General features: G+C 50.3%; 205 protein-coding genes, 5 tRNA genes, 1 other RNA gene and 6 pseudogenes (2 of these 217 running past the window's edge). 83 read left to right on the forward strand and 134 right to left on the reverse strand.

The window, feature by feature from the left end:
• From FEM44_RS03885 to FEM44_RS03905, 5 genes are all read right to left on the reverse strand, one after another.
• A protein-coding gene (locus tag FEM44_RS03885; protein WP_135521216.1) for a LacI family DNA-binding transcriptional regulator crosses the window boundary here: on the reverse strand, positions 1-640 show its 5' portion. The gene continues 359 nt to the left of window position 1, outside the view; the window shows 640 of its 999 coding nt (coding positions 1-640); its start codon is at positions 638-640; its stop codon lies off the left edge, out of view.
• Between the two features lie 64 nt (positions 641-704).
• Complete coding sequence (locus tag FEM44_RS03890; RefSeq protein ID WP_135521214.1) at positions 705-2,285, reverse strand: FGGY-family carbohydrate kinase; 1,581 nt, start codon at positions 2,283-2,285, stop codon at positions 705-707.
• Positions 2,286-2,337: 52 nt separating this feature from the next.
• Entirely contained in the window at positions 2,338-3,288 is a 951-nt protein-coding gene (locus FEM44_RS03895; protein WP_135521212.1) for an ABC transporter substrate-binding protein, read from the reverse strand.
• Between the two features lie 73 nt (positions 3,289-3,361).
• Complete coding sequence (locus FEM44_RS03900) at positions 3,362-4,345, reverse strand: ABC transporter permease (RefSeq protein ID WP_135521210.1); 984 nt, start codon at positions 4,343-4,345, stop codon at positions 3,362-3,364.
• A gap of 3 nt (positions 4,346-4,348) precedes the next feature.
• Positions 4,349-5,848 (reverse strand): sugar ABC transporter ATP-binding protein, encoded by a 1,500-nt coding sequence (locus tag FEM44_RS03905; protein WP_135521208.1) that lies wholly within the window; start codon positions 5,846-5,848, stop codon positions 4,349-4,351.
• Between the two features lie 465 nt (positions 5,849-6,313).
• Between FEM44_RS03905 and fucI the strand changes: the two genes are divergently transcribed.
• The 3 genes from fucI to fucU all read left to right on the forward strand — a co-directional run bounded on the left by fucI (position 6,314) and on the right by fucU (position 10,040).
• On the forward strand, positions 6,314-8,089 hold the full coding sequence (gene fucI / locus FEM44_RS03910) for an L-fucose isomerase (RefSeq protein ID WP_135521206.1): 1,776 nt from the start codon (positions 6,314-6,316) through the stop codon (positions 8,087-8,089).
• A 108-nt stretch (positions 8,090-8,197) separates the two neighbouring features.
• Positions 8,198-9,616, forward strand: coding sequence for an L-fuculokinase (gene fucK, locus FEM44_RS03915; RefSeq protein ID WP_135521204.1), 1,419 nt, complete (start codon positions 8,198-8,200; stop codon positions 9,614-9,616).
• A 1-nt stretch (position 9,617) separates the two neighbouring features.
• Positions 9,618-10,040, forward strand: coding sequence for an L-fucose mutarotase (fucU, locus tag FEM44_RS03920; RefSeq protein ID WP_135521202.1), 423 nt, complete (start codon positions 9,618-9,620; stop codon positions 10,038-10,040).
• Between the two features lie 41 nt (positions 10,041-10,081).
• Here fucU and rlmM read toward each other — a convergent pair whose 3' ends face one another.
• The 4 genes from rlmM to FEM44_RS03940 all read right to left on the reverse strand — a co-directional run bounded on the left by rlmM (position 10,082) and on the right by FEM44_RS03940 (position 13,084).
• A complete protein-coding gene (gene rlmM / locus FEM44_RS03925) occupies positions 10,082-11,182 on the reverse strand; it encodes a 23S rRNA (cytidine(2498)-2'-O)-methyltransferase RlmM (RefSeq protein WP_130214557.1) in 1,101 nt (366 codons plus the stop codon).
• Complete coding sequence (locus tag FEM44_RS03930; RefSeq protein ID WP_000203905.1) at positions 11,175-11,570, reverse strand: DUF423 domain-containing protein; 396 nt, start codon at positions 11,568-11,570, stop codon at positions 11,175-11,177. Before FEM44_RS03930 ends, rlmM begins: the two co-directional genes overlap by 8 nt.
• Before the next feature lie 18 nt (positions 11,571-11,588).
• Positions 11,589-12,506 (reverse strand): glycine cleavage system transcriptional regulator GcvA, encoded by a 918-nt coding sequence (gcvA, locus tag FEM44_RS03935; protein WP_130207706.1) that lies wholly within the window; start codon positions 12,504-12,506, stop codon positions 11,589-11,591.
• A gap of 350 nt (positions 12,507-12,856) precedes the next feature.
• A complete protein-coding gene (locus FEM44_RS03940) occupies positions 12,857-13,084 on the reverse strand; it encodes a YgdI/YgdR family lipoprotein (protein WP_130207708.1) in 228 nt (75 codons plus the stop codon).
• A 191-nt stretch (positions 13,085-13,275) separates the two neighbouring features.
• Between FEM44_RS03940 and csdA the strand changes: the two genes are divergently transcribed.
• Positions 13,276-14,481 (forward strand): cysteine desulfurase CsdA, encoded by a 1,206-nt coding sequence (gene csdA, locus FEM44_RS03945; RefSeq protein WP_135521200.1) that lies wholly within the window; start codon positions 13,276-13,278, stop codon positions 14,479-14,481.
• Positions 14,481-14,924: a cysteine desulfurase sulfur acceptor subunit CsdE gene (gene csdE, locus FEM44_RS03950; RefSeq protein ID WP_130207712.1), complete on the forward strand. Its 444-nt coding sequence runs from the start codon at positions 14,481-14,483 to the stop codon at positions 14,922-14,924. Before csdA ends, csdE begins: the two co-directional genes overlap by 1 nt.
• 56 nt (positions 14,925-14,980) lie before the next feature.
• On the opposite strand, the gene tcdA is transcribed toward csdE, so the two are convergent.
• The gene (tcdA, locus tag FEM44_RS03955) at positions 14,981-15,787 is read right to left on the reverse strand and encodes a tRNA cyclic N6-threonylcarbamoyladenosine(37) synthase TcdA (RefSeq protein WP_000117724.1); all 807 of its coding nucleotides are present in this window, start codon (positions 15,785-15,787) and stop codon (positions 14,981-14,983) included.
• Positions 15,788-16,025: 238 nt separating this feature from the next.
• Positions 16,026-17,123, reverse strand: coding sequence for a murein transglycosylase A (mltA, locus tag FEM44_RS03960; RefSeq protein ID WP_130214565.1), 1,098 nt, complete (start codon positions 17,121-17,123; stop codon positions 16,026-16,028).
• Positions 17,124-17,330: 207 nt separating this feature from the next.
• Here mltA and FEM44_RS03965 point away from each other — a divergent pair.
• From FEM44_RS03965 to FEM44_RS03975, 3 genes are all read left to right on the forward strand, one after another.
• A tRNA-Met gene (locus FEM44_RS03965) sits at positions 17,331-17,407 on the forward strand.
• 33 nt (positions 17,408-17,440) lie between these two features.
• Positions 17,441-17,517: transfer RNA gene (locus FEM44_RS03970), tRNA-Met, on the forward strand.
• A gap of 34 nt (positions 17,518-17,551) precedes the next feature.
• Positions 17,552-17,628, forward strand: a tRNA-Met gene (locus FEM44_RS03975).
• A 78-nt stretch (positions 17,629-17,706) separates the two neighbouring features.
• Here FEM44_RS03975 and FEM44_RS03980 read toward each other — a convergent pair.
• The 6 genes from FEM44_RS03980 to amiC all read right to left on the reverse strand — a co-directional run bounded on the left by FEM44_RS03980 (position 17,707) and on the right by amiC (position 24,450).
• Entirely contained in the window at positions 17,707-18,654 is a 948-nt protein-coding gene (locus FEM44_RS03980) for a phosphoglycerate dehydrogenase (RefSeq protein WP_135521199.1), read from the reverse strand.
• Between the two features lie 71 nt (positions 18,655-18,725).
• Positions 18,726-19,322, reverse strand: a complete 597-nt coding sequence (locus FEM44_RS03985; protein WP_135521198.1) for a KpsF/GutQ family sugar-phosphate isomerase — start codon at positions 19,320-19,322, stop codon at positions 18,726-18,728.
• A 1-nt stretch (position 19,323) separates the two neighbouring features.
• On the reverse strand, positions 19,324-20,499 hold the full coding sequence (locus tag FEM44_RS03990) for a MalY/PatB family protein (RefSeq protein WP_138158864.1): 1,176 nt from the start codon (positions 20,497-20,499) through the stop codon (positions 19,324-19,326).
• Positions 20,499-22,079 carry a PTS transporter subunit EIIC gene (locus FEM44_RS03995; RefSeq protein WP_135521196.1) on the reverse strand — a complete coding sequence of 527 codons (1,581 nt, stop codon included), beginning with the start codon at positions 22,077-22,079 and terminating at the stop codon, positions 20,499-20,501. Before FEM44_RS03995 ends, FEM44_RS03990 begins: the two co-directional genes overlap by 1 nt.
• A 31-nt stretch (positions 22,080-22,110) precedes the next feature.
• Complete coding sequence (locus FEM44_RS04000) at positions 22,111-22,935, reverse strand: PRD domain-containing protein (RefSeq protein WP_135521244.1); 825 nt, start codon at positions 22,933-22,935, stop codon at positions 22,111-22,113.
• Positions 22,936-23,196: 261 nt separating this feature from the next.
• Positions 23,197-24,450 carry an N-acetylmuramoyl-L-alanine amidase AmiC gene (gene amiC, locus FEM44_RS04005; RefSeq protein ID WP_044189882.1) on the reverse strand — a complete coding sequence of 418 codons (1,254 nt, stop codon included), beginning with the start codon at positions 24,448-24,450 and terminating at the stop codon, positions 23,197-23,199.
• Positions 24,451-24,681: 231 nt separating this feature from the next.
• Here amiC and argA point away from each other — a divergent pair, with 231 nt between their 5' ends.
• On the forward strand, positions 24,682-26,013 hold the full coding sequence (argA, locus tag FEM44_RS04010) for an amino-acid N-acetyltransferase (RefSeq protein WP_135521195.1): 1,332 nt from the start codon (positions 24,682-24,684) through the stop codon (positions 26,011-26,013).
• Positions 26,014-26,094: 81 nt separating this feature from the next.
• Here argA and recD read toward each other — a convergent pair whose 3' ends face one another.
• The 13 genes from recD to FEM44_RS25720 form a co-directional block, all read right to left on the reverse strand.
• Complete coding sequence (recD, locus tag FEM44_RS04015; protein ID WP_135521193.1) at positions 26,095-27,921, reverse strand: exodeoxyribonuclease V subunit alpha; 1,827 nt, start codon at positions 27,919-27,921, stop codon at positions 26,095-26,097.
• Entirely contained in the window at positions 27,921-31,463 is a 3,543-nt protein-coding gene (recB, locus tag FEM44_RS04020; protein WP_135521191.1) for an exodeoxyribonuclease V subunit beta, read from the reverse strand. The genes recD and recB overlap by 1 nt, the downstream gene beginning before the upstream one ends.
• A complete protein-coding gene (ptrA, locus tag FEM44_RS04025; RefSeq protein ID WP_135521189.1) occupies positions 31,456-34,344 on the reverse strand; it encodes a pitrilysin in 2,889 nt (962 codons plus the stop codon). The genes recB and ptrA overlap by 8 nt, the downstream gene beginning before the upstream one ends.
• Positions 34,345-34,519: 175 nt before the next feature.
• Positions 34,520-37,888, reverse strand: coding sequence for an exodeoxyribonuclease V subunit gamma (recC, locus tag FEM44_RS04030; RefSeq protein ID WP_135521187.1), 3,369 nt, complete (start codon positions 37,886-37,888; stop codon positions 34,520-34,522).
• 12 nt (positions 37,889-37,900) lie between these two features.
• A complete protein-coding gene (locus FEM44_RS04035; RefSeq protein ID WP_135521185.1) occupies positions 37,901-38,224 on the reverse strand; it encodes a prepilin-type N-terminal cleavage/methylation domain-containing protein in 324 nt (107 codons plus the stop codon).
• Positions 38,209-38,616, reverse strand: coding sequence for a DUF2509 family protein (locus FEM44_RS04040; protein WP_135521183.1), 408 nt, complete (start codon positions 38,614-38,616; stop codon positions 38,209-38,211). Before FEM44_RS04040 ends, FEM44_RS04035 begins: the two co-directional genes overlap by 16 nt.
• Positions 38,613-39,176 carry a prepilin peptidase-dependent protein gene (locus FEM44_RS04045; protein ID WP_135519921.1) on the reverse strand — a complete coding sequence of 188 codons (564 nt, stop codon included), beginning with the start codon at positions 39,174-39,176 and terminating at the stop codon, positions 38,613-38,615. Before FEM44_RS04045 ends, FEM44_RS04040 begins: the two co-directional genes overlap by 4 nt.
• Positions 39,167-39,637, reverse strand: coding sequence for a prepilin peptidase-dependent protein (locus FEM44_RS04050; protein ID WP_135405603.1), 471 nt, complete (start codon positions 39,635-39,637; stop codon positions 39,167-39,169). Before FEM44_RS04050 ends, FEM44_RS04045 begins: the two co-directional genes overlap by 10 nt.
• Before the next feature lie 184 nt (positions 39,638-39,821).
• Positions 39,822-40,616, reverse strand: a complete 795-nt coding sequence (thyA, locus tag FEM44_RS04055) for a thymidylate synthase (RefSeq protein WP_000816232.1) — start codon at positions 40,614-40,616, stop codon at positions 39,822-39,824.
• A 6-nt stretch (positions 40,617-40,622) separates the two neighbouring features.
• A complete protein-coding gene (lgt, locus tag FEM44_RS04060) occupies positions 40,623-41,498 on the reverse strand; it encodes a prolipoprotein diacylglyceryl transferase (protein ID WP_135521179.1) in 876 nt (291 codons plus the stop codon).
• Between the two features lie 150 nt (positions 41,499-41,648).
• The gene (gene ptsP / locus FEM44_RS04065) at positions 41,649-43,895 is read right to left on the reverse strand and encodes a phosphoenolpyruvate--protein phosphotransferase (RefSeq protein ID WP_135521177.1); all 2,247 of its coding nucleotides are present in this window, start codon (positions 43,893-43,895) and stop codon (positions 41,649-41,651) included.
• Positions 43,896-43,907: 12 nt separating this feature from the next.
• Complete coding sequence (gene rppH, locus FEM44_RS04070) at positions 43,908-44,438, reverse strand: RNA pyrophosphohydrolase (protein ID WP_130207736.1); 531 nt, start codon at positions 44,436-44,438, stop codon at positions 43,908-43,910.
• Between the two features lie 352 nt (positions 44,439-44,790).
• Positions 44,791-44,937 (reverse strand): hypothetical protein, encoded by a 147-nt coding sequence (locus FEM44_RS25720; RefSeq protein ID WP_276319965.1) that lies wholly within the window; start codon positions 44,935-44,937, stop codon positions 44,791-44,793.
• A 185-nt stretch (positions 44,938-45,122) separates the two neighbouring features.
• On the opposite strand from FEM44_RS25720, the gene mutH reads away from it, so the two are divergent.
• The 5 genes from mutH to FEM44_RS04100 all read left to right on the forward strand — a co-directional run bounded on the left by mutH (position 45,123) and on the right by FEM44_RS04100 (position 49,931).
• The gene (mutH, locus tag FEM44_RS04080) at positions 45,123-45,824 is read left to right on the forward strand and encodes a DNA mismatch repair endonuclease MutH (RefSeq protein WP_130221488.1); all 702 of its coding nucleotides are present in this window, start codon (positions 45,123-45,125) and stop codon (positions 45,822-45,824) included.
• Positions 45,825-45,882: 58 nt separating this feature from the next.
• Positions 45,883-46,596, forward strand: coding sequence for a TerC family protein (locus FEM44_RS04085; protein ID WP_064529833.1), 714 nt, complete (start codon positions 45,883-45,885; stop codon positions 46,594-46,596).
• 141 nt (positions 46,597-46,737) lie between these two features.
• On the forward strand, positions 46,738-46,956 hold the full coding sequence (ygdR, locus tag FEM44_RS04090; RefSeq protein WP_000758660.1) for a lipoprotein YgdR: 219 nt from the start codon (positions 46,738-46,740) through the stop codon (positions 46,954-46,956).
• Between the two features lie 107 nt (positions 46,957-47,063).
• Positions 47,064-48,104: an NADP(H)-dependent aldo-keto reductase gene (locus FEM44_RS04095; RefSeq protein WP_135521175.1), complete on the forward strand. Its 1,041-nt coding sequence runs from the start codon at positions 47,064-47,066 to the stop codon at positions 48,102-48,104.
• Between the two features lie 156 nt (positions 48,105-48,260).
• Positions 48,261-49,931 carry a DUF4139 domain-containing protein gene (locus tag FEM44_RS04100; RefSeq protein WP_135521173.1) on the forward strand — a complete coding sequence of 557 codons (1,671 nt, stop codon included), beginning with the start codon at positions 48,261-48,263 and terminating at the stop codon, positions 49,929-49,931.
• A 38-nt stretch (positions 49,932-49,969) separates the two neighbouring features.
• On the opposite strand, the gene lplT is transcribed toward FEM44_RS04100, so the two are convergent.
• Together lplT and aas are read right to left on the reverse strand one after the other, a co-directional pair.
• Complete coding sequence (gene lplT, locus FEM44_RS04105; RefSeq protein WP_135521171.1) at positions 49,970-51,163, reverse strand: lysophospholipid transporter LplT; 1,194 nt, start codon at positions 51,161-51,163, stop codon at positions 49,970-49,972.
• On the reverse strand, positions 51,156-53,315 hold the full coding sequence (gene aas, locus FEM44_RS04110) for a bifunctional acyl-ACP--phospholipid O-acyltransferase/long-chain-fatty-acid--ACP ligase (RefSeq protein WP_135521169.1): 2,160 nt from the start codon (positions 53,313-53,315) through the stop codon (positions 51,156-51,158). Before aas ends, lplT begins: the two co-directional genes overlap by 8 nt.
• Positions 53,316-53,900: 585 nt before the next feature.
• Between aas and galR the strand changes: the two genes are divergently transcribed.
• Positions 53,901-54,932: an HTH-type transcriptional regulator GalR gene (gene galR / locus FEM44_RS04115; protein WP_130207752.1), complete on the forward strand. Its 1,032-nt coding sequence runs from the start codon at positions 53,901-53,903 to the stop codon at positions 54,930-54,932.
• A gap of 6 nt (positions 54,933-54,938) precedes the next feature.
• On the opposite strand, the gene lysA is transcribed toward galR, so the two are convergent.
• Positions 54,939-56,201 (reverse strand): diaminopimelate decarboxylase, encoded by a 1,263-nt coding sequence (gene lysA / locus FEM44_RS04120; protein WP_135521165.1) that lies wholly within the window; start codon positions 56,199-56,201, stop codon positions 54,939-54,941.
• 121 nt (positions 56,202-56,322) lie between these two features.
• Between lysA and lysR the strand changes: the two genes are divergently transcribed.
• Positions 56,323-57,240 (forward strand): DNA-binding transcriptional regulator LysR, encoded by a 918-nt coding sequence (gene lysR / locus FEM44_RS04125; RefSeq protein WP_135521164.1) that lies wholly within the window; start codon positions 56,323-56,325, stop codon positions 57,238-57,240.
• A gap of 4 nt (positions 57,241-57,244) precedes the next feature.
• On the opposite strand, the gene ygeA is transcribed toward lysR, so the two are convergent.
• The 5 genes from ygeA to FEM44_RS04155 form a co-directional block, all read right to left on the reverse strand.
• A complete protein-coding gene (gene ygeA, locus FEM44_RS04130) occupies positions 57,245-57,937 on the reverse strand; it encodes an amino acid racemase (RefSeq protein ID WP_135521162.1) in 693 nt (230 codons plus the stop codon).
• Between the two features lie 118 nt (positions 57,938-58,055).
• Positions 58,056-59,474, reverse strand: a complete 1,419-nt coding sequence (gene araE, locus FEM44_RS04135; protein ID WP_135521160.1) for an arabinose-proton symporter AraE — start codon at positions 59,472-59,474, stop codon at positions 58,056-58,058.
• A gap of 315 nt (positions 59,475-59,789) precedes the next feature.
• Entirely contained in the window at positions 59,790-60,551 is a 762-nt protein-coding gene (gene kduD / locus FEM44_RS04140) for a 2-dehydro-3-deoxy-D-gluconate 5-dehydrogenase KduD (RefSeq protein ID WP_064529824.1), read from the reverse strand.
• A gap of 28 nt (positions 60,552-60,579) precedes the next feature.
• A complete protein-coding gene (gene kduI / locus FEM44_RS04145) occupies positions 60,580-61,416 on the reverse strand; it encodes a 5-dehydro-4-deoxy-D-glucuronate isomerase (RefSeq protein WP_130207764.1) in 837 nt (278 codons plus the stop codon).
• 278 nt (positions 61,417-61,694) lie between these two features.
• Positions 61,695-62,882: an acetyl-CoA C-acetyltransferase gene (locus tag FEM44_RS04155; protein ID WP_135521159.1), complete on the reverse strand. Its 1,188-nt coding sequence runs from the start codon at positions 62,880-62,882 to the stop codon at positions 61,695-61,697.
• Between the two features lie 254 nt (positions 62,883-63,136).
• On the opposite strand from FEM44_RS04155, the gene FEM44_RS04160 reads away from it, so the two are divergent.
• The 5 genes and pseudogenes from FEM44_RS04160 to FEM44_RS04180 all read left to right on the forward strand — a co-directional run bounded on the left by FEM44_RS04160 (position 63,137) and on the right by FEM44_RS04180 (position 69,081).
• Positions 63,137-64,366: an amino acid permease gene (locus tag FEM44_RS04160; RefSeq protein WP_064529821.1), complete on the forward strand. Its 1,230-nt coding sequence runs from the start codon at positions 63,137-63,139 to the stop codon at positions 64,364-64,366.
• A 460-nt stretch (positions 64,367-64,826) separates the two neighbouring features.
• Positions 64,827-65,458: pseudogene (locus tag FEM44_RS04165) on the forward strand (helix-turn-helix transcriptional regulator).
• Positions 65,459-65,800: 342 nt separating this feature from the next.
• A complete protein-coding gene (locus FEM44_RS04170) occupies positions 65,801-66,616 on the forward strand; it encodes a winged helix-turn-helix domain-containing protein (protein WP_135521157.1) in 816 nt (271 codons plus the stop codon).
• Positions 66,603-67,085 carry a hypothetical protein gene (locus FEM44_RS04175; protein ID WP_138158866.1) on the forward strand — a complete coding sequence of 161 codons (483 nt, stop codon included), beginning with the start codon at positions 66,603-66,605 and terminating at the stop codon, positions 67,083-67,085. The genes FEM44_RS04170 and FEM44_RS04175 overlap by 14 nt, the downstream gene beginning before the upstream one ends.
• Before the next feature lie 589 nt (positions 67,086-67,674).
• A complete protein-coding gene (locus FEM44_RS04180) occupies positions 67,675-69,081 on the forward strand; it encodes a winged helix-turn-helix domain-containing protein (RefSeq protein WP_138158868.1) in 1,407 nt (468 codons plus the stop codon).
• Positions 69,082-69,245: 164 nt separating this feature from the next.
• Here the strand turns inward: FEM44_RS04180 and FEM44_RS04185 are convergent.
• Together FEM44_RS04185 and actS are read right to left on the reverse strand one after the other, a co-directional pair.
• Positions 69,246-69,319 (reverse strand) — tRNA-Gly (locus FEM44_RS04185).
• Positions 69,320-69,397: 78 nt separating this feature from the next.
• Positions 69,398-70,156 carry an amidase activator ActS gene (gene actS / locus FEM44_RS04190; RefSeq protein WP_130217906.1) on the reverse strand — a complete coding sequence of 253 codons (759 nt, stop codon included), beginning with the start codon at positions 70,154-70,156 and terminating at the stop codon, positions 69,398-69,400.
• 366 nt (positions 70,157-70,522) lie between these two features.
• On the opposite strand from actS, the gene xdhA reads away from it, so the two are divergent.
• From xdhA to xdhC, 3 genes are read left to right on the forward strand one after another with little or no spacing between them, the layout of a single operon-like run.
• A complete protein-coding gene (gene xdhA, locus FEM44_RS04195) occupies positions 70,523-72,820 on the forward strand; it encodes a xanthine dehydrogenase molybdenum-binding subunit XdhA (RefSeq protein ID WP_135521156.1) in 2,298 nt (765 codons plus the stop codon).
• A 10-nt stretch (positions 72,821-72,830) separates the two neighbouring features.
• On the forward strand, positions 72,831-73,709 hold the full coding sequence (xdhB, locus tag FEM44_RS04200; protein ID WP_135521154.1) for a xanthine dehydrogenase FAD-binding subunit XdhB: 879 nt from the start codon (positions 72,831-72,833) through the stop codon (positions 73,707-73,709).
• Positions 73,706-74,185, forward strand: a complete 480-nt coding sequence (gene xdhC / locus FEM44_RS04205; protein ID WP_135521153.1) for a xanthine dehydrogenase iron sulfur-binding subunit XdhC — start codon at positions 73,706-73,708, stop codon at positions 74,183-74,185. The genes xdhB and xdhC overlap by 4 nt, the downstream gene beginning before the upstream one ends.
• 40 nt (positions 74,186-74,225) lie before the next feature.
• On the opposite strand, the gene FEM44_RS04210 is transcribed toward xdhC, so the two are convergent.
• A complete protein-coding gene (locus FEM44_RS04210; RefSeq protein ID WP_135385564.1) occupies positions 74,226-76,004 on the reverse strand; it encodes a sigma-54 interaction domain-containing protein in 1,779 nt (592 codons plus the stop codon).
• Positions 76,005-76,482: 478 nt separating this feature from the next.
• Between FEM44_RS04210 and ygeW the strand changes: the two genes are divergently transcribed.
• Genes ygeW through arcC form a run of 5 tightly spaced genes read left to right on the forward strand, consistent with a single transcriptional unit; the run spans position 76,483 to position 82,613 of the window.
• A complete protein-coding gene (gene ygeW, locus FEM44_RS04215) occupies positions 76,483-77,670 on the forward strand; it encodes a knotted carbamoyltransferase YgeW (RefSeq protein WP_001360948.1) in 1,188 nt (395 codons plus the stop codon).
• Positions 77,671-77,728: 58 nt separating this feature from the next.
• Positions 77,729-78,925 carry a diaminopropionate ammonia-lyase gene (dpaL, locus tag FEM44_RS04220; protein WP_135521151.1) on the forward strand — a complete coding sequence of 399 codons (1,197 nt, stop codon included), beginning with the start codon at positions 77,729-77,731 and terminating at the stop codon, positions 78,923-78,925.
• Positions 78,926-78,982: 57 nt separating this feature from the next.
• Positions 78,983-80,194 (forward strand): YgeY family selenium metabolism-linked hydrolase, encoded by a 1,212-nt coding sequence (locus FEM44_RS04225; RefSeq protein ID WP_064529812.1) that lies wholly within the window; start codon positions 78,983-78,985, stop codon positions 80,192-80,194.
• Positions 80,195-80,247: 53 nt separating this feature from the next.
• Positions 80,248-81,633 (forward strand): D-phenylhydantoinase, encoded by a 1,386-nt coding sequence (gene hyuA, locus FEM44_RS04230; protein ID WP_135521149.1) that lies wholly within the window; start codon positions 80,248-80,250, stop codon positions 81,631-81,633.
• A gap of 47 nt (positions 81,634-81,680) precedes the next feature.
• Positions 81,681-82,613: a carbamate kinase gene (gene arcC, locus FEM44_RS04235; RefSeq protein WP_135521147.1), complete on the forward strand. Its 933-nt coding sequence runs from the start codon at positions 81,681-81,683 to the stop codon at positions 82,611-82,613.
• 219 nt (positions 82,614-82,832) lie between these two features.
• Here arcC and yqeB read toward each other — a convergent pair whose 3' ends face one another.
• Together yqeB and yqeC are read right to left on the reverse strand one after the other, a co-directional pair.
• Positions 82,833-84,458: a selenium-dependent molybdenum cofactor biosynthesis protein YqeB gene (yqeB, locus tag FEM44_RS04240; protein WP_135521145.1), complete on the reverse strand. Its 1,626-nt coding sequence runs from the start codon at positions 84,456-84,458 to the stop codon at positions 82,833-82,835.
• Positions 84,459-84,505: 47 nt separating this feature from the next.
• Positions 84,506-85,276, reverse strand: coding sequence for a selenium cofactor biosynthesis protein YqeC (gene yqeC, locus FEM44_RS04245; protein ID WP_135521143.1), 771 nt, complete (start codon positions 85,274-85,276; stop codon positions 84,506-84,508).
• A 92-nt stretch (positions 85,277-85,368) separates the two neighbouring features.
• Between yqeC and mocA the strand changes: the two genes are divergently transcribed.
• The 8 genes from mocA (at position 85,369) to ghxQ (ending at position 98,700) form a co-directional block, all read left to right on the forward strand.
• On the forward strand, positions 85,369-85,947 hold the full coding sequence (gene mocA, locus FEM44_RS04250; RefSeq protein ID WP_135521141.1) for a molybdenum cofactor cytidylyltransferase: 579 nt from the start codon (positions 85,369-85,371) through the stop codon (positions 85,945-85,947).
• 322 nt (positions 85,948-86,269) lie between these two features.
• Complete coding sequence (ygfK, locus tag FEM44_RS04255; protein WP_135521140.1) at positions 86,270-89,368, forward strand: putative selenate reductase subunit YgfK; 3,099 nt, start codon at positions 86,270-86,272, stop codon at positions 89,366-89,368.
• A 2-nt stretch (positions 89,369-89,370) separates the two neighbouring features.
• Positions 89,371-90,699 carry a putative aminohydrolase SsnA gene (gene ssnA, locus FEM44_RS04260; protein WP_135521138.1) on the forward strand — a complete coding sequence of 443 codons (1,329 nt, stop codon included), beginning with the start codon at positions 89,371-89,373 and terminating at the stop codon, positions 90,697-90,699.
• Positions 90,700-90,749: 50 nt separating this feature from the next.
• Positions 90,750-91,529, forward strand: coding sequence for a molybdopterin-dependent oxidoreductase FAD-binding subunit (gene ygfM, locus FEM44_RS04265; protein WP_130259390.1), 780 nt, complete (start codon positions 90,750-90,752; stop codon positions 91,527-91,529).
• Complete coding sequence (locus FEM44_RS04270) at positions 91,526-94,396, forward strand: molybdopterin-dependent oxidoreductase Mo/Fe-S-binding subunit (RefSeq protein WP_135521136.1); 2,871 nt, start codon at positions 91,526-91,528, stop codon at positions 94,394-94,396. The genes ygfM and FEM44_RS04270 overlap by 4 nt, the downstream gene beginning before the upstream one ends.
• A gap of 166 nt (positions 94,397-94,562) precedes the next feature.
• Entirely contained in the window at positions 94,563-95,963 is a 1,401-nt protein-coding gene (gene xanQ / locus FEM44_RS04275; protein ID WP_135521134.1) for a xanthine/proton symporter XanQ, read from the forward strand.
• Positions 95,964-95,980: 17 nt separating this feature from the next.
• The gene (guaD, locus tag FEM44_RS04280; protein ID WP_135521242.1) at positions 95,981-97,297 is read left to right on the forward strand and encodes a guanine deaminase; all 1,317 of its coding nucleotides are present in this window, start codon (positions 95,981-95,983) and stop codon (positions 97,295-97,297) included.
• A 35-nt stretch (positions 97,298-97,332) separates the two neighbouring features.
• The gene (gene ghxQ, locus FEM44_RS04285) at positions 97,333-98,700 is read left to right on the forward strand and encodes a guanine/hypoxanthine transporter GhxQ (protein WP_138158870.1); all 1,368 of its coding nucleotides are present in this window, start codon (positions 97,333-97,335) and stop codon (positions 98,698-98,700) included.
• 33 nt (positions 98,701-98,733) lie between these two features.
• On the opposite strand, the gene FEM44_RS04290 is transcribed toward ghxQ, so the two are convergent.
• Positions 98,734-99,222 carry a 4Fe-4S dicluster domain-containing protein gene (locus FEM44_RS04290; RefSeq protein WP_130259394.1) on the reverse strand — a complete coding sequence of 163 codons (489 nt, stop codon included), beginning with the start codon at positions 99,220-99,222 and terminating at the stop codon, positions 98,734-98,736.
• Entirely contained in the window at positions 99,222-101,141 is a 1,920-nt protein-coding gene (gene ygfT, locus FEM44_RS04295; RefSeq protein WP_135521132.1) for a formate-dependent uric acid utilization protein YgfT, read from the reverse strand. Before ygfT ends, FEM44_RS04290 begins: the two co-directional genes overlap by 1 nt.
• A gap of 436 nt (positions 101,142-101,577) precedes the next feature.
• Between ygfT and uacT the strand changes: the two genes are divergently transcribed.
• From uacT to idi, 3 genes are all read left to right on the forward strand, one after another.
• The gene (uacT, locus tag FEM44_RS04300) at positions 101,578-103,026 is read left to right on the forward strand and encodes a urate/proton symporter UacT (protein ID WP_135521130.1); all 1,449 of its coding nucleotides are present in this window, start codon (positions 101,578-101,580) and stop codon (positions 103,024-103,026) included.
• A 1-nt stretch (position 103,027) separates the two neighbouring features.
• Entirely contained in the window at positions 103,028-103,153 is a 126-nt protein-coding gene (locus FEM44_RS04305) for a hypothetical protein (protein ID WP_130217940.1), read from the forward strand.
• 122 nt (positions 103,154-103,275) lie between these two features.
• Positions 103,276-103,824, forward strand: a complete 549-nt coding sequence (gene idi / locus FEM44_RS04315; RefSeq protein ID WP_135521128.1) for an isopentenyl-diphosphate Delta-isomerase — start codon at positions 103,276-103,278, stop codon at positions 103,822-103,824.
• Positions 103,825-103,867: 43 nt separating this feature from the next.
• Here the strand turns inward: idi and lysS are convergent, their stop codons facing one another.
• From lysS to xerD, 5 genes are all read right to left on the reverse strand, one after another.
• Entirely contained in the window at positions 103,868-105,385 is a 1,518-nt protein-coding gene (lysS, locus tag FEM44_RS04320; RefSeq protein ID WP_135521126.1) for a lysine--tRNA ligase, read from the reverse strand.
• 9 nt (positions 105,386-105,394) lie between these two features.
• A protein-coding gene (gene prfB / locus FEM44_RS04325) for a peptide chain release factor 2 (RefSeq protein ID WP_135521124.1) occupies positions 105,395-106,493 on the reverse strand; the annotation gives its coding sequence in 2 pieces (ribosomal slippage) (positions 105,395-106,417 and positions 106,419-106,493; 1,098 coding nt in all).
• Positions 106,494-106,583: 90 nt separating this feature from the next.
• A complete protein-coding gene (gene recJ, locus FEM44_RS04330) occupies positions 106,584-108,317 on the reverse strand; it encodes a single-stranded-DNA-specific exonuclease RecJ (protein WP_135519883.1) in 1,734 nt (577 codons plus the stop codon).
• A 5-nt stretch (positions 108,318-108,322) separates the two neighbouring features.
• Entirely contained in the window at positions 108,323-109,033 is a 711-nt protein-coding gene (gene dsbC / locus FEM44_RS04335) for a bifunctional protein-disulfide isomerase/oxidoreductase DsbC (RefSeq protein WP_130207826.1), read from the reverse strand.
• Between the two features lie 24 nt (positions 109,034-109,057).
• The gene (xerD, locus tag FEM44_RS04340) at positions 109,058-109,954 is read right to left on the reverse strand and encodes a site-specific tyrosine recombinase XerD (RefSeq protein WP_064529792.1); all 897 of its coding nucleotides are present in this window, start codon (positions 109,952-109,954) and stop codon (positions 109,058-109,060) included.
• Positions 109,955-110,065: 111 nt separating this feature from the next.
• On the opposite strand from xerD, the gene fldB reads away from it, so the two are divergent.
• Positions 110,066-110,587 carry a flavodoxin FldB gene (gene fldB, locus FEM44_RS04345; RefSeq protein ID WP_130207828.1) on the forward strand — a complete coding sequence of 174 codons (522 nt, stop codon included), beginning with the start codon at positions 110,066-110,068 and terminating at the stop codon, positions 110,585-110,587.
• A 39-nt stretch (positions 110,588-110,626) separates the two neighbouring features.
• Here fldB and FEM44_RS04350 read toward each other — a convergent pair whose 3' ends face one another.
• Both FEM44_RS04350 and sdhE read right to left on the reverse strand, forming a co-directional pair.
• On the reverse strand, positions 110,627-111,034 hold the full coding sequence (locus FEM44_RS04350) for a protein YgfX (RefSeq protein WP_135487323.1): 408 nt from the start codon (positions 111,032-111,034) through the stop codon (positions 110,627-110,629).
• Positions 111,015-111,281: an FAD assembly factor SdhE gene (gene sdhE / locus FEM44_RS04355; protein WP_000354046.1), complete on the reverse strand. Its 267-nt coding sequence runs from the start codon at positions 111,279-111,281 to the stop codon at positions 111,015-111,017. Before sdhE ends, FEM44_RS04350 begins: the two co-directional genes overlap by 20 nt.
• A gap of 251 nt (positions 111,282-111,532) precedes the next feature.
• Here sdhE and ygfZ point away from each other — a divergent pair, with 251 nt between their 5' ends.
• Complete coding sequence (ygfZ, locus tag FEM44_RS04360; protein WP_135521122.1) at positions 111,533-112,513, forward strand: tRNA-modifying protein YgfZ; 981 nt, start codon at positions 111,533-111,535, stop codon at positions 112,511-112,513.
• 185 nt (positions 112,514-112,698) lie between these two features.
• Here ygfZ and trhA read toward each other — a convergent pair whose 3' ends face one another.
• Together trhA and yqfB are read right to left on the reverse strand one after the other, a co-directional pair.
• Positions 112,699-113,358, reverse strand: a complete 660-nt coding sequence (gene trhA / locus FEM44_RS04365; protein ID WP_135521120.1) for a PAQR family membrane homeostasis protein TrhA — start codon at positions 113,356-113,358, stop codon at positions 112,699-112,701.
• Between the two features lie 163 nt (positions 113,359-113,521).
• Entirely contained in the window at positions 113,522-113,833 is a 312-nt protein-coding gene (gene yqfB, locus FEM44_RS04370) for a N(4)-acetylcytidine aminohydrolase (RefSeq protein ID WP_135521118.1), read from the reverse strand.
• Between the two features lie 44 nt (positions 113,834-113,877).
• Between yqfB and bglA the strand changes: the two genes are divergently transcribed.
• Positions 113,878-115,311, forward strand: coding sequence for a 6-phospho-beta-glucosidase BglA (gene bglA / locus FEM44_RS04375; RefSeq protein WP_138158872.1), 1,434 nt, complete (start codon positions 113,878-113,880; stop codon positions 115,309-115,311).
• Between the two features lie 61 nt (positions 115,312-115,372).
• On the opposite strand, the gene FEM44_RS04380 is transcribed toward bglA, so the two are convergent.
• The 4 genes from FEM44_RS04380 to gcvT all read right to left on the reverse strand — a co-directional run bounded on the left by FEM44_RS04380 (position 115,373) and on the right by gcvT (position 120,673).
• Entirely contained in the window at positions 115,373-116,116 is a 744-nt protein-coding gene (locus tag FEM44_RS04380; RefSeq protein WP_135521114.1) for an SDR family oxidoreductase, read from the reverse strand.
• Between the two features lie 58 nt (positions 116,117-116,174).
• Positions 116,175-119,048: an aminomethyl-transferring glycine dehydrogenase gene (gcvP, locus tag FEM44_RS04385; protein WP_135521112.1), complete on the reverse strand. Its 2,874-nt coding sequence runs from the start codon at positions 119,046-119,048 to the stop codon at positions 116,175-116,177.
• A gap of 118 nt (positions 119,049-119,166) precedes the next feature.
• A complete protein-coding gene (gcvH, locus tag FEM44_RS04390) occupies positions 119,167-119,556 on the reverse strand; it encodes a glycine cleavage system protein GcvH (RefSeq protein WP_001295377.1) in 390 nt (129 codons plus the stop codon).
• A gap of 22 nt (positions 119,557-119,578) precedes the next feature.
• Positions 119,579-120,673 carry a glycine cleavage system aminomethyltransferase GcvT gene (gene gcvT / locus FEM44_RS04395; protein WP_000068706.1) on the reverse strand — a complete coding sequence of 365 codons (1,095 nt, stop codon included), beginning with the start codon at positions 120,671-120,673 and terminating at the stop codon, positions 119,579-119,581.
• A gap of 258 nt (positions 120,674-120,931) precedes the next feature.
• Between gcvT and FEM44_RS25945 the strand changes: the two genes are divergently transcribed.
• Complete coding sequence (locus tag FEM44_RS25945) at positions 120,932-121,045, forward strand: hypothetical protein (protein ID WP_441316609.1); 114 nt, start codon at positions 120,932-120,934, stop codon at positions 121,043-121,045.
• A 73-nt stretch (positions 121,046-121,118) separates the two neighbouring features.
• Here the strand turns inward: FEM44_RS25945 and ubiI are convergent, their stop codons facing one another.
• Genes ubiI through ygfB form a run of 4 tightly spaced genes read right to left on the reverse strand, consistent with a single transcriptional unit; the run spans position 121,119 to position 125,448 of the window.
• Positions 121,119-122,321: an FAD-dependent 2-octaprenylphenol hydroxylase gene (gene ubiI / locus FEM44_RS04400; RefSeq protein WP_135521110.1), complete on the reverse strand. Its 1,203-nt coding sequence runs from the start codon at positions 122,319-122,321 to the stop codon at positions 121,119-121,121.
• Positions 122,322-122,343: 22 nt separating this feature from the next.
• On the reverse strand, positions 122,344-123,522 hold the full coding sequence (ubiH, locus tag FEM44_RS04405; RefSeq protein ID WP_135521108.1) for a 2-octaprenyl-6-methoxyphenyl hydroxylase: 1,179 nt from the start codon (positions 123,520-123,522) through the stop codon (positions 122,344-122,346).
• On the reverse strand, positions 123,519-124,844 hold the full coding sequence (gene pepP / locus FEM44_RS04410; protein ID WP_135521107.1) for a Xaa-Pro aminopeptidase: 1,326 nt from the start codon (positions 124,842-124,844) through the stop codon (positions 123,519-123,521). The genes ubiH and pepP overlap by 4 nt, the downstream gene beginning before the upstream one ends.
• A gap of 25 nt (positions 124,845-124,869) precedes the next feature.
• A complete protein-coding gene (gene ygfB / locus FEM44_RS04415) occupies positions 124,870-125,448 on the reverse strand; it encodes a UPF0149 family protein YgfB (RefSeq protein WP_135383206.1) in 579 nt (192 codons plus the stop codon).
• Positions 125,449-125,615: 167 nt separating this feature from the next.
• Here ygfB and zapA point away from each other — a divergent pair, with 167 nt between their 5' ends.
• From zapA to FEM44_RS04430, 3 genes are all read left to right on the forward strand, one after another.
• Entirely contained in the window at positions 125,616-125,945 is a 330-nt protein-coding gene (gene zapA / locus FEM44_RS04420) for a cell division protein ZapA (RefSeq protein ID WP_001276008.1), read from the forward strand.
• Positions 125,946-125,986: 41 nt separating this feature from the next.
• Positions 125,987-126,170: non-coding RNA, 6S RNA (ssrS, locus tag FEM44_RS04425), on the forward strand.
• 20 nt (positions 126,171-126,190) lie between these two features.
• A complete protein-coding gene (locus tag FEM44_RS04430) occupies positions 126,191-126,793 on the forward strand; it encodes a 5-formyltetrahydrofolate cyclo-ligase (RefSeq protein WP_135521105.1) in 603 nt (200 codons plus the stop codon).
• A gap of 100 nt (positions 126,794-126,893) precedes the next feature.
• Here the strand turns inward: FEM44_RS04430 and FEM44_RS04435 are convergent, their stop codons facing one another.
• The 3 genes from FEM44_RS04435 to rpiA form a co-directional block, all read right to left on the reverse strand.
• Complete coding sequence (locus tag FEM44_RS04435) at positions 126,894-126,953, reverse strand: type I toxin-antitoxin system Ibs family toxin (protein ID WP_100635201.1); 60 nt, start codon at positions 126,951-126,953, stop codon at positions 126,894-126,896.
• 240 nt (positions 126,954-127,193) lie between these two features.
• Complete coding sequence (gene serA / locus FEM44_RS04440; protein ID WP_130217979.1) at positions 127,194-128,426, reverse strand: phosphoglycerate dehydrogenase; 1,233 nt, start codon at positions 128,424-128,426, stop codon at positions 127,194-127,196.
• A 254-nt stretch (positions 128,427-128,680) separates the two neighbouring features.
• Entirely contained in the window at positions 128,681-129,340 is a 660-nt protein-coding gene (gene rpiA / locus FEM44_RS04445; RefSeq protein WP_000189743.1) for a ribose-5-phosphate isomerase RpiA, read from the reverse strand.
• Positions 129,341-129,732: 392 nt separating this feature from the next.
• Between rpiA and argP the strand changes: the two genes are divergently transcribed.
• The 5 genes and pseudogenes from argP to FEM44_RS04475 form a co-directional block, all read left to right on the forward strand.
• Entirely contained in the window at positions 129,733-130,626 is an 894-nt protein-coding gene (gene argP / locus FEM44_RS04455) for a DNA-binding transcriptional regulator ArgP (RefSeq protein WP_000828349.1), read from the forward strand.
• Between the two features lie 203 nt (positions 130,627-130,829).
• Entirely contained in the window at positions 130,830-132,974 is a 2,145-nt protein-coding gene (gene scpA, locus FEM44_RS04460) for a methylmalonyl-CoA mutase (RefSeq protein WP_135521102.1), read from the forward strand.
• Complete coding sequence (gene meaB, locus FEM44_RS04465) at positions 132,967-133,962, forward strand: methylmalonyl Co-A mutase-associated GTPase MeaB (RefSeq protein ID WP_138158874.1); 996 nt, start codon at positions 132,967-132,969, stop codon at positions 133,960-133,962. Before scpA ends, meaB begins: the two co-directional genes overlap by 8 nt.
• Before the next feature lie 10 nt (positions 133,963-133,972).
• Entirely contained in the window at positions 133,973-134,758 is a 786-nt protein-coding gene (scpB, locus tag FEM44_RS04470) for a methylmalonyl-CoA decarboxylase (RefSeq protein WP_135521100.1), read from the forward strand.
• Positions 134,759-134,783: 25 nt separating this feature from the next.
• Positions 134,784-136,257 (forward strand): annotated as a pseudogene (locus FEM44_RS04475) (acetyl-CoA hydrolase/transferase family protein); the annotation flags it as partial.
• Between the two features lies 1 nt (position 136,258).
• Here FEM44_RS04475 and srsR read toward each other — a convergent pair.
• From srsR to epd, 7 genes are all read right to left on the reverse strand, one after another.
• The gene (srsR, locus tag FEM44_RS04480) at positions 136,259-137,155 is read right to left on the reverse strand and encodes a LysR family transcriptional regulator SrsR (protein ID WP_135521098.1); all 897 of its coding nucleotides are present in this window, start codon (positions 137,153-137,155) and stop codon (positions 136,259-136,261) included.
• Between the two features lie 170 nt (positions 137,156-137,325).
• Positions 137,326-138,066 carry an oxidative stress defense protein gene (locus FEM44_RS04485; RefSeq protein ID WP_064529765.1) on the reverse strand — a complete coding sequence of 247 codons (741 nt, stop codon included), beginning with the start codon at positions 138,064-138,066 and terminating at the stop codon, positions 137,326-137,328.
• Positions 138,067-138,158: 92 nt separating this feature from the next.
• On the reverse strand, positions 138,159-138,794 hold the full coding sequence (gene argO / locus FEM44_RS04490) for an arginine exporter ArgO (RefSeq protein ID WP_130217989.1): 636 nt from the start codon (positions 138,792-138,794) through the stop codon (positions 138,159-138,161).
• 314 nt (positions 138,795-139,108) lie between these two features.
• Positions 139,109-139,969: a small-conductance mechanosensitive channel MscS gene (gene mscS, locus FEM44_RS04495; protein WP_135521096.1), complete on the reverse strand. Its 861-nt coding sequence runs from the start codon at positions 139,967-139,969 to the stop codon at positions 139,109-139,111.
• A 190-nt stretch (positions 139,970-140,159) separates the two neighbouring features.
• Positions 140,160-141,239 (reverse strand): class II fructose-bisphosphate aldolase, encoded by a 1,080-nt coding sequence (fbaA, locus tag FEM44_RS04500; protein ID WP_000034372.1) that lies wholly within the window; start codon positions 141,237-141,239, stop codon positions 140,160-140,162.
• Positions 141,240-141,453: 214 nt separating this feature from the next.
• The gene (gene pgk / locus FEM44_RS04505; protein WP_000111269.1) at positions 141,454-142,617 is read right to left on the reverse strand and encodes a phosphoglycerate kinase; all 1,164 of its coding nucleotides are present in this window, start codon (positions 142,615-142,617) and stop codon (positions 141,454-141,456) included.
• A gap of 49 nt (positions 142,618-142,666) precedes the next feature.
• The gene (gene epd, locus FEM44_RS04510; RefSeq protein ID WP_096121752.1) at positions 142,667-143,686 is read right to left on the reverse strand and encodes an erythrose-4-phosphate dehydrogenase; all 1,020 of its coding nucleotides are present in this window, start codon (positions 143,684-143,686) and stop codon (positions 142,667-142,669) included.
• Positions 143,687-144,057: 371 nt separating this feature from the next.
• Between epd and FEM44_RS04515 the strand changes: the two genes are divergently transcribed.
• The 5 genes from FEM44_RS04515 to FEM44_RS04535 are packed head-to-tail and all read left to right on the forward strand — an operon-like array spanning position 144,058 to position 147,134.
• A complete protein-coding gene (locus FEM44_RS04515) occupies positions 144,058-144,489 on the forward strand; it encodes a PPC domain-containing DNA-binding protein (RefSeq protein ID WP_135521095.1) in 432 nt (143 codons plus the stop codon).
• A gap of 22 nt (positions 144,490-144,511) precedes the next feature.
• On the forward strand, positions 144,512-145,090 hold the full coding sequence (locus FEM44_RS04520; RefSeq protein WP_135521093.1) for an ECF transporter S component: 579 nt from the start codon (positions 144,512-144,514) through the stop codon (positions 145,088-145,090).
• Positions 145,091-145,798, forward strand: coding sequence for an energy-coupling factor transporter transmembrane component T (locus FEM44_RS04525; RefSeq protein ID WP_135521092.1), 708 nt, complete (start codon positions 145,091-145,093; stop codon positions 145,796-145,798). It begins immediately after the preceding gene.
• On the forward strand, positions 145,786-146,463 hold the full coding sequence (locus tag FEM44_RS04530) for an ABC transporter ATP-binding protein (protein ID WP_135521090.1): 678 nt from the start codon (positions 145,786-145,788) through the stop codon (positions 146,461-146,463). The genes FEM44_RS04525 and FEM44_RS04530 overlap by 13 nt, the downstream gene beginning before the upstream one ends.
• Complete coding sequence (locus FEM44_RS04535; protein WP_135521088.1) at positions 146,457-147,134, forward strand: ABC transporter ATP-binding protein; 678 nt, start codon at positions 146,457-146,459, stop codon at positions 147,132-147,134. Before FEM44_RS04530 ends, FEM44_RS04535 begins: the two co-directional genes overlap by 7 nt.
• Here FEM44_RS04535 and FEM44_RS04540 read toward each other — a convergent pair.
• From FEM44_RS04540 to cmtB, 6 genes are read right to left on the reverse strand one after another with little or no spacing between them, the layout of a single operon-like run.
• Positions 147,106-147,819 (reverse strand): nucleoside/nucleotide kinase family protein, encoded by a 714-nt coding sequence (locus tag FEM44_RS04540; protein ID WP_135521087.1) that lies wholly within the window; start codon positions 147,817-147,819, stop codon positions 147,106-147,108. The genes FEM44_RS04535 and FEM44_RS04540 overlap by 29 nt on opposite strands.
• Positions 147,816-148,325, reverse strand: coding sequence for a fumarase E (gene fumE / locus FEM44_RS04545; protein WP_135521085.1), 510 nt, complete (start codon positions 148,323-148,325; stop codon positions 147,816-147,818). The genes FEM44_RS04540 and fumE overlap by 4 nt, the downstream gene beginning before the upstream one ends.
• Before the next feature lie 21 nt (positions 148,326-148,346).
• Positions 148,347-149,312 carry a class II fructose-bisphosphatase gene (gene glpX, locus FEM44_RS04550; protein ID WP_135488799.1) on the reverse strand — a complete coding sequence of 322 codons (966 nt, stop codon included), beginning with the start codon at positions 149,310-149,312 and terminating at the stop codon, positions 148,347-148,349.
• Positions 149,309-150,586, reverse strand: a complete 1,278-nt coding sequence (locus FEM44_RS04555; protein WP_135521084.1) for a zinc-binding dehydrogenase — start codon at positions 150,584-150,586, stop codon at positions 149,309-149,311. Before FEM44_RS04555 ends, glpX begins: the two co-directional genes overlap by 4 nt.
• Positions 150,587-150,600: 14 nt before the next feature.
• The gene (gene cmtA, locus FEM44_RS04560; protein WP_130221438.1) at positions 150,601-151,989 is read right to left on the reverse strand and encodes a PTS mannitol transporter subunit IICB; all 1,389 of its coding nucleotides are present in this window, start codon (positions 151,987-151,989) and stop codon (positions 150,601-150,603) included.
• 27 nt (positions 151,990-152,016) lie between these two features.
• Positions 152,017-152,460 carry a PTS mannitol transporter subunit IIA gene (gene cmtB / locus FEM44_RS04565; RefSeq protein ID WP_135521082.1) on the reverse strand — a complete coding sequence of 148 codons (444 nt, stop codon included), beginning with the start codon at positions 152,458-152,460 and terminating at the stop codon, positions 152,017-152,019.
• A gap of 374 nt (positions 152,461-152,834) precedes the next feature.
• On the opposite strand from cmtB, the gene FEM44_RS04575 reads away from it, so the two are divergent.
• Complete coding sequence (locus FEM44_RS04575; RefSeq protein ID WP_135521081.1) at positions 152,835-153,743, forward strand: prohibitin family protein; 909 nt, start codon at positions 152,835-152,837, stop codon at positions 153,741-153,743.
• Between the two features lie 219 nt (positions 153,744-153,962).
• Here the strand turns inward: FEM44_RS04575 and tkt are convergent, their stop codons facing one another.
• Entirely contained in the window at positions 153,963-155,954 is a 1,992-nt protein-coding gene (tkt, locus tag FEM44_RS04580; RefSeq protein WP_000098613.1) for a transketolase, read from the reverse strand.
• A 277-nt stretch (positions 155,955-156,231) separates the two neighbouring features.
• Between tkt and loiP the strand changes: the two genes are divergently transcribed.
• Entirely contained in the window at positions 156,232-156,990 is a 759-nt protein-coding gene (gene loiP, locus FEM44_RS04585; protein WP_130218025.1) for a metalloprotease LoiP, read from the forward strand.
• 204 nt (positions 156,991-157,194) lie between these two features.
• Here loiP and speB read toward each other — a convergent pair whose 3' ends face one another.
• From speB to FEM44_RS25735, 6 genes are all read right to left on the reverse strand, one after another.
• Positions 157,195-158,115 (reverse strand): agmatinase, encoded by a 921-nt coding sequence (gene speB / locus FEM44_RS04590; protein ID WP_000105566.1) that lies wholly within the window; start codon positions 158,113-158,115, stop codon positions 157,195-157,197.
• A 135-nt stretch (positions 158,116-158,250) separates the two neighbouring features.
• Positions 158,251-158,982, reverse strand: a complete 732-nt coding sequence (locus tag FEM44_RS04595; RefSeq protein ID WP_135521079.1) for a hypothetical protein — start codon at positions 158,980-158,982, stop codon at positions 158,251-158,253.
• Between the two features lie 143 nt (positions 158,983-159,125).
• On the reverse strand, positions 159,126-161,102 hold the full coding sequence (gene speA / locus FEM44_RS04600) for a biosynthetic arginine decarboxylase (protein WP_010347927.1): 1,977 nt from the start codon (positions 161,100-161,102) through the stop codon (positions 159,126-159,128).
• A gap of 8 nt (positions 161,103-161,110) precedes the next feature.
• A complete protein-coding gene (gene yqgB / locus FEM44_RS04605; RefSeq protein WP_001338822.1) occupies positions 161,111-161,242 on the reverse strand; it encodes an acid stress response protein YqgB in 132 nt (43 codons plus the stop codon).
• Between the two features lie 93 nt (positions 161,243-161,335).
• Positions 161,336-161,479, reverse strand: coding sequence for a protein YqgG (gene yqgG / locus FEM44_RS25730; RefSeq protein ID WP_001297404.1), 144 nt, complete (start codon positions 161,477-161,479; stop codon positions 161,336-161,338).
• A gap of 110 nt (positions 161,480-161,589) precedes the next feature.
• Complete coding sequence (locus FEM44_RS25735) at positions 161,590-161,841, reverse strand: hypothetical protein (protein WP_276608958.1); 252 nt, start codon at positions 161,839-161,841, stop codon at positions 161,590-161,592.
• Between the two features lie 55 nt (positions 161,842-161,896).
• Between FEM44_RS25735 and metK the strand changes: the two genes are divergently transcribed.
• From metK to ruvX, 8 genes are all read left to right on the forward strand, one after another.
• Positions 161,897-163,051 (forward strand): methionine adenosyltransferase, encoded by a 1,155-nt coding sequence (gene metK / locus FEM44_RS04610; protein ID WP_130207895.1) that lies wholly within the window; start codon positions 161,897-161,899, stop codon positions 163,049-163,051.
• Between the two features lie 706 nt (positions 163,052-163,757).
• Entirely contained in the window at positions 163,758-165,152 is a 1,395-nt protein-coding gene (galP, locus tag FEM44_RS04615; RefSeq protein WP_130207899.1) for a galactose/proton symporter, read from the forward strand.
• A gap of 76 nt (positions 165,153-165,228) precedes the next feature.
• Positions 165,229-165,726, forward strand: a complete 498-nt coding sequence (locus tag FEM44_RS04620; protein WP_130258039.1) for a SprT family zinc-dependent metalloprotease — start codon at positions 165,229-165,231, stop codon at positions 165,724-165,726.
• Between the two features lie 95 nt (positions 165,727-165,821).
• Positions 165,822-166,529: a deoxyribonuclease I gene (gene endA, locus FEM44_RS04625; RefSeq protein WP_135521076.1), complete on the forward strand. Its 708-nt coding sequence runs from the start codon at positions 165,822-165,824 to the stop codon at positions 166,527-166,529.
• A 78-nt stretch (positions 166,530-166,607) separates the two neighbouring features.
• A complete protein-coding gene (gene rsmE / locus FEM44_RS04630) occupies positions 166,608-167,339 on the forward strand; it encodes a 16S rRNA (uracil(1498)-N(3))-methyltransferase (RefSeq protein ID WP_135521074.1) in 732 nt (243 codons plus the stop codon).
• A gap of 12 nt (positions 167,340-167,351) precedes the next feature.
• Entirely contained in the window at positions 167,352-168,302 is a 951-nt protein-coding gene (gene gshB, locus FEM44_RS04635; RefSeq protein ID WP_130207907.1) for a glutathione synthase, read from the forward strand.
• 108 nt (positions 168,303-168,410) lie between these two features.
• Entirely contained in the window at positions 168,411-168,974 is a 564-nt protein-coding gene (locus FEM44_RS04640) for a YqgE/AlgH family protein (protein WP_130207909.1), read from the forward strand.
• Positions 168,974-169,390: a Holliday junction resolvase RuvX gene (gene ruvX / locus FEM44_RS04645; protein WP_000017111.1), complete on the forward strand. Its 417-nt coding sequence runs from the start codon at positions 168,974-168,976 to the stop codon at positions 169,388-169,390. The genes FEM44_RS04640 and ruvX overlap by 1 nt, the downstream gene beginning before the upstream one ends.
• A 197-nt stretch (positions 169,391-169,587) precedes the next feature.
• Here the strand turns inward: ruvX and FEM44_RS04650 are convergent, their stop codons facing one another.
• Complete coding sequence (locus FEM44_RS04650) at positions 169,588-170,568, reverse strand: PilT/PilU family type 4a pilus ATPase (RefSeq protein WP_135521072.1); 981 nt, start codon at positions 170,566-170,568, stop codon at positions 169,588-169,590.
• 17 nt (positions 170,569-170,585) lie between these two features.
• On the opposite strand from FEM44_RS04650, the gene yggS reads away from it, so the two are divergent.
• Genes yggS through hemW form a run of 5 tightly spaced genes read left to right on the forward strand, consistent with a single transcriptional unit; the run spans position 170,586 to position 173,891 of the window.
• Positions 170,586-171,290: a pyridoxal phosphate homeostasis protein gene (gene yggS, locus FEM44_RS04655; protein ID WP_000997795.1), complete on the forward strand. Its 705-nt coding sequence runs from the start codon at positions 170,586-170,588 to the stop codon at positions 171,288-171,290.
• 17 nt (positions 171,291-171,307) lie between these two features.
• On the forward strand, positions 171,308-171,874 hold the full coding sequence (yggT, locus tag FEM44_RS04660) for an osmotic shock tolerance protein YggT (RefSeq protein WP_001094831.1): 567 nt from the start codon (positions 171,308-171,310) through the stop codon (positions 171,872-171,874).
• A complete protein-coding gene (gene yggU / locus FEM44_RS04665; protein WP_001277222.1) occupies positions 171,871-172,161 on the forward strand; it encodes a DUF167 family protein YggU in 291 nt (96 codons plus the stop codon). The genes yggT and yggU overlap by 4 nt, the downstream gene beginning before the upstream one ends.
• A 7-nt stretch (positions 172,162-172,168) precedes the next feature.
• A complete protein-coding gene (locus tag FEM44_RS04670) occupies positions 172,169-172,762 on the forward strand; it encodes an XTP/dITP diphosphatase (RefSeq protein ID WP_130207915.1) in 594 nt (197 codons plus the stop codon).
• Positions 172,755-173,891, forward strand: a complete 1,137-nt coding sequence (gene hemW, locus FEM44_RS04675) for a radical SAM family heme chaperone HemW (protein ID WP_135521070.1) — start codon at positions 172,755-172,757, stop codon at positions 173,889-173,891. Before FEM44_RS04670 ends, hemW begins: the two co-directional genes overlap by 8 nt.
• Positions 173,892-173,944: 53 nt before the next feature.
• Here hemW and FEM44_RS04680 read toward each other — a convergent pair whose 3' ends face one another.
• The 5 genes from FEM44_RS04680 to trmB all read right to left on the reverse strand — a co-directional run bounded on the left by FEM44_RS04680 (position 173,945) and on the right by trmB (position 178,239).
• Positions 173,945-174,952, reverse strand: coding sequence for a DUF1202 family protein (locus FEM44_RS04680; RefSeq protein WP_135521068.1), 1,008 nt, complete (start codon positions 174,950-174,952; stop codon positions 173,945-173,947).
• Positions 174,953-175,068: 116 nt separating this feature from the next.
• On the reverse strand, positions 175,069-176,115 hold the full coding sequence (gene ansB / locus FEM44_RS04685) for an L-asparaginase 2 (protein WP_135521066.1): 1,047 nt from the start codon (positions 176,113-176,115) through the stop codon (positions 175,069-175,071).
• A 175-nt stretch (positions 176,116-176,290) separates the two neighbouring features.
• Entirely contained in the window at positions 176,291-177,010 is a 720-nt protein-coding gene (locus FEM44_RS04690) for a DUF2884 domain-containing protein (RefSeq protein WP_135521065.1), read from the reverse strand.
• A gap of 183 nt (positions 177,011-177,193) precedes the next feature.
• The gene (locus FEM44_RS04695) at positions 177,194-177,520 is read right to left on the reverse strand and encodes a YggL family protein (RefSeq protein ID WP_001107564.1); all 327 of its coding nucleotides are present in this window, start codon (positions 177,518-177,520) and stop codon (positions 177,194-177,196) included.
• On the reverse strand, positions 177,520-178,239 hold the full coding sequence (trmB, locus tag FEM44_RS04700; RefSeq protein WP_000786911.1) for a tRNA (guanosine(46)-N7)-methyltransferase TrmB: 720 nt from the start codon (positions 178,237-178,239) through the stop codon (positions 177,520-177,522). The genes FEM44_RS04695 and trmB overlap by 1 nt, the downstream gene beginning before the upstream one ends.
• 160 nt (positions 178,240-178,399) lie before the next feature.
• Between trmB and mutY the strand changes: the two genes are divergently transcribed.
• From mutY to nupG, 4 genes are all read left to right on the forward strand, one after another.
• On the forward strand, positions 178,400-179,452 hold the full coding sequence (gene mutY / locus FEM44_RS04705; RefSeq protein ID WP_135521063.1) for an A/G-specific adenine glycosylase: 1,053 nt from the start codon (positions 178,400-178,402) through the stop codon (positions 179,450-179,452).
• 26 nt (positions 179,453-179,478) lie between these two features.
• Positions 179,479-179,754 carry an oxidative damage protection protein gene (locus tag FEM44_RS04710; protein WP_000091700.1) on the forward strand — a complete coding sequence of 92 codons (276 nt, stop codon included), beginning with the start codon at positions 179,479-179,481 and terminating at the stop codon, positions 179,752-179,754.
• A gap of 64 nt (positions 179,755-179,818) precedes the next feature.
• On the forward strand, positions 179,819-180,898 hold the full coding sequence (gene mltC, locus FEM44_RS04715) for a membrane-bound lytic murein transglycosylase MltC (RefSeq protein ID WP_135521077.1): 1,080 nt from the start codon (positions 179,819-179,821) through the stop codon (positions 180,896-180,898).
• Between the two features lie 202 nt (positions 180,899-181,100).
• Entirely contained in the window at positions 181,101-182,357 is a 1,257-nt protein-coding gene (nupG, locus tag FEM44_RS04720) for a nucleoside permease NupG (protein WP_064529710.1), read from the forward strand.
• A gap of 48 nt (positions 182,358-182,405) precedes the next feature.
• Here the strand turns inward: nupG and speC are convergent, their stop codons facing one another.
• Both speC and FEM44_RS25950 read right to left on the reverse strand, forming a co-directional pair.
• Positions 182,406-184,541, reverse strand: coding sequence for an ornithine decarboxylase (gene speC, locus FEM44_RS04725; protein WP_135521061.1), 2,136 nt, complete (start codon positions 184,539-184,541; stop codon positions 182,406-182,408).
• Between the two features lie 162 nt (positions 184,542-184,703).
• Entirely contained in the window at positions 184,704-184,790 is an 87-nt protein-coding gene (locus FEM44_RS25950) for a hypothetical protein (protein WP_420899808.1), read from the reverse strand.
• A 152-nt stretch (positions 184,791-184,942) separates the two neighbouring features.
• Here FEM44_RS25950 and FEM44_RS04730 point away from each other — a divergent pair, with 152 nt between their 5' ends.
• Both FEM44_RS04730 and FEM44_RS04735 read left to right on the forward strand, forming a co-directional pair.
• Positions 184,943-185,650 carry a DUF554 domain-containing protein gene (locus FEM44_RS04730; protein WP_135521059.1) on the forward strand — a complete coding sequence of 236 codons (708 nt, stop codon included), beginning with the start codon at positions 184,943-184,945 and terminating at the stop codon, positions 185,648-185,650.
• A gap of 105 nt (positions 185,651-185,755) precedes the next feature.
• Positions 185,756-185,831 (forward strand) — tRNA-Phe (locus FEM44_RS04735).
• A gap of 191 nt (positions 185,832-186,022) precedes the next feature.
• On the opposite strand, the gene FEM44_RS04740 is transcribed toward FEM44_RS04735, so the two are convergent.
• The 13 genes and pseudogenes from FEM44_RS04740 to FEM44_RS25405 form a co-directional block, all read right to left on the reverse strand.
• Positions 186,023-187,015, reverse strand: a complete 993-nt coding sequence (locus FEM44_RS04740) for a tyrosine-type recombinase/integrase (protein WP_135521057.1) — start codon at positions 187,013-187,015, stop codon at positions 186,023-186,025.
• A 57-nt stretch (positions 187,016-187,072) separates the two neighbouring features.
• Positions 187,073-188,638, reverse strand: a complete 1,566-nt coding sequence (locus FEM44_RS04745) for a TraI domain-containing protein (protein ID WP_138158876.1) — start codon at positions 188,636-188,638, stop codon at positions 187,073-187,075.
• Entirely contained in the window at positions 188,631-190,145 is a 1,515-nt protein-coding gene (locus FEM44_RS04750) for a UvrD-helicase domain-containing protein (RefSeq protein WP_135521055.1), read from the reverse strand. The genes FEM44_RS04745 and FEM44_RS04750 overlap by 8 nt, the downstream gene beginning before the upstream one ends.
• Positions 190,146-190,640: 495 nt before the next feature.
• Positions 190,641-191,057, reverse strand: a complete 417-nt coding sequence (locus FEM44_RS04760) for a hypothetical protein (RefSeq protein ID WP_240726775.1) — start codon at positions 191,055-191,057, stop codon at positions 190,641-190,643.
• A 21-nt stretch (positions 191,058-191,078) separates the two neighbouring features.
• Complete coding sequence (locus tag FEM44_RS04765; RefSeq protein WP_240726774.1) at positions 191,079-191,543, reverse strand: hypothetical protein; 465 nt, start codon at positions 191,541-191,543, stop codon at positions 191,079-191,081.
• 381 nt (positions 191,544-191,924) lie between these two features.
• Positions 191,925-192,185 (reverse strand): annotated as a pseudogene (locus FEM44_RS04770) (VENN motif pre-toxin domain-containing protein); the annotation flags it as partial.
• A 260-nt stretch (positions 192,186-192,445) separates the two neighbouring features.
• Positions 192,446-193,363 (reverse strand): VENN motif pre-toxin domain-containing protein, encoded by a 918-nt coding sequence (locus tag FEM44_RS25955; RefSeq protein ID WP_441316610.1) that lies wholly within the window; start codon positions 193,361-193,363, stop codon positions 192,446-192,448.
• Complete coding sequence (locus FEM44_RS04780) at positions 193,360-199,542, reverse strand: hemagglutinin repeat-containing protein (protein WP_441316612.1); 6,183 nt, start codon at positions 199,540-199,542, stop codon at positions 193,360-193,362. Before FEM44_RS04780 ends, FEM44_RS25955 begins: the two co-directional genes overlap by 4 nt.
• Positions 199,543-199,707: 165 nt before the next feature.
• A pseudogene (locus FEM44_RS25960) lies at positions 199,708-200,073 on the reverse strand (hypothetical protein); the annotation flags it as partial.
• 123 nt (positions 200,074-200,196) lie between these two features.
• Positions 200,197-201,381 (reverse strand): annotated as a pseudogene (locus tag FEM44_RS25965) (two-partner secretion domain-containing protein); the annotation flags it as partial.
• 15 nt (positions 201,382-201,396) lie between these two features.
• Entirely contained in the window at positions 201,397-201,924 is a 528-nt protein-coding gene (locus tag FEM44_RS04785) for a toxin-activating lysine-acyltransferase (RefSeq protein ID WP_135521035.1), read from the reverse strand.
• Between the two features lie 9 nt (positions 201,925-201,933).
• Positions 201,934-203,013, reverse strand: a complete 1,080-nt coding sequence (locus tag FEM44_RS04790; protein WP_240726772.1) for a ShlB/FhaC/HecB family hemolysin secretion/activation protein — start codon at positions 203,011-203,013, stop codon at positions 201,934-201,936.
• Positions 202,996-203,586, reverse strand: a pseudogene (locus tag FEM44_RS25405) (POTRA domain-containing protein); the annotation flags it as partial. The gene FEM44_RS04790 and the pseudogene FEM44_RS25405, both read right to left, overlap by 18 nt.
• Before the next feature lie 675 nt (positions 203,587-204,261).
• On the opposite strand from FEM44_RS25405, the gene FEM44_RS04795 reads away from it, so the two are divergent.
• Positions 204,262-204,489, forward strand: coding sequence for a DUF4222 domain-containing protein (locus FEM44_RS04795; RefSeq protein ID WP_135521033.1), 228 nt, complete (start codon positions 204,262-204,264; stop codon positions 204,487-204,489).
• Between the two features lie 16 nt (positions 204,490-204,505).
• Here the strand turns inward: FEM44_RS04795 and FEM44_RS04800 are convergent, their stop codons facing one another.
• Positions 204,506-204,739 (reverse strand): hypothetical protein, encoded by a 234-nt coding sequence (locus FEM44_RS04800; RefSeq protein WP_135521050.1) that lies wholly within the window; start codon positions 204,737-204,739, stop codon positions 204,506-204,508.
• Positions 204,740-204,828: 89 nt separating this feature from the next.
• Positions 204,829-205,452: a DNA-binding protein gene (locus FEM44_RS04805; protein WP_135524162.1), complete on the reverse strand. Its 624-nt coding sequence runs from the start codon at positions 205,450-205,452 to the stop codon at positions 204,829-204,831.
• 398 nt (positions 205,453-205,850) lie between these two features.
• Between FEM44_RS04805 and asrA the strand changes: the two genes are divergently transcribed.
• The 4 genes from asrA to FEM44_RS04830 all read left to right on the forward strand — a co-directional run bounded on the left by asrA (position 205,851) and on the right by FEM44_RS04830 (position 210,213).
• Entirely contained in the window at positions 205,851-206,894 is a 1,044-nt protein-coding gene (gene asrA / locus FEM44_RS04810; protein WP_135524161.1) for an anaerobic sulfite reductase subunit AsrA, read from the forward strand.
• Between the two features lie 3 nt (positions 206,895-206,897).
• Complete coding sequence (asrB, locus tag FEM44_RS04815; protein ID WP_135524160.1) at positions 206,898-207,716, forward strand: anaerobic sulfite reductase subunit AsrB; 819 nt, start codon at positions 206,898-206,900, stop codon at positions 207,714-207,716.
• A 10-nt stretch (positions 207,717-207,726) separates the two neighbouring features.
• Complete coding sequence (gene asrC, locus FEM44_RS04820) at positions 207,727-208,743, forward strand: sulfite reductase subunit C (RefSeq protein ID WP_138159241.1); 1,017 nt, start codon at positions 207,727-207,729, stop codon at positions 208,741-208,743.
• Positions 208,744-209,061: 318 nt separating this feature from the next.
• Positions 209,062-210,213 (forward strand): MASE4 domain-containing protein, encoded by a 1,152-nt coding sequence (locus FEM44_RS04830; protein ID WP_135524159.1) that lies wholly within the window; start codon positions 209,062-209,064, stop codon positions 210,211-210,213.
• A 248-nt stretch (positions 210,214-210,461) separates the two neighbouring features.
• On the opposite strand, the gene FEM44_RS04835 is transcribed toward FEM44_RS04830, so the two are convergent.
• From FEM44_RS04835 to FEM44_RS04960, 26 genes are all read right to left on the reverse strand, one after another.
• Positions 210,462-211,073, reverse strand: coding sequence for a uracil-DNA glycosylase (locus tag FEM44_RS04835; RefSeq protein WP_135524158.1), 612 nt, complete (start codon positions 211,071-211,073; stop codon positions 210,462-210,464).
• A gap of 157 nt (positions 211,074-211,230) precedes the next feature.
• A complete protein-coding gene (locus tag FEM44_RS04840) occupies positions 211,231-212,076 on the reverse strand; it encodes a helix-turn-helix transcriptional regulator (RefSeq protein ID WP_135524157.1) in 846 nt (281 codons plus the stop codon).
• A 114-nt stretch (positions 212,077-212,190) separates the two neighbouring features.
• Entirely contained in the window at positions 212,191-212,472 is a 282-nt protein-coding gene (locus FEM44_RS04845) for a FaeA/PapI family transcriptional regulator (RefSeq protein WP_135524156.1), read from the reverse strand.
• A 253-nt stretch (positions 212,473-212,725) separates the two neighbouring features.
• Positions 212,726-213,742, reverse strand: coding sequence for a PixG protein (locus FEM44_RS04850; RefSeq protein WP_138158878.1), 1,017 nt, complete (start codon positions 213,740-213,742; stop codon positions 212,726-212,728).
• A gap of 24 nt (positions 213,743-213,766) precedes the next feature.
• A complete protein-coding gene (locus tag FEM44_RS04855) occupies positions 213,767-214,147 on the reverse strand; it encodes a hypothetical protein (RefSeq protein WP_135524220.1) in 381 nt (126 codons plus the stop codon).
• Positions 214,131-214,454 (reverse strand): PapB/FocB family fimbrial expression transcriptional regulator, encoded by a 324-nt coding sequence (locus FEM44_RS04860; RefSeq protein ID WP_339379014.1) that lies wholly within the window; start codon positions 214,452-214,454, stop codon positions 214,131-214,133. The genes FEM44_RS04855 and FEM44_RS04860 overlap by 17 nt, the downstream gene beginning before the upstream one ends.
• Positions 214,455-214,484: 30 nt before the next feature.
• Positions 214,485-215,045 carry a fimbrial protein gene (locus FEM44_RS04865; protein WP_138158880.1) on the reverse strand — a complete coding sequence of 187 codons (561 nt, stop codon included), beginning with the start codon at positions 215,043-215,045 and terminating at the stop codon, positions 214,485-214,487.
• Complete coding sequence (locus FEM44_RS04870; RefSeq protein WP_135523621.1) at positions 215,042-216,382, reverse strand: FKBP-type peptidyl-prolyl cis-trans isomerase; 1,341 nt, start codon at positions 216,380-216,382, stop codon at positions 215,042-215,044. Before FEM44_RS04870 ends, FEM44_RS04865 begins: the two co-directional genes overlap by 4 nt.
• Positions 216,375-216,944, reverse strand: coding sequence for a fimbrial protein (locus FEM44_RS04875; RefSeq protein WP_135523620.1), 570 nt, complete (start codon positions 216,942-216,944; stop codon positions 216,375-216,377). Before FEM44_RS04875 ends, FEM44_RS04870 begins: the two co-directional genes overlap by 8 nt.
• 17 nt (positions 216,945-216,961) lie before the next feature.
• Positions 216,962-217,549: a pilus-assembly fibrillin subunit gene (locus FEM44_RS04880; RefSeq protein ID WP_135523619.1), complete on the reverse strand. Its 588-nt coding sequence runs from the start codon at positions 217,547-217,549 to the stop codon at positions 216,962-216,964.
• A gap of 23 nt (positions 217,550-217,572) precedes the next feature.
• Positions 217,573-218,304, reverse strand: a complete 732-nt coding sequence (locus tag FEM44_RS04885; RefSeq protein ID WP_033555943.1) for a fimbrial biogenesis chaperone — start codon at positions 218,302-218,304, stop codon at positions 217,573-217,575.
• 129 nt (positions 218,305-218,433) lie between these two features.
• Positions 218,434-220,941 (reverse strand): fimbria/pilus outer membrane usher protein, encoded by a 2,508-nt coding sequence (locus FEM44_RS04890; protein ID WP_138158882.1) that lies wholly within the window; start codon positions 220,939-220,941, stop codon positions 218,434-218,436.
• A gap of 160 nt (positions 220,942-221,101) precedes the next feature.
• The gene (locus FEM44_RS04895; RefSeq protein ID WP_135524104.1) at positions 221,102-221,689 is read right to left on the reverse strand and encodes a fimbrial protein; all 588 of its coding nucleotides are present in this window, start codon (positions 221,687-221,689) and stop codon (positions 221,102-221,104) included.
• A gap of 81 nt (positions 221,690-221,770) precedes the next feature.
• Positions 221,771-222,316 (reverse strand): fimbrial protein, encoded by a 546-nt coding sequence (locus FEM44_RS04900; protein WP_135524185.1) that lies wholly within the window; start codon positions 222,314-222,316, stop codon positions 221,771-221,773.
• A 114-nt stretch (positions 222,317-222,430) separates the two neighbouring features.
• Complete coding sequence (locus FEM44_RS04905; protein ID WP_339379013.1) at positions 222,431-222,718, reverse strand: adhesin biosynthesis transcription regulatory family protein; 288 nt, start codon at positions 222,716-222,718, stop codon at positions 222,431-222,433.
• Positions 222,719-223,246: 528 nt separating this feature from the next.
• On the reverse strand, positions 223,247-223,933 hold the full coding sequence (locus FEM44_RS04910; RefSeq protein WP_138158884.1) for an N-6 DNA methylase: 687 nt from the start codon (positions 223,931-223,933) through the stop codon (positions 223,247-223,249).
• A gap of 122 nt (positions 223,934-224,055) precedes the next feature.
• Complete coding sequence (locus FEM44_RS04915) at positions 224,056-225,003, reverse strand: DUF1281 domain-containing protein (protein WP_135524106.1); 948 nt, start codon at positions 225,001-225,003, stop codon at positions 224,056-224,058.
• A 114-nt stretch (positions 225,004-225,117) separates the two neighbouring features.
• Positions 225,118-226,095, reverse strand: a complete 978-nt coding sequence (locus FEM44_RS04920) for an ArdC family protein (RefSeq protein ID WP_135524107.1) — start codon at positions 226,093-226,095, stop codon at positions 225,118-225,120.
• A 92-nt stretch (positions 226,096-226,187) separates the two neighbouring features.
• On the reverse strand, positions 226,188-226,571 hold the full coding sequence (locus FEM44_RS04925) for a hypothetical protein (protein WP_135524108.1): 384 nt from the start codon (positions 226,569-226,571) through the stop codon (positions 226,188-226,190).
• A 122-nt stretch (positions 226,572-226,693) separates the two neighbouring features.
• Positions 226,694-227,323 carry a hypothetical protein gene (locus FEM44_RS04930; protein WP_135524109.1) on the reverse strand — a complete coding sequence of 210 codons (630 nt, stop codon included), beginning with the start codon at positions 227,321-227,323 and terminating at the stop codon, positions 226,694-226,696.
• A gap of 87 nt (positions 227,324-227,410) precedes the next feature.
• Positions 227,411-227,788 (reverse strand): hypothetical protein, encoded by a 378-nt coding sequence (locus FEM44_RS04935; RefSeq protein ID WP_135524110.1) that lies wholly within the window; start codon positions 227,786-227,788, stop codon positions 227,411-227,413.
• Positions 227,789-227,893: 105 nt separating this feature from the next.
• Positions 227,894-228,352: a hypothetical protein gene (locus tag FEM44_RS04940; RefSeq protein ID WP_135524111.1), complete on the reverse strand. Its 459-nt coding sequence runs from the start codon at positions 228,350-228,352 to the stop codon at positions 227,894-227,896.
• A gap of 104 nt (positions 228,353-228,456) precedes the next feature.
• Positions 228,457-228,831, reverse strand: coding sequence for a hypothetical protein (locus FEM44_RS04945; protein ID WP_135524112.1), 375 nt, complete (start codon positions 228,829-228,831; stop codon positions 228,457-228,459).
• Between the two features lie 109 nt (positions 228,832-228,940).
• Positions 228,941-229,291: a hypothetical protein gene (locus FEM44_RS25100; protein WP_128972544.1), complete on the reverse strand. Its 351-nt coding sequence runs from the start codon at positions 229,289-229,291 to the stop codon at positions 228,941-228,943.
• A gap of 379 nt (positions 229,292-229,670) precedes the next feature.
• The gene (locus FEM44_RS04955) at positions 229,671-229,994 is read right to left on the reverse strand and encodes a hypothetical protein (protein WP_240726918.1); all 324 of its coding nucleotides are present in this window, start codon (positions 229,992-229,994) and stop codon (positions 229,671-229,673) included.
• A 32-nt stretch (positions 229,995-230,026) separates the two neighbouring features.
• A protein-coding gene (locus FEM44_RS04960; RefSeq protein ID WP_135524114.1) for an integrase domain-containing protein crosses the window boundary here: on the reverse strand, positions 230,027-230,686 show its 3' portion. The gene runs 243 nt beyond the window's last position; only the last 660 of its 903 coding nucleotides appear in the window; its start codon lies beyond the right edge, outside the window; it ends in the stop codon at positions 230,027-230,029.

Raw genomic sequence — 230,686 nt, forward strand, 5'->3', positions numbered from 1 at the left:
CGCGATGGGTAATCCCTTTTTTTGCCAACGCATTCAAATAACCTGTCAGACGATCGCTAATACTCGGCAAACCGGCATCTCCCAGCAAAAACCATACTGGTGCCTGCCCGGCCTCAAGAATATTTTGTGTCAGTTTTTCACCGCCAGAAATATTATTACTCTCTACCAATGCGTTATCGGTATATTTAAAATCACGATCGAGTAAAACCATTGGCTTACGAATTTTGCGTAAATGATGCTGCTGATTTTCCAGCGTCGAAGGAACAATAAAAAGACCATCTACATTTCGTGCAATAAATGCTTTCGTCAATTTATTTTCATAGTCAACGTCATCATAAGTACAACTGATCGTAAGTTGATATCCGGAACGTCGACAGCGTTGTTCGAGTTTTTCAGCCAGCGTAGCAAAAAAGACGTTGGATATGTTGGGAACAATCAACCCTAATGTATCAGTTTTGTTAAGTTTAAGACTGCGAGCGGAATGATTAATGATATAACCATAGCGTTCAACATATTCATTGATACGCGTTTGAGTTTTGACGCTGATTCGATATTGTTCCGCTTTTCCATTTAGCACCAGTCGCACGGTCGTAACCGATAACTTCAGGTCGCTGGCTATCTGCTCTACTGTTTTAGCCATAGGTTTTTCCCAGTTAACATCCAGACGTCAAATCACAATCATAAAAGTATTTTCAACTTTTGTCTTATTGCATCAGTTGGTTAACCGCCTGTTGTTGCTCCCAAAGCGTCAGGTAAACCTGGTATTTACGCTCTAAAAATTCACGGCGTTGTGGGTTTGCCAGAATAACCTCTCCGGCTTCAACCATTGCTTTGCACGCAGATGAAAAATCCCCCCATGCTCCGCTGGCAACAGCACCGCTAATTGCTGCGCCCAACGTAACGGCATCTTCTTCTTGCATAAGGTGGATATCGCAGCCTGTCACGTCGGCATATTCGCGTAGCCACAAGGGGTTGTGCGTTGCACCACCACATAACGTTAATCGGGTAATGCTATGCCCATTTTCCCTCAGAGTTTCAATAATATGTCTGGTGCCAAAGGCTATTGCCTGTAAAGTCGCAAGATAAAGTCGCGCGATCTGATTTTCACCACGCTCCAGCGTTAAGCCATAAACACTGCCTCTGGCATCGGGCCGCGCTCGTGGCGAGCGGTTGCCGTGATGATCGGCAAGCACATGTAAATTTCGTGTGGGTTCTGACTCGTTATCTTCCAGGGCGGCTACCCATTCATTAATCAGTTGAATCGCATGGCACCCGCGTTGTTGCGCCTTGTTAAAGAGATTTGCGCTTGCCCCGGACTCCTGAAGCGTCCACTCCACCAGCGCCCCTGCGGCGCTTTGCCCGCCTTCGGTTAGCCAGTAATTTGGCAACATGGCCGACCAGTATGGTCCCCAGACGCCAGGTGTAAATATCTCTTTTTCACTGCACAGCATATGGCAATTCGACGTTCCGCTTATCAATGCCAGCGTTCCTGATGGCTGCGCGCCAGCCAGCGCCACGCCACCGGCATGGGCATCAATCAAGCCACTGGCCACGATAATATCTGTCGTTAATCCTAATTCTTCAGCAGCTGTGGCAGTTAACGTTCCCACGGCAGCACCAGGCGGAAGAATTTCGGTGGGAATTTTTTCGAGCATGTCGGTCAGGTCTATCGATCCCAGTAAGCTATGGCTAAAACGTTGCTCATGAGCCAGATAATTCCATTTACACGTTAGCGTGCATAATCCCGCGACGTCTCGCCCTGTTGCTTTCCAGACCAGAAAATCCGCCAGATCGAAAAAGCGATGAGCTGCCTGCCAGGTTTGCGGTAGATGCGTCTTCAACCAACGTAACTTTGGTAGCTCCATCTCGACGCTCACTTCGCCGCCAACGTAGCGTAATGCGGGATCGTTCGTCGCGTTAATCTGCGCCGTCTCGACGGTTGCACGATGATCCATCCACATAATGATGTCGTGATTTGCAGATCCACTGGGTGAAACCGCTAAACCCTGGCCTTGTTCATCAAGAACAACCAGCGAGCAGGTAGCGTCAAAACCCAGCGAGCGAATTGCGGAAATGGGGATGCCTGCCAGAGCTGTCGCCTCTTTCACCGCTTTACAGACCTGTTGCCAGATCTCAGCCGAAGACTGCTCGACACGCTCGCCGCCAGGGCGAAACTGGGAGACGGGGGCAGTAGCGAATGCCAGCCTGCGGCCGCTGGCACTGTAAACACCTGCCCTGACACTGGCCGATCCGACATCGACACCGAGAAAATAACCGTTATGCATAAAGCCTCCCTGACGCTGGAGATAACGGGGATGAAAATTCATCCCCAATTTTTTATTTCTTACCGAATGGGTGCAGGAGTTTGTCGATTTCTGGCGTGTTAATGTTCTCGGCATTAACAAATTTCACGGGAATATCGATCTCTTTTTCAACGGCTTGCCCCGAGAGAGCCGCGTTCAAGGTTTTGATCCCCTGATAGCCAATCTGGTATGCATCCTGAACAACAAAGCCCTGAATGACGCCGTTCTTCAGGAAGTTAATAATCGCTTCCGTACTATCAAAACCAATGACCTTCACTTTACCTTTCAGATTCTGGCTATCAATGGCATTCGCGACCCCGAGCGTTGAACCTTCATTGGTGCCATAGATCCCAGCAAGATCGGGGTTGGCCTGAATCATATCGATAGTTTTATCCATCGCTTTTTGTGGGTCACCGTCGCTGTATTGAACAGGTAATACTTTGATGTCAGGGTATTTTTCTTTCATACGTTCCATGAAGCCTTCCGAGCGTTCAATAGCGGAAGAAGTTCCTGCAACGTGCGCGATAATCCCAACTTTCCCTTTATTATTTACCTGCGCGGCTAACGCATCAGCTGCCTGAGCCCCTGCTTTACGGTTATTGGTTGCGACAAAACTCACCGGAATGTCTGAATTGATGCCTGAATCAAAGGTCACTACTTTAATACCGCGTGAGTTTGCCGTTTCTACCAGTGGGGCGAGCGCATTCGCGTCGAGGGCTGCCAGAAGCAAGCCATTCGGTTTCTGCGCCATCGCATTTTCGACTAACTGAATTTGCTCGGCTATTTGCGTTTCATCAGCCGGGCCAACATAGCTGGTTTTATCCCCCAACTCTTTAGCCGCAGCTTCAGTTCCCATTTTTACGGTTTGCCAGAATTCATGTTGGAAACCTTTACTAACAACCGGAAGATTTAAATCCTTAGCCAGTGCGCTGGAACTTACGCAAGCCAGCAGAGATAACGCATAGACAAAATTCCTGGTTTTCATTGTTGTACTCCGTTCTGAGTGAATCACCCTTAACGTCAGGGCAGTTGTTTCCCGATAAAACAGGGAGCCTAAGTCAACGAATCTTTTTGCGTAATGTATCGAGGTAAACGGCAGCGACCACAACTACGCCCATCGCGACCATTTGCCAGAACTGGGAGACGCCCATTAAATTGAGGCCATTTTTCAGTACACTCATAATGAAAGCGCCAATGATGGTGCCGCCAATAGTGCCTATTCCGCCCATCAGGCTGGTTCCGCCAATCACTACCGCCGCAATCGCTTCCAGCTCATAACCCACACCTACCGTTGGCTGCCCGGAATTCAGACGAGATGCGAGGATGACGCCAGCAATCCCCGTTAATAAGCCACAGAAGGCATAAACGAAAATTTTCACGCGCTGAACTTTAATACCGGAAAGATGGGCGGCAACTTCATTACTACCGACGGCATAGACGTAGCGACCGATAACGGTTTTCTTCAAAATGTACGCAGCAAAAAGCGCCACTATCACGAGGTAGAAGACGGGATAAGGAAGTACATCAAACAAGCGTCCCTGGGCGAGCATTTTGAACGTCGGGTAATCGGCAAAATAGATTGCGCGCCCGTCGGTCATCACCATATTGATCCCCCTGACGGACATCATCAGACCCAACGTGGCGATAAACGGTGGAATGGTCATTTTTGTGACCAACAATCCATTGATATACCCACACAATCCCCCGGCCAACACACCAGCAATAATACAAATGGGCAGGGGCAATCCTAACGTAGCGCAAATACCCACAGCGACACCAGAGAACGCCACCACCGACCCTAGTGAAAGGTCGATTCCGGCAGTAATAATGACGAAAGTTACGCCAATAGCCATGATGCCGATTACCGACGTTTGCAGAGCAATCGTCATGATATTTTCGGTATTAAAGAAAAATGGCGAGCTAAAGCTAAAAAACAGGACAAGAATAATCAAGCTGAAGAGTGGCGCCAGGCGCATCAAGAGTTCTTTATTAATTTTTATTTTCTTATTATTGCTGTCTGAAGAGGTTACAGAGATGGTCATATTTTAATCCTCTAACGTCGCGTATTGCATAATTTTTTCTTGCGTGGCTTCATTCGCGCTAAGTTCGCCAGTAATTCGACCACTGCGCATCACTAAAATACGGTCGCACATTCCTAACACCTCTGGCAATTCAGAAGAGATCATGATGATTGATTTCCCTTTTGCCACCAGGCGATTCATTAACTCATAGATTTCCAGTTTAGCGCCAACATCAATGCCGCGAGTGGGTTCATCGAAGATTAAAATATCAGTATCTTTACACACCCAACGTGCAATTATAATTTTTTGCTGGTTTCCTCCACTTAGATTTAATGCAGCCTGTTCAAGATTTGGCGTTTTAATCCTTAACGCTTTTACCTGTTCCTCACTGGTTTGTTGGCAACGACGCGAATCGACATTCCCAAAACGATCGGAATACTCCGGGTAATTTCCTAACATAATATTTCGTTCAACCGATAAATTCAGCGCCAGTCCTTCTTTTTTGCGGTCTTCCGTCAGGTAACTAATCCCCTGCTGAATGGCATCCGAAATATCTTTAATAACGGTTTTCTTACCATTTAATTTTAGCGTTCCGCTGTCAATGGAGTCCGCACCAAAAATCGCACGCGCAAGTTCAGTACGCCCCGCGCCCATCAGTCCGGCAAAGCCAAGAATCTCGCCACGATAAAGCGTGAAATTAATATCGTTCAGTACGCCTTTTCGTGTTAGCCCATTAACCTCCAGAACAGGAATCCGCTGCAGCAAGGCCTCGCGGCGAGGATAGATATTCCCTAAATCTCGACCAACCATCATGGCAATCAGATCGCTGATTTTTACGCATTCATAATCCACAGTGCTAATGTACTGACCATCGCGCATTACAGTCGCGCGGTCGGCAATTAGCGCCAGCTCTTCCAGACGGTGGGAGATATACACAATACCGGTCCCCTGCTCTTTCAATAACCGGGTAACGCGAAATAAGCTTTCAATTTCAGTTTCTGTTAACGCGGCAGTGGGTTCATCCATAATTAATATCTTCGCGTTAACAGAAATGGCTTTAGCTATTTCCACCATTTGCTGCTGTGCAACCGTAAGGTCGGCAACCAGAGTATCTGGTTTGATCGCCAAATTTAATTTTTGCAAAATTTCAATCGTCGCCTGGCGTTGCTGTTTTTCATCCAGACGCCAGCGATTTTTTTTACAAAACTCCCTGCCGATAAAAATATTTTCTTCTACTGTAAGCTCGGGGAATAAATTAAATTCCTGGTGAATAATAGTAATACCTACGTTTTGCGCACTTAACGGATCAGAAAATGAGACTGGTTTATCTTCAAAAATTATTTCACCTTCATCAGGTTGATAAACCCCCGACAAAATTTTCATTAAGGTGGATTTTCCTGCACCATTTTCACCTAATAATGCATGAACCTCGCCCCGGCGTAGGGTAAATTGCACATCATTAAGCGCCAACACTCCAGGAAAGCGTTTGGTGATATGCTTCATTTGCAAAAATGTTTCGGACATTGCAGCTTTCCTCAATAATCAGAAACTGAAAATGTGAAGTACGGCATAAACGTCGCTACTAAAGCCATCTCCACTGTGATACGAATAACGTTTGAATAGATATTCATCGCATCTTATTTTTCGCGTTTGCTAACTCGAGTTAGCGATCGCCTTTTAAAGCTATTTTAGGTATACAAATTAGCCAAATTATTTCAGTTAAAACTGTGATGCATAACCATTAAAATGTAATAACTACATGATTATTAAGATTATTATTTTTTATCCTGTTAAATAATAATTTGACAGAGATCGAATTTTAACCACTTCTCGTGACCCCCCTCACATTTCAACAACAAAAAAGTTGTGTACAAAAACCCCACACACCTAAGCTAACTCGAGTTAGCAATTAATGACCAATACTACTGCTTCGGTGGTTTCCTTTCTCCGCCTTAGCAGAGCGCCAATAAAGCGAGATGAGGAATCCTGATGAAAATTAATACGTTACCGAAAATTGGTATCCGTCCGGTTATTGATGGCCGTCGCATGGGCGTGCGTGAGTCGCTTGAAGAACAAACGATGAATATGGCAAAAGCGACCGCGGCGCTGCTGGCGGAGAAACTCCGCCATGCCTGTGGCACTCCCGTTGAATGCGTAATTTCTGATACCTGCATCGCCGGTATGGCCGAATCTGCTGCCTGCGAAGAAAAATTCAGCCGCCAGAATGTAGGCCTCACCATTACGGTAACGCCTTGCTGGTGCTATGGCAGTGAAACCATCGACATGGATCCAACCCGCCCGAAAGCCATTTGGGGCTTTAACGGCACTGAACGCCCCGGCGCTGTTTACCTGGCAGCGGCTCTGGCAGCTCACAGCCAGAAAGGCATCCCGGCATTCTCCATTTACGGTCATGACGTTCAGGATGCCGATGACACATCGATCCCTGCCGATGTTGAAGAAAAACTGCTGCGCTTTGCCCGCGCCGGTTTGGCAGTCGCCAGCATGAAAGGTAAAAGCTATCTGTCACTGGGCGGCGTTTCAATGGGCATCGCCGGTTCCATCGTTGACCACAACTTCTTTGAATCCTGGTTGGGGATGAAAGTCCAGGCGGTGGATATGACCGAACTGCGCCGCCGTATCGATCAGAAGATTTACGACGAAGCCGAACTGGAAATGGCGCTGGCCTGGGCTGATAAAAACTTCCGCTATGGCGAAGATGAAAATAACAAACAGTATCAACGCAATGCCGAGCAAAGCCGCGCTGTTCTGCGCGAAAGTTTACTGATGGCGATGTGTATCCGCGACATGATGCAAGGCAATAGCAAACTGGCCGATATCGGTCGCGTGGAAGAATCACTTGGCTACAACGCCATTGCTGCAGGCTTCCAGGGACAACGTCACTGGACCGATCAATATCCAAATGGCGACACCGCCGAAGCGCTCCTCAACAGCTCATTTGACTGGAATGGTGTGCGCGAACCGTTGGTCGTGGCGACGGAAAACGACAGTCTCAACGGCGTGGCAATGTTGATGGGTCACCAGCTCACCGGCACCGCTCAGGTGTTTGCCGATGTGCGTACCTACTGGTCACCAGAGGCGATCGAACGCGTAACGGGGCACAAACTGAGCGGGCAGGCAGAACACGGCATTATTCATTTGATCAACTCCGGTTCTGCTGCGCTGGACGGTTCCTGTAAACAGCGCGACAGCGAAGGTAAACCGACCATGAAGCCACACTGGGAAGTCTCTCAGCAAGAGGCTGATGCTTGCCTTGCCGCTACCGAATGGTGCCCGGCGATACACGAATATTTCCGTGGCGGCGGTTACTCTTCACGTTTCCTCACCGAAGGCGGCGTTCCGTTCACCATGACCCGTGTCAACATCATCAAAGGCCTGGGACCAGTACTGCAAATCTCGGAAGGCTGGAGCGTGGAGTTACCGGAGGATGTGCATGACATCCTCAACAAACGCACCAACTCTACCTGGCCAACCACCTGGTTTGCTCCGCGCCTCACTGGTAAAGGCCCCTTTACTGATGTGTACTCGGTAATGGCAAACTGGGGCGCAAACCACGGCGTTCTGACTATCGGTCACGTTGGCGCAGACTTTATCACTCTCGCCGCAATGCTGCGTATCCCGGTGTGTATGCACAACGTTGAAGAGAGCAAAGTGTATCGTCCTTCTGCCTGGGCCGCGCACGGTATGGATATTGAAGGCCAGGATTACCGTGCATGCCAGAACTACGGCCCGTTGTATAAGCGTTAATACATTACCCCCTGATGTTATGCCCGGTCACTCCGGCTACCGGGTCTGGACAAGCAAGAGTGGTTAGCCGGATATGCAATGTTATCCGGCTATATTGCAGGAGCGATTATGAAACAAGAAGTTATCCTGGTACTCGACTGTGGAGCGACCAATGTCAGGGCCATCGCGGTTAATCGGCAGGGAAAAATCGTTACCCGCGCCTCAACGCCTAATGCCAGCGATATCGCAATGGAAAATAGCACCTGGCACCAGTGGTCTTTAGACGCCATTTTGCAACGCTTTGCTGATTGCTGTCGGCAAATCAGTAGTGTGCTGGCTGGATGTCACATCCGTGGCATCGCCGTCACTACTTTTGGCGTAGATGGCGCGCTGGTTGATAAACAGGGCAATCTGCTCTATCCGGTCATTAGCTGGAAATGTCCGCGAACGGCGGCGGTAATGGACAATATTGAACGGTTGATCTCCGCACAACAGTTGCAGGCTATTTCTGGCGTAGGAGCTTTTAGTTTCAATACGTTATATAAATTGGTGTGGTTGAAAGAAAATCATCCACAACTGCTTGAACAAGCGCATGCCTGGCTATTTATTTCATCGCTGATTAACCACCGTTTAACCGGCGAATTGACGACTGATATCACCATGGCCGGAACCAGCCAGATGCTGGATATTCAGCAACGCGATTTCAGCCCGCAAATCTTGCAAGCTACCGGTATTCCACGTCGTCTCTTCCCTCGCCTGGTGGAAGCGGGTGAACAGATTGGCATGCTACAAAACAGAGCCGCAGAAATGCTCAGCTTACCCGTTGGCATACCGGTGATTTCCGCAGGTCACGATACCCAGTTCGCCCTTTTTGGCGCTGGTGCCGAACAAAATGAACCCGTGCTCTCTTCCGGTACATGGGAAATTTTAATGGTCCGCAGCGCCCAGGTTGATACTTCGCTGTTAAGTCAATACGCCGGTTCCACCTGTGAACTGGATAGCCAGGCGGGGTTGTATAACCCGGGTATGCAATGGCTGGCATCCGGTGTGCTGGAATGGGTGAGAAAACTGTTCTGGACTGCTGAAACTCCGTGGCAAATGTTGATTGAAGAGGCTCGTCTAATCGTGCCTGGCGCGGATGGCGTGAAAATGCAGTGTGATTTATTGTCGTGTCAGAACGCTGGCTGGCAAGGAGTGACGCTTAATACCACGCGGGGGCATTTCTATCGCGCGGCGCTGGAAGGGTTAACCGCGCAATTACAGCGCAATCTACAGATGCTGGAAAAAATCGGGCACTTTAAAGCCTCTGAATTATTGTTAGTCGGCGGAGGAAGTCGCAACACATTGTGGAATCAGATTAAAGCCAATATGCTTGATATTCCGGTAAAAGTTCTCGACGACGCCGAAACGACCGTCGCAGGAGCTGCGCTGTTCGGTTGGTATGGCATAGGGGAATTTAACAGCCCGGAAGAAGCCCGCGCGCAGATTCATTATCAGTACCGTTATTTCTACCCGCAAACTGAACCTGAATTTATAGAGGAAGTGTGAAATGCTGAAAACAATTTCGCCGTTAATTTCTCCCGAACTATTGAAAGTGCTGGCAGAGATGGGACATGGAGATGAAATTATTTTTTCCGATGCTCACTTTCCCGCCCATTCGATGGGACCGCGGGTGATCCGCGCTGATGGCCTGTTGGTGAGCGACTTGCTTCAGGCGATTATCCCGTTATTTGAACTGGACAGTTATGCACCGCCGCTGGTGATGATGGCGGCGGTAGAAGGTGACACTCTCGATCCTGAAGTAGAACGACGTTACCGTAATGCGCTTTCACTACAAGCCCCGTGTCCTGACATCATCCGCATCAATCGTTTTGCGTTTTATGAACGGGCGCAAAAAGCCTTTGCGATCGTTATCACAGGCGAACGAGCGAAGTACGGGAATATTTTGCTGAAAAAAGGGGTGACACCATAATTTTAAAATTACGACCGGAGTTAACACTCCGGCCTTGCTTGTTACCGTTCGTCGCGACGACCACCCACCGCAGCCCATATACGACGGACGTGCACCGTCACTTCTTCGCGATCGTGATACAACTGACGCGCCTGAATCTGAGCATTTATGCCATGTTCATCAAGCTGTGCCTGAATATACGCCAGATTGTGTGATACTTCTTCGTAGCGTTTTTTCATCGGCAATTTAAGGTTGAAGATAGTTTCACGACACCAGCCATTAACCAGCCACTGCGCCATCAAAGCCGCGACCTTCGCCGGTTTTTCCACCATGTCACACACCATCCACGAGATATTGCTACGTGTCGGGCGGAATTTAAAACCATCTTCCCGCAGCCACGTTACTTGTCCGGTATCCATCAGACTTTGCGCCATCGGGCCGTTATCAACGGAGTAAACCCACATGTTGCGCTTCACCAGTTGGTAGGTCCAGCCGCCCGGGCAAGCGCCCAAATCCACCGCCCACATCCCGTTCGCCAGGCGTTCATCCCATTCATCCGCAGGAATAAACACATGAAATGCCTCTTCCAGTTTGAGTGTGGAACGACTTGGTGCATCTGCCGGAAACTTCAGGCGCGGAATACCCATATAGAACGGCGAGTTATTATTGCTGTAGGAGTAGCCGGTATAACAGCAGCCTGGCGCGATAAAGAACACATGCACCACTGGACGCTTCGGCGTTTCATAGCTCGCCAGGACGCCCGCATCACGCAAGGCAGCCCGTAACGGTACAGTAAATTTGCGGCAGAATTTCAGTAACTCTTTACTTTCGTTGGTGTCCGCGACTTCAACACGCAGTTCGCCGCCCTTCTCTACCACACCCTGCAACATGCCAACTATTGGCGTAATGCGGTCTTCCTGCGGCAAATGCTGGAGCAGTTCTCCCACCACAAACCACTGGCGGGCAAAAATTAATGAACTAAATGGCAGTTCACGGATTAACTTATCGCCATCTTCCGCTTGATAACATTCATAAATCACATAACCCGCATTCTCTTTTACACGGGCAAAACCGAATATTTCCCGCTGCCCGGCTTTATCGGTAATTTCTGCGGCGCACTCTTTTTCAAAGCCCGGACGGCACAACAATACAACTTTATTCATGACTTACGCCCTTGCGCTTTAAACGGATAGCACCAACTAACATTAACGCCCAGCCAGCAAGGAAGCTTACGCCGCCAACCGGAGTGACAAACGCCCATAAACGCAGATGAGACAGCGCCAGGCAATAAAGGCTGCCGCTGAACAGCACCGTACCTAGCGCCAGAAAGACGCTACTCCAGTAAAACCAGATACTGATGCGACGTTGCATTGCCACCGCCAGACCTAAAATTGCCAGCGTATGAAATGCCTGGTATTCGAGGCCGGTCTGGATCCAGCCCATTTCAACGGCGCCCATGGTTTTACTTAAAACATGCGCACCAAAAGCACCCAGAGCGACAAAAATGAAGCCGCTAATGGCGGCGAAAATCAGCATAAAACGGCTGGTCATGGTCGTACCCTACATAAATTATTGTTCATAACGAAAGCGGAATTTTTCTTGTTCAGCAGCGGCTTTCGCCAGGATCCATTGGCGAAAGGCGGCTATTTTACCCAGTTCTGCCTGGCTGTCATGACATACCAGATAAAACGCATTTTTACTGACCAATACGTCATTAAACGGGCAAACAAGGCGTCCGGCCTCGATTTCAGATTGCGCCATCACGTTATTTGCCAGCGCAACCCCCTGCCCGTGAATGGCTGCTTGTAGCACCATGGCGCTATGGCTGAAGATTGGCCCTTGCTGAACATTAATATGAGTCAGCCCCAACTGGCGGGTATATGTCTGCCAGTCTCGCCGGGAGGCATCGTGTAATAACGTATGTTTAGCCAGATCTTCCGGCGTCTTCAAGGATTTCTCACCGGTTAATAGTAAAGGCGAACACACTGGCAACAGGTATTCGGCGTAAAGCTTTTCCACCCGTAGCCCCGGCCAGTTGCCTCGGCCATAAAATATCGCCACGTCGACATCATCCGCCAGTTTATCCTCCTGACGATCAACCGCCTGGATTCGAACGTCGATTCCCGGATAAGCTGAATTAAAGCTGGAAAGTCGCGGTACCAGCCAGTGGATGGCAAAACTGGGGAGTAAGCTGACCGTCAATGCCCCTTTGGCGCTACGGGCCTGGAGTTTACGCGTCGCTTCGGTTAATTGCGAAAATATCTCTTTGATATCGAGAAAATAGCTTTGCCCTTCCTCGGTCAATAGAAGTGAACGATTACGGCGGCGGAACAGTTTTAGCCCCAAAAAATCCTCAAGGGACTTGATTTGATGACTTACTGCGGCCTGGGTCACAAAAAGCTCTTCTGCTGCACGCGTGAAGCTTAAATGGCGGGCTGCGGCATCAAAAACTCGTAAGGCATTTAGCGGTGGTAATCGTTTAGACATGGCTTTTAAACTTTGATGTTAAATGAATTTAACAATTAGATCACACTGTGTAACCTATTAGTTTTTTTAATCTGAGCCATTATAAATTGTCCGTTGAGCTTCTACCAGCAAATACCTATAGTGGCGGCACTTCCTGAGCCGGAACGAAAAGTTTTATCGGAATGCGTGTTCTGGTGAACTTTTGGCTTACGGTTGTGATGTTGTGTTGTTGTGTTTGCAATTGGTCTGCGATTCAGACCATGGTAGCAAAGCTACCTTTTTTCACTTCCTGTACATTTACCCTGTCTGTCCATAGTGATTAATGTAGCACCGCCTAATTGCGGTGCTTTTTTTTACCTTGCGATCGCGAATTACTGATCCAGTTCGACCATCTCTTTCACGTCGGTACGGTTGATCTGCTGTTTGTTGCCATTAGCGTCTTTATAAGAAATCATACCGGTTTCATCATCCGTCATCGGCTTACCATCAGATACAATGGTACGTCCGTCGTTGGTGTGCATCACATAGTTCGAACCGGAGCAGGCGCTAAGGGCAAAAGTCAGCATACAGGCAGAGATAATGGCGGCAGTCTTTTTCATCTTCTTCTCCTTAAAGCGATTACTAAATCTTAATAATATTGATTAACAGGCTAAAATTAACGCCTAACACTATTCAGCATATGTTACTGACGCGGCTTCGACAGGATATCCAGACGATTCCGATGGTTAGCACTCACCTTGTTTCAAAGTGAATTTTGCGTCACGATCGGCGAATCAAGCCGAGGAGTCTCATGAACGTTTTTAATCCCGCGCAATTTCGCGCCCAGTTTCCCGCGCTACAGGATGCGGGCGTTTATCTCGATAGTGCAGCGACCGCACTCAAACCCGAAGCTGTGGTTGAAGCAACCCGGCAGTTCTATAGCCTGAGCGCCGGAAACGTCCATCGCAGCCAGTTTGCCGAAGCCCAACGCCTGACCGCACGTTATGAAGCTGCACGGGAAAAAGTAGCGCAATTGCTAAATGCACCGGATGATAAAACTATCGTCTGGACGCGCGGCACCACCGAATCCATCAACATGGTGGCACAATGCTATGCCCGTCCGCGTCTGCAACCGGGCGATGAGATTATTGTCAGCGTGGCAGAGCATCACGCTAACCTCGTTCCCTGGCTAATGGTTGCCCAACAAACCGGAGCCAAAGTGGTGAAACTGCCGCTTAATGCGCAACGGTTGCCGGATGTCGATTTATTGCCGGAGTTAATTACTCCCCGTAGTCGAATTCTGGCGTTGGGCCAGATGTCGAACGTCACTGGCGGTTGCCCGGATCTGGCGCGAGCGATTACCTTTGCTCATTCAGCCGGGATGGTGGTGATGGTTGATGGTGCTCAGGGCGCAGTGCATTTCCCTGCCGATGTTCAGCAGCTGGATATCGATTTCTATGCTTTCTCTGGTCACAAACTGTATGGCCCGACGGGTATCGGCGTGCTTTACGGCAAACCAGAACTGCTGGAAGCGATGTCGCCCTGGCTGGGTGGCGGCAAAATGATTCACGAAGTGAGTTTTGACGGCTTCACTACTCAATCCGCGCCGTGGAAACTGGAAGCCGGAACGCCAAATGTCGCTGGTGTCATAGGATTAAGCGCGGCGCTGGAATGGCTGGCCGATTACGATATCAACCAGGCAGAAAGCTGGAGCCGTAGCCTGGCGACGCTTGCAGAAGACGCTCTGGCTAAACGTCCAGGCTTTCGTTCATTCCGCTGTCAGGACTCCAGCCTGCTGGCCTTTGATTTCGAGGGTGTTCATCACAGCGATATGGTGACGCTACTGGCGGAATATGGTATTGCCCTGCGCGCCGGGCAGCACTGTGCTCAACCGCTGTTGGCAGAATTAGGCGTAACCGGCACTCTGCGCGCCTCTTTTGCGCCATATAATACAAAGAGTGATGTGGATGCGCTGGTGAATGCCGTTGACCACGCGCTGGAATTATTGGTGGATTAATGACGAACCCGCAATTCGCCGGACATCCGTTCGGCACAACCGTTACCGTAGAGACGTTACGCGATACTTTCGCGCCATTGACGCAATGGGAAGACAAATATCGCCAGCTGATTATGTTGGGGAAACAGCTTCCTGCGTTGCCAGACGAATTAAAAGCACAGGCCAAAGAAATTGCCGGATGTGAAAACCGCGTCTGGCTTGGATTTAACGTTGCAGAAAACGGCAGGATGCATTTCTTTGGTGATAGCGAAGGGCGCATTGTGCGCGGTCTGCTGGCCGTATTGCTGACTGCCGTTGAGGGCAAAACTGCCGCCGAGTTACAAGCACTGTCGCCGCTGGCATTGTTTGATGAGCTGGGGTTGCGTGCGCAACTTAGCGCCTCTCGCAGTCAGGGATTGAATGCGTTAAGCGAGGCAATTCTCGCCGCGGCGAAGCAAGCTTGATGTTACACAGTTCCAGGTCGGATAAGACACACCAGACGTCGCATCCGACCTAATGTTTACCCCTGACGTGCCGCTTTCGCCATCATCTTCTTCAGCGCATGAGAAACCGCAACAAACCCAAAGGTGGCGGTTACCATCGTCGCGGCGCCAAATCCAGATGCACAATCCATCCGCTTTGGCCCTTCCGCGGTGGCTTTCATTGCACAGACCGTACCGTCTGACTGCGGGTACACCAGTGCTTCGGTAGAGAACACGCAATCCACGCCGAGCTTACCTTTACTGTTTTTCACCACGCCGAAATCGCTTTTCAGGCGCTCGCGCAGCTTCGCCGCCAGCGGATCCTGAATCGTTTTCGCCAGATCGGTAACCTGAATCTGCGTCGGATCAATCTGCCCACCAGCGCCACCGGTCGTGACTAGCGGGATTTTATTGCGCCGACAATAAGCAATCAGCGCCGCTTTGGGTCGTACACTATCAATGGCATCAATTACATACGAATAACCTGCACTCATGTATTGCGCTACGTTATCCGGCGTCACGAAGTCATCTACTACTGTTACACGGCACTCAGGGTTAATCTGGCGAATGCGCTCCGCCATCACTTCCGCTTTTGCCAGCCCGACGTTATCTCGCAGCGCGTGAATTTGCCGATTGGTATTAGTGACACACACATCATCCATATCGATAAGCGTGATTGCGCCAATCCCCGTGCGCGCCAGCGCTTCCGCCGCCCAGGAACCGACACCACCGATACCAACCACACAAATATGCGCATCAGCGAACAATTGCAACGCTTTTTCACCATACAGACGCGCAGTGCCACCAAAACGCTGACGCCATGCATCACTAATTACAACAGACATAGCACCTCAGAATTAAAAAGGGCGAGGTTATCCCTCACCCTAAACGCATAAATGCCTGATGCGCTACGCTTATCAGGCCTACATTACTCCTGCAATATATTGAATTTGCATGATTTGTAGGCCGGATAAGGCGTTCACGCCGCATCCGGCATGAACAACGCGCACTTAGTCAACAATCAGGAGGTGAGATTATCCCTCACCCTGCCTTATCCCTAAAAACGGCATAAAGAATAACACATCAACCACTAAAGACGTTACCTGCGCCCGGGGCCGTTTTTAGCACCCAAACACGACCATAGTGATTATACCAACCTGCGCGGTGTCCGGCTTCCGGCCCGATTCCTTGATAGATATCGAAGTGTTGGCCTTTGATTGCACCACCGACATCTAACGCCACCATCAGACGCAGTTCGTACTGACCATTAAATTTGCCGTTATTATCCAGCAGCGGCACTTCTGCCAGCAAGGTTGTACCTGGCGGGATAATGGAACGATCGGAGGCCACCGAAGCGCGACCAACCAGCGGCACCGCACTTGCCCCTTTCACCGGTGCAAAAGACTGCGGTTTAAAGAAGACGAAAGACGGGTTCTGTTCCAGCAGCTCACGAACTTCGGCTTCACTGTGTGTTTCACCCCAGTGACGAATCGCCTGCATCGACATATCTTCTTTTTTCACTTCGCCACGATCGATCAACACCTTGCCAATACTGCGATAGGCATGACCATTCTTTCCGGCATAGCTGAAGAAGTTAAGCGGACTGCCATCACCAAAATCAATATACCCGCTACCCTGCACATCCATAATGAAGTTATCCATCAGAGAGTTGCTGTAAGCGAGGATATATTTATCACTCAATGCACCCGCGTAGATCTCCGCGCGAGACGGCAAACGCCCACGTTTTGGCGGCATTCGATAAATAGGATACTGGAACTCGCCCTGACGAGTATGGCGCGCCTGAATCACCGGCGTGTAATAGCCCGTAAATTGCACGTTACCGTAATTATCTGCACCTTCCATCTGCCAGGCATCAATGCCGAACTGGCGCATATTGCGGGTATCACCGCCTGCACGCAGCCACTCCTGCACGGCGTTATAAACGCTACTCTGGTTGCCATACAGACGCGGCGACGCGTTGCGGATATGGTTAATTTGTTCGGCGAAATCACCGGCGTTAATCGGCGCGCCAACAGCATCTGGTTGGTTCACCAGAGAGAAAGGCTGGGTAAATTTCCCGTCTTTATATTGCTGTCCGCGATCGGTTGGTTTGGAGGAGCAGGCGGCCAGTATCGTCACAACCGCGCCCATAAGAAGGTACTTTACCCAACGTCCTTTCATTGTTCTCTTCTTCAGGTTAAAAATAAGGCGTTAATGAAGATAACAAACCGTCGCCTTTAATGAAATCCGTAGTGTTCCCTGATGCAAATTTTGTACAAAAAACAGACTTCAATGCTTTGTTTTTGTTCAAAATCATGCCAAATCCGTGATCCGAGTAAAAAAAAGGTTGCATGAAAACGCGAGCGGAGTATAGTGCGCATCCACGGACGCGGGGTGGAGCAGCCTGGTAGCTCGTCGGGCTCATAACCCGAAGGTCGTCGGTTCAAATCCGGCCCCCGCAACCAATTAAAATTTGATGAAGTAAAGCAGTACGGTGACGCGGGGTGGAGCAGCCTGGTAGCTCGTCGGGCTCATAACCCGAAGGTCGTCGGTTCAAATCCGGCCCCCGCAACCAATCAAAATTTGATGAAGTAATAGCAGTACGGTGACGCGGGGTGGAGCAGCCTGGTAGCTCGTCGGGCTCATAACCCGAAGGTCGTCGGTTCAAATCCGGCCCCCGCAACCAATACTTAGAATACTGATAAACCGCAATGTGTTTCACAGATTGCGGTTTTTTTGTACCTGAAATCTTCCTTGTCTGAACTCACAGCACGTTTTTTATCTCCCTCCCCGCAAAGAAATCAATTATCGACCTGGCAACGTGTATCCCGGTTTGCTGGTATGACTCAACGGTGGCGGCTGCAATATGCGGCGTTGTAATGATATTTTTGGTATGCAGCAATGGGCTAAATTGCGCCAGCGGTTCAGAGCTAAATACATCCAGCGCCGCAAAAACATTCCGTTCTTCAATAATCTGAAGTAAAGCCTTCTCATCCAGCAGTTTTCCCCTGGCGGCATTGATGATCAACGAGCCGTTACGCATCATCGACAAATATTTGTGGCTAATGAAGTTCTCCAGATCAGGAGAAAACGGCAGAAGAACAATGATGACATGCGACTGCATAAAGATATCTTCAATTGATACGAACTGAACTCCAGCTTTGTCAGCAACCTGATAATCGGGTTGTTTGTCAAAAGCTAAAAGCTCAACATCAAAACCGGACAACCTTTTCGCCAGTGTTTTACCAATATTACCGTAGCCAACCAGGCCAATCCGTTTCCCTTGTAACTCGCAGCCATGCGACTCGCCCCAATAACCATTTTGCATCGCATGATAGCTGCCAGGGATATTTCTCATGCTCGCGAAGATAAGACCAATAATAAATTCCGCAACCGCATTTGAATTAATCCCAGCCGCATTATTAACTACAATATTGGATTGTTGTACCGCGCGAAGATCAATATTATCTATCCCCGTCCCGAATCTCGATATTATTCTCACACCAGGCAGTAGTGATAGCGTGTCCGCCTGATAGCAATCTTTTCCGGCAATGACTGCGCAAATAGATTCTCGTAATACTGTGGATTCTGATTTAACCAGATGCTCCACATTATTCTTAATAATAAGGTTAAAATGATTTTCTCTTAGCAGCTTGCTGGCAGAAACACAACGCGCTGAAAAGCTGGGAACGGTGACCAGAACGTTTTTCATAGCTGACACTCACTTCAATGAACGCCACCCCAAAAGATGGCGTGACCGGTTACTGTATTTATATTTTAAAATTATGAATTTGCTTTAATGCCGAGTGCACCTCCTGGATGATATAAGCCGAAATCAGCACGAGTAAATTTTTTCAATTCGGAGAGTGCAAGCGCCACCGCATCACCAACAACCAGAACGACTGTCGATGAGCATGACGGCGCTAAACCTAAATTATCAGCCTCACTTTTGACGGGAATTTCAACGGATAAATCACAACTTATCGCAAGCGATGAGCGATGACTGCGGGTAAAAGAGATCAAATAATTACCCATTTTTTTCAGACTAGGTAGTGTTGCCAGGATTTCTGTCGTCTCACCACTGTTTGAAATAAGAATAACAACATCATCTTTCGCCACCATCCCAAGATCGCCGTGTACCGCTTCCGTACCGTGAACAAAAAACGAAGGAGTTCCGGTGCTGGCAAAAGTTGCTGCGAGCTTTCTGGCAATAATACCGGACTTACCAACACCAATAAAAACAACTTTACCCTGACAAGATTGTAATATCTTAATTAAAGCAGCAACTTCCGAAAGGGGAGAATCAATAACCGCTTCAACAGCCTTATGTTCGTTACGCATAAAATGTTTAATAAGATGTACAAGTTCCGTGTTGTTCATTTTATTTTTCCTGATTAATATTTTTAATTACACTCGCAAGACGCGTAAGCCCCATATATAATTTTTCTCGACCGCAGGCCAGGTTCAGACGAAGGTAGCCCTCCCCCTCCGTTCCATAGACATGCCCCGCCATAATGCCCACTTTGCCTTCATTAATTAATCGACTGTAGAATTCATCAAAGGGATAGCCAATAGCAGAGCAATCTATCCACGAAAAATAGCAGCCATCAGCCGGCCTTACGATCAATTCTGGAGTATTTTCATTCAGATACTGCCGGGTGAATTGAATGTTAGAGACAATATGTGCCTTCAATAAATTTAACCATCCCTCACATTCATTATAGGCAACAATGGTTGCAATTATATTCAGTACTGATGGAGAGTTTACGAAATCGCGATACCTCGATATCGTTCTGAACTTATGATTAAAATTATCGTCAGTTGAAATCAGATACGATCCTGTTAGCGCAGGAACATTAAATGTTTTCGATATCGAATTAAACACCACTACTTTTTCTTTTTTTATTTTAAGCGCTGATGTGAAACTACGATTAAAAACAAAATCACTATGAATTTCATCTGCACATAACCAGACATTATGTCTTACACAGCTTGCAGCGATTTTATGCAGATCTTCTTCCGACCAGACGGTTCCTGTCGGGTTATGAGGATTACATAATAACACCATCTTCGCGCTTTTAATTTTAAGCTCAAAATCTTGCCAGTTGATAGCGTAGCCCTCCTCATTTTTTATAATCAAAGAGGTTGTCAAAATATTTCGCTCGCTATGTTTAATCACATCAAAAAATGCATTATAGACAGGTGTAAAAACGAGAATATTATCGCCATGCGATGTCAATAACTCTATTGCTTTAGCAATGGAGTACATCACACTGGGGCTATAGGTTATCCATTCAGGTTTAATGCCTGTTTGATATTGTTGATGATACCAGTTTACTATCGCATTCAGATATTCACCATGTTGCCAACGACTGTACCCTAAAACCGGGTGTTCCAGGCGTTTTTTTAATGCTCTGATGATAGCTTCCGGTATCGGAAGATCCATATCTGAAATAGAGAAGGGTAATACATCTTTTACACCAAATCTGTCTTCGCAAAAGTCCCATTGGGTGCAATACGTTCCTTTACGGGAAATAGGGGTATTAAAAATATCCATCAGCGCATCCCCATGTAGCTATCCATGTCCCTACGCAGGGCGATGACTTTAGTGCCGATAATGACTTGTAGGGTATTTTGATCAAGTTTAACAACCGCAATTCCGCCAGCTCTTTTTATTGCAACCTCGTCAATCAATCCCATATCTGCGATTGTTAAACGTAAACGAGTTACGCAATTATCCAGTGACTTAATATTCTCTTTACCACCAAGTGCCTTAACCATCTGCTCTGCTGCTTGCAACTCTGATTTATCAAGAGTTGGGGTATCCGCTATAGCCGTATCTTCGTGAGCGTTCAGCGTGACAGGACTGGACTCTTCACGTCCTACGGTCATCAGGTTAAATTTGAGAATGGTCCAACGGAACACAAAGTAATAAATGAAGAAATAGGCCACTTCGACACACACCGCGATCGGCCAACCTGTTCTTGTGCCACGCAATACGCCAAAGCTAATAAATTGAATCAGATCGCCAGTAAATCCCATCTTCACGCCCATATATGGCAAGACCATATTGGCGAATCCATTCATAAAGGCATGGAAGACAAACAGCAGCGGACTGACAAATAAGAACAGAAATTCAATCGGTTCGCTGACGCCACCAATAATAACCGTAAGCACACCGGAAATAAGCAATGCTTTGATAGCCTTTCTGTTTTGAGCATGAGCAGTGCGATACATCGCCAGTGCAGCACCAGCCAGACCATACTGAATCATCAGTTTGCCCTGCTCCATTTTCCCCGCCAAATCCAGCGGAATGACCGCATTCTCTTTGACGTACGCCATAAACATGTTCAGGGTGCCGTAATACTCTTCGCCGCCAATCACAGCCGAACCGCCGATTGGCGTAAAGCGGAAAACTGACGTCACCAGATGGTTTAAGCCAAAAGGAATCGTCACACGTTCGGCAACTGCATAGAAGAAATAACCAACAGGACCGGAAGTTGATATCCAGTGACCAATGAGCATGAAGAGATTGAAAAACGGCGGCCAGATAAAAGGAATGATCAGACCAAATCCACTCATCACAATCAGTGTAATGATAGGCACCAGACGTGGGCCGCTATAAAAACCTAATGATTCTGGAATGCGTAAATTAACGATCTTTTTATACATGCTGGCGACTAATAACCCAGCAACAATTCCCCCCAACACGCTGGTATTGTAGGACTGGATCCCCAGAATGATGGTTTGCCCATGTGTCGACATTTGGTCAGCAGCGACCAATAAGTCGTGCTGTTTAAGATAAAAGTTCGTTCCCAGATGCATCGCCATAAAACCAATTAAGCCAGAAAAAGCGCCATAGGCTTTATCCTCTTTCTCTTTTAATAATCCTAAGGGAATTGCTATCGCAAACAATACAGGTAAATTAACAAAGGCAAATAAACCAAGGCTAACAATGAAATCAAGTATGGTTTTAATTATTGGAATAGCCAGAAATGGAATTAACTTTGCCATATCATCACTGGCTAAACCACTTCCTAGCCCTAGCATCATGCCACATACACTTAGCAGAGCAATGGGATACATAAATGCCTTCCCCAGGCTCTGAAAAAAACTCCAGGCTTTCTTTTGTTTCATGTGGGTTATCTCATATAAATGTTATATATAATTAGTCCATTAATACTTTGGTGCGAATAGAGAGATATAGTTTTTCTTCCAAAATCAATTCATATTTAAAAGTGGCGTACAGATACCTTTCAATTTCATGAATAGCGTGTTGTAACTGAATATCTTTCTCAAGAAACTGCTCATAGATATCACCAATATCTTTCTGTTTTATTTTTTCATTGCATAATACTCGATTGGAAAAATACTTAAGGTGCATCATAAATCTTGAATAGTTAAATGAACTCCTATCCACCCTTCTGTTATAAACGCCCTCAATAATCTCCGTAATTTTTTGAGACAACTCAATAATTCGTACAGATTCATAATCATTTGAGTTTTCATAGTTATTTAAAATATGTAATGCAATAAAACCAATCTCGTCATCAGGAAGTTGAAAGCTAAATTGCTCATTGATGATGGTTAATGCATCCCGACTTATTGCATATTCTGCTTTATACAACGCTTTGATTTCCTCAAGGAAAACATTATTAATTTGTATTCCGGAGGCGACTCGGGATATTGCATTCGAAATGTGATCGGCAAGAATCAGTAGTAGCGATGGATTTAGCTTTTTTTCAAGATTGATCTCCGCATATTGCACTATCTTTTCAGCCACAAATACATACTCAATATCCACATGCTCAATCAGCTTGTAGAGTTTATTTTTTTGCTCATTCCTGACATAAAAAATTCGGTTAGCCGGATGCTCAGGTACAGGCATGCCATATTTTTTGTTGTAACCGACGCCAGGCCCAGAAATGATAACCTCCTGTCCATTCATCGATGCCTGCACACAATTATTGTTCATGACTTTTTCGATGATCATTTCATGGCTCCAAAAAAAAAGGCAAGGCACGTCAGAAGTAATGATTACTTCAAACATTGCCTTGCCTGATTTAACAGTTACAAGATGATTAACTAATGCGTATACCTTACACGGGATTGTGTTTAATAAAAGAGACGCCAGGCTTATTTTTCTGGCCAATTTTCAAATATTCGACAACAATCACAAAATCATTGTTTAATATTCATGTCAATAATATTTATTCAATGAAATATAAATACATTGAATAAATAAATTAAAACATCATCCTCTTCTCGCCAGCGTCGCCCCATCGGCAAAATACGCTTTAATTCCCGCAAGAATAGACTCCGCAACTTCCTGCTGGAAAGTCGCCGTTTTCAATTTGCGCTCTTCCTCAACGTTACTGATAAACGCCGTTTCGACCAGAATGGAGGGAATATCTGGCGCTTTCAGCACAGCAAACCCGGCCTGCTCAACCTGATTCTTATGCAGTTTGTTGATTTTCCCCAGCTTATTTAGCACGGCCTTACCAAACTTCAGGCTGTCGGCAATGGTCAACGACTGCACCATATCGAACATGGTGTGGTCGACATAGCGGTCGCCGCTTTTGCTCACGCCACCAATCAAGTCCGAGGCGTTCTGGGTTTGCGCCAGATATTTTGCCGCAGTACTGGTTGCGCCTTTGGTAGAGAGCGCAAACACCGAGGAACCGCTCGGCTGGCGACTGGTAAAGGCGTCGGCATGAATAGAGACAAACAAGTCAGCACGCTGTTTCTGTGCTTTTGCTACGCGCACTTGCAACGGAATGAAGATGTCTTCATTACGCGTCATGTAAACCTTCATATTGCCCTCTTTCTCGATCAGAGAGCGCAGACGGCGAGCTATTTGCAATACCACGTCTTTTTCGCGCGTTTTGTATTTCCCCACCGCGCCGGAGTCTTCGCCGCCGTGGCCAGGGTCGAGCATAATGACAATCGGACGATCGCGCCCGGCCTTGCCTGGCTGTGGGCCACTCTGCGCAGGCGGCACCTGCTTTTCGAGGTCGCCTTTGTTGTAATCCTCCAGCAGCGCCAGCAATGGGTCCTGCATGTCCTGAGCATTGGCCGGATAAAGGTCCATCACCAGACGTTCTTTAAACCCGGCGACCGGCGCGAGGGCAAACATCTGCGGTTTTACATTTTGCTTTAACTCAAAAACCATCCGCACGGTTTGCGGATCAAATTGGCCGACGCGTGCCGACTTGATGAACGGGTCGTCAGCGCGGATTTGCGCAGCCATCCCTTTGAGCACCGAGTTCAGGTTTACATCTTCGATATCCACCACCACGCGTTCTGGGTTACTCAACGCGAACTGCTTATATTTCAGCTGACGATTTGATTCTACCGTCACGCGGGTGTAGCTGGACGCAGGCCAGACGCGCACCGCCACGACCTGGCTGACCGCAGCCAGACTCACCTGGCTTACGCTCAATAGCCACATGGCGCCCGCGCCTTGCAGTAAACGACGACGGCTGATTGCAGTGTTGGATCCTGACATGCCTCTCCCGAGCAAAAGAAATCTAAGCTGTGTAACAAGTAAACGACCAATTTGACCGGAAACTTTAGCGAAAGACGCATAATCTGTCATCTATAAAACGGTAAACATTCTATTTATATTCACGGTATTACTGATAAAAAAGTCGCACTCGCATAAAATTTGCACTTGCACACGGCGAAAAAACAGAATAAAAATACACTAATTTCGAATAATCATGCAAAGAGGTGTGCCGTGGTAAAGGAACGTAAAACCGAGCTGGTCGAGGGATTCCGCCATTCGGTTCCCTATATCAATACCCACCGGGGAAAAACGTTTGTCATCATGCTCGGCGGAGAAGCCATTGAGCATGAAAATTTCTCCAGTATTGTCAATGATATTGGGTTGTTGCACAGCCTCGGCATCCGTCTGGTGGTGGTTTATGGCGCACGTCCGCAGATCGACGCAAATCTGGCAGCACATCACCACGAGCCGCTATATCACAAGAATACGCGCGTGACCGACGCCAAAACGCTGGAGCTGGTGAAGCAGGCTGCGGGTACGTTACAACTGGATATAACCGCTCGCTTGTCAATGAGCCTCAACAACACGCCATTGCAAGGCGCGCATATCAACGTCGTCAGCGGCAATTTTATTATTGCCCAGCCGCTTGGCGTGGATGATGGTGTGGATTACTGCCATAGCGGACGCATCCGGCGGATTGATGAAGAAGCGATTCATCGCCAACTGGACAGCGGTGCAATTGTGCTGATGGGGCCGGTGGCGGTTTCGGTCACAGGCGAGAGCTTTAACCTGACCTCGGAAGAGATTGCCACACAACTTGCCATCAAACTGAAAGCTGAGAAGATGATTGGTTTTTGCTCTTCACAGGGCGTCACCAATGACAATGGCGATATTGTCTCCGAACTTTTCCCTAACGAGGCGCAGGCACGGGTTGAAGCCCAGGAAGAGAAAGGCGATTACAACTCTGGTACGGTGCGCTTTTTGCGTGGCGCAGTGAAAGCCTGCCGCAGCGGCGTGCGTCGCTGTCATTTAATCAGTTATCAGGAAGATGGTGCGCTGTTGCAAGAGTTGTTCTCACGTGACGGTATCGGTACGCAGATTGTGATGGAAAGCGCCGAGCAGATTCGTCGCGCAACAATCAACGATATTGGCGGTATTCTGGAGTTGATTCGCCCACTGGAGCAGCAAGGTATTCTGGTGCGTCGTTCTCGCGAGCAACTGGAGATGGAAATCGACAAATTCACCATTATTCAGCGCGATAACACGACTATTGCCTGCGCCGCGCTCTATCCATTCCCGGAAGAGAAGATAGGTGAAATGGCATGCGTGGCTGTACATCCGGATTACCGCAGTTCATCAAGGGGCGAAGTTTTGCTGGAACGCATTGCAGCCCAGGCGAAGCAAAGCGGCTTAAGCAAATTGTTTGTACTGACTACGCGCAGTATTCACTGGTTCCAGGAACGCGGATTTACCCCAGTGGATATTGATTTGCTGCCGGAGAGCAAAAAGCAGTTGTACAATTACCAGCGTAAATCAAAGGTGTTGATGGCGGATTTAGGGTAAGCGATGAAAATTGCCGGATGCGATATGCGCAATGCCCCCAGGCATGATAAGACGCGCATGCGTCGCATCAGGCAATCACATTTATCCCCGCGAACTAAACAACGCTGCCAGCCCGCTACGCCGCTCGGTGCGCGTGGCGATTGCCGCACTTAAAATGCGTTCATCGGCATACAATGACAAACGCCGACGCGCGCGGGTCACCGCGGTGTAAACCAGCTCTCGTGTTACCACCGGCGTGCGTTGGCTCGGTAAAATCAACGCCGCATGGTCGAACTCCGATCCCTGTGATTTATGTACCGTCATTGCCCACGTAGTTTCGTGCTCCGGCAGGCGACTCGGTTGCACCGACTTGATATTGCCGTCCGGCATCGCAAACCAGACACGCGTCCCCTGCCCGCGATCCAGAGCGACACCGATATCACCATTAAACAACCCAAGCGCACTGTCATTACGGGCAATCATCACCGGCCGGCCTTCGTACCAGCGCGAGTGCGGATGACGATGAATTTTGCGCTTCTGTTGCATAAACTGCTCAATTCGCTCATTCAGTCCAGCCACGCCAAACGGCCCTTCCCGCAGGGCGCACAAAAGCTGATACTCATTGAACGCCTGAATGATTAAATCCGGCTCGGCACGTGCCTGAAGCAGATCCAGGTAGCGTCCGTAACCCGCAAGAGCTTCCTCAAGCATCGCAATATAATCATCGCCGCTCTGTAAAAGCCGTTTTTCGATATCAGTAAAATCCTGCTGAAAAACGGTTTTCACTGCCGTTTTATCGCCGCGATTAATAGCCGCCGCAAGCTGACCAATGCCAGAGTTGCTGCCGAAACGGTAACTCTTTTGCAGCAGGCAGAGACTATCGCGCAGTGATGCCGCTTCTGTGCCGCTTCCCGCCGGAACGTGGCTTCCCGTCAGGCGGCTTAACTGCCCGGCACGCTCTGCGGTAAAGCCCGCATTGGCATAAGCGCAGATATCGCCCAGCACAGCTCCAGCCTCAACGGAGGCCAGTTGATCGCGATCGCCGAGAAAGATCACTCGCGCATGATCGGGCAAGGCGTCGATCAGCCGAGACATCATCGGTAGATCGATCATTGACGCTTCATCCACCACCAGCACATCAAGATGCAGCGGGTTACCCGCATGATGGCGTAAGCGCTGGCTACCTGGCTGCGCGCCCAGGAGGCGGTGCAAGGTGCTGGCATCTTCCGGAATGCGTTTCTTTTGTTCATCGGTCAGCGGTAACTGTCGCAAAGCCTTGCCGAGAGATTCGGTTAAGCGCGCGGCAGCTTTACCCGTTGGTGCAGCCAGACGGATACGGCAGCGTTCACCGTCGGCCATCTGAATTAACGCTGCCAGCAACTTCGCTACGGTCGTCGTTTTACCGGTGCCAGGGCCGCCGGAAATCACCGAGATCCGCCGCGTCAGCGCCACTGCCGCCGCAACTTTTTGCCAGTTAATTTCATCGCTTACTGGAAAAAGTTTGTCCAGGGTTTGCGCCAGTAGAGCTTCATCAACCTCAATGGCATGATTCACTTCGTTGAAAAAGCGTGCCACCGTACGTTCGTTACACCACATGCGATTCAGATAAAGACGATCGCCACAGAGGATCATCGGCGTTGGTTCATCTCCCCGACTGACCGCTTGTGAAGCCAGCAAGCATTCTTCCCAATTTTGTAGCTCACCGATTTCACTGACACAGGTCGCCAACAGCGGATGCGACGCCTCGTTATTTTCCAGTCGTGAAAGCGGCAAACAGACGTGTCCCTCTCCGGCATCATGACTTAACAGTGCCGCCGCGAGGGTGACGGCAGGATGTTCATCTCCCGCCACGGTCAGGGCAAATTGCACATCCAGCGGGCGTAGCTGTTTGTGCTCCACAGCTTCCAGTAATTGCTTTTGCAATTTCATTACGCCTCCTCCAGGGCCATACCGGCAAACATCTCATCCATCAGGTCAATCAACTCGGCGTTGGGTCGGGTCGCGTAGATCCCTTGTTGCGGATGTTCTTTATCAACGCCACGCAGGAACAGATAGATAACGCCGCCAAAGTGACGATCATAGTCGTAATCAGCAATGCGATGGCGCAGATAACGATGCAGCGCCAGGGTATAAAGCTGATATTGCAGATCATAGCGGTGTGCCTGCATCGCCGCTGCCATAGCCTGTTGGGTGTAAGCCGAACTGTCTTCACCCAACCAGTTGGATTTATAGTCGAGCAAGTAATAACGCCCTTCGTGGCGGAACACCAGGTCAATAAAACCTTTTAACATGCCACGTACCTGCATGAACTCCAGCGGCGGGCAGACTGCGGATAGCGGGTCAAACTGGCGGATTAACGTATCAAGCTGACTGGCGATAAGCGGTTCACTAATCGGCAGATAAAACTCCATCTCCACCTGTTTATTGCGGGCGGAAAGTTGACTCAGGCTTACGCCGGTTTCATTGAGCGGCGCCTGAAGAATAGCGGTGATCCACTCAGTTAACACAGGTTCCCAGTGCGCTTCAAAACCGCCAAGCTCCAGTTTTTCCCGCACCCAGTTCGGGTCAACCGGCTGGGTAAAATCCAGGTCTTCAAACAAACTGTGCAAGAACGTCCCCGGTGACGCACCGCGCGGAAACTGATGTGGTGTTAACGTCGGTTCTTCAACGACGCTGGCAACGCCTGCAGCATCGACATCCAGCCGTGGCATCAGATCCTGAGCGATACCGTGACCACGCTGTTGCAAACCAGAGTAGCTGGTGACGCGCCAGTTATCGCCGGGCAATCGTTGTAACGTCTTCGCATTCAGCTCTGCTGTAGAAACATCATTAACCTGCCAGGGCTGGTTATCACCAGTTTGTGCCGTTTGCCAGGCTATATCATCATCGCACAACGCTTCAATACAGGCGCGAAGCCCCGCCGCATCTTGCGGTTCTCCTTTTTGCAGCAAGCGCCCGAGCGCACTTTGATGAACGTCGGTGTCACCTTTTTTATCGCCACGACGGCGCACCAGCGGCGCAACACCGAGACTGCAATGCCAGACCGAACGCGTCAGTGCCACGTAAAGCAAACGCAGATCTTCAGCCAGACGTTCGGCTTCAGCGAGATCTACGCTTTCTGGCGCAGCGTTAAGATCCAGAACTGCTTCAAACGAGCCTCGATCGTGATAGAACGCCTGATCCTGTACACGGAAATTGGTGATAAACGGCAGCCAGACCAGCGGATATTCCAGCCCTTTCGATTTGTGGATCGTGACAATCTGCACCAAATGTTTGTCGCTTTCGAGGCGCATTTGTTGGCTGGAGGCATTACTGTCTGGCTCAAGGATATGTTGCGATAACCAGCGTACCAGCGCATGTTCACTTTCCAGCTGCGTTCCGGCTTCTTGTAGCAGTTCGCTGATATGCAAGATGTCAGTAAGACGCCGCTCGCCACCTGCCGTTGCCAGCAGGTTTTCTGCAATGTTGCGCGCCGACATCAGCGCCCGCAGCATTGGCATGACGCCGCGTTTGCGCCAGATTTGCCGATAACCATCGAACTCTTCGACCACCGCGTCCCACGCATTTTCGTCATTGTTCAGCGTTTCGATATCCAGCGCGTTCAGCCCCATCATTGACGTTGCCAGCGCACTACGCAGGGTGTTCTCACGTTCGGGCGTCATCACCGCCTGCAACAACCAAAGCATTTCCTGAGCTTCCAGAGTTTCAAAAACACTGTCGCGGTTCGAAAGGTAAACGGAAGGGATTTCCAGCAACGTTAAGGCATCGCGCACCTGGGCGGCCTCCTGGCGGCTGCGCACCAGCACACTGATGTCCGAAGCACGCACCGGACGCGCGTCGTCGCCGTTCATCAGCAACGCTTCGCCCCGCTGTCCGGCTTGTAGCCAGTCGCGGATTTGCGCAGCACATACCTGCGCCATGGTACTTTGATAGTCGCCAACGCCGCAGCTTTCGCCTTCCATCAACCACATTTTCATCGCAGGCTGCGTTTCACCTTTAAATACAAAACGTAACGCCTGATTTTTCCCGGCTGATTTCACTGGAATAAACGGTATTTCGCGAAACATGAACGCGTCATCAGTCTGGCTGAAAAGCTTATTCACGCTGTTCACCATTCCTGGTGCGGAGCGCCAGTTGGTGTCTAAGGTGTAGTGGGCGTGAACTTCGCTACGCGCCTTCATATAAGTGAAGATATCCGCACCACGGAACGCATAAATGGCCTGTTTCGGATCACCAATCAGCAGCAATGCGGTTTCCGGCTGATGGTGCCAGATACGGCGAAAAATCCGGTACTGCTGCGGGTCCGTATCCTGAAATTCGTCGATCATTGCCACCGGGAATCGTGTACGGATCGCTGTCGCCAGAGCCTCACCGCTTTCGCTACGCAGCGCGGAATCGAGCCGACTTAGCATGTCGTCAAAGCCCAGTTCGCCACGGCGACGTTTTTCACGCGCTACCGTTTCGCGGATCTCAGCCAATGCGCGGGTGATCACCAGATCGCGGATTGATAATGGTTCTGCAAGCAGTTGATCGATCGCCTCAAACAGCGGATGTCGCGGGGTTTCCCCCCCGGCTTTCGTGCGATCTTCTAAGAAACGCTGAGAGAATTTTTCCAGCGACTCTGGCAACTGATAACTGTTTGTCTCTTCTTCTGCCCAGGCACTGATCTTGTCTATCCATTTAGCCTGATTGCTACGGTTAAACTTGCGTCGATCAATGCCAGAAGATTCGATCAGCGCATCCAGTTCACCCACTGCGTCGCGCCACTGCTGTTTTACCGTATCAATACGCGCCACAATTTGCGCGTGGCGGGAAGCCAGCGTTTCATCATCGGGCGGCGGAGCTTTGATAACCGGCGCTTCGCCTTGCAAATAACGATTAATATCGCGCAGTAACGCCTGCGGCCCTTTCCAGGTTTCAAAGACTACCTGAGCAATTTCACGCGGTAACGGGTAGCAATGGCGACGCCAGAAATCGGCGCAGGCCTGGTAGCGCAGTAGCGATTCATCTTCAATCAGTTGCTGCTCAAACAACATGCCGGATTCAAAGGCATTCAGGTTGAGCATACGCTGGCAAAAACCGTGAATGGTAAAGACTGCCGCTTCATCCATCTGCCGCTCGGCTAACAGCAACCACTGCGCGGCCTGTGCTTTATCGTCGATCTCTTCCAGAAGGCGTTTGTACAGCGGATTGTCGGTGGTTTCACGCAAACAAGCGATGCGCAGCTCGTGGATATTGCTACGGATACGACCGCGCAATTCTGCAGTGGCCGCCTCGGTAAAGGTCACCACCAGCAGTTCTTCAACGGTCAGCGGGCGGGGAAAGGCGGCAGAACCGCCTAGTCCAAGTAACAGGCGCAAATAGAGCGCCGCAATCGTAAAGGTTTTGCCTGTGCCGGCAGAGGCTTCAATCAGGCGCTCGCCCTGTAAGGGCAAGCGCAAAGGATCTAGAGTCTCGGCGACATCACTCATTCTTTTCACTCATCAGGGGCATTGTTTGCTGCAACGCGCTGACGTTCTCCCACACTTTCCAGCCTTCAGGGTGTACATATTCTGCTTTCCCATTCTGGCTGCCGGAAATCTGCGACAGGATAGCCATGCCTTGCGGCTCGACTACCGCCTGATGGAAGAAATCGGCCAGTTTTTGCGGCGTCAGCAGTTTAATCTGGGCCACGATTTTATCACGCGAATCGAAGCTCATATTGCCGCGATCGAAATCTTTACTTAACTTCGATGCTTCTTCGCCGAGCGTTTGAGGTGCCTGCAGCATCTGAGTAATTACCGCCTGCTGGATTTGCGCAAACTCTTCTGGCTTCATCGCCCGCAATTTTGCCTCTGCGGTTGGGAAAAACGCCTTGTAACGCTCCCACAAGAATGAAGGCTGTTTATCATTGCTCTGCAAAAGGAAGCCCATGCCCCACTGACGCCCCACGCTCATTGGGAATGCAAACACGGCATAGCCCAACTGTTCTTCGGTGCGCAACTGGTTGTAGAACCACGGCTGTACTATCTGCCCCAGCAGAGAACTATACGCTGAACTGGTGTATTCATCGTAGCCAGTCGGTACAAATACCGCTGCCAGCGCAGAGTCGGTGCTGTTACCGGCTTTTTCAAAGATGACGGATTGTTTTTTATCGACCAGTACATCTTTGTTACGACACCACTCTGAGCCATCAGCGCCCAACTGTTTTTGCACATTGCGCGCCAGCGTTGTTGCCTGGGCTTCGGTCATGTTGCCAATAACCATAAACTCTGGTCGGGCCCCTGATTTTAAGGCGTCGCGATAGGCCAGCACCTCTTTCAAAGTGATGGAAGGCAAAATTTTGCGCCGTTCATCTCGCGAGAAGTACGGCACTTGCGAGAGCATCTGCGCGGGCATAATCGCCTGCTCGAACGCTTTGCCCTTTTCTGCGGAATCCATCATCTGGTTATACCAGGATTTTGCCTGCTCAAGCTGATCTTCCGTGGCGGTATAGCTAAAGTACCCCTCGAGCAATGCCTGGAACAGCTGCGGCAGACGCTGGGTGTAACCATTAGCATTAACCATAAGGCCGTTGTTAGCATTGGTGGAAAAACTAATGCCGCCAACCGACGCCTGGTTGCTTAACTGATCAAGCGCCAGCCCTGCGAGATAATCATTGAGCGCAAACATCACCTGATTGCGGGCGCTGTCCATGGCTTTCGGATTACGCAAAATCAGGCTGACATCGGCTTTTGGCTCGCTGGCAAAATAACGGCTCGGCGCATATACCACACGCAGGTTCGATTCATCCACAATCAACTCTGGATGGTCATATGTCTTCTCTGACTTAATCAGCGAGAAATCGTCAGGAATATAGGGGTTAAGCTCCGGTAAGGAGAGCGCAATATTGGCGGCTTTTTGCTGCCAGTCAGCGAAAGTTTGTTCGCTGATTTTATCGACCTGATACGGCGCATCTACAAAATAAGCCGTTTTATTGTGCGGCTCTTTCGGGCTGATATACCAGATACGCGCGTTCTGCGGCGTCATCATCGCCAGACGTTCTTTTACTGCTTTTGCATCGTACCGATCGGCAATATTTACCGCATCCAGCGTATGCTCAACAGGAACGCGAATCATGGTATCCGCCAGCCATTCGACATAATCCATATCACGAGTGATCGACGGATAGCGGAAGTCGATATCCAGCACATTCGCCAGTTCATCGAAGTATTGTTTATCAATGCCTTTTTCACGTAACAGATTGAGATAGCTGAAAATTGCAGCCACAACCTGATCACGATTAGCCAGACCTTTATCGGTTAAAGACGCAGAGATCGCTAAAACGCCGCTGTTGCCGTTGACGATAGGATCGGAGTTGGCGCTAATGCCCTCAACTAATCCCTGTTTTTGCAGCCAGTCAGAAAGTGTACCGGGGCTGCGATTGCCAATCAGATAGGTAATCAATTCATCGGTTTTACTACGGAATTTCGCCGAGTTGTTATCAATACGAAACTCGACGCGCAGCACTTTACGCGGCAGCGCCGGAACATAATGAATGATAATGCCCTTTTGCGCGTCGGTGACTACCGGTACAGTGATTTCCGGTTTTTTGCTCTCTTTGTTCGGCACGCGACCGAAGGTGTCCGCCGCCATTTTTGCCAACTCCGGCAGCGGTTTATTGCTGTAAATAACCGCCTTCATCAGATTGGCGGAATAGTACTTCTCGTGGAAATCTTTCAGCGCCTGCTGCACCGGATTACCAGGTTTATCGCTTAAAGTTTCGAGGTTACCACCAGAAAACTTTGAACCGGGGTGTGCCGGGTTAATGGTTTCTGCGCTGACCTGTGCCATGCGCATCCCGTCACGCGTACGCGCCATGGTTAATTCAGCGTTCACCGCATTACGCTCACGTTCGGCATATTTCTTGTCGAGCAAGGGTTCAGCGATAGCATCGGCCAGGCGGTCTACCGCACCAGGCAAGGCGTCGTTCTCAACTTCCAGATAGAAAGCCGTACGATACGGCGCAGTGCTGGCATTGTGACTGCCGCCGTGCATTTTGAGATATTCGGCCAGGCTATCAGCTTGAGGGTATTTTTTCGACCCCATCAGACTCATGTGTTCAAGGTAATGCGCCAGCCCCTGATAAGCCTCGGGATCTTCCAGCGACCCAACGGGCACCACCAGCGCCGAAAGCGATTTAACCGCCTGTGGATCTGAAACCAGCAATACCACCATACCGTTATCCAGACGCACAGCCTGATACTGGCGGTTATCTTTATCACTTTTACGGATGGTTTCCTGAATCGGCTGCCATCCCGTTTCTGCCTGACTTAAGGGTGCCCAGAGGGCGACAAACAACAATAATGCTTTGAACCAGGTGCTGCGGGGCATTCACGGACCTCATTATCAACTTTATTTTCCAACCAGATTCAACACGTTAACGCAAATCATCTGCCAGAATTTAATCTTGTGCTGAACGAGTCAGCCTATGTCTATATATCCATCAGTCCGTGACTGGTGCGCATCATAAAGTAAGCGAATGAATTGCGCAATTTTTATACAGCACTCATGACTGATTAAAGCGAAACAGCGGTAACAGGAAACGTTGCGATTGTTTAACGATGGCTTCCATTGTCTCTGGCGTTAATTGCCGCCATAGCCGTTGATACCAGATATCATCACCTTCGCCACGCACCATCATGTTGCTTTCGTAAGCCTGAAGGAATTTCGAACGAGCTTTTTGCAACGTGGATTCGTCGTCCAGCATGGCATCGTTTTCTGCGTCATAACAGGTTTTTAACCACGCGCCGCCGCTTTCAGGTAACACCAGCAATGGCGCGGACATACCTTCACGATACCCTTCAATCAGCTGTGAGAGGTAATGTAAAGCCTGTTCGGCAGCAAGCGGCGGAAAACGCCACTCGCCGTCTTTGCGTAGAAAAAGGCGACTTTCACCATTACCACCGCTGGCACAGTAGACAAGGTGTTCCAGCCAAAGTTGCATTCCCTGCGCCACACTTAATAAAGATGGGCGCCAGCGCAACAGGCCATCCGACTGGACCTGCGGCAACCAGCCAGTTATCTGCACGCCGTTGCAGGCGAGATCGATTTCCATGCTCTGGCCCGGCTGACGACAGGCAATAACTCTGTCGGCAAGCTGCTGCATCTCCTGGCACTGCGTTTCCCAGAAAATTTCACCAAAGGCGCCATACGGCAAATCCCCTGCCGCCCGGAATCGGCGGAACAAGCGTTCGGCATCATCCTGCTCGACCAGTGCATTTAATAACTGCTGGTTGATTTGATAACGACTAAGCCCTTCAAGAATAAAAGGTTCGGTGTCGGGAATTTCGCTGTCTTCGGTACGGAAGTTCACTTGCAAACGCATCTGGAAAAACGCCCGCACCGGATGCGCCCAGAATCGTTGTAGCGTTTCCAACGGCACGGTTTCCGGCAAGGTAAACGGTAGCGGCTGAACAAATTCAGAATGTGCCTTACCTGCCTGGCTGGCCGCGGGTAGCCACTCGCGCGCATAGCTTTGTAAGTTACCGGGCTGGTAGTTTTGCGGGTCAAACGGCATCCGGGTATGGTGGCAAGTAAGATGCGCTTTTACCCTTGCCTCGCTTTCATCACAGTTAAGCGCTTCATCGCCCGGTAGATAATGGCTTTGCCCGATGTAGTCGATCAGTTCCTGCACCAGAACTGACGGGAATCGTTCGCTGTTATCCTGAATAGAGCGGCCGATATAGCTGATATAGAGTTTTTGTTGCGCGGAAATTAACGCTTCCAGGAACAGATAGCGGTCGTCATCGCGACGGCTACGGTCACCGCGCTTCGGTTTCTGGCTCATCAGGTCAAAGCCCAATGGCGCAAGCTGGCGCGGGTAAACACCATCGTTCATTCCCAGCAGGCAAACCACTTTGAATGGGATAGAACGCATCGGCATCAGAGTACAAATGTTAACTGGCCCCGCGAGAAAACGCTGGCTGATACGTTCTTGATCCAGGCGTTGTGCCAGTTCATCACGTAACAGCGATAGCGGCACCGCGTCGCCATACTGCGCACCTAAACCTTCAGCGATAATCGCCTGCCATTGTTGCTCAATAAGCGTCATTGCCGCTTCGGTTTCCGCATCCGGCAGGAAGAAGGCGTTGAGCATATCGCGGCAAACCGGCAGCCACTCCTCAAGCGGGCGCTCCTGCGCCAGCCCGCGACGCCAGATGTTTAGCTGCATTAGCAGTGACGCCAGGTGTCCTACCAGCTCTGCAATCAGGCCGCTCGATTCATCGTAAGGTAGAACCGATTGCCATTCCCCCTGAGCACTCTCCATCGCGTAGCCTAGTAACATACGCGTCAGGCCAAATCGCCAGGTGTGTTGTCCGGTAGCGGGGAGTTCCAGCTCACGAACGTTATCGTCATCTATGCCCCAACGAATGCCGGATTCGTTGACCCACTGGCGCAAGTAACGCAGCCCTTCTTCGGTAATGTCAAACCGCGCCGCCAGCACCGGCACATCCAGTAATGCCAGCACATCCTCCGATACAAAGCGGCTGTCCGGCAACGATAACAGGCTGATAAACGCTTCCAGTACAGGATGAGACTGCCGCGCCCGACGGTCAGAAATGGCATATGGCAGATACCGATCCGCTGGCGCACTGCCAAACACGGCCTGAATAAACGGACTGTAGCTGTCGATGTCGGCCACCATCACGATGATGTCGCGCGGAGTGAGTGTCGGATCTTCTTCCAGCATCGCCAGCAGGCGATCGTGCAAAACTTCAACTTCACGCTGCGGGCTGTGGCAAACATGGAATGTAATGCTGCCATCCTGCGGATCAAGCGGGCGTTTGTTATCACTACGGGAAAACTCTTCGAGGTTCACGCCCGCAACGGCGCGGTTTTCCAGTTCCAGAATGTCGGACTGTATGTTATGCAGCAGATTGTCTGGCGTGACATCGACAAAGGCGTCCAGCTCCTGACTGTTCTCCAGATCGGAAAGGAGATAGATATAGTCGCGCCCCAACTTGCCCCAGGAGGCCAGTAGCGGGTTGCCGACATCCTGTTCACCGTCGCTGTTAAAGAGCTGTCCCGCATTTTCGCTATCGCGAAATAGAGGCAATTCGCGATCTTCAAAACTGTGTCGACGCTGGCGGGTCAGCAGTTTCGCCAGATAAGCAGGATCTTTAATATCGCCCCAGTAATAACGGCAAGGGTTGGTAAACAGGAGATGGATTTCAATATGTTTACCCAGCGCCTGCAGCGCCTGTAAATAAACTGGCGGTAACGCGGAAATACCGCATATAAAGACGCGCGAAGGTAAGCCGGGTGGGCAGGTCGTCGCAGACTCCAGTGTTTCGATAAAGCGTTGATAGAGATTGGCACGGTGCCAGCGCGGTTGCCCGAGTTCATGGGTATATTCCACCAGCGCCTTCCACAACGGCGCTTGCCAGGCCTGCGCTTCTCCCAGCCCTTCAACCAGATGTCCCGCTTCCCACTGTGCCAGCCAGTCCGGGCGATAGACCAGATACTGATCAAACAGGTCCGCCGCTTTTGAGGAAAGCTGGAACAGTTTTCGCTTGTCGCTATCGTCAGTCAGGTAATGACGCAACAGGGTAAAATCTTCGCGATCCAGCAGTTGCGGCAGCAGAGTCATCAGTTTCCAGCTCATACTCCGCTTGTTAAAGGCGCTCTCTTTGGGGATCTCCGGCAATACGCGGACGAACATATCCCAGATAAAGCTCGCCGGCAGCGGAAAATCAATGTTTGCCGCAATGCCAAACTTCTGCGACAGCGTCATTTGCAGCCACTGTGCCATACCGGTACTTTGCACCAGAATCATTTCTGGTTCGAAAGGATCGTCCAGCCGTTCGCGTTCGACGATAAACTCCATCAACGCTTCCAGCACGTCCAGACGATTGGAATGGTAGACCCTTAGCATAGCGGCTCCTGACTACTGACGATTCGGGCAATGCAGGCGGGTCATCTCGCCTTCTCTGCCCCCGGGTGAAACTAACGTAACGCTGATGCTGACACATCCCGCCTGCGATGTCTGCATTCGGTTAACCTGCCAGTTGGCAGGTGGCGAAATCGCGCGCAGTTGCGTTTGCTGCCAGCCATGCCGCCAGAGTTGCAGATACTGGTTTCTGCTGGCAAAACTGTTCATTAATGTTCTCTGATACCCCGATAACGCAGTGACAATCATCACCATCAGCACCATCGCCAACATCACCTCCGGCAGGCTAAAACCTTGCTGATTCTTCAGGGAAGATGACATAACGCTTCCTCTTTCAGCGGACAAAAATCACTCCAGCCATGTGGCGAAAATACGATATTCCCATCGATGACTTCCCCCATTCGCCATAATGAAACGTCTTCATAACCGGCTATTAGCAAGGTTTTATTATCCGCAAGTATTCGCAGGCAAGCTCGAGCACCCGTTGCGGCATATTGCGAACACTGAACAGCTTGCTGTACCTGCCAGGTATGCATTTTCCCCCACTCAAGCGCCGACTGCACAATGGCCTGACGGCGTAATGACTGGCTTTCCATTGTCACCCGAGAGGCAAAACTGCGATCCTGCTGGCTCATTCCCTGTAGCAGCAAGCTACCCAAAACCAGCAGCATCAGAACCAGTGCCAGCGATGAAACACCCTTTTCGCGGTTCATAGGTTGAATCCTGTCACGCTATAGCTGGCATCCACCACGGTTTGTGGATCAGCCTTGCTGGCAGCGTGCATATTAACCGTCAACGTCGGCGAGAAACCGCTGACATCCTGACGCATGACCTGAAAAGTATCGATAATGATGGCATCCGGATTAGTGACTTTATCCCAGCCCTTACCTTCACAAGATGTCGCACCGCGTAGCGTTTCCAGCACATGTTCTTTCAGACGAAATCCAATCTGGTCGGATTCTTTTCCCGGCTCACGCTCCCAAATGCCGTTACTGTTCGCATCCCACTGCACAATGATGCAGTCACCCTGCCCAACAATTTTCAGACCTTCACCAGAGCAGGTTCCATGACAATAACCTGCTCTCTGGAGATGCTTCGCGACTGTAAATACCCGCAGCCAGATTTCATCTTCCAGCGCCAGCTTGCGAGTAGTAATCAAACTTTCACGCTGTAATGCGGGCAGAAATCGCGCAGCTCCCAGCAGCAGTACGCTACTGATTGCCATAGCAATCAGCACTTCCAGCAGAGAAAAACCTTGCTCTTTTACAGGCATCCTTCAGTTTCTCCTTGCTGACAAAGCCGGAGCCTTCCCCACGGCGAAACCACCAACCACCACTCGCCCGCTGAATTTTTGAAGCGAATATGTCCGGCCCATGCAGTATTGCGTAAGCCAAAGAAAGTGAGCGAAGGTGTCAGGTCGCTCATTTCGACTTCGGGCCAGCGAGGCACAAAGACCAGCGGTGAACTGCCATGACAGGTATTCGCCCCAGCGGCGGCACTCGCAAGACACCATGACGTTCCCTCCCTGATGACACCGATACTGTGGTCGCGGTTATGCCAGTTGGCATCCTCACGTAAATAGAGCAAATAGTCTCGCGCCTGGCTGGCGGTTTGCCATAACCGTTGCGACTGCTGCCAGTACTGCCAGCCATAGAGACCACTTGCACTTAGCATGACCAAAATCAGCATCGCGACCAGCGTTTCAATCAGCGTATAACCACGTTGTTTTTTCATGCCGGCAGTATGCGGCGCGGAGAAAAAAAGACGAGTGCCAGTTTCTATTTCTTCGGCACGTCTTCCGGACTATTTACCCTGTTGCAGGGCGTTGCAAAATTTCGGGAAGGCGTCTCGAAGAATTTAACAGAGGATAAAAAAAACCGACGCACACTGGCGTCGGCTCTGGCAGGATGTTTCGTAATTAGATAGCCACCGGTGCCTTAATGCCCGGATGCGGATCGTAGCCTTCAATCTCAAAGTCTTCGAAACGGTAGTCGAAGATGGATTCGGGTTTACGTTTAATAATCAGCTTCGGCAGCGGACGCGGTTCACGGCTTAATTGCAGATGGGTTTGATCCATATGGTTGCTGTACAGGTGCGTGTCGCCACCGGTCCAGACAAAATCACCCACTTCAAGATCGCACTGCTGCGCCATCATATGCACCAGTAACGCATAGCTGGCGATGTTAAACGGCAGCCCCAGGAAGACATCACAGGAGCGTTGATAAAGTTGGCAAGAGAGTTTGCCGTCTGCCACATAGAACTGGAAGAACGCATGGCATGGAGCCAGTGCCATTTTATCCAGTTCCCCCACATTCCACGCCGAAACAATAATACGGCGGGAATCCGGGTCGTTTTTCAACTGGTTCAGCACTGTGGTTATCTGGTCAATATGACGTCCATCTGGCGTTGGCCAGGCGCGCCACTGTTTGCCATATACCGGGCCGAGGTCACCGTTTTCATCAGCCCATTCGTCCCAGATGGTGACATTGTTTTCGTGCAGATAAGCAATGTTAGTGTCGCCCTGCAGGAACCACAGCAGTTCGTGGATGATGGAACGCAGGTGGCAACGTTTGGTTGTCACTAACGGGAATCCATCCTGCAGGTTAAAACGCATCTGATGACCAAAAATGGAAAGCGTTCCGGTTCCGGTACGGTCGTTTTTCTGTGTGCCTTCGTCGAGCACTTTTTGCATCAGTTCTAAATACTGTTTCATGGTTCCTCAGGAAACGTGTTGCTGTGGGCTGCGACGATATGCCCAGACCATCATGAAAACACCCGCGACGATCATCGGGATGGAAAGAATTTGCCCCATGCTGATGTACTGCACCCAGGCACCGGTAAACTGCGCGTCGGGCTGGCGGAAAAACTCAACAATGATGCGAAACGCGCCGTAGCCAATCAGGAACAAGCCAGACACGGCCCCCATCGGGCGCGGTTTACGAATATACAAGTTGAGGATAATAAACAGCACCACACCTTCCAGCAGCAGTTCGTATAACTGTGACGGGTGGCGAGGCAGCACGCCGTAAGTATCAAAAATGGATTGCCACTGCGGATTGTTTTGCAGCAACAGAATATCTTCGGTACGAGAACCCGGGAACAGCATGGCAAACGGGAAGTTCGGGTCAACGCGGCCCCACAATTCACCGTTAATAAAATTGCCCAGACGCCCGGCGCCAAGACCAAACGGAATAAGCGGTGCTATAAAATCAGAGACCTGGAAGAAGGAACGTTTGGTGCGGCGGGCGAAGATAATCATCACCACAATCACGCCAATCAGGCCGCCGTGGAAGGACATGCCGCCGTCCCAGACACGGAACAGATACAGCGGATCGCCCATAAACTGCGGGAAATTGTAGAACAGAACATACCCAATACGTCCGCCAAGGAAAACACCAAGGAAACCCGCATAGAGTAAGTTTTCAACTTCATTTTTGGTCCAGCCACTGCCTGGACGGCTAGCCCGACGCCCAGCCAGCCACATCGCAAAAATGAAACCCACCAGATACATCAGGCCGTACCAGTGAAGCGCCACGGGTCCTATTGAGAAAATGACCGGATCGAATTCCGGAAAATGCAGATAGCTACTGGTCATCTGTCACCACAAGTTCTTGTTATTTCGCTGAAAGAGAACAGCGATTGAAATGCGCGCCGCAGGTTCCAGGCGCTCCAAAGGTGCGAATAATAGCACAAGGGGACCAGGCTGGTTGCCGGATACCGTTAAAAGATATGTATACGATCCGCGCTATAGCCCCCCGCGAATCAGCCCCCCCATGCCGCGACGCTCCATAAATGCCGCAACCTGATGACGAACTTCAGTCGCCAGTTGTGCTTCCAGGCTGCGCTGCGCAAGGTTTTCCGCTTCGGCAAAATCAATGCGCCGCAGCAAATATTTTACGCGCGCGACAGAACGCCCGTTCATAGACAGATGGCGATACCCCAGCCCAATGAGGATTGCCACGCACATGGGATCGCCCGCCATTTCACCGCATAAACGCAGATCGATTCCCTGCGTTTCCGCTTCACGAGCGATCATTGCCAGCGCACGTAACATCGCAGGATGCAGGCTGTCATAAATGTTCGCAACTCGCGTGTTGTTACGATCAACAGCCAGGATGTATTGAGTCAGATCGTTGGTGCCAACAGAGATAAAATCGACCCGGTTTGCCAGATGCGGCAGCATAAACACCATCGATGGCACTTCCAGCATGATACCGATACGCGGTTTCGGGATCGCATAACCGATCATCTCCTCGACTTCACGTCCGGCTCGTTCAATCAGGCGGCGTGCTTCGTCAACTTCATCGAGGCTTGTGACCATCGGCAATAAGATGTTCAGGTTGCCCGTTGCTGCATTAGCACGCAGCATCGCCCGCACCTGGATCAAAAAGATCTCCGGCTGATCGAGCGTAATGCGGATCCCACGCCACCCCAGACATGGATTCTCTTCGCTGATAGGCATGTAAGGCAGTTGCTTATCAGCACCAACATCCAGCGTGCGCAGCGTGACAGGTTTATCATTGAACATTTGCAACATGCCCTGATATTGCGCCACCTGCTCTTCTTCCGACGGGAAACCGCTTTGCAACATGAAAGGAATTTCAGTGCGATAAAGGCCGATACCATCAATGCGGCTGCCCAGTTTTTCTTCATGTTCCGGGCTTAAACCCGCATTGAGCATGACTTTAATGCGCTCACCGCTTTTTAACTGTGCGGGTAAATTGACGTCATCTTCCGCCAGTCGGCTTAGCTCATTTTCTTCGCTAATTAGCCGTTGGTATTCTTGTAGCAGCACCGGTTCCGGGTCGACCAATAATTCCCCGCGATAACCATCAACAATCAGCGTCCGATGATGCAGCACTGAAGGTTGAATGTCCGCCCCCATCACGGTAGGAATACCCAGCGCGCGCACCATAATCGCCGCATGGGAGTTGGCCGCACCATCGCGTACGACGACGCCGACTAAGCGATCCTGGGGCAACTCCGCAAGGGTCGTCGCCGACAATTCATCTGCCACCAGGATGAAACGTTCCGGCCAGGCGTTCGGCCCCTGATTTGCATCATCAAGGTGAAACAGCAACCGCTGGCCCAGCGCGCGTAAATCGCCAGCGCGCTCTTTGAGATAGTTATCACTTAACGCGGCAAACTGTTCAGCAAATTTTTCAATGACCGTTTTCACAGCCCACTCAGCGACCGAGCCTTTATCCACCTCGGCAAACAGTTCGCGACGCAAACGGGTGTCGGAAAGCAGGTGCGAGTAAAGATCGAAAATGGCCGCAGTTTCTTTCTGCGCCCCGGCAGCAAAGCGTTTGCTGTAACGACGAAATTCGTTAGCTGCCTCTTCCAGCGCTCCGGTCAGGCGCTCACGTTCCAGCGCTGGATCCAGCGTTGATGCCTGATACACCTGTTCCATTAAGGGTAAAGTGGCATCCTGCCAACCTTCGGCAATAGCCACGCCGGGTGCAGCCGGTAATGCGCGGATTCGCGTCTGGCGATATTGTCCGAATAAGGCAGTCAACTGCGACTGGGAAAGAATGGCCGCCATCTGAGTGGCGAGCGTCACCAGAAAGGATTCTTCGCTTTCATCGTACTGGCGTAGCTCTCGTTGCTGCACCACCAGCACGCCAAGCAATTGGCGACGCTGAATAATCGGAACGCCTAAGAAAGCACGGAAACGCTCTTCTTTTACGGAGGGGACATATTTGAAGCTGGGGTGTTTTTGCGCATCCGCAAGGTTTATCGGTTCCGCCAGCCTGCCAACCAGGCCGACGATCCCTTCATCAAACGCGAGCGTTACGGTACGACCTCGCGGTTTTTTCAGCCCCCGAGTCGCCATCAGGTAGTAACAACGTCGGTCGTGATCGGCCAGGTAGACCGAACAGACTTCGGTATCCATCGCAAGACAGATGTCGGTAACCAGAATATTCAACGCCTCGTTAAGGCGGGGAGCACTGGCTACCTTTTCGACTATTTCGCGCAGGCGAGTGAGCATAATTGGCGTGACTTAACCTCTTTTACGTCGATAAGTAGATGCGTTTTGTGGTTTAGGCGTATTGTCCTGTAGCGCCATCACAACACTCGCAAACTCTTTCATTACCCTGCGGTAGACATCACGTTTAAATGACACCACCTGTCTGACCGGATACCAGTAACTTACCCAACGCCAGCCGTCAAACTCTGGAGTACTGCTGGTTTGCATATTGATTTCCGCATCGCCGCTCACCAGCTGCAAGAGAAACCATTTTTGTTTTTGGCCGATACACACCGGCTTCGTGTCCCAACGCACCAAACGTTTTGGTAATTTGTAGCGCAACCAGTTACGCGTTGAAGCAAGGATTCGAACGTCTTTGCGGCTTAATCCTACTTCTTCAAACAATTCACGGTACATCGCCTGTTCTGCGGATTCTCCGGGGTTAATTCCGCCTTGCGGAAATTGCCAGGAGTGCTGACCAAATCGACGGGCCCACATTACTTGCCCCTGACGATTACAAATCACGATACCTACGTTTGGGCGGTAGCCATCGTCATCAATCACCGGACTACCTCAAAATAAAACTTTATATGCGAATGATTGTTTCATACTCCTGGAAGGCGGTAAACCACTCTCTGCAAGGCATTACACACTAATAACAATTGAATAACTCACAGTTAAGTGCAGAGTTATAAACAGCAGAGGGGGAACATCACCGTTTTTATTCACCTTTTCTGTGGATAGAGTTGTGAAGAAGTACGGAATTACTGCGGGAAAACCCAGAGCATTCTGAACACCCCTGATTCAGGCATTACAAAATAATAATTACTAATCAATGAACTAGATGCTTAAATTGCTACCAAACAGGTAAAATCGTGACCTGTATCACACTCACTGTATACGAGGTGGTGAAAGATCAACCAATGTCGTATTTATCCACAGAATGTGCCAATAAGTTAAGCACCGCATCACTAAAAATTGGAGTTTCGTCGCACGTCAAGGCTGTAAATGGAAACAGTAGTGAGGGTTTTTCACAGTTATCCCAGCTTTCTGTGGATAACATGGTGTAAGATCCTGTTTATTTTCAGTGACCAGATTTGGAAAACCTCCTCATACGTTGCGCAACGTGGTTATCTGAAACCTAAAAAGCAATATAAATCATGCAATTGAATAACACGCGTGGAAAAAGTTACACTTGGCATATCCGGTATAAAATTGCTGCTCAATTTTTAATCAAGGTATAACAACATGCTCCAGCCTCGCCCATTGCTCTCTCCACCAGAAACTGAAGCGCAGTTATTTGCGCAAGCACAGCAACTTTCCGGTTACACATTGGGTGAGCTGGCGGCACTTGCCGGGCTGGTTGCACCGGAGAATTTAAAGCGCGATAAAGGCTGGATAGGCGTGTTGCTGGAAATTTGGCTTGGCGCCAGCGCGGGCAGTAAACCTGAACAAGATTTTGCGGCCCTGGGCGTAGAGCTAAAAACGATTCCTGTGGATAGCCTTGGCCGTCCTCTGGAAACCACTTTCGTTTGCGTGGCGCCTTTAACCGGCAATAGCGGCGTCACCTGGGAAACCAGCCATGTACGTCACAAGTTAAAACGCGTGCTGTGGATACCTGTAGAAGGCGAGCGCAGTATTCCTCTGGCGCAGCGGCGCGTAGGGTCGCCATTACTGTGGAGTCCAAATGACGAAGAAGAACGGCAGTTACGCGAAGACTGGGAAGAATTGATGGATATGATTGTTCTTGGTCAGGTTGAAAGAATTACCGCTCGTCACGGGGAATATTTACAGATAAGACCTAAAGCGGCGAATGCGAAAGCGCTCACCGAAGCCATTGGCTCCCAGGGTGAACCGATTCTGACACTGCCACGCGGCTTTTATTTAAAGAAGAATTTCACCAGTGCGCTATTGGCTCGTCATTTTTTGATCCAGCACCCATCGCTTTGACCTGCCGCATTCCGGGCATATAATTACCGCTTCATTTTTTTTGGCAGGGCTTTGTTTGATGTTATTTGCATGGGTAACCGATCCTAACGCCTGGCTTGCGCTCGGTACGCTGACGCTGCTGGAGATCGTTCTTGGGATCGATAATATTATTTTCCTCTCGCTGGTGGTGGCAAAACTACCTACAGCACAACGTGGCCACGCGCGGCGTCTGGGTTTGGCAGCGGCTATGGTCATGCGTCTGGCGCTGCTGGCGTCTATTGCCTGGGTCACGCGTCTGACGAATCCGCTTTTTACAATATTCAGTCAGGAAATTTCCGCTCGCGATTTAATTTTGTTACTCGGCGGTCTGTTCCTTATCTGGAAAGCCAGCAAGGAAATCCACGAATCCATTGAAGGCGAAGAAGAAGGGTTGAAAACTCGCGTTTCATCATTCCTCGGCGCTATCGTGCAGATTATGCTGCTGGATATTATTTTCAGCCTCGACTCGGTGATTACCGCAGTGGGCCTGTCAGATCACTTATTCATAATGATGGCAGCAGTGGTGATTGCCGTAGGCGTGATGATGTTCGCCGCGCGCTCGATTGGTGATTTTGTCGAACGACACCCTTCGGTAAAAATGCTGGCGCTCTCTTTCCTGATTCTGGTGGGCTTTACCCTGATTCTGGAAAGTTTCGATATCCACGTACCGAAAGGTTACATCTACTTCGCGATGTTCTTCTCTATTGCGGTTGAAAGCCTCAACCTGATTCGCAACAAAAAGAATCCGCTCTGATATTCCGTTCGCTCTCCTGCGGGAGAGCGTTCGGCCAGATCTCTTCCTCACAGTTTAAGATTTTCCTGCTTTCATGATGTATAACGTCAGATTATAAACAGTCTATTATCATTAATGGGCAAAATAGGTGAGGATGACCGGATGAAAAAATGGGCAGTATTAATTTCTGCAGTCGGACTGGCATTTGCCGTTTCCGGCTGTTCCAGTGATTACGTCATGGCGACCAAAGATGGCCGTATGATTTTGACAGATGGAAAACCGGAAATTGATGATGACACCGGGCTGGTGAGTTATCACGATCAGCAAGGTAACGCGATGCAAATAAACCGTGATGATGTTTCGCAAATTATTGAACGTTAAAAAATAAGGTCAGCATCCGGCTGGCCTTAAGATTTTTCTCTTTCCCTTTTCCCTTCCCTCTGCCATTTTTATATTCCTTATGTCGTGATTATAAAAAGGAAACGGCTATGCAATATCACCGTATACCCCACAGCTCGCTGGAAGTCAGCACGCTGGGGCTTGGCACGATGACGTTTGGTGAACAGAACAGCGAAGCCGACGCCCACGCACAACTCGACTTTGCCGTTGCTCAGGGCATCAACCTTATCGACGTTGCCGAGATGTACCCGGTACCGCCACGCCCCGAAACTCAGGGGTTAACCGAAACCTATGTCGGTAACTGGCTGGCAAAACATGGCAACCGCGAAAAATTAATTATCGCCTCCAAAGTGAGCGGACCGTCGCGTAATAATGACAAGGGGATCCGACCGGATCAGGCGCTGGACAGGAAGAATATTCGCGAAGCTCTGCATGACAGCCTCAAGCGTCTGCAGACTGATTATCTCGATCTCTATCAAGTGCATTGGCCACAGCGCCCCACCAACTGTTTCGGCAAGCTCGGTTATAGCTGGACAGATTCTGCCCCTGCGGTTTCGCTGCTGGATACGCTGGACGCACTGGCAGAGTACCAACGCGCGGGGAAAATTCGTTATATCGGCGTGTCGAATGAAACCGCATTTGGCGTAATGCGCTATTTACATCTCGCGGATAAACACGACCTGCCGCGTATCGTCACCATTCAAAACCCCTACAGCTTGTTAAATCGCAGCTTTGAAGTGGGCCTTGCTGAAGTCAGCCAGTATGAAGGCGTCGAGTTACTGGCTTATTCGTGTCTTGGTTTTGGCACGTTGAGCGGGAAATATCTCAACGGCGCAAAACCGGCTGGCGCGCGCAATACCCTCTTTAGCCGCTTCACTCGCTACAGCGGTGAGCAAACGCAAAAAGCCGTCGCGGCGTATGTTGATATAGCCAAACGTCATGGTCTGGATCCAGCTCAGATGGCTCTGGCCTTTGTGCGTCGTCAACCGTTTGTTGCCAGCACTCTGTTGGGCGCAACAACGATGGAACAGCTGAAAACTAACGTCGAAAGTTTGCATCTGGAGTTAAGCGAAGACGTGTTGGCAGAAATTGAAGCGGTGCATCAGGTTTATACTTATCCGGCACCGTGATCCTCTCGCCTGGCGTTTTGCGCCAGGCGTCTTTTTTCCCACTTTTCAGAATATATTCACTACTTTTCGCCACATCTTTCCTGACAAAGCGCAATAGACTCTTTCGGTCAACGCCAGCGCGCGTTTCAATGTCTGTGCCCATTGTTAAGGATAACCATGTTGATTTTCAAACCTCTTCCCCTCGCCATGTTGCTTACTGGGTGTATGTCCTCCGCCTGGGGGACGCAATTAACCCAACCGCTAACACTTAAAGACGTCACTGTTTATCTGCATGGCGCCAGCCTGCAAGGTGAAGAGACACTCAACTTACCGGCAGGTGAAAGCGAAATCATCTTCACCCATATTGCCAATTCAGTAACCGACGACAGCATCGCTATCTCTATCGATAACGGAGTGACGGTGCTTTCCTCACGTATCGCGCTAATGGAAACACAGCCGAATGCGTTGCCGTCAGAGATTCAGCAACAGTTAAAAGCAGCAAAGGTGGAACAGACAAAACTAACCGCCGAGAAAAACAATATTGCGGCTCAAATTAAGGTATTAGAGGCAAATAGCACATTAACCAATAAAAGTGCCGCCGAAGTTGGCAAGTATCTGCAAATGGTGAAAGAGAAAAATGGTGAGTTATTACGAGCCGACAATGAGTTGACGCAGAAACTTGCTGATAACCAGCTTGAAATTGAAAAGCTGGAGCAACGCGAGAGTATGCGTAACGGCGATTCAGAGGCTGCCAATGATCCGCAGGTTATTATCGCTAAGGTCTATGCCCCCCAAGCCGTTACGGCGAAGGCGGTGGTGCGCTATATGACGCCAAATGCCGCATGGACGCCGCTCTATGATATTCATGCCAGCGCCATTAACCAGCCGCTGCGTCTGGTTTATAAGGCTAATATTCGCCAGTACACCGGGCTTGCATGGAAGAACGTTAATCTCGTGCTCTCGACCAATGAACCTGATACCCATCTCACCTTGCCGCAACTGGAAACACAGTATGTGGATGTACCGGAGTATGGTGGTGTAAGCGGCTCGATTTCTGCTTCAGCTAAAAAGCGGAACCCCGTAATGGAACAGCATTCGCCAGAGTCCTCTGACCAGGATGCCTCAGAATTGCAGAAAGCCCTGGAGACAGAGATGCAAAAAACAAGGGAGCAACGAGCCGGGCGCATGTATGCGGCATCAGCAGCGCCCGTTTCACCGCGCCCTGAAAGTTTCACTGCGCAAAATGTTCGCTATGCGCTTTCTTTACCGTGGCAAATCGACAGCGACAATACCGCGCGCACCATGGTAATCAAAGAAGAGTCAGTCTCTGGCAAATATCGCTTTTTCGCCATTCCAAAACTAAGTAATGATGCTTATCTCCAGGTACAGATCAAAGACTGGGAACAGTTGAATTTGATCCCCGGCGAAAGTCAGATCTTCTTTGGCAACAACCGAACCGGCGTGGGTTATTTGCAGCCGCCGGAAGATGGTAAGTCGCTGGATATTCAGCTTAACCGCGATCCTAAGTTGATTATTCAGCGTAAAGCCGCACTCAAAAAAGAGAATGCGTTATCTATCTTTAACGACAGCGCAATACGTAACTTCAGTTACACCCTTAATGTGAAGAACAGCTACGGCGAAGCGGTGGATATCACTCTGCTCGACCAGATCCCAGTCAGTGCTAATAGTGATATTACGGTAGAAAAAATGCAGTACGGGCAGGCGCAGTTTGATGCGAAAACGGGTGAACTGACCTGGACGATGAAACTGTCAGGCAAAGATAACGTGAGTCTGCCATTCTCTTACAGCGTGAAGTATCCGAAAGGTATGCACCCTTCGGGAATGTGACCTTCACCAGATGGCTGAATGTGCCATCTGGCAAAAGATTAATGACGGCGTTGCCAAATCCACAGCGCCGTTATTGCCAGCGCAAACAGCGCACCAAAGCCAATGCCTATGGGCACGACTGGGATGCCTACCATTACTGCCAGAGAGTAAATTCCTAACATCAGCAGCATGGCGCTGTTTTCGCCGAGATTCTGTACTGCAATCGCATTCCCCGCCCCGACGCTTTTTTTGCCTCGCTCCTGAAGTAACGCATTCAGAGGAACGACAAAAAAGCCCCCCAGCACGCCAATCAACATCAGCAAGGCATAGGCTGGCAGCAGCTCGTGTTGCAGGGAGAAAATCAGCACCACCACGCCAATCAAAATGCCGGCTGGCATGCAGCGTGATACGGTTTCCAGGGTGACCAGTTTTGCTGCCGCCCCCGCACCAACCACGATACCAATCGCCACCATCGCGTTGAGGTAGGTCGGGGTCGCGTTATCGGTAATGCCCAGCGCCACCGGCACCCATAGCACCAACAGGAAACGCAACGTAACCCCCGCGCCCCAGAATAAACTGGTGCCTACCAGCGAAAAACGCGTTTCACCATTGCGCCATAGCGAGGTGCAGGCATTCAGGAAACTGCGGGTCATGTTGATAAGATTCCACGACTGCCCCGGACGCGCCGCCGCCAGTTTCGGAATGTAGAGATTTGCGGCTACCGCGCCAGCATAAGCCATCGCACAGGCCGCCAGCGCGGCAAGAACATGCCAGTCCGCCAGCACGCCACCGGCTACGGAGCCGAGCAAAATCGCCGCAATGGTGGAGGCTTCCATCAAGCCATTAGCCTTCACTAACTGATTACCGGTAGTTAACTCGCCAAGAATACCGTATTTCGCCGGAGAATAAGCCGCTGCACCGACGCCCACCAGCGTATAACCGAAAAACGGATTAATGCCAAAACAGATACTTGCAGCACCCAGCAACTTAAGGCCGTTGGCAAACATCATTACCCGGCCTTTCGCAAAGCTATCCGCCACCTGACCGACAAACGGCGCAAAAAGAATGTAAGCCCCCACAAACACCATTTGTAGGATTGGCTGACTCCAGTCTGGGTAGAACTGCGCTTTCAGTAGCGCCAGAGTGGCAAACAGCAGTGCATTATCGCCAAACGCAGAGAGAAACTGCGCGGCGATAACCGCTTTCATTCCCTTCGACCATAGCGAAGTGTTAGTGTGCACTGACTCACTCATCGTGTTTTTCCGCTTCGTCTACCCAACTTTTCAACGTGACAAAGTCAGGCTTGCCGCTGCCCAGTAATGGCATCTGTTTCAAATAGCGAATGTCACGCGGTACGGCAAGTTCCGGTACGCCGTGCTCGCGGGCGTATTGCTGTAGTTTATCGCGCGTCAGTTCGCTGTCTGTAGTGAACAATACCAGCGCCTCGCCTTTACTGGCGTCGCTCTTAATCGCGGTGGCATGGACTTTATCTGGAGAAACACCAAGTGCCAGTTGTTCCACCATTTCCAGTGAAACCATCTCTCCGGCAATTTTGGCGAAGCGTTTTGCCCGCCCCTGAATCTGCACAAATCCCTGTTCATCAAAACGCACGATATCGCCAGTGTCATACCAGCCGCGCTCCATCTCGCCGCGAACATTCTCGGCGGTGGGCACTTCCAGCACGCCCGGTTTCTCCACTCGCAGGTAGCCGTTCATTATGTTCGGCCCTTTTAGTTGCAGGCGACCACCTTCTTCAATACCCGGAACCGCCAGCAGACGTGCATCCATCCCCGGCAAAATGCGCCCGACGGTGCCGGGTTTCGCTGCCATCGGTACGTTGATGGACACGACTGGCGCGCATTCAGTCACGCCGTAGCCTTCAAGAATACGCAGACCAAATTTATCCTGCCAAAGTCGTTTGGTGCCTTCTTGTAGTTTCTCCGCGCCAGCCACCACATAGCGTAGACGATAGAAGTCATACGGGTTGGCGAAGCGCGCGTAATGACCAAGGAAGGTCGAAGTGCCGAAAAGCACCGTACAACTGCGGTCGTACACCAGTTCAGGCACAATGCGGTAATGCAATGGACTGGGGTAAAGGAAGACTTCTGCGCCCGTCAGCAGGGGCGTAAACAGGCCAACCGTTAGACCAAAAGAGTGAAATAGCGGTAACGCCGACATAAAGCGATCGTTGGTGGTGAAATCGGCAATCGTTTTAATCTGTTCGACGTTCGCCAGAATGCTTTTATGGCTATGGACGACGCCTTTCGGATGGCCTTCAGAACCGGAGGTAAAGAGGATCAGCGCCTCTTCTTCTGGCTGCTGTTTTACCTGTGCCAGACGCGGCATCAACAGATGGGCGAAGATCCACACTTTGTCGGCAGTGGTGACATCCGCTTTTAAATCTTCCAGATACACCCAGCGTACCTGAGTCAGCTGCTCCGGCAGATGCCAGAGTTTGCCTTTGTCGAGGAACTGGCGGGAAGTGAAGATAGTTTTGATTTCAGCCGCCGTAATGGCGCTGGTCAGCCCTTTTACCCCGGCGGTGTAGTTCATCATTGCCGGAATACGGCGACGGGCGATGGCCCCAAAAATCACTGCCGCACTAATGCCCGCATTGGGCAGCATTAAGCCGATTCTTTCCCCTTCAACGCTATATTTTTCGAGGATGCGACCAACAAACAGTGTTTTAGTGAGCAACTTGCGATAGGTATCCGGGGTAAAGTTGACGTCTTCGACACACTTTTTCCTGGCCCCAAAACGGTACATTGCGCTCAGTAGTGATTCGTACAGAGTTTCACGTGGGCGTACCGCCATACGCGCTTCCATCATAATTTGGTGCAGCATTTCCCCCGCGATTTTACGGCGGTCACGGGCGCGCGGCGCATCTGGCATCGGCACCTGCGTGGGAGGCAAAATATGCAGATGAATTTGCGGGAACAAGCGCCGTTTAACCAGACCTTTCAGGCGACTGAAGTGCGTAAGCTCCGCCCCTTCAATTCGCACTGGAATGACTGTCGCACCTGACTTCGCAGCGACAAAACCCGCGCCATCGTAGATTTTCATCAGCGAGCCGGTTGTCGTGATTCGTCCTTCAGGAAAAATCACCACCGGTCGCCCCTGTTCAACCAGACGTACCAGATGTTTAATTGCCATGGGTTGCGTCGGGTCAAGGGGAACGAAGTCGATCAATGATTTCAGCCAACGCATATACCACTGCTGGCTGATGGAGGTGTAAACGGCAAAAACAGGGCGAACAGGTAAAAACAGCGCCAGCAGAATGCCATCAATAAATGAGACGTGATTGGGCGTGATAAGAACGCGCTCGCCCTTCAGTGCCTGGGTGTCGCCTGTCACGCGAACACGGTACAGGACACGGCACAAATTACGAAAAAAGCTAAAAAGCATTCCAACTCCCTTTGCTCATTCTTTAATAAAAGCGAATGGTGCGAGATTACACCAGAAGGAGAACACGAGCGACAGTAAAATGGGTGCGAAAAAAAACCTGCGCATCCGCGCAGGTTGGTGCAAGAGACAGGGTACGAAGAGCGTACCGAATAATCTCACCAATCAATACCTCTGGGATCTTGATTGTGGTCCGCACGACGACGCTTCGCCAGCGAGAAAAAGCAAAGGAATGAAGGGAAATGCAACGAGGTGTGTAAATTGTCGGTTACTGTTACAGATTTGCGACAGGCAAAAAAAACCTGCGCATCTGCGCAGGCTGGTGTAATTCATGTGCTCAACCCGAAGTTGACTTCACCTATCAATACCTCTGGGATCACCACTTTATCAACCTGTAGACAAATGCCACCAGCAGTCAATCGCAACAGCGTTTCGCAAAGTGTAACCAAAGGTTTGCAATCTCTTTTTTTCCTTACGTATTCTCGTTTCGCGCACACTTCCCTCGCTGAAATCACAACGCCCCTTGAACCAACGGGCGTTTTCCGTAACACTGGCAGAATGTAAGCGTTTACCCACAAAGGTATTTTCATGGCGACCATTAAGGATGTAGCCCGACTGGCAGGCGTTTCAGTCGCCACCGTTTCCCGCGTCATTAATAACTCTCCAAAAGCCAGCGAAGCTTCTCGTCTGGCTGTGCATAGCGCAATGGAATCTCTGAGTTATCACCCGAACGCTAACGCCCGCGCGTTGGCTCAACAGACCACTGAAACGGTTGGACTGGTCGTTGGTGATGTTTCCGATCCGTTTTTCGGTGCAATGGTGAAAGCGGTCGAACAGGTGGCTTACCATACCGGTAATTTCTTATTAATTGGCAACGGTTACCACAACGAACAAAAAGAGCGCCAGGCCATTGAGCAGTTGATTCGCCATCGCTGCGCCGCGCTGGTCGTCCATGCCAAAATGATCCCGGATGCCGATTTGTCCTCATTGATGAAGCAAATACCCGGCATGGTGTTAATCAACCGGATCCTTCCGGGTTTTGAGAGTCGTTGTATCGCACTGGACGATCGCTACGGTGCCTGGCTGGCAACACGCCATTTAATTCAGCAGGGTCATACGCGCATTGGTTATCTCTGCTCTAACCACTCTATTTCTGATGCCGAAGATCGTCTGCGAGGGTATTACGATGCCCTTGCCGAAAGCGGTATTCCGGCTAATGATCGGCTGGTGACTTTCGGCGAACCGGACGAAAGCGGTGGCGAACAGGCGATGACTGAACTGTTGGGAAGAGGCAGAAATTTCACCGCCGTGGCTTGTTATAACGACTCGATGGCGGCAGGCGCGATGGGCGTGCTCAATGACAATGGGATTGATGTACCGGGTGAAATTTCACTGATTGGTTTTGATGATGTGCTGGTGTCACGCTATGTGCGCCCACGGCTGACCACGGTCCGTTACCCAATAGTGACAATGGCGACCCAGGCTGCAGAACTGGCATTGGCGCTGGCGGATAATCGCCCACTGCCAGAAATCACCAACGTCTTTAGTCCTACGCTGGTACGTCGCCATTCAGTTTCAACACCGTCGCTGGATGCAAGTCATAACGCAGCCAGCGACTAGCCGCGATTAAAGCAACTCGAGCGCCAGTAATTCCTCAATGGTCTGGCGGCGGCGAATCAACCGCGCCTGACCATTATCAAACAGAACTTCTGGCAACAGTGGGCGACTATTGTAGTTAGATGACATTGACGCACCATATGCGCCGGTATCATGCAGCACCAGATAATCGCCAGCCTTCACTTCCGGTAAGGCACGGGTTTCGACATTCCCCCCTTCCTGCTGGGTAAAGACATCGCCCGATTCACATAATGGTCCTGCGACAACGGTTTCCACCGTTGGCGCATGTTCAAGAGAGCGACCATCAGCCGCCAGCGCGCTAATATGGTGGTAACTGCCGTACATTGCCGGGCGCATCAGATCGTTAAATCCAGCGTCAACCAGCACAAAGTGGCGACTCCCCATTTGTTTGACGCTCCGCACCTGGGTAATTAACACACCAGACTGCGCTACCAGGAAGCGACCCGGTTCGATTTCCAGTTTCACAGGGTGACCGAGATGGCGGGCGATTTGCTCACGCGCGGCATTCCACAGACCATAATAATGTTCAGTATCAACCGCCTCTTCTCCCTGCTGATACGGAACAGAAAGCCCGCCCCCCGCAGAAATAGCCTGTAAATCCTGACCAAAATCGACAACCTGACGCACCATCGCACCACACACCTGTTCCAGATGCGCATAATCAACACCAGAACCGATATGCATGTGAATGCCAACCAATTGCATATGATGACGTTGTATCACGTCCAGTGCGGCTGGCAGATCGGTATACCAGATACCGTGCTTGCTGTTTTCGCCACCGGTATTGGTTTTTTGGCTATGTCCGTGACCAAACCCCGGATTAACGCGCAGCCATACCCTATGCCCTGGCGAAACCTGGCCCAGTTGGTCGAGCATATCAACAGAACCCGCATTCACCGGAATTTGCAATTCACTGACGCGTTCAAGCGTCATCTGATCGATAACATCTGCCGTAAAAACAATATCATCGGGGTGCGTTTGCGGATTGTAACCCGCCGCCAACGCACGCTCTATTTCGCCCAATGAGACGGAATCCACTTTCACGCCCTGTTCGCGCATTAAGCGCAAAATATGAATATTGGAACAGGCTTTCTGCGCGAAGCGCACCACATCAAACTGTTTCAGCGCTGCAATCTGCCGACGAATAATTTGCGCATCGTAGACCCACACCGGGCAGCCAAATTCTGAGGGCAAACGCAGTAGATTTTCGGCGGTGAGATCGGTATCGGTGCTGAACAGTGAATGTGGCATAACAAACTCCAGATAAGTGCTTTTTTATGATTACGCCACATCATAAAAAGAATAAAAAATATCGATTTATGTCGAGTCTATGCAAAAATGATATGGATTACCGGATTGCGAGAGAACGCCAATGGCCGCCGTTAACTTACGTCATATTGAAATTTTTCATGCGGTTATGACCGCCGGCAGCCTGACTGAGGCGGCACAACTGCTACATACTTCACAGCCAACTGTCAGCCGAGAACTGGCGCGCTTTGAAAAGGTGATCGGATTGAAACTGTTTGAACGCGTACGCGGTCGATTACACCCTACTGTTCAAGGGCTGCGTCTGTTTGAAGAAGTACAGCGCTCCTGGTACGGGCTGGATCGCATCGTCAGCGCCGCCGAAAGTCTGCGCGAGTTTCGCCAGGGAGAACTGTCTATTGCCTGCCTGCCGGTCTTTTCGCAGTCTTTTTTGCCGCCGCTGCTACAACCGTTTCTGGCCCGTTATCCTGAAGTCAGCTTAAACATTATCCCGCAGGAATCACCGCTACTTGAAGAGTGGCTTTCGGCACAGCGTCATGATCTCGGACTCACCGAAACGCTGCATACGCCTGCGGGTACGGAACGCACCGAATTACTGTCTTTAGACGAAGTGTGTGTTTTACCGCCGGGCCATCCGCTGGCGGTAAAAAAGGTATTAACACCGGAAGATTTTCACGGTGAGAACTACATCAGCCTTTCCCGTACTGACAGCTATCGCCAGCTGTTGGATCAGTTGTTTAGTGAGAATCAGGTTAAACGACGCATGATAGTAGAAACCCATAGCGCCGCGTCAGTTTGCGCGATGGTACGGGCGGGGGCGGGAGTTTCGGTAGTTAACCCGCTCACCGCTCTGGATTATGCGGCAAGCGGATTAGTGGTTCGGCGGTTCAGTATTGCGGTTCCCTTCACCGTCAGCCTGATTCGCCCTCTGCACCGCCCGTCATCAGCACTGGTGCAGGCATTCAGCAAGCATTTACAAACCGGTTTACCAAAACTGGTTGCCGCTCTTGAGGCTATTTTGTAGCGAATTACGACAGCATAAAGGCTACTGCATCCTCGGCATGAATAGCCGCAGTATCATACACAGGCAGAACACTGCGCTCTTCTGGCACCAGTAAACCAATTTCCGTACAGCCAAAAATGACGCCCTGCGCGCCCTGTTCTGCGAGGCGAGCAATCACTTGCGCATAATAAGTGCGAGATGTTTCGCTAAAATGCCCCAGACACAGTTCTTCAAAAATAATCTGATTAATTTTCGCCCTTTCATCCGCTTCAGGGATCAGACAGTCGATGGAAAATTGCTCCGCCAGTCGCCCACGATAAAAATCCTGTTCCATGGTGTAGCGTGTACCCAGCAGCGCCACGCGAGTCATTCCGGCACGGGTAATTGCACGTCCAGTGGCATCCGCAATATGTAAGAAAGGCAGTGAACAACGGGATTCGATAGCATCCGCTACTTTGTGCATCGTATTGGTACATAACACAATGCCTTCAGCCCCCGCCCGCTGTAAGCCAAGCGCCGCTTCAGCCAGAATTTCTCCTGCTTTGTCCCACTCCCCGCGACGTTGACACTCTTCTATTTCATGAAAATCAACGCTATGTAGCAGCACCTGCGCCGAGTGAAGCCCACCAAGTCGCTGTTTAATGCCTTCATTTATCAGACGATAGTAAGGAATAGTGGATTCCCAGCTCATACCCCCTAGCAGACCAATTGTTTTCATTCCTTTCTCCTGACTTGTGAGTTAATGCAGCAAGGCTGAATAAGGAACTCAACGGCCTGGCGCCTGATCTCTATTAGCGAAAAAAAGGCCGGATGTACAGCACATCCGGCCAGAGACATCAGATGCCGATATTTCTCAATTTCTCGCCTGCCATCAGTTTGCGTTCGATATGTTCCAGCGTGACATTTTTGGTTTCCGGAATGAGCCAGAAGGTAATGCCCACAAACGCAATGTTCAGCGCGGTGTAGAGCCAGAACGTACCGGCAGCACCAATGCTGTCGAGCAGCGTCAGGAAGGTCGCGCCGATAATCATGTTCGACACCCAGTTCGTGGTGGTCGAACAGGTAATACCAAAATCGCGGCATTTCAGCGGCTGAATTTCAGAGCACAGGATCCACACCACTGGCGCGGCGCTCATCGCATAACCGGCAATACACATCATCGTCATGCCAACAGAGAGCCAGGACAGGCCACTGGAAGCCGTACCGTTATCAAACTGCATCAGGCAATAGCCCAGCACCAGAGTGCCTAACGCCATCACGCTGAAGCCAATTTTCAGAGCCGGCTTACGCCCTGCTTTATCTACCGTAAACACCGCAATAAAAGTAGCAAACATAAAGGTTAGCCCCACGACCAGAGTCGCAATTATCTGCTGTTCGGTCGTCGTAAAGCCCGCCATTTTGAAGATGCGCGGCGCGTAGTACATGATGATGTTCATACCGGTAAATTGTTGCATCGCCTGCAACAACATACCGAGGAATACCGCACGACGTACGTTACGGTTGATTTTAAACAGCGCCCAACCGCCCTGTTTTAACTTCAGGCTTTCACGAATTTCGTTAAGTTCTTCTCGCGCTTTTTCTGATGTATCGCGCAGCATACGCAGCACTTCTTCCGCCTCGATATGACGCCCTTTCTCCGCCAGCCAGCGCGGGCTATTTGGCAGGAAAACAACCAGAATAATCAGCAGGACTGCCGGTAAGGCAAGAACACCTAACATTGCACGCCAGTTACCGCTATAGCTGAATGCCGTGTCGGATAAAAATGCCAGCACGATGCCCAGCGTTACCATCAATTGGTACATACTGATCATCTTGCCACGTACATTTTCACTCGCCATTTCAGAGAGGTACAGTGGAGCTGTATAAGAGGCAATCCCCACGGCAATACCAAGCACCACACGAGCGGCGATTAACATTTCTACGCTGGTCGCAAAAGCCGACCCTATCGAACCGAGCACAAACAGGATAGCCCCTGCCATCAAACTGTATTTACGTCCCAGGCGGAACGACAGCCAACCATTGAACAGCGCACCAATTGCCGCGCCGAGCATCATGCTACTGACCACCCATTCCTGCAATCGACTGGTTAGCACAAAGTGATCGGTAATGAACGGCAACGCTCCGGCGATGACCCCGATATCAAGACCGAATAACAATCCTGCGACCGCAGCAGCTACCGAAACAAACATATTCATACGACGCGTATCTCGCAGAGGACGCGGCGTTAAAGCAGATTCCGTATTGATAGTAACCATTTTTTTCCTGCCAGCAGAGAATAAGACATAGTGAAAAAATACGTGAACAACTCATTCTGGTGTCAGGTCGGAATTAGTATAAATATGGATTAAATTGCTACGACATACGGTTATGTGATGGACATTCCAATTTTCAAATTAAGTAAAATTATTAACATTATTATTAACTACCTAATTTTAAAGCAGATAAAACTCATAAAGTTTATTAATTGATAATTTATATGGATTATTTCATAACCGAGATATGGATTATGATGATCTGCAGGTATAAAAAACCCTGCCATATGGCAGGGTCATAAAAATGAATTGAATAACTTAACGCGCCAGCCAGCCGCCATCTACGGCGATGGTATAACCATTCACATAGTCTGAAGCACTGGAGGCAAGGAACACCACTGGCCCCATTAGATCGCTCGGCAATCCCCAACGCCCTGCCGGGATGCGGTCAAGAATTTCCGCACTACGCTTTTCATCAGCCCGCAGTTGTTGGGTATTGTTGGTCGCCATGTAGCCCGGAGCAATCGCATTAACGTTGATGTTATGTTTTGCCCATTCGTTCGCCATCAGGCGGGTCACGCCCATCACGCCGCTTTTTGATGCGGTATACGAAGGTACGCGGATCCCGCCCTGAAATGAGAGCATCGAAGCGATATTGATAATCTTGCCGCCGTTGCCCTGTGCAATGAAGTGTTTCGCCGCCGCCTGGGACATGAAAAATACACTTTTGATGTTCAGGTTCATCACATCGTCCCAGTCTTTTTCACTGAAATCGAGTGCATCTTCACGGCGAATCAATCCGGCGTTATTGACCAGGATATCAATATGGCCGAACTCTGCTACCGCACGATCCAGCAGTGCAGGAATGCCATCAATCTGACGTAGATCGGCGGTCAGGCTTAAAAAGCGACGCCCCAGCGCCGTGACCTGTTCAATGGTTTCGGTCGGTTCAACGATATTAATACCGACGATATCACAGCCCGCTTGCGCTAGTCCCAGCGCCATCCCCTGCCCCAGTCCAGTATCACAACCAGTGACTACCGCGACTTTACCATCAAGAGAAAATTCTTTTAAAATCATGACAATACCTTATTCATTTTGCCCGCAACTAGCGCAGGTCTTTAACGGCAACGTGGTCCATATCATCGAAGACCTGGTTTTCACCGACCATGCCCCAGATAAAGGTATAAGCTTTGGTCCCTACGCCGGAGTGGATAGACCAACTCGGGGAAATGACTGCCTGCTCGTTATGCATCACAATGTGACGCGTTTCTTGCGGTTGCCCCATCATGTGGAAAACGCAGGCGTCATCATCCATGTTGAAATAGAAGTAAACTTCCATCCGACGCTCGTGGGTGTGGCATGGCATGGTATTCCACAGGTTTCCCGGAGCCAGCTCCGTTAGCCCCATGCTCAACTGGCAGGTTTCCAGCACATCTGGCACAAAATATTTGTTAATTGTGCGACGATTACTGGTGATGTTATCGCCCAGCGTAACCGGAGCGACTTCAGCCGGGGTCACTTTTTTAGTGGGATACGTCGTATGAGCAGGTGCGCAGTTGTAATAAAACTTCGCCGGAGTGGCACTATCAATGCTGGCAAAGACCACTTCTTTTGCACCTTTACCAACATAGAGAGCGTCGCGGTGACCGATTTCGTAGCATTGACCATCGACGGTAATCGTACCAGCGCCGCCAATATTAATAACGCCCAGCTCGCGACGTTCCAGGAAGTAGCTCACGCCCAGTTGTTTTCCAACTTCCCCACCAACGGAAACCGTTTTTGCTACCGGCATAATGCCGCCAACAATAATGCGGTCAATGTGGCTGTAAACCATCGTGTACTCATCCGCGACGAATACCTTTTCAACCAAAAATTCATTGCGCAGCCCCTGGGTATCCAGCGTTTTTGCATGCGCACTGTGGATGCTCTGTCTTACGTCCACATCAACCTCCGATAATCATTGAACTGTAAAATCACAACGATTGTGAAACATCGTTTCGTTTTATTCTTTAAAGGATGATATGCCTGCACAGTGTGCTTTTCAATCAAAAATAAAACATTGTTTCATTTTTTGATTAGAGATTGAGAAAAGTGTCGCGTCGATCACGAATAGGTCAGGTGAAGGAAAAATTCAGAGTCTATAGGGTATGTGCGCAGACGTGCCAACCATCATCATGAAATGGCTTGATGGCGGCAGATGTTTAACGAATAGAAAGGAATTTAGATCGGGTCGTCACGTTCAATAGTTAACGCCACGCCCTGACCACCGCCAATACAAAGTGTAGCCAGCCCTTTACGCGCATTGCGTTTTACCATTTCATGGACCAAAGAAACCAGAATACGGCAACCGGATGCGCCAATCGGGTGACCCAACGCAATTGCGCCACCGTTAACATTGACCCGACGTTCATCCCATTCGAGCATTTTGCCAACGGAAAGCGCCTGCGCGGCAAACGCTTCATTAGCCTCAATAAGATCGACATCAGAAAGCTGCCAGCCCACACGCTCAAGGCAACGGCGAGTCGCATATACCGGAGCAATACCCATCAGCGCAGGATCAACACCAACACTGGCAAAGGCGCGAATACGTGCCAGCACGGGTAAATTCAATTCTCGCGCTTTGGCTTCGCTCATCATCATTACTGCAGCAGCACCATCATTAATAGATGAAGCATTACCCGCAGTAACAGAACCGTGGCGATCAAATGACGGATTTAAGCTAGCCAGCCCTTCTGCACTGGCATCCGTACGCGGCTGCTCATCGGTATCAACAATCAATAGTTGCCCATTGTTTTGCGTTCTTACCGGGACAATCTCATCGTTGAATCGTCCAGCGTCAATGGCCGCCCGCGCTTTTTGTTGTGAACTAAGTGCATAGGCATCTTGTAATTGACGGCTGATACCATATTCACGCGCCAGATTTTCGGCAGTGACACCAATATGGTAATCATTGAATGCATCCCATAAGCCATCATGCACCAGACTATCAACCAGTTGGCTATCACCAAGCTGTGCTCCGGTACGGCTATCAGTCAGGACATGTGGTGCGCGACTCATGTTTTCCTGACCACCGGCGATGACAATATCAGCCTCGCCACACTGGATCGCTTGTGTGGCAAGGTGCAGTGCTTTTAACCCGGAACCACAAACATCATTAATCGTAATTGCCGAAACACTGTTGGGTAGACCACCTTTAATGGCCGATTGCCGTGCCGGATTCTGCCCAGCCCCTGCGGTCAGAACCTGCCCCAGAATCACTTCATCCACCGCATGTGCAGCAACGCCAGTGCGTTCTAATAACGCTTTCACGACCAGGCTACCAAGTTCTACGGCAGAATGGCCAGCCAACGCTCCACGAAAGCAGCCGATAGGTGTTCGTAACGCACCGACAATCACAACGTCTTTCATCACAACCTCGCACAGATTAACAGCGCAATAGTAAATGATTGTTAATAAAAATTATTTTAAATGTTTAAAAATAGTGATTTTTATCACAAAGGAAATTCACCGGAATGAGGGATGGATACCCAACTGGCACGCAAGGTTTGCATCTACTAACCCATGAATCCATGAGCTGATATAGCGTTAATCTCCCATGTTTGACCTGGTTTATGGTAAATTGCCCTCCATTTTTCTTAATTTGTAGATGATACGTTCAAATAATGTCTAAAATTTGGTCAAAAGAAGAAACTCTCTGGAGCTTCGCACTTTACGGCACAGCCGTTGGCGCAGGCACGCTCTTTCTCCCTATTCAGCTAGGTTCAGCGGGAGCGGTAGTCCTGTTTATTACAGCACTGGTCGCATGGCCTTTAACATATTGGCCACATAAGGCCCTGTGCCAGTTCATCCTTTCTTCAAAAACATCCGCAGGCGAAGGGATTACTGGCGCAGTAACTCATTACTATGGCAAGAAGATCGGCAATCTGATTACCACTCTTTACTTCATTGCTTTTTTTGTCGTCGTGTTGATATATGCAGTGGCAATCACCAATTCGCTGACAGAACAACTGGCAAAGCATATGGTCATCGACCTGCGCATTCGTATGCTGGTGAGTCTGGGTGTTGTGTTAATTCTGAATCTCATCTTTCTGATGGGGCGCCATGCCACAATTCGGGTAATGGGATTTTTGGTGTTTCCACTAATTGCCTATTTCTTATTTCTTTCTTTCTACCTCGTCGGTAGCTGGCAACCAGCTCTATTAACTACCCAGGTAGAGTTCAATCAGAATACCCTTCACCAGATATGGATATCGATTCCCGTGATGGTTTTCGCCTTTAGCCATACGCCCATTATTTCTACGTTTGCTATTGATAGACGTGAAAAATATGGCGAACACGCTATGGATAAATGCAAAAAAATTATGAAAGTCGCTTATCTCATCATCTGCGTGAGCGTACTTTTCTTCGTCTTTAGCTGCCTGTTATCAATACCACCTTCTTATATTGAAACAGCTAAAGAGGAGGGCGTTACCATTTTATCGGCACTTTCTATGCTGCCAAATGCCCCTGCATGGTTGTCGATTTCCGGAATAATTGTCGCGGTTGTAGCAATGTCTAAATCATTTTTAGGCACCTACTTTGGTGTTATTGAAGGTGCAACGGAATTAGTCAAAACAACGCTACAGCAGGCAGGGGTTAAAAAAAGCCGTGCATTTAACCGCGCGCTATCAATTATGTTAGTATCACTGATTACTTTCATCGTTTGCTGCATAAACCCTAATGCAATTTCGATGATTTATGCGATCAGTGGTCCACTTATTGCCATGATTCTTTTTATCATGCCAACGCTGTCAACATATCTCATCCCGGCACTTAAGCCCTGGCGCTCCATCGGAAATCTAATTACGTTGATCGTCGGTATCCTGTGCGTATCGGTAATGTTCTTTAGCTAATCACTGATGTGAATGGTTCAAAATAACCACTATTTTGAACCATTCCAATTCTTACAATGCGCATCTTGCATTGTTCACCCTCCCCAAATGCTCCATAACTTAAACGAACATTATCAAGCTGTTATCCTAAATAAAAATCTGAACATCTTAATTAAGACTATTTAAGATGCATCACTTAGATTTACAAGATATCTTCTGGTCATTCGAAAACAATTTGCAGTATAGATATTCTTAATACATTAGGCACTTGTCTGATTTGCAATAAGGTCAACATGATTAACTGAGTGAAATCCAATCACATTTAAAGCTTAATGATGCACGCTTAAATATGTCATTAAGAATAATATCAAATACGGATTAAACACAATTTTTCATAAAAAGCTTACTAAATCAGAGTGTATTGACATCATCAATAACCAATGAAATTATGCAATTATCTATGAATAGGGAGGTTATTAACATGAGGCTTTGTAGTCGCTATAAAAGTCTTACATGCAATAGTTGCTCAATGCATTGCCAAATAATGCCAGAAAAATCACCACGGTTGCAGTATTGTGCAAATGCATGTTTTTGTATGTGGCCCGAAGAGAGTTCGTATTTTAATCGTGGCGTGGTTGAAGGTATATTAAGTAAAAACCACAATGCTCGATTAAGTGGATATATTTTTGTAGATTTTTCAGTAAGCTTTTTGCGCCTTTTTTAGAGAGTGACTGGATCGACTATCTTACGAGTACTGAGATGGGAATAGTGTTAGTAAGCGATCGAAATATGCAATCTCTTGCTAATTACTGGAGAAAACACAATTCCGCGATATCAGCCATTATATATAATGATGATGGACTGGATATTGCCAACGAAAAGATCAGGCAACTATTCATTGGTCGTTATTTGTCATTTACCAGAGGTAATACGTTAACTCAAATGGAATTCACCATTATGGGACATATGGTTTCTGGTTATAATCCATATCAGATTGCAGAGGTTCTTGATATGGATATCCGTAGCATCTACGCCTACAAGCAAAGAATTGAAAAAAGGATGGGTGGTAAAATAAACGAATTATTTATCCGCTCACACTCCGTTCAGCACTGAAACGTATCTGTCAATAATAATAAGAATTGTATATACGGGCACTTATAAAGATGCCCGTATTTTATCACATTAACTTTTAATTCAGTTTATTTGAGCGCTTATTTAATTATGTCACCTTACGCGCTACCACAAAAATGAAAAGATATTGCGAGAAGAAGGCATAAAGACAACGGTTAAGAGTGTTAAATTTGTTAATTCACATGGAATTTTAAGTTGCATTGATATGCTATAATTATAGTTTGCATGATAAATATAAAATTAATATATATTTATTACATGAATACTAATATACTTATCAAACTATATAATTTAAATTTACTTAATTTTGTGTTTCATTGACGTATGTACTGGATTATTAACGATAATATTGAGTTCTGGCCAGAGCACAGAAAATTAATTTCGGTACATGACGCCGAGCTTAACGCCGTTCTGACAACGCCAGCAAGCAGGTGCTTATCGCTGCTACTTGAAGCCTTTCCTGATGTGGTTGCACAACAGGATTTTTTCTCCAGAGTCTGGGAAGAAGAAGGCATGCGAGTACCGGTCAACACGTTATATCAAAATATATCGATTATCAGACGCGGGTTTCGCACGGTTGGTGAAACCAACCATTCGCTTATTGCAACCGTACCGAGAAAAGGTTTTAAGCTCAGTAATGATGTAAGCATAGAAAACCATGTAATAATCCCTTCTGCAGATGCACAAAAGACCATATCTCCCCAATGCTTGAACGTTAAAGATGAGTTTAAAGAGACAAGTGCTCATCCAGATAATTATCTCAGAAATATAGTCAGGCTATCTAAAAATTATTTACCCATGCTAAGTGCATTTTCCGTAGGTTTGCTTACCGCATTTTTTCTCTGGCACAATAGTCAGCCCAAATCATTCTTTAAAGATTACAAAACTGTTGCACAAATAAATGGTTGTCATTTCAACGTTACAGAAGATAGCATTGATGGGCTGAAAGATCTCAATAAATATAAGAACCGTATATTAGGATCTGGAATTGATTGTAAAAAGTACCCCTGGCTATATTTCCCCCTCGATAAGTCATCTCCCGGATTGATTGTTATGGCATGCAAAAAAAACTATAGTAATAACACAGTTGCAGACTGTTTAACTCTATCGTATCGTGGAGTTAACCATGATTCGTTATAAAAAAATGCTGTTTATTATTTTATGCTTTCTCAGTGGCTTCATTTTTTTTATTGCCTATCATTATTCCAAAGAGCAAATAGTATACAATGAGAAATGCACGGCCAATTGGATTATATTTAATGACCAGGGAAGGGCTAATCTCACTATTGACTTTATGTATAATAAAAATAAAAAGACAGGAACTGTTGCACTTAGCGGCACCTGGAAGCAAAACACTAACACTTATAAATCATTTCGCCGAGATATTGAATATACGTGGATCGAAAATTATGACACTTTGCATCTTACCTCTACCAAAATAAATAAATTTGATATTATTGATCAAATTTCAGATGATAACCTGGCACAACTCCTGCCTGATTTTTATATATTCCCGGGAAAAATGATAAGCTATAATGTTCAAAAACAGAACAATCATGATTTTCTTTTAAGCATTGGCCATAGAGCAATTATGTATTGCGCAAGGTAACAAAACAACTTGATGCTGCCTCTGTAATTAAAAGTCCAAACAACAAATGTAACATTTCAGGCATTGGAATATAACCTTTATATATTCTTATATCCATCTTCATCTCTGACGGTTCATGCGGCAATCCCCTTCCCCATTCAAATTACATCCATCATTAAAAATCCTTCCGCACTCCACTATGACAATAATGGTGTAAAAATAAATACTGGTTCGCACAGAGATGTTTAATAGAGCACATAAACATAATAGCTATTAATAAATAAAATTACTCTTGCAATAATTCTTTCGCACCAGATTGTCAGTCGACGAATAACTATTCCTCACAGCCTATCATTTCATCTTAAATGAATAATCACATTAAATTAAGAAATGTGATAAGCAGAACTTTATCAATGATTTTCAATAGGTTATATACTTACATGATTAACAAATCATTAATTAAGAATATTTCAGATTACAATCACATCAAGCTAATATAAATTAACTTAAACAATCATGATGAATTTCGTTAAATGAAATATATGAATATCAATTATATCTGTTACTCATGCAGGATGCCAAAAACCACAAACTTAATAGAGGTGAGCTAATGGATTTAGAAAATAAGTTCTCATATCATTTCCCTGATGGAATCATACTTACAGAGGATGGTATTCTTACAAAAGGGAATGAGGAATTTTACATCCCGCCGAAAGAACTCGGTGTATTATTTGTATTGCTTGAATCTGCGGCAAATGTTGTATCCAAAGATGCGATTATCGAATCTGTATGGAAAAATGTAATTGTAAGTGACGAATCCCTTACACGATGCATCTATTCATTAAGATGTATTTTTGAAAGAATTGGCTACAACCGTTGCATTGAAACCATATATAGAAAAGGTTATCGATTCAGTGGGCAAGTATTCAAGATAAAAGAAAATCAAGATAATGCTCCAGGCAGCACTATTGCTTTATTTCCATTTACAATATCTCACAGTAGTCAGGATCCATTAGCGCTTAATCAGGAACTTGTACAACTAATCTCAAATAAAAAAACCGACGATCTATATATATATCCAATGACTGCAACCCAGTATTGCATAGATAATAAATCTCAGACAGCCTTCCTGGCCAGGTTCAAACCCGATTATTTTGTCACAGGAAGAATCAGCAAATATGATGCTTCAAATAGTTTATATATTGAAGTAATCGATGCAAAAAGTTTTTATCTTATTGCCAGCACACATCTTCAGGCAGATGACATACAAAAAATCTCACACTTTATAATTAGTAACTTATATCTGGCAATGAAGAAACCTAAAGTAGAACCAGGTTTTATGTCCCGACACGTACCTTCTGATGAAAATATTTTATCAGCCGAAATGTCTGCTGGAAAAAATGAACTGAATGAATTCACGCCTGAAAGCATTGCCAATGCAATAACTATATTTGAAAGTGTTAAAAATAAATCTAATGCTCAGTCAATAACCAATGAATGCTATTGCCTGTTGGCTGAATGTCATATGTCTATGGCACTTCATGGTCTATACGAACTTAAACATGCAACTCAAAAAGCATTGGCCTTTATAGATAAGGTATCTGATAAAAATATTTTCGATGGGAATATTTTAGGAATTATGGGACTGATAACCGGTCTTTCCGGACAAACGACTGCATCACGCATTTTTTTTGACCATGCACAGACACAAGTATTAGATGTAGCCTCCTTGTATTACTATAAGACACTGGTAAATATATATAACGAAAGAATTGAAGATGCCATCGCTTGTATAGACCAGTCACTGCTACTTGAACCCAAAAGACATAAAACTACTGTAATAAAAAAATGCATTGATGTATATGTTTCTACTACACACAATGAAAGAAACGCATTCTCTTATCACGGCACAGAGAAAGAATATCATTTAGTTATTATCAATAACATTCAAAAACTGAAGCAATTGACAAAAGGTAACAGCATTACTGATTTTGATGCTCAATATGAGGTAGCTTGATCTGCAAAAAATATCATAAAAAGAATAGCGCTCTATATTTTGAGCTATACACTCTATTTTTATAGGGGATATTGGATTTATCTACATCTGACGTGAACGTATCAACAATAACGGAAGAATTCGATGGCTACTGAAAAAACCGAGAAAGAGAAAAAATAAGAAACTGGAGCGGGCGAAGGGAATCGAACCCTCGTATAGAGCTTGGGAAGCTCTCGTTCTACCATTGAACTACGCCCGCTTCGAGATGCGTAAGGCATTATAAACCTTACGCTCTCCTAAGCAAGTGCCTTGCTACTGACTGCTGATTAATTCGCCATCAGCACTTTGGCTTGCTACCCTGTGGCGGCAAGTAGCGCAAAGGATCTATTGCCGTAGCACGGTAGCGAATCTGGAAATGTAGCCGCACGGATTCCGCATCAGTACTCCCCATAGTCGCTATCTTTTGCCCGGCTTTAACACTTTGCCCATTGTTCACCAGCATCGTGTCGTTATGGGCATAAGCAGTAATGTAATCTTCACTGTGTTTAATCATTATAAGATTACCGTAACCACGCAGCTGATTACCCACATATACCACTTTCCCGGCACCTGCAGCGTATATTGGGGTCCCGCGTGCCGCCGCAATATCAATCCCTTTATTGCCGCCATCTGCCATTGAGTAAGGCATAATAACCTTTCCGCTCGTTGGCCATAACCAGCAACGTTGCCCAACCGGCGGCCATGAAGATTTCGAAACGGCCGAAGACGGTGTCACTGACGCTGTTTTTGTCGTCGATTTGCCGGTGGATTTGCGCGTGCCGTTACTACTTTTTTTCGCCCCACCCAGTTTCAGCTTTTGGCCGATTTCTATGGTATAGGGGGGGGAGATATCGTTGAGTCGGGCTAGCTCTTTTACGCTGGTTCCCGTGGTGCGTGAAATACGATAAAGCGTATCCCCCCGTTTCACGGTGTAAACGGAGCCGGAATACGTTCCTGTATCTGATGATTTGCTACCCGAGCAGCCAGCCAGAAGCAGCCCTACCGATAACAGCATCACGATACCCAGAGTTTTTTTATTCAGGCGTCCTGCGCTCAAAATCTTTCCTCGCTAAAAAACAAGACGCTATATCATAGCAGCCCCCCGTCAGATCCCCAATCCATTGAGTGGGAACAGGCATGTACGAATCAATAACTGTTAAAGAATCAATTAGCCCCGTTGGCCAACATCGGCCCCCCCTGATTGACCTCTAATACTCATTTATCACAATGATTTTTATCACGCTCATATTGATAAACTGCACTCACTTTCTTTGCTGATAAAAATGCATCATCCGTAGTGTTTTTTTAACGGCATCACACTTCCCCCCTCCCCTCGTGTTTATAGTCGTTTCTGGCGTAATTCTTGCCTGCAAAGACCTAATCATTGCCATAAGAACCAAATGTTCAAACCAAGGGGATTTCTATGGAAGCGCGGGAAGCAACCGCTACAGGTGAATCATGCATGCGCGTCGATGCCATTGCGAAGGTCACCGGGCGGGCACGATATACTGACGATTATGTTATGGCGGGCATGTGTTACGCGAAATATGTACGTAGCCCAATAGCACATGGTTATGCGGTGAGCATTAACGATGAACAAGCCAGAAGTTTACCAGGCGTGCTGGCCGTATTTACCTGGGAAGATGTCCCTGATATTTCCTTTGCCACGGCGGGCCATGCCTGGACTCTGGATGAGAATAAACGCGATACTGCCGATCGCACTCTGTTAACACGCCACGTCCGCCATCATGGAGATGCGGTTGCTATTGTCGTTGCCCGTGATGAGCTCACAGCGGAAAAAGCAGCGCAACTTGTTCACATCGAATGGCAGGAATTACCCGTCATTACAACGCCAGAAGCGGCACTGGCAGAAGACGCTGCACCAATCCATCGCGGCGGCAATTTACTGAAACAAAGCACGATGTCGACAGGGAATGTCCAGCAAGCAATCGACGCCGCCGACTACCAGGTGCAGGGGCATTATCAGACGCCGGTCATTCAACATTGTCATATGGAAAGTGTGACCTCATTGGCGTGGATGGAAGACGATTCACGAATTACCATCGTTTCCAGCACCCAAATCCCGCATATTGTCCGCCGCGTTGTCGGCCAGGCGCTGGATATTCCCTGGTCGTGCGTGCGGGTTATCAAGCCCTTTGTCGGCGGTGGTTTTGGTAATAAACAAGATGTACTGGAAGAGCCGATGGCGGCATTTCTGACCAGTAAACTCGGCGGCATTCCGGTGAAAGTTTCCCTAAGCCGCGAAGAATGTTTTCTGGCGACCCGCACTCGCCACGCTTTTACCATTGACGGACAAATGGGCGTCAACCGCGATGGTACGCTAAAAGGCTATAGCCTGGATGTTCTGTCTAACACCGGCGCTTACGCTTCACACGGTCATTCCATCGCTTCTGCAGGCGGCAATAAAGTTGCTTATCTCTACCCGCGCTGTGCCTATTCTTATAGCTCAAAGACTTGCTATACCAATCTGCCCTCAGCGGGTGCGATGCGTGGTTATGGCGCACCGCAGGTGGTTTTTGCTGTTGAATCTATGCTGGATGATGCTGCCGAAGCGCTGGGTATCGACCCTATCGAAATTCGTTTACGCAACGCCGCTCGTGAAGGCGATGCAAATCCGCTCACAGGCAAACGCATTTACAGTGCCGGATTACCAGAGTGCCTGGAAAAAGGGCGGGAAATCTTTGAATGGGATAAACGCCGTACAGAATGCCAGAACCCGCAGGGCAATCTGCGCCGCGGCATTGGCGTCGCCTGTTTTAGCTACACCTCTAACACCTGGCCTGTCGGCGTAGAAATCGCGGGCGCACGCCTGTTGATGAATCAGGATGGCACCATCAACGTGCAAAGCGGCGCGACGGAAATCGGTCAGGGTGCCGACACGGTGTTCTCGCAAATGGTAGCTGAAACCGTGGGCGTTCCGGTCAGTGATGTACGCGTAATTTCGACGCAAGATACCGATATTACGCCATTCGATCCCGGCGCATTTGCCTCACGTCAGAGCTATGTTGCCGCGCCTGCGCTGCGCAGTGCGGCACTGTTATTAAAAGAGAAAATCATCGCTCACGCCGCAGTAATGCTGCATCTGTCGGCGATGAATCTAACCCTGATAAAAGGCCATATCGTGCTGGTTGAACGACCGAAAGAGGCGTTACTGTCGTTAAAAGATCTGGCAATGGATGCGTTTTATCATCCTGAACGTGGCGGGCAACTTTCTGCCGAAAGCTCGATCAAAACCACCACGAACCCACCTGCGTTTGGCTGTACCTTTGTTGATCTGACAGTCGATATCGCGCTGTGTAAGGTCACCATCAACCGCATCCTCAACGTTCATGATTCGGGTCATATTCTTAATCCTCTGCTGGCTGAAGGTCAGGTTCACGGCGGGATGGGGATGGGCATCGGCTGGGCGCTTTTTGAAGAGATGATCATCGACGCGAAAAGTGGCGTGGTGCGTAACCCAAATTTACTGGATTACAAAATGCCGACCATGCCGGATCTGCCACAACTGGAAAGTGCGTTTGTCGAAATTAATGAACCACAATCTGCATACGGACATAAGTCACTGGGTGAGCCGCCAATTATTCCTGTTGCCGCTGCAATTCGTAATGCGGTGAAGATGGCTACCGGTGTCGCAATCAATACGCTGCCGCTGACACCAAAACGGTTATATGAAGAGTTCCATCTGGCAGGATTGATTTGAGGATAACATCATGTTTGATTTTGCTTCTTACCATCGCGCAACGACCGTTGCCAATGCAACCAACCTGCTGGCTCAAAATCCGCAGGCCAAACTGCTCGCCGGTGGCACTGACATACTGATTCAACTCCACCATCACAATAATCGCTATCGCCATATTATTGATATCCACAATCTGGCGGAGCTTCGGGGAATTACGCTGGCGGAAGATGGTGCACTACGCATCGGCTCTGCGACGACCTTTACACAGTTAATAGAAAATCAGTTAACGCAATATCATCTCCCGGCATTATGCGCTGCGGCTTCGTCTATTGCCGGCCCGCAAATCCGTAACGTCGCTACCTACGGCGGAAATATTTGCAACGGCGCCACCAGCGCAGATTCAGCAACACCAACACTGATTTATGACGCGAAGCTGGAAATTCATTCACCGCGTGGGGTCCGTTTCGTCTCGATTAATGGTTTTCATACCGGACCAGGCAAGGTTTCCCTTGAGCATGATGAAATTCTGGTCGCGTTTCATTTTCCTCCGCAGCCAAAAGAACACGCAGGTAGCGCACATTATAAATATGCCATGCGCGATGCGATGGATATTTCAACAATCGGGTGTGCCGCTCACTGTCGATTGAACAACGGCTACTTCAGCGAGTTGCGTCTGGCATTTGGCGTTGCTGCGCCTACGCCGATCCGCTGCCAGCACGCCGAACAGGCTGCGCAAAATGCGCCATTAAACCAGCAAACACTGGAGGCCATCTGCGAATCTGTCCTACAGGATGTCGCACCGCGTTCTTCATGGCGAGCAAGTAAAGAGTTCCGTCTGCATCTCATTCAGACGATGACCAAAAAAGTGATTAGCGAAGCCGTCGCTGCGGCGGGGGGAAAATTGCAATGAATCACAGCGAAAGTATTACTATTGAATGCATCATTAACGATATGCCTTTTCAGCTTCACGCCGCGCCAGGCATGCCGCTTTCGGAACTGCTCCGCGAACAAGGACTGCTTAGTGTCAAACAAGGATGCTGCGTTGGTGAATGCGGTGCCTGTACGGTGCTGGTTGGCGGAACCGCGATAGACAGCTGCTTATACCTGGCCGCATGGGCTGAAGGAAAACAGATCCGCACGCTGGAAGGCGAAGCGAAAGGCGGCAAACTTTCTCATGTACAACAGGCTTATGCGAAATCTGGCGCTGTACAGTGTGGTTTTTGTACGCCGGGGCTTATTATGGCCACTACGGCAATGCTGGCAAAACCTCGAGAGAAACCGTTAACCATTACGGAAATTCGCCGTGGTTTGGCTGGGAATCTGTGTCGCTGTACCGGATATCAAATGATTGTGAATACTGTCCTGGACTGCGAAGAAACGAAGTAATACGCAATCCGGCCTGAATTCAGGCCGGATTTATTGATGACTATGCGCTTAACAATTCATATTTCTTAATTTTACGATAAAGCGTGGCGATACCAATTCCCAACTCATCAGCGACTTGCTTCTTACTGTTATGCCGTGAGAGTGCCTCGCGAATCATCTGCTTTTCCATCTCCTCCAGCGCTGTGCCGCCAGCATCATCAAGAGCCAAATGCGCCTCGCTGGCTTCTGGCATCTCACTTTGCTCCGTCGTACCGTTATTAACCAAATTTGGTGGTAGTAGCGTACTGTCGATGACTTCTCCTGAAGGAACGACGTTGACCAGATACTCCATCAAATTACTTAACTCTCGCAGGTTTCCTGGCCAACGATGCTTACGCAGTAACTCAACAACATCTGGAGCAATACCCGGGTAAACCGATCCCAGGCGACGGGTATGGAGATGTAAAAAGTAATGCACCAGCAGTTCAATATCTTCCTGACGCTCACGTAGCGGTGGCAGAGTGATAGGAATAACGTTAAGTCGATAGAAAAGATCTTCGCGGAATTTACCTTCGGCTATGAACTGAGCCAGATTCTGGTTTGTTGCAGAAATGATGCGGATGTCGACCTGTATTGGGCTACTGGCGCCAATAGGCAGGATCTCACGCGCTTCAATCGCCCGCAGCAGTTTTGCCTGAAGCATTAAAGGCATATCGCCAATTTCATCAAGAAACAGCGTTCCCGTGTTTGCCGCCTGAATCAGCCCTGTTTTACCGTTGGCAGAAGCACCAGTAAATGCGCCTTTAACATAACCGAACAGCTCGCTCTCCAGAAGCTGCTCCGGAATCGCCGCGCAGTTGATAGCGATAAAGGGTTTGTTCCGTCGCCCACTCAACTTATGAATAGCACGGGCCACCACTTCTTTTCCGGTCCCACTTTCACCAACAACCATGACGCTGGAGGGGCTAGGTGCGATGCGGCTAATCAGCCGTTTTAATTGCCGCATAACACGGCACTCGCCAACCAATTGTTCAATATGCGGTTCATCAGATGCATTTGCCACGGAAAAACTGGTATGGGATTGGTGAAACGCCATTAAAAATAGCTGTCGTCCCTGAATGTTATGCAACTGACCAATTATCAATTCACTTTTATCATCCCACGAGACAATATGTTGCATATGTCCATGAGTAAAATTACTCTCAAATGTTAATGGCCTGAAACGAATAAGTTTCCCAACCATATTATTTTGCACAACGCCAAGTGTTTTTAATGCAGTCTGATTAACGAACTGAACACGATTTTCTTCATCAATAACTAATACACCTTGATCCATATTATCGATCATGGTAGCAAATATTTTACTGATGTTATCTCCCGGCCCCTGATCTTCCAGGAGTTTCGAGACAAAAATAGTCGATATATGGCGAACGTAATCTGAAAATTCGCGTAAATTATCACTGATATGTTCTTGTTGCTCATGAGTAACAGCAATCAAACTTATCACTCCGACACAACGATCCTGCAGAATAACGGGCGTCCCCAGGAATGCCTTCTCACGACAACTCTCTTTACTGTCGCAGCCTTCACAAAGGGGATCGAAGCGAGAATGTGTCACGACCTTTTCGGTTTTCGTTTCGAGGACATAGCGGAGCAAGCGTGAGTTGCCACTCAACTGGCGACCAAGAAATTTCCCATATGCGCCGGTTCCAGCGACGCGACACAAGTTTTCATCAACGATCTCAACCTCAAGCTGCAAAACGCTGGCTAGCATTCTGGCAAAACGCTGAATTGTTGGTTGAATTTGCATCAAAACTGACTGCGTATTAGCAAGCTCCATAGCTTTACCTTCCAGAATCACTTAAAAGTCGATCATTGAAGACGTTGATGGTTCACAGATCATAACGATATTAACTCAGGCAAAAATCGCTTTGCTAAAAACATAAGATTTTTATCACTTTCTAATGAAATTATGGAAGTGATATCACATTTCTATATCAATATGAGAATTACGGGTGTGAGTTTATCAAACTGACGAGGTTTCACCTGCCCCTTTATCTTATTTCTGATACTTAGCAGCAAATAAATAACAGCATTAAAAAAGCCAAACGTTTTCGTATATTCTTAACTTCCGTAGTGTGGCGATAATTTGTGATCAATCCCACATATCCCCTGTCTTATTAGCGTTTCGCGACCGCGTAGATAATTCTGGCATGTTTATTGTTAGTCCCTGGTATAGCTGTGAAAACACCAATCACTTTGGCAAGTCACAGTGAAATAAACCACTTTGCCTGTCATTCCACTACCGGGACTTTATGATGAAAACTGTTAATGAGCTGATTAAGGATATCAATTCGCTGACCTCTCACCTGCACGAGAAAGATTTTTTGTTAACGTGGGAACAGACGCCAGATGAACTGAAACAAGTACTGGACGTTGCCGCAGCATTAAAAGCACTGCGTGCCGAAAACATCTCTACCAAAGTCTTTAATAGTGGATTAGGTATTTCCGTATTCCGCGATAACTCCACCCGTACCCGTTTCTCTTATGCTTCCGCACTTAACCTGCTCGGCCTTGCACAGCAGGATCTCGATGAAGGTAAATCACAGATTGCGCACGGCGAAACTGTCCGTGAAACCGCTAATATGATCTCCTTCTGCGCTGACGCTATCGGTATTCGTGACGATATGTATCTGGGCGCGGGTAACGCCTATATGCGTGAAGTTGGCGCGGCCCTCGACGACGGCTATAAGCAAGGCGTACTGCCGCAGCGCCCGGCTTTAGTTAACCTGCAATGCGATATTGACCATCCGACTCAATCAATGGCTGACCTGGCATGGTTACGTGAACACTTTGGTTCGCTGGAAAACCTGAAAGGTAAAAAAATCGCCATGACCTGGGCCTACTCCCCAAGCTACGGCAAACCGCTGTCTGTACCACAAGGCATCATCGGTCTGATGACCCGCTTCGGTATGGATGTCACCCTTGCCCATCCAGAAGGTTATGACCTGATCCCGGATGTCGTTGAAGTCGCTAAAAACAATGCTAAAGCATCCGGTGGTAGCTTCCGTCAGGTAACAAGCATGGAAGAAGCATTCAAAGATGCTGACATCGTTTATCCGAAGTCCTGGGCGCCTTACAAAGTGATGGAAGAGCGTACTGAACTGCTGCGCGCTAACGATCACGAAGGACTGAAAGCGCTGGAAAAACAGTGTCTGGCACAGAACGCACAGCACAAAGACTGGCATTGTACTGAAGAGATGATGGAGCTGACCCGTGATGGCGAAGCCCTGTATATGCACTGCCTGCCAGCCGATATCAGCGGCGTATCCTGCAAAGAAGGTGAAGTCACTGAAGGCGTATTCGAAAAATACCGTATCGCGACCTACAAAGAAGCCAGCTGGAAGCCATACATCATCGCCGCGATGATCCTGTCCCGTAAATATTCCAAACCAGGCGCACTGCTCGAACAACTGCTTAAAGAAGCGCAAGAACGCGTGAAATAACCCCCTCGGGCCGATCGACAGGTCGGCTCTCTATTTCCAGAGGCCAAAAGGATAGGATATGTCCGTTTTCTCATTGAAGATTGATATCGCCGATAACAAATTTTTCAACGGCGAAACATCACCGCTCTTTTCGCAAAGCCAGGCAAAACTGGCGCGCCAGTTCCACCAGAAAATTGCTGGCTATCGCCCAACACCGCTTTGTGCGCTGGACGATCTCGCAAACCTTTTTGGTGTGAAGAAAATTCTCGTTAAGGACGAATCAAAACGATTCGGTCTGAACGCCTTCAAAATGCTCGGCGGTGCGTACGCCATCGCTCAATTATTGTGCGAAAAATATCATCTTGATATCGAAACGCTGTCATTCGAGCATCTGAAAAATGCCATCGGCGAAAAAATGACATTCGCTACAACGACCGACGGCAACCACGGGCGCGGTGTTGCCTGGGCAGCACAGCAACTCGGTCAGAACGCGGTAATTTACATGCCGAAAGGTTCCGCTCAAGAACGCGTTGACGCCATTCTGAACCTCGGAGCCGAGTGCATCGTCACTGATATGAACTATGACGATACCGTTCGCCTGACCATGCAACACGCGCAGCAACACGGCTGGGAAGTAGTGCAAGATACCGCCTGGGAAGGTTACACCAAAATTCCAACCTGGATCATGCAGGGCTACGCCACTCTGGCAGATGAAGCCGTCGAGCAAATGCGTGAAATGGGCGTAACACCAACTCACGTTCTGCTGCAAGCCGGTGTCGGCGCTATGGCCGGCGGTGTACTAGGTTATTTGGTGGATGTTTACACCCCGCAAAATCTGCACAGCATCATTGTTGAACCTGACAAAGCTGACTGTATTTATCGCTCCGGCGTCAAAGGTGACATCGTCAACGTTGGCGGCGATATGGCCACTATTATGGCGGGCCTGGCTTGCGGCGAACCTAACCCTCTGGGCTGGGAAATCTTACGTAACTGTGCCACCCAATTTATCTCCTGTCAGGACAGCGTTGCCGCATTAGGTATGCGTGTACTGGGTAATCCGTACGGCAACGATCCACGCATCATTTCTGGTGAATCTGGCGCTGTCGGTTTGGGCGTTCTCGCGGCTATTCATTATCACCCGCAACGTCAAAGCCTGATGGAAAAACTGGCGCTGAACAAAGATGCCGTCGTCCTGGTTATCAGCACCGAAGGCGACACCGACGTGAAGCACTACCGCGAAGTTGTCTGGGAAGGCAAACACTCTGTAGCACCTTAATCACCCTATTGGAACAACTCCCCGCCAAACGGGGAGTAAAAAATCTGGAGAAAAATAATGGCTAAGAATATTCCATTCAAACTGATTCTTGAAAAAGCAAAAGATTACCAGGCAGACATGACTCGCTTCCTGCGCGATATGGTTGCTATTCCCAGTGAAAGCTGCGACGAAAAACGTGTAGTACATCGTATTAAAGAAGAGATGGAAAAAGTCGGCTTCGATAAAGTTGAAATCGATCCGATGGGTAACGTTCTCGGCTATATCGGCCACGGTCCGCGTCTGGTTGCGATGGACGCTCACATCGACACCGTAGGCATTGGTAACATCAAAAACTGGGAATTCGACCCGTACGAAGGCATGGAAACCGACGAGCTGATCGGTGGCCGTGGTACTTCCGACCAGGAAGGCGGCATGGCATCAATGGTTTATGCCGGTAAGATCATTAAAGACCTCGGTCTGGAAGATGAATACACCTTGCTCGTTACCGGTACGGTGCAGGAAGAAGACTGCGACGGTCTGTGCTGGCAGTACATTATTGAACAATCCGGCATTCGCCCGGAATTTGTGGTCAGTACCGAACCAACCGACTGCCAGGTATACCGTGGTCAGCGCGGTCGTATGGAAATTCGCATTGATGTTCAGGGCGTTAGCTGCCATGGTTCAGCACCAGAACGCGGTGATAACGCCATTTTCAAAATGGGTCCGATTCTTGGCGAGTTACAAGAACTGTCCCAACGTCTGGGCTATGACGAATTCCTCGGCAAAGGTACTCTGACTGTTTCCGAAATTTTCTTCACATCCCCAAGCCGTTGCGCAGTAGCAGACAGCTGTGCCGTTTCCATCGACCGTCGCCTGACCTGGGGCGAAACCTGGGAAGGCGCGCTGGATGAAATCCGCGCCCTGCCTGCAGTACAGAAAGCCAATGCTGTCGTTTCTATGTACAACTACGACCGTCCGTCCTGGACTGGCCTGGTTTACCCAACCGAATGCTACTTCCCGACCTGGAAAGTGGAAGAAGATCATTTCACCGTTAAAACGCTGGTGAATGCCTACGAAGGTCTGTTTGGCAAAGCACCGGTCGTTGATAAGTGGACGTTCTCAACTAATGGCGTATCCATCATGGGCCGTCACGGTATTCCGGTCATCGGCTTTGGACCGGGTAAAGAACCTGAAGCGCACGCGCCAAACGAAAAAACCTGGAAATCTCACCTGGTGACCTGTGCCGCTATGTACGCTGCAATCCCGTTAAGCTGGCTGGCAACAGAATAATTACTCTTCACCTATTTCCCTCCGGTTCGCCGGAGGTTTTTTTGGAGTTTGCTATGCGCGTATTGATCAAAAACGGCACTGTCGTTAACGCAGATGGACAAGCCAAACAGGACTTGCTGATTGAAAGCGGTATTGTCCGCCAGTTAGGCAAAGATATTTCGCCGCAACTCCCCTGTGAAGAAATTGATGCCACTGGCTGTTACGTTTTCCCTGGCGGCGTAGATGTCCATACACATTTCAATATTGATGTCGGCATCGCGCGCAGTTGTGATGATTTTTTTACCGGTACCCGCGCAGCCGCGTGTGGCGGTACAACAACCATTATTGATCATATGGGATTTGGCCCGAATGGCTGCCGATTACGCCATCAACTGGAGGTTTATCGTGGTTATGCCGCCCATAAAGCGGTCATCGACTACAGCTTTCACGGTGTTATCCAGCATATTAATCACGCCATCCTCGACGAAATTCCGATGATGGTCGAAGAAGGGCTGAGCAGTTTTAAACTCTATTTAACCTATCAATACAAACTCAACGATGATGAAGTCCTACAGGCATTACGCCGCCTGCATGAATCCGGCGCGCTGACCACTGTACACCCAGAAAATGACGCCGCAATCGCCAGTAAGCGAGCGGAGTTTATCGCCGCCGGGTTAACCGCGCCGCGCTACCACGCCTTGAGCCGACCTCTGGAATGCGAAGCCGAAGCCATCGCCAGAATGATTAACCTGGCACAAATTGCCGGTAACGCCCCGCTCTATATCGTGCACCTGTCTAACGGTTTAGGTCTGGATTATCTGCGCCTTGCTCGCGCGAATCACCAGCCAGTCTGGGTTGAAACCTGCCCGCAATATCTCCTGCTGGACGAACGCAGTTACGATACAGAAGATGGCATGAAGTTCATTCTTAGCCCACCGCTGCGCAACGTTCGCGAGCAGGACAAGCTGTGGTGTGGCATCAGCGATGGTGCGATTGACGTGGTGGCGACCGATCACTGCACCTTCTCGATGGCCCAGCGCCAGCAAATTTCTAAAGGCGATTTCAGCCGCTGCCCAAATGGCTTGCCCGGTGTGGAAAATCGCATGCAGTTGCTGTTCTCCAGTGGCGTGATGACGGGACGTATCACACCGGAGCGTTTTGTTGAATTAACCAGTGCGATGCCCGCAAGGCTGTTTGGCCTGTGGCCACAAAAAGGATTATTAGCACCCGGCTCAGATGGTGATGTAGTAATTATCGACCCACGCCAGAGCCAACAAATTCAGCATCGCCATCTCCACGACAACGCCGACTACTCTCCCTGGGAGGGCTTTACCTGTCAGGGCACAATTGTCAGAACCTTATCCCGTGGTGAAACGATTTTCTGTGACGGCACCTTTACAGGCAGAGCCGGACGAGGCCGTTTCCTGCGACGCAAACCGTTTGTCCCTCCCGTGCTCTAACCACTGCCAGGGATCTATACACAATCAAGAATGATGAGTGAGGAAAAATGAGTAAGAAAATTGTTCTCGCCCTCGGCGGGAATGCGCTGGGCGACGATCTGGCCGGACAAATGAAAGCGGTAAAAATTACGTCTCAGGCAATTGTTGATTTAATTGCCCAGGGACATGAAGTTATCGTCACTCATGGTAATGGACCGCAGGTAGGCATGATTAACCAGGCATTCGAAGCCGCTGCAAAAACTGAAGCGAATTCACCGATGCTGCCAATGTCTGTCTGTGTTGCGTTGAGTCAGGGATATATTGGTTACGATCTGCAAAACGCCTTAAGAGAAGAACTGCTTTCTCGTGGCATTAATAAACCCGTTGCAACGCTGGTTACCCAGGTCGAAGTCGACGCTAACGATCCGGCCTTCCTCAACCCAACCAAACCGATCGGTTCGTTCTTTACCGAGCAGGAAGCAGAGCAACTGACAAAACAGGGCTATACCCTGAAAGAAGATGCGGGTCGCGGCTATCGTCGTGTCGTTGCTTCGCCTAAGCCGGTAGATATTGTTGAAAAAGAGACAGTTAAAGCGCTGGTAGATGCAGGACAGGTTGTGATCACCGTTGGCGGTGGCGGTATTCCTGTGATTCGAGAAGGTAACCATCTGCGCGGCGCCAGTGCGGTTATCGATAAAGACTGGGCCAGCGCCCGTTTAGCAGAAATGATCGATGCCGATATGCTGATCATTCTGACTGCTGTAGAAAAAGTGGCGATTAACTTCGGTAAAGAGAATGAGCAGTGGCTCGATCGCCTGTCATTGGCCGATGCAGAACGCTTTATCGAAGAAGGGCATTTTGCAAAAGGTTCTATGCTGCCGAAAGTGGAAGCCGCCGCATCATTTGCCCGCTCTCGCGCAGGTCGCGAAGCACTGATTACCGTGTTGAGCAAAGCGAAAGAAGGGATTGAAGGAAAAACCGGAACGGTGATTTCTCAGTAATTTATTGGCCGGGTGGCGATGCCATTCGGCCAAAGATTGTTAACAAAGTGCGCGTTATTGATACTGGATGCGGTGTGAACGCCTTACTCAGTCTACAAAACATCTAATATTCAATTGCTTGAAAAGCGCTTGTAGGCCTGATAAGCGCAGCGCATCAGGCAATTTGGCGTTTGTCATCAGTCTCAGGCCGGGTGGGTAATACCATCCGGCCATTTTCATTTAAGCCACTTCCAGTACTTCTTTCGTCGCTTTAACGCCCTGATGCATCAACATCATTAACGCCTCAAGTACGCCACCACCAATCGCTCGGGCTTTGTCAGAAACGCTGGTGAAATCAGCCGTTTCACCACGAGGATCGATATCACCGATTTTAAAGCCACCGACCACCGCCAGCCCGTCGTTAAGTAAACCACGTACCATTCCCGTCAGCGGCGCTTTTATTTCATGCTCGCCAATCCAGGCAATCACATCGCCCTCTTGTACCAGATCGCCTAACTTCACGTTGGAACGCATGATACCTGCCGCCGGAGCGCGAATAACTCGTCGGGTGGTATGCCCCATAATATTGCCGGGAACGCCAGTGTTCTCCTGTGCGCAACCGGAGTAAATAACCTGTCCCAACCAATGCCCACGATTTGTTTCAATCACCGCATGACAATCTTTACCTGCGGTAAAGCCCGGCCCAAGAGCGATCGTCACTGGAGCCATGTCAGCACGCGTACCCAAATTCTGTTTCGCCAGAATAGCGTCCACCACACAAAGTGGTTTCAGCTCATCAAGCAGTAAACAGTCGGGGTCTACCATCACGGGAATAAACCCACGCTCAGTCAGTTTCATCGCCTCTACAGCGCTGGTTGCCAGTCGGGCGGTGACGCCTTCAACCGTCATTTCGTCATCGAACACGGCCTGGGCAAACGCCACGGTACAACGAATCACCGTCGGTTTTTCCACTTCCAGCATGATCACTTTAAAACCAGCATGATACAGACGTAGCGCCACACCACTGGCGATATCCCCCGCACCGCGAATCACCACCAGCTGGTGTCCGGAAGGATGAGAAGGTTTCATCATCAGCCCACCCGGCGCGTTATTTTTCACCTGTAATATCTCTGCCAGAACGCTGATGGCTATCTCCTGCGGCGTTTCCGCACCTATGTTGTAACCAACGGGCGCATGTAAACGGGCAATATGTTCTTCAGCCACGCCTCTCTCACGCAATTGACGCAGGAAAAGCTGAACCTTGCGGCGACTGGCCAGTAAACCCAGCCATGCAATGGGCTGTTCAATGAGTTTATCGAGGGCTTCACGATCCTGATTATTCGTGGCAATCAGGACAAAATTATCAGAGCGAATATCCAGTGCTTCCACTGCCGCGCCAAACGACTCAGCATGAACAAGCGCAGTTGATGGCGGGAAAAGTTCAGGATTCAGGCTTTCGCGATAAATATCGGCAACAGCAATATCAAACCCCAGCAGTGCTGCGCTTTGGGCTATCGCCCGGTTAACATGCCCCGCGCCGATCAACACCAACCGGGGTCGCATACCATGTACGCTGATAAACACTGACATTGCGCCTCCGCAATCTGACCCGACGGCATCCGCACCGTTACGCGCCATGCGTCCATGGAATAATCGCGGCTTACGTTCCTGCAATGCCTGAAGCGACTCTTCAATTACCTTCCGCTCAACCATTCCGCCACCAATTGTGCCGACGATAGAACCATCGGCGCGCACTAACATTTGTGCGGAATGACGGGGGGTAGAACCTCGGCTATCTACAATTTGCGCCATCGCAAACGGACAATTTTGCTCTTCGAGTTTTGCAGCCTCTGTGAAAATATTCATACCAACCTCAATGGATATCCTTTCAGTAACCCGGAATATCCGGGCCGCTAATTCACAAATCTGCGCGCGATTGCAGGATGTTCTTGTATATCGCCCAGCCAGATTGCCTCTACGTCATGTTGTTGCAGCGGCTGAAGTAGCTCGCTTTGCGCAATCGCATTCTCACATTGAGAAAAACGGTTAATGAACCAGATTCGCCGACAGCCTTGTGGTACGTTTTTAAACGCGCCCTGAGGGTGACGAACCAACGTAACGAGATCGCTCAGTTGCAAGGTTGCATCAGGTGTTAACCCGGTAATATCAGCAAACTGCGACCAGCGATGGACATTTTCCGTGCCAACTTGCGCGCCCAAAATATGCCCTCCCATCACAGCAATCACACAGCAACTGCTTTTGGGTATGCAAGGTTCGTGCTCACCCGGCGCTTTTAATGGCATTCCACGTGAGCCATCTGCCTCAATGAGAATTACGTCACACTCTGGTCGTTGCGCCAGTGCATCAATCGCTTCTGGCGTAAATCCCTGCACTTTTCCCTGGTTCGCTTTCCAGCGGTGAAAACAAAATGAAATGGGGAATTTGAGAGACGAGCGAGGAAGCATGGCGGGATCACGACAGAAAACCACGGGCCAGTGTGAATCTGGCATAAACATATGTGTGGTCGTAGTGATTAACACGCGCCTACCGATGGACTGAAATAACTGCGCCAGCCAAAAAAGCAGACTGGTTTTCCCCCCGGCGCCAACAACAGAAATCACAGAGGGGTGTTTCTGCGCGCCTAAATCAATGAATAACGCCGATGGGTCAATTATACTTTTCACGAGTCTTCATGGACCTCTCTGGGGTAAGTACGCATTAATCAGGGAGTAACACATTTTCAGGCGTTATTAGCCCATATAATAATGGAACCACTATGTCAGCCATCGACTGTATAATTACCGCGGCCGGATTATCATCAAGAATGGGGCAATGGAAAATGATGTTACCCTGGCAACAGGGAACAATTCTTGACGCGAGTATCAAAAATGCGTTGCAGTTTTGTAGCCGAATTATTTTGGTCACTGGTTATCGTGGTAATGAACTGCATAATCGCTACGCAAACCATAGCAACATTACTATTATCTACAATCCAGATTATGCGCAGGGGTTACTCACTTCGGTAAAGGCCGCAGCACCAGCGGTACAAACAGAACATTGTTTTCTCACTCATGGTGATATGCCAACCATCAACAGAGATATTTTCCTAAAAATCTGGAAGTTACGAAACAACGGAGCCATACTCCCGCTCCATAATGGTACGCCTGGCCATCCGATTTTAGTGTCAAAATCCTGCCTGATGCAGGCGGTCAAACAACCTAATGTTACCCATATGCGCCAGGCATTACTCATGGGCGAACATTATTTCGTCGAATTGGATAATGAAGAAATAATTTTAGATATTGATACCCCAAATGACTTTATTAATGCACAAAAAAAGCATACTAAAATTTAGAAAAGCCAGTTAAACGTTTGCGTTCAAATATTAAATCCACTCAGTACGTCTTTATCATAATGATACAGAATCACTGATTTTGAGAAATGAGAAAAAGTGATAAAACTCCTGACAACAATAATACCCAGGAGTGATTTTAATTCTCATTTGACACCTGTGAGATCATTCACAAAAAGACATTAAGTTTCGAGGCGCTTCACATTTTTTTATATTTCCTGGCGAACATGGCAAGAGTGGTGTGATTGTTGCTCTATCCCCCTAAACCACCGGATTTCTCAATACCGGTCACTCAATGATATCTGTGTAAGCTAAGGAGAGGGTTATGGGGGATATTATGCGTCCCATTCCGTTTGAGGAACTTTTGACGCGCATATTTGATGAATACCAACAACAACGCTCAATCTTTGGTATTCCCGAGCAACAGTTTTACTCACCCGCAAAAGGTAAATCTGTCGGTGTTTTCGGTGAAACCTGTGCGACACCAGTCGGCCCCGCCGCAGGTCCGCACACGCAACTCGCACAAAACATCGTCACTTCCTGGCTGACTGGCGGACGCTTCATCGAACTTAAAACAGTACAAATCCTCGATCGTCTGGAGCTGGAAAAGCCCTGTATCGACGCCGAAGACGAGTGTTTTAACACCGAATGGTCTACCGAATTTACCCTGCTTAAAGCGTGGGATGAATACCTCAAAGCCTGGTTCGCCCTGCATCTTCTCGAAGCTATGTTCCAGCCGTCCGAGTCCGGTAAATCATTCATCTTTAATATGAGCGTCGGTTACAACCTCGAAGGCATTAAACAACCACCCATGCAGCAGTTCATCGATAATATGATGGACGCGTCTGCACATCCGAAGTTTGCACAATACCGCGATACGCTTCATAAACTACTCCAGGATGACGCATTTTTAGCCCGCCACGGTTTGCAGGAAAAACGTGAAAGTTTGCAGGCCTTGTCGGCACGTATCCCCACCAGCATGGTACAAGGCGTTACCCTCTCCACGATGCACGGCTGCCCTCCACATGAAATCGAAGCCATTTGCCGTTACATGCTGGAAGAAAAAGAGCTCAATACCTTCGTGAAACTCAACCCGACTTTATTGGGTTACGCGCGAGTGCGCGAGATTCTCGATAGCTGTGGTTTCGATTACATTGGCTTAAAAGAAGAGTCATTTGATCACGATCTCAAGCTAACCCAGGCGCTGGAAATGCTGGAACGCCTGATGGCGCTGGCGAAAGAAAAATCGCTCGGCTTTGGCGTCAAACTGACTAACACCCTCGGCACCATCAACAATAAAGGTGCACTGCCTGGCGAAGAGATGTATATGTCCGGGCGTGCGCTGTTCCCGCTCTCCATCAATGTCGCAGCAGTTCTTTCCCGCGCCTTTGACGGCAAACTGCCTATCTCTTATTCCGGTGGTGCCAGCCAGTTAACTATCCGCGATATTTTCGATACGGGTATTCGCCCGATAACCATGGCAACTGACCTGCTGAAACCTGGTGGCTATCTGCGCTTAAGCGCTTGCATGCGCGAACTGGAAGGGTCAGACGCCTGGGGGCTTAACTGTGTTGACGTCGAACGGCTGAACAGGCTGGCAGCAGATGCGCTAACTATGGAATACACCCAGAAACACTGGAAGCCAGAAGAGCGTATTGAAGTGGCAGAAGACCTGCCACTGACCGACTGCTACGTTGCACCCTGTGTTACTGCTTGTGCCATCAAACAGGATATTCCGGAATATATTCGCCTGCTGGGCGAACATCGCTATGCCGACGCGCTGGAACTTATCTACCAACGCAACGCGCTGCCCGCGATTACCGGCCATATTTGCGATCACCAGTGCCAGTACAACTGTACTCGTCTGGATTACGACAGTGCGTTGAATATCCGCGAAATGAAAAAAGTCGCCCTGGAAAAAGGCTGGGATGAATATAAGCAACGCTGGCACAAACCAGCCGGTTCCGGTTCTCGTCATCCGGTTGCTGTAATTGGCGCCGGTCCGGCGGGTCTGGCTGCAGGTTACTTCCTTGCCAGAGCAGGCCATCCTGTCACGCTGTTTGAACGCGAAGCTAACGCGGGCGGCGTGGTGAAAAATATCATTCCGCAGTTCCGTATTCCGGCTGAGTTAATTCAGCACGATATCGATTTTGTTGCCGATCACGGCGTGAAATTTGAGTACGGTTGCTCGCCGGACCTGACCGTCGAACAGTTAAAAAATCAGGGCTTCCACTACATTCTGATTGCCACAGGTACTGATAAAAATAGCGGTGTGAAACTGGCGGGCGACAACCAGAATGTCTGGAAATCTCTCCCCTTCCTGCGCGAGTACAACAAGGGTACTGCGCTCAAGCTGGGTAAACATGTGGTGGTTGTCGGGGCGGGTAACACCGCAATGGACTGCGCCCGTGCGGCATTACGCGTGCCAGGCGTTGAAAAAGCGACTGTGGTTTACCGTCGTTCATTACAAGAGATGCCTGCGTGGCGCGAAGAGTATGAAGAAGCACTGCACGATGGCGTGGAGTTCCGTTTCCTGAACAATCCTGAACGTTTCGATGCTGATGGCACCTTAACGTTGCGCGTCATGTCACTTGGCGAACCTGATGAGAAAGGTCGTCGCCGCCCGGTAGAAACCAACGAAACGGTAACACTGCACGTAGACAGTTTGATTACCGCCATTGGTGAACAACAGGATACTGAAGCCCTGAATACGATGGGCGTGCCGCTGGACAACAACGGCTGGCCAGACGTCGACCATAACGGTGAAACCCGCCTGACTAATGTCTTTATGATCGGTGACGTACAGCGCGGACCTTCCTCCATTGTCGCGGCTGTCGGCACAGCTCGTCGGGCATCGGATGCCATTCTTAGCCGGGAAAATATCCGTTCACACCAAAGCGATAAATACTGGAACAACGTCAACCCGACGGAAATCTACCAACGCAAAGGCGATATCTCTGTCACCCTGGTGAACAGCGATGATCGTGACGCGTTTGTCGCTCAGGAAGCCGCACGTTGTCTTGAATGTAACTACGTTTGCAGCAAGTGTGTGGATGTCTGCCCGAACCGCGCCAACGTGTCAATTGCGGTCCCTGGATTCCAGAACCGTTTCCAGACACTGCACCTGGACGCCTACTGCAACGAATGCGGCAACTGCGCCCAGTTCTGTCCGTGGAACGGTAAACCGTACAAAGACAAAATCACCGTCTTTAGCCTGTCGCAAGACTTTGATAACAGCAGCAACCCAGGCTTCCTGGTGGAAGATTGCCGAGTACGCGTGCGTCTGAATAACCAAAGCTGGGTGTTAAACATCGACAGCGAAGGTCAGTTCAACAACGTACCGCCAGAGCTGAACGATATGTGCCGCATCATTAGCCATGTCCACCAGCATCATCATTATCTGCTGGGCCGCGTGGAGGTGTAATCATGTTGATTCTGAAGAATGTCACCGCAGTACAGCTACACCCGGCGAAAGTGCAGGAAGGCGTCGATATCGCTATCGAAAATGATGTGATTATCGCTATCGGCAACGCCCTGACACACCGCTACCCTGAAGCCAACTACAAAGAGATGCATGGTCGGATTGTAATGCCGGGGATTGTCTGCTCGCACAACCATTTTTACTCGGGGCTTTCCCGCGGGATTATGGCGAACATCGCCCCCTGCCCGGACTTCATCTCGACGCTGAAAAACCTGTGGTGGCGGCTCGATCGCGCCCTTGATGAAGAATCTCTCTACTACAGCGGACTGATTTGTTCACTGGAAGCAATCAAGAGTGGATGTACATCGGTTATCGATCACCATGCTTCTCCGGCGTATATCGGCGGGTCGCTCTCAACGCTGCGCAACGCATTTTTAAAAGTTGGCCTGCGCGCGATGACCTGTTTTGAAACCACTGACCGTAACAACGGCATTAAGGAGTTACAGGAAGGGGTAGAAGAAAATATTCGCTTCGCCCGTCAGATTGATGATGCGAAGAAAGCGGCAACCGAGCCGTATCTGGTAGAAGCGCATATCGGCGCTCACGCCCCGTTTACCGTGCCGGATGCCGGTCTGGGAATGCTGCGCGAAGCCGTAAAAGCCACCGGGCGTGGTTTACACATTCACGCCGCTGAAGACCTTTACGACGTTTCTCACAGTCACCACTGGTACGGCAAAGACCTGCTGGCACGGCTGGCAGAATACGATCTCATCGACAACAAAACGCTGGTTGCTCACGGACTTTATTTGTCGAAAGAAGATATTGCTCTGCTCAATCAGCGCGATGCGTTCCTGGTGCATAACGCCCGTTCCAACATGAACAACCACGTCGGCTACAACCATCACCTTAGCGATATTCGCAATCTGGCGTTGGGAACCGACGGCATTGGTTCAGACATGTTTGAAGAGATGAAATTTGCCTTCTTTAAACATCGCGATGCGGGTGGTCCGCTATGGCCTGACAGTTTTGCCAAAGCCCTGACTAACGGCAACGAACTGATAAGCCGCAACTTTGGCGCGAAATTTGGCCTCCTGGAAGCCGGTTATAAAGCAGATTTAACCATTTGCGATTACAACTCGCCGACGCCGCTGCTGGCAGAAAATATCGCCGGACATATCGCTTTTGGTATGGGGTCAGGCAGCGTTCACAGCGTGATGGTCAACGGCGTGATGGTCTATGAAGATCGTCAGTTTAACTTCGATTGCGATTCCATTTATGCGCAAGCCAGAAAAGCCGCTGCCAGTATGTGGCGTCGTATGGATGCATTGGCATAAATGACAAAAACCCTCTTCCTTCCGGGAAGAGGGTTAAATAAGGAAAGAAGATGATTGAACAATTTTTCAGGCCCGACTCTGTCGAACAGGCGCTGGAACTGAAGCGCCGCTACCAGGATGAAGCCGTCTGGTTTGCCGGCGGCAGCAAACTCAACGCCACGCCAACCCGCACCGATAAAAAGATTGCCATTTCCTTACAGGATCTGGAGCTGGACTGGGTTGACTGGGATAACGGCGCACTGCGTATTGGTGCAATGTCTCGCTTACAGCCACTGCGTGATGCGCGCTTTATTCCTGCGGCACTGCGCGAAGCACTCGGTTTTGTTTACTCTCGCCATGTTCGTAATCAGTCGACTATTGGTGGTGAAATCGCCGCCCAGCAGGAAGAATCGGTGTTGCTTCCCGTTCTGCTGGCTCTGGATGCTGAACTGGTTTTTGGCAATGGTGAAACACTGTCAATCGAAGAGTACCTGGCCTGCCCATGCGATCGCCTGCTAACCGAAATCATCATTAAAGATCCGTACCGCACCTGTGCGACTCGCAAAATTAGCCGTTCCCAGGCTGGATTAACGGTAGTGACAGCAGCCGTAGCGTTAACCGACCACGACGGTATGCGAATTGCGCTGGATGGCGTCACCAGTAAAGCACTGCGTCTGCACGATGTCGAAAAACAAAATTTGGAAGGCTATGCACTTGAACAGGCTGTCGCCAACGCCATTTTCCCGCAGGAAGATTTGCGGGGCAGCGTGGCCTATAAACGCTATATCACGGGAGTTCTGGTAGCCGACCTGTATGCCGACTGCCAACAGGCTGGGGAGGAAGCCGTATGAATATCCACTTTACTTTAAATGGTGCGCCCCAGGAGCTAAAGGCCAATCCTGGTGAGAACGTGCAAAAGCTGTTGTTTGGCATGGGTATGCACTCTGTGCGCAACAGTGATGATGGCTTCGGTTTTGCCGGTTCTGACGCGATTCTTTTTAACGGTAATATCCTTAACGCCTCCCTGTTGATAGCAGCACAGTTAGAAAACGCAGACATTCTCACCACTGAATCCTTAGGCAAATGGAATGAATTAAGTCTGGTTCAACAGGCAATGGTTGATGTCGGCGTGGTGCAGTCCGGTTATAACGATCCGGCTGCGGCTCTGATTATCACCGATCTTCTCGATCGCATCGCCACACCAACCCGTGAAGAGATCGACGACGCGCTTTCTGGTCTGTTCAGCCGCGATGCTGGCTGGCAGCAATACTACCAGGTCATTGAACTGGCGGTTGCACGTAAAAATAACCCACAGGCTACGATTGATATCGCCCCAACTTTCCGCGATGACCTTGAGGTTATTGGTAAACATTACCCAAAAACCGACGCTGCCAAAATGGTGCAGGCGAAACCCTGCTATGTTGAAGACCGCGTAACCGCTGACGCCTGCGTCATTAAAATGTTACGTAGCCCACACGCTCACGCACTGATTACCCATCTGGATGTCAGTAAAGCCGAGGCTTTACCGGGCGTTGTTCACGTTATTACTCACCTGAATTGCCCAGATATCTACTACACACCTGGTGGTCAGAGCGCACCGGAACCGTCACCGCTTGACCGCCGTATGTTCGGCAAGAAAATGCGTCACGTCGGCGATCGCGTGGCTGCGGTAGTAGCTGAAAGTGAAGAAATTGCGCTCGAAGCACTGAAGCTCATCGACGTTGAATATGAGGTGCTTAAGCCAGTAATGTCGATTGACGAGGCAATGGCGGAAGATGCGCCTGTCGTACACGATGAACCGGTGGTGTATGTTGCTGGTGCGCCAGATACTCTGGAAGACGATAACAGCCATGCAGCCCAGCGCGGCGAGCATATGATCATCAACTTCCCTATCGGTTCTCGCCCTCGCAAAAATATCGCCGCCAGTATTCATGGTCATATTGGTGATATGGATAAAGGCTTTGCCGACGCCGATGTGATCATTGAACGAACCTATAATTCAACTCAGGCACAACAGTGCCCGACTGAAACACACATCTGCTTTACCCGCATGGACGGCGATCGTCTGGTTATCCACGCGTCCACTCAAGTACCGTGGCACCTGCGTCGCCAGGTTGCGCGTCTCGTGGGCATGAAACAGCATAAAGTTCATGTCATTAAAGAACGCGTAGGCGGCGGTTTTGGGTCTAAACAGGATATCCTGCAGGAAGAAGTGTGCGCCTGGGCAACCTGCGTGACCGGGCGTCCGGTACTGTTCCGCTACACCCGTGAAGAAGAGTTTATTGCTAACACCTCTCGTCACGTCGCGAAAGTCACCGTCAAACTGGGGGCCAAAAAAGATGGTCGCCTGACGGCAGTGAAGATGGATTTCCGCGCCAACACAGGCCCTTACGGCAACCACTCACTCACCGTACCGTGTAACGGACCGGCGCTGTCGCTGCCGTTATATCCGTGCGATAACGTCGATTTCCAGGTCACCACCTACTACAGCAACATCTGCCCAAATGGTGCTTATCAGGGTTATGGCGCACCGAAAGGTAACTTCGCTATCACTATGGCATTAGCAGAACTGGCTGAACAGTTGCAGATCGACCAGCTGGAAATTATCGAACGTAACCGGGTACACGAAGGGCAAGAGCTGAAGATTCTCGGCGCAATTGGCGAAGGTAAAGCGCCGACCTCCGTTCCTTCTGCTGCCAGCTGCGCACTGGAAGAGATCCTGCGTCAGGGGCGTGAGATGATCCAATGGTCTTCACCTAAAGCGCAGGAAGGTGACTGGTGCGTGGGTCGTGGCGTCGCCATTATTATGCAGAAATCAGGTATCCCTGATATCGATCAGGCTAACTGCATGATCAAACTGGAATCAGACGGTACATTTATCGTCCATTCTGGTGGTGCTGACATCGGTACGGGTCTGGATACTGTAGTCACTAAACTGGCGGCCGAAGTGCTGCATTGTCCACCGCAGGACGTGCATGTTATCTCCGGTGATACCGATCATGCGTTGTTTGATAAAGGCGCGTATGCCTCGTCCGGCACTTGCTTCTCAGGCAACGCCGCACGTATGGCAGCGGAAAATTTACGCGAGAAAATCCTTTTCCACGGCGCGCAAATGTTGGGTGAGCCACTGGAAGATGTTCAACTGGCAACGCCGGGTGTCGTTCGCGGCAAGAAAGGCGAAGTCAGTTTCGGGGATATTGCCCATAAAGGCGAAACTGGTACTGGCTTTGGTTCACTGGTGGGAACAGCCAGTTACATCACACCTGATTTCGCCTTCCCGTATGGGGCAAACTTCGCTGAAGTGGCCGTCAATACTCGTACCGGTGAAATCCGCCTGGATAAATTCTACGCCTTGCTGGATTGCGGTACTCCGGTCAACCCGGAGTTAGCGTTGGGGCAGATCTACGGCGCTACCCTCCGAGCTATCGGCCACAGCATGAGCGAAGAGATCATTTATGACGCCAAAGGACACCCATTAACGCGTGATTTACGCAGCTATGGCGCGCCGAAAATTGGCGACATTCCGCGTGATTTCCGCGCTGTGCTGGTGCCGAGTGACGATAAAGTCGGCCCATTCGGGGCGAAATCAATCTCGGAGATCGGCGTGAACGGTGCAGCACCGGCAATTGCTACCGCAATTCACGATGCTTGCGGCATCTGGTTACGCGAATGGCATTTCACACCGGAGAAAATACTCACCGCGCTGAAAAAAATATAAATAATAAATGGCCGCTTCGGCGGCCAGTTTCCCTTGTATTAAAGATAACTAATTAGTAACTGCGAAAATGAGATAAGCCGTTCTCAAGGCGTCCTGCGCCCCAAATTCGTGGGAATTTATTTTACTGATTCAGATGATCAAATTTACTTTATAAAGGAGTGAAGGGATGTCTGATATAAACCATGCAGGTTCTGACCTTATATTTGAACTGGAGGATCGCCCTCCTTTTCATCAGGCTATCGTTGGTGCCATTACCCATCTATTGGCAATTTTCGTCCCAATGGTAACACCCGCGCTAATTGTGGGGGCGGCCTTACAACTTTCCGCAGAAACCACTGCCTACCTGGTTTCTATGGCGATGATCGCTTCTGGTATTGGTACCTGGTTGCAGGTAAATCGCTATGGAATTATAGGTTCAGGTTTACTCTCTATTCAGTCAGTCAATTTTTCATTTGTGACAGTTATGATTGCGCTGGGTAGCAGCATGAAAAACGACGGTTTTCATGAAGAGTTAATCATGTCGTCACTCCTCGGCGTCTCCTTCGTTGGTGCCTTTCTGGTGGTCGGAGCCTCTTTTATTCTTCCTTATTTACGCAGAGTAATTACTCCCACTGTCAGTGGTATTGTTGTACTGATGATCGGCTTAAGCCTGATTAAAGTTGGCATTATTGATTTTGGCGGTGGTTTTGCCGCCAAGAGCAGTGGCACGTTCGGCAACTACGAGCATCTTGGTGTTGGTTTACTGGTGCTGATTGTGGTTATTGGCTTTAACTGTTGTCGCAGTCCGCTACTACGTATGGGCGGAATCGCCATTGGTTTGTGCGTGGGTTATGCGGTTTCATTATGCCTTGGCATGGTGGACTTCAGCAGTTTACGCAATCTCCCCCTCATTACTATTCCCCATCCTTTCAAATACGGATTTAATTTCAACCTCCATCAGTTCCTGGTGGTCGGCACCATTTATCTGCTTAGTGTACTGGAAGCGGTAGGGGATATCACCGCCACAGCAATGGTTTCCCGCCGCCCTATCCAGGGAGAAGAATATCAGTCACGCCTGAAAGGCGGCGTGCTGGCAGATGGTCTGGTTTCGGTTATCGCCTCCGCCGTCGGTTCACTACCATTAACCACGTTTGCACAAAATAACGGTGTTATTCAGATGACCGGTGTCGCCTCACGTTATGTCGGGCGAACCATCGCGGTAATGCTGGTTATCCTCGGATTATTTCCGGTGATCGGTGGCTTCTTCACCACTATTCCCTCGGCAGTTCTGGGTGGTGCAATGACGTTGATGTTTTCCATGATTGCCATTGCGGGTATCCGCATCATTATTACCAACGGATTAAAGCGCCGTGAAACACTTATTGTCGCCACTTCTTTAGGTTTAGGACTTGGTGTTTCTTATGACCCCGAAATTTTTAAAATATTACCCGCCTCAATATATGTATTAGTTGAAAATCCTATTTGTGCCGGAGGCCTAACTGCGATTTTATTAAATATTATCCTCCCTGGAGGCTACCGACAGGAAAAGGTTCTGCCAGGTATTACCTCAGTGGAAGAAATGGATTAACAGTAAAGGAGTCAATGATGTCAGGGGAACACACGTTAAAAGCAGTACGAGGCAGTTTTATTGATGTCATCCGTACGGTCGATAATCCAGAAGAGATCGCTTCTGCGCTGCGATTTATTGAGGATGGTTTATTACTCATTAAACAGGGGAAAGTGGAATGGTTTGGTGAATGGGAACAGGGCAAGCATCAAATCCCGGACACCATTCGCGTCCGTGATTATCGTGGCAAATTGATTGTACCGGGCTTTGTCGATACGCATATCCATTATCCGCAGAGTGAAATGGTCGGTGCCTATGGCGAGCAGTTACTGGAATGGCTGAATAAACACACCTTCCCTACTGAGCGCCGTTATGAGGATTTAGAGTACGCCCGCGAAATGTCGGCGTTCTTCATCAAGCAGCTTTTACGTAACGGAACCACCACGGCGCTGGTGTTTGGTACCGTCCATCCGCAATCCGTTGATGCGCTGTTTGAAGCCGCCAGTCATATCAATATGCGCATGATTGCCGGTAAGGTGATGATGGACCGCAACGCACCGGATTATCTGCTCGATACTGCCGAAAGCAGCTATCACCAAAGCAAAGAACTGATCGAACGCTGGCACAAAAATGGTCGTCTGTTATATGCCATTACGCCACGCTTCGCCCCAACATCGTCACCTGAACAGATGGCGATGGCGCAACGCCTGAAAGAAGAGTTTCCCGATACGTGGATACATACCCATCTGTGTGAAAACAAAGATGAAATTGCCTGGGTGAAAGAACTTTATCCTGAACATGATGGTTATCTGGATGTTTACCACCAGTACGGCCTGACAGGGAAAAACTGCGTCTTTGCTCACTGCGTCCATCTGGAAGAAAAAGAGTGGGATCGTCTTAGCGAAACTAAATCCAGCATTGCGTTTTGTCCAACCTCCAACCTTTATCTCGGCAGCGGCTTATTCAACCTGAAAAAAGCATGGAATAAGAAAGTCAAAGTCGGCATGGGGACTGATATTGGCGCTGGAACCACCTTCAACATGCTGCAAACACTGAACGAAGCCTACAAAGTATTGCAGCTACAGGGCTATCGTCTCTCAGCATATGAAGCATTTTATCTTGCCACGCTCGGTGGCGCGAAATCTCTGGGGCTTGACGATCTGATCGGCAACTTTATACCCGGCAAAGAGGCTGATTTTGTGGTGATGGAACCCACGGCCACACCACTACAGCAGCTGCGCTATGACAACTCTGTTTCCTTAGTCGACAAATTGTTCGTGATGATGACGTTGGGCGATGACCGTTCGATCTACCGCACCTACGTTGATGGTCGTCTGGTGTACGAACGCAACTAATAATAAAACCTTAACATCCTCGTGAGGACATCATTATGTCTGGAGACATCCTACAAACACCGGTCGCACCAAAGCCACAGGGCGCGCTGGATAGTTATTTTAAAATAACCGCTCGTGGCAGTACCGTTCGCCAGGAAGTACTGGCAGGCTTAACCACCTTTCTGGCCATGGTTTATTCTGTAATCGTGGTTCCCGGTATGTTGGGCAAAGCTGGTTTTCCCCCTGCTGCAGTCTTTGTTGCTACTTGTCTGGTCGCGGGCTTCGGTTCGCTGCTAATGGGGCTGTGGGCCAATTTGCCAATGGCGATCGGCTGCGCCATCTCCTTGACGGCATTTACCGCATTCAGTCTGGTTCTCGGACAACAAATTAGCGTTCCTGTCGCACTAGGCGCGGTCTTCTTGATGGGCCTCATCTTCACCGCCATCTCCGTAACCGGTATTCGAACCTGGATCTTACGCAATTTACCGATGGGTATTGCCCACGGAACAGGCATTGGTATCGGCCTGTTCCTGCTGCTGATTGCAGCTAACGGCGTTGGTATGGTTATCAAAAACCCGATTGAAGGTTTACCGGTAGCGCTCGGGGCATTTACCTCTTTCCCTGTGATGATGAGCTTGCTGGGATTAGCGGTAATTTTTGGTCTGGAGAAGTGCCGCGTACCAGGAGGGATCTTACTGGTAATTATCGCCATCTCGATAATCGGCTTAATCTTTGATCCCGCGGTGAAATACCACGGTCTGGTGGCGATGCCGAGCCTGACTGGAGAAGATGGTAAGTCGCTAATTTTCAGCCTCGACATTATGGGTGCACTCCAGCCAACAGTTCTCCCAAGTGTACTGGCACTGGTGATGACCGCCGTATTTGATGCCACCGGCACCATCCGCGCAGTAGCCGGTCAGGCGAATCTCCTGGATAAAGACAACCAGATAATCAACGGTGGCAAAGCCCTGACCAGCGATTCCGTCAGCTCGATATTTTCTGGGCTGGTGGGTGCTGCGCCTGCGGCGGTCTATATCGAATCTGCTGCAGGAACCGCAGCAGGTGGCAAAACAGGTCTGACAGCGACTATTGTTGGCTTACTGTTCCTGTTGATTCTGTTTTTATCACCGTTATCGTTTCTGATCCCCGGTTATGCCACAGCTCCCGCACTGATGTACGTGGGTCTGCTGATGCTAAGTAACGTCTCAAAACTGGACTTCAATGACTTTATTGATGCGATGGCGGGCCTGGTTTGTGCTGTCTTTATCGTCCTGACCTGTAATATCGTCACCGGCATTATGCTGGGCTTTGTAACTCTCGTAGTGGGTCGTGTTTTTGCTCGTGAATGGAACAAACTCAATATTGGTACTGTCATCATAACTGTCGCCCTGGTCGCGTTTTACGCGGGTGGTTGGGCTATCTAGAAGAACCTCCGCGCCATACAGCGCGGAGTTTTGTCAGAGTGGATTCTTGCCGCTGGCAGCAATACGCTGCTGGCGGACTCGCCTGAGTTCTCCTTCGGTTAACAACTGCAACGCCTGCGTCGGGCAAGATGCAACGCAAGCCGGTCCCTCTTCCCGCTGTTCGCAAAGGTCACATTTCACGATTTCTGGCCGAACATTTCCCGGCAACATTTGAATTGTGATCATCCCAAACGGACACGCGCTGACGCAACTCTGGCAGCCGATACAACGGGCAGAATTTGCCTGCACCACCTGCTCACCCATCGTCAGCGCCTGCACGGGGCAGGCCCCAACGCAAGGCGCATTTTCGCACTGGTGACACATCACCGGAGCGCTAATTCGATCCAAACGCTGCACCTTTAAGCGAGGCAAAAAGAAGCTGGCATTTAAAGTCTGCTCTGACGGATGGGCGACAACACAGGCTACTTCACAAGTGCGGCAGCCAATACAGTCAGCCGGATTAACGATAATTAACGATTTCATCACGATGCCTTCGTATCAAACATAGTTAACATATCGCGTGCCGCCTGCCGTCCTGCCGCCATTGCAGTGACAACCAGATCCGCTCCATGAACCGCATCTCCCCCGGCAAAGACCTTTTTCAGATGCGTCTGAGTAGCGAAATATCCCGCGTCACCGGTTTTAATCAGTCCCCATTTATCGAGTTTTATTCCACTCCCCTGTAACCACGGCATTGCATGTGCCTGAAAACCAAACGCCATAATCAGAACATCGGCGGGCAGTTCAAACTCAGAGCCCGCCACCGGACGTGGACGACGGCGCCCATCTGGTCCCGGCTCGCCCATTGCGGTACGAATCAGACCCACCGCAGTTAAACGCCCATCATCGTCACAAGCAATATATTGCGGCTGAACATTGAACTGAAACTCAACGCCTTCCTCGCGCGCGTTGACTACCTCTTTACGCGAACCGGGCATACTGACTTCATCACGGCGATACGCGCAGGTCACGCTGGCAGCATTGAGGCGGATGGAAGTGCGCAAACAATCCATTGTCGTATCGCCGCCACCCAAAACCACGACGCGTTTACCTTCAACATCCGTCAGCGGATACTCTTCAGACTCCGGCAGTCCCATAAGCTGGCGGGTATGGGCAGTCAGGAACGGTAGCGCCTGAATGACGCCTGGCGCATCCTCATGCGGCAGATCTGCACGCATCATGCCGTAAGTCCCCACGCCGAGGAAAACAGCATCATATTCCGCCGTTAATTCGTTGAAAGAGATATCGCGGCCAATTTCAGAGTTAAGATGAAAGTCGATTCCCATTGCGGTGAATATCTCTCGCCGCTGGCTTAATACCGTTTTATCGAGTTTGAAAGGAGGAATGCCAAAGGTGAGCATACCGCCAATTTCTGGATGGCGATCAAAGACATCAACATGAACACCCGCCCTCGCCAGAATGTCGGCACATCCCAGTCCCGCGGGTCCTGCGCCAATCACCGCCACTTTTTCTATGCGGGGAACAACCTGGCTGACATCAGGACGCCAGCCCATCGCCAGCGCAGTATCAGTAATATAGCGTTCCAGATTACCGATAGAGACTGCGCCAGAGTGATCTTTTAAAGTACATGCGCCTTCACAAAGCCGGTCCTGCGGACATACCCTACCGCAAATTTCCGGTAATGAACTGGTTTGGTGGCAGAGTTCTGCCGCTTCAATAATCTTCCCTTCCTGCACCAGGCGGACGTAATCAGGGATAGCGTTATGCAGCGGGCAATGCCAGTTACAGTTGGCTTTTTCGGCGCAATAGACACAACGGTCGCTTTCATACGCCGCTTGTTTTTGATCAAGGCCGCAATAAATTTCGCCAAAGTGGATCTTCCGCTCGCTTGCTGTAACTTTATCCGCCCCTTTGCGTGGAGTGACAGGGAGCAATGCCTCGCGACGCGATAATTGTGGTTTTTCCGATGCTTTTCCCTCCGCCGTTCTGCGCTGTCGCAGCGTTTTCATCTGCTGCAAGCCGCTCTCATCCATCAGCCGCAACGCCTGGGTTGGGCAGACTTCAATACAGGCTTGCGCGCCGGAATTGCGCTGGTTACAAAGGTCACATTTCTGCGCAATAGCATCGACCATCTCAATTACCCCAAAGGGGCAAGCGATTGCGCATCTTTTACAACCAATGCATTTTTGTTCATCCAGTTGTACGCTATCGGGCTGGAAAGTCAGAGCATTTACAGGGCAAGCCGTAACGCAGGGGGCATTGTTGCAATGATGGCAAGCCACTGGATTTGCAGCCAGACCTTTCCCAACAACGTGGATACGGGGTCGAAAATCACCATGACTCTGCGGCCAGTTTTCTTGATTATGAGCCACCGCACAGGCAATTTCACAGGCATGACAGCCTATACATTCCGCAGCATCAGCAGCGATAAACTTGTTCATTTGCATCCCTTTCATTTGATGAGTTATGTCTTCTCAAATGTCGCAATGCAATAAACGGGCATATATGAGGAAACGAGTCAGTTTTAATTATAATTTTGTGAGAGATATCAAATTATCGCCCCTCAATCTGTGCCGTTTTCAAGATTTAAACATCGCCGTTCAAAAAAATGCCATCCGGATAAAAAGTATTAAATACGAGAGTGCGACATGCCAGAATGATTAATGAAATATCAATATGAGAAAATTAAAGATAATTTCATTGTCTATTTTTATTCTCATTTTCTCGGTTTAATCCCGATTATGTGATTGCCCCCGCATTTCCATCTTGTAACGTCCCCTCCTTGTGAAAACTGGCATCCCTCGAGCATGTCATTAAAGAGTTTTAGTGAACGTAAACGGTTGCTTTTTACTCTGGCGAGCGAAAGGAGAAAGACTGATGAGCGCCATAGATTCTCAAATTCCCTCATCTTCGGGGCAAGACCGCCCAACGGATGAGGTGGACCGCATATTATCACCAGGAAAGCTGATCATACTCGGTCTGCAACACGTCCTTGTTATGTACGCAGGCGCAGTCGCCGTCCCACTGATGATTGGTGACAGACTCGGACTCTCGAAAGAAGCTATCGCAATGCTGATTAGCTCCGATCTCTTTTGCTGCGGTATCGTCACATTATTGCAATGTATCGGCATTGGTCGCTTTATGGGGATTCGCCTGCCGGTGATTATGTCGGTGACCTTTGCGGCTGTAACGCCAATGATTGCCATTGGGATGAATCCGGATATCGGTCTGCTGGGGATTTTTGGCGCGACCATTGCGGCCGGTTTTATCACCACGCTATTAGCACCACTTATTGGTCGCTTAATGCCTTTATTCCCACCGTTAGTTACCGGTGTGGTTATTACCTCTATCGGCCTGAGTATTATTCAGGTAGGCATTGACAGGGCTGCTGGCGGTAAAGGCAATCCACAATATGGCAATCCGGTTTATTTAACCATTTCCTTCGCCGTCTTAATTTTCATCTTGCTTATCACCCGTTACGCCAAAGGATTTATGTCCAATGTCGCCGTATTACTGGGGATTGTATTTGGCTTCTTGCTGTCGTGGATGATGAATGAAGTGAATCTGTCTGGGCTGAATGATGCTTCGTGGTTCGCCATTGTCACGCCAATGTCGTTTGGTACGCCAGTTTTCGATCCGGTTTCCATTCTGACCATGACCGCTGTGTTAATCATCGTATTTATTGAGTCGATGGGGATGTTCCTGGCATTGGGGGAAATTGTCGGCAGAAAACTTTCTTCACAAGACATTATTCGCGGGCTACGCGTAGATGGCATAGGGACAATGATCGGCGGCACGTTTAACAGCTTCCCGCATACTTCCTTTTCGCAAAACGTTGGCCTGGTCAGCGTGACGCGCGTTCACAGTCGCTGGGTGTGTATCTCTTCCGGGATTATATTAATCATGTTCGGGATGGTGCCCAAAATGGCGGTGCTGGTAGCTTCCATTCCGCAATTTGTACTAGGCGGTGCAGGATTAGTAATGTTCGGTATGGTGCTGGCGACGGGGATCCGCATTCTGTCGCGCTGTAACTACACCACCAACCGGTACAACCTGTATATCGTGGCTATTAGCCTTGGCGTGGGTATGACCCCGACGCTTTCTCATGATTTCTTTTCTAAGTTACCGGCTGTACTGCAACCGTTGTTACATAGCGGCATTATGTTGGCGACTATCAGTGCGGTGGTGCTGAACGTCTTTTTCAATGGTTATCAGCATCATGCCGATCTGGTGAAGGAATCTGTCTCTGATAAAGATTTAAAAGTCAGAACAGTGCGTATGTGGCTTTTGATGCGCAAGCTAAAGAAAAATGAGCATGGTGAATGATATGAACCTATTAATACGCACTATATTCAGTCTGTTATTACTCTTAATGATCTCCATACCTGTCATTTCTGACTGCGTGGCAATGGCTATTGAAAGTCGCTTCAAATATATGATGCTGCTTTTTTAAATGACCTTTCTCTGTCAGCATCCGCTCAAAACGGGCGGATGCCGATAAACACTCACTTAGTTAATCATTTGACTCTTCAGTTATCTATAATGACGAGTGATTAGAATTACATGTGAGAAATTATGCAAACGGAACACGTCATTTTACTGAATGCACAGGGAGTCCCCTCGGGTACGCTGGAAAAATATGCCGCACACACGGCAGACACCCCCTTACATCTCGCGTTCTCCTGCTGGCTATTTAATGCTAAGGGACAACTGCTGGTTACCCGCCGCGCACTAAGCAAAAAAGCGTGGCCAGGCGTGTGGACTAACTCGGTGTGCGGTCATCCGCAACTGGGCGAAAGCAATGAAGAGGCGGTAATCCGCCGTTGCCGCTATGAACTGGGCGTGGAAATAACGTCACCCGAATCGGTTTATCCAGACTTCCACTATCGCGCCACTGACCCGAATGGCATTGTCGAAAATGAAATGTGTCCAGTCTTTGCCGCACGAATTACCAGCGCGTTACAGCCCAACGGTGATGAAGTGATGGGTTATCAATGGTGTGATTTATCAGATGTTTTACGCGCTATTGATGCTACGCCGTGGGCATTTAGTCCGTGGATGGTGATGCAGGTAGCCAATAGCAAAGCCAGAAATGTATTATCTGTTTTCGCAAAGCGAGAATAAAAAACCCCGACAAATGCCGGGGTTATGTGAATACGCGTAACGCTTATTTTACCGGACGCATTGCCGGGAACAGAATAACGTCGCGGATGGTATGGCTGTTGGTGAACAGCATAACCATACGGTCGATACCAATACCCAGACCTGCTGTTGGCGGCAAACCATGTTCCAGTGCGGTGACGTAATCTTCGTCGTAGAACATTGCTTCGTCGTCGCCTGCATCTTTCGCTGCAACCTGATCCAGGAAGCGCTGCGCCTGATCTTCTGCATCGTTCAGCTCGCTAAAGCCGTTACCGATTTCACGACCACCGATAAAGAACTCAAAGCGGTCAGTGATTTCCGGGTTGACATCGTTACGGCGCGCCAGCGGAGAAACTTCAGCCGGATATTCAGTAATGAAGGTCGGCTGGATCAGATGTGCTTCTGCCACTTCTTCGAAGATCTCGGTAACGATACGGCCCAGACCCCAGCTCTTCTCAACGTGGATGCCGATAGATTCAGCAATCGCTTTCGCAGAGTCGAAGTTGTCCAGATCCGCCATGTCGGTTTCCGGGCGATATTTCTTGATCGCTTCACGCATGGTCAGTTTTTCGAACGGTTTACCGAAGTCCAGCGTCACGTCGCCGTAGGTCACTTCCGTCTTACCGAGAATATCCTGTGCCAGAGTACGGAACAGCGATTCGGTCAGCTCGATCAGATCTTTGTAATCCGCGTAAGCCATATAGAGTTCCATCATGGTGAACTCTGGGTTATGACGTACGGAAATACCTTCGTTACGGAAGTTACGGTTGATTTCGAATACACGCTCGAAGCCACCGACCACCAGACGCTTGAGGTACAGTTCCGGCGCGATACGCAGGTACATATCGAGATCCAGCGCGTTGTGATGGGTGATAAACGGACGTGCAGCGGCACCACCTGGGATCACCTGCATCATCGGCGTTTCAACTTCCATAAAGCCGCGGTTCACCATGAACTGGCGAATACCAGAGAGGATCTGCGAGCGCACTTTAAAGGTGTTACGGGATTCATCGTTAGAGATGAGATCCAAATAACGCTGACGATAGCGCGCTTCCTGATCCTGCAAGCCGTGGAATTTATCCGGCAGCGGACGCAGTGCTTTGGTCAGCAGACGCAGCTCGGTACAGTGGATAGACAGTTCGCCGGTTTTGGTTTTGAACAGTTTACCTTTCGCGCCGAGGATGTCGCCGAGGTCCCATTTTTTGAACTGCTCGTTGTAAACGCCTTCCGGCAGATCGTCACGGGCAACGTACAGCTGAATGCGGCCACCGACGTCCTGCAAGGTAACGAAGGAGGCTTTACCCATGATACGGCGGGTCATCATGCGGCCAGCAACTGCCACTTCGATGTTCAGCTCTTCCAGTTCTTCGTTTTCTTTACCGTCGAATTCTGCGTGCAATTGGTCAGAGGTATGATCGCGACGGAAATCGTTCGGGAAGGCAATCCCCTGCTCGCGCAGGTTCGCCAGCTTCTCACGACGCGTTTTCAGTTCATTGTTAAGATCGACTACCGCGTCAGCGCCCTGTGCGTTTTGTTCAGACATGTTGGTTCCTCATAACCCTGCTTTCAAACTTGCTTCGATAAATTGATCCAGGCTGCCGTCCAGCACTGCCTGCGTGTTGCGGGTTTCTACCCCGGTGCGCAGATCTTTAATGCGGGAGTCATCAAGGACATAAGAACGAATCTGGCTGCCCCAGCCGATGTCGGACTTGGTGTCTTCCATCGCCTGTTTCTCGGCATTCTTCTTCTGCATCTCCAGTTCATAAAGCTTCGCTTTCATCTGCTTCATGGCCTGGTCTTTGTTCTTGTGCTGGGAACGGTCGTTCTGGCACTGGGTCACGATCCCGGTCGGGATGTGAGTAATACGCACCGCAGATTCGGTACGGTTAACGTGCTGGCCACCCGCGCCGGATGCACGATAGACGTCGATGCGCAGATCAGCCGGGTTGATTTCGATATCGATATCATCATCAACTTCCGGGTAAACAAACGCGGAGCTGAACGACGTGTGGCGACGACCGCCGGAGTCAAACGGGCTCTTACGCACCAGGCGGTGAACGCCAGTTTCTGTGCGCAGCCAACCATAAGCATAATCGCCGGAAATCTTGATAGTCACGGATTTGATACCCGCCACTTCACCTTCCGACTCTTCAATAATTTCTGTTTTGAAACCGCGCGATTCCGCCCAGCGCAGATACATACGCTCAAGCATGCTCGCCCAATCTTGCGCTTCCGTTCCGCCGGAACCAGCCTGGATATCGAGATAGCAGTCGGCGCTGTCATATTCGCCAGAGAACATACGGCGGAATTCAAGCTGCGCCAGTTTTTCTTCCAGAACGTTGAGTTCCGCAACAGCTTCGTTAAAGGTTTCTTCGTCGTCAGCTTCTACAGCAAGCTCCAGCAGACCGGCAACATCTTCCAGCCCCTGTTTCATTTGGTCGAGGGTGTCGACAACGGCTTCAAGGGAGGAACGCTCTTTACCCAGCGCCTGCGCGCGTTCGGGTTCGTTCCAGACATCTGGCTGTTCCAGCTCAGCGTTTACTTCTTCCAGACGCTCTTTCTTGGCGTCATAGTCAAAGATACCCCCTAAGAACGTCGGAGCGTTCCGTGAGGTCCTGAATGCGATTATTTACCGGATTAATTTCAAACATGGTCTGATTTCTTTTATTGAGCTAGTCAAAATGCGGTGATAAGAGCGGGATTGTACCCAATCCACGCTCTTTTTTATAGAGAAGATGACGCTAAATTGGCCAGATATTGTCGATGATAATTTGCAGGCTGCGGTTGCCGCGAAACTCGTTAATATCGAGCTTGTAAGCCAGTTGCACTTCGCGCACGCCGTTATCCGGCCAGAGGGCCGTATCAACGTTAAACGCAATACCATCCAGCAACGGGCCACCACCGACCGGTTCGACCATCACTTTCAGATGACGCTCGCCTACCAACCGCTGTTGCAGCAGGCGGAAATGGCCATCAAACAGTGGTTCCGGGAACATCTGCCCCCACGGGCCAGCATCACGTAGCAGCTGCGCCACTTCCATGGTCATCTCTTCAGCGCTTAACGGGCCGTCGGAGACGACTTCACCCTGTAATAATGCGGGGTCCAGCCACTCGGTAACCAGTTCGCCAAAGCGTTGCTGAAAAAGTTCGAATTTATCCTCTTCCAGCGACAGGCCTGCCGCCATCGCATGGCCGCCAAACTTGAGCATCATGCCCGGATAGAGCGTGTCTAAGCGCTCCAGCGCATCGCGCATATGCAGCCCCTGAATGGAGCGTCCAGAACCTTTTAACGTACCGTCTCCTGCTGGCGCAAAGGCAATAACCGGACGGTGAAAACGCTCTTTAATACGCGAAGCCAGAATACCGACAACCCCCTGATGCCATTCAGGATGATACATTGCCAGCCCGCCGGGCAGCGTGTCGCGACTTCGCTCCAGTTTCTCGCACAGAGTCAGCGCCTCAACCTGCATTCCCTGTTCAATCTCTTTGCGCGTCTGGTTTAGGGCGTCGAGTTCATTTGCCAGCACACGCGCTTCGCCGATGTTGTCGCACAGCAACAGCGCTACTCCGACGGACATATCATCCAGTCGCCCGGCAGCATTGAGACGTGGCCCCAGCGCAAAACCTAAATCGCTGGCGGCGAGTTTTTGCGGATCGCGGTTTGCCACTTCCAGCAGAGCTTTAATCCCTGGGCGGCACTTCCCGGCGCGGATTCGGCTCATGCCCTGCCAGGTCAGGATACGGTTATTCGCATCCAGCGGCACCACGTCCGCCACCGTCCCGAGCGCCACCAGATCCAGCAATTCCGCCAGATTAGGGATTGCAATGCCACGGTCATCAAACCAGCCCTGATCGCGCAAAAAGGTGCGCAGCGCCAGCATCAGATAAAATGCGACGCCTACGCCTGCCAATGACTTCGATGGAAAGTCGCAGTCACGCAAGTTAGGGTTAATAATGGCTTCCGCCGCGGGTAACGTATCGCCCGGCAAATGGTGATCGGTAACAATAACCGGAATGCCCAGCGTGCGAGCGTGTTCAACGCCCGCGTGAGAGGAAATGCCGTTATCCACCGTCACAATCAACTGCGCGCCACGGGCATGCGCCTGCTCAACCACTTCCGGACTTAAGCCATAACCGTCTTCAAAACGGTTCGGCACCAGGAAGTCGATGTTGGCGCAGCCAAGCGAACGCATCGCCAGCACGCTAAGGGCTGTACTGGTGGCGCCATCGGCGTCGAAATCTCCGACCACAATTATCCGCGTTCCTTCGCGAAAAGCGTTGTAAAGGATCTCAACGGCCTTTTCGACGCCGCTCAGTTGCTGCCAGGGCAGCATCCCTTTAACACCGCGTTCCAGTTCCTGCGCGCTACGCACGCCCCGGCTGGCGTATAAACGACGCAGCAAGGGCGGCAGATCAGCGGGCAGGTCTGCCGTTTCATCGATTTCACGGCGACGAAGTTTTATCTGTTGTTTCACGCGAATTATTTACCGCTGGTCATTTTCTGGTGTTCGTCGAGGAATTCTTTCATGTCTTTCGGCGGCTGGTAGCCCGGCACCAGGGTACCGTTGCTCAGCACAATCGCCGGAGTACCGCTGACGCCAAGCTGGACGCCAAGCGCGTAATGGTTGGCAATATCCACGTCGCAACTGGCTGGCGCGACGCTTTTACCCGCCATCACATCATCAAACGCTTTGTTTTTATCTTTCGCACACCAGATGGCTTTCATTTGTTGCTCAGCCTGGCTCTCCAACCCCTGGCGCGGGAAAGCGAGATAACGCACGGTGATCCCCAGCGCGTTGTAGTCTGCCATCTGCTCATGCAGCTTGTGGCAGTAGCCACAAGTAATATCGGTGAACACGGTGATGACGTGTTTTTCCTGCGGCGCTTTATAAACAATCATATCTTTTTCAAGCGCGTTTAGTTGCTTTAACAGCATCTTATTGGTGACATTGACCGGAGCTGTGCCGCTAACGTCATACATTGGACCCTGAATGATATGTTTACCATCATCGGTGATGTACAACACACCGCTGTTAGTCAGAACTGTCTTCATGCCAGCCACAGGCGCGGGCTGAATATCGCTGCTTTTGATGCCCATTTTGGCTAACGTTTGTTGAATTGCCGCGTCATCCGCCTGAACAAAGCCTGAAAACGCCGCCAACAAAGTAAACAACATAAAACCTTTCTTCATAAATCTTCCCGTTCTTTTCAGACATCACGCCCGTGGGTGATGCTGTTGATGAAGTTGCCGCAGACGCTCGGTAGCGACATGCGTATAAATTTGCGTGGTGGAGAGATCGCTATGGCCCAACAACATCTGCACCACGCGTAAGTCCGCACCATGATTTAACAAATGAGTGGCAAAGGCATGACGCAACACATGCGGTGACAGCTTTTCGCTATCGATACCCGCCAGCACGGCATAATGTTTAATGCGGTGCCAAAAGGTCTGGCGCGTCATCTGCTGAGCGCGCTGGCTGGGAAACAGTACGTCAATTGACACACCGTTTAGCAACCACGGTCGCCCGTGTTCCAGATAGTTTTCCAGCCAGTAGACTGCCTCTTCACCTAACGGCACCAGGCGTTCTTTGTTGCCTTTACCAATTACCCGCACCACACCCTGGCGCAGACTAATGTCGCTCATTGTCAGCCCAACCAGTTCCGAGACACGCAACCCGGTAGCATACAGCACTTCGAGCATGGCTTTATCGCGAAGCTCCAGAGGCTGATCGACTAAAGGTGCCTGTAATAATCTTTCAACCTGCGCTTCGCTTAAATCTTTCGGCAAACGCTGGGGCAATTTCGGCGAAGCCAGATGCGCACTGGGATCGTCTTCACGAAATTTTTCGCGATAAAGATACTGGAACAATCGGCGCACTGCACTCAGCAAACGAGCTGAACTGGTGGCTTTATACCCGCCCTCCAGCCGTTCTGCCAGTAATGCCTGCAAATCGTCACTTTGCGCCGTTGCCAGCGTCAGCCCACGATGATGCAACCACTCCACCATCATTGACAGATCGCGACGGTATGCGTTCAACGTATTTTCGGCGAGATTTTTTTCCAGCCACAGGGCATCCAGAAACTGCTCGATGCGTGCCAGATCTTGTTTCACTTGCGCCCCTTATCGTTACTCGTTTGATCCATTATGCCTTATTGTGCCGTGACTAAAGCGATTCTGATACACTAGCCGCAAAAGCCACAGCAGAATCGAGAAGCTTACGTTATGAATATGGGTCTTTTTTACGGTTCCAGCACCTGTTACACCGAAATGGCGGCGGAAAAAATCCGCGATATTATCGGCCCAGAACTGGTGACCTTACATAACCTCAAGGACGACTCCCCGAAATTAATGGAGCAGTACGATGTGCTCATTCTGGGTATCCCGACCTGGGATTTTGGCGAAATCCAGGAAGACTGGGAAGCCGTCTGGGATCAGCTCGACGACCTGAACCTCGAAGGTAAAATTGTTGCGTTATATGGGCTTGGCGATCAGCTGGGATACGGCGAGTGGTTCCTTGATGCGCTCGGCATGCTGCATGACAAACTCTCGACTAAAGGCGTGAAGTTCGTCGGCTACTGGCCAACGGAAGGATATGAGTTTACCAGCCCGAAACCGGTGATTGCTGACGGACAGCTGTTCGTGGGTCTGGCGCTGGATGAAACTAACCAGTATGACCTTAGCGACGAGCGTATTCAGAGCTGGTGTGAGCAAATCCTTAACGAAATGGCAGAGTATTACGCCTGATGTGACTGACGGCTTTGCGCATTAGCGTTGCCGTCATATTTACCTTTGCGTCTCTTGTTGCAACAAAATTCGCCGTAAATCCCGCCATTCGGCTTCGTCCATGCTGTCGGCTGCCAGCCATAAATGTTGCCGTTTACCGCTGTCAGAACGTAAACGCAGCATCATGCCGCTTTTAATCATCCACGGCGCTTTGACGATGCTCCACTCCTGCCCTTGCCAACGCAAACGCCCGTCCATCAACAGGCGAATCTCCCCCTGGCGAGCATTAATACGCCGCTGGCTGCGAACGCAATCAAACACCACCAGCGAAAGCAACACCATCCATAACGGGGTGTAACTGAGCGGCCAGGGCATGAGTAAAATAATAGCGGCAACCAACCCATGAATCAGCAAGGAAAGCCACTGTGCGCGCCAGGAGACGCGCAGATCAGATTGCCACAGGACCACGTTCCCGGTTCCGTGTCTGGATGAGTCGGACCATCATTTCCAGTTCTGCATCGGCCGGTTTACCGTGATTCATCAGCCAGTTGAACAGGTCCGGGTCGTCGCATTCCAGCAGACGAATAAAGATGCGTTTTTCGTCATCACTTAAGCTGTCGTACTCATGTTCGAAAAACGGCATGATTGAAATATCGAGTTCGCGCATACCACGGCGGCATGCCCAATGAATGCGGGCTTTGTTGTTAATGTCCATCTTCTTCCTGTCTCACGAAAATCCAGTACCTGGCTATTGTAACGTGTTTTTCGACTTCTTTTGCGGGAATATCGGTAAACACAATCGCGATCGCGAAATTAATCCGCAACAATTCAATGGCTTCATTTTTTTGGATGTCGCCTCGCAAAGCATATCAGAAGGCACAGATCGCGTAGTGAAAGCACTTGCATTGCCTCATAGCTCTTTTACCATTAGTCATTAATACGCCGTTTGTTACACAGGACTCCATTATGGCTTTTACACCTTTTCCTCCCCGTCAGCCTACGGCTTCTGCCCGTTTACCACTGACGCTAATGACGCTTGATGACTGGGCGCTTGCCACCATTACTGGCGCGGACAGCGAAAAATATATGCAGGGTCAGGTGACAGCAGACGTCAGCCAAATGACAGAAGACCAGCATTTGCTCGCCGCGCATTGCGACGCCAAAGGTAAAATGTGGAGCAATTTGCGTCTGTTCCGCGATGGCGACGGCTTTGCATGGATTGAACGCCGCAGCGTGCGTGATTCGCAGCTGACTGAACTGAAAAAATATGCGGTGTTTTCTAAAGTGACTATCGTGCCAGACGATGAACGTGTGCTGCTCGGTGTTGCCGGTTTTCAGGCACGCGCCGCGCTGGAAAATCTCTTCAGAGAAATGCCTTCGAAGGAAAAACAGGTAGTCAGAGAAGGTGCGACCACACTGCTATGGTTTGAACATCCGGCAGAACGTTTTCTGATCGTAACCGATGAAGCTACCGCTAATACTTTGACCGATAAACTGCGCGGTGAAGCGGAACTGAACAATAGCCAACAGTGGCTGGCATTAAACATTGAAGCGGGTTTCCCGGTAATTGATGCCGCCAACAGCGGGCAGTTTATCCCGCAGGCAACTAACCTTCAGGCGCTCGGCGGTATCAGTTTTAAGAAAGGCTGCTATACCGGGCAAGAGATGGTGGCACGAGCTAAGTTCCGCGGAGCCAACAAACGCGCGCTCTGGTTGCTGGCGGGTAGCGCCAGCCGTTTGCCGGAAGCTGGTGAAGACTTAGAGCTGAAAATGGGCGAAAACTGGCGTCGTACCGGTACGGTGCTGGCTGCGGTAAAACTGGAAGATGGTCAGGTAATGGTTCAGGTCGTCATGAATAACGATATGGAACCGGACAGCATCTTCCGCGTTCGTGATGATGCGAATACATTGTGTATTGAGCCGCTGCCGTATTCGCTGGAAGAGTAAATCTCTGTATCGCATCAGGCATCTTTCGCCTGATGCGACGCTGGCGCGTCTTATCAGGCCTGGGATTTGGTGCCTTTTTCACAAATGGAAAGCGGCCCGTAGGCCGGATAAGGCGTTCACGCCGCATCCGGCAGTTGTGCTCCGATGCCTGAATGTGTCTTTTCAGGCCGACAAAGGCACAGCCATTACGGCTGTCCAATATACAAATAGATCGCCAGAAAATGGCACACACTGCCGCCGAGCACAAAGCCGTGCCAGATGGCGTGGTTGTAGGGGATGCGTTTGCAGACGTAGAAAATCACCCCGAGCGAGTAAACCACTCCGCCTACCGCCAGTAAGGTAACGCTGCCCGCCGCGAGCTTAACTGCCATTTCATAAATCACCACCAGTGACAGCCAGCCCATCGCCAGATAAGTCACCAGAGATAAAATTTTGAATCGGTGCGCGATGGTCAGTTTGAACAGAATCCCCAGCAATGCCAGGCTCCAGATAACAATCATCAACCCGCGCGCTAACGGAGAATCCAGCCCCACCAGCAAAAACGGCGTGTAGGTTCCGGCAATCAACAAGTAAATGGCGCAATGGTCAAATTTCTTCAGCCACATTTTTGCCCGTTGATGAGGAATGGCGTGATAAAGCGTCGAAGCAAGAAACAGCAGGATCATACTGCCGCCATAGAGGCTGTAACTGGTTATCGCCGTGGCGCTGGCATTGAGATCCACCGCCTGAACCAGTAGCAACACCAGCCCGACAATACCAAACACCAGCCCAATGCCGTGACTGACGCTGTTGGCAATTTCCTCTGCCAGCGAATATCCCTGCTTAATGAGGGGCTTCTGAACCATAACTTACTCCGGAGAAACGTACACATTCGTGTATACCTCTCCAGCGTAACTGAGAATAGTTCCAGTGAACACCTGTTAGCTAAAATAAATTCCGATTTGAGACTAATCTCCTAAAAATCATGAAATTAAATGCGAAATTTCAACTAACAGGCGTAAGTTCAATTTAAAGACATTTAAATTCAATCACATAAAATTGTGATTGACCGGGATAGATGTCGGCAATGACCTTTTTCAGTTCAGCCAGGGTCATATTTTCCTGTTGTGCATGTTTTTCTGTGAGAGTATCCAGCGTCACCGTTGAGGTTGCAGTGACTTCAATGGTGCAAAAATAGCCGTCATCTTCAAAGCGCCCGACGCGAAGCACATCGCCAGCTTTAAAGTGCGATTCAGACTCGTCACGGATAGTGATGGTTTTACGCCCAGCCAGAATGTCATCCTGGAATCGTTGAAAAAAAGTGATGTTGTTTGGCTGCATGGTACTATTTCCTGTAAGAATTGACTCATCTGGAGCCTATGATAGTGAAAAAACTCACCTTACCGAAAGATTTCTTATGGGGCGGCGCAGTTGCCGCTCATCAGGTCGAAGGCGGCTGGAACAAAGGCGGCAAAGGGCCAAGTATTTGTGACGTACTGACCGGCGGTGCACACGGCGTGCCACGCGAAATCACCAAAGAAGTCTTGCCGGGCAAATACTATCCAAACCATGAAGCGGTAGATTTTTACGGTCGCTACAAGGAAGACATCAAGCTATTTGCCGAAATGGGCTTCAAATGTTTTCGTACTTCCATCGCCTGGACGCGCATTTTCCCGAAAGGCGATGAAGCTCAGCCAAACGAAGAAGGGCTGAAGTTTTACGACGATATGTTCGATGAACTGCTGAAATACAATATCGAACCGGTGATCACCCTCTCCCACTTTGAAATGCCATTACATCTGGTGCAGCAATACGGTAGCTGGACCAACCGTAAAGTGGTTGATTTCTTTGTCCGTTTCGCAGAAGTGGTATTTGAACGCTATAAGCATAAAGTCAAATACTGGATGACCTTCAACGAAATTAACAACCAGCGTAACTGGCGCGCGCCGCTGTTCGGTTACTGCTGCTCTGGCGTGGTTTATACCGAGCATGAAAACCCGGAAGAGACGATGTATCAGGTGCTACATCACCAGTTTGTCGCCAGCGCCCTGGCGGTGAAAGCCGCGCATCGCATCAACCCGGAGATGAAAGTCGGTTGTATGCTGGCGATGGTGCCGCTCTATCCTTACTCCTGTAACCCGGACGATGTGATGTTTGCCCAGGAGTCGATGCGCGAACGCTACGTCTTTACCGATGTGCAGTTGCGTGGCTATTACCCGTCCTATGTGTTGAACGAGTGGGAACGTCGCGGATTTAACATCAAAATGGAAGACGGCGATCTGGATGTGCTGCGCGAAGGCACCTGCGATTATCTTGGTTTCAGCTATTACATGACCAACGCAGTGAAGGCCGAAGGCGGCACCGGCGATGCCATCTCTGGTTTTGAAGGCAGCGTACCAAACCCGTATGTTAAAGCATCTGACTGGGGCTGGCAGATTGATCCTGTGGGTCTGCGTTACGCGCTATGCGAATTGTATGAGCGTTACCAGAAGCCGCTGTTTATTGTCGAAAACGGTTTTGGCGCTTACGACAAAGTGGAAGAAGACGGCAGCATCAACGACGACTACCGCATTGACTACCTGCGCGCCCATATTGAAGAGATGAAAAAAGCGGTGACTTACGATGGCGTAGATCTGATGGGCTACACGCCGTGGGGCTGCATCGACTGTGTGTCGTTCACCACCGGGCAGTACAGCAAACGCTACGGCTTTATCTATGTGAATAAACATGACGACGGTACTGGCGATATGTCGCGCTCCCGTAAAAAGAGCTTTAACTGGTACAAAGAGGTGATTGCCAGCAACGGCGAGAAACTTTGATTAGCTGATGTGCCGGATGCAACGTAATTGGCGTTGCATCCGCCCAGATAACTTTCCCATCTTATTTACCGCCCGCCAAATCGATAAAGCTCCCAGTGACATAAGAGGCTTTATCGCTTAACAGCCAGACAATGGCCTGGGCAACTTCATCTGCCTGTCCGCCACGGTGCATGGGGATGTTCAACTTAACGCGATCGACGCGTCCTGGTTCGCCACCGCTGGCATGCATTTCGGTATAAATAAACCCTGGTCGCACGCCATTGACGCGAATCCCTTGCGCGGCAACTTCCAGCGACAGTCCGGTGGTTAACGTATCAATCGCTCCTTTCGATGCCGCATAATCAACGTATTCCCCCGGCGATCCCAGCCGTGCGGCCACTGAAGAGACATTGACGATAGCGCCGCCATTACCGCCGTTTTTTAGCGCCATGCGCTTTACTGCTTCGCGGCAGCAGAGAAAATACCCCGTCACGTTGGTGGAAAGTACCCGGTTGATTCGCTCTGCGGTGAGATTTTCCACTGTGCATTGGGTAAACAAAATTCCTGCGTTATTGACCAGCGCGGCTAACGGTTCATCGCGCTGGTCGATTGCTGTAAACATCGCAATGACCTGGTTTTCGTCGCTGATATCCGCCTGGAGTACGAATGCCTTGCCACCCGCTTTCGTTATTAAGTTCACAACTTCCTGAGCTGCACAGAGGTTTTGCTGATAATTAACCGCAACCGTATATCCTGCTTGCGCCAACTGTAGCGCGGTAGCCCGCCCTATGCCGCGACTGCCACCAGTCACAAGTGCTATAGCCATTTGTTTTCCCCAAAAAAAAGGCGCCGAAGCGCCTTTAGAAAATAGTCGAATCAGCAAATTACTGGTATTCGCTAATCGGTACGCAGGAGCAGAACAGGTGACGGTCGCCGTAAACATCATCCAGACGTTTCACTGTCGGCCAGTATTTGTCTGCCACGCCTGCCGGGAATACTGCAACTTCACGGCTGTACGGATGCGCCCACTCGGCGACCAGTTCGCTCTGAATGTGCGGCGCGTTCACCAGCGGGTTATCTTCCAGCGGCCAGACACCGGCTTTCACCTGGTCGATTTCTGCGCGGATAGCCAGCATCGCGTCGATAAAGCGATCCAGTTCCACTTTGCTTTCAGATTCAGTCGGTTCAACCATCAGCGTCCCCGCCACCGGGAATGACATGGTCGGCGCGTGGAAACCGTAGTCGATCAGGCGCTTGGCAATATCCAGCTCGCTGATGCCAGTTTCTTCTTTCAACGGACGAATATCGAGAATACATTCGTGAGCCACGCGACCGTCGCGACCGGTATACAGCACCGGGAAGGCATCCTGCAGGCGGCTGGCAATATAGTTGGCGTTAAGAATTGCCACCTGGCTTGCTTTTTTCAGCCCTTCAGCGCCCATCATGCGGATGTACATCCAGCTGATTGGCAGGATAGAGGCGCTACCGAACGGTGCAGCAGAAACCGCGCCCTGACGGGTTAACATGCCTTCAATTTGCACCACGCTATGACCCGGTACAAACGGTGCAAGATGCGCTTTCACGCCGATCGGCCCCATACCCGGACCGCCGCCGCCGTGCGGAATACAGAAGGTTTTATGCAGGTTGAGGTGCGAAACGTCCGCGCCAATAAAGCCCGGCGAGGTGATACCAACCTGAGCGTTCATGTTCGCGCCATCAAGGTAAACCTGACCACCGAACTGATGCACGACTTCACACACCTCACGGATCGTTTCTTCATACACGCCGTGGGTGGAAGGATAGGTCACCATGATGCAGGAGAGATTATCGCCCGCCTGTTCCGCTTTCGCGCGCAGGTCAGCCAAATCGATATTGCCGTTTTTATCACACGCCACAACCACCACCTGCATTCCTGCCATATGTGCAGAAGCGGGGTTAGTTCCGTGCGCAGAAGCCGGGATCAGGCAGATATCCCGATGCCCTTCGTTGCGGCTTTCATGATAATGACGAATCGCCAGCAGGCCCGCGTATTCGCCCTGTGCGCCAGAGTTCGGCTGCATACAAACGGCGTCGTAACCGGTCAGTTTCACCAACCAGTCAGCCAGCTGCGCAATCATCTGCTGATAACCTTCAGCCTGTTCCGGCGGGCAGAACGGGTGCAGTTCGGCAAATTCCGGCCAGGTGATTGGGATCATCTCGGCGGCGGCGTTCAGTTTCATGGTGCAGGAACCCAGCGGGATCATCGCCTGATTCAGCGCCAGATCTTTACGCTCCAGCGAGTGCATATAGCGCATCATTTCGGTTTCGCTGTGGTAGCGATTAAACACTGGATGGGTGAGGATTTCGTCGTCGCGCAGCATCGCAGACTGAATAGAGCGGCTGTCGTGAGCCACGTCTTTGTCCAGCGTGTCGATGTCCAGCCCGTGGTTATCGCCCAGCAGCACGCTGAAAAGCTGCATCACGTTTTCGCGCGTGGTTGTTTCATCAAGGGTGATCCCAACCGCGTTCAGAATATCGCTACGCAGGTTGATTTCAGCCGCTTCGGCACGCGCCAGTAAGCCCGCTTTGTCGGCCACTTCCACACACAAGGTGTCGAAATAGTGCGCATGACGTAGTTTCAGACCTTTTTGTTGCAGGCCTGCCGCCAGGATATCGGTCAGACGGTGAATGCGGTTAGCGATACGTTTCAGGCCAACCGGACCGTGATAAACGGCATACAGGCTGGCGATGTTTGCCAGCAGTACCTGGGAAGTACAAATATTGGAGTTCGCTTTCTCACGGCGAATATGTTGCTCGCGAGTCTGCATCGCCATGCGCAGCGCGGTATTGCCAGCTGCATCTTTCGATACACCGATAATACGGCCCGGCATTGAGCGTTTGTATTCATCTTTCGCCGCAAAGAATGCTGCGTGCGGGCCACCGTAGCCCATCGGCACGCCAAAGCGTTGCGCCGAACCAAAGACAATATCCGCGCCCTGTTTACCCGGCGCGGTTAACAGCACCAGCGCCATAATATCGGCGGCGACGCTGACTACAATTTTGCGTGATTTCAGTTCGCTGATAAGCGCAGTGTAGTCGTGGATTTCGCCCGTCGTACCCACCTGCTGTAACAGCACGCCGAAGACGTCCTGGTGATCGAGAACTTTTTGCGCATCGTCGACAATCACTTCAAAACCAAAGGTTTCGGCACGGGTGCGAACCACATCCAGCGTTTGCGGATGAACGTCAGAAGCAACGAAGAAGCGGTTGGCATTTTTCAGCTTGCTGACGCGTTTTGCCATCGCCATTGCTTCGGCGGCTGCAGTGGCTTCGTCAAGAAGAGAAGCCGAAGCCATATCCAGCCCGGTTAAATCCAGCGTTACCTGCTGGAAGTTGAGCAGTGCTTCGAGGCGGCCCTGGGAGACTTCAGGTTGATACGGAGTATACGCAGTATACCAGCCCGGATTTTCCAGCATGTTACGCAGAATAACCGGCGGCAACTGCACGGCGGTGTAACCCATGCCAATGTAAGACGTGAAGCGTTTATTGCGACTGGCAATAGCCTTGAGTTCCGCCAGCGCGGCGTATTCGGTTGCCGGTGCGCCAACCTGCGGCGGGGTCGCAAGCTGAATATCTTTCGGCACAATCTGGCCGGTCAGCGCGTTTAACGATTGTGCGCCAACGGCATTCAGCATTTCTTGCTGTTGCGCGGCGTCCGGTCCGATATGGCGTTCAATAAAAGCGCCGCTGTTTTCAAGCTGGCTTAACGTCTGTGTCATGAGCGATGGTTCCTGAAACGTGCAGTGAATTGTGAACCTCTCTCCTTGCGAAGAGAGTGAGGGTGAGGCGTAAATTTCCCTCACCCTGATCCTCTCCCGCAGAAGAGGATTAAAGCCGTTACTCGTCTTCTAACAATGCTTCGTATGCAGTCGCATCCAGCAGTGATTCCAATTCGCTTTCATCGCTGGCTTTGATTTTAAAGATCCAGCCGCCTGCATACGGTTCGCTGTTCACCAGTTCCGGGGAATCGCTCAGTGCGTCGTTTACCGCCACGATTTCACCGCTTACTGGCGCATAAATGTCTGACGCCGCTTTTACTGATTCGGCAACCGCGCAGTCATCACCCGCGCTAACCGTTGCGCCTACTTCCGGCAGGTCAACAAACACCATATCGCCTAACAGCTCCTGAGCGTGTTCGGTGATGCCAACGGTGTAAGTGCCGTCGGCTTCTTTACGCAGCCATTCGTGTTCTTTGCTGTATTTCAGTTCTGCTGGTACGTTGCTCATCAATCAATCTCCAAAAAAGTAATCACGCGACGGCTTTGCCGTTACGCACAAAAACAGGTTTCGTCACTTTAACCGGCATTTCACGGTTGCGAATTTGCACAATCGCTGTTTCACCAATACCTTCCGGCACGCGCGCCAGCGCAATGCTGTAACCCAGCGTCGGTGAGAAAGTACCGCTGGTGATAATGCCTTCATGCTGGTTGCCCTGCGCATCGGTAAAACGTACCGGCAGTTCATTACGCAGCACGCCTTTTTCGGTCATCACCAGACCAACCAGTTTCTCTGTGCCATGTTCACGCTGCGCTTCCAGAGCTTCACGACCGATAAAGTCACGATCTGCCGGTTCCCAGGCGATGGTCCAGCCCATGTTGGCGGCTAACGGAGAGATGGTTTCGTCCATCTCCTGACTATACAAATTCATGCCCGCTTCCAGACGCAGCGTGTCACGCGCCCCCAGGCCACATGGCTTAACGCCCGCTTCCACCAGCGCACGCCAGAAATCGGCCGCTTTTTCATTGGGCAGCGCAATTTCATAGCCCGCTTCACCGGTGTAACCGGTGGTGGCAATAAACAGATCGCCCGCCTGCACGCCAAAGAACGGTTTCATCCCTTCCACCGCCTGACGCTGGGCGTCATTAAACAGTGTGGCAGCTTTTGCCTGCGCATTCGGCCCTTGTACGGCAATCATGGAAAGGTCATCACGAACGGTAATTTCGATGCCGAAAGGTTCAGCGTGTTGGGTAATCCAGGAGAGGTCTTTTTCGCGGGTGGCGGAGTTAACAACGAGGCGGAAGAAATCTTCAGTGAAGTAGTAGACGATGAGGTCATCTATCACACCGCCAGAGGCATTCAACATCCCCGAGTAAAGGGCTTTGCCGCTTTTGGTGAGCTTCGCCACATCGTTCGCCAGCAGATAACGCAGAAACTCCCGGGTGCGGCTGCCGCGGAGATCGACGATGGTCATATGCGACACATCAAACATTCCGGCATCGGTACGTACCGCATGATGTTCGTCGATTTGCGAACCGTAATGCAGCGGCATCATCCAGCCGTGGAAATCCACCATGCGAGCGCCGCAAAGCGTGTGTTGTTCGTACAAAGGAGTCTGTTGTGCCATCTTGTCCTCATTGAATAAGCGGGGCTGACAACTTTTCGTGGTGAAATTGTCACCACGAAACCCAGCACTGGAGCCACTCCCGGTCCCCAACGCAATCGTTCTCTTTTCCCTGAACTTACCACCGAAACAGACGGTTAACCATAAGGAAAAATTGATCATCACATTAGCTTATGGTTAAAAACCGCAAAAATGACAACAGGACAAAAAACCAAATAACACGATACCTGCAAACAAACATAACGAATTAATAAAACAGTTTTGAATAAATCGATATTAAGAACTAAAAAAATACCTAAAATCAACAAATCAAATATTAACGACATTAGAAAATATAATGCGAAATTGCAGGTGAAATTAGTTTATTTCAAATGAGGAAAATCCCCCGGTTAAAAAACCGGGAGACGAAAGTGTGATGGGTATCAAATAAACAAAAGAGGAGAAATTTTTAACGCAGCCATTCAGGCAAATCGTTTAATCCCATTGCCTGACGAATAAGTTGCGGTTTAACGCCAGGAAGCGTATCGGCCAGTTTCAGACCAATATCACGCAGCAGTTTTTTCGCTGGATTAGCGCCAGAAAATAGATCGCGGAATCCCTGCATACCAGCCAGCATCAGCGCCGCACTGTGCTTGCGGCTACGCTCATAGCGACGCAGGTAAATGTACTGCCCGATGTCTTTGCCCTGACGATGTAACCGTTTCAGTTCAGCAATCAACTCTGCGGCGTCCATAAAGCCGAGATTAACCCCCTGCCCCGCCAGCGGATGAATGGTATGCGCGGCGTCGCCCACCAGCGCCAGGCGGTGCGCGGCAAACTGGCGCGCATAACGCCCCGTCAGCGGAAACACAAGACGCTCGCTCTCAACCCTGCATAAGCCCAGGCGATTATCAAAAGCGATATTTAACGCGCGATTAAATTCGTCTTCCCCTGCCTGCTGCATCCGCTGCGCTTCCTCTGGCGACAGTGACCAGACAATCGAGCAAAGATGCGGATCGCTAAGCGGTAAAAAGGCCAGAATGCCTTCGCCATGGAAAACTTGCCGCGCCACCGCATCATGCGGTTCTTCCGTGCGAATGGTCGCCACCAGCGCGTGATGCTGATAATCCCAGAAAGTCAGCGGAATATCGGCCTTGTTGCGCAACCAGGAATTAGCGCCGTCCGCACCAATTACCAGACGCGCCGTTAACATGCTACCGTCTTTCAGCGTCAGGAAGGTTTCGTTCTCTCCCCAGGCAACCTGCTGTAATTCTGCGGGGGCCAGCAGGGTGATATCTGACGACTGCTGCGCTTTGTTCCACAGCGCGTAGTGAATCACTGAATTTTCAACGATATGCCCAAGATGGCTATAGCCCATGCTTTGATCGTCAAACGAGATGTGACCAAAACTGTCTTTATCCCACACTTCCATACCGTGATAGCAACAGGCCCTACGAGAGAGAATGTCCTGCCAGACGCCAAGACGGGTGAGTAATTTTTCGCTGGCGGCATTGATAGCCGAAACGCGCAGTTGTGGTGGTGCATCCGCCGCCAGAGGTTCCGGTACGCGCTGCTCCAGTACGGCAACGCGTAAGCCGCTACCCTGTAAGCCGCAGGCAACCGCCAGCCCCACCATGCCGCCGCCAACAATGGCTACATCAACACTTTGCATTGTTTATTCCTTAAAACCGCCTTCAACGCGCCACCCAACCGAGGGTGCGCTGCGCCAGCACATCGCGTGCCGGGGTGAATAATTCCATCGTCATCAGCCCGATGTTGCGCCCGACAACCAACGGCGCCCAACGGTTGGCAAAAAGATGTACCAGACTGTCCGTGACGCCGATGGTTGCTTCGCGATCGCTCTGTCGACGCTGCTGATAACGGCATAATACGCCGTAATCACCAATGTCTTCTGCGCGCTCCTGCGCCTGAGTCAGGGTTTCCGCAAGGCTCATGACATCACGCATACCGAGGTTAAATCCTTGCCCGGCAATCGGGTGCAGGGTTTGCGCCGCATTGCCCACCAGCACGGTGCGATGGGTAATCGGTCTGGCGGCGCGGGTTAACGCCAGCGGATAAGCACTGCGTTTACCGGCGTGGGTAATTTGCCCCAGTCGCCAGCCAAAGGCAGACTGGAGTTCACGGCAAAACTTCTCGTCGCTCCACGCCAACACTTCTTCGCGCCGTTCCAGTGGATGACACCAGACCAGCGAACAGCGTCCTTCAGACATCGGCAACATCGCCAGCGGGCCATGTTGCGTAAAGCGCTCAAAAGCGCGCCCTCCATGCGCAACGGAAGTCGCAACGTTGGCAATGACTGCCAGTTGTTCGTAGGGTTCCTGCTGCCAGTCAACGCCACAGGTCGTAGCTAACGCGGAATGCGTACCGTCAGCCGCCACCAGCACGCGACCCGTCAGCGTCTCGCCACTCTCCAGCGTCACTTCAACGTTAGCTGGGGTACGAACAACATTAGCAATGCGATCCGGGCAATGCAGCGTTACGCCAGGCGCTTTGCGCAACAGCGCAAACAGGCGTTGCCCGACATTGTGCAATTCGACAACCTGCCCCAGCGCCGCCAGTTGGTAATCTTCTGCGGCGAGGGTGACGAATCCGGCATGACCACGATCGCTGACATGCACGGTGGTGATGGCGGTTGCGTAATCAGCCAGAGATTGCCAGACGCCGATGCGCGCCAGTTGCTGACAGGTGCCCGCCGCCAGCGCAATAGCCCGTCCATCAAAGCCCGGATGAGCATGAGACTCTGGCGCGGTCGCTTCAATCAAATGTACCGGCAGCGTCCCATGACTTAACCGGGAAATAGCCAGCGCCAGCGTCGCGCCAGCCATGCCGCCACCGACGATGATTACGCTCATTGCTTTCTCGCAGCTGCCATCAACGCTTCAATTTCTTCCGGCTTTTTCACCACGCTGGCGGTGAGGTTTTCGTTGCCGTTTTCGGTAATCACAATGTCGTCTTCAATACGAATGCCGATCCCACGATATTGTTCTGGTACTTCTGCATCCGGCGCAATATACAGACCTGGCTCTACGGTCAGCACCATACCCGGTTCAAGAATGCGCGAGCGCTCCTGGCCATAAACGCCCACATCATGGACATCCAGTCCTAACCAGTGGCTAAGGCCATGCATAAAGAAAGGACGATGGGCGTTCTGAGCGATCAGTTCATCAACATCACCTTTCAGGATGCCGAGTTTTACCAGACCGCCAACCATGATGCGCACCACTTCACCAGTGACTTCCTGAATGGAAGTTCCCGGACGATACAGGCGCAGGCTGGTTTCAAGAGACTCCAGCACAATGTCATAGATTTCACGCTGAGCCTGAGTGAATTTGCCGTTGACCGGGAAGGTGCGGGTGATATCGCCCGCGTAACCTTTATATTCACAACCAGCATCAATCAACACCAGGTCGCCGTCGCGCAGTTCACTCTCGTTTTCGGTGTAATGCAGAATGCAGCCGTTTTCACCGCTGCCGACAATGGTGTTATAGGAAGGATAGCGCGCACCGTGGCGGTTGAATTCGTGGTGAATTTCGCCTTCCAGATGGTACTCGAACATCCCCGGACGGCATTTTTCCATCGCCCGGGTATGCGCCAGTGCGGTGATTTCACCCGCGCGGCGAAGTACGGCAATCTCTTCCGGCGATTTGAACAGGCGCATTTCATGAACAATGGGACGCCAGTCGATCATCGTTGCTGGCGCGCTGAGATTTTGCCGCGAGCCTTTACGCAGTTTTTCCAGCGCACTATTCACGATTTCATCAGCATATGCATATTCGCCCTGGGCGTGGTAAACCACATCCAGACCATTAAGTAGTTGATAAAGTTGCTGATTGATTTCGCTGAACGCCAGAGCGCGATCAACGCCCAGTTTCTCTGGCGCGGCATCCTGACCTAAACGACGGCCAAACCAGATCTCCGCCGTCAGGTCGCGCACGCGGTTAAACAAAACGCTGTGGTTATGAGTGTCATCGCTTTTAATCAGCACCAGCACCGCTTCGGGTTCATTAAAGCCGGTGAAGTACCAGAAGTCGCTGTTCTGACGATAGGGGTATTCGCTGTCGGCGCTACGGGTCACTTCTGGTGCCGCAAAAATCAGCGCGGCGCTGCCGGGTTGCATTTGCTCCACCAGGGCCTGACGGCGGCGCTGAAATTCCTGCTGAGATATCTCACTCATAACACTCTCCTTACGTTTTTTGTTTTTAGTGTAGAGTTGGTTTTTGTACTTCTGGTGCGGTCGGTTGCGGATGAGTAAAGGTGTCGTGGCATAACAGCGCGGCAACACGGACGTACTCGATGATCTCTTCAAGCGACATTTCCAGCTCTTCTTGATCTTCGTCTTCGTCGTAGCCCAGTTGCGCGATGTTACGCAGATCGTCAATGGCTTCGCCGGTTTCGCCAGTCACTTTATCCAGCTTCGGCTGAGTGACGCCAAGACCGAGCAGGAAGTGATTTACCCAGCCTGCCAACGCATCAGCGCGATCGAAAACGCTAACGCCATCGCCATCAGGCAGATAAAGCTGAAAAAGGAAGCCGTCATCTTGCAAGGCATCACTGGTGGCAGAGTGCATTTTGCGCAATGCCTGGGCAAGTTCATGCCCGAAAGCCATACCTTCGTTCGTCAGGTCGTGAAGCAGCGGCAGCCAGGAGCTGTCATCATTACCGCCACATATCATCCCACTGATTAAACCATGCATCTCAGCAGGGGTCAGACCTGTCCCTTGTTGGTTCAGATACTGGTTCATTTCATTGTAACCAGGCATTTCGTTCTGTATTGACATAAGCATTCGGCATCAAAGGGAGGAAGATTCATGATATGCTATCACTTTGGACCCTGGTGGACCAGAAAAGGGCTTGTCTCATTGCACCAGGGTAGCTATAGTTTCGCCCCTTCGCAGACCAAAGGTCTGAAGGCGAAGGCAGCGCAGTCAATCAGCAGGAAGGTGGCATGTCTGCACAACCCGTCGATATCCAAATTTTTGGCCGTTCACTGCGTGTGAACTGCCCGCCTGACCAAAGGGATGCGTTGAATCAGGCTGCGGACGATCTGAACCAACGGTTGCAAGATCTGAAAGAACGCACTAGAGTCACAAATACTGAACAGTTGGTCTTCATTGCCGCATTGAATATCAGCTATGAGTTAGCGCAAGAAAAAGCGAAGACTCGTGACTACGCGGCAAGTATGGAACAGCGTATTCGGATGCTGCAACAGACCATAGAACAAGCGTTACTTGAACAAGGTCGCATCACCGAAAAAACGAACCAAAACTTTGAATGACACTTTCCGGTTTACTGTGGTAGAGTAACCGTGAAGACAAAATTTCTCTGAGATGTTCGCAAGCGGGCCAGTCCCCTGAGCCGATATTTCATACCACAAGAATGTGGCGCTCCGTGGTTGGTGAGCATGCTCGGTCCGTCCGAGAAGCCTTAAAACTGCGACGACACATTCACCTTGAACCAAGGGTTCAAGGGTTACAGCCTGCGGCGGCATCTCGGAGATTCCCTTCTTATCTGGCACCAGCCATGACACAACTACCAGAAATCCCACTGACATTATCCCGACAAGAAATCCGTAAAATGATTCGGCAGCGTCGTCGTGCGTTAACGCCGGAGCAACAACGTGAAATGGGCCAGCTGGCTGCCATGCGGATGATGAGTTATCCCCCTGTTGTGATGGCGCATACGGTCGCTGTATTTCTCTCTTTTGATGGCGAACTCGACACCCAGCCGCTCATAGAACAACTCTGGCGCGCCGGTAAGCGCGTGTATCTTCCAGTTTTACATCCCTTTAGTGCCGGTAATTTACTGTTCCTGAATTACCATCCTAAGAGTGAACTGGTGATGAACAGGTTGAAGATCCACGAGCCAAAACTGGACGTGCGTGACGTGCTACCCCTTTCCCGATTAGACGTCCTGATAACGCCGCTGGTCGCCTTTGATGAGTTCGGTCAACGCCTCGGAATGGGAGGTGGATTTTATGATCGGACATTGCAAAACTGGCAGCACTACAACATACAGCCAGTAGGTTATGCCCATGATTGCCAGTTGGTGGAAAAACTCCCCGTAGAAGAATGGGACGTCCCGCTGCCTGCGGTGGTTACGCCATCGAAAATCTGGGAGTGGTGAGAGCGACATACCTGCATCGCCCTGATTGACATCGTTGATTCTTTGACCTAATTTAGTGAGTAAGGGTAAGGGAGGATTGCTCCTCCCCTGTGACTGACTGTTAATAAGCTGGCAAACTTATGAGTAACAGTACAATCAGTATGATGACAAGTCGCATCATAACCCTTCTCCTTTAAGCCCTCGCTTCGGTGAGGGCTTTACCGTTACAGCCCTGTGCTGCCCCGTCATCGTAAATCCTCTTTGAGTAAACACAACGCATTGATCTGGCTTTAATTTATTTCTTCGAGCAGGCTCGCAAAGGCGATTACACAGCGATGTAAATGCCGTAATTAGCGCGGTAAAAGGGATAAAAAAAACGGGCAAGTCAGCGACCTGCCCGTTGTTTGTCAGAGAAGGGAAATCAGTACAGCAGGCGGGCGCGAACAGTACCCGGAATAGCTTTCATGGCCTGTAACGCTTTTTCAGCAACGTCTTCGTCAGCTTCAATATCAATAACTACGTAACCCATCTGGGCAGAAGTTTGCAGATATTGCGCGGCAATGTTGACGCCCTGCTCGGCAAATATTTTGTTCAGCGCAGTCAGCACGCCCGGGCGGTTTTCGTGAATGTGCATCAGACGGCGTCCACCATGCAGCGGCAGCGAGACTTCCGGGAAGTTCACCGCAGAGAGTGTGGAGCCATTGTCAGAGTACTTGATTAATTTGCCCGCAACTTCCAGGCCGATATTCTCCTGCGCTTCCTGAGTCGAACCGCCAATGTGTGGCGTCAGAAGGACGTTGTCGAATTCGCACAGCGGAGAGGTAAACGGATCGCTGTTAGTCGCCGGTTCCGTCGGGAACACGTCGATTGCGGCCCCTGCCAGATGTTTGCTCGCCAGAGCGTCACACAGCGCCGGAATATCAACCACCGTTCCGCGCGAAGCGTTAATCAGTAGCGAGCCCGGCTTCATCAGCGAGATCTCTTTCGCGCCCATCATATTTTTGGTAGACGCATTCTCTGGCACATGCAGACTCACTACATCGCTCATATTCAGCAGGTCGGAAAGATGTTGCACCTGAGTGGCGTTGCCCAAAGGCAGTTTGTTTTCAATATCATAGAAGTAAACATACATCCCCAGCGATTCCGCCAGAATGCCCAGTTGCGTACCAATATGACCATAACCAATAATGCCCAGCTTTTTGCCGCGCGCTTCAAAAGAACCTGCGGCCAGCTTGTTCCATACGCCACGGTGCGCTTTGGCGTTGGCTTCCGGCACTCCGCGTAATAGCAGCAGAAGTTCGCCAATCACCAACTCAGCAACGGAACGCGTATTTGAAAACGGGGCATTAAATACCGGGATCCCGCGTTTTGCCGCAGCATTCAAATCAACCTGGTTGGTCCCAATGCAGAAACAGCCAATAGCGACCAGTTTTTCAGCAGCATTGATCACGTCTTCGGTCAGATGGGTACGGGATCGCAAGCCGATGAAGTGGGCATCGCGGATGGATTCTTTTAATTGTTCATCATCCAGCGCGCCTTTGTGAAATTCGATGTTGGTGTAACCTGCCGCACGAAGGCTTTCGAGCGCCTTTTGATGCACCCCTTCTACCAGCAGAAACTTAATCTTGTCTTTCTCCAGCGATACCTTTGCCATTTACCCAATCCTGTCTTTGAAATGTTGTGTGCGGATTTGCGTCCGCCTTTCAACATATCAAAAAATAATATTGCGGCAATATGAACGTTTGCGTCGCGATATTGAGGAAATATCACGCAAAGGTATTTCTTGGATGAATATGCTGGTTTAGAGGATTTATTTAGAGCAATCGACAACAGCCTGGTAAAAACGTGACACATGTCACCAAATTTAATGAAGAGAATTTTTTTAACGGGGGAGGTTCCCCCGTCAGATCATTTCACAATGGTTTTGACACCGTCAGGTGTGCCAATCAGCGCAACGTCCGCGCCACGGTTAGCAAACAAGCCAACAGTTACCACGCCAGGAATCGCATTTATGGCGTTTTCCATCGCGATCGGGTCAAGGATTTCCATGCCGTGGACGTCGAGGATCACGTTGCCATTATCGGTTACCACACCCTGACGGTATTCCGGACGACCGCCCAGTTTCACCAGCTGGCGCGCCACTGCACTACGTGCCATCGGGATAACTTCTACTGGCAGCGGGAATTTGCCCAGAATATCAACCTGCTTGGAAGCATCTGCGATACAGATAAATTTTTCCGCAACCGAAGCAATGATTTTTTCACGGGTCAGCGCCGCGCCGCCGCCTTTGATCATTTGCATGTGGCCGTTGATTTCATCTGCGCCATCAACGTAGATGCCAAGGCTGTCGACTTCGTTGAGATCAAAAACGTGAATGCCGAGGCTCTTCAGTTTTTCAGTGGAAGCATCTGAACTGGAAACGGCCCCTTCAATCTGGCCTTTCATTGTTCCGAGCGCGTCAATAAAGTGTGCGGCGGTGGAACCTGTACCTACACCAACAATGGTGCCGGGCTGAACATACTGAAGTGCCGCCCATCCTACTGCTTTTTTCAATTCATCCTGCGTCATGATCGTTTCGCCTGTGGTATGAAATTTCACACGCATTATATACAAAAAAAGCGAATCAGACCCCGTTGGCAAGCCGCGTGGTTAACCCATCAATAAAATAACGAGTAATGTTGCTCTTCAGGAAAAAGACGACAAGGGGGCCTGATATCCTGCTCCACAGCATAAACCGTTGCACCAACTCTCCGTTCTCCCGCGCAGACGCAATGGGATTATTGGCCGATAAACCAACCTTTACAACACACGGCCCGGGTACTTCACAAAGGCTTAGAAAGCACGGTATTGCCAACCAAAATGTCCACTATGACCGCTTTTGTATGCGTTAAATACTCTGTAACCAAAGCAAAATTATGTCATAGTTCGGCATGAGAATATTTGAGGAGCAGGTTAGAGAAATGAAACGCCCGGACTACAGGACATTACAGGCACTGGATGCGGTGATACGTGAACGAGGATTTGAGCGCGCGGCACAAAAGTTGTGCATTACGCAATCAGCCGTCTCACAACGCATTAAGCAACTGGAAAATATGTTCGGGCAGCCGCTGTTGGTGCGAACAGTTCCCCCGCGCCCGACAGAACAAGGGCAAAAATTACTGGCACTGCTTCGCCAGGTCGAGCTGCTGGAAGAAGAGTGGCTGGGCGATGAACAAACCGGTTCCACCCCACTACTGCTCTCGCTGGCAGTCAACGCCGACAGTCTGGCAACCTGGTTGCTTCCGGCACTGGCTCCTGTACTGGCTGATTCGCCTATTCGTCTGAACTTACAGGTGGAAGATGAAACTCGCACCCAGGAGCGTCTGCGTCGAGGTGAAGTGGTCGGCGCGGTGAGTATTCAACATCAGGCGCTGCCTAGTTGCCTGGTCGATAAACTTGGCGCGCTCGACTATCTGTTCGTCAGCTCCAAACCGTTTGCCGAGAAATACTTCCCCAACGGAGTAAGCCGTTCTGCGCTGCTCAAAGCACCGGTTGTCGCGTTTGACCATCTTGACGATATGCACCAGGCATTTTTGCAGCAAAACTTCGATCTGCCGCCAGGTAGCGTACCGTGCCATATCGTTAACTCGTCCGAAGCCTTCGTGCAGCTCGCTCGCCAGGGTACAACCTGCTGTATGATCCCACACCTGCAAATTGAAAAAGAATTGGCCAGCGGAGAGTTGATTGATCTGACGCCCGGGCTATTCCAACGGCGAATGCTCTACTGGCATCGCTTTGCCCCAGAAAGCCGCATGATGCGTAAAGTCACTGATGCTTTGCTCGACTATGGTCACAAAGTGCTTCGTCAGGATTAATCAATCAGTTAACGCCTGGTAGCACATATCAGGCGTTTTTCTTTTTTTCTTTTTTATTCTTTGAATAACATCACAAAACAGACAAATCTCACACGGCAAAAAACGACGCCCCATTCCATTTTTTTTGCTGGCGACAAACCCGTATAAAAAGCTCACCGTAAGCGCAAACACCCTCATTTTTATTGCGTTTTATGGAGCAAATAATGTCAAATGTGCAAGAGTGGCAACAGCTTGCCAACAAGGAGTTGAGCCGTCGGGAGAAAACCGTCGACTCACTGGTTCAGCAAACGGCGGAAGGGATCGCCATCAAGCCACTGTATACCGAAGCCGATCTCGACAATCTGGAAGTGACCGGTACCCTTCCTGGCTTACCGCCCTATGTTCGTGGTCCCCGCGCCACCATGTATACCGCCCAACCGTGGACCATCCGTCAGTATGCCGGTTTCTCGACCGCCAAAGAGTCCAACGCTTTTTATCGCCGTAACCTGGCTGCCGGGCAAAAAGGTCTTTCCGTGGCGTTTGACCTTGCCACCCACCGTGGCTACGACTCCGATAACCCGCGCGTGGCGGGCGATGTTGGCAAAGCGGGCGTCGCTATCGACACCGTAGAAGATATGAAGGTGCTCTTCGACCAAATCCCGCTGGATAAAATGTCGGTTTCGATGACCATGAACGGCGCAGTCTTGCCAGTGCTGGCCTTTTATATCGTGGCGGCAGAAGAGCAAGGCGTTCCCCCCGATAAAATGACGGGTACAATTCAGAACGATATCCTCAAAGAGTACCTCTGCCGCAATACCTATATTTACCCACCGAAACCTTCCATGCGCATTATCGCTGACATTATCGCCTGGTGTTCCGGCAATATGCCGCGCTTCAATACCATTAGCATCAGCGGCTACCACATGGGCGAAGCCGGTGCGAACTGTGTGCAACAGGTGGCGTTTACTCTCGCCGATGGGATTGAGTACATCAAAGCAGCTCTCTCTGCTGGCTTAAAAATTGATGACTTCGCCCCGCGCCTGTCGTTCTTCTTTGGTATCGGCATGGACCTGTTTATGAACGTCGCCATGCTGCGCGCCGCACGCTATCTCTGGAGCGAAGCAGTAAGCGGGTTTGGTGCCAAAGATCCGAAATCGCTGGCGCTACGCACCCACTGTCAAACCTCCGGCTGGAGTCTCACCGAACAGGATCCGTATAACAACGTTATCCGCACCACCATTGAAGCGTTGGCAGCTACCCTTGGCGGAACCCAGTCGCTGCATACAAATGCCTTTGATGAAGCGCTTGGTTTGCCGACCGATTTTTCGGCACGTATTGCCCGTAACACCCAAATCATTATTCAGGAAGAGTCAGAACTCTGTCGCACCGTCGATCCGCTGGCCGGTTCTTATTACGTTGAGTCACTAACCGATCAGATCGTGAAACAGGCCAGAGCCATCATTGATCAGATCGACGAAGCCGGAGGCATGGCGAAGGCGATCGAAGCAGGTCTGCCAAAAAGGATGATCGAAGAAGCATCTGCTCGTGAACAGTCGTTGATCGACCAGGGCAAACGCGTGATCGTCGGCGTCAACAAATACAAACTGGATCACGAAGATGAAACTGATGTCCTTGAAATCGACAACGTGATGGTGCGTAACGAGCAAATTGCTTCGCTGGAACGCATTCGCGCCACCCGTGATGATGCCGCCGTAACCGCCGCGTTGAACGCTCTGACTCACGCTGCACAGCATAACGAAAACCTGCTGGCTGCCGCTGTTAATGCGGCTCGCGTTCGCGCGACGCTGGGTGAAATATCCGATGCGCTGGAAGCCGCTTTTGACCGTTATCTGGTACCGAGCCAGTGTGTTACCGGCGTCATTGCGCAAAGCTATCATCAGTCGGAAAAATCAGCCTTCGAGTTTGATGCAATTGTTGCGCAAACGGAGCTGTTCCTTGCCGACAATGGTCGTCGCCCGCGCATTCTGATCGCCAAAATGGGACAAGATGGACACGATCGCGGAGCGAAAGTCATTGCCAGCGCCTATTCCGATCTTGGTTTCGACGTTGATTTGAGTCCCATGTTCTCCACGCCGGAAGAGATCGCCCGCCTGGCAGTGGAAAACGACGTTCATGTGGTGGGCGCATCCTCGCTTGCAGCAGGACATAAAACGCTGATCCCGGAACTGGTTGAAGCCCTGAAAAAATGGGGGCGCGAAGATATTTGCGTGGTCGCCGGTGGCGTTATTCCGCCGCAAGATTATGCCTTCCTGCAAGAGCGTGGCGTGGCGGCGATTTACGGTCCTGGTACTCCCATGCTCGACAGCGTGCGTGATGTGCTGAACCGGATTAGCCAACATCATGATTAACGAAGCCACGCTGGCAGACAGCATTCGACGCCTACGTCTGGGTGAGCGAGCCACGCTCGCCCAGACCATGACGCTGGTTGAGAGCCGTCACCCTCGCCATCAGGCACTCAGCACTCAACTGCTTGATGCCATCATGCCGTTTTGTGGTAACGCCCTGCGACTGGGCGTTACCGGCACGCCAGGAGCAGGAAAAAGTACCTTTCTTGAAGCCTTTGGCATGTTACTGATTCGCCAGGGGCTTAAGGTCGCAGTGATTGCCGTCGATCCCAGCAGCCCAGTGACCGGTGGCAGCATTCTTGGGGATAAGACTCGCATGACCGAACTGGCGCGTGCCGATGCAGCGTTTATTCGCCCGGTTCCGTCATCTGGTCACCTTGGCGGCGCCAGTCAGCGGGCGCGGGAGTTAATGCTGTTATGTGAAGCGGCGGGTTATGACGTGGTGATCGTTGAAACCGTCGGCGTCGGGCAGTCAGAAACGGAAGTCGCCCGCATGGTGGACTGCTTTATCTCGCTGCAAATTGCCGGTGGCGGCGATGATCTCCAGGGCATTAAAAAGGGTTTAATGGAGATGGCAGATCTGATTGTCATCAACAAAGATGATGGTGATAACCACACGAATGTCGCCATTACCCGCCATATGTACGAAAGCGCTCTGCATATTCTGCGCCGCAAATATGACGAATGGCAGCCACAGGTCCTCACCTGTAGTGCTCTGGAAAAATGCGGTATCGATGAGATATGGCGCGCAATTATCGATTTCAAAACCGCACTGACTACCAGCGGTCGTTTACAACAGGTGCGGCAACAACAATCGGTGGAATGGCTGCGTAAACAGACCGAAGAAGAGGTGCTGCACCACCTGTTCACTAATGAAGATTTCGATCGCTATTACAGCCAAACGCTATTAGCGGTCAAAAATAATATGCTCTCGCCGCGCACAGGTTTGCGGCAGCTCAGTGATTTTATCCAGACTCAGTATTTTAATTAAGGGAATTTTTATGTCTTATCAGTATGTTAATGTAGTCATCATCAACAAAGTGGCAGTCGTTGAGTTTAACTATGCCCGCAAACTCAATGCGTTAAGTAAAGTCTTTATTGATGACCTGATTCAGGCATTAAACGATCTCAATCGTCCAGAAATCCGCTGCATCATTCTGCGCGCCCCAAGTGGTTCCAGGGTCTTTTCCGCAGGTCACGACATTCATGAGTTGCCGTCAGGAGGTCGCGATCCGCTCTCTTACGATGATCCGCTACGTCAAATTACCCGTGTGATCCAAAAATGCCCCAAACCGGTAATTTCGATGGTCGAAGGTAGCGTCTGGGGTGGCGCATTTGAAATGATCATGAGCTCTGATCTGATCATCGCCGCCAGTACTTCTACCTTCTCAATGACGCCAGTCAACCTGGGCGTACCGTATAACCTGGTGGGGATCCACAACCTGACTCGTGACGCGGGCTTCCACATTGTCAAAGAGCTGATTTTTACCGCTTCGCCAATCACCGCTCAACGCGCGCTGGCTGTTGGCATTCTCAACCACGTTGTTGAGGCCGATGAACTGGAAGATTTCACCTTACAAATGGCTCACCACATTTCCGAAAAAGCGCCGTTAGCCATTGCAGTAATCAAGGAAGAGCTGCGCGTATTGGGTGAAGCGCACACCATGAATTCAGATGAATTTGAGCGTATTCAAGGGATGCGCCGGGCGGTTTATGACAGCGAAGATTATCAGGAAGGTATGAACGCCTTCCTGGAAAAACGTAAACCTAATTTCGTCGGTCATTAATGATCCACGAACTAAGGAGCAAAGGATGAATATTACCCGGACAAGGATGACCGCCGATGAAGCGGCGGAAATAATCCAGCACAACGATATGGTGGCATTCAGTGGTTTTACTCCTGCGGGTTCGCCCAAGGCTCTTCCTGTCGCCATTGCCCGTCGCGCCAATGAACAACATGAGGCGAAAAAAACGTATCAAATTCGCCTGCTGACCGGAGCGTCGATTAGCGCCGCCGCCGATGACATACTCTCTGAAGCTGACGCCGTTTCATGGCGCGCGCCATACCAGACATCATCGGGATTACGTAAAAAGATCAATCAGGGATCGGTTAGTTTTGTTGATCTACATTTGAGCGAAGTTGCGCAAATGGTCAACTACGGCTTTTTCGGCGACATCGATGTTGCGGTAATTGAAGCCTCAGCCCTCGCTCCGGATGGTCGCGTCTGGTTAACCAGTGGGATCGGTAATGCCCCGACCTGGTTGCTGCGCGCAAAGAAAGTGATCATTGAACTCAATCATTATCACGATCCGCGCGTTGCAGAACTGGCGGATATTGTGACTCCTGGCGCACCACCGCGACGCAATAGCGTGTCGATCTTCCATGCGATGGATCGCGTCGGTACCCGCTATGTACAAATCGATCCGAAAAAAATTGTCGCCGTCGTGGAAACCAACTTACCTGATGCAGGTAACTCGCTGGATAAACAAAATCCCATGTGCCAGCAAATCGCCGACAATGTGGTCACCTTCTTGTTGCGCGAAATGGCGCAGGGGCGCATTCCGCGGGAATTTCTGCCACTGCAAAGCGGGGTAGGCAACATCAATAATGCGGTAATGGCTCGTCTGGGGGAAAACCAAGAAATTCCTCCGTTTATGATGTATTCAGAAGTGCTACAGGAGTCTGTGGTTCATCTTCTGGAAACCGGCAAAATTATCGGGGCCAGCGCCTCCAGTCTGACAATTTCTGCCGATTCACTGCGCAAGATTTACGCCAATATGGATTACTTCGCCAGTCGCATTGTGTTACGTCCGCAAGAGATTTCCAATAACCCAGAAATTATCCGCCGCCTTGGTGTTATCGCTCTGAATGTCGGCCTCGAGTTTGATATTTACGGACACGCCAACTCAACGCACGTAGTCCCGGCGTTAATTTACTGAATGGTATCGGGGTAAGCGGTGATTTTAACGCAACGCGTATCTGTCGATCTTTATGGCACCGTCGATTGCTAAAGAAGGCAAGATCTCAACCGTCGTGCCTATGTGCAGCCATGTTGATCACAGCGAACACAGCGTGAAAGTGATTATCACAGAACAAGGGATCGCCGACTTACGTGGCCTCTCTCCACTTCAGCGCGCGCGCACTATCATCGATAACTGCGCACATCCGATGTACCGTGACTATCTGCATCGCTATCTGGAGAATGCACCCGGCGGGCATATTCACCACGATCTTAGCCACGTTTTCGATCTGCATCGTAATTTGATCGAAACGGGCTCAATGCTGGTTAATCGCTCGTACCGTCACGATCTTCAGCAATTTGCTGTAGCAGCGTGGCGGTATAGCGATGATTTTTCAGTGAATAAAGGTATTCCTGCATATACATTGGCGTATGCGGTGCATCAAAATATTTCAACGTAGCTGGGTTCACCAGCCGCCATGCAAAATGTGGGATCACCGTAAGAAAATGTCCGTGCTCAACGGCGCTGATTTTGGCCATAAAACTGTATGGGCGATAAATAATTGTTGGATTGATCCCACAAGGGCGCATGTTCGAATCTATCATCGCTTCATAATTAGCACGGTTTTGAAAGCGCATCTGTAACCAGGGCAACTCCTGTAATAACTCCTGCTCCTGACGCTCTTCATAACGGCGAGAAACGAGAAACCCCAGTCGCAGCGGCGGCAGTTCACTCATTGTTAGATTATCCAACCCCTGTACACGAGCGGAAACATGCTGCGGAGAGATAATAAAATCAAGCTGACGATAGAAGAGATTGTCGATAACCTCATTTTCGCTGAACTCAACCGGCTGGGCCGTCACGCCTTCATACTTATCACCCAGGCTAATTAACTGATCAAAAATAATCGTCGGATAGGTATTATCGATACCTATCACAATTTCACGAGAACGACGTCCAGAATTATGAATTTCATTATCGATCGCAGAAAGCCGTTGGTAAACCGGGAAGAGCTTTTGATAAAGCTCCTGCCCGGCTTTATTAAGGCTGATGTTATTATCTTTACGGGTAAATAATGTATAGCCAATTTGCTCCTCCAGCGCGGCAATACTTTTGCCAAACGGCGAAGCAGTCATATGTAACTTTTCTGCCGCGCGGGCAATATTATTGGTTTGCGCTAATAAAATAAAATTGCGCATCTTTTTAGAAATAAAAATATCCATCGCCGCTTCCTCCAAACATCCCTGTCCGCTTAACCGTTTCAGTAAGTTAATCCTTAATGAAATCGCAAGCAAAGATAGGTGCTTACGTCATGGTTTTACAGAAAATTACAGAAAAAAGAGGCGATATCAGATAAAGACATTAGCCCGACAAATGAGTCGGGCTACAAGTATTATTGTGCGGCAGGTGTTTTAGCGGGTTGTTGATCCACTGGTTCTAACTGGAAGACCACATCGACCTGATCATCAAACTGAATAGCGGCCTGCTCGTAAGTTTCCTGGGCGGAAACCGGTGCGGCATCGGCTTTCATCATGCGTACCATTGGGCTGGGCTGATAGTTGGAAACATGGTAGCGCACGCTATATACCGGCCCCAGTTTGCGATTAAAGCCGTTCGCCAGCTCCTGAGCCTGATGAATCGCGTTATCAATCGCTGCCTTACGCGCTTTGTCTTTATAGGCATCTGGCTGTGCCACGCCCAACGACACAGAACGAATTTCGTTGAGTCCAGCCTTCAGCGCGCCATCCAGCAAGGAATTCAGTTTGTCTAACTGACGAAGCGTGACTTCCACCGTTCTCACGGCACGGTAGCCTTTCAGGATACTTTTACCATCCTGGTAATCGTAGTCTGGCTGGGTACGCAAATTCGCGGAACTGATATCTTTTTTCGCGATCTGATTGAGTTCAAGGAAAGAGATATATTGCGCGACACGCTCATCCGCCTGCTTCTTGGCAGAAGCGGCATCCTTCGCCGTCACGTTAACTTCAATAGCAAGAATAGCGATATCTGGCACCGCATCAACGCTTGCCGTTCCTGAAGTGACAATGTGCGGACCATCCGGTAGTTCATTGGCCTGCACAGCCATCCCGCTGAAACCCATCAATGCCGCCAGGGCGATAACTTTGAACTTCACGTTAGTCTCTCCGTGTTAATTGACTTGCCCAAAATTCAGGACCTCTGGAGGCAAGCTTAGCGTCTCTGTTTTATTTTTCCATCGGATAGCGCCTAACTGAACAAGGCTTGTGCATGAGCAACACCCTCTTTCGCCAGTTGTAGGGCGATAATCCACATAACGCAGCCCACCACGAGATTGATAATGCGCTGCGCTTTGGCGGTACGCAAACGCGGCGCCAGCCAGGCGGCTAATAACGCCAGACCAAAAAACCACAGGAAAGAGGCACTGATCGTCCCGAGGGCAAACCAACGTTTGGGATCTGGCTCAAGTTGCCCGCCCAGGCTGCCCAATACCACAAAGGTATCCAGGTAAACATGCGGATTCAGCCAGGTTACCGCCAGCATAGTGGCAATAATTTTCCAACGTCCCTGTTTCATGACTTCAGCACTGACCAGCTCAATATTACTGCTCATCGCCGTTTTAAAAGCACCAAAACCATACCACAGCAAGAAGGCCACACCGCCCCAGGTCACCAGCGCCAGCAACCACGGTGACTGCATCAATAACGCGCTACCACCAAAAATCCCGGCGCAAATCAGGACCAAATCGCTTATCGCGCAGAGCAAAGCAATCATAATGTGGTACTGACGCCGAATGCCCTGATTCATCACAAAAGCATTTTGCGGACCAAGCGGCAGAATCATAGCAGCACCAAGTGCAAGACCTTGAAAATAATAAGAAAACACGTTGAACATTCCGAACTAATTATCTGATAAAGAGACTATAGCGCGGGATTGTTATTAGCGGAAATTGATAATATTAATTGGCAATCAGAAAAACTAATAAGAGAGAGGCCAGATAGTATTATCTGGCCTCAGATTGTTGACAAAGTGCGCTTTGCTCATGCCGGATGCGGCGTGAACGCCTTATCCGGCCTACAAAAGCACGAAAACTCAATACATTGCATAGATTACGTAGGCCTGATAAGCGTAGCGCATCAGGCAATTTTGCGTTTGTCATCACTCTCAGGCCAGATAAAATTATCTGGCCTCAGCGTTGATTATGCAGCTTTATCCTCTTTCACCCGCTTAAAGTTCACATCCATTTGCGGATACGGGAAGCTGATACCAGCAGCATCAAATTCACGTTTAATACGTTCCAGCACATCCCAGTACACGTTTTGCAGATCGCCACTGTTGCTCCAGGCACGAACGACGAAATTAATCGACGATGCGCCAAGTTCGTTCAGGCGTACGGTAATTTCACGATCTTTTAAAATACGATCTTCGGACTGAATAATATCGGTCAAAATCTGCTTAACCTGATCGATATCAGAATCATACGCTACGCCAATAATAAATTCGTTACGGCGCGCCGGCTCACGAGAGAAGTTAATAATATTACCGGCAATAATTTTACCGTTCGGAATAACAATTATTTTACCGTCTGCGGTACGCATGGTGGTGGAGAAAATCTGCACACTCTGCACAGTACCAGCAACGCCGCCGAGGTCAACATATTCTCCTGCACGGAACGGGCGGAACATAACCAGCAAAACGCCAGCAGCCAGGTTAGATAGTGAACCCTGCAAGGCCAGACCTACAGCTAAACCTGCGGCACCGAGTACGGCAATAACCGATGCGGTTTGTACGCCCACGCGGCCCAGTGCTGCAATTAACGTAAAGGCGATAATTGCGTAACGGATTAATGCAGAAAGAAAATCAGCAACGGTGGCATCTATGTTACGGGAGATCATCAGGCGATTCACCGCGTTGGAAATCATCCGCGCGATAATCAAACCAACGATGATGATCGCGAGTGCCGCCACGATGTTTACAGCATAACTCAGCAACAGCGCCTGGTTATTTACCAACCAGGATCCTGCGCCGTTTATGCTATCGACAACTTTCAAATCTTCCATTCAATATTCCTTTTCAACTGACTTAAATTGGAGAAACATACTCCGCCGCCTTACGACGGGCAGTCTGACAAGGGTAAACAATAAAGCATAATTTTGCCAAATAGATCACAGATTTCTTAAGTACATCACCTTGCTTTTGGCGAAAAAAAGACCCGCAGAGCGGGCCTTGAGATAAGCAGAAAGGAATATCTTACAGAACGTCGATCGCGTTCAGTTCCTGGAATGCTTTTTCCAGACGAGCGATCATCGAAGTCTGACCGGCACGCAGCCATACGCGCGGATCGTAGTATTTCTTGTTCGGCTGATCTTCGCCTTTCGGGTTGCCCAGCTGGCCCTGCAGGTAAGCTTCGTTCGCTTTGTAGTAGTTCAGAACACCTTCCCAGGTCGCCCATTGGGTGTCGGTATCGATGTTCATTTTAACTACACCGTAGCTTACGGAGTCTTTGATTTCCTGAGCAGTAGAACCGGAACCGCCGTGGAATACGAAGTTCAGGCTGTTGTGCGGCAGGTTGTGTTTCTTAGAAACATATTCCTGAGAGTCGCGCAGGATGGTCGGAGTCAGAACAACGTTACCCGGCTTGTAAACACCGTGTACGTTACCAAAGGACGCAGCGATGGTGAAACGCGGGCTGATTTTGCTCAGCTCGGTGTATGCGTAATCAACGTCTTCCGGCTGGGTGTACAGTGCAGAAGCGTCCATGTGGCTGTTGTCCACGCCGTCTTCTTCACCACCGGTGCAACCCAGTTCGATTTCCAGAGTCATGCCGATTTTGGACATGCGCTCCAGGTATTTAGAGCAGATTTCGATGTTCTCTTGCAGAGATTCTTCAGACAGGTCGATCATGTGAGAAGAGAACAGCGGCTTACCGGTAGCAGCGAAGTGTTTTTCACCCGCGTCCAGCAGACCGTCGATCCACGGCAGCAGTTTCTTCGCGCAGTGGTCGGTATGCAGGATAACCGGAACACCATAGTGTTCAGCCATCTGGTGAACGTGATGCGCACCAGAGATCGCCCCCAGGATAGCAGCGCCCTGCGGAACGTCAGATTTCACGCCTTTACCAGCGATAAAGGAAGCACCACCGTTGGAGAACTGAACGATAACCGGCGCTTTAACTTTAGCAGCGGTTTCCAGTACGGCGTTAATGGAGTCAGTACCGACGCAGTTTACTGCTGGCAGTGCGAAGTTGTTTTCTTTTGCTACCTGGAAAACTTTCTGTACGTCATCACCAGTGATTACGCCAGGTTTTACGAAATCAAAAATCTTAGACATGTCTCTTGTCCTGTATCGTCGGGCCCTATACTCGTCATATTTCAAGTTGCATGTGCTGCGTCTGCGTTCGCTCACCCCAGTCACTTACTTATGTAAGCTCCTGGGGATTCACTCTCTTGTCGCCTTCCTGCAACTCGAATTATTTAGAGTATGAAAAAGTGCGTGCTCTAAAAGCGCGCTGCAACAAGGGCAGGTTTCCCTGCCCTGTGATTTTTTACTTCTTAGCGCGCTCTTCGAGCATCGCTACTGCAGGCAGTACTTTACCTTCCACGAATTCGAGGAATGCGCCGCCGCCAGTGGAGATGTAGGAGATTTTGTCAGCAATGCCGAACAGGTCGATTGCTGCCAGAGTGTCGCCGCCGCCAGCGATGGAGAACGCTTCGCTGTCTGCGATAGCGTTAGCCACGATTTCAGTACCTTTGCGGAAGTTCGGGAATTCGAACACGCCAACCGGACCGTTCCACAGAATGGTTTTCGCATTCTTCAGGATTTCAGCCAGTTCCTGAGCGGAAGCATCACCGATATCCAGGATCTGCTCGTCAGCTTTCACGTCGTTAACAGATTTCAGAGTAGCCGGAGCGGTTTCAGAGAACTCAGTCGCTACGCGAACATCAGACGGAACCGGGATGTTGCAGGTGGTCAGCAGACGTTTTGCTTCGTCAACCAGGTCAGCTTCGTACAGGGATTTACCCACATCGTGGCCTTGTGCCGCGATAAAGGTGTTAGCGATACCACCACCAACGATCAGCTGGTCAGCGATTTTAGACAGGGAGTCCAGAACGGTCAGTTTGGTAGATACTTTAGAACCACCAACGATAGCCACCATCGGGCGAGCAGGTTCTTTCAGTGCTTTACCCAGCGCGTCCAGTTCAGCTGCCAGCAGCGGGCCTGCGCACGCAACATCAGCGAATTTACCGATACCGTGAGTAGAAGCTTGCGCGCGGTGAGCAGTACCGAATGCGTCCATTACGAACACGTCACACAGTGCAGCGTATTTTTTGGACAGGGTTTCGTCGTCTTTCTTCTCGCCTTTGTTGAAGCGAACGTTTTCCAGAACAACCAGTTCACCTTCAGCAACGTCAACGCCGTCGAGGTAATCTTTAACCAGACGAACCGGGTTAGACAGTTTGTCTTTCAGGTAGTTAACAACCGGCAGCAGAGAGAATTCTTCGTTGTACTCGCCTTCGGTAGGACGACCCAGGTGGGAAGTTACCATCACTTTCGCGCCTTGTTTCAGGGCCAGTTCGATGGTCGGCAGAGAAGCACGGATACGCGCGTCGCTGGTTACTTTCCCGTCTTTTACTGGTACGTTCAGATCCGCACGGATAAATACACGTTTCCCAGCAAGATCCAGATCGGTCATCTTAATTACAGACATGGTGAATCCTCTCGTTGATTCTAAAAGTTTTGCAGACGCTGCTTGCGTCTTACCTGAAAGCAACAGTAGCCATAGCTAACGTCGTGTCGAGCATTCGGTTAGCAAAGCCCCATTCGTTATCGCACCAGACCAACGTTTTGATCAGGTGTGCGCCACTGACCCGAGTTTGGGTGCCATCGACAATGGCACTGTGCGGATCGTGGTTAAAATCTACAGAGACCAACGGTAATTCCGTATAGTCAACTATACCATGAAATGCACCTTGTGCTGCTTTTTGCAGCAACAGGTTGACTTCATTGGCTTTTACTGGTTTCTTCACCGTCACGCTTAAATCGATTGCCGTCACATTTATGGTTGGCACACGTACCGCAATCGCTTCAAAGCGATCGTTAAATTGCGGAAAAAATCGTGTGATACCCGCGGCCAGTTTGGTATCGACCGGAATAATCGACTGACTGGCTGCCCGGGTGCGGCGCAGGTCAGGATGGTACGCATCAATAACCTGTTGATCGTGCATGGCGGAGTGAATTGTGGTCACAGTGCCGGACTCAATACCGTACGCATCATCCAACAATTTGATGACAGGAATTATGCAATTCGTGGTACAGGAAGCGTTAGAAACGATGCGGTGTTCTGCACGAAGTTGATCCTGATTGACGCCGTAAACAACGGTCGCGTCGAGATCGTTACTGCCAGGATGTGAAAAGAGCACTTTTTTGGCCCCGGCGGCAATGTGCGCTTCGCCATGCTCGCGGGTGCCATATACGCCGGTGCAGTCGAGAACCACATCAACGCCTAGTTCACGCCAGGGAAGCGATTGCAGTGAACGTTCATGCAATACGCGAATGGCATCATCACCAACAAAAAGTTGATCACGTTCCTCACGGACTTCCCATGCAAAACGGCCATGACTGGTGTCATATTTCAACAAATGCGCCATGCCCGCAGCATCCGCCAGTTCGTTGATTGCCACCACGGTAATTTCCGCACGGCGTCCTGATTCATACAAAGCACGAACCACATTACGCCCGATGCGACCGAAGCCATTTATCGCTACGCGTACGGTCATAGATCTCCTGCAAGGCTTTCCCTGAGCAAATTTGCCAGACAGAGTAATCCAGCAAATCGTTCGGGGAAACCTTACCTGTCGCAAACTGCGACTGATTGGTTAATTGTCGAACATTTAATCGACTGAAACGCTTCAGCTAGGATAAGCGAAACATGGAATAAAAGGAATGATTGTCCAGTCAAAGAAGACAATTATCTGACTTGCGTCACGTTTTCCGGCCTGATGCGTTGGAATTTATTCCACTTTGCAGAATCACGAATAAGCGTAGCAAAATCTTTTCGTTGTGCCGTCACAAACCCTGACTTATATCAGAATATGACTGATGCAGCGTCGATATTATCCGCAATACGTCCGAGTTTCGGAGTACTCCAATGATAACATTGCCCTACCCTTATTCTTCCTCCGCACGCTTTTACGCGCTGCGCCTGCTCCCCGGGCAGGAAGTTCTCTCCCAATTACGCGCCTTCGCGCAGCAACAACAACTCCACGCCGCGTGGATTGCAGGTTGTACCGGCAGTCTGACTGACGTTGCCTTACGCTATGCCGGGCAAGAAAACACGGCCCTACTAAGCGGTAAGTTCGAAGTGATCGCACTGAACGGCACGCTGGAACACACTGGCGAGCATCTTCATCTCTGCGTTTCTGACCCACGCGGCGCGATGCTTGGCGGCCACATGATGCCTGGCTGTACCGTACGCACCACGCTTGAACTGGTGATCGGCAGCCTTGAGGAACTGGCTTTTAGCCGCCAACCTTGCGCGCTTTCTGGTTACGACGAGTTGCATATTTCCCCCGTTAAATAACTATTTTCAGAGAGGTTTTCTTATGGCGCGTCGCCACTTTTCCAGTCAGGCACTGGTGTTGATCGTTATCTCTATCGCCATCAATATGATCGGCGGGCAACTGGCCAGCATGGTTAAATTACCTATTTTCCTCGACTCAATCGGTACGCTCATTAGCGCGGTACTACTTGGCCCGGTTATTGGCATGTTGACCGGCTTACTGACCAATTTACTTTGGGGATTGCTAACCGACCCGATCGCCGCTGCATTTGCTCCCGTGGCAATGGTTATTGGTCTGGTCGCAGGTTGGCTGGCGCGGGCGGGTTGGTTTCGCACTCTGCCGAAAGTCATTGTCAGCGGCGTGATTATTACCCTGGCGGTCACAGTCGTCGCTGTGCCGCTACGTACTGCGCTGTTCGGCGGCGTGACAGGAAGCGGGGCCGATTTGTTCGTTGCCTGGATGCACTCAATGGGGCAAAACCTGGTGGAGTCGGTGGCGATAACGGTAATGGGCGCGAACCTGGTCGACAAAATTCTCACGGCGGTGATTGTCTGGCTTTTGCTCCGACAGTTGCCGATTCGCACCACGCGGCATTTCCCGGCAATGGCAGCCGTGCGCTAAATGCATCCGTTTACATCCTTAACGCTGTGGGCGCTGGCGGCCTGCACCACGCTTATCCTGCCCACACAGACAATATTGCCAGTCTATAGCGCGGCGACCTTTCTCTGCCTTGTCGCGTTAAAGGCCACGCGACGGCGGGCAAAATATGTCTCCTGGCTGATGTTCTCGCTGGGGGCCGGGCTGTGGCTGGTGCACGGCGGCTGGCTGACAGAATGGCTTAGCGGCACGCCGCGTTCGCCGGAGCGTTGGACGTATGCCATTACGCTCTGGTTGAGGATTCTGGCTATCGTTTCAACCTCACAGTTGTGGATGCAATTCGTCCCCGTGCAACGTTTTATCCGCGCTCTGTTTGCTTCTCGCCTGCCGCCGGGCGTCGCTTATCTGTTCGCTGGGCCGTTATTGGTCGTCGAGCAATTAAAACGGCAATTAGCGATTATTCATGAAGCACAGCGTGCGCGCGGCGTGCCGCTGGATGAGAGCTGGTATCAGCGTTTACGTGCGATGCCCGCGTTAATTATTCCGCTAACACACAATGCGCTTAACGATCTAGCTGTCCGTGGTGCGGCGCTGGATATGCGGGCATTTCGGATCCACAACCGGCGCACTACGTTATGGGCACCACCTGACAGTAACCTGGAAAAAGTGGCGCGTTACACCATGATATTGCTAATGCTGGCAGAATTCGGAGTGTGGCTATGGTTACGTTAGAACAGTTTCGCTATTGCCCGACACACTCAACAAATCCTCCGTTCTGTTATGACTTTCACTATGCCAAACCGGGGATGGTCGCCATCTTTGGTGATAACGGCAGTGGCAAAAGTACGCTGGCGCAACTGATGGCGGGCTGGTATCCGGACTTTCTGCCAGGAGAGGTTGCTGGCACGGGGACGCTTCTCGGTACGCCCATTGGACAGATCCCGCTCAATGAGCAATCCGCCACTACCCAGCTCGTCCAGCAATCGCCCTATTTGCAACTCTCCGGTTGTACCTTTAGCGTGGAGGAAGAAGTTGCCTTTGGGCCAGAAAATCTGTGTCTTGCTGAAGCAGAGATTATGGCGCGGATTGATGCCGCCCTGACTCTGACCGAGTGCCAGCCGTTGCGCCATCGCCACCCGGCAACGCTCTCCGGCGGAGAGACTCAGCGCGTGGTCATCGCCTGCGCCATCGCGATGCAGCCAAAACTATTAATTCTTGATGAAGCCTTTAGCCGCCTGACGCCGCAGGCCAGCAAAATGCTGTTGCAGCGCTTACAACACTGGGCGCTTGAACGTGGTTCGCTGATTATTCTTTTTGAACGTCATCGCACGCCTTTCCTGAACTACTGCCAGCAGGCGTGGCACCTGCAAAACGGAGCGATCCAGCCATTATGTTAACGTTAAATCAGGTAACTTATCGCTGGCCAGGCGCGGTAACGGATTGTCTTTGCGACATTTCTCTGCAACTCAAACAAGGTGAATGGTTGGCGCTGACCGGCGACAATGGCGCTGGGAAATCGACGTTGTTGCGGATAATGGCAGGTCTTCTTACGCCCACAGCTGGTACGGTTATGCTGCAACAACAGGCGATGAAAAACCTGAAAAACCGCCAGCGCTCGGCAAACATTGGCGTACTGTTTCAGGAAGCGGAAAACCAGCTTTTTCACAGCACCGTCGCCGACGAGATCGCATTTGGTTTGAAACTGCAAAGATGCCCGGCGGACCAAATCACTCAACGTACCAATGCTGCCCTGCAATGCTGTCAGTTAGCAGATGTTGCCAGTGCGCATCCGTTAGATCTGCATAGTGCGCAGCGACGGATGGTCGCCGTCGCCTGCCTGGAAGCACTCTCTCCGCCACTATTGCTACTGGACGAGCCGAGTCGGGATTTTGACGAAAATTGGTTGAGCGTGTTTGAAAGCTGGCTGGAAAAGTGCCGCCAGCGAGGCACGAGCGTCGTAGCAATCAGTCATGACGCCGCATTTACCCGGCGTCATTTCTCTCGTGTGGTGCGACTGGAAGATGGTGTAATCAGGAACGTTAATCCACCAGACGATATTCACCCGTAGCGGTCATCATTAAGATCAAATTTGCCGGCAGACTCTCTTCAAGCACCCGGCGAACATTCGGCCCGTCGGTACGGTCATAAAAAGCTTCTGCGTCTGCCAGCGATAACCCTCCCGCCAGCTTGCGCCCCACCAGCCGTTCCCGCAACGCAGTAGCTGGCGCGTTGATAAAGATCGAGAAATCACAAAATTGCGCAAGCTGGCACCACTTCTCGTCGTCCAGCAACAACCAGTTTCCTTCGACGATGACGAGAGGTGCGGTAACGTGCAACGCATCTTCAACAGGATCATGCTTTTGTCGATCGTACTGCGGCCACGTACAATCCCCTTCCACTACCTGGCGCAGATTTTCCGCCAGTTTCGCAACGTCGAATGTCTCTGGTGCGCCTTTGAAGGGGCGCAATTGATGCGCATCCAGCCAGCTATTGTAATGGTGAAAACCATCCATCGGGAGCGTCTGGATAGCGGGTAATTCAGGGTCTTGTTGCGCGAGATATTCCCAGAAGGTAGTTAATGTAGATTTACCCGTCCCCGGCGGAGCGCAAAGAAAAACCACCGTACGTCGCTGCGGATTTACCGCCTGTAAGGCCGCCAGCATACGCAGTAGCGGTTTATGAACATTCTCAATTTCATCATCAGAGTACTGCGCCTGTACCTTTAGTCCATTCACCGTCAGTTCGATTTTCACGGCGTTAATTCCTTTAAAGTTGTCGTTACTGCCAGCGTCAGCGCCGTTTTGACCATCCCGCTAAAACGCGCCTCTGACCAGATGGCGAAATCGGCGAACTTCATCGCTTTTAACGCATCGTAGAGCGTCGCATTGCGAGTTATACTGTTGACATTGCTGATAAAATCCCAGGTTATATCATCGGTAAATCCGGGCGTTTCATCCTGTTCGTTCAGGTAATGCCAGTACTGGGAAAAGTGCGTGATATCGGCATACAGCCATTTATCCATTTTCCCCAGCGCATAAATCAAACGCAGCGCAACATCAATATCGTCAAGCGGGCCGCTTTGGGCGAGTAACGGCTTCACTGCATATTCGACGATCTCTTCATCGTTATCGACAAACAGCGACGGCAGAAACTGGCGTATCCCCTGGAGCAAAATAGAATGCGCAGTTTTCATAAATGAAAATAAATTGTCCTGTGCATCCAGTTGCTCAAGCACATCATCTTCTGTCAGCGTCGCCATTCGTCTTCCGATAGATCACCATCAATGCAGGGAGTCTATTATATTACACGTTTGGTCCGCGCCGCCGATCAGTAATGTCTGCGTCCGCACCCCATTCGCCGTCTGTTGGATACCGTTCACCAACTCGCCGCCCGTCACGCCCGTAGCGCTAAAGAGGATATCGTTCCCCCTCACCAGTTCATCGAGCGAGTACACACGGTTGACTTCAACACCCATCTCCTTACAACGCTTACGCTCCTGTTCTGCGATTTGCCGATTTTCGGTGTAGTCACCTTTGGCCTGGCAAAAATCGATTAATTCCGCCTGCATATCCCCCCCCAACGCTTTAACAGCACAGGCAGAAATAACGCCTTCCGGTGCGCCACCGATGGTGTACATCACATCGTAAGGATTATCCTGCCAGCAGGTCAGCACGCTGGCGGCGACATCGCCATCCGGCAGGGCAAAAACCTTCACGCCCAGCTGTGTTGCTTCTTCAATCGCGGCACTCAGGCGCGGTTTATCCAGCGTAACCATGCGCAGCTTGTCCAGCGGTTTACCTAACGCCCGCGCCACGTTGCGCAGGTTGTCCGCCAGAGGCAAAGACAGATCAATCGCCCCGGCAGCCAGTCGATTAACAACCAGCTTTTTCATATACATATCGGGCGCATGTAACAGGCTATCTCGAGGGGCGAAAGCCATGACCGCCAGCGCATTGCTCTGCCCCATCGCCACCATCCGCGTGCCTTCAATCGGGTCAACCGCGATATCGACTTCTGGCCCATCGCCTTTGCCCACCTCTTCTCCAATCCACAGCATCGGCGCATGGTCAATTTCTCCTTCGCCGATAACCACTCGCCCACGAAAAGCGACGTCGTTTAATGCCTGGCGCATCGCGGTGACCGCCAGGCCATCAATTTTATTTTTGTCGCCACATCCGGTTTGCGGCCAGGCAGCCAACGCTGCCTGTTCCGTAACGCGAAATAATGGCCACGCCAGGGACATCATTGCGCGGCCTCCCCAATATCAACGCCAAATTGCGCCAGCAGATATTTCTCGGCCTGTTCATTCCAGATGCCGTGCGTTTCCTCAACCAGCCGCGCCAGTTCTTTAAACAGCGGATCGGTTTTCCCTTTTTCGGCAAAATCGGCAATGGCGGTGAGCGGCATGGTCACGCCGTTATAAATGAGTTTTTTACCGCCAGGGATATCCGGCAGATTGAGCACGGTTTCTGGCACCGCATCCAGCCCACCGATATGGGTCACCATAAACGACGGCTGCAACTGCCCCGTGGCGCTAAGGGCAATCGCCTCTTTCATGTCGTCCGTTGAACCGCCGGATGTACCGACGACGTGCGTGCTGTTGTAATGGACGTTGTAGAAATTAAACGGCACTTTGAAGTTTTTATCCGTCGGCCCGGCAAAGAAGTTCAGGCAGCCATCTTCCGCCAGTAATTCGTCAGCCATCTCAACGACAGCAGGCACCGCCGCATAAACAAAAATGTCATCGAACCCGACATCTCCTGTAAGCGCCCGCAGCATCTGGACAGGATCGGCCATCCCTTTGGTATTCACATACACCAGCTCAATGCCTTTGCTGGCCGCCAGCTCCACCGGCAGCAGCTTCTGCACCTGCGCCAGTCGTTTTTCGTCGATATCGACCACCACCACCCGCGACGGTTGTATGCCGCCGTTAATGGCGTAATCAATAGCGCCAATGCCCATCGGACCTGCACACGCCAGCAGTGCAATATTGCCGCCAGGTTTGACGCCCATGCGATGCTCATAAACATATTGCGTGGTGTGATAATTGGCATGATAAGCGCCAATAATGCAGCACATAGGCTCTGCCAGCGACGCCGCAGCAAAATAAGAGCCGTGATACGGTAATACGCAGCCCAGATTAATGGCTACCTCTGGAATAATCATATAAGTGGCGTTACCGCCAAAATATTCGTAGCTGTAGCCCGCTGAATATCCGCTTGGTAACCCCATCGCCGGTTGCAATACAAAACGCTGACCTTTTTTATATTTGTCGGTGAGATTTTTACCCACTTCGACAATAACCCCAGCACATTCATGCCCGGTAATGACCGGATGATTTTCTAAATCGGCGGGTACGCGTTTATGTTCACTACCGAGTAACGCCGCTTTCCAGGTCGATAAACAGACGCTGTCAGAAATTACACTCACCAAAAGTTCGTTATCAATAATTTCTGGCAATTCAAATTCGCGCAGACGGACATCCCGCTTGCCATAAATAGCAGCAACTTTGGTTTTCATTTTTACCTCTGCAATCAGTTTTTATGTTCGGCGGTTAATTGATTAAATAAAGTGTCGAGTTTTGGATCGCCAATATAGTTATTAATCAATATCAGCGGTTTATCCGTCACACGCTTCACGCGCCCTTCCAGACTGGCATGAGTAACGACGATATCCGCATCCGCAGGCACGTTTTCTATGGCGTAATGTTTTACTTCTATTGCCAGCCCCGCTTTTTCCAGGCGTTTACGGAAGGTGGTTGCGCCCATCGCGCTGGAGCCCATCCCCGCATCGCAAACAAAGGCAATACGCTTAACACGGCTTAACGAGAATGCGCCTTCCTGCTTCATTGCTTTAACCGCATTGGCTGACTCGGTAAATTCATCTTCGCTCTCAGTCTCCACTGTTTTTTCCATCTTCAGTATCAGGGAAGTGATGACAAAGGACACCAGCGTGCCTACCGTAACTCCGGCAATTGTCGCCAGGAACGAGCCTTTTGGCGTCAGCGCCAGGTAAGCAAAGATAGAACCAGGGCTTGGGCCTGCAACCAGACCACCGTCCAGCAAATTAAACATCCAGGTGCCAGACATACCGCCCGCAATCATGGCGATAATGGTCAACGGCTTCATCAGCACATACGGGAAATACAGTTCGTGGATCCCACCGAGGAAGTGAATAATCATCGCACCAGGTGCAGAGCGCTTACTCATCCCTTTACCAAACAGAGTGAATGCCAGCAGCAGTCCTAAGCCAGGCCCAGGGTTGGACGCCACCATAAAGAAGATGGATTTACCGTTAACCGAAGCCTGTTGCATCCCCAACGGGTAATAGACGCCCTGATCGATCGCGTTATTGAGGAAAAGCACTTTCGCCGGTTCATTGATGACAGACAGCAAAGGCAGATAGCCTGCATGTACCAGTGCTTCAATACACTCTTTGACGAAAGTATTGGCAATTAACACCGCCGGGCCGATGACTTCAAAACCCAGCAGACAGAGAATCATCCCAGCGATACCTAATGAGAAGTTATTGATAACCATCTCAAAACCAGCAGGTATGCGTTTTTCCAGTGCTTTATCGACATATTTTATGACCAGCCCACCTAACGGCCCCATGATCATCGAACCAAGGAACATCGGAATTTCAGCACCGACAATAACGCCAATCGTCCCTATTCCGCCCATGACCGCCCCGCGTTTACCGCCGACCAGATGACCACCGGTAGAACCAATCATCACAGGCAATAAATAGGTAATCATCGGGCCGACAATTTTGGCGAAATGTTCATTCGGCAGCCAACCGGTGGGAATAAATAACGCAGTTATAAAGCCCCAGGCAATAAAAGCACCGATATTGGGGATGACCATTGCCGTCAAAAAGCCCCCAAAAGCCTGGACCTTTGCACGAGCAGACTTGTTTTCCATAATATTATCCTGTAGAGGAGAGAGTAATTATCCGCGGCTGATAATGTCCGCTAATTGTTTTTCTGATGATGCTGTTAAGAGTTGTTCGAGTATTTTTTCTTCGCACAGTAATTCACTTAACGCCTGAATAGCGCCAATGTGCGAATCAGCATCGGCAGCCGAAAGCCCGATGAGTAAATTGATCGATTCATCATTTCCCGGAAAATACACTGGTCGTTCGAGTAATGTCAGTGACATCCCGGTTTTAAGCGCCCCACATTCCGGTCGCGCATGAGGCATCGCCACGCCTGGTGCGAGAATATAATAAGGGCCATTGTTGATGGTGGAATCTTTAATAGCCTGAATGTAATTCTCGCTGATATAGTTTTTATCCAGCAATGATGCCATCGAAAAATCGATAGCTTCCTGCCAGTCTTTTGCTGAATGTATAACTGAGATTGATGACTCTGGAAAATAATCAATAAGCCGCATAAATCATCCTTATTTTATTTTTACGGTACCGTCCGGCGGTAAAAATAAAATACGCGTGAGATTTAATGAAAGCAATTGAGCGTCTGAGAGGACAAGTTTTATAAGCCAAAATAATAAAACATTAAATAACAACAAGATGAGATTAATATTATTAAAGTCAACTTTGTATTTGCAGTGATCATCACAAAATCAATATTTTGTACGTTGATATATTTGTGACACACATCACCATTTGTTTATTGAATATCCGAAAACATACTTATTTGATTTATTGTTTTCGCGCCACCCTTTATAGATTCTTAATTTGCGGTTGCCAGCTGTTTTCTCCTCCCCCCATGTGACATATTCCCATACTTTACTCAAGGACGACTCACATGAAAGCACCTGTTTCAATAACCTCATTCCGCCCACAAAAATCTCTTGCCATCGCCATTGGCGTGATTGCCGTGGTTGTGCTGCCATTTCTCTCGTATTACACCGTTAATGAAGGTGAACGCGGCATTTTGCTGCGCTACGGAAAAATCGTAAAAGTTGCCGAGCCGGGTCTGGGTTTTAAGATCCCGTTTATGGAAAGCGTGGAGAAAATTTCCACGCGTAATCAGGCCGTGGTCTATCAGGGATTGCAGGCATACAGCCGCGACCAGCAACCGGCACAAATGACCGTGTCAGTCAGCTTCCATATTAAGCCTTCAGAAGCAGGCGCGGTTTATACCACCTACAACACTATTGAAGCATTAAAAGATCGCCTGATTGTCCGTCAGTTGCCAACTCAACTGGAGAACGTTTTCGGCCAATATACGGCCATCAGCGCCGTGCAGGATCGTACAAAGCTGGTTCAGGATCTGCAAAATGCCATGCGCAAAGCCGTTGTTGGCCCGGTAGTGATTGACGGGGTCCAGATTGAGAATATTGATTTTTCTGACGCTTATGAAAAGTCGATTGAAGATCGAATGAAAGCGGAAGTCGCCATTGCCACACGTAAGCAAAATCTGGAAACAGAGAAAATCCAGGCGCAAATTGCGGTAACTCAAGCCCAGGCAGAAGCAGACAGTAAACTGGCGGCAGCCAAAGCAGAAGCGGAAACTATTCGCGTAAGAGGCGCGGCCGAAGCTGAAACTATTCGTTTAAAAAGTGCGGCTGAAGCAGAAGCTATCCGCTTGCGCGGGGAAGCCCTGCGAGATAATCCCGGACTTGTTGCCCTCACCACTGCTGAGCGTTGGGACGGTAAGCTGCCCGATACCATGATTCCAGGTAGCACAGTTCCGTTTATCTCTACTAAGTAAAAAAAGGGCCGCTTTCACGGCCCTTGAGAGTGATGGCAAAGGCAAAACTGCCTGATGCGCTACGCTTATCAGACCTACATACTTCCTGCAATATATTGAATTTGCATGATTTTGTAGGTCGGATAAGGTGTTCACGCCGCATCCGACATGAACAACGCGCACATTGCCAACAATCTGAAGGGCCGCTTTCGCGGCCCTTCTCACAAAGCATCTTACCGATTACAGCAACGCTTTTGCTTTCGCAACAACGTTATCAACGGTGAAGCCGAACTCTTCAAACAGCAGCTCAGCCGGAGCAGATTCACCGAAGGTGGTCATACCGACGATAGCGCCATTCAGGCCAACATACTTGTACCAGTAGTCAGCAATGCCTGCTTCTACTGCAACACGAGCAGTAACCGCTTTCGGCAGTACAGATTCACGGTAAGCGGCATCCTGTTTGTCGAATGCGTCGGTAGACGGCATGGAAACCACGCGCGCTTTCACGCCTTCGGCAGTCAGTTTTTCATAAGCGGCAACAGCTAGCTCAACTTCAGAACCAGTAGCGATGAAGATCAGTTCCGGCTGACCGGCACAGTCTTTCAGCACATAACCACCGCGCGCGATGTTTGCCAGCTGCTCTTCAGTACGTTCCTGCTGCGCCAGGTTCTGACGGGAGAGGATAAGCGCAGTCGGGCCATCCTGACGCTCAACGCCGTATTTCCACGCTACAGCGGATTCAACCTGGTCACACGGACGCCATGTAGACATGTTCGGGGTCACGCGCAGAGAAGCCACCTGCTCAACCGGCTGGTGAGTCGGGCCATCTTCGCCCAGACCGATGGAGTCGTGGGTGTAAACCATCACCTGACGCTGTTTCATCAGCGCAGCCATACGTACGGCATTACGTGCGTATTCCACGAACATCAGGAAGGTGGAGGTGTACGGCAGGAAACCACCGTGCAGGGAGATACCGTTAGCAATCGCGGTCATACCGAACTCGCGAACACCGTAGTGGATGTAGTTACCCGCAGCATCTTCGTTGATTGCTTTAGAACCAGACCACAGGGTCAGGTTAGACGGTGCCAGGTCAGCGGAGCCGCCGAGGAATTCCGGCAACAGCGGACCGAACGCTTCGATAGCATTCTGCGACGCTTTACGGCTGGCAATTTTCGCCGGATTAGCCTGCAGTTTAGCAATGAACTCTTTCGCTTTCGCGTCGAAGTCAGACGGCATCTCGCCTTTCATACGACGGGTGAATTCAGCGGCTTCCTGCGGATAAGCTTTCGCGTAAGCAGCGAATTTCTCGTTCCATGCGGATTCTTTCGCCTGGCCTGCTTCTTTCGCATCCCACTGAGCATAGATTTCAGACGGGATTTCGAACGGCGCATATTTCCAGCCCAGTTGTTCGCGGGTCAGGGCAATTTCAGCGTCGCCCAGCGGCGCACCGTGGGAGTCGTGCGTACCGGCTTTGTTCGGGGAACCGAAACCGATGATGGTTTTGCACATCAGCAAGGACGGTTTGTCGGTCACTGCACGCGCTTCTTCTACTGCGCGTTTGATGGATGCTGCGTCATGACCGTCGATGTCGCGAATAACGTGCCAGCCGTAGGCTTCGAAACGCATTGCGGTATCGTCGGTGAACCAGCCTTCAACGTGACCATCGATAGAAATACCGTTGTCATCGTAGAACGCAATCAGTTTACCCAACTTCAGCGTACCCGCCAGAGAGCAAACTTCGTGGGAGATGCCTTCCATCATGCAGCCGTCGCCCATGAAGGCGTAGGTGTAGTGGTCGACAATGTCGTGACCCGGACGGTTAAACTGCGCCGCCAGCGTTTTTTCTGCGATAGCCATACCGACTGCGTTGGCAATACCCTGACCCAGCGGACCAGTGGTGGTTTCCACACCAGCGGTGTAACCCACTTCCGGGTGGCCCGGAGTTTTGGAATGCAGCTGACGGAAGTTTTTCAGTTCTTCCATCGGCAGATCGTAACCGGTGAGGTGCAGCAGGCTATAGATCAGCATGGAGCCGTGGCCGTTGGACAGCACGAAGCGGTCACGGTCAGCCCAGGACGGATTCTGCGGGTTGTGTTTCAGGAAATCACGCCACAGGACTTCGGCAATGTCAGCCATACCCATCGGGGCGCCCGGGTGACCGGATTTGGCTTTCTGTACTGCGTCCATGCTCAGCGCACGAATAGCATTGGCAAGCTCTTTACGTGAGGACATTTTGACTCCAGATCGGATGATGAAGGGCACGCCCTTAACGACTTGACGACAGCGCGTTTTGGGCTACGCCGGAAAATTTGCCAACAATTTACCGCAAGCCGCGCGTCATGTACATGGAACATCCTTTTGCCGTTTCAGAAATCTCTGGATCATGCTCGCATGTTGCGCAATCTGCTCGCCCGTCCGCTGCGCTTTTCCTTATACTCAGGATGAGCGTCGATTCACCTGCAAACGGCGCATTTTTAGAATAATCCTGACCTTGTGCGGAAGAGAAAACATGAAAATTCGCGCCTTATTGGTAGCAATGAGCGTGGCAACGGTACTGACCGGTTGCCAGAATATGGACTCCAGTGGACTGCTCTCATCAGGAGCGGAAGCTTTTCAGGCTTACAGTCTGAGCGATGCGCAGGTGAAAGCCCTGAGCGATCAGGCGTGCCAGGAGATGGACAGCAAGGCGACGATTGCGCCAGACGGTAGTGAATACGCTAAACGTCTGACCACCATTGCTAATGCGCTAGGCAACAATATCAACGGCCAGCCGGTAAATTACAAAGTGTATATGGCGAAGGATGTGAACGCCTTTGCAATGGCTAACGGCTGTATCCGCGTCTATAGCGGGCTGATGGATATGATGACGGATAACGAAGTCGAAGCGGTGATCGGTCATGAAATGGGGCACGTGGCGTTAGGCCATGTGAAGAAAGGGATGCAGGTAGCGCTTGGTACCAACGCAGTGCGAGTTGCGGCGGCCTCTGCGGGCGGGATTGTCGGCAGTTTATCGCAATCACAACTCGGTGACCTGGGCGAGAAATTAGTCAATTCACAATTCTCCCAGCGCCAGGAAGCAGAGGCAGATGATTATTCCTACGATTTGCTGCGCCAACGCGGCATCAGTCCAGCTGGCCTTGCCACCAGCTTTGAAAAACTGGCGAAACTGGAAGAAGGCCGCCAAAGCTCAATGTTTGACGACCATCCAGCATCCGCCGAACGCGCCCAGCATATTCGCGATCGTATGAGCGCGGATGGAGTTAAGTAAAGCCTGGTGGTGCCGAACGTCGGTCAGATAAGGCGTTCACGCCGCATCTGACATGAATGGCACATTTGCTACCCTGTGCGCATTGCCGGATGCGATGCTGGCGCATCTTATCCGGCCTACGGGCGCCGAACGTAAGTTAGATAAGGCGTTCACGCCGCATCTGACATTAATGGCACGTTACCCTGTGCGCATCTTATCCTGCGCTTACTCGCCCTTTTTCGCCGCCTGAATATACAACATCTCCAGCGCCAGCGTTGCCGCAGCCAGAGCGGTGATTTCCGACTGATCGTATGCCGGAGCCACTTCCACTACGTCCATCCCAACGATGTTGAGATCTTTCAGGCCGCGTACCAGTTTAATAGCGCGATCGGAGGTCAGACCGCCAATCACCGGCGTACCGGTGCCTGGTGCAAAAGCAGGATCCAGGCAGTCAATATCAAAGGTCAGGTAAACCGGCATATCACCAACAATCTGTTTCACCTGGGCGATAACATCATCCACGCTGCGATCGTTCACCTGGCAGGCGTCCAGCACGGTAAAGCCGTTGTCTTTATCAAACTCGGTACGAATACCAATCTGCACGGAATGATTCGGGTCGATCAGTCCTTCTTTCGGCGCAGTATAGAACATGGTGCCGTGGTCAAATTCACAACCGTTCGCGTAGGTATCGGTGTGGGCATCAAAGTGTACCAGTGCCATTTTGCCGAAATGCTTCGCATGTGCACGCAGCAGCGGCAGCGTAACAAAGTGGTCACCACCGAAGGAGAGCATACGCTTACCAGCAGCCAGCAGCTTCTCGGCGTGCGCCTGCAGCTTCTCGCTCATCTCACGGGCATCGCCGAAGGCATATACCAGATCACCGCAGTCCACCACGTTCAGACGCTCACGCATGTCGAAATTCCACGGGAAGCGGTTGTGTTCCCAGGCCAGATTCGTCGAAACCTGACGGATAGCTGCCGGACCGTGACGACCACCCGCACGACCAGAAGTGGCCATATCGAACGGCACGCCAGTAATCACCCAGTCAGCATCGCTGTCATACGGCTGGAAGTTCATCGGCAGGCGTAAAAAACCAAAGGCGTTGGAAACCAGTGAGTTATCGTATTGATGACCTAAGGTGCTCATGGATGGACTCCTATTACAAAGTCGATATAAAAAAACCCTTCCGCGTCGTTAGGCCCGACGAGGAAGGGTTGGATTTGCGAAACACAAGTTTGTGCTAATTATCGCCTTAAATGGGCGAGGCATCAAGCAAGGTTACTATTTACGGCACGGCGGCGGCGCATAGCCATTGTTGTCCGCCGGAAACGCTTGTCCAGAGCACGGCGGCAGCGCGTTTTGCGCCGGGCCTTGTAATTCAAAGGCGGCAAAGCCGATTACACCGGTATTACGCACATCGCCTTGCGCCGAATTGGCTGCGTAGGAATCAGCAACGTTGGCGAACTGAAAAGCCGCTTCGGTATGTTTATCTTTACGGAATCCTTTAATCGCTAAAGAATCTCCGGCATTCACAATATAACCGTTGTTATTCAGCGAACCTTGTTTACCGTTCAGAACATCCAGGCCATCAACCGTAGCAACGATCTCGTAGTTGGTGTTACGACTGTAATTGCGGACATATAATTGATAATTCATTCCTACTCTGGCACGGACAATATAGCGTGGTTCATTATTTGATGAATCATACACTCGCGTAATAGGTAACGAATTAAAATTACCATCGCGAATAGCATATTCCAGTTCGTTAATCCGAATGCTATAAACACGGTCGTAGCCGGAAGGAACATTAGTCGAATAACTAATAACGATCATCTCCGCCGGATCGCGCCAGGCTCGCTCAGCAGATACGCCCTGAACCGTTGAGTGCACATCCCCACCCCAGGCGGTGCCGACATTGCCCGATGCACTGCTATTATACTGCGCATTACTTGCGCAACCTGCCAGCAGCACGACTAATGCTACCAGTGCGCTACATACTTTCCATTTTTTCATAACCGTTCCCTCTATTTAATTAATGCAGCGATTGTAGGGGGATTATTTAATAATAAAAGCAGCCAAATTATTTTTAAGAATATATAAAAAGAAAGCGGGCCGATTTACGTAAATAAATCGGCCCGCCAGTGGAATAATCTTAATTATTCATCTTCAAGATAGGTATAACCGTACAAACCTGCCTCGAACTCTTCCAGGAACTGTTGTTGCAGCTCAGCATCCAGATCGGTTTTCTTCACTTGATCACGGAACTGGGTTAACAGCGTTTTCGGATCGAGCTGTACATATTGCAGCATGTCCGCCACGGTATCGCCTTCGTCAGACAGTTCCACTTCTACACTACCGTCAGGGAACACGAACACGTCAACCGCTTCGGTATCACCGAACAGGTTGTGCATGTTGCCGAGGATCTCCTGATATGCGCCGACCATAAAGAAACCGAGCATCGGCGGATTCTCCGGATCGTACTCCGGCATAGGCATTGTCGTGGCAATACCGTCACCATCAATATAGTGGTCGATAGCACCGTCAGAGTCACAGGTAATATCCAGCAGCACAGCGCGGCGTTCCGGCACTTGATCCAGCCCTTCCAGCGGCAGTACCGGGAACAACTGGTCGATCCCCCACGCATCCGGCATCGACTGGAACAGCGAGAAGTTGACATACATTTTGTCCGCCATACGTTCCTGCAGCTCGTCGATAATCGGACGATGCGCACGGTTTTGCGGATCCAGCTGCTTCTGCACTTCATGGCACATGCTCAAATAAAGCTGCTCAGCCCATGCGCGTTCTTGCAGGCTAAAGGTGCCGGAAGAGTAGCCGATATGAATGTCGTGCAGATCCATCTGGCTGTCGTGTAACCATTCACGCAGAGAACGGCGAGTTCCCGGTTCGTGCATCTCCTGCCAGGTTTCCCACATGCTTTGCAGTGCGCGCGGCGCATCTTCTGCGGGCGCGGTCGGCACCGTATATTCGTTACGTTCCACGCCGATGATATTAGACACCAGCACGGTGTGATGCGCAGTCACCGCACGACCCGATTCGGTGATTACCGTCGGATGCGGCAGACCATTTTCTTCACACGCATCACCAATCGCCCAGATGATGTTGTTGGCATATTCATTGAGGCCGTAGTTCACCGAACAGTCGGACTGCGAACGAGTACCTTCATAGTCCACGCCCAGACCGCCGCCGACGTCGAAGCACTGAATATTGACGCCCAGCTTGTGCAGCTCAACATAGAAGCGGGCTGATTCACGAACGCCCGTGGCGATATCGCGAATATTCGCCATCTGCGAACCAAGGTGGAAGTGCAGCAGTTGCAGGCTGTCGAGACGCCCGGCTTCACGCAACGTTTCAACCAGTTGCAGTACCTGAGTCGCTGCCAGGCCGAACTTCGATTTTTCCCCACCGGAGGACTGCCATTTACCCGATCCCTGCGAAGCCAGACGTGCACGCACGCCCAGACGAGGAACGACATTCAGACGTTCTGCTTCATCCAGCACAATGGCGATTTCTGACATCTTCTCAATGACCAGATAGACCTTGTGGCCCATCTTCTCGCCAATTAATGCCAGGCGGATATATTCGCGGTCTTTATAACCATTACAGACGATGACGCTGCGGGTCATGCCAGCATGCGCCAACACCGCCATCAACTCTGCTTTCGAGCCTGCTTCCAGTCCCAGCGGTTCGCCAGAATGAATCAGGGACTCAATCACGCGGCGATGCTGGTTAACTTTAATTGGATAAACGAGGAAGTAATCGCCGTTATAGCCGTAGGATTCCCGCGCACGTTTAAACGCGGCGTTTATGGAACGCAAACGGTGCTGCAGGATCTGCGGGAAACAGAACAGTGCAGGCAGACGCTGGCCCTGTGCTTCACGGGTTTTCACCAACTGCGCGAGATCGACGCGAGCTTCCGGGACGTCCGGGTCCGGGCACACGCTGATGTGGCCCAGCTCGTTAACGTCATAGTAGTTATTGCCCCACCAGGCAATATTGTAGGTACGCAGCATCTTGCTGGCTTCCTGGGAGCTCATTGCAACCTCCTGCATGGAGCGTAGTACACCGTGTTCGCCCGCTGACGAAGGCAAACTCATAGACATGTCGTCAGACATAGCGAACCTCAAATTATTTTATTAAGTGTAAAACAGTTAACCACTATCGCAGCCTGAAACTGCGATAACAACCCATAAGCACATGGATTTTCCAGCAGTGTATGCTGACGCTCCGACTGCGCAACCGGTTTCTTTTTCATAACATTATTAAGCACATAACCGAACATAAGTGTGACAGTTCGGCGAAACCACGAGAAAACTCTTGTTTTTACAAGAGCGCCCTTGTTCAGTCCTCAGTAACTGTAACCAGCTCTTGAATCCTGAGAAGCGCCGAGATGGGTATAACATCGGCAGGTATGCAAAGCAGAGATGCAGAGTGCGGGGAACGAATCTTCACCAGAACGGTGAGACAGGTTAAGCAGCAGACAACGGTTCATTATTTCGTATCACCTCCACGGCCGCCCGTTAAGACGAACCCACAAGCCAAAACTCTGATTTCAACCCGGCTGGAAGTGGCAACACGAAAGAAACGTCGTGTGCTTTTTATTTAAGCCGCGCGCCGCGTTTTATACCCCACAATGGCAGAAAATTGCAAAAGATAAATACGAAGAATGCCAGCATTGTCAGGAAAAATTTCCAGCCACGCTTTTAACAGAATGAGACACCGTTCAAAAAAAAGTGGAAATCGGATGACGTATTGACCTAAAATAGCCGTCCAGATGTTAATCCATCCATACTGATTAACACTCAGACTGCCAGTGTTTTTAACCTGCAGAGTCGTGGAAAGAGCCGCTACCACAGAAAACACACACAACAGTTTGAGCTAACTAAATTCTCTTTTGGTGATATTAAATATGGCAAAACACCTTTTTACGTCCGAGTCCGTCTCTGAAGGGCATCCTGACAAAATTGCTGACCAAATCTCTGATGCCGTTTTAGACGCGATCCTCGAACAGGATCCGAAAGCACGCGTTGCTTGCGAAACCTACGTAAAAACCGGCATGGTTTTAGTTGGCGGTGAAATCACCACCAGCGCCTGGGTAGACATCGAAGAGATCACCCGTAACACCGTTCGCGAAATTGGCTATGTACATTCCGACATGGGCTTTGACGCTAACTCCTGTGCGGTTCTGAGCGCCATCGGCAAACAGTCTCCTGACATCAACCAGGGTGTTGACCGTGCCGATCCGCTGGAACAGGGCGCGGGTGACCAGGGTCTGATGTTTGGTTACGCAACCAACGAAACCGACGTGCTGATGCCAGCACCTATCACCTATGCACACCGTCTGGTACAGCGTCAGGCTGAAGTGCGTAAAAACGGCACTCTGCCGTGGCTGCGCCCGGACGCGAAAAGCCAGGTGACTTTCCAGTATGACGACGGCAAAATCGTCGGCATCGATGCTGTAGTACTTTCCACTCAGCACTCTGAAGATATCGACCAGAAATCGCTGCAAGAAGCGGTAATGGAAGAGATCATCAAGCCGATTCTGCCCGCTGAATGGCTGACTTCCGCAACCAAGTTCTTCATCAACCCGACCGGTCGTTTTGTTATCGGTGGCCCGATGGGTGACTGCGGTCTGACTGGTCGTAAAATTATCGTTGATACCTACGGCGGCATGGCGCGTCACGGTGGCGGTGCGTTCTCCGGTAAAGATCCATCAAAAGTGGACCGTTCCGCAGCCTACGCAGCACGTTATGTCGCGAAAAACATCGTGGCTGCTGGCCTGGCTGACCGTTGCGAAATTCAGGTTTCCTACGCAATTGGCGTGGCTGAACCGACCTCCATCATGGTGGAAACTTTCGGTACCGAGAAAGTGCCTTCTGAACAGCTGACCCTGCTGGTACGTGAGTTCTTCGACCTGCGTCCATACGGTCTGATTCAGATGCTGGATCTGCTGCACCCGATCTACAAAGAAACCGCAGCATACGGTCACTTTGGTCGCGAACATTTCCCGTGGGAAAAAACCGACAAAGCGCAACTGCTGCGTGAAGCTGCCGGTCTGAAATAATCTTTAATCACCAGTTTTCAAAGGCCAGCCTCGCGCTGGCCTTTTCTTTTACCTCACCGCGGTGGATAGGCGTTCACGCCGCATCTGGCATTGTGTCGGATGCGATGCTGCCGCATCTTATCCGACCTACAGATATCCCGCGCTCGTAGGCTGGATAAGGCGTTCACGCCGTATCCAGCATTGTGTCGGATGCGATGCTTCCGCATCTTATCCGACCTACAAATATCACCGCGCTCGTAGGCTGGATAAGGCGTTCACGCCGCATCCGGCATTGTGTCGGATGCGATGCTGCCGCATCTTATCCGACCTACAGATATCACCGCGCTCGTAGACTGGATTAGCCGTTCAAGCCGCATCCGGAAAAAAGCCGCCCGCACAATAACATCATTCTTCCTGAGCACGTTTTACCGCAAATTATCATCACTACTGAAACCGATTACACCAACCACACCAGTCAAATATTTGTAATATTTTCATATTATTATTCAGTTTTCACAGTTGTTACATTTCTTTTCAGTAAAGTCTTAATTTCAGATAACTGTGTTTAACCTATGATGATATAACTCAATTATTTTCATGCACTTAAATTATAACCATAATGAATACTAGTGTAAGCGATTACACTGATGTGATTTGCTTCACATCTTTTTACGTCGTACTCACCTATCTTAATTCACAATAAAAAATAACCATATTGGAGGGCATCATGCCTGACGCTAAAAAACAGGGGCGGTCAAACAAGGCAATGACGTTTTTCGTCTGCTTCCTTGCTGCTCTGGCGGGATTACTCTTTGGCCTGGATATCGGTGTAATTGCTGGCGCACTGCCGTTTATTGCAGATGAATTCCAGATTACCTCGCACACACAAGAATGGGTCGTAAGCTCCATGATGTTTGGTGCCGCAGTCGGTGCGGTGGGTAGCGGCTGGCTCTCCTTTAAACTCGGGCGCAAAAAGAGCCTGATGATTGGCGCAATCCTGTTTGTTGCCGGTTCGCTGTTCTCTGCCGCTGCACCGAACGTTGAAGTGCTGATTCTTTCCCGCGTGCTGCTGGGACTGGCGGTAGGTGTGGCCTCCTATACCGCGCCGCTGTACCTCTCTGAAATTGCGCCAGAGAAAATTCGCGGCAGTATGATCTCGATGTATCAGTTGATGATCACTATCGGGATCCTCGGCGCGTATCTTTCTGATACCGCCTTCAGCTACACCGGTGCATGGCGCTGGATGCTGGGTGTGATTATCATCCCGGCGATTCTGCTACTGATTGGCGTCTTCTTCCTGCCAGACAGCCCACGTTGGTTTGCCGCTAAACGCCGCTTTGTTGATGCCGAACGCGTGCTACTGCGCCTGCGCGACACCAGCGCGGAAGCCAAACGCGAACTGGATGAAATCCGTGAAAGTTTGCAGGTTAAACAGAGCGGTTGGGCGTTGTTTAAAGAGAACAGTAACTTCCGTCGCGCGGTGTTCCTGGGTGTACTGTTGCAGGTGATGCAGCAATTCACCGGGATGAACGTCATCATGTACTACGCGCCAAAAATCTTCGAACTGGCGGGTTATACCAACACCACAGAGCAAATGTGGGGGACCGTGATTGTCGGCCTGACCAACGTACTTGCCACCTTTATCGCAATCGGTCTTGTTGACCGTTGGGGACGTAAACCAACGTTGACGCTGGGCTTCATGGTGATGGCTGTGGGCATGGGCGTACTGGGTACAATGATGCACATCGGTATTCACTCACCGTCGGCGCAGTATTTCGCCATCGCCATGCTGCTGATGTTTATTGTCGGTTTTGCCATGAGCGCGGGTCCGTTGATTTGGGTACTGTGTTCTGAAATCCAGCCGCTGAAAGGCCGCGACTTCGGTATCACCTGCTCCACCGCTACCAACTGGATTGCCAACATGATTGTCGGCGCAACCTTCCTGACTATGCTCAACACGCTGGGCAACGCCAATACCTTCTGGGTTTACGCAGGTCTGAACGTGCTGTTTATCCTGCTGACACTGTGGCTGGTGCCGGAAACCAAACACGTTTCGCTGGAACACATTGAACGTAATCTGATGAAAGGTCGTAAACTGCGCGAAATCGGCGCTCACGATTAATCTCCCCAGGCTTCCTCCCGTCGCGGAGGAAGCCACCTCTTGCAGTCATCTTTTCTTCGCTCTATCCTCTGCCGCTATGAAAACATCCCGTCTCCCTATCGCCATCCAACAGGCCGTAATGCGTCGCCTGCGGGAAAAACTCGCCCAGGCCAACCTGAAGCTGGGGCGTAACTATCCGGAGCCAAAACTCTCTTATACCCAGCGTGGCACATCCGCCGGAACGGCCTGGCTGGAAAGCTATGAAATTCGCCTCAATCCGGTGTTGCTGATGGAAAACAGCGAGGCTTTTATAGAAGAAGTGGTGCCACACGAACTGGCGCATTTGCTGGTATGGAAACACTTTGGTCGCGTAGCGCCACATGGCAAAGAGTGGAAGTGGATGATGGAAAGCGTGCTGGGCGTTCCCGCCCGCCGTACGCATCAGTTTGAACTGCAATCCGTGCGCCGTAACACTTTCTCCTACCGTTGCAAATGCCAGGAGCATCAGCTTACCGTACGTCGTCATAACCGCGTGATACGAGGCGAAGCCGTCTATCGCTGCGTTCACTGTGGCGAACAACTGGTTGCCCAATAACCAGCAGAAACTATCAGGAATTTTACTGATCTGGCTGATTGCATACCAAAACAACTTTCGCTACGTTGCTCGCTCGTTTTAACACGGAGTAAGTGATGTACCGTAATTTGTCTGTGGCTGCGGTGGTACTGAGCGCAGCATTATCCGGCACGGCGTTAGCCGAAGGCATCAATAGTTTTTCCCAAGCGAAAACAGCAGCGGTAAAAGTCTACGCTGATGTGCCGGGAACATTTTACTGCGGATGTAAAATCAACTGGCAGGGTAAAAAAGGCATCGTGGATCTGGAGTCGTGCGGGTATCAGGTGCGCAAAAATGAAAACCGCGCCAGCCGCGTAGAATGGGAACATGTTGTTCCCGCCTGGCAGTTCGGCCACCAGCGTCAGTGCTGGCAGGAAGGCGGTCGTAAAAACTGCGCTAAAGATCCGGTTTATCGCCAAATCGAAAGCGATATGCATAACCTGCAGCCCGCGATAGGTGAAGTGAACGGCGATCGCGGCAACTTTATGTACAGCCAGTGGAATGGCGGCGAGGGGCAGTATGGGCAGTGCGCTATGAAGATTGATTTCAAAGAAAAAGTTGCTGAACCGCCAGCTCATGCCCGTGGTTCCATTGCGCGGATTTACTTCTACATGCGTGACCAGTACAACCTGACACTCTCACGCCAGCAAACGCAGCTGTTTAACGCCTGGAACAAAATGTATCCGGTCACCGACTGGGAGTGTGAGCGTGACGAACGCATCGCGAAGGTGCAAGGCAATCACAACCCGTATGTGCAACGCGCTTGCCAGGCGCGAAAGAGCTAACCTACACTAGCGAAATTCTTTTTGTTAACCCTACCCCACGCGCGCAACCGCGTGGGGAGACGACGCGGATATTTAACCATGCGTATCCCCCGCATTTATCATCCTGAACCACTCACCAGCAATTCGCAGATCGCGCTTTGTGAAGATGCCGCTAACCATATCGGGCGCGTCCTGCGTATGGGGCCAGGTCAGGCATTACAGTTATTTGACGGCAGCAACCAGGTCTTTGACGCAGAAATCACCAGCGCCAGCAAAAAAAGCGTGGAAGTTAAAGTGCTGGAAGGCCAGGTAGACGATCGTGAATCTCCCTTGCATATTCACCTTGGTCAGGTGATGTCGCGCGGAGAAAAAATGGAATTCACTATCCAGAAATCGATAGAACTTGGCGTAAGCCTCATTACGCCACTTTTTTCTGAACGCTGCGGCGTTAAACTGGATAGTGAACGTCTGAACAAGAAGCTCCAGCAGTGGCAGAAAATTGCAATTGCCGCCTGCGAGCAATGTGGTCGTAATCGGGTACCAGAAATCCGCCCGGCGATGGATCTGGAAGCCTGGTGTGCAGAGCAAGATGAAGGACTGAAACTGAATCTTCACCCGCGCGCCAGTAACAGCATCAACACGTTGCCGCTACCGGTCGAACGCGTCCGCCTGCTGATTGGCCCGGAAGGCGGTTTGTCGGCAGATGAAATTGCCATGACTGCCCGCTATGAATTTACTGATATCCTGTTGGGACCTCGCGTTCTGCGTACTGAGACAACTGCGCTCACCGCCATTACCGCGCTACAAGTGCGTTTTGGCGATCTGGGCTAACGGAGAAGAATAATGATCAAGCTCGGCATCGTGATGGACCCCATCGCAAGCATCAACATCAAGAAAGATTCCAGTTTCGCTATGTTGCTGGAAGCACAGCGTCGTGGTTACGAACTTCACTATATGGAGATGGCCGATCTCTATTTGATTAACGGTGAGGCTCGCGCTCGTACCCGTACTTTGAGCGTCGAACAGAACTACGATAAATGGTACGAGTTCACGGGTGAGCAGGATCTGCAACTGGCCGATCTCGACGTGATTCTGATGCGTAAAGATCCGCCGTTTGATACCGAGTTTATCTACGCGACCTATATTCTGGAACGCGCCGAAGAGAAAGGAACGCTGATTGTTAACAAGCCGCAGAGCCTGCGCGACTGTAACGAGAAGCTGTTTACCGCCTGGTTCTCTGACTTAACGCCAGAAACACTGGTCACGCGCAATAAAGCGCAGTTGAAAGCGTTCTGGGAAAAACACAGCGATATCATCCTCAAGCCGCTGGATGGTATGGGCGGCGCGTCGATTTTCCGCGTGAAAGAAGGCGATCCGAACCTTGGTGTGATTGCCGAAACCTTGACTGAGCACGGCACTCGCTACTGCATGGCACAAAATTATCTGCCAGCGATTAAAGATGGTGACAAGCGCGTGCTGGTGGTGGATGGCGAACCAGTACCGTACTGTCTGGCGCGTATTCCACAGGGCGGCGAAACCCGTGGCAATCTGGCTGCCGGTGGTCGTGGCGAACCTCGTCCGCTAACGGAAAGCGACTGGAAAATCGCCCGTCAGGTAGGACCGACGCTGAAAGAAAAAGGGCTGATTTTTGTTGGTCTGGATATTATCGGTGACCGCCTGACTGAAATTAACGTCACCAGCCCAACCTGTATTCGTGAGATTGAAGCAGAGTTTCCGGTGTCTATCACCGGGATGTTAATGGATGCTATTGAAGCACGATTACAGCAGCAGTAACCCTGTTTAGCGAGAGGGATCTCGTTGAGACTATGAGTGACAGCGCCCTTCTTTCCACGCATACTGGGCGCTGTTGCTTTTTTGAACCAGGAAACAGAACCTCTGACAATGAATTTACAGCATCACTTTCTTATTGCCATGCCTGCTCTCCAGGATCCGATTTTCCGTCGTTCCGTGGTCTACATTTGCGAACATAATACCAATGGAGCAATGGGGATCATCATTAACAAACCACTGGAAAATCTCAAAATTGAAGGGATTCTGGAAAAGCTGAAGATCACGCCGGAGCCGCGTGATGAATCTGTCCGTCTGGACAAACCGGTTATGCTTGGCGGTCCGCTGGCTGAAGATCGCGGGTTTATTTTGCATACCCCACCATCCAATTTTGCGTCCAGCATTCGCATTTCAGATAACACGGTGATGACCACTTCCCGCGATGTGCTGGAAACACTCGGCACCGATAAACAACCTGCTGACGTGATGGTAGCCCTTGGTTACTCCTCCTGGGATAAAGGCCAACTGGAACAAGAAATTCTCGATAACGCGTGGTTAACCGCCCCGGCAGATCTGAATATTCTGTTCAAAACACCGATAGCTGACCGCTGGCGCGATGCGGCAAGGCTGATTGGTGTTGATATTCTCACCATGCCTGGTGTGGCAGGGCATGCCTGATGAGCGGAACATTACTCGCCTTCGACTTCGGCACCAAAAGCATTGGCGTAGCGGTCGGCCAACGCATTACCGGCACCGCTCGCCCTTTGCCTGCAATTAAAGCACAGGACGGAACGCCGGACTGGAACCTCATCGAGCGTTTACTGAAGGAGTGGCAACCAGACGAAATCATCGTCGGTTTGCCACTGAATATGGACGGCACCGAGCAACCATTGACTGCCAGAGCGCGTAAATTTGCCAACCGTATTCATGGCCGTTTTGGTGTTGAAGTAAAGCTCCATGACGAGCGGCTTAGCACCGTAGAAGCACGTTCCGGTCTGTTTGAACAGGGCGGCTATCGGGCGCTCAACAAAGGCAAAGTCGACTCTGCCTCTGCGGTGATTATTCTCGAAAGTTATTTTGAGCAGGGATATTAAGGCGATTTAAAAACCTGGCGAATTGTCGTTACCGCCATCTTGCCGGATGCAGCGTGAATGCCTTATCCAGCCTGCATGTGGCAGCGGTTGTAGGTCTGATAAGACGCGCAAGCGTCGCATCAGACGTTTATTGCCTTTGTAGGCCCGATAAGCTTGCGCATCGGGCATGTTTACAATTCGTATCAGGCACAGCAACGTCACAAACGCCCTTCCCCCACCCGCTGCTGATAACTCTGCTGAAACGTTAACATCCCCACCTGCTGCCCGGTTTGAATAACATGTGGTAACTGGTGGGTTTTCCCTTCGCGAATCAAATTCCCCACCGCAGGTGTGTTAATCAGTAATTCAAACAGCGCCACGCGTCCTTCCTGTTTATCCACTTCAAGCTTTTGTGACAACACCGCCCGTAAACTACCTGCCAGTTGATTACGCACGGGATCTTTTTCCTGCGCAGGAAACGAATCCACCAGTCGCTCAACTGCCTGCGCTGCGCCGCGCGTGTGTAATGTCGCCAGCACCAGATGCCCGGTTTCTGCCGCCGTTAGCGCCAGACGGATTGTCTCGCTGTCACGCAGCTCTCCGAGCAATATCACATCGGGATCTTCCCGCAGTGCGGCACGCAATCCCGATGCGAACGTCATACAGTGCAAACCAATTTCCCGCTGCTGGATCAAACATCGCTGGCTGGCATAGAGATATTCCACAGGATCTTCCAGCGTCAGAATATGCGCATCGGCATGTTGATTGAGATAGCCAACCATTGCCGCCAGCGTGGTGGATTTACCACTCCCCGTCGCCCCCGTCACCAGAATCAGGCCATTCTCGCTATTGAGTAATTCCGGCAATACCGGCGGCGCGCCAAGCTGTTCGAGCTGCGGGCAGTGCGAAGGTAACAACCGTAACGCCAGAGAAATACCTTGCCGTTGGGCGAACGCACTGCCGCGCAATCGCTGGTTTTCCCCCAGCGATACCGCAAAATCAAGCTGCCCATTCTCCAGCAATATTGCCCGCTGCTCGTCATCCAGCCACTCTCGCAGTAACTCTTCCACGTCCGGCGCATCAAACAGCGCGGCCTCCATTCTTCCTCGAATACGCCATCGTGCGGGCCAGGCGCTGCACAGGTGTAGATCCGAGACGTTATGCTTTACACTAAGGGCCACAATTTCTTCCATATTCATACTAAGATCCTCGGAAAATGAACGATATTGCGCATAACCTGGCACAGGTCCGGGACAAAATCTCAGCGGCTGCAACGCGTTGCGGCCGTTCTCCAGAAGAAATTACGCTGCTTGCTGTCAGTAAAACAAAACCTGCGAGCGCCATCGCAGAAGCCATTGATGCCGGGCAGCGTCAATTTGGTGAAAACTACGTTCAGGAAGGGGTAGATAAAATTCGCCACTTTCAGGAGCTGGGCGTAACAGGATTAGAATGGCATTTTATTGGCCCGTTGCAGTCTAATAAAAGCCGCCTGGTGGCAGAACATTTCGACTGGTGTCATACCATCGACCGTTTGCGTATCGCCACACGCCTGAACGACCAGCGACCGGCAGAACTCCCCCCTCTTAACGTGCTGATTCAAATCAATATTAGCGATGAAAACAGCAAGTCAGGGATTCAACTGGCGGAACTGGACGAGCTGGCAGCTGCGGTCGCTGAACTACCGCGTTTACGTCTGCGCGGGCTGATGGCAATCCCTGCGCCTGAGTCAGAATATGTAAGGCAGTTTGAAGTTGCACGCCAAATGGCTGTAGCATTTGCCGGACTGAAAACGCGCTACCCGCATATCGACACGCTCTCTCTGGGAATGTCGGACGATATGGAAGCCGCCATTGCGGCAGGTAGCACGATGGTTCGTATCGGCACTGCCATCTTTGGTGCACGTGATTACTCTAAAAAATAAGGAATCTTAAGAACGCCATGAATACGTTGACTTTCCTGCTTTCAACGGTCATTGAGCTGTATACCATGGTGCTGTTATTACGCATCTGGATGCAGTGGGCTCATTGTGATTTTTATAACCCTTTCTCACAGTTTGTGGTGAAGGTGACACAGCCAATTATCGGGCCACTGCGCCGCGTTATTCCGGCAATGGGACCCATTGACAGCGCCTCGCTGCTGGTTGCGTACATTTTGAGTTTTATCAAAGCCATCGTGCTGTTCAAAGTGGTGACCTTCCTGCCGATCATCTGGATTGCAGGTTTGCTGATTCTGCTGAAAACCATCGGCCTGCTGATTTTCTGGGTCCTGCTGGTGATGGCGATTATGAGCTGGGTAAGCCAGGGTCGTAGCCCAATTGAATACGTGCTGATTCAGCTTGCCGATCCGCTGCTGCGTCCAATTCGCCGCCTGCTACCGGCAATGGGTGGGATTGATTTCTCGCCGATGATCCTCGTTCTGCTGCTGTATGTCATCAATATGGGTGTCGCAGAAGTGCTGCAGGCGACCGGAAACATGCTGCTGCCGGGGCTGTGGATGGCGTTATGAGTGCCGTAACAGTTAACGATGACGGTCTGGTTTTACGGCTCTATATTCAGCCGAAAGCCAGCCGTGATTCAATTGTCGGTTTACATGGCGACGAGGTAAAAGTCGCCATTACTGCGCCGCCAGTTGACGGTCAGGCCAACAGCCATCTGGTGAAGTTTCTCGGTAAGCAATTCCGGGTAGCCAAAAGCCAGGTGGTGATTGAGAAAGGCGAACTTGGCCGCCACAAACAAATTAAAATCATTAATCCGCAACAAATCCCGCCAGAAATCGCGGCGTTAATTAATTAGGTATCCTATGCAAAAAGTTGTCCTCGCAACCGGCAATGCCGGTAAAGTGCGTGAGCTGGCGTCGCTGCTTAGCGACTTCGGTCTTGATATCGTGGCCCAAACAGACCTCGGCGTAGATTCCGCTGAAGAAACCGGCCTGACCTTTATCGAAAACGCGATTCTGAAAGCGCGCCATGCAGCAAAAGTGACCGGTTTACCGGCAATTGCCGACGACTCCGGTCTGGCGGTAGATGCGCTTGGCGGTGCGCCAGGGATTTACTCCGCGCGTTATTCCGGTGAAGACGCGACCGATCAAAAGAATCTGCAAAAACTGCTGGAAACACTGAAAGACGTACCGGACGACCAACGTCAGGCGCGTTTCCACTGCGTGCTGGTATATCTGCGTCATGCGGAAGATCCCACTCCGCTGGTGTGCCACGGCAGCTGGCCGGGCGTGATTACTCGTGAACCAGCGGGTACTGGCGGCTTTGGTTATGATCCAATCTTCTTCGTACCTTCCGAAGGGAAAACCGCTGCCGAACTGACCCGCGAAGAAAAGAGCGCCATTTCTCACCGTGGTCGGGCGTTGAAACTGCTGCTGGACGCTTTACGTAATGGTTAAATTACCGCCGCTGAGTCTCTACATTCACATCCCGTGGTGCGTGCAGAAATGCCCGTACTGCGATTTCAACTCTCACGCGTTGAAAGGGGAAGTGCCGCATGACGATTATGTTCAGCATCTGCTTTGCGATCTGGACAACGATGTGGCTTACGCTCAGGACCGTGAAGTGCAGACAATCTTTATTGGCGGTGGTACGCCGAGCCTGCTTTCCGGCCCGGCGATGCAAACGCTGCTGGACGGCGTACGTGCGCGTTTGCCGCTGGCAGCAGATGCAGAAATTACTATGGAAGCGAACCCTGGTACGGTTGAAGCCGATCGCTTTGTCGATTATCAGCGTGCTGGTGTGAACCGCATCTCTATTGGTGTGCAGAGTTTTAGCGAAGAAAAGCTGAAACGACTTGGACGCATTCATGGCCCGCAAGAAGCGAAACGTGCAGCAAAACTGGCAAGCGGACTGGGGCTGCGTAGTTTTAACCTCGATTTGATGCATGGGTTGCCGGATCAATCACTGGAAGAGGCGCTTGGCGATCTGCGCCAGGCCATTGAACTGAATCCGCCGCATCTTTCCTGGTATCAACTGACCATCGAACCCAATACGCTGTTTGGCTCGCGCCCTCCCGTACTGCCGGACGATGATGCGTTATGGGATATTTTCGAACAGGGGCATCAGTTGTTAACCGCGGCAGGTTATCAGCAATATGAAACTTCCGCTTACGCCAAGCCCGGTTATCAGTGCCAGCACAATCTCAACTACTGGCGATTTGGTGACTACATCGGTATTGGCTGCGGCGCGCACGGCAAAGTGACCTTCCCGGATGGGCGCATTCTGCGTACCACCAAAACGCGGCATCCGCGCGGTTTTATGCAGGGGCGGTATCTGGAAAGCCAGCGCGATGTTGAAGCCGCCGATAAGCCGTTCGAGTTCTTTATGAATCGCTTCCGTCTGCTGGAGGCCGCGCCGCGCGTGGAGTTTAGCCAGTTTACTGGCCTTTCTGAAGAAGTTATTCGCCCACAGTTAGACGAGGCTATTGCTCAGGGTTATCTCACTGAGTGTGCGGATTACTGGCAGATAACGGAACATGGGAAGTTGTTTTTAAATTCGCTGCTGGAGCTTTTTCTGGCGGAGTAAATTTGTGTAGCCGGATGCGGCATCCGGCTACAGGTCATGCGTCATCGCAATAATTATTTAATCACTCCATTGCGCCGTAATTCTTCGGTGTCTTTTTTCCAGCGATCGCTGGCCTGGTTGATATCGTCGATCTTCATCAAAATCGCGACTTTTTTACTGTTTATTTCTGAAACCTTCATCGTTAATGGATATTGCCCTTTCTCGAGCGTTATCCAGTCATCCTGCAATTTACGGCTGAGTTTTTGTGATTGTAGAAAAGTCTGTCGCCGTTGTTCGTTGATATCGAAATCCCGTTTCTGCTGAATCGGCACTTCATAACACTCTTCACTCTGTTTATGACATGCCGCAATCGCCGGTTGATAAACCTCTTTGTCATATTTAACCGCGAACGCCTCGCTATCATTCTGTTTATTAAACTCATCACGCTGTTGGTGAATTTTTTTAAAGGCGTCTTCGCGAGTCATTTGCTTGCCATTTGCATCTTTTCCCCAATATGCATCTGCTGCTTTCTGCGCCGCAACCATTTGCTTATCAAGCTCTTTTACATCCTTTTCCAGCGCAGGAATCGAGTTCTTCTGCGTATTCAACGCTGACTCAAGCTGACTAAAGCGATAATTGAAATCTACGCTATTCACAATCAGGTACTTATTATTCGTTTTAATATCGTCGACCGCCCGCCCACTATCGCTGGCTGCCGCCTGAAAAGAGTAAAAGTTCACCGTCCAGCCAGACGCGGGCGTTCCTTTGCTGGTTAACATCGCCGAAAATTTTACGGGCTGATCTTTCGTCCAGGTCTGTTCCAGCAGTTCATAATCTGTCAACTGACCGACCCAGGTATAGAGATCGTCATTGGAGGAGACATCGCCCTCCGCTGACCAGGTGGCCTGATTACCCTTGGCATCAAGATTTTTTAAGCTGATGGCTTCAAGCTTGAGAATGCCGTGATACTGCTTTTTGAATTGATCTTTTAAGACATTTTCAGTTGGCGGTTCGCCATCGGCCCAGACATTACCAGACATCAACATAAGCAGCGCCGTGCCTACAATCCATTGCTTTTTCACCGGAACACCCTCGCGCGGAATAATTTATTCTGGTGATTATCATTAGGGTAATGAAAATTGGCAATGGACGTGAGTCTGAAGTGAATAAGCCCCGGCGCGATGCCGGGGCGAAATGATTAGTACTGATTGAAGATCTGCTGGATTTGCTGTGGATCTTTGGTTTGCGTCAGAGCCAGTTGCAGCAAGACGCGCGCTTTTTGCGGGTTCAGCGTGCCGGAGGCAACGAAGCCGTATTTCGCATCATCCACTTCGGCATCCTGAGTGGTAGCGCCCGTCGGTACGCGGGAAGAACGCACTACCGCAGTGCCGTTTTTCGCGGCGGTTGCCAGAGTGTCGAACACGGTTTTATACAGGTTGCCGTTACCCACACCAGCGCTAACGATGCCATCATAGCCCGCATCTACCAGGGCTTTAGCCGGAAGATCGGATGCGTTAGCGTAGTTATAAACAATGCCGACTTTCGGCAGTTCATTCAGCTTAGAGACATCGAACGGTGTGTCGCCAGTATGCTTACGTGCCGGGGTACGCTGATAGTCAATCTTACCGTTGTGAATGTATCCCAGCGGACCGTAGTTAACAGACTTAAAGGTCGCTACGTCAGTGGTGTTGGTTTTGGTGACATCACGACCATCAAGCACGGTGTCGTTCATCACCACCAGCACACCACGATTGGCGGAGGCTTTATCAGCTGCGGTCACTACCGCGTTATACAGGTTGAATGGACCGTCTGCGCTCATGGACGTGGACGGGCGCATTGCGCCAACCATCACCACGGGCTTGTCGCATTTCACCGTCAGGTCGAGGAAGTAAGCAGTCTCTTCCATCGTGTCGGTACCGTGGGTAATAACGAAGCCGTCAGTCTTATCACAGTCGGTGTTAATTTTTTTCGCCAGTGTCAGCCAGACATTATCGTTCATGTCCTGGGAGCCGATATTAACGACCTGCTCGCCTTTAACGTTCGCAATGTCCTTCAGTTGCGGCACCGCATTGACCAGATTTTCTACGCCAACTTTACCCGCTGTGTAGTTAGATTTGGTTGCGGAGTCACCACCACCGGCAATCGTCCCGCCAGTCGCTAAAATGGTGATATTGGGTAATGCCAATGCTGCACCACTAAAACCCATAACCAGTACGGCAAGTGCCGTCTTTTTGAAAAACTCCATTTCATTCCTCCAGTTACGTGAACGCTACATATTATCCCTTAGCTTTGCATAGGAAATTTGACGTTAAACAATTTACTTTGTGAATAGATTTTGGAGATCTATAAAGTTAGAGGCAGGTAACAAAATGAAGAATTAAACGGCATAAAAAAGCATTATGCCGTCTTAAACTAGAGGATTATTTCAAATTCCCGACCAGGGCTTTACGGCTGTCTTCCAGAGTCACAACACGGCTACAAACATCTTTGCCAAATTGCTGGAAATCTTTTTCCTGCTTTTTCCACTCGGTCTGGATTGAGGATTGCAGACCGCCCAGGCTTCCCAGCACATTCTGTAACGGGTTACCGCCGCTTTTCAGCACCGCTTTCGCGCCCATTTCATTAATGCTGTCCTGCAAAATACCACCCATTGCCTGATTCACTAACTGCTGGCCTTCGGCGCGAACCTGATCAATGGCTTTATAGTGGAACGTCAGGCCATCGCTGCGCGTTTCGATAATGCGGTTCATCTGTTCTTTCAGCTGCGCATCCAGTTTGGTCAGACGGCTGCGCATTTTGCTGCTTTCGCCCATCTCCTGAACGATAATTTTATCCAGCGCAACGCGTGCTTTCTCTACGCGGCTTTTCGCACCTTCATCAATCCACGGCAGCGTGCTGCGCAGTTCGGCCTGATAATCCTTCGCCTGCTCGCGCTGGGCAGCGTTCAGAGAATATTGTTTGCCGTTGTACATCACGTTGCCGTCTGGCGTGATCACCAGATTGCCGTTTTCGCCCTTCACCTGCACGGTTTGCGGGCTGACAATCACATCGTCACGCGGCGTGACGCTGCACTGGTAGTCGGCGTGAGCGGCCATTGCCGTCACTGAAAGTGCTGCCGCCAGCAGCATTTTGCGCATCATAGTCTTCCCTCAAGAACAAATCAGGCCAGCATTTGCTGGCCCCAGATTGATAACAAAGTACACGTTGTCCATGCCGGATGCGGCGTAAATGCTTTATCTGGCCTACTCGATCGTCCATCTTTGTAGGCCTGATAAGCGTAGCGCATCAGGCAGTTTTGCATTTGTCATCGCCCGTATGCTTTCTTAGTCCCACCAAACGTCGAAAAGTTCGCTGGTGCGTACCTCATCCAGTTTGCGCTCTTCCAGCCACTTACGCACAATCGCCTGATGTTCTTCGGTGCATTTGCCGATTTCCTGCATGCAGATCAGACCTTCCCAGGCCAGATAACCGCTGCCGTCAAAGGCCAGTTTGTTCGGTTCGATAACCTCGTTAATAAAGTCATCAACGGTTTTATCAATCTGTTCTTCCGATGTACCTTCCGGGAATCGCCATGCCACCGAAAATCCTAATTCCTGGAATTCGTCGATGTGCATTTTTTTACGCAGACGACGGCTACGGTTCTTTGCCATTATTTCACCCTCTCGAACATTAAGTCCCATACTCCGTGACCAAGACGATGACCACGTTGTTCAAATTTCGTCACCGGACGTGATGCCGGACGCGGTACGTAATCATTGCTCTCTGACAGGTTTTTATAACCGTCAATGGAAGACATCACCTCGAGCATATGTTCCGCATAAGGTTCCCAGTCGGTCGCCATATGGAATACGCCACCCAGCTGCAGTTTGCTTTTTACCAGTTCGGCAAACGGCACCTGAACGATACGGCGTTTATTATGGCGCGCTTTGTGCCACGGGTCAGGGAAAAAGAGCTGCACCATGCGCAATGAATTGTCAGGAATCATTTTATGCAGCACTTCAACCGCGTCATGACACATCACGCGCAGGTTGCTTAAGCCCTCTTCATGCGCGGAAGCCAGGCACGCACCTACGCCCGGTGAATGCACTTCAATGCCGAGGAAGTCCTGCTCAGGGCGATCTTTGGCCATTGCCACCAGCGACGCCCCCATGCCAAAACCAATCTCAAGCGTCACCGGCGCTTCACGGCCAAAAAGCGCAGGGAAATCCAGCATATCTTCGCTGAACTCAACGCCCATCACCGGCCAGTAGTTTTCCAGCGCATGTTCCTGGCCTTTGGTCAGTCGCCCCTGGCGGCGCACAAAACTACGGATACGGCGCAGCGGGCGGCCGTTTTCATCAAATTCCGGTGAGATGACGTCGTTTTTCATAAAGATTTAGTCGCTTGTGAAAGTGTTCTGAAAACGGGCATTATCCAAAGTTAGTTGCCGGATGCAAGCATGATAAGGCCCTAGCTGCGGAAAGTTCCGGTTTACACCCCGCCGCTGCTGTGCTGCAATCTTGCCCCCAACAACAGTGAATTCGGTGACCATGCAAGCGTCGCAATTTTCAGCCCAGGTTCTGGACTGGTACGATAAATACGGGCGGAAAACGCTGCCCTGGCAAATTGACAAGACGCCCTACAAAGTATGGCTCTCAGAAGTGATGTTGCAACAAACTCAGGTTGCGACCGTAATCCCCTATTTTGAACGCTTTATGGCGCGCTTCCCGACGGTGACCGATCTCGCCAATGCGCCACTGGACGAAGTTCTCCACTTGTGGACCGGGCTTGGCTATTACGCCCGCGCGCGCAATCTGCATAAAGCTGCACAGCAAGTTGCCACCTTACACGGCGGTAAATTCCCGGAAACCTTTGAGGAAGTTGCGGCGTTACCGGGCGTCGGGCGTTCCACTGCGGGCGCGATTCTCTCGCTTTCTCTGGGTAAGCACTTTCCGATTCTCGACGGTAACGTCAAACGCGTGCTGGCGCGCTGCTATGCTGTAAGCGGCTGGCCAGGGAAAAAAGAGGTAGAGAATAAACTATGGAGTTTGAGCGAGCAGGTGACGCCCGCGGTTGGCGTGGAGCGGTTTAATCAGGCGATGATGGATTTGGGCGCGATGATTTGTACGCGTTCGAAGCCGAAATGCTCGCTCTGTCCGCTACAAAACGGATGTATTGCCGCCGCCAACAATAGCTGGTCGCTTTATCCGGGCAAAAAACCGAAACAGACGCTGCCGGAGCGCACCGGCTACTTTTTGCTCTTACAGCACGAAGATGAAGTATTGCTGGCGCAGCGCCCGCCGAGCGGATTGTGGGGCGGTTTATACTGTTTCCCGCAGTTTACCGACGAAGAAAGTTTGCGGCAATGGCTGGCGCAACGGCAGATCAATGCCGACAACCTGACGCAACTGACCGCGTTTCGGCATACCTTCAGCCATTTCCATTTAGATATTGTGCCTATGTGGCTTCCCGTGTCGTCATTCACCAGTTGCATGGATGAAGGCAATGCGCTCTGGTATAACTTAGCGCAACCGCCGTCAGTTGGCCTGGCGGCTCCCGTGGAGCGTTTGTTACAGCAGTTACGCACTGGCGCGCCGGTTTAGCGCGTGAGTCGATAAGAGGATAATTTATGAGCAGAACGATTTTTTGTACTTTCCTGCAGCGTGAAGCAGAAGGTCAGGATTTTCAGCTATACCCCGGCGAACTGGGAAAACGCATCTACAACGAGATTTCCAAAGAAGCCTGGGCGCAGTGGCAGCACAAACAAACCATGCTGATTAATGAAAAGAAACTCAACATGATGAATGCCGAGCACCGCAAGCTGCTGGAACAGGAGATGGTTAACTTCCTGTTCGAAGGTAAAGAGGTGCATATCGAGGGCTATACGCCGGAAGATAAAAAATAAAAACAGTGCCGGAGCACGTCTCCGGCAACTTGCATAAAAACAAACACAACACGCACCCGGAATGATGAAAAAATATCTCGCGCTGGCTTTGATTGCGCCGTTGCTCATCTCCTGTTCGACGACCAAAAAAGGCGATACCTATAATGAAGCCTGGGTCAAAGATACCAACGGTTTTGATATTCTGATGGGGCAATTTGCCCACAATATTGAGAACATCTGGGGATTCAAAGAGGTGGTGATCGCCGGTCCTAAGGACTACGTGAAATACACCGATCAATATCAGACCCGCAGCCACATCAACTTTGATGACGGCACGATTACTATCGAAACCATCGCCGGGACAGAACCTGCTGCGCATTTGCGCCGGGCAATAATCAAAACATTATTGATGGGCGACGATCCGAGTTCGGTCGATCTCTATTCCGACGTTGATGATATTACGATTTCGAAAGAACCTTTCCTTTACGGTCAGGTGGTGGACAACACCGGGCAGCCGATTCGCTGGGAAGGTCGCGCAAGCAACTTCGCGGATTATCTGCTGAAAAACCGTCTGAAAAGCCGCAGCAACGGGCTGCGTATCATCTACAGCGTCACCATTAACATGGTGCCGAACCACCTTGATAAACGTGCGCACAAATATCTCGGCATGGTCCGCCAGGCATCACGGAAATATGGCGTCGATGAGTCATTGATTCTGGCGATTATGCAGACCGAATCTTCCTTTAACCCGTATGCGGTCAGCCGTTCCGACGCGCTGGGATTAATGCAGGTGGTACAACACACCGCCGGGAAAGATGTGTTCCGTTCGCAGGGGAAATCCGGTACGCCAAGTCGCAGTTTCTTGTTTGATCCTGCCAGCAATATTGATACCGGCACCGCGTATCTGGCGATGCTGAATAATGTTTATCTCGGCGGCATTGATAACCCAACATCGCGGCGTTATGCCGTCATCACCGCCTATAACGGTGGTGCAGGCAGCGTATTACGCGTCTTCTCGAACGATAAAATTCAGGCTGCCGCTATTATAAATACTATGACGCCGGGCGATGTTTATCAGACGCTGACTACCCGCCATCCGTCTGCGGAATCTCGCCGCTATCTTTATAAAGTGAACACGGCGCAAAAATCTTACCGTCGCCGATAATTGCACTTATTGCCCCTTGACGATGTTCAGGGGCAAAAGTGTTATCTACATCACAATTATGTTTTGCAAAACGATATTATTTGCAATTATTTGCCACGGGTAACAAAAAAACAGTCCGCGAAGTTGATAGAATCGCATCATCTTGCACGGTCAAATGTGCTTTTTAAAACACTCATCCGCATCATGATGTGAGGAAATTAACATGAATCTTAAGCTGCAGCTGAAAATCCTCTCTTTTCTGCAGTTCTGCCTGTGGGGAAGTTGGCTGACGACCCTGGGCTCATATATGTTCGTTACCCTGAAGTTCGACGGTGCTTCCATTGGCGCAGTTTATAGTTCTCTGGGTATCGCTGCGGTCTTTATGCCTGCTTTGCTGGGGATTGTGGCCGACAAATGGTTAAGTGCGAAATGGGTTTACGCCATTTGTCACACTATTGGTGCGATCACTCTCTTCATGGCGGCGCAAGTCACCACGCCGGAGGCGATGTTCCTCGTGATATTGATTAACTCGTTTGCCTATATGCCAACGCTTGGGTTAATCAACACGATTTCCTACTATCGCCTGCAAAATGCCGGGCTGGATATTGTGACTGATTTCCCGCCAATCCGTATCTGGGGCACCATCGGCTTTATCATGGCGATGTGGGTGGTAAGCCTGTCTGGCTTTGAATTGAGCCACATGCAGCTGTATATTGGCGCAGCACTCTCCGCCGTTCTGGTGCTGTTTACCTTTACGCTGCCGTATATTCCGGTTGCTAAACAACAAGCTAATCAGAGCTGGACGACGCTGCTCGGCCTCGATGCATTCGCGCTGTTTAAAAACAAGCGTATGGCGATTTTCTTCATCTTCTCGATGCTGCTGGGCGCGGAACTGCAGATTACCAACATGTTCGGTAATACCTTCCTGCACAGCTTCGACAAAGATCCGATGTTCGCCAGCAGCTTTATTGTGCAGCATGCGTCAATCATCATGTCGATTTCGCAGATTTCTGAAACCCTGTTCATTCTGACCATCCCGTTCTTCTTAAGCCGCTACGGCATTAAGAACGTAATGATGATCAGTATCGTGGCGTGGATCCTGCGTTTTGCGCTGTTTGCTTACGGCGACCCGACTCCGTTCGGTACCGTACTGCTGGTTCTGTCGATGATTGTTTACGGCTGTGCGTTCGACTTCTTCAACATCTCTGGTTCGGTGTTTGTCGAAAAAGAAGTTAGCCCGGCGATTCGCGCCAGTGCGCAAGGGATGTTCCTGATGATGACCAACGGCTTCGGCTGTATCCTCGGTGGCATCGTGAGCGGTAAAGTGGTTGAGATGTACACCCAAAACGGCATTACCGACTGGCAGACCGTATGGCTGATTTTCGCAGGTTACTCCGTGATTCTGGCCTTCGCGTTCATGGCGATGTTTAAATACAAACACGTTCGTGTCCCTGCCGGTACACAAACTGTTAGCCACTAATTACGCAAAGAGAAACGGGTCGCCAGAAGGTGACCCGTTTTTTTATTCTCACTTCAACACATAACCGTACAACCGTTTCATACCATCCGCATCGGTTTCGCTATAGACACCTTGTAGCTCCGGCGAAAATCCCGGCAGCAAATTCACGCCTTCTTCCAGCGCAAGGAAATAACGCTGGACCGCTCCGCCCCACATTTCTCCTGGCACCACGCAAAGCACGCCAGGTGGATACGGCAGCGCGCCTTCCGCCGCAATTCGCCCTTCGGCATCACGAATGCGCACCAACTCCACTTCACCACGAATATAAGCGCTATGCGCATCCTGTGGATTCATCATTACTGATGGGAAACTCTGCTGGCGGAACATCGCTTTTTGCAGGTCTTTGACGTCGAAACTGACATACAGATCGTGCATCTCCTGACACAACTGGCGCAGGGTATAGTCGCGATAGCGCACCGGGTATTTGTTATAAACGCTCGGCAACACTTCAGACAGCGGCGAGTCATCCTCAATATGCTGTTCAAACTGCACCAGCATCGCTACCAGCTGTGCCAGCTTCTCGTGGCTTTCCGCCGGAGTTAATAAGAACAGAATGGAGTTGAGATCGCACTTCTCCGGCACAATGCCGTTCTCACGCAGATAGTGCGCCAGAATCGTCGCTGGAACGCCAAAATCGCTATATTCGCCGGTTTCGGCATCGATACCCGGCGTGGTAAGTAACAGCTTGCACGGATCAACAAAATACTGATCCGCGGCATATCCTTCAAAGCCGTGCCACTTCGCCCCCGGCTCAAAACTGAAAAAACGGCGGTCGCTGGCTAACACTGACGTCGGATAATCCTGCCACAATTTGCCATCAACAACAGGTGGAATAAACGGGCGGAACATCTTACAGCGCGCAAGAATCGCTTTCCGCGCTTCAATCCCTATCTCAACACACTCAGCCCACAGCCGACGCCCACTCTCCCCTTCATGGATTTTGGCGTTAACGTCCAGCGCGGCAAACAGCGGGTAGAACGGGCTGGTAGAAGCATGGAGCATAAAGGCATTATTCAACCGCTTATGCGGGCAAAAACGCGCCTGTCCGCGGATATGGTTATCTTTTTTATGGATCTGCGACGTCTGTGAGAATCCCGCCTGCTGTTTATGCACCGACTGGGTAACAAAGATCCCCGGATCGTTTTCGTTAAGTTCTAACAGCAGCGGCGAGCTATCTGCCATCATCGGGATAAACTGTTCGTAACCGACCCATGCAGAATCAAACAGAATGTAATCACACAGATGCCCAATGGTATCGATCACCTGGCGGGCATTGTAGATAGTGCCGTCATAGGTTCCCAACTGAATAATCGCCAGGCGGAACGGGCGCGGCAGTTCGGCTTTTTCTGGCGCAACGTCGCGAACTTGCTGGCGCAGATACTCTTCATTAAAACAGTGCGCATCAATCCCGCCGATAAAACCGAATGGGTTGCGTGAGGCTTCCAGATAGACCGGCGTCGCCCCCGCCTGAATCAGCGCACCGTGATGATTCGACTTATGGTTGTTACGGTCGAAGAGCACCAGATCACCACGCGTTAACAACGCATTCGTTACCACTTTATTCGCTGCCGATGTGCCGTTCAGCACAAAATAGGTTTTATCGGCATGAAAGACTTTGGCGGCGAATTTCTGCGCATCCTTTGCGGAACCTTCATGAATAAGCAGATCGCCCAATTTTACGTCAGCGTTACACATATCGGCGCGAAAGACGTTCTCACCAAAGAAATCGTAAAAATGGCGTCCGGCAGGATGCTTTTTAAAGAACGCACCATGTTGATGCCCAGGACAAGCAAAGGTGCTATTGCCCATCTCAACGTACTGGGTCAGCGTGTCATAAAATGGCGGTAGCAAATTCTCTTCATACTGACAGGCTGCGGATTCCAGCTCCAGCCACTGCTGCTCATTGCCGTTGATGATAGCCATAACGCCCGCGGGCAATTCAACCGCATCTTCAGAATACAAAAACACCGGCAGATGAAAACCGGTGCGCTTAAGTAACGCAAGGATGCCGCTACGACTATCCGCAGCGGTAATGACGACTGCCGCGACGTCCGTAAAATCAGTATCTCCCAACGCCACCACGCGGCGATGAGTAGAAAGTCGGGATACCAGTTCACTACTGGCGGCAATATTCATTGATTTCATAAGCGCAAAACCCGTTTCGGGGAAGTAAGAATACCGGACAAGGTGGAAAACCCTGCCCCATGAGATATGGGTCAAACTGGTCACCAGCTCCGACCGCCAGACATCAGTAAAAGCAGAAACGCTCTGATTTTACTGTTGCCCTGCAGTGAGCATACGTTAACGTCACCGCATAAAAAGCAGCGTCACAGAACAGGAGACATTTCGCGCGAAACGGCGATAAGCGAAAGAATGTAAGGAGGCGGCGTGCATCAGGCAAGCTCCGTACAGAGAGGAGAAAATTCGCGCAATCATGGCACCTTTCGCTAAAGCGCGCAAGCCAGGACTTTGCGGCCAGACAAGCCATAAACGGGGCAAAAAGTTCATAATAAGAAAATCAAACAATACAGTTAACAGGAACTCTTGTGGTCATCGGCCCTTTTATCAACGCTAGTGCAGTATTACTGGGTGGCGTTCTCGGCGCACTGCTTAGCCAACGTTTACCGGAACGTATCCGCGTCTCAATGACGTCCATTTTTGGCCTGGCATCGCTGGGGATTGGTATTTTACTGGTCGTGAAATGTGCCAACCTTCCGGCGATGGTTTTAGCTACGCTACTCGGGGCATTAATCGGCGAAATTTGTCTGCTGGAGAAAGGAGTCAATACAGCGGTCGCCAAAGCGCAAAATCTGTTTCGTCACTCGAGCAAGAAACCTGCGCATGAATCTTTTATTCAGAATTTTGTCGCGATTATTGTCCTGTTTTGTGCCAGCGGCACCGGGATCTTCGGCGCGATGAATGAAGGGATGACAGGCGATCCGAGTATTTTAATCGCCAAGTCATTTCTTGATTTCTTTACAGCGATGATCTTCGCCTGTTCACTTGGCATTGCGGTATCGGTGATTAGTATTCCATTGCTCATCATCCAGTTAACGCTGGCATGGGCTGCTGCGCTGATATTACCGCTGACCACACCGTCGATGATGGCGGACTTCAGCGCCGTAGGTGGTTTATTGCTGCTGGCAACCGGCTTACGCATTTGCGGCATAAAAATGTTTCCGGTGGTCAACATGCTACCCGCTCTGCTACTGGCAATGCCGCTTTCCGCTGCCTGGACCACCTGGTTTGCCTGACATTACGAGCGATAACGGCAAACTGATGATAGATTGTGCAGTCTGCCGTAAATTGAAGAAATTTGATTGACGAGACGAGGCGAATCAGGTTTAATGCGCCCCGTTGCCCGGATAGCTCAGTCGGTAGAGCAGGGGATTGAAAATCCCCGTGTCCTTGGTTCGATTCCGAGTCCGGGCACCACCTTACATCAAAGCCACTGGTCAGGAGTGAGAAACCTGACGGGTGTCATCGGGAAGGTGTCAGATGTCGTGAGTCTGCTTCATGTACATCATGATTTTCTTCTCGAATGGGAGCATGTTAGCCGCATGCTCCCTTTTCTCGATCACTATATATGATTACAACCCTTCAGCGGATTGTCAATCTGCCTGCAATTACAGTCTGTCAGTAAACACCTCCAGTTCATGCTCCAGTGCCTGTACGGCAGTCTCCAGATTCATTTCCACATATCCCATTGTGGTTGATACATTCTGGTGCCCGAGCATGTTTTTTACCAGGTGAAGATTACGCTCCGGAGTGCTCATCAGTATACTCGCCAGTGTATGTCTGAAACGATGTGGAGACACCTGAAAACCACACTCCTGAGATAATCTGCGGAAAAACGATTTCACAGGCTGCTCATCCGGCAGACCCGTTATACGTTTTGCTTCTGACACCGGCACAACAAAACGCTTGTAGTGGAAAAGATAGTCTTCCGGTGTGGCTCCCCGTCTGACGGCTTCATCCAGTAGTTTCTGCAGTTGTGGCTGTAACTGACGCGCAACCGGAATACGCCATTCTCTGTGAGTTTTACTACCTTCAGCCCGTAAATCGATCCATTTTTCTGCCGGACAAACATCCTTCAGACGTAAATGCAGTAACTGATTCAGACGCATTCCTGTGTAACGCAGGGTATTCACCACCGTCAGCCAGAACCACGCCGGCCTTATGGCACATTTGATATAAAGTCCGGCGTGCTGATTCTCTGCTTCCGAAAATTGCTGCAGAATAAGCACAACCCGCGTGATCTGCGCTTTTGTCAGCGTTTTCTTCCGCCTTTTTTCCTGCTTAACCAGCATGCCACTAAAAGGATTTTCTGAAACAGTGATCAACCCAGATTCTTCTCCAAAGTTATAAATCGCACGCATGTGCCTCACCTTGTTATTCCAGGTATGGGAAGTTAACCCCTGATCTTTCAGCACAAAACGACGCCATTCCTGAACATCACGACGAACAATGCTGTCAGGAGTCCGGTGAAAACCAACAAACTTCCGGAACCCCGACAACACCTTGCGATAACTCCACTCCGTGGCTCTCCGTAACGACTTACAAAAAAAATACTCATCCATCAGATTATCCCAGAGGCTGTCAACATCGTGAGTTTTCATATTTCTTTACCTTTAAATATATCCGTTCAACAACAAGGCTCACCTCCGGAACGCATTTCATGGAAAAAAGAGATAACGGCTGTCCTGTAGTTCCTGTCCATCCAGGAGCTGCCTGCCTTTTACCAGATAACCTTTTAGCGTTTTAAAACGACTTCTGTTTTCAGGCTCTTCGCACAAATGTGCAAAATAAAAGCGTCGGTTATCCCGCCGCTTATGAATGCTCAGGCGTTCAAACGATGCCTGAATATCATCTTTTTTGTCTGCCGGGATGCCTGCTGCTTTCGTAAACTCATAAAAAATTCCCGGTACAGGTAAAAAAACAAAGCCGGCAACAATATGAATTTTATCTTTTTTTCCGTTCAGGCTGATTTCCCCGTTCCTCACTCCTTTTTTTAACCAGTTTATAAACATCTCTCCTTCTGAAATAACAGCTTCCGGAGCAGAGCTTCCGGAAATCAATGTGATAGAGGCATCCTCATGTTTTCTTTGAGAATGATCATTATCAATCAACACCTGCGTTTCCTGTAAGCATTCTCCGTCTGCTGTCACTACTGCAGCATGGTCATCTGCAGCAGAAAACAGGCTCAGCAGCATATCGGTATCATCATGGAGGCTCTGCTCCTCCGGTGACTTTTCCTCTACGTCTGTTGCAGACTGCAACGTATCCCGGACTTCCACTTCTGCCCCATCGGTTCCTGAAACAAAGGACTGTAGCGTAAATTCGCCTACCTCCGGGACGGCCGCCGGCATTTCCGGCGCACTGACCTCTGTTGATGTTTCTGGCTGGCTGTCAGATGGCACATTATCTTCAGGCTGCACAGTGTGTTCCGGGAGCAAAGGTGCTGTCACGGCTTCCGTCACCGGCAATGCGAGGAGCGGACTCTCCACCTCTTCTGCCGCTGTTTTCAGGACTGAACGAATCAATGCCATCTCCGGATGCTGATGCCAGACTGCACCCGCCAGATTCTGTAATGCCCCCGGCACAGTGGTCAGCCAGGCTGTCGCCCCCTCCGGCAACAACTGCCCGGCCATCACCGCTGCCAGTTGCTGAGCCTCTGTGCCCTGCAGATGTTGCTGTCTGTAGCGAAAACGAAATGCTTCATCCGGTGATGACATCCCCGGCTGCCATAACTTTCCGCTGACCAGTTCCCCCTCCAGGTGTGCAAGAAGTGGCAGGTGATAAAACAGTGCCGACCAGAACACCACGGCATTCCATACACCAGACTGTGCGGCCTGCTCTTCCGGTGTGGCACCGGGCGGAAACATATATCCTCTGGCCAGACGAACGGCATAGGTAGTGAACTGCAGCGTCAGGTCGCCAAAACCGTTGGCATCTGCCCACCGGGAGTCTCTGGCAGCGGGAACGTTCTGCGCTGCCATCAGGAGTTTTTGTACCGGCGCCAGACAGAACTGCTGATACACGTCGGATGGCATACTGCTGTTTTCCCATAACTGCTTCAGACACTGTTTCCTGCGTGGTGTGGACGTCAGCTCCTCTGCAGTCCGGGGTATATAAAAACCTTCCGGCAGATGTTCCGGCTGGCGTGCGATTTCCGGGGTGGTTGTCTCAGTACCGCTGGTATTGCTGTTACCGGGAAGCAGTTTTTTCAGGCGATTAAGCATTTTCACCCTCCAGCCCGTATACGGCATCGTTTTCCCCGTTTTCTGACGGTGATGTCTCTGTTGCTTTCTGGCTTTGTTCATCTCTGCCAGCCTCTTCCGCCAGCTGGCACATCAGACTGCTCAGTACCAGGGTTTTACGGGCACGGGTGACCGCAACGTACAACAGGTTAGTTTCGTCCCTCCGTTCATCTTCCGGCATCAGCGGGTCGGTGATATCCGCAAAATCCTCATCCAGTATCACCACCGGCCATTCCAGTCCCTTACTGCGGTGAGCCGTTGACACGGTAATATCCGCATCCTTCTCACACGTGACGGTATGCTCCCGCAGAAGCTTCAGTTTCACCGGCAACGGGAAACAGATATCCAGCAGGCGAATGGCCTGATTCATCTCCACATCCCGGGTGGATTTGGCTATCCGGCAGTATTCATCAAAATCGCGGTAATCCCGCCGCAGTGCATCAGACTGCATCTTTTCCGGCATATCGGCAGAAAACCAGTACAGGTCCTCCAGTGCCTCTGTCCGGTAACCTTCAATACCGCCCACCCAGTACACCTTCCTGCCGCTCAGACTGGCCATCAGCGCCGTGCATATCACACCTGCCACCGTCCGGCTCAGTACCGTCTGGTGCCCTTCCGGTTTATCCGCGCCGGTACGGCTCATCAGTACTTCATCTTCCCCACCACTGCCGGTCACCTGCCGTGTCTCACCAGCACGCTGCAAAAGCAGATTCGCCATCCGGGCCACTGACGGGCCAAAACGGAAGCTCTGCGTCAGCCAAAGACGGTCTGCATCGTTCAGAACAGGATGAGATAGCGCATCATCGGCACCACGAAAGCGGTAAATCTGCTGGTAACGGTCACCCATCAGGATTACCCGGCAGGACTGACTGAGTACCAGCGCAGACGTCACCGGATTGGCGTCCTGTGCCTCATCAAACAGAATGGTGTCCCAGCGCCGGGACAGGTCCGGGGATGACAACTGGAACAGCTTCAGGTAGGTATCATGCGTGACGGGAAATGTGCCATCAGGGCGACTCATTTCATGCCATAGCACCTGTACTGCCTGCAGAATGGCTGAGACATCTGTACCGGCCCGGGCGTCCTCATCCGGCAAATGCTGCAGCCCCGCCTCTTTGTCAGCACTGCACAGAAACTGATTCAGACTGCTGAGCGCAAGACGAACCAGCAGCCAGTGACGGGTGTTCAGCTTTCTGGCCACATCCGTGATACGCAGGCTGGCAACCAGGCGATTCTGGTAATGCTTACCAAAGCGTGACCAGGTCAGTTGGTGGGAGGTTTTGCACTCTACATTAAACGGAAATTTACGCTCAGCCTCATCACGTACGGCTCGGTTGTAAGCCAGATACAGCATTCTGCTGTCGGGGTTTGCCAGCGCATACTGAACCAGGGTACTGGTCTTTCCTGTGCCGGCAAAGGCGTTCACAACCAGCTTCTGTCCCTGCCAGTGAATAATGGCAGACTGTTCATCGGTGGGAGTCAGTGACATACAGGCCCCTGTAAAGAAAAAATGGTGCGCACACTCTGCATCACTGCAGAACGTGCACACCATCATTAACTCTTTACCGGTGTCGGGAAATTATTCTGTCCGGTAAGTACCAGCCAGCGGACTGATTAGCGGCAGGCATAATAACCACGGATATCGGACAACTGACCTTCCCTACCGCCGGGGAAGTAATACACAATGATGCTTTTCACAGCATTACCACTGGCAGTTGTTGTCCTAGAATATAACCAGTCGTTTTTCAGGTTTGTCCAGCCATCATCGGTTTCCTGTTCGTCCCACTCACTGATAATGCCCTGCAGGGCCTACGCCCCCAGTTGCTGCCCATGCTGTCCGTCTGCATAGCAACCATATCGATCCCGGTTCTGTGCGACAATCAGGGCACCATCACTCAACAGTGGGCATTTAATCCTGGCAAGTCAATGCCAAGATTAATTTGCAGGAACATTGCCATATTTGCACGTAATATCATTACGAAAATTAGTAATAATTATGATTTCTTCTGTGTAGGTAGTAAATAATGCCATATCCAACTATGTTTATAATCAAAAAGATAACAAACTGCCAAAACCCTATCCCATACCAACTGATATCCACCTGAACAGGAAAGTCCTTACGAACTCCAGCATGATAATCTAGAATAGGGAAAAGACTGCACCAAAATAGACTGCCCATAAGAGGTGCGGTGAATTTGATTACGTTAAGATCGGAGTAATAATTCCAAATGACAACTCCAATTACCGCCAGCCCCCAGATAGCAATTTTGAAACCACTCTCGGTGGCAATAGCAAATGGAACATCAAACGTATTCATGATCCAGACAGTAAAACCGGCGAGCAGCAATACCCCCATCACAACCGACATCTCACTAATCTTGTTATTACCTGAACGATTCATTTTTCCCTTCCTTTAACCTTGTTACACCAGATTTGATACCAATGAATAAAACTGTTCTTTAGAAAACGGGCTACGATTTCCTGCTCGGTTGTTACCATCAACAAGTGACCAAATACCGGGTTCGCTTTTACCATCCCCAAATGAATCCTGCATATACAGATTGAATTTCAAATTACGGTGGATACCACTAAATCGAACTTCAACTTCGCCTTTTGCCCCCATCAGATAAAGTGCTTCTGGACGAAATTCTAGATGTTTATTCCCGTTTGAGATCTTCATAAAATCCATCGAGTAGGAATTTATTTTCTGCGTCGTAATATCATGAATATTTTTACGACTTATTTCAATTGTCACAGGAATGTCTTCAAGCCATGAACCTAATTTGGTAAAAAGAGTACGTACACTTTCCTGAAACTCTTTGATATCATTAAGCTCCCTCGTCTCTCTGTCTTTTCCATCAGAAGAAGACTGTTTAAACTTATTCATCAAAACATCTTTGGAGATCATTTTTAGTCTCTTACAATTATTCAACAAATAGTCATGAAATATTAAGTCCGGTTTAAATAAATTTTGCGAACTAGGTTTAGCGATCAAACCGAACAACTAGTTATTAATCACTGAAGCAATATAGATTGTTATCTGCAACCTTCTTATTCCGTAATGGTACACCTCCCAATATTCCTAGTTAGTTAAGCATCGGCAAGATCACCCAATTAAATATCGGTAGACTCATAATAACTATCTGTAAAGCCCACCTTTGGTAAATTTATCCACTCCAGCCAGCCTCTGTTCCAAGGTGAGATTATTGACATCAGCATACTGATTACAGGAAGCAGTCGCCTAACCATAATTAATCATTACTGATGGCAAGCTGAGCACATTATTTTCAACCGTCGTCTTACCTGACTGTGCGCCGGCTATCGCTGAAGCCCCCGAGCCTCCCACCAGGCCACCGGCCAGACCGGCAGCAACCGTTGCCAGTGTCGAGACCGTCTGCTTCTCTGTCTCGCTCAGTTCACTCACCGGCTTACCGTACATCTGTGTGGCTATCATCCCCATCATCTCGCCGGTGGCTGCACCTGCAGCACCGGCAAGGGCATTATTTCCCTGTGCCACCGCCAGTGCAGCACCACCTGCCAGAGCTGCTCTCAGATTAACTTATTTATTACGCCAATGTAGAAACCAACTAACAGCATTGCATAACAATGAGCAATATCCACCTATTTTTAAAGCTTTTACCACATCAATAGATGAGAACAAAAAATGGCCTCCAATCAAATAGTAGGAAAATACTCTCAAGAGAAAAAATATTGATAACGCTGTAATAAATATACTAATAAACCATAAGAAAAATGACGTAAAGAACTGCAACAGTAGATGAGTTAATTTCATTTTTTCAGCTCCAGTTGGTCTTTAATTTGCTCCTGAAGAATAACACCAGCTCCTTCAGAGCCAACAGAAGAACCAATGTTCCCAGAAATCTCTGGAGCTGGGTTTAGTGGTAAAGGTTTGCTAACCCCCTTACCTATATCAATCCACTCCCAGTTTTTCCAGCCAGGATTAATTACATTTTCTAATGGGCGTTGGATAATTTTTCCTACGCCATATCCAATCCCCGAACCAGCCCCATTGATTAGTGCACCCGACAGCGGATCTTTATTGTCAATCCAGTTACCCAGCGCACCACCTGCCGCATTCCAGCCCACAGTTCCCACTAGGCCATTACCCATGCTGAACACATTCACCCAGCCTGCAATGGCTGCGTTTGCCGGATCTACAGTACCATCAGCCAGATAACTGATACCAGCATTCGCACTTGCTCCCAGTCCCCACATTGCCTGAGCGCTACCGGGGAGTAGTGCCACTGTACCTGTTGCCAGAGCCAGCCCTACAGCATCCCGCTCATTCATTGCTTTCTGGCAGGCGGCACCGGAAGGGTTATCAGCACATGTCGCCATGTCGATACCATGCTGGCGTATCCACGCAGCCTGAGTATCTTCACTACCGCCAAGTAAATTATTCTCAACTGTCGTCTTACCTGACTGTGCGCCGGCTACCGCTGAAGCCTCCGAGTCTCCCACCAGACCACCGGCCAGACCGGCAGCAACCGTTGCCAGTGTTGAGACCGTCTGTTTCTCTGTCTCGCTCAGTTCACTCACCGGCTTACCGTACATCTGTGTGGCTATTATCCCAACCACTTCACCGGTGGCTGCACCTGCGGCACCGGCAAGGGCGTTATTACCCTGTGCCACCGCCAGTGCAGCATTCACCACGGCATGAGCAGCCACATTTGCAGCCTTATTCACCTCCCCGTAACCGGGTCTGTGGTCATGGTTTTCACCACTTCAGCCAGATACGGCGCTGCACCACCTGCCAGGGCTGCACTCAGATTACCGCCGGCCAGTCCCTGTACCGCTGCCGTTGCGGCCTGTATCGCCTGCTGGTATTTGCCTCCCGTTCCAAAACCTGAGGCCGCCATACCGTTATTGTAGGCCCGCTGTGCCACATCCTGTTCCGTAAACGGTTTTCCTGCTGCTTCAAGTTCTGCGCGGGCCTGATTCAGTGCTGCCGGGTCCCGCTTCGCTTTCTCACCGGCTATCTGTCCTTCCGTTCTGGCAATATCTGCCACCTGGTTACCAATCTCACCAATGAGTTGCGCCTGCTGCAATCGCTGCTGCTCTTTTTCCCTGTCAAAGATGGGGGACAGCGTCTGATTTGCATGTGCTGCGTCACGGTTCAGGTCTGCCACATCCTGTTTCTGGCTCTGCGTATCCCGGATGGTGATGTTCCCGGCAGACACTGCCGACTGCGTGGTACTGTCCGCATGGCCTTCATGATTTGCACCGACCAGCAGATTGTTTGCCATGTTCCCCAGGAAATTTCCGGCAACACTGCCACCGGTACTGAGCCCTGCACTCTGATGTTCCGTTTTAAAGTCGGCCCGGTTTTCAATGTCACTGAAGCTCAGTGTGCCGGTATCCAGCCGGTTTTTATCTGCCGTTGCCGTGGACGCAATCACCGCACCGTTCAGTTGCGTATGCTGTCCGGTAGTGACATCAAACCCGCCCCTGCCGGCAAAAATCCCCGTCTGCTCCTGTACACTGTCGTAGTTACTGTGCATTTTATCCCGGCTGAGGTTCACACTCGCCGAACCGCTCATGGACCCGAAAGTGAAGCTGCCTCCGGCGCTGGCATTCTGCTGTTTACTGTCATAACGGTCACTGTCCTGCTCACTGGTCAGTGTCAGATGGCGACCGGCATCCACTTTCACCGTTTCACCGCCAGCCTGCGCGCCGGTAAGCGTGGTGTCCCGCCCGCTGATAATGGTCAGCTGTTTTCCCGCATCCACCGTGGTTTCTGTATGGGTGGTACCGTTGCCTTTTTCACTGCCCTTACCCTGGTTTGCGCTGGCTGAAACACTGATACCAGGCCCTCCGGAGCCCACACCAACACCGACACCCACGCTGCCACCACTGGATGTGTTCTTTCCTTCCAGCTTTGACGTGTTTTCTGCTGATACCAGATTCACGTCACGGTTTGCCTGCAGCAGAACGTTGTTCCCGGCCTTTATCTGACCGCCCTGTATCGTCAGGTCACCATCCACGCCCTTCACGCCGGAGCCGGTGGCCTGAATACTGAGATTATTACCTGCGGTCAGTGTACTGCCCTTCGCCACCGTCTGCTCTGACTGCTGTTCTGATTTCGAAGACTGACTGCCGTAAGAGAGGCTGATACCCACGGTGTTATTCTTTCTGGCATTGGCTCCCTGTGCTTCTGCCAGTCGTCCGGCCTGCACGGCCTGAGCCCCCGAGAGCGCGGCCTTCACCCCCTGCAGGGCTTCAAGCCGGCTGTTTCCGGCAGATTTCGCCGCCTGTACGGTCTCCACCGTCGTATTCAGGGCGCTGCCCGCTGTGCCGGACAGGGCAAGCGTCAGACCGGAGGTTTTCTGCTCCACCGTATGTGTCTGTACATGCTGGTCTGTGGCGGCGGTAATGCTGACCTCCTTACCGCTGAGTGCCATGTCCCTGCCGGCAATCAGGTCAGAGCCGTTGACGGTCAACCGGTTACCTGCCTGAAGGGAAACATCACCGTGAACACTCCCCACCGTGCTGCCTTTCTGTGTGGTGTCTGTTGCGGCGTCCGTGACTTTCAGACTCTGGCTGCCCATGCTGAATCCCACACCTCCGGAGCTCATCAGCCCGGATTTTTTCTCCTGTTTCAGGTGTGTATCACGGTTGCTTTCTGTCAACGTTCCTATACTCAGGTTATTTCCGGCAGCCAGGGAGACACGGTTATCCCCGACCACACTGCTGCCCGTGACGTTCAGATTATGTCCGGCGCCGATACTGACCGTATCCCCGTTCAGTTCACTGCCCGTCATGGTCCGGCGGTCAGTGACATCATGCGTGGTTGTGGTGGTTTTCGATAACATCCCGCTGCTGCCGGTCACTTTATGGTATTCATCCAGCGAGCGGGTATTCTGTGCGCCGGTCAGCGTCACGTCATGACCCGCCATCAGGGCCAGGCCTTTCTGAGCTGACAGCGATGCCGCCTGTGACGTCATATCCCGTCCGGCGGTCAGCGTGACATCACCGTTACCGGCAAGCGTGCTGCCCGTACTCTGTGTGACGCCCTGCGACAGACGATTATTTTTATCCCAGGTAATATGGTCCTGCGCGGATGTGGTCACTGTGGAAAGCGTCATATCCCTGCCCGCACTGAGTTGCGTCAGGCTGTCCTTACCCTGATTCACCACCGTTGCTGCCGTCAGATTCATATCCCGTCCGGCCTGCAGCACCAGTCTGCCCTGGTCATTCTGCACATATACGCCAGCCACACTGTCGATGCTGGTACGTTCAAAATGGTTCTGTCCGGCGTCACTCTGTGCCGTACGGGTGGTGGTGGTCAGACTGATATCCCGTCCGGCCATCGCCAGCAGGCTGTCCGTGGCCTGCAGCAGCCCGCCGGTACTGTTAATATCCGTCCGGGCCATCAGGCTGACATTTGCTCCCTGAATGGTGCCGGCCTGGTTGTGAATGTTTTCTGCACTGAGCTGCACGGTCTGCTTCCCGGCCAGTTTACCGCTGTTAAACAGGTCACCATCCAGCTTCATCACCATGTCCCTGCCGGCAATCAGCGCACCGGCACTGTTCACATCACCGGGTTTTACACGGGCATACACCTGAGGTACCTGAACCGTCTGCGTGCTGCCGTCCGGCAGCGTCACCGTGGTGTTAACCAGCCAGACAATATCACCGGTCAGTAACGCCATCTGCTCAGCAGTCAGCGCCACACCTGGTGTCAGGTTGTATTGCTTACCAAATGCAATACCCGCATCCATTAACGCCTTAAACTGCTCTTCATCATTACTGTATCCGTCCAGGTACCGTTGCCCGGTCAGAGCGACAACCTGCTCACGAATCAGACGCTGTTCGTAAAAGCCGTCACCCAGGCGTTTGAGCATGTTATCCCCGTTCTGAGAAAACGCCTTCTGCATGTAATCACTGCCCAGCCACGTCTTCTGGTTCGTAAAACGCGGGTCCGTTTCAACCAGATATGGCACATTCACTGCCGGATTTGTTTTAAACAGGCTGCTGTCCGGCAGACGGGTATCCGGCCCGGCAACATGGATACTGCCCTGAGGTGCGCTGACTTCAAACTGCTGCCCCGGCAACAGAATGACCGGTTCACCGGCTGACACCACCGGGCGAAGCGGTATCTGGTCAGTAGCGGCTACTGTCGCATCCACATTTCCGGTCAGTCCTGTCTGTACATCCGTTCCCTGTGGCTTCAGGGGAGAAAGCGTGACCTGGCTGCCCTGAACCTGTCCGTGGCTGGTGAGCTCTCCCGGCTTCAGCGTGATGGTCTGAATTACAGTGGGCGGAGTGTACTGAGAGGTTTTCTCCCCCTGCTTATCCTTTCCTTTTTTCCTGATACGGTAATAATACGTGGATGTTCCTGAGTCCGTAACATGGCGCTCTCCGCTGACACTGACGTTTTCCACATCACCGGCCTGCATATCCAGCAGGCCACCTGCAACAACCTGACTCTTATCATTAAGCAGTTTGTCTGCCACAATCGTCATGCCGGCACCGGACAGAATTTTCCCCGGGTCGGATTCTTTTACCCGGGTTTCTTCCACGGTACGGGTGTAATCATACTGCGTGAATTTATCTCTGGCGCCTTCCGGTGTATGCAGTTTTTTCAGTGAGTTACTGGAATCGTTATCCACATAAACGCCCGGTTCACCGGCGCTCCAGCGTTTATCTGAGCCGCTGAGCTGATACTCAGTCACCTTTTCCGTGGAAACCACCACGCGCTCCGTGGTGAAATGGTCATTGACGTTATTGATTTGTCCGGCACTCAGTACCAGATATCCGGCGGCTTCAATAGTGGCACTGTGATTATTCAGTACACCGGCTTTCCCCGTGGCGGCACCATTCGCATCCAGCATGCCACCAGTATGCATATCACCTGCACTGTAAATCAGGCTGTGCGTCCGGTTATTCAGGGTCTGTACCCCTAAGTCCACACGCTCACGCCCGGCCAGCGTCGCCGCCACGCCATTTTCTTCCAGATTATTAAATGTGGCAGCACTGACACCAACAGCATCGCCGTAGATTCGCCCGGTACCGGAATTCGTCAGGGTGTTCGCCTGAAGATGCGTATATTTCCCGTCAATCAGCCCACGGTTCAGCAGTGTGTCCGTCACGTTAAGCCAGGTCTGCCCGGCACTGATTTCACCTTTCTCTGTGTTTTCAAGGCGGATGCTGTTCAGGTCAAGCCGGCTGCCTGCCAGCAGGCTGCCGGTATTAGAGACATCGCCATTAACGGAAAGCGTAAGGTTTCCGTTCGCAATAGTCTGACCACTGTTGCTGAACGTTGTGTTACTTTTCAGCGTCATATCGCCCAGCGAAAGCAGTTTCCCGTCACCACCGAGCTGACCGGCATCCACAGATACTGACTGCCCGGCCTTAACCACGCCGTCACGGTTCGAAAACGTCAGCTGACGGCCACTGACAGACAATGTCGCGCCGGAAGAGAGCACGCCATCATTATTACTGAGCGTCCTGTCTGCCATAACCGTAAGCGCCCTGTCTGCCAGAATACTGCCCTCCAGGTTATCAAGGTCCTGCGTCGTGATGTGTATTGTCTGCGCTTCCAGCCCCTGGCCGGTATTCTGCGTGTGGCGATTGATAAACTGCAGGGCGTTCAGCGTAATGGCAGAACCACTGCGAATCAGACCAGAGACGTTGTCCACAACGCCCCGTACACTGTCGAACAGAATGTCGCCCACAGACTGTATCTGTCCATGGCTGTTCTGCAGGCCTCCCGTATGCAGACGGAGTTCACCTTCACTGACCAGCCGGCCACCCTCACGGTTATCCAGCGAGGTGGTGCTCAGGTCAGCTGTCGTTTTCGTCCCCACGGTCCCACCCCGGTTATCCATTGCTCCGGTACTGACAGTCAGTTCCTGCAGGCTGTTCAGCGTACCGCCTCTGTTATCCAGCGTCTGGCCTGCGGTATTAATGCTGATGCCTTTCCCCTGAATAAGACCTGACTGATTGTTCAGCGCCTGGCTGTTCCAGCCGAGCAGACCGTTTGCCACCACCTGACCGGATGTATTGTTAACCACGCCTGCAGTCAGGGACAGAGCATCTCCCGACAAAAGCACACCGGCAGTGCTGTCCAGTGTGCCGGCATTCAGCGTCATCGGCCCCTGACTGATAACACCGCCCCGGTCACCACTGTTACGGTTACTCAGTGTGTCAGCACGGAGATTCAGCGATGCACCGCTCTGTATCAGGCCGCCGGCATCGTTGATGATATCCGTCGAGGAAAGGGTCAGTGACTGCTGTGCCACCAGTCTGCCACCCTGATTATCAGAGCGGGTGACATCCAGCCTGCTGTTACCGTTGCTGACCACCGTCCCCTGCTGATTTTCCAGCACATTCAGGTGCGCATTCAGGTCTCTGCCGGCGGCAAGCGTCCCTTCCTGATTACTGACATCACCACCACTCAGCAACATATCCGTCCCGGCCTTCAGTGCGCCTTTCTGGTTCATCAGCGTACCTGACGATATCTGCAATGACGCCTTACTCCCCAGCACGCCCTGACGGTTATCGAGCGTTCCGGTGTTCAGGGTCATATCCTTCTGACCCGCCATAAATCCCTGCTGGTTATTCAGCATACCGGCCCGCACTGTCAGGGTACCGGCGCTGCTGATACCACCCCGTGTTTTCGTGTTCCGGTTACTGAGAACCCCGTTCTGTACATCCAGCGTCATGTCACTGCCGGACTGAATCAGACCATCATCAGAGACCAGTTCGCTGCCTGACACAGACAGCGTTTTCTGTGAAAGCAGTCTGCCGGACGTATTATCCAGCGCACCATCCAGCGTCACAGACAGCCCGTCAGACACCACCGTACCCTGGTGGTTATTCAGACTCCCTGCCGAAATATCCAGCCTGCCGGCGGACTCCATTCGTCCCTCAGTATTGCTGACAGCCTGCTGTGTTTTTATCCTGCCCGTTCCGGCAGCAGCTGAAATCAGTCCGTTGTCGTTATTCAGCGCCTGTGTATTAATCAGGATGTCACGGCTGGCAATCAGACTTCCCTGCTGGTTATCCACGGCGCCGGTTGTCCTCACCTGCAGACTACCTGACTGCGCCGCCTGCACTTTCCCCTTGCGATTATCAAGGCTCAGTGCATCCAGGCGCACCGCGCCATTTGCCGCAAGCAGCCCTTCCCGGTTATCCACACCTCCCGGCAGGTTCAGTGAAAAATCCCCTGTTCCCGTCTGAATCAGTTTACCCCTGTGGTTTGACAGGCTCTGTGCTGATATCTGCAGTGTGTCGGCATTTATCGTGCCGTCATTATTGCTGAACTGCCCGGCAGTCCGGGCGGAAAGCGTACCGGCACTCAGTTGCGCATTCTGTGTGGACAGATTTCCACTGGTTGCATCCAGCTCAGTATGTTGTCCCTGTATCCGGCTGTTGCTTAAATCCAGCCCCTGCCCCTTCAGTTGCATGTCCCCACCGGACAGAACCTGTCCGTGTGCCGCCAGTTCGCCGGTGGTACTGACAGTCAGGTTGCCCGCTGCCGCCAGACGTCCGTCATCTTTCACCCCGGCGGCCAGCAGACTCCGCTCACCGCCGGTCAGACGCGCTGTCTGAATCCGGGTGTTGCGACGTGATGCCACAGAGCCTGTATGGGTGAAGACACCATCACTCTGTATCTGCGTATCCTGCCCCGCATAAACAGAACCACTGTTATGCAGCTCCCGGGTTGTCGCCAGATGCACATCCGTTTTCGCACTGATACTGCCACTGTTTTCAATACGTCCGTCAGCCGTCAGGGTAACCGCCCCTGCCTGCGCACCAATATGACCGGCGTTACGAACACCCACCCCCGTTTCCGTACCGACAAGGCGAATTTTTCCGGCATACATTCCGCCAAGACTGGCCACATCCAGTGCCATCTGAGGCTGTGAAGAGACATCACCGGTCTTTTTCTCAATCTGCCCGTGCGCGATATCCACATTGTTACGTCCTGTGGTCACTTTCAGATCCTGCGCCCAGATACCCGCATTAATCTTCACAGACCGGGCAATGATATCGGTATAATCCGTGCGCGAAGCATCCATACCTTTGCCCGTAACCTGAATCTCACCACGTTCAACACTGAATCCGGTCAGACTGCCGTTTTTCATCTGCGGCTGCCCCGTGGTCAGCGTGGCCCGGTTCGCATTAATAAAACCGCACCCGTCGCAACTGATGCCGGCCGGGTTCGCAATCACCACCAGCGCCTTTTTCCCGGCAACCTCAACAAAACCGTTCAACTGGCTGGGATTGCGACTGTTCACTTCATTAAGAATGATTCTGGCCTCTCCCTTCGCCAGCCACGGGTTCCCGGCCACCATGCCACCCAGTTGAGTCTGCACATTGTTATGGGCATTATTCAGAATGACGCCCTGGTTACCGACGTCGAACTGGCCGTATGTATTATGTGAAACCCCGCCGGCAGAAGGCGTCTGAATATTCACCTGCGGAATGCCGCTGGCCGTCTGCGTAATCGTGGGTTGCTGATGCCCCGGTGCGCCATGGTCTGCGACAATGCCTGCAGCACTGACAGAATGCACCATCCCCGAAGCCAGCCACAAAGAGAATGCAAGCGGCGTGACACGGCAGATACGTTGCCTGTGTGGATATCCTGTGCGGGAGGACAGTGATGTACCGGCGCGACCGGAACGGGCAATATCTGCCACCACCATCAGCATTCCCCGGGCTTTGTTAAAAATAATGCGGTAACAATTTCTGTTCATTCTGATAAACCTGACTTATCTCTCCGGCACATCCACAGCAAGCGGGTGCTGCACACGCCACTGGCGCACCTCTTCACGACTGACCTGTGCACCCCGGAAATTCATCACCCGTAACCCGGTTTCATGTCCCCGGTGATATAACGAACGCCAGCACTGACGGGGAAAAATATCCTGCCGGACAAGACGACTCATATCCGGGGTATGTCCAAAAGGGGCAACCCAGTCACAGACCCACATCCGGTCGCCACTGTTCCAGTCCGACTGAGGCATAAGAATTGCCGGCTGCGTAAGATAACGCGCCTCTGCCTCCTGGCTGAGCCAGGCCCAGCTCATGAAGAAAACAGGTCGCCCCTGCTCTGTTGTTATCACATACTGTCGGTGCTTAATCACCGGCAGCAGCAGGTCCGGCAGGGTATGCAATGGCGCATCACGATGCAGGGGGGAGTACATCCACAGCCACACGGCCGCCCCCAGGACTTCCGCCTCATTGACCGGCTCACCGGAATACAGGGGACTCAGAACGTCATATTTCCCGTTACGCATGAAATTTTCTCAGAAATCCCGGAACAGATTAAAACCGGCTGTCACATCACTCGTCATAAAACCCGCCGGTTTTGAAAACGGACGACCGATGAAAACGTCATAATCCGTACTGAACAGTTGCCCCCTCAGCCCCACAACACCACCGGCCAGATGACGTCCCACCAGGTATTCACTGCCGGCTCCCCCCACCTCGCCGTAATCCATTCCCAGATATAACTCCTGCTCCGGCAGTGGCGTACGCCAGGCCAGGTCGTTGCGGATATACCAGCCGTTACTGGCATTCAGCGTTCGCTCCCCGTCAAAACCACGAACCGTCCAGCGGTTACCGATGGCAAACTGTTCCTGTGGAGTCAGCGGGGTATTGCTCAGCTGACGCTGATACCGGAAGGAATAACTGAAGGGCTGCTCTGCCAGTGTAAAGGGCAGATTAAAGGACGCATTCATCTGCAGGATCTTACTGAGCGCCGTTGCCTCACCGAAGATTTCCTCCGGTGCCGGCTGTGCACCAAACCAGCGGGTTCCCCGTTGCCAGCTGACACCAGCATCCAGTGTGGCCTGAGAAATATAATGACGGTGCTGCAGCCCAAGTCGCCAGGCCGCCGTCTGCCGGCGCTGTACCTGGATTTCCGTATCATTAATGTAGTTACGCGACCTGCGGGCCTGAACATCGTAAGTCAGCACCGTTTTCTGCGTCCCGTTACGGTGCAGTACCCGGCTCAGCTGCATGCCCAGATTCTGACTCTCGCCACTGTACTGGTAATCCTCAACCGCACCAGCTACCGTCTGATGGTAATCGTAATCACTGGCGGTGACGGAAAACTGCCAGTAGCCGAAAGGCACAGAGTAATGGGCCGTGTAGTTTTTACTGCCCTTACCCCCGTAATGTGGAAAATTATGGGTGGCAGAAACATACAGCAGATCACTCAGGGAAAAAGGATTATCCAGAGAAAATGTTATACCACCGAGATAACGCCCTGTGTTGCGGGTACCTGAATCATCAAGCGAAAACCCCAGTCGCCAGTATTTGTCCTGTTTGCGGGTAATAAGAATGTCACTTTCCCCTGGCTGCTCACCGGGTACAATTTCCATATCAGCCTGCACACCCGGCAGTCGTTGCATATTCTCCAGCCCCTGCTCAATGTCCCGTAAATCCAGCAGAGAGCCTTCGTGTGCCGGGAATGAGGAATACAACTGAATATAGTCATCACTGTCCGGTGTCAGACGCACATGCCGCACAACACCGGGAATAATAACCAGCCGGAGGATACCGCTTTTTAAATCCTGCGAAGGTGCCAGAACCCGGGTGGTGACATAACCATGATCGACCAGACGGTTCTGCAATGTACTCATCAGCAGATTAATTCCTTTCGCCCCCATGCAATGCCCGACCGCCCCGTTGGCGATTTTTTGTAAAGGCAACCAGTGTGGTAACGCATCAGCCCCCTCCAGTTCTGTCTGTTTAATCTGAAAACAGGGCGTTTCAACAGGAAAATTAATCTTACGGGCAAAAGAGCCAGGTGCAGAAAGGCGAACATCAGGGGCCGAAGGCGTCAGTTGTTGCTCAAGGGCTTCCTGACGTTGCTGCTGAATGATAAATGCTTCATCTCCGCTACGCCGGACATCCGCTGCCTGAAGAGATAAAGGCGATAATAAAACAGACATCAGTGTCAGTGACAGCAAGGACGGACAGCGCCGGGATAAGCTTTGTTCCTCAGCCCTCTCGTTCCTGCAACATAATTTTCCAGTCAAACGAAAAACCTTTTATTCATGCCATACCAACAATCACCAGCCTCCTGACGATACCTCTCACCATGTTTTGCGATGGCACGCTACCGCCCTTCCGGTATTTACCCGCATCAACCGGTACCAGAATGCTGAGTAACAAATCAGTTCAGAATTGACTTAATTTTGATCATTATAGAATAATGATCTGAATGACAGCAATATGACAGATTTATCGATCGTAATAACGCAAATGAACAGATCTTTATTCTGTTTTATATCGAAAAATCAGAACAACTCAAAACTTATAACCATAGTTAATGGAAAAATGCAGGAAATTATCCCATTGAATGCTTTTAATACAGTTGGTTAGCACAAGAAATGTCATTTTTTGACTTCAGTCATTGAAAATTTCGATATGCAACGATTCAGCAGTATTTAAGTGAGTTTCAGGATATGGGAAGGACATGAAAGGAGGAGCGCAATAAAATACACAGAAAGAAGGGGAAAATGCTTCGTAAAAACAGCAAATTAACAGCACACATCAGGAAGCGCCGTCTTCTGATTCAGCGATACCACATGAAATTTTAGTTAACCGTTACCGTTCTGAAATCTATGTCAGAAGATGTTCCATTACCGAAAATCAATCAGCGATACAGAGATGATCATGGTGCGCTTGTCACCGTGACCAGTGTTGAGGAAGCCCGGGTGGTTTTGATGCGGGAGGGTTATCCGCCCCCCTGCATGCGGCCAATGTACAACTTTCTGGGAAAATTCAAACCTGAGCCCCGGGAAGAAACAGAACAGACCGGAACCTCTGCAGGCAACTGCACTGCCCGATAGCAGCATAATCAGCCTTTTAATTCTCATCCCCGGAGACAAGCCCTGAAAACCACTCCGGGTGTTCACTGTATGCCGTGTTCAGCGCATCCCAGGAAACGTTCACATAAAAGCTGTCCTGCAATTTCCGGGTAACCACCTCTGCCAAGCGGTTCCGGTTATCCGCCAGTCCGGCATAACCTCTCTCTGCCAGCCACTCATTCAGTTCATGTTCCAGAGACAGATTGATAATATCGTAATCGGACCTTGCCATTCCCGTTTCCTTTGTACATTTTTTCAGGCACGGGAATAGAGTATAAAGAATGTCGCCCTACCGCAGCCAGAGCAATATTTCCGGTCGTATCAGAGATGATATGCCGGTACTTTGCGGGTTGTTCCCGTCAGGTTATCGTGCACCTCCACGGTCGTAGTCACCACCGGCATTCCGGCCTTTCTCAGCCTCAGGACATCAGCCGCAATACGCTGACTGCCAAACCAGAACAGACCGTCCAGCGCCGTCACCAGTAAGCCCACCTCCAGTGCATACTTAAGCCGTTCGCGGGGAGCTTTCACTTCCCGGGCAACCTGCTGATAGGGTGATGATGTATTTTCATTCGCAACTCCCCGGCGAATACGGTGAGACAGTCGATACCGGTATGTATCCGGCACACCGGAAAGACTGGCCTTCAGGCTGTACACGCAACCAAACCGTTTATCGTTAAACACCACATTTTTCTGACTGATGTCCCATTCTTTACGCAGTCCGTCAATCAGTTGTGGTGTCCGGGTAAGCAGTAAGCGAAAAGGCAGTTCAAAACTGGTGACATAATCCACATTCAGCAGTGCAATACGCAGTCGCTCTTCTGGCCCGGCCTCTGTCTGCCGACACTCCTCCAGGACATCCTGCCACTGCAGGCGAAGACGGGGCGATTCATTCACTTCCGTAAAACAGTATTTATTCACCAGATAGTCAATTCGCGTACACATCCTGAAAAGAATTCCGTATAAAAATCAGCTGGCGCAACTTTATCAATCGCTGATGAACAGGGAAAGCACAAATCGCCCGGTCAGATACTCCTGTCTGCTTCTGCACTGCCATTATCTTCGTTAATCGCTCACTGTTGCCACCTTATTTTCAGCATATTTCATGCTGTCATGTGTTCCCGTCACCGTACTGCATGCGTGAACGAAACAGTATTTGTTGTTCCGGTGGACATCGTCCTGCAGCGTTATCCCATATGAGTACTTAAAGCACCACTTATTCATTATAGCGATAACAAAAATCTGTTTTTTCCGTTGTTACTGTTAACGCTTCAGCGTTAACGTAAAAACAGCATCGTTATTTTCTCAAATATAACCTTCACTGACAGGTAATGGAGTGTGTGATGGCGGTTAAAATCACGCCTGAAGAGTTCAGTCTGTTAATACGGCGGCTGAGCACACAATGGCGCGTCCTGGCACCTTCTGCCGAATTTCGCGGCGGGCGTTTTGCTGATACGGATAACATTATTTATCAGCAAATCCGGGGATGGGATGACCTGGTCTGGCAGGCGAAATCCCACATGTCACCCAATACGGTTATTTCACCGATAACAGAAACGCTCTTTTATTTTAATAAAGACACAATCCAGATTGCAGAGACGGATACCACACCAGTACTGATATTTGCCCGTGCCTGTGACATCAATGCCATGTCGCGGCTGGATTATATGTATTTATCAAACGGGAATAATTCTGATTACAGTTATCAGCGACTGCGCGACCATATTCGCTTTGTTCTGATTGAGTGTCCGCAAAGTTTTGAAAACTGCTTCTGTGTCTCCATGGGGAGCAACAAAACCGATAATTACAGTGCAGCAATGCGTTTCAGTAACGACGGTGCCAGTGTTTTTATCAGGGATGCTTTTTTTGAAGAAGCCTTACAGGGAATGGGGCAGAGCACGGAATATGAGCCTGTCTTCGTTACCGAAAACCAGGAACAGGTTACCCTCCCTGAAAGTCTCGGTTATTCCCCTCAGACAGTCCGCGATACCCTTATTAATCATCCGCTCTGGGATGAATACAACAGCCGCTGTATTGGATGCGGGCGGTGCACAACCGGTTGTCCGACCTGTACCTGCTACAGCGTTTTTGATGTGGCCTATGACGAAAATCCTCAGCGCGGTGAACGCCGCCGCCAGTGGGCCAGCTGTATGGTACCTGGCTTCAGCGATATGGCCGGCGGGCACAGTTTTCGCCAGTCTGCGGGAGAACGTTTACGTTACCGTGCACTTCATAAAGTCAATGATTACAAAGCCCGCAATGGTGCTGAGCATATGTGCGTGGGCTGCGGACGCTGCGATGACCGTTGCCCTCAGTACATTAAATTCTCGCGTATTATCAATAAAATGACTGCCGCTATCCGGCAGGCACTCTCCGGGGAGGCATAACCTGTGTCTAAGTGTTCCTGTCACGATAAAGAAAAGCACAGTCTTTTGCCTGCTCCATACCGCATTATTTCCATCATCCGTCATACACCACAGGAGTGGAATTTCCGTGTGGAAGTCGATTTTCCGGCCCGCTGGGGACAGTTTGTCGAAGTTTCCCTGCCATGCGTCGGGGAGGCGCCCATTTCTGTTTCTGACTGCGGAGATGGCTGGGTAGACCTGCTTATCCGCAATGTCGGCAAAGTGACCAGCGCGCTTTTTACCCTCCGTGAAGGCGACAGGGTATGGCTTCGTGGCTGTTATGGTAACGGCTATCCTGTCGATGCCTTCCGCCACAAATCTCTGGTGGTCATTGCCGGCGGTACCGGCGTTGCGCCAGTCAAAGGGTTAATGCGCTATTTCGTCGAAAACCCGCAGGAAATCAACCAACTGGACATGATTTTCGGTTACAGAAACCGGGACTGTGTGCTGTATAAACAAGAGATGGCGAACTGGCACCGGCACCACAATCTCATTCTGACCCTGGATGAAGGCGAAGCGGATGAACGTTACCGCACCGGACGGGTCACTGAGCATCTGGCAACACTGGCATTTGAAGATATCAGCACCATGCAGGCGATTGTTGTTGGTCCTCCCGTGATGATTAAATTCACTGTACAAATGTTACTGGAAAAAGGGCTGCAGCCGGAGCAAATCTGGGTGGATTATGAACGCCGGATGGCCTGTGCAGTGGGGAAATGTGGTCACTGCCGCATGGGGGATGTCTATGTCTGCGTCGATGGCCCGGTTTTCAACTATGCCGTAGCCCGTCAGTTTGCAGACTGAGGAAAAAATGATGAGTGTGGATATTGATATCATTAAGGCCCGGGCAAACAACGAATATCGCCTTTCGAAAGTCCGTGGCGAAGCCATGATCAGCGTACGTATTCCTGGTGGCATTCTGCCTGCTCACCTGCTGACAGTGGCACGCGAGATTGCTGAAACCTGGGGTAATGGTCAGATCCATCTGACCACCCGCCAGAAACTCGCCATGCCGGGGATCCGTTACGAAGACATCGACAGGGTGAATGCCGCACTGGAGCCTTTCATTCGAGAAATTGAAATGGAGCTGTGTGATGTTCAGGTTGATGATCCGAAAGCCGGATATCTGGCGATTGGCGGGCGTAACATTGTCGCCTGCCAGGGTAACCGGATTTGCCAGAAAGCCAATACCGACACCACAGGTTTATCCCGTCGGCTGGAAAAGCTCATTTATCCCAGTGCCTATCACCTGAAAACCGTCATTGCCGGGTGTCCGAACGACTGTGCCAAAGCGTCCATGTCAGACTTTGGCATTATTGGGGTGGCCAGAATGCGTTTTACGGCAGAACGTTGCATCGGATGTGGCGCCTGTGTGAAAGCCTGTGCTCACCACGCCGTGGGATGTCTGTCATTAAAGAACGGCAAGGCCACAAAAGAAGAATCGCTCTGTATCGGATGCGGAGAATGTGTTCTGGCATGCCCCACCCTCGCCTGGCAGCGTCAGCCACAGGAGTTCTGGCAGGTTCGTCTGGGAGGACGAACCGGTAAAAAAACGCCCCGCATGGGTAAGTTATTCCTTAACTGGGTTACTGAAGATGTCATCAGACAGGTCATCACTAATCTGTTTGAGTTTGAGAAAGAAATGCTGGACGGCAAACCCGTGTATCTCCATATGGGACATCTCATTGACAGGGGAGGCTATCTGCGCTTCAAAGAGCGTGTACTGCGCAACGTACAGCTCAATCCGGAGGCGATGGTTGCCGGACGGATTTACTGGGCAGAAGATGAATCAGCCGCCCGGATTCATCTTAAACCTGGCAGCGTGAAGTAATATAAAGTCAATATTGATGATGGATTAAGTTATTTATATCCAGGGGTATATTCACTCTTTTTTGAAGAGATGTATGATGTTCTGAAAAATCTCAGAGTTTAAGGAGGTCTGAGTTTTTTTTGCTAATTATTTAAGCAGATTATATATTCATATCATTTTTATAGCTCCATCTGTGCAGCACTGGCAGGAATACATCAAACCTGCCATGCAGGTTATATATATCGCTAAAAACGATAACGACATCTCTTTTATAATCTGCTATGATAACAAAGATTTAATCTATGGATAAGAAACAAACACTTCCACAGCAATCATAAGATGACTACAGGCAGATCGATTCATTATAAAATGATGCCAGCAATTTTTATTATTTCAGGCATGACTTTAATTTGCGAATTTGTTCTTGAATACGATTACACAGGGCATTACTTTTCCATGCCAACGACCAGATGGTTGTTGTTTTCAATTTTTGAGATTATTCTTGATGTCATCCTCGCCTTTATTTTTTACATCGCACACAAATTAGAGCCAGGGAAACCTGTTATATTCACTCTTTCCATTGCATTCGGTGGTGATGCATTGTTTTTATTTGTTGGCGTAATTAATGTAATCTTATCAATACAAACATTTGAGAATAATACGGCAACTATGAAATATGCCTGCAATATGTCTTTTATCTATTTCGCAAGACACTTTGCATTTATTGTGTCAATTTATATTGCTGGCTTTAATTATGTTTCAAAAGCCAGTAAGAAGCATAAGGCTTCATTATTTTTTTTACTGGTTGTGACAACGGTATTTTTTGTTCTGACAATATGCACTTCAGTCATTCATAGTGATAAACTTGCTGAACACCATGATATTCTGTTGTCTTCACGCTCACTACTTTTCTTATCAGGATTATGGTTTTCCTTGTTTTTTATACACCTTTCTGGAAATCAGGAGAGCGAAAAACACCATGAAATCATAAGGTTTTTTATAATATCAAATATTACCTGCAACTTTCTTCTTGTCGCGACAGAAGAATCAGATACTATTATCTGGTATATAGGCAGAGGAATTGAAAATCTTTGTAAATCGGTAATTCTGGTAATTATATACACTCATGTCCGGACTGTGCTCCAGAATGTTATTGAATATTCGCAGAGAGATTCTCTGACTGGTTTTTTTCGACACACTATCTTCTCAACAAACACACCATACCTCTTGCCAGGTATCAATAAAAACAATACTTATATCACAATAATTACTTGCAGAATACATGACCTTGATTCGCTTTATATAAACGAAGGGTTTACAACCGGAGATAATGCGGTAAAAGGTATCGCAAATTATATTTATCATGTTAACACCATTTTCATCAATCACAACATTACAGATACGACACAGACAGATCAAAAGCAGTATTATTCACATAATAAAAACAATGAATATACTTTTAGATGTAGATGTTTTCTACCAGATTTCTGACTTATCAGAAATATCGCTGGAACAGGTAATGTCTGATTTAACATCTAAACACCTGTCATAACATAATTCTCATATCAGGCATCCGGTAAGCGACTGTCATTACGATCGCTGAATATACCCGGATGGATAAATCATCTGTAAGAGGGTTCTGTATTTTCAACGAATTTTCCATAACCATTTCTGAACCAGATGCTATATTTATTTAGGCAAAAATCATATACTCGGTTCTCCCGGTATACAGATTAATATCATTTCTGTAAGAGCGTTAACAAGTGTGCCTGGTGAAGAGTGTTTTTGATTTTTTCAGAAACAGAAGGGGATCGACAAAGAGATAATGGACTGGGATGTGGCATACTTAAAAGAACAACATCAGGATACGCCTGCACAAAGAATTTTCTGGTCTGTAACGCAACTGCTCCTGCCAGTATCACTATTGAAATATTTTTCAGCAACGGCATCAGTGTCTTTATAATAGCTATACCTTTATTTATGTTCTCTTTTGTTGGAGAAACATTCTCATTATGTAAAGTAAGCCATGGAATAGTGTTCCAGATGATAATGTTTTCTCTTTTTATTTTTGCCTGTTTCAGAAAACTGTTGAGATTCTGCTGTGAGGGACCTGGATTATCCTGTGATACAAAACGAGGAACCAGATTACTTCTTGCAGGAGACTGCAGTAATATTAATATCCTGGCATTAACACCGCCATCGGCAGGATCAATCCATGGCATATCTATACCCTTTGCTTTATAGTTTTTTATCCATTGGGTGAGAGGAGCAATATGTGGTAAATACAATAACTCATACCTTTGTCTGATAATATCAGGATTTTCCAGTGTAAATAAATCTTGTTTTTTCATATTATTTTTATGCCATTTCAGATAGTGCTATGAAACAAGAATATAAAAAATGCAGCATCTGAATCAACCACTGTTTTGTTATCAGGAATGCAGTTATCCTGTTCAGAAATAAGCCGGACGGCAGTCTGTCCACACTCATATCTGCCTGCCCGATGACTCAGCCTTTCCTTTCACCCGGCACAGGGATATACAGAGTGCACATCACCTTATCCTTTTCATGCCGCAGTACCATTATCTCCTGACCGGCCCGTATTACATCCACTCTTTCCGGTAATATGTTCAGATACAGATGATGGGTTCTCTCCGGGTGAGTTTCCCGTGTGGTCTCAAATTCCACTTTCAGGTATTTTCCTGCACAGTACGTGAACACCCTGCCTTTACGGGCTTCCGGATGACCGATGCCACAGACACTCCGGTAGTGGTACTGTTCGTGCTCCACCGACGAAGTATGTACCACCATCCACAACTCCTCCTGACACTTCGCCTCTGTACCAAATATCCGCTCCAGATATGCATCAATACCCGAATTATCCAGCAGGTTATCTACTGTCCCGTAAAACACCACCTCTTCACCTACCACCGCACCACCAGACAGCCATACCACCGTCGGCGGCGGTATGGTATATTTTTTGCGTTTCGAGCCTGACAGTGGAAGCAATACCCATTCTGGTTTTTCACGGTATGCCTTTGGTGTCATCCCGGTCACCCTTTTAAATTCCCGGTTAAACGACTGCTGCGAATCAAATCCCACACTCAGCGCTATATCCTGATACTGCCGCCGGGAAAAGCGAAGCAGCAGGGCAGCACGGTTCAGACGCCGGCACCGGATATACTTCCCCAGTCTCACTCCTGTCTCCGCAAGAAACAGACGCTGCAGATGCCGGCGGCTGTAACCGGAATAAGCAGCAAGTGATTCGATATCAATACGACGACCACTCTCCACTTTCGCATCCACATATTCCAGAATTTTTTCAGCCGTCATCCGGTGTATCAGTTTTATCATTTTTCTTCTGGTTTCCTTGGCCTGACCGTCCTCCCCGGTCGGTCAGGTCATCCACACCATGAGCGCCTGGTTAAAAATATGTCATGGCAGGGAAATTTACTGCAGGTGTCAGACTTATAAATCGCATTCGTCAGCTCTGCCTGAGCAGATAAAGTCACTGACGGACTCTGTAATAAACCACAGTTCAGACGCACCCAGTGAGAAAGGCGTACACCCCACCGCCCCGGACAAAAGCAAAATATCAAGGTACTCCCGGACTTCACGGGCGGTCATATTCATGGCAGAGGCGATATTCTGAATACGCAGAAATATTTCACCGTACCGGAATCGCTGATGCACCATCCAGAGCAGAATGCGCCCGCAGATATCTGCACCGGTATTTTTCTGTTTCCACATGACATTGCAGACCTTCAACAATAAATAATGACATCCCATTTTTACGCTACTGAGTATAAATTCGTTCAATAAAGTAAACTTCAATCTTGTACATAACAATAAACTCTCTCATTAAACGGATGATTTTTTCATAACAATCAGGTTACGAACACATATTTATGTCAACTCCGGAAGCCATGAGTATACACTCGCTCTCCCCCAATTAACTCAGACCAAACGCAATGTAAAACAAAAACAATACGAACAATATTATTTAATTTACCAGCACCTGTAACACGCCACTTCCTTCAAAATATTCAGCCACCGGTTTAGTAATATCATTCAGGTGATAAGTGGATTTAATAGATAGCGTCTTGCTGTTATCGATAGTCATTGTTTCATCATGTTTACCATTATCAAATGTCAGCTCACACATTCCACCACTCCCACACTGTGTATAGTTATCCGTTCTACCTGATACTTTTTTCGAACCAATAAGTTTTAGCGATAACGATGTTCCTGAGTTGCAGGTAACATTGAGATTGTAAGGTGTTGTCTGGTTGCCATCAGCATCCCGCCCAGCCAGTGAACCATGGGATAAATTTATTGGCGATGTGTTGAAATTGCATTTTGACGTAATAACAACAGGTATACCAATGTAAGATGGCGATTCATTCTGCATAATTATACCAAAACTACGCCATGCTATAGCATCATCGTATCCACTTCCTTTATTTTCTTCATATGCCCACCAATATGGTACACGAATAGTATATTTACCAGGAAAAGCAGTACTCCGCTGAAGTTCGATATTCACACGAAATACCGGAATAGGTACGTCTGGATTAAATCCCACAATCTCTCCTAACTGCCAACAACCAGACATTCCTTGTTCCTTGTAAATATTTGTACTCACCATAGTATTAACACCTGGCACTGGTGTTGATAACGCTACATCCCAATTACTGACATCATTAAATCGATATACTAACCCTTCAGAGGTCTTCTGCCATCCAGTCTTATATTGCAGCCAATATCTATAGTTTCCTTTTTGCAGTGCACCCCAATATCCATTACAGGATGTGGCTAACACTTTCCAAGTGTTAATCTGTGGAAATGTGATAGATACTTGTGATACAGCTCTATCATCTATAGTCACTGAGGTTGCATTTGATACAGAAGATGGAGAGGCTGGAGCCCATAAAAAATTCTGATAATTGCTACCTGCAGAAAACACTCCATTAGAAATCAGAAATAAAAATAAAAAATACTTTATTTTAAAATAACTCATAGAACACTCCATGGCATACTGCTTTTATTTAGCCAACTCCTTTAATACGTCACTGGCTATATCGGCACACAATTTATTTGATCTGAATCGGTACAATGCATCAACTGCACTCTGAGTATAATTTCCGACATCACTTCTTACTCCGTTATAAAGCGATGCGCCTGAGACCAGTCTGTCAAATTCCGCTTTACGTTTGTTATATACCGCCGAATCTATTTTCTTCAGCGCCTCCAGTTCCCGCCGACAGCGTTCCATTTTTTCAACATCATCCAGACGATCTCCTGAACTACTCACTGGTTTTATTCCTGTCGTCTGGTGTAAAGGTTTGCCTGGTCTGCTTTCGCATCCACCAAGCAATATACCAGTAAGCAGAACCAGGAACACTGGTTTAATGTATTCTTTCATTTTGAATATTATCCGCATCGTCACACACGTAGAAAGGGAGTAAATCCATAATCATTCGACTACAATGCCTTAACTGATTAAGTTTATGAGAAAAATACCCTGGACTGATACCATAGATACAGAATATCTCTTTCCGGTTTTTTCCGTTAACAAGAAAATCCTCCAGTGCAGCATTAATTTTCCTCCCTCTTATTTTAAACAGCAGCATCAACTGTTCAAAATGTTCCGGCATAACCTTTCCGGGACATAAATATTTCGCAGCATGAACTGATTCAGGGTTTAGCGCGCTATACCGCATATATTTCATATTTCTCCACCTTATTACAGAATTTTTCTGTTACAGGTAACTGATACTCATTGTGACCGAAGCACTGAAGGTTCCGGCATTCAAATCTGTATTGCCATGTTTATAAGGCACTGCCGTGAACGTAAACTGACTGTTCTGAACATTGACGGCTGAAAGGCCTTTTGTGATTTCATATCCATATTGTCCCTGTGCTCCGGCACCCAGCCTGAGCGGATTCTGAGGATCCACCCCCCCACCCTGATATAATGCAATTCCCAGTGCCGAAGGATTAGCACCCGTGGTTTTCAGCACATTATCGGGTGCACCGGAAAGCTGACCGGTTCCCCCGGACAGACGGATATATGGTTTTCCCTGGAAATACTCACAACTGACTTCCACGGTTGTGGGTTGTGCATAATTCCGTCCATCCACTTTCTGAAGCGCAATCTTTCCGAAAGAGACTTTAAAGTCAGTATCATTTTTTATTTTACAGGGGGGGATATAAACGGTTCCGGTTATTTTTATGGGGACATCCACTGCCATGGCCGGTGCCGATAACAACATAACTCCGCCCGTCAGTGCTGATAATATCAGCCTCATTCTGTTTTTCATTTTTTCACTCCTTCTGTCCGGCCTGCTTTGTCATTCTTTCCGGCCAGAGATAACGCTTTTTTCCCGGCGCTTTCACCGGACGCGGGTTCTGCAACAGGCTTCACTTCTTCAACCCTGAGCGTGTAAACCATGGTTGCTCCCGGGGGAACTTTTGGTGGATATCCCTCATCACCGTAAGCCAGCTCCGGAGGGACAACAAGCTCCATTGTTCCGTGATTCTTCATCAACATCAGTGCTTCGCGGAACACCGGCGGATATTCACCCAGGACCTGAGATATCACCCGACCTCTTGCATCCATATCTTCAACAACCGTGCCATTCGTCAGTTTTTCTGTCACCACAACATCCACCAGGGTGTCATCACCACGGATAAACTCACCATCGCCGGCATACTCACTCCGGTACCAGAATCCCCCTTCCGCCTGTTTCACGCCTTTCTGTTTTCTGAACTTCTCAAGCCAGGCTGCCCCCACCTTCTTCTGTTCGCGAATCACAGCCAGACGGGCTTCCTGTGCCAGCTCTTCCGCCCGCTGCAGAGCGACATCCAGAACAGATTCATTCAGCAGAACTTTCCTGTTCAGCGCATCGCGTATTCCTGCCATCAGAATTCGGTTATCTGTTTTCAGACCAAGTTGTTGTTGTGCAACCTGGAGATTCAGCATATCGCGTCCCAGCATCACACCGGCGGCATAAGTCTGCTGCATATCGTCAGGTTTCAGCATTTCTGCTGTCACTACCGGCATATCCGCCATTTCAGCTTTCAGGGTATTCAGCGTGGCCTGCAGCTCAGTCTTTTCTTTTCCGGCCTGTTCAGCAGCAGCCTTACTTTCCGTTTCCATACGGGACAGTTGCTGTTTCAGCTCAATAACCTGCGCATTCAGCGTTTCCTGAGCCTGCTCTCCCTTTCTGGTGATGGTCTCAAGCTGTTTCCTGCTTTCATCAAGTTCCGCTTTCAGGGAAGCCACCACCTTGTCTTTTTCTGCATTATCCTGTGCAGTGTCAGGCAGCACTTTCAGTCGTTCACGCAGTCCCCGGTTTTCCTTTTTAAGCTGTCGAACCTCCTGTTCCCTCAGCGTCAGCCGGCGTCGCAGTTCGGTAGTGCTGCCCGCCCCTGCTTCACCTTTTCCGACAGACCTGGCGACACTGTCCGTTTTTCCACCTGAACCTCCCTCTTTTATGGCAGAGGCTTCCTGCTGCTGATACTGCTGTGCAAACTTCAGTATGCCCGGAACACCTCCTGAATTGTCTCCGGCTCCGGCACAGCCACCCCACAATAACAGTGCAACACCTCCCGTCGTTTGCAGTATCCGGCGGAATATTTTCAGTCTGTCATTCATAGAACAACTCAAAATTTGCTGTGGATGCATAACTGCCCGGTGTCACGCTTTTCTGCGCCAGCGCCTCAGGTGTGGCCTGCACGTAAGCTTTAAAATTAAACTGCAGCGTATCCCGGTCAACGGGGGTACCCTGCCCATGGTTATGATAAGCCTCACCCAGCTTCATCAGGGTTGTCCCGTCCGTATCCAGGATACCAATGGCCAGCTTTCCTGCATTAACACCCGTAACCTTCAGAAAGTATTCAGACTGCTCCCTCATGGCACTTTCCTTATCCCCGCTGAATCTGAGCTTCACCGTTTTCCATATCGTAGCGGTGTTACACTGAACCAGCCGGATACTGAAATTCTCAGCCGGTCCCCGTCCCGGCGCGTACTGAAAATCCTTTACCGGTCGCTCAAGAAACTGGACGGTCTGATTCAGACTGGCGGGGTCAATCTGACAGGGACGGTCAAGTAACTCCCCGTCAAACGTGACAGTCACCGCACCGACAGACAGCGTCAGCAACAGAGGCAGACAGCCCGCCAGTCGGGTAATCCCCGTTCCGGAAATAATGCCTTTCATTCTGCTTTCCTCCGTTCTCATTCATAATCCAGCCGCAGACGCAACAGGGCCGGGTTGTCCCGCGGGTTCATGTACGGTTTCCCCCGCGCACGGTCTGACGCCTGCTGTCCCGCCAGCGCCTGTTGCTGTGCCTCACTCAGCCAGTAAGTGAACTGATTCGCACCACCGTACACAACAGCGCGTCCCGCGCTGACCATTCGTTGTTCCGGCTGCAGCACGCCATCCTCCACCCCCGTCAGCAGGGCACTCTGCATCACCATCATGCTGTCACGTCCTGCCACTGAAGCGGCAGAGGTCACCGCACCACCGTCACCACATCCCAGCAGATTCAGCTTCAGCGCATAACGCGTCATGATGCCTTCCGTACTTTTTTGTAACGGCAGCTCCACCTCATTTGTCTCCAGCGTGCACGGGGATGACAACAGCGCACCACTGACTGTCAGCATCCCGATACGGCCATTGCGCTCATTCACCCACTGGTGACGGGTCTCATCTGCCACAAAAAAGTTATCCCGTATGACAAGCTCATCTGCCCGCAGCACACTGTTCATGCTGCAGCTCACCAGCAGCGCAGCCAGACAGAGCCCTGTTGTTGTCCTGTTCATCTCCGGCTCCTGTTACTGCACGCTTATTTCTTCACCGCTGTACAGCGGTCTCCGCTGCAGCTGAACTGCAGCACCGGACGTCCGCCGTAGTCATTGATATAGCTCAGGTATGGCGTGCTGTATGTTCCGGATTTCACCGTCTGTGTGGACTTCGGTGCCAGCATCACAGCCTCAAACTCGCCTTCCTTCGCCTGTTTTTCACTGCCGCCAAGGCCAATCACCGTCACGTAATACGGCGTCGGGTTTTCAATCCGGTAACCTCCGCTGGTTTTGTTCAGCACCAACTGGTCCTGCCAGACAGCATTGGGTTTTGCCTCAATGGCTTTCGGGCGGTAAAACAGCTTGATTTTGGTCTGCAGGGCTATCTGCAGCACATTCGCCTTATCACTTTTCGGCGGGATTTCACGAAGATTGAAGTAGAACAGGGATTCCCGGTCCTGTGGCAGTTTGCTGATATCCGGGGTGCTGGCCAGACGGACCATACTTCTGGCTCCCGGCTCAAGACGCTGCACCGGCGGAGTGACCACAATCGGTCCGGTGGTGATTTTTTCCTGCTTCTCATTCTCTATCCATGCCTGCGCCAGATACGGAAGCTGTTTGTTATCATTGGCCACATTCAGCGTCATCGATTTCTCACCGCCATTAAAAATCGCACGCGTACGATCCAGGGAGATGGCAGCCTGGGCTGCCGGTACTGCGCTCAGGCACGCTACCGCCATCAGCGTTTTTTTCAGCGCCGGTTTCATTTTCAGCATCTTTTCTTCTCTCAGTTCTGGTTCCGGTGTCGTCTGTGGTGCAACACCGTCCACTTATCGATTTATGCCTGTACGGGGTTACTGACTGCCGGCCGGTGAAGATGACCGGCAGTCCAGCCCCTCGTTTCGTCAGTTCGCCTTACGGCAGGGCAGCAGCAGTTGCTGTGCCGGGTCCAGATTTTTCGGGATATCCACCACACACTGTGTCCGGCCGTCCCAGCCGACATTCAGGGTTTCACCCGGATTCACCCCGCTCAGCCAGGCCAGACCGCTGTCTGCCACCATCCCCAGTTCACGGCCTTTTGCGTTTGTCACACTGGCACCAAACGGTGGATGACTGTTATCTGCCAGACGCAGTACGGCAAACAGACGACTTCCTTTCAGGACCTCAAACGCCCTGTAACCAATGGCCCCTTCCGTCAGGACCGATTCCACTACCGAGCGGGTGGCTTCCATATCATCCGGCAGTTTGTTCAGGTCCACTGACGTGGTGTTGCGGTAATAGCTGCTCACATCCGTCACCACACCAATTCCCCACCGGTTGGTGGAGACCCGGCCGCCGTCGACAGGCACGCCTCCGACACCATCGGTGTCCACCAACAGCCGGGTTCCTCCGTTCATGCCCCCTGCATGCAGGGCCGCGCCTTTCGCGGTTATCGTTGCACCACCGGATGCGCTCATACCGAATGACGTGTAACCGTTCTCCACGGCAGAGAAGTTCGCTGACAGGTTGGCCAGCGGACTGCTGTGGTTGTAGTACGCGCTCATCTGACTCTGCGATGGCTGACCACCGCCACTGCTCACCCCGGCGTTCAGGCTGTAACTGCTCAGCCCTTTGTTCAGCGTGTCGCTGTACCCCACGGTGTTGGTGTAACGGTCATTGCTCATGCTGCCGCTGTAGCTGGCCGTACCGGTTCCCCACGGCACGGACAGACGCACAAATGCCGAATCGTTATCCCGGTTCTGGTATTTCGAACGGGATGCGGACAGCCCCAGGGAAATGTTTTTAAACCCGAAGGCATCGAAGTAACGGTTCACCGACAGCGTGTAATAGTCAGATGTCCGGCGGTCCCAGTAGGTCTGATGGCTGTACTGCAGGTTGACCGAGGTCTTCCAGTCCTCGAAGTTCTTGTTGAGCGTGACGGTGTACAGCTCCTTCTCACGTCCCGTGAAGTCATTCCGGTAACGGGCATTGAGGTACTGGTCCATCGTCATGTAATTGCGTTCAGAGAAGCGGTAACCCGCAAAGGTGATATCCGCATTCACGTCATCAAAACGTTTGGAGTAGCTCAGACGCCAGGATTTCCCCTGTTTCGTCTCTTCTCCCGGAATGCGGGCCACGGACTGGGTCACGTCAGCAGATACCGTACCGAACTCATTCAGGTCACGGCCCAGACCCACTGCCAGGGCGTTGTAATCCCCGGCAACGATACCGCCACCGTAAAGTGACCACTTGTTACTGATACCCCAGGATGCCTCACCGGCAGCAAAGACCGGGCCTTCCGTGGTGTGCTCGTAGTTACGCGAACGACCGGAAACCAGCTTGTAACGTATCTGGCCCGGACGGGTCAGATACGGCACATATGCCGTGTCCACCTGGAACGTTTTTTTCCGCCCGTCCTGCTCGATAACCTCAACATCCAGTCGACCACGCACGGAGCTGTCCAGGTCCTGAATGGTGAACGGACCTGCCGGCACGGTGGAGTCATAGAGGATGCGTCCCTGCTGCGAAATCACGACGCGCGCATTCGTGTCCGCAATCCCTGAGACCTGCGGTGCATAACCGCGCAGTTTTGGCGGCAGCATGCGGTCATCACTTTCCAGGCTGGCACCGGTATAGCGCCAGGAGCTGAAAATCTCAGAATTGATGTAGTTCTCACCCAGAGTGAGGTTGGCGCGCCAGCGCGGGATGGCGCGGTACATGTAGAAACGGCTCCAGGTGAACTGACTGTCCGTCCCCTGCGCACTGCCGGTGGTGTGATTCAGGTTGCCCTGATAGTCCGCACGCAGACGCCAGGCACCGAAGTTGGCACCCGCAGTCCCGTTATAGCTCAGTGACTGTGACTGCTTTCCCTTGTGCGGCTTGTTCACCGTCCCGTTGATGTTGTAGTCAAACAACAGCCCCGGAATACCGTTATCCCAGCGGGACGGCGGCAGCCAGGAGGCATCGGAATATTCCAGCCAGGCCTGCGGCATATTAATGTACAGCATCCCTTCTGCCGGATTCGGGCGTATCTCCACCCCCGGTAACTGGCTGAAGTCTGCACACTGCCCGTTATTCCAGTACGTCACTTTTTCCTGTGATGCAGGCGTCAGCCCCATCAGCCTGACCACCTCCGGCGTCAGGCAGGCCTGCGGTAACGGCTTCTTTCCGTCTGCGCCGGAAGCCGGCGGCTCCAGAAATGTCACCGGAAACGCCGACGGTGAAATCCCCTGGTCATTCACCATAATTTCCATCTGGTACTGCCCGGGCATGATATAACCCGCCTGGGAGAACCGGGACAAATCAATATTCTGTCTGTCTGCTGCATCCAGAACATCTGTATTAAAGTCGACGGCATAAGCCGGTACGCCGGCCAGAGAAAGCAACAGCGCATATGTAATGCCGTTAACAGCAAAAGAGGTATTATTTTTCATTATCAGCCACCACCTTTAATACAGACTGCTCCCGGAAATAAAGACAAAGCATCCCCCTCCTGCATACAGGATTTAATTTCAGTTCCTCTGCCGGAATAGTTAATTAAATACCGGGAAGCTGCCGTCTGTTACCGGTTGTTATCTCTGTTCACTCTGTTATTTATTCGTAATCCACTTTAAATCGTAATGCGGCATAATAATCTCCCGCCTTTAACGGCTGACCATTACGGACAACCCGCAGGGTATAATCCAGACCCTCTTCATTTCCGTTCAGTAATAACGGCGGCATCACTTTACCGACACGGGCCGGATAACCCTGGTTATCCAGTATCTGCAGATTGATACCTTCCGCCTGACCGACAACCGAGAATTTATCCGGGGTTTCGCCCTGCAGACCATCAAAGGTCACCCGGACACGGCTCGCCGTATAAACCCGTTTGCCTGTTCCCGCCAGCTCACAGTTACGCAACCGCAGACGGAATTTCTTTTCAGGACCAGCGAAACTGTCCTGTAAATCACGAACCGGGGTCTCCCCCATGTCAATCGCCTGCCAGGTGTCTTCCATGGCCAGCGTGCAGGCCGGAGCAATCACCTGCCCCTTAAAACTTGCCCGGCCATGCCACCAGACATGCTCCTCTCCCCAGTACTCCGGCAAAGTCATCCCCGGCGGCGGAAAGGAGGGCGATGGCGCAGCCTGAGCCGCTGCACACAAGAAAAATGTTACCGAAAGGATCATGCGCCAGAACATGCAGTATTCCTTATTCTTTACCGGTAATCGCAGGGGCTGACGCCCCTGCTTATCTGACGGTTAAAAACCGGAGAGGATGAATTACTGATAAGTCAGATTGAAGTTAGCTACAGCGGTGAAGTCACCTTCTTTCACAGTGCCGCCGGTAGCTTTTTTAACCCAGGAAGAATAATTCAGAATATTATCACCTGTTTTCAGTTTCTGGGCTGCACCTGCCGTACCAAAAGAAACCAGCTTGCCATCCTGACCAGAAATCACGACAGCAGTACCGGTATCACCGGCAGTGCCAAGTTCCGTTTGAGCGCCAGCAATAGTCGCGCCACTAAAGGTTACTGCAACTGATTTATCTGGTTCGCAGTTAACCAGTTTGATGCTCAGATTTTTCTTCACAGAAATGCCATCGGCATTCAGATGAGATTTAGAAATCTGGCCAAAATCAATGGACTGATCAGCAGATTCCGGAGCAATGCCACACGGTGCATTAATTACAGTACCTTTGAAGTTAACAACACCCTGTCCCTGATTTGCAGTATTTGCAGCGCCCTGTGCCGGAGCTGCAGCATGAGCACCAAAAGAAACCAGAGTCGCCGCGACTGCAGCAGCCATAACTGTTTTAATCATACGCATTATAAAACTCCATTACATTGTATTTATAAAAAACTCCAGCATGCTGATATACTGGTATTAATCCACTTTCACCAAGTGGATTAATATTAATTATCAACAACGGGGGCTGATTCATTACATATAATAAGGCATCATCTGAGACACAGATTTACTGATGCGCTGAATTCGCCCAAGAGTTGTTGATAAATACCCTGGAGAAACATTGTGTCTTTCACATGATTCTTTGCGGGTAAAACCCAGAACCAGAAAATCCCTGAGTGCCTGAATCACTTTATCACTATATACAGGCGATATTTCCACAAGTAACCAGAAGTGAATTTCATGCACCTGACCGGGCATTAATTCCCCTTTCCGCCTTCTGCATAAAAGACGTGACTCATCATATTCCTGCAGTTTTATCACCAAATAAAACGCTCCTCCTCTGTACCTGAATAAAAAGGTCCCGTTCTTTTCGCAAAAAATACTACCACAGACGATTATTTTGGAAATATTTGAATTTACGATCTTTTACACCACTACAAGCACAATATCCAGCACACACAAACAATAACACAATAAAAATTAGTCAATGACTCCAGTATTACAGCTGTTTTGCAACATAAAAGATCGTGGTTAACAGGTATCTCAGATTTTATTGCTTATTTCACTAAAAGCATAAAATATGAAATAAGTCAAAAAACAATTCACAAAAAAGAGGAATACGCAAAGAACAAAAATATTAACTATGGTTATTATAGTGTGCGCATATTAATTTTTTTATAACACGGGCAAGAAAAACAGATTTATCAGCAACGCTGATTACACAAAAAGATAATATATACACAAGGAGTTAATCACATAGTATTACACCCATTCCTGTAACAATATGGCTGATGCGCTGGATATAAAAAGCCAGCCCAAGGGCTGGCACAGACAGAAAAATATTCAGTATCAGACGACAATCCGTTCCTGAAATTGACGCAGACGATATGACCAGTTACCCAGGTAATGTCCGGGCGTCAGCAGCACCCGGCGTCGCTCATTACACAGTGAGTTGCCAATCACCACTTCTCCGGCCACACCACACAGCGACAGTTGTATATACGCCATGCCAGCTGCCAGCGGGTCAATATCCGTTGCCGACACCCACATCCTGCGGTATGCCGGATACCCCGAACGGTTCAGGGTGTCAGCCACAGCCAGAACCATACTGCCGGCACCACAGGCAGGTTCACTGAGCGTGATAAAGGGTTTGTTCTCAAACAACGCTTTCACATTCCCCAGTTGCATCTGTGCCATCATGCTGGCCACGCTCCAGGGCGTGAAAAACTGGCCCCGGTATTTATCCCCCAGTTCCAGCTGCATGAACACGCTGCCCAGAAAGTCACAGAATCCCTGCTCCAGCCCCTCAATGACATGAGCAAGCAAATGCGCAATATTGATAACATCCTGCTTTTCATAACCACTGACGATTCGCAGGTACTTCTGCTCCCGTGCCTCACTGAACTGAAGACGGTTCTCCAGGGCAATCACACTGCAGCTGGCAAAGTCCTCAAACAGCTTATGGCGTCTGTGATAACGGGCGGTCTGATTAAACAGCGAAATAAATGCTTTCTGATGGTCGATAAAGGTGGCCATGTGTTTCTCCGTAAAAAAACAGGGAACACATGGCCCCGGGGAGGAACAGGTGTTCCCCTTCGTGCTGAAATGAAAGATGACAGGAAAAAGCGGGTGCCACGAATGTAACACCCTGAGGTTAATTACTGGCCTGAAGCCAGCGGAACCGGTAAAGGCGCGGCTTCTGTCTGTTCTTCAGTGCGCTCCTCCACCAGATACAGCCGGGGCTGAGGAAGTGTTTCCCTGCCCGGCCATTCGGCCTGCGGGTCACTGTCCGTATGTTCACCACCGTCATAACAGTTGTAACCCTGTATGCCCCTGACAGGCTCGCTGTACCAGTGCCGTATCTCACAGTCGAACACCTTCGAGATTTCACCAACCAGCTCACCTGAAGGCGGATACCAGGGCGTGTCAGTCAGCAGCACCAGACTGCTCATCTCATCACGCACCCAGCGGACATTGTGACCTGATGGCCACTCCACACCGTATATCCGACTGTAAAGGCTGGTCGTGGTGGAAATGCCCTGCAGCAGTCCACCGGAACCGTTCAGCTCTGTGGCCAGACGGGAGGGTATGACCATCAGCATGTCACAGGGCTGCGCCTGCTCCGGGTAATCCGACAGCCGGCTCCAGCAGGCCTCGGCATCAATGTGTTCACTCAGTCCGACCAGGCCAAACCAGTCAGAATACTGGCAGTGCATTAACGCGGTGATTATCTCCCGGGCATTATCCGGCAGATTCCCCCAGCGGACAGCGCCAATACATGACTGGTGATAAAGGCGGTCAATGCTCTTTATCGTCTCTTCATCCAGTACGGCATCTTTTACCAGCAGCCCCAGCCACTGTTCAAATGCCTGGTTAGCAGGAGATGACAACCCCGTACCGTGACGAACCAGCGCCGGATATGGCGGATACTGCGTCGTCCGGGTGGGTTTCACCAGTCCTGCACAACCGGCCAGAAACAGCTGTATACTCTGCTGTATGGCATGGCGGTAACGCGGTGTCTCACATCCTTCAATCCACTGCGTCAGCACATCCAGGCAGACTGACTTACCGGTAATTTCAAAACGATTCTGGCACCATTCAGACATGGTTTACGCTCCTCTTTTATCTGTCAGATGTAAAAAGAGGGCACTGTCCCGTGAGGAACAATGCCCTCACGGGATGAATGGCGGTCGGGTTACCCCCTCCGCCAGCAGTTCAGATTATGCGACCCGCGCCTGCGAAGCCCGCTGCATCAGTAAATACTCTGATGCTTCGCGTGCCTGCCGACAGGCGCGAAACAGCGCTTTTTTGTCAGACTTCAGGACCTTAAGCCATCCGTCAATATAACTTTCATGCTGTACGTCACCGGCAATTCCCAGATGTGCGCACAGAAAAGCACAGCCCATCTCGGCAATCAGCTCCTCGAACGCATATTCTGGGCTCTTACGACCGACAAAAGAGCTTATCCCGGTTCGCCGCAGACGCTTTTCATGACCAGTACTGTGTACCATTTCATGCAGCAGCGTGGCCCAGTAATCGGCCACTGAATCAAACTGTGACGACAGAGGCATCACGATACGGTCAGTGTCAGGCCGGTAGAATGCCCTGTCCTGTGGAAGCGACGAAACACTGACGCCACTGCCATTCAGTACCGGCAGCACCCGCTCACTGATGGTATCAGCCAGCAGTACATCTGCTCTGCCTTCCGCCTTCACCATCAGATGCTCAGGTAAACCGTCGCACTGTCCCACATTAAACAGAGGATTCGCTTTCAGTACCGGTACCGTTTCCATGAGCGGTTCCCCCTTACGGTCCGTCAGCCGGTTACCGTGCTCATCCACAGCCTGTCTTTTCCAGTCTTTGTAAATCACCGCCAGCGTGGCCACTTCCCCCTTACGGACATGACCACCCAGTTGTTGCGCCTGACGGTACGTCAGCCAGTGATTGCTGGCGTATCCGGCTTCATCCGCAGTCAGCCACAACAGCAGGACATTCACTCCCGTATAAGGCTTCCTGGTCAGGGCGTTTACCGGCATCATCTCCAGCACTCCCGCGCCGTTACGCGCAGAATGCCAGGGGCGTTTCCAGGGTGGAACTCCATTTTCAATGGCCGTCACAATCCTGTCGGTCACCAGTTGATACAGGTCACGTTCCGGCGCTTTGTTCGCGGCACGTGAAGTATGTTTTTTCGTTTTCATAAGAGCACGCTCCATAAAAAAGATGCACGCTCCCCGTACGGTGAGCATGCACCGTACGGTTAAATTAATAACGAAAATCAGACTGGCCGGACTTACCACAACGCCAGCATCACCAGTGAACGACGCTCAAAATCAAACGTCTTCAGCGTATCGCTGACCCACGCTTTTACGTCATTCACGTCATACCAGTAGTCATCAGCATAGTCTTCACCCCGTAAACGCGAGTTTCTGACATAAGGAAACAGCCTGTGGCAGTTCCCCGGCGTCAGCATACTGAGGTCACGCAATAATGCAGCCAGTGACCGGCGTGTTACCGGGAAAGTATGCTGCTCATCTGAAGCATCAGTATGATTAAGGAACCATGTCAGAAGCGGCATCACCTTACGGAAAGCCCCCACTTCCTGATGCTCCTGTGTTTCCACAACGGCACCATTCTGATGGTTATCACGAGCCATAAAGTAAATATCGAGTCCCATAACAATTCTCCTGAATAACGCAGGAACTCTCCCCACAGGGATATGTCCCTGCCGGGTTATATGAATGACGGAATACGTGATGACGTTATTCCGGGTAAATGAAAAGAAACAACGGCGTTCTGTCAGTGCCCACCGGTAAGTGCACGCAGCCAGTAAAGCTGATATTCAGCCTCTTCCAGTGCTGACCAGTCATCCGGGGATAACTGTCGCCCCTGACCGGACAAAAACTGCAGCAGCAAACGGTCAAATGCATCTCCCCTTACCGGGGTGGTTAATACAGACTCCGGAGCAGAAAAATTCTCATGTCCCAGGAATCGTTTTATCCATTTCAGCGGCAGTGACCAGCTGGCACCACCGGCAGTGGAATGAATGCGGAAACAATCCGGACACAGATTGTGCAGCAGCACAAACACCGTACGGGCAAAGAAATCCCCCGGCTGGCGTCCGAAATTCAGCTCCTTAAGCACCAGAATGTTCTGTCGATGCTCCCGTTCAATGGTGACATTCACCGACCACAGCCCGTCTGCAGACCGGCTGTAAAACGCCAGTGTATCCGTTACCGGAAACAACTCAGATGCCCGGGTCAGGGAGCCGAAATACGCATTCTGCGGCCGTAACGCCTCCGGCAACTGCCAGAAGGTTTCTGTTACGGCCAGAACAAAAGCATGCCACTGCTTTTCCGGTATTGTGGCAACCTGCTCAAGGGTATATACCGCCGGCTCACGGGTCGGACGTGAAGATAATTCAGACATGGAACATTCCTCATGGTCAGATTAAAAATAAACAACGGGGAATGCTTTCCTGACGGAGAGCACACCCCGTCAGGGTCAGGTTATGAACTACATCATGTCGTGCCGGGCAAAACAGGCATCCGCCCCGGCCGTCAGCTTTCCGGTACTGATACTGTCAGTCCAGATTTCATGATTAATTTCACGCCCCAGCGCCATCAGACTGTCAAGCGCCTGACGGGCCTGAACTCCCGGAGCAGGAATGTTCTCCTGCTCCAGGTCATACAGCAGCCAGCCCGGCGCCTCACCGGTATCCCACAGTTGCACGTATACCAGTGAAGGCTCCGTCTCATCATCCGGCTCCGGGGTAATACCCAGCCGTTGCCAGGCACGTAACCGCATCAGCTCACCTTCCAGTTGGCTGATATGCGCCAGCAGAGCAGACTGCGTCTGCAACGCTGAATAATGAACAAGTAAGGGTGAATACATAATGACCTCCGTCTGTTCAGGAAGTCCTGTCCCTGACGGAACAAAACTCCCGTCAGGGAAAACACCGGCGCAGACACACGGTGCAGTAAGTAAAAGAAAGACCGTTCAGTCTGCACCGGAAAAGTCGACACAGGCCTGCTTCAGGATGCCGGCTACACGTTGATTCAGACATTCAGTCCAGCCATCGTTCCATCCACGCTCCCATGGATTACAGACATCGTTACAGCCGTTCTTCCATGTCTTCCATACCTCCATCTCCATGACAGCCCCCAGCCTGTGGCCTTTCGCACGTATATGCCACAGAAACGGCCGGAAAAGTCCTGATTTCAGTTGGTCACCACCGCTTTCGTAGCCCAGATGACGTGCAATACCTTTAAGATATTCAAATGCTTCATTCTGCATTCCAGCCGCCTTTGCCAGCGAGCTGTACGCATCACGAAGTATCGTCATACCTTCCAGTTGATACTCACACCACGCACGGACAGCCGACACGGGTGCGATTACCCGAAGAATGGTGCAGACACGCCATACAACAACGTAAAGGAGTATTAACAGACTATTCATGTGTTCACCTCAGAGACAAAAAATCACGGGAACACATCTCCCCTGCGGGAAGCGTGTTCCCGACAGGGTAATAAATGATAAATCAGCAGGGCTGTACGACGCTTTCATCCATCAGCCTGCAGACCAAACCGGTAACGCAGGGTGGTCAGTTGTTCCGCCATACGGCAGGCAGCATGCCAGGTCCTGCGACGGGATATCCGCCCGGTAAACCGGTTCAGACAAATGACCTCACGCGGTAACGGCTGATACCAGCCAGTGTACTCGTTGCGGTGCATTCCCTGCCGGTAGTACAGACAGGGTGTCCAGACACCGCCACGACGGAACATACAGACCCGGACGCTCAGATTGCCGGCCGGATTGGTGTACCAGCGACTGCAATATGACAGGTTATTGCGGGAAAAAAACACCCGCAACTGAGCCGTCATTCGCCGGAAAAAAGAAGAGATGCCCGGTTCAGGGCACAAAATAAACGTTGACATAAAGACTCCTGTAAAAAGAAACGGGAGTCTTCGCCCCGACGGACAAAAACACCCGTCAGGGGATGGAGGCATCACAACAACGCTGATGCTCCGGTTCGGTAATAATGAATCAGACAGCCCTGCACGACACTTTTATCGTCGCCAGTGCAATCGCCGTTCTCCTGGCTGTCCGGTATGCTGAACGATACGAAGAAAAATATCCGGGGATATAGTACTGCACCTTTGGTACTGATTTACGGGCATCATGACATTCCCGCACCAGCACAGCACAATGGTACACACTGCCATCAAACCAGACATCCGGGCAATATTCTCGTTGCCCTGTCAACGACAGATACCAGCGGGTACGCAATACAGTTGCCCGCAGTTGCGGAAAAGCCACAAGAATGCGCCGACAGACAGATCGAAAAGAATACCAGGGAGCCAGCAGCTCCTGAACAAAAGAAGATAACGGCATCATGTACCTCCACAGTAAAACCGGAGATACAATCACCATACGGGAATGTATCTCCCGCACGGGTTAAGTATAAAAGACCTCAATCACTGTTCCGTGATATCCGTTTCCAGAGGTTAAACGGATGTACCACCCTCCAAGGCGTCCCCTTTCAGGCTACGGAGACATTACGATCACCCGAAGGCGCTTTTCTCAGATCGTCAAAGCATTGGCTGGTAGTCGCCCGAAGGCTCCCCTCTCAGACTATCGGGGATTTGGATGGTTATCCGAAGATAACTGTAGTCACCCGAAGGCGTTTCTCTCAGACTACCGAAACATTGGATGGTCACCCGAAGGTGACAAAGTTAGCCTGTACATTTTTAAGTCACAAAAGATGAATGTCAAGTTATTCAACATCGACCCAAAGAGGAATATTATGCGTTCCCTTAACCGGTTCTCCCAAAGGAAAAACACAGGTACCTTTCATCAGTATTTTTCTTCCCGCCCGTCTGACATCACAGTCAAAATCTCCCACCACGTCAAAATAATCCGCAATCGACTCACAGATGTCCCATTCATCATAGATGCTCCATTTATCTGCTGTTCCTTCACATTCAAACTCAGCCAGATATCCGGAATCAATATATCGCACCAGGTAGTGTGACCACAAAGGCGAATCTTTTGTAATCTCCTTTACAGAGATTATTTTCATTGAAATAGTACAATCCATGATATTTACCCGCACAAAATCGATATAAGTTATTACTCATAGCCTAATAACTGACAATAAACCTGTTCAATATATCGCCCTCTGCCATCGCCATGACCAAGATCAATTGATGTCAGTGCAAGTGCCTCCTTATAACTGTAACCATTCATAATATGATATTTCATGGCACTTGCGGCGTAACTGTACCGAAAACTGTGTGCGGTCTCATCTCCGCCTTTCAGTTCTCCATAACGTCGTAACGTATTAAGATAATAATCCATTGCCGACTTAAGATTATCTCTGTCTATCAGACGTTCATTATGTTCACTGGCATATTTGAGTGCATAATTAACAGCATCAAGAACTTTATCCCGGTCAACAACCGTTGTCATTCTTTCCCGTCCTCCTTTCGTACCAAAAATCACTCTTATTTTTTCATCTCCCCGCTGTAATGCTTTTTTCCACGTCCGTAACGATTTGGCCGACTGGACAGCTTCTTCATTTCTCAGACCGAGATAACGTGACAGTTTAGCAACAGCTGCCACACCTTTATCTTTTGCTTCCACGCGCTGAAGAATTTCCCGAAAACGCTCATCCGTAATTAATTTCTTTGTACCTTTACGGCTTCCTCCAGAAATACCTAACGCCTTATTACTGAGACGGGGATGTTCAGGATCTGCCATTTTATGTTTACCGGCCTGACGTAACATAAC

It is taken from the genome of Escherichia sp. E4742, from assembly GCF_005843885.1.
Taxonomy (GTDB): Bacteria; Pseudomonadota; Gammaproteobacteria; order Enterobacterales; family Enterobacteriaceae; genus Escherichia.

Bases quoted from the DNA above. Each gene is read 5' to 3' on its own strand.
- FEM44_RS03890 (WP_135521214.1), bottom strand. From the start codon at position 2,285: ATGCATAACGGTTATTTTCTCGGTGTCGATGTCGGATCGGCCAGTGTC.
- FEM44_RS03895 (WP_135521212.1), bottom strand. From the start codon at position 3,288: ATGAAAACCAGGAATTTTGTCTATGCGTTATCTCTGCTGGCTTGCGTA.
- FEM44_RS03900 (WP_135521210.1), bottom strand. From the start codon at position 4,345: ATGACCATCTCTGTAACCTCTTCAGACAGCAATAATAAGAAAATAAAA.
- FEM44_RS03905 (WP_135521208.1), bottom strand. From the start codon at position 5,848: ATGTCCGAAACATTTTTGCAAATGAAGCATATCACCAAACGCTTTCCT.
- fucI (WP_135521206.1), top strand. From the start codon at position 6,314: ATGAAAATTAATACGTTACCGAAAATTGGTATCCGTCCGGTTATTGAT.
- fucK (WP_135521204.1), top strand. From the start codon at position 8,198: ATGAAACAAGAAGTTATCCTGGTACTCGACTGTGGAGCGACCAATGTC.
- fucU (WP_135521202.1), top strand. From the start codon at position 9,618: ATGCTGAAAACAATTTCGCCGTTAATTTCTCCCGAACTATTGAAAGTG.
- rlmM (WP_130214557.1), bottom strand. From the start codon at position 11,182: ATGAATAAAGTTGTATTGTTGTGCCGTCCGGGCTTTGAAAAAGAGTGC.
- FEM44_RS03930 (WP_000203905.1), bottom strand. From the start codon at position 11,570: ATGACCAGCCGTTTTATGCTGATTTTCGCCGCCATTAGCGGCTTCATT.
- gcvA (WP_130207706.1), bottom strand. From the start codon at position 12,506: ATGTCTAAACGATTACCACCGCTAAATGCCTTACGAGTTTTTGATGCC.
- FEM44_RS03940 (WP_130207708.1), bottom strand. From the start codon at position 13,084: ATGAAAAAGACTGCCGCCATTATCTCTGCCTGTATGCTGACTTTTGCC.
- csdA (WP_135521200.1), top strand. From the start codon at position 13,276: ATGAACGTTTTTAATCCCGCGCAATTTCGCGCCCAGTTTCCCGCGCTA.
- csdE (WP_130207712.1), top strand. From the start codon at position 14,481: ATGACGAACCCGCAATTCGCCGGACATCCGTTCGGCACAACCGTTACC.
- tcdA (WP_000117724.1), bottom strand. From the start codon at position 15,787: ATGTCTGTTGTAATTAGTGATGCATGGCGTCAGCGTTTTGGTGGCACT.
- mltA (WP_130214565.1), bottom strand. From the start codon at position 17,123: ATGAAAGGACGTTGGGTAAAGTACCTTCTTATGGGCGCGGTTGTGACG.
- FEM44_RS03980 (WP_135521199.1), bottom strand. From the start codon at position 18,654: ATGAAAAACGTTCTGGTCACCGTTCCCAGCTTTTCAGCGCGTTGTGTT.
- FEM44_RS03985 (WP_135521198.1), bottom strand. From the start codon at position 19,322: ATGAACAACACGGAACTTGTACATCTTATTAAACATTTTATGCGTAAC.
- FEM44_RS03990 (WP_138158864.1), bottom strand. From the start codon at position 20,499: ATGGATATTTTTAATACCCCTATTTCCCGTAAAGGAACGTATTGCACC.
- FEM44_RS03995 (WP_135521196.1), bottom strand. From the start codon at position 22,079: ATGAAACAAAAGAAAGCCTGGAGTTTTTTTCAGAGCCTGGGGAAGGCA.
- FEM44_RS04000 (WP_135521244.1), bottom strand. From the start codon at position 22,935: ATGATCATCGAAAAAGTCATGAACAATAATTGTGTGCAGGCATCGATG.
- amiC (WP_044189882.1), bottom strand. From the start codon at position 24,450: ATGTCAGGATCCAACACTGCAATCAGCCGTCGTCGTTTACTGCAAGGC.
- recD (WP_135521193.1), bottom strand. From the start codon at position 27,921: ATGAAATTGCAAAAGCAATTACTGGAAGCTGTGGAGCACAAACAGCTA.
- recB (WP_135521191.1), bottom strand. From the start codon at position 31,463: ATGAGTGATGTCGCCGAGACTCTAGATCCTTTGCGCTTGCCCTTACAG.
- ptrA (WP_135521189.1), bottom strand. From the start codon at position 34,344: ATGCCCCGCAGCACCTGGTTCAAAGCATTATTGTTGTTTGTCGCCCTC.
- recC (WP_135521187.1), bottom strand. From the start codon at position 37,888: ATGCTAAGGGTCTACCATTCCAATCGTCTGGACGTGCTGGAAGCGTTG.
- FEM44_RS04035 (WP_135521185.1), bottom strand. From the start codon at position 38,224: ATGTCATCTTCCCTGAAGAATCAGCAAGGTTTTAGCCTGCCGGAGGTG.
- FEM44_RS04040 (WP_135521183.1), bottom strand. From the start codon at position 38,616: ATGAACCGCGAAAAGGGTGTTTCATCGCTGGCACTGGTTCTGATGCTG.
- FEM44_RS04045 (WP_135519921.1), bottom strand. From the start codon at position 39,176: ATGCCTGTAAAAGAGCAAGGTTTTTCTCTGCTGGAAGTGCTGATTGCT.
- FEM44_RS04050 (WP_135405603.1), bottom strand. From the start codon at position 39,637: ATGAAAAAACAACGTGGTTATACGCTGATTGAAACGCTGGTCGCGATG.
- thyA (WP_000816232.1), bottom strand. From the start codon at position 40,616: ATGAAACAGTATTTAGAACTGATGCAAAAAGTGCTCGACGAAGGCACA.
- lgt (WP_135521179.1), bottom strand. From the start codon at position 41,498: ATGACCAGTAGCTATCTGCATTTTCCGGAATTCGATCCGGTCATTTTC.
- ptsP (WP_135521177.1), bottom strand. From the start codon at position 43,895: ATGCTCACTCGCCTGCGCGAAATAGTCGAAAAGGTAGCCAGTGCTCCC.
- FEM44_RS25720 (WP_276319965.1), bottom strand. From the start codon at position 44,937: ATGTTATCCACAGAAAGCTGGGATAACTGTGAAAAACCCTCACTACTG.
- mutH (WP_130221488.1), top strand. From the start codon at position 45,123: ATGCTCCAGCCTCGCCCATTGCTCTCTCCACCAGAAACTGAAGCGCAG.
- FEM44_RS04085 (WP_064529833.1), top strand. From the start codon at position 45,883: ATGTTATTTGCATGGGTAACCGATCCTAACGCCTGGCTTGCGCTCGGT.
- ygdR (WP_000758660.1), top strand. From the start codon at position 46,738: ATGAAAAAATGGGCAGTATTAATTTCTGCAGTCGGACTGGCATTTGCC.
- FEM44_RS04095 (WP_135521175.1), top strand. From the start codon at position 47,064: ATGCAATATCACCGTATACCCCACAGCTCGCTGGAAGTCAGCACGCTG.
- FEM44_RS04100 (WP_135521173.1), top strand. From the start codon at position 48,261: ATGTTGATTTTCAAACCTCTTCCCCTCGCCATGTTGCTTACTGGGTGT.
- lplT (WP_135521171.1), bottom strand. From the start codon at position 51,163: ATGAGTGAGTCAGTGCACACTAACACTTCGCTATGGTCGAAGGGAATG.
- aas (WP_135521169.1), bottom strand. From the start codon at position 53,315: ATGCTTTTTAGCTTTTTTCGTAATTTGTGCCGTGTCCTGTACCGTGTT.
- galR (WP_130207752.1), top strand. From the start codon at position 53,901: ATGGCGACCATTAAGGATGTAGCCCGACTGGCAGGCGTTTCAGTCGCC.
- lysA (WP_135521165.1), bottom strand. From the start codon at position 56,201: ATGCCACATTCACTGTTCAGCACCGATACCGATCTCACCGCCGAAAAT.
- lysR (WP_135521164.1), top strand. From the start codon at position 56,323: ATGGCCGCCGTTAACTTACGTCATATTGAAATTTTTCATGCGGTTATG.
- ygeA (WP_135521162.1), bottom strand. From the start codon at position 57,937: ATGAAAACAATTGGTCTGCTAGGGGGTATGAGCTGGGAATCCACTATT.
- araE (WP_135521160.1), bottom strand. From the start codon at position 59,474: ATGGTTACTATCAATACGGAATCTGCTTTAACGCCGCGTCCTCTGCGA.
- kduD (WP_064529824.1), bottom strand. From the start codon at position 60,551: ATGATTTTAAAAGAATTTTCTCTTGATGGTAAAGTCGCGGTAGTCACT.
- FEM44_RS04155 (WP_135521159.1), bottom strand. From the start codon at position 62,882: ATGAAAGACGTTGTGATTGTCGGTGCGTTACGAACACCTATCGGCTGC.
- FEM44_RS04160 (WP_064529821.1), top strand. From the start codon at position 63,137: ATGTCTAAAATTTGGTCAAAAGAAGAAACTCTCTGGAGCTTCGCACTT.
- FEM44_RS04170 (WP_135521157.1), top strand. From the start codon at position 65,801: ATGTACTGGATTATTAACGATAATATTGAGTTCTGGCCAGAGCACAGA.
- FEM44_RS04175 (WP_138158866.1), top strand. From the start codon at position 66,603: ATGATTCGTTATAAAAAAATGCTGTTTATTATTTTATGCTTTCTCAGT.
- FEM44_RS04180 (WP_138158868.1), top strand. From the start codon at position 67,675: ATGGATTTAGAAAATAAGTTCTCATATCATTTCCCTGATGGAATCATA.
- xdhA (WP_135521156.1), top strand. From the start codon at position 70,523: ATGGAAGCGCGGGAAGCAACCGCTACAGGTGAATCATGCATGCGCGTC.
- xdhB (WP_135521154.1), top strand. From the start codon at position 72,831: ATGTTTGATTTTGCTTCTTACCATCGCGCAACGACCGTTGCCAATGCA.
- xdhC (WP_135521153.1), top strand. From the start codon at position 73,706: ATGAATCACAGCGAAAGTATTACTATTGAATGCATCATTAACGATATG.
- FEM44_RS04210 (WP_135385564.1), bottom strand. From the start codon at position 76,004: ATGGAGCTTGCTAATACGCAGTCAGTTTTGATGCAAATTCAACCAACA.
- ygeW (WP_001360948.1), top strand. From the start codon at position 76,483: ATGAAAACTGTTAATGAGCTGATTAAGGATATCAATTCGCTGACCTCT.
- dpaL (WP_135521151.1), top strand. From the start codon at position 77,729: ATGTCCGTTTTCTCATTGAAGATTGATATCGCCGATAACAAATTTTTC.
- FEM44_RS04225 (WP_064529812.1), top strand. From the start codon at position 78,983: ATGGCTAAGAATATTCCATTCAAACTGATTCTTGAAAAAGCAAAAGAT.
- hyuA (WP_135521149.1), top strand. From the start codon at position 80,248: ATGCGCGTATTGATCAAAAACGGCACTGTCGTTAACGCAGATGGACAA.
- arcC (WP_135521147.1), top strand. From the start codon at position 81,681: ATGAGTAAGAAAATTGTTCTCGCCCTCGGCGGGAATGCGCTGGGCGAC.
- yqeB (WP_135521145.1), bottom strand. From the start codon at position 84,458: ATGAATATTTTCACAGAGGCTGCAAAACTCGAAGAGCAAAATTGTCCG.
- mocA (WP_135521141.1), top strand. From the start codon at position 85,369: ATGTCAGCCATCGACTGTATAATTACCGCGGCCGGATTATCATCAAGA.
- ygfK (WP_135521140.1), top strand. From the start codon at position 86,270: ATGGGGGATATTATGCGTCCCATTCCGTTTGAGGAACTTTTGACGCGC.
- ssnA (WP_135521138.1), top strand. From the start codon at position 89,371: ATGTTGATTCTGAAGAATGTCACCGCAGTACAGCTACACCCGGCGAAA.
- ygfM (WP_130259390.1), top strand. From the start codon at position 90,750: ATGATTGAACAATTTTTCAGGCCCGACTCTGTCGAACAGGCGCTGGAA.
- FEM44_RS04270 (WP_135521136.1), top strand. From the start codon at position 91,526: ATGAATATCCACTTTACTTTAAATGGTGCGCCCCAGGAGCTAAAGGCC.
- xanQ (WP_135521134.1), top strand. From the start codon at position 94,563: ATGTCTGATATAAACCATGCAGGTTCTGACCTTATATTTGAACTGGAG.
- guaD (WP_135521242.1), top strand. From the start codon at position 95,981: ATGTCAGGGGAACACACGTTAAAAGCAGTACGAGGCAGTTTTATTGAT.
- ghxQ (WP_138158870.1), top strand. From the start codon at position 97,333: ATGTCTGGAGACATCCTACAAACACCGGTCGCACCAAAGCCACAGGGC.
- FEM44_RS04290 (WP_130259394.1), bottom strand. From the start codon at position 99,222: ATGAAATCGTTAATTATCGTTAATCCGGCTGACTGTATTGGCTGCCGC.
- ygfT (WP_135521132.1), bottom strand. From the start codon at position 101,141: ATGAACAAGTTTATCGCTGCTGATGCTGCGGAATGTATAGGCTGTCAT.
- uacT (WP_135521130.1), top strand. From the start codon at position 101,578: ATGAGCGCCATAGATTCTCAAATTCCCTCATCTTCGGGGCAAGACCGC.
- FEM44_RS04305 (WP_130217940.1), top strand. From the start codon at position 103,028: ATGAACCTATTAATACGCACTATATTCAGTCTGTTATTACTCTTAATG.
- idi (WP_135521128.1), top strand. From the start codon at position 103,276: ATGCAAACGGAACACGTCATTTTACTGAATGCACAGGGAGTCCCCTCG.
- lysS (WP_135521126.1), bottom strand. From the start codon at position 105,385: ATGTCTGAACAAAACGCACAGGGCGCTGACGCGGTAGTCGATCTTAAC.
- dsbC (WP_130207826.1), bottom strand. From the start codon at position 109,033: ATGAAGAAAGGTTTTATGTTGTTTACTTTGTTGGCGGCGTTTTCAGGC.
- fldB (WP_130207828.1), top strand. From the start codon at position 110,066: ATGAATATGGGTCTTTTTTACGGTTCCAGCACCTGTTACACCGAAATG.
- sdhE (WP_000354046.1), bottom strand. From the start codon at position 111,281: ATGGACATTAACAACAAAGCCCGCATTCATTGGGCATGCCGCCGTGGT.
- ygfZ (WP_135521122.1), top strand. From the start codon at position 111,533: ATGGCTTTTACACCTTTTCCTCCCCGTCAGCCTACGGCTTCTGCCCGT.
- trhA (WP_135521120.1), bottom strand. From the start codon at position 113,358: ATGGTTCAGAAGCCCCTCATTAAGCAGGGATATTCGCTGGCAGAGGAA.
- yqfB (WP_135521118.1), bottom strand. From the start codon at position 113,833: ATGCAGCCAAACAACATCACTTTTTTTCAACGATTCCAGGATGACATT.
- FEM44_RS04380 (WP_135521114.1), bottom strand. From the start codon at position 116,116: ATGGCTATAGCACTTGTGACTGGTGGCAGTCGCGGCATAGGGCGGGCT.
- gcvP (WP_135521112.1), bottom strand. From the start codon at position 119,048: ATGACACAGACGTTAAGCCAGCTTGAAAACAGCGGCGCTTTTATTGAA.
- gcvH (WP_001295377.1), bottom strand. From the start codon at position 119,556: ATGAGCAACGTACCAGCAGAACTGAAATACAGCAAAGAACACGAATGG.
- gcvT (WP_000068706.1), bottom strand. From the start codon at position 120,673: ATGGCACAACAGACTCCTTTGTACGAACAACACACGCTTTGCGGCGCT.
- ubiI (WP_135521110.1), bottom strand. From the start codon at position 122,321: ATGCAAAGTGTTGATGTAGCCATTGTTGGCGGCGGCATGGTGGGGCTG.
- ubiH (WP_135521108.1), bottom strand. From the start codon at position 123,522: ATGAGCGTAATCATCGTCGGTGGCGGCATGGCTGGCGCGACGCTGGCG.
- pepP (WP_135521107.1), bottom strand. From the start codon at position 124,844: ATGAGTGAGATATCTCAGCAGGAATTTCAGCGCCGCCGTCAGGCCCTG.
- ygfB (WP_135383206.1), bottom strand. From the start codon at position 125,448: ATGTCAATACAGAACGAAATGCCTGGTTACAATGAAATGAACCAGTAT.
- zapA (WP_001276008.1), top strand. From the start codon at position 125,616: ATGTCTGCACAACCCGTCGATATCCAAATTTTTGGCCGTTCACTGCGT.
- FEM44_RS04430 (WP_135521105.1), top strand. From the start codon at position 126,191: ATGACACAACTACCAGAAATCCCACTGACATTATCCCGACAAGAAATC.
- serA (WP_130217979.1), bottom strand. From the start codon at position 128,426: ATGGCAAAGGTATCGCTGGAGAAAGACAAGATTAAGTTTCTGCTGGTA.
- rpiA (WP_000189743.1), bottom strand. From the start codon at position 129,340: ATGACGCAGGATGAATTGAAAAAAGCAGTAGGATGGGCGGCACTTCAG.
- argP (WP_000828349.1), top strand. From the start codon at position 129,733: ATGAAACGCCCGGACTACAGGACATTACAGGCACTGGATGCGGTGATA.
- scpA (WP_135521102.1), top strand. From the start codon at position 130,830: ATGTCAAATGTGCAAGAGTGGCAACAGCTTGCCAACAAGGAGTTGAGC.
- meaB (WP_138158874.1), top strand. From the start codon at position 132,967: ATGATTAACGAAGCCACGCTGGCAGACAGCATTCGACGCCTACGTCTG.
- scpB (WP_135521100.1), top strand. From the start codon at position 133,973: ATGTCTTATCAGTATGTTAATGTAGTCATCATCAACAAAGTGGCAGTC.
- srsR (WP_135521098.1), bottom strand. From the start codon at position 137,155: ATGGATATTTTTATTTCTAAAAAGATGCGCAATTTTATTTTATTAGCG.
- mscS (WP_135521096.1), bottom strand. From the start codon at position 139,969: ATGGAAGATTTGAAAGTTGTCGATAGCATAAACGGCGCAGGATCCTGG.
- fbaA (WP_000034372.1), bottom strand. From the start codon at position 141,239: ATGTCTAAGATTTTTGATTTCGTAAAACCTGGCGTAATCACTGGTGAT.
- pgk (WP_000111269.1), bottom strand. From the start codon at position 142,617: ATGTCTGTAATTAAGATGACCGATCTGGATCTTGCTGGGAAACGTGTA.
- epd (WP_096121752.1), bottom strand. From the start codon at position 143,686: ATGACCGTACGCGTAGCGATAAATGGCTTCGGTCGCATCGGGCGTAAT.
- FEM44_RS04515 (WP_135521095.1), top strand. From the start codon at position 144,058: ATGATAACATTGCCCTACCCTTATTCTTCCTCCGCACGCTTTTACGCG.
- FEM44_RS04520 (WP_135521093.1), top strand. From the start codon at position 144,512: ATGGCGCGTCGCCACTTTTCCAGTCAGGCACTGGTGTTGATCGTTATC.
- FEM44_RS04525 (WP_135521092.1), top strand. From the start codon at position 145,091: ATGCATCCGTTTACATCCTTAACGCTGTGGGCGCTGGCGGCCTGCACC.
- FEM44_RS04530 (WP_135521090.1), top strand. From the start codon at position 145,786: ATGGTTACGTTAGAACAGTTTCGCTATTGCCCGACACACTCAACAAAT.
- FEM44_RS04535 (WP_135521088.1), top strand. From the start codon at position 146,457: ATGTTAACGTTAAATCAGGTAACTTATCGCTGGCCAGGCGCGGTAACG.
- fumE (WP_135521085.1), bottom strand. From the start codon at position 148,325: ATGGCGACGCTGACAGAAGATGATGTGCTTGAGCAACTGGATGCACAG.
- glpX (WP_135488799.1), bottom strand. From the start codon at position 149,312: ATGATGTCCCTGGCGTGGCCATTATTTCGCGTTACGGAACAGGCAGCG.
- FEM44_RS04555 (WP_135521084.1), bottom strand. From the start codon at position 150,586: ATGAAAACCAAAGTTGCTGCTATTTATGGCAAGCGGGATGTCCGTCTG.
- cmtA (WP_130221438.1), bottom strand. From the start codon at position 151,989: ATGGAAAACAAGTCTGCTCGTGCAAAGGTCCAGGCTTTTGGGGGCTTT.
- cmtB (WP_135521082.1), bottom strand. From the start codon at position 152,460: ATGCGGCTTATTGATTATTTTCCAGAGTCATCAATCTCAGTTATACAT.
- FEM44_RS04575 (WP_135521081.1), top strand. From the start codon at position 152,835: ATGAAAGCACCTGTTTCAATAACCTCATTCCGCCCACAAAAATCTCTT.
- tkt (WP_000098613.1), bottom strand. From the start codon at position 155,954: ATGTCCTCACGTAAAGAGCTTGCCAATGCTATTCGTGCGCTGAGCATG.
- loiP (WP_130218025.1), top strand. From the start codon at position 156,232: ATGAAAATTCGCGCCTTATTGGTAGCAATGAGCGTGGCAACGGTACTG.
- speB (WP_000105566.1), bottom strand. From the start codon at position 158,115: ATGAGCACCTTAGGTCATCAATACGATAACTCACTGGTTTCCAACGCC.
- FEM44_RS04595 (WP_135521079.1), bottom strand. From the start codon at position 158,982: ATGAAAAAATGGAAAGTATGTAGCGCACTGGTAGCATTAGTCGTGCTG.
- speA (WP_010347927.1), bottom strand. From the start codon at position 161,102: ATGTCTGACGACATGTCTATGAGTTTGCCTTCGTCAGCGGGCGAACAC.
- yqgB (WP_001338822.1), bottom strand. From the start codon at position 161,242: ATGAAAAAGAAACCGGTTGCGCAGTCGGAGCGTCAGCATACACTGCTG.
- yqgG (WP_001297404.1), bottom strand. From the start codon at position 161,479: ATGAACCGTTGTCTGCTGCTTAACCTGTCTCACCGTTCTGGTGAAGAT.
- metK (WP_130207895.1), top strand. From the start codon at position 161,897: ATGGCAAAACACCTTTTTACGTCCGAGTCCGTCTCTGAAGGGCATCCT.
- galP (WP_130207899.1), top strand. From the start codon at position 163,758: ATGCCTGACGCTAAAAAACAGGGGCGGTCAAACAAGGCAATGACGTTT.
- FEM44_RS04620 (WP_130258039.1), top strand. From the start codon at position 165,229: ATGAAAACATCCCGTCTCCCTATCGCCATCCAACAGGCCGTAATGCGT.
- endA (WP_135521076.1), top strand. From the start codon at position 165,822: ATGTACCGTAATTTGTCTGTGGCTGCGGTGGTACTGAGCGCAGCATTA.
- rsmE (WP_135521074.1), top strand. From the start codon at position 166,608: ATGCGTATCCCCCGCATTTATCATCCTGAACCACTCACCAGCAATTCG.
- gshB (WP_130207907.1), top strand. From the start codon at position 167,352: ATGATCAAGCTCGGCATCGTGATGGACCCCATCGCAAGCATCAACATC.
- FEM44_RS04640 (WP_130207909.1), top strand. From the start codon at position 168,411: ATGAATTTACAGCATCACTTTCTTATTGCCATGCCTGCTCTCCAGGAT.
- ruvX (WP_000017111.1), top strand. From the start codon at position 168,974: ATGAGCGGAACATTACTCGCCTTCGACTTCGGCACCAAAAGCATTGGC.
- FEM44_RS04650 (WP_135521072.1), bottom strand. From the start codon at position 170,568: ATGAATATGGAAGAAATTGTGGCCCTTAGTGTAAAGCATAACGTCTCG.
- yggS (WP_000997795.1), top strand. From the start codon at position 170,586: ATGAACGATATTGCGCATAACCTGGCACAGGTCCGGGACAAAATCTCA.
- yggT (WP_001094831.1), top strand. From the start codon at position 171,308: ATGAATACGTTGACTTTCCTGCTTTCAACGGTCATTGAGCTGTATACC.
- yggU (WP_001277222.1), top strand. From the start codon at position 171,871: ATGAGTGCCGTAACAGTTAACGATGACGGTCTGGTTTTACGGCTCTAT.
- FEM44_RS04670 (WP_130207915.1), top strand. From the start codon at position 172,169: ATGCAAAAAGTTGTCCTCGCAACCGGCAATGCCGGTAAAGTGCGTGAG.
- hemW (WP_135521070.1), top strand. From the start codon at position 172,755: ATGGTTAAATTACCGCCGCTGAGTCTCTACATTCACATCCCGTGGTGC.
- ansB (WP_135521066.1), bottom strand. From the start codon at position 176,115: ATGGAGTTTTTCAAAAAGACGGCACTTGCCGTACTGGTTATGGGTTTT.
- FEM44_RS04690 (WP_135521065.1), bottom strand. From the start codon at position 177,010: ATGATGCGCAAAATGCTGCTGGCGGCAGCACTTTCAGTGACGGCAATG.
- FEM44_RS04695 (WP_001107564.1), bottom strand. From the start codon at position 177,520: ATGGCAAAGAACCGTAGCCGTCGTCTGCGTAAAAAAATGCACATCGAC.
- trmB (WP_000786911.1), bottom strand. From the start codon at position 178,239: ATGAAAAACGACGTCATCTCACCGGAATTTGATGAAAACGGCCGCCCG.
- mutY (WP_135521063.1), top strand. From the start codon at position 178,400: ATGCAAGCGTCGCAATTTTCAGCCCAGGTTCTGGACTGGTACGATAAA.
- FEM44_RS04710 (WP_000091700.1), top strand. From the start codon at position 179,479: ATGAGCAGAACGATTTTTTGTACTTTCCTGCAGCGTGAAGCAGAAGGT.
- mltC (WP_135521077.1), top strand. From the start codon at position 179,819: ATGAAAAAATATCTCGCGCTGGCTTTGATTGCGCCGTTGCTCATCTCC.
- nupG (WP_064529710.1), top strand. From the start codon at position 181,101: ATGAATCTTAAGCTGCAGCTGAAAATCCTCTCTTTTCTGCAGTTCTGC.
- speC (WP_135521061.1), bottom strand. From the start codon at position 184,541: ATGAAATCAATGAATATTGCCGCCAGTAGTGAACTGGTATCCCGACTT.
- FEM44_RS25950 (WP_420899808.1), bottom strand. From the start codon at position 184,790: ATGCACGCCGCCTCCTTACATTCTTTCGCTTATCGCCGTTTCGCGCGA.
- FEM44_RS04740 (WP_135521057.1), bottom strand. From the start codon at position 187,015: ATGAAAACTCACGATGTTGACAGCCTCTGGGATAATCTGATGGATGAG.
- FEM44_RS04745 (WP_138158876.1), bottom strand. From the start codon at position 188,638: ATGCTTAATCGCCTGAAAAAACTGCTTCCCGGTAACAGCAATACCAGC.
- FEM44_RS04750 (WP_135521055.1), bottom strand. From the start codon at position 190,145: ATGTCACTGACTCCCACCGATGAACAGTCTGCCATTATTCACTGGCAG.
- FEM44_RS04760 (WP_240726775.1), bottom strand. From the start codon at position 191,057: ATGAATCGTTCAGGTAATAACAAGATTAGTGAGATGTCGGTTGTGATG.
- FEM44_RS04765 (WP_240726774.1), bottom strand. From the start codon at position 191,543: ATGAATAAGTTTAAACAGTCTTCTTCTGATGGAAAAGACAGAGAGACG.
- FEM44_RS04780 (WP_441316612.1), bottom strand. From the start codon at position 199,542: ATGGAGTCCGCCGGCAGGCTGGATATTTCGGCAGGGAGTCTGAATAAC.
- FEM44_RS04785 (WP_135521035.1), bottom strand. From the start codon at position 201,924: ATGCGTAACGGGAAATATGACGTTCTGAGTCCCCTGTATTCCGGTGAG.
- FEM44_RS04790 (WP_240726772.1), bottom strand. From the start codon at position 203,013: ATGGAAATTGTACCCGGTGAGCAGCCAGGGGAAAGTGACATTCTTATT.
- FEM44_RS04795 (WP_135521033.1), top strand. From the start codon at position 204,262: ATGTCAGAAGATGTTCCATTACCGAAAATCAATCAGCGATACAGAGAT.
- FEM44_RS04800 (WP_135521050.1), bottom strand. From the start codon at position 204,739: ATGGCAAGGTCCGATTACGATATTATCAATCTGTCTCTGGAACATGAA.
- FEM44_RS04805 (WP_135524162.1), bottom strand. From the start codon at position 205,452: ATGTGTACGCGAATTGACTATCTGGTGAATAAATACTGTTTTACGGAA.
- asrA (WP_135524161.1), top strand. From the start codon at position 205,851: ATGGCGGTTAAAATCACGCCTGAAGAGTTCAGTCTGTTAATACGGCGG.
- asrC (WP_138159241.1), top strand. From the start codon at position 207,727: ATGAGTGTGGATATTGATATCATTAAGGCCCGGGCAAACAACGAATAT.
- FEM44_RS04830 (WP_135524159.1), top strand. From the start codon at position 209,062: ATGACTACAGGCAGATCGATTCATTATAAAATGATGCCAGCAATTTTT.
- FEM44_RS04835 (WP_135524158.1), bottom strand. From the start codon at position 211,073: ATGAAAAAACAAGATTTATTTACACTGGAAAATCCTGATATTATCAGA.
- FEM44_RS04840 (WP_135524157.1), bottom strand. From the start codon at position 212,076: ATGATAAAACTGATACACCGGATGACGGCTGAAAAAATTCTGGAATAT.
- FEM44_RS04845 (WP_135524156.1), bottom strand. From the start codon at position 212,472: ATGTGGAAACAGAAAAATACCGGTGCAGATATCTGCGGGCGCATTCTG.
- FEM44_RS04850 (WP_138158878.1), bottom strand. From the start codon at position 213,742: ATGAGTTATTTTAAAATAAAGTATTTTTTATTTTTATTTCTGATTTCT.
- FEM44_RS04855 (WP_135524220.1), bottom strand. From the start codon at position 214,147: ATGAAAGAATACATTAAACCAGTGTTCCTGGTTCTGCTTACTGGTATA.
- FEM44_RS04860 (WP_339379014.1), bottom strand. From the start codon at position 214,454: ATGAAATATATGCGGTATAGCGCGCTAAACCCTGAATCAGTTCATGCT.
- FEM44_RS04865 (WP_138158880.1), bottom strand. From the start codon at position 215,045: ATGAAAAACAGAATGAGGCTGATATTATCAGCACTGACGGGCGGAGTT.
- FEM44_RS04870 (WP_135523621.1), bottom strand. From the start codon at position 216,382: ATGAATGACAGACTGAAAATATTCCGCCGGATACTGCAAACGACGGGA.
- FEM44_RS04875 (WP_135523620.1), bottom strand. From the start codon at position 216,944: ATGAAAGGCATTATTTCCGGAACGGGGATTACCCGACTGGCGGGCTGT.
- FEM44_RS04880 (WP_135523619.1), bottom strand. From the start codon at position 217,549: ATGAACAGGACAACAACAGGGCTCTGTCTGGCTGCGCTGCTGGTGAGC.
- FEM44_RS04885 (WP_033555943.1), bottom strand. From the start codon at position 218,304: ATGCTGAAAATGAAACCGGCGCTGAAAAAAACGCTGATGGCGGTAGCG.
- FEM44_RS04890 (WP_138158882.1), bottom strand. From the start codon at position 220,941: ATGAAAAATAATACCTCTTTTGCTGTTAACGGCATTACATATGCGCTG.
- FEM44_RS04895 (WP_135524104.1), bottom strand. From the start codon at position 221,689: ATGTTCTGGCGCATGATCCTTTCGGTAACATTTTTCTTGTGTGCAGCG.
- FEM44_RS04900 (WP_135524185.1), bottom strand. From the start codon at position 222,316: ATGCGTATGATTAAAACAGTTATGGCTGCTGCAGTCGCGGCGACTCTG.
- FEM44_RS04910 (WP_138158884.1), bottom strand. From the start codon at position 223,933: ATGGCCACCTTTATCGACCATCAGAAAGCATTTATTTCGCTGTTTAAT.
- FEM44_RS04915 (WP_135524106.1), bottom strand. From the start codon at position 225,003: ATGTCTGAATGGTGCCAGAATCGTTTTGAAATTACCGGTAAGTCAGTC.
- FEM44_RS04920 (WP_135524107.1), bottom strand. From the start codon at position 226,095: ATGAAAACGAAAAAACATACTTCACGTGCCGCGAACAAAGCGCCGGAA.
- FEM44_RS04925 (WP_135524108.1), bottom strand. From the start codon at position 226,571: ATGGGACTCGATATTTACTTTATGGCTCGTGATAACCATCAGAATGGT.
- FEM44_RS04930 (WP_135524109.1), bottom strand. From the start codon at position 227,323: ATGTCTGAATTATCTTCACGTCCGACCCGTGAGCCGGCGGTATATACC.
- FEM44_RS04935 (WP_135524110.1), bottom strand. From the start codon at position 227,788: ATGTATTCACCCTTACTTGTTCATTATTCAGCGTTGCAGACGCAGTCT.
- FEM44_RS04940 (WP_135524111.1), bottom strand. From the start codon at position 228,352: ATGAATAGTCTGTTAATACTCCTTTACGTTGTTGTATGGCGTGTCTGC.
- FEM44_RS04945 (WP_135524112.1), bottom strand. From the start codon at position 228,831: ATGTCAACGTTTATTTTGTGCCCTGAACCGGGCATCTCTTCTTTTTTC.
- FEM44_RS25100 (WP_128972544.1), bottom strand. From the start codon at position 229,291: ATGATGCCGTTATCTTCTTTTGTTCAGGAGCTGCTGGCTCCCTGGTAT.
- FEM44_RS04955 (WP_240726918.1), bottom strand. From the start codon at position 229,994: ATGGATTGTACTATTTCAATGAAAATAATCTCTGTAAAGGAGATTACA.